The 222,787-nt window shown below is 63.5% G+C and carries 209 protein-coding genes and 1 riboswitch (2 of these 210 cut by a window edge); of the genes, 140 read left to right on the forward strand and 69 right to left on the reverse strand.

Features of this window, described 5'->3' with window-relative positions; genetic code table 11:
* Both ACMCNM_RS07520 and tadA read left to right on the forward strand, forming a co-directional pair.
* Nucleotides 1-1,096: the 3' portion of a multicopper oxidase family protein gene (locus ACMCNM_RS07520; RefSeq protein WP_027595684.1), read on the forward strand. Its footprint begins 287 nt before the window's first position; 1,096 of the gene's 1,383 nt are visible here — the last part of the coding sequence; the start codon falls outside the window, past its left edge; its stop codon occupies nucleotides 1,094-1,096.
* Entirely contained in the window at nucleotides 1,096-1,581 is a 486-nt protein-coding gene (tadA, locus tag ACMCNM_RS07525; RefSeq protein WP_027595685.1) for a tRNA adenosine(34) deaminase TadA, read from the forward strand. Before ACMCNM_RS07520 ends, tadA begins: the two co-directional genes overlap by 1 nt.
* Before the next feature lie 25 nt (nucleotides 1,582-1,606).
* Here tadA and ACMCNM_RS07530 read toward each other — a convergent pair whose 3' ends face one another.
* Together ACMCNM_RS07530 and mltF are read right to left on the reverse strand one after the other, a co-directional pair.
* On the reverse strand, nucleotides 1,607-2,140 hold the full coding sequence (locus ACMCNM_RS07530) for a hypothetical protein (protein WP_412764157.1): 534 nt from the start codon (nucleotides 2,138-2,140) through the stop codon (nucleotides 1,607-1,609).
* 234 nt (nucleotides 2,141-2,374) lie between these two features.
* Entirely contained in the window at nucleotides 2,375-3,832 is a 1,458-nt protein-coding gene (gene mltF, locus ACMCNM_RS07535) for a membrane-bound lytic murein transglycosylase MltF (protein WP_027595687.1), read from the reverse strand.
* A 496-nt stretch (nucleotides 3,833-4,328) separates the two neighbouring features.
* Here mltF and purL point away from each other — a divergent pair, with 496 nt between their 5' ends.
* Nucleotides 4,329-8,228 (forward strand): phosphoribosylformylglycinamidine synthase, encoded by a 3,900-nt coding sequence (purL, locus tag ACMCNM_RS07540; protein ID WP_412764158.1) that lies wholly within the window; start codon nucleotides 4,329-4,331, stop codon nucleotides 8,226-8,228.
* 3 nt (nucleotides 8,229-8,231) lie between these two features.
* Nucleotides 8,232-8,543, forward strand: coding sequence for an NGG1p interacting factor NIF3 (locus tag ACMCNM_RS07545; RefSeq protein ID WP_412764159.1), 312 nt, complete (start codon nucleotides 8,232-8,234; stop codon nucleotides 8,541-8,543).
* A 103-nt stretch (nucleotides 8,544-8,646) separates the two neighbouring features.
* Here the strand turns inward: ACMCNM_RS07545 and tatC are convergent, their stop codons facing one another.
* Genes tatC through tatA form a run of 3 tightly spaced genes read right to left on the reverse strand, consistent with a single transcriptional unit; the run spans nucleotide 8,647 to nucleotide 9,928 of the window.
* A complete protein-coding gene (gene tatC / locus ACMCNM_RS07550) occupies nucleotides 8,647-9,408 on the reverse strand; it encodes a twin-arginine translocase subunit TatC (RefSeq protein WP_027595690.1) in 762 nt (253 codons plus the stop codon).
* Nucleotides 9,405-9,695, reverse strand: coding sequence for a Sec-independent protein translocase protein TatB (gene tatB / locus ACMCNM_RS07555; protein ID WP_186703537.1), 291 nt, complete (start codon nucleotides 9,693-9,695; stop codon nucleotides 9,405-9,407). The genes tatC and tatB overlap by 4 nt, the downstream gene beginning before the upstream one ends.
* Complete coding sequence (gene tatA / locus ACMCNM_RS07560) at nucleotides 9,695-9,928, reverse strand: twin-arginine translocase TatA/TatE family subunit (RefSeq protein WP_099428441.1); 234 nt, start codon at nucleotides 9,926-9,928, stop codon at nucleotides 9,695-9,697. The genes tatB and tatA overlap by 1 nt, the downstream gene beginning before the upstream one ends.
* A gap of 147 nt (nucleotides 9,929-10,075) precedes the next feature.
* Here tatA and gspK point away from each other — a divergent pair, with 147 nt between their 5' ends.
* Entirely contained in the window at nucleotides 10,076-11,041 is a 966-nt protein-coding gene (gene gspK, locus ACMCNM_RS07565) for a type II secretion system minor pseudopilin GspK (protein ID WP_412764160.1), read from the forward strand.
* 131 nt (nucleotides 11,042-11,172) lie between these two features.
* Here the strand turns inward: gspK and ACMCNM_RS07570 are convergent, their stop codons facing one another.
* Complete coding sequence (locus ACMCNM_RS07570; RefSeq protein ID WP_186675782.1) at nucleotides 11,173-13,251, reverse strand: PhoX family protein; 2,079 nt, start codon at nucleotides 13,249-13,251, stop codon at nucleotides 11,173-11,175.
* A gap of 224 nt (nucleotides 13,252-13,475) precedes the next feature.
* Between ACMCNM_RS07570 and ACMCNM_RS07575 the strand changes: the two genes are divergently transcribed.
* The 12 genes from ACMCNM_RS07575 to gspN all read left to right on the forward strand — a co-directional run bounded on the left by ACMCNM_RS07575 (nucleotide 13,476) and on the right by gspN (nucleotide 24,066).
* Nucleotides 13,476-15,116: a lipoprotein UxpA gene (locus ACMCNM_RS07575; protein ID WP_412764161.1), complete on the forward strand. Its 1,641-nt coding sequence runs from the start codon at nucleotides 13,476-13,478 to the stop codon at nucleotides 15,114-15,116.
* A complete protein-coding gene (locus ACMCNM_RS07580; RefSeq protein WP_186675786.1) occupies nucleotides 15,113-15,538 on the forward strand; it encodes a pilus assembly protein PilZ in 426 nt (141 codons plus the stop codon). The genes ACMCNM_RS07575 and ACMCNM_RS07580 overlap by 4 nt, the downstream gene beginning before the upstream one ends.
* 3 nt (nucleotides 15,539-15,541) lie before the next feature.
* Nucleotides 15,542-17,317 (forward strand): type II secretion system secretin GspD, encoded by a 1,776-nt coding sequence (gene gspD, locus ACMCNM_RS07585; RefSeq protein WP_412764162.1) that lies wholly within the window; start codon nucleotides 15,542-15,544, stop codon nucleotides 17,315-17,317.
* On the forward strand, nucleotides 17,317-18,765 hold the full coding sequence (locus ACMCNM_RS07590) for a GspE/PulE family protein (RefSeq protein WP_412765906.1): 1,449 nt from the start codon (nucleotides 17,317-17,319) through the stop codon (nucleotides 18,763-18,765). The genes gspD and ACMCNM_RS07590 overlap by 1 nt, the downstream gene beginning before the upstream one ends.
* Nucleotides 18,766-18,768: 3 nt before the next feature.
* Nucleotides 18,769-19,971, forward strand: coding sequence for a type II secretion system inner membrane protein GspF (gene gspF, locus ACMCNM_RS07595; RefSeq protein ID WP_186675790.1), 1,203 nt, complete (start codon nucleotides 18,769-18,771; stop codon nucleotides 19,969-19,971).
* Nucleotides 19,972-19,988: 17 nt separating this feature from the next.
* Nucleotides 19,989-20,423, forward strand: a complete 435-nt coding sequence (gene gspG / locus ACMCNM_RS07600; protein ID WP_027595700.1) for a type II secretion system major pseudopilin GspG — start codon at nucleotides 19,989-19,991, stop codon at nucleotides 20,421-20,423.
* A gap of 102 nt (nucleotides 20,424-20,525) precedes the next feature.
* Entirely contained in the window at nucleotides 20,526-20,993 is a 468-nt protein-coding gene (gspH, locus tag ACMCNM_RS07605; protein WP_338109059.1) for a type II secretion system minor pseudopilin GspH, read from the forward strand.
* Complete coding sequence (locus tag ACMCNM_RS07610; RefSeq protein ID WP_186675805.1) at nucleotides 20,990-21,358, forward strand: type II secretion system protein GspI; 369 nt, start codon at nucleotides 20,990-20,992, stop codon at nucleotides 21,356-21,358. The genes gspH and ACMCNM_RS07610 overlap by 4 nt, the downstream gene beginning before the upstream one ends.
* On the forward strand, nucleotides 21,355-21,945 hold the full coding sequence (locus ACMCNM_RS07615; RefSeq protein WP_265969748.1) for a type II secretion system protein J: 591 nt from the start codon (nucleotides 21,355-21,357) through the stop codon (nucleotides 21,943-21,945). The genes ACMCNM_RS07610 and ACMCNM_RS07615 overlap by 4 nt, the downstream gene beginning before the upstream one ends.
* Complete coding sequence (gene gspL, locus ACMCNM_RS07620) at nucleotides 21,942-23,027, forward strand: type II secretion system protein GspL (protein ID WP_412764163.1); 1,086 nt, start codon at nucleotides 21,942-21,944, stop codon at nucleotides 23,025-23,027. The genes ACMCNM_RS07615 and gspL overlap by 4 nt, the downstream gene beginning before the upstream one ends.
* The gene (gene gspM, locus ACMCNM_RS07625) at nucleotides 23,024-23,410 is read left to right on the forward strand and encodes a type II secretion system protein GspM (protein ID WP_265969746.1); all 387 of its coding nucleotides are present in this window, start codon (nucleotides 23,024-23,026) and stop codon (nucleotides 23,408-23,410) included. Before gspL ends, gspM begins: the two co-directional genes overlap by 4 nt.
* Nucleotides 23,407-24,066: a type II secretion system protein N gene (gene gspN, locus ACMCNM_RS07630; protein ID WP_412764164.1), complete on the forward strand. Its 660-nt coding sequence runs from the start codon at nucleotides 23,407-23,409 to the stop codon at nucleotides 24,064-24,066. Before gspM ends, gspN begins: the two co-directional genes overlap by 4 nt.
* Before the next feature lie 146 nt (nucleotides 24,067-24,212).
* Here gspN and ACMCNM_RS07635 read toward each other — a convergent pair whose 3' ends face one another.
* From ACMCNM_RS07635 to ACMCNM_RS07660, 6 genes are all read right to left on the reverse strand, one after another.
* On the reverse strand, nucleotides 24,213-28,739 hold the full coding sequence (locus ACMCNM_RS07635) for a hemagglutinin repeat-containing protein (protein WP_412764165.1): 4,527 nt from the start codon (nucleotides 28,737-28,739) through the stop codon (nucleotides 24,213-24,215).
* 29 nt (nucleotides 28,740-28,768) lie between these two features.
* The gene (locus ACMCNM_RS07640; RefSeq protein WP_412764166.1) at nucleotides 28,769-30,436 is read right to left on the reverse strand and encodes a ShlB/FhaC/HecB family hemolysin secretion/activation protein; all 1,668 of its coding nucleotides are present in this window, start codon (nucleotides 30,434-30,436) and stop codon (nucleotides 28,769-28,771) included.
* 200 nt (nucleotides 30,437-30,636) lie between these two features.
* Nucleotides 30,637-31,155: a GNAT family N-acetyltransferase gene (locus tag ACMCNM_RS07645; RefSeq protein WP_186675824.1), complete on the reverse strand. Its 519-nt coding sequence runs from the start codon at nucleotides 31,153-31,155 to the stop codon at nucleotides 30,637-30,639.
* A gap of 9 nt (nucleotides 31,156-31,164) precedes the next feature.
* Nucleotides 31,165-31,560, reverse strand: coding sequence for a hypothetical protein (locus ACMCNM_RS07650; protein ID WP_186675827.1), 396 nt, complete (start codon nucleotides 31,558-31,560; stop codon nucleotides 31,165-31,167).
* Nucleotides 31,561-31,648: 88 nt separating this feature from the next.
* Nucleotides 31,649-32,203, reverse strand: a complete 555-nt coding sequence (locus ACMCNM_RS07655; RefSeq protein ID WP_027595710.1) for a L,D-transpeptidase family protein — start codon at nucleotides 32,201-32,203, stop codon at nucleotides 31,649-31,651.
* A gap of 18 nt (nucleotides 32,204-32,221) precedes the next feature.
* Nucleotides 32,222-32,773 carry an NUDIX hydrolase gene (locus ACMCNM_RS07660; protein WP_027595711.1) on the reverse strand — a complete coding sequence of 184 codons (552 nt, stop codon included), beginning with the start codon at nucleotides 32,771-32,773 and terminating at the stop codon, nucleotides 32,222-32,224.
* Between the two features lie 125 nt (nucleotides 32,774-32,898).
* Between ACMCNM_RS07660 and ACMCNM_RS07665 the strand changes: the two genes are divergently transcribed.
* The 5 genes from ACMCNM_RS07665 (at nucleotide 32,899) to purT (ending at nucleotide 36,061) form a co-directional block, all read left to right on the forward strand.
* A complete protein-coding gene (locus ACMCNM_RS07665) occupies nucleotides 32,899-33,498 on the forward strand; it encodes a CoA pyrophosphatase (RefSeq protein WP_027595712.1) in 600 nt (199 codons plus the stop codon).
* A gap of 57 nt (nucleotides 33,499-33,555) precedes the next feature.
* Nucleotides 33,556-34,080, forward strand: coding sequence for a gamma carbonic anhydrase family protein (locus ACMCNM_RS07670; RefSeq protein ID WP_085272711.1), 525 nt, complete (start codon nucleotides 33,556-33,558; stop codon nucleotides 34,078-34,080).
* Entirely contained in the window at nucleotides 34,070-34,273 is a 204-nt protein-coding gene (locus ACMCNM_RS07675; protein ID WP_186676208.1) for a DUF1289 domain-containing protein, read from the forward strand. The genes ACMCNM_RS07670 and ACMCNM_RS07675 overlap by 11 nt, the downstream gene beginning before the upstream one ends.
* Nucleotides 34,274-34,335: 62 nt before the next feature.
* Entirely contained in the window at nucleotides 34,336-34,803 is a 468-nt protein-coding gene (locus ACMCNM_RS07680) for a VUT family protein (protein WP_027595715.1), read from the forward strand.
* A 76-nt stretch (nucleotides 34,804-34,879) separates the two neighbouring features.
* A complete protein-coding gene (gene purT / locus ACMCNM_RS07685) occupies nucleotides 34,880-36,061 on the forward strand; it encodes a formate-dependent phosphoribosylglycinamide formyltransferase (RefSeq protein ID WP_027595716.1) in 1,182 nt (393 codons plus the stop codon).
* Nucleotides 36,062-36,197: 136 nt separating this feature from the next.
* Here the strand turns inward: purT and ACMCNM_RS07690 are convergent, their stop codons facing one another.
* From ACMCNM_RS07690 to ACMCNM_RS07700, 3 genes are all read right to left on the reverse strand, one after another.
* Entirely contained in the window at nucleotides 36,198-37,499 is a 1,302-nt protein-coding gene (locus ACMCNM_RS07690; RefSeq protein ID WP_099453088.1) for an MFS transporter, read from the reverse strand.
* 276 nt (nucleotides 37,500-37,775) lie between these two features.
* Entirely contained in the window at nucleotides 37,776-38,981 is a 1,206-nt protein-coding gene (locus ACMCNM_RS07695; protein WP_412764167.1) for a transporter associated domain-containing protein, read from the reverse strand.
* A 9-nt stretch (nucleotides 38,982-38,990) separates the two neighbouring features.
* On the reverse strand, nucleotides 38,991-39,800 hold the full coding sequence (locus tag ACMCNM_RS07700) for an inner membrane protein YpjD (protein WP_027595719.1): 810 nt from the start codon (nucleotides 39,798-39,800) through the stop codon (nucleotides 38,991-38,993).
* 263 nt (nucleotides 39,801-40,063) lie between these two features.
* Between ACMCNM_RS07700 and ffh the strand changes: the two genes are divergently transcribed.
* From ffh to ACMCNM_RS07730, 6 genes are all read left to right on the forward strand, one after another.
* Nucleotides 40,064-41,440, forward strand: a complete 1,377-nt coding sequence (gene ffh / locus ACMCNM_RS07705) for a signal recognition particle protein (protein WP_027595720.1) — start codon at nucleotides 40,064-40,066, stop codon at nucleotides 41,438-41,440.
* Between the two features lie 259 nt (nucleotides 41,441-41,699).
* Nucleotides 41,700-41,951: a 30S ribosomal protein S16 gene (gene rpsP / locus ACMCNM_RS07710; protein ID WP_011535318.1), complete on the forward strand. Its 252-nt coding sequence runs from the start codon at nucleotides 41,700-41,702 to the stop codon at nucleotides 41,949-41,951.
* A 5-nt stretch (nucleotides 41,952-41,956) separates the two neighbouring features.
* Nucleotides 41,957-42,493, forward strand: a complete 537-nt coding sequence (rimM, locus tag ACMCNM_RS07715) for a ribosome maturation factor RimM (RefSeq protein WP_027595721.1) — start codon at nucleotides 41,957-41,959, stop codon at nucleotides 42,491-42,493.
* Nucleotides 42,494-42,496: 3 nt separating this feature from the next.
* Entirely contained in the window at nucleotides 42,497-43,249 is a 753-nt protein-coding gene (trmD, locus tag ACMCNM_RS07720) for a tRNA (guanosine(37)-N1)-methyltransferase TrmD (RefSeq protein ID WP_008094486.1), read from the forward strand.
* Between the two features lie 42 nt (nucleotides 43,250-43,291).
* The gene (gene rplS, locus ACMCNM_RS07725) at nucleotides 43,292-43,642 is read left to right on the forward strand and encodes a 50S ribosomal protein L19 (protein WP_027595722.1); all 351 of its coding nucleotides are present in this window, start codon (nucleotides 43,292-43,294) and stop codon (nucleotides 43,640-43,642) included.
* A 96-nt stretch (nucleotides 43,643-43,738) separates the two neighbouring features.
* On the forward strand, nucleotides 43,739-44,146 hold the full coding sequence (locus ACMCNM_RS07730) for an acyl-CoA thioesterase (protein WP_027595723.1): 408 nt from the start codon (nucleotides 43,739-43,741) through the stop codon (nucleotides 44,144-44,146).
* Between the two features lie 3 nt (nucleotides 44,147-44,149).
* Here the strand turns inward: ACMCNM_RS07730 and ACMCNM_RS07735 are convergent, their stop codons facing one another.
* On the reverse strand, nucleotides 44,150-45,976 hold the full coding sequence (locus tag ACMCNM_RS07735; protein WP_412764168.1) for a cation:proton antiporter: 1,827 nt from the start codon (nucleotides 45,974-45,976) through the stop codon (nucleotides 44,150-44,152).
* Between the two features lie 68 nt (nucleotides 45,977-46,044).
* Between ACMCNM_RS07735 and xerD the strand changes: the two genes are divergently transcribed.
* The 6 genes from xerD (at nucleotide 46,045) to ACMCNM_RS07765 (ending at nucleotide 51,619) form a co-directional block, all read left to right on the forward strand.
* Nucleotides 46,045-46,941, forward strand: coding sequence for a site-specific tyrosine recombinase XerD (gene xerD, locus ACMCNM_RS07740; RefSeq protein WP_085272717.1), 897 nt, complete (start codon nucleotides 46,045-46,047; stop codon nucleotides 46,939-46,941).
* A 153-nt stretch (nucleotides 46,942-47,094) separates the two neighbouring features.
* Nucleotides 47,095-47,856: a thioredoxin fold domain-containing protein gene (locus ACMCNM_RS07745; RefSeq protein ID WP_027595726.1), complete on the forward strand. Its 762-nt coding sequence runs from the start codon at nucleotides 47,095-47,097 to the stop codon at nucleotides 47,854-47,856.
* An 82-nt stretch (nucleotides 47,857-47,938) separates the two neighbouring features.
* Nucleotides 47,939-49,243 (forward strand): homoserine dehydrogenase, encoded by a 1,305-nt coding sequence (locus tag ACMCNM_RS07750; protein ID WP_085272718.1) that lies wholly within the window; start codon nucleotides 47,939-47,941, stop codon nucleotides 49,241-49,243.
* A gap of 58 nt (nucleotides 49,244-49,301) precedes the next feature.
* Nucleotides 49,302-50,711: a threonine synthase gene (gene thrC / locus ACMCNM_RS07755; protein ID WP_085272719.1), complete on the forward strand. Its 1,410-nt coding sequence runs from the start codon at nucleotides 49,302-49,304 to the stop codon at nucleotides 50,709-50,711.
* 130 nt (nucleotides 50,712-50,841) lie between these two features.
* Nucleotides 50,842-51,258 (forward strand): response regulator, encoded by a 417-nt coding sequence (locus tag ACMCNM_RS07760; RefSeq protein WP_412764169.1) that lies wholly within the window; start codon nucleotides 50,842-50,844, stop codon nucleotides 51,256-51,258.
* 79 nt (nucleotides 51,259-51,337) lie between these two features.
* Complete coding sequence (locus tag ACMCNM_RS07765) at nucleotides 51,338-51,619, forward strand: DUF3509 domain-containing protein (RefSeq protein ID WP_027595730.1); 282 nt, start codon at nucleotides 51,338-51,340, stop codon at nucleotides 51,617-51,619.
* 139 nt (nucleotides 51,620-51,758) lie between these two features.
* Here the strand turns inward: ACMCNM_RS07765 and ACMCNM_RS07770 are convergent, their stop codons facing one another.
* Together ACMCNM_RS07770 and ACMCNM_RS07775 are read right to left on the reverse strand one after the other, a co-directional pair.
* Nucleotides 51,759-52,634 (reverse strand): TIGR02285 family protein, encoded by an 876-nt coding sequence (locus tag ACMCNM_RS07770; protein ID WP_412764170.1) that lies wholly within the window; start codon nucleotides 52,632-52,634, stop codon nucleotides 51,759-51,761.
* A 15-nt stretch (nucleotides 52,635-52,649) separates the two neighbouring features.
* Nucleotides 52,650-53,849, reverse strand: coding sequence for a CaiB/BaiF CoA transferase family protein (locus ACMCNM_RS07775; protein WP_085272722.1), 1,200 nt, complete (start codon nucleotides 53,847-53,849; stop codon nucleotides 52,650-52,652).
* A gap of 132 nt (nucleotides 53,850-53,981) precedes the next feature.
* On the opposite strand from ACMCNM_RS07775, the gene ACMCNM_RS07780 reads away from it, so the two are divergent.
* From ACMCNM_RS07780 to ACMCNM_RS07790, 3 genes are all read left to right on the forward strand, one after another.
* A complete protein-coding gene (locus tag ACMCNM_RS07780; RefSeq protein ID WP_186675856.1) occupies nucleotides 53,982-54,524 on the forward strand; it encodes a YaeQ family protein in 543 nt (180 codons plus the stop codon).
* 30 nt (nucleotides 54,525-54,554) lie between these two features.
* Nucleotides 54,555-56,264 (forward strand): single-stranded-DNA-specific exonuclease RecJ, encoded by a 1,710-nt coding sequence (recJ, locus tag ACMCNM_RS07785; protein ID WP_186702944.1) that lies wholly within the window; start codon nucleotides 54,555-54,557, stop codon nucleotides 56,262-56,264.
* A 272-nt stretch (nucleotides 56,265-56,536) separates the two neighbouring features.
* Nucleotides 56,537-57,643: an NADH:flavin oxidoreductase/NADH oxidase gene (locus ACMCNM_RS07790; RefSeq protein WP_412764171.1), complete on the forward strand. Its 1,107-nt coding sequence runs from the start codon at nucleotides 56,537-56,539 to the stop codon at nucleotides 57,641-57,643.
* A 303-nt stretch (nucleotides 57,644-57,946) separates the two neighbouring features.
* Here the strand turns inward: ACMCNM_RS07790 and ACMCNM_RS07795 are convergent, their stop codons facing one another.
* The 5 genes from ACMCNM_RS07795 to ydcS form a co-directional block, all read right to left on the reverse strand.
* Nucleotides 57,947-59,371, reverse strand: a complete 1,425-nt coding sequence (locus tag ACMCNM_RS07795; protein ID WP_085272723.1) for a gamma-aminobutyraldehyde dehydrogenase — start codon at nucleotides 59,369-59,371, stop codon at nucleotides 57,947-57,949.
* 17 nt (nucleotides 59,372-59,388) lie between these two features.
* The gene (locus ACMCNM_RS07800; RefSeq protein ID WP_027595737.1) at nucleotides 59,389-60,195 is read right to left on the reverse strand and encodes an ABC transporter permease; all 807 of its coding nucleotides are present in this window, start codon (nucleotides 60,193-60,195) and stop codon (nucleotides 59,389-59,391) included.
* Complete coding sequence (locus ACMCNM_RS07805; protein ID WP_099428464.1) at nucleotides 60,185-61,117, reverse strand: ABC transporter permease; 933 nt, start codon at nucleotides 61,115-61,117, stop codon at nucleotides 60,185-60,187. Before ACMCNM_RS07805 ends, ACMCNM_RS07800 begins: the two co-directional genes overlap by 11 nt.
* A 1-nt stretch (nucleotide 61,118) precedes the next feature.
* Nucleotides 61,119-62,159: an ABC transporter ATP-binding protein gene (locus ACMCNM_RS07810; RefSeq protein WP_412764172.1), complete on the reverse strand. Its 1,041-nt coding sequence runs from the start codon at nucleotides 62,157-62,159 to the stop codon at nucleotides 61,119-61,121.
* A 132-nt stretch (nucleotides 62,160-62,291) separates the two neighbouring features.
* Complete coding sequence (gene ydcS, locus ACMCNM_RS07815; RefSeq protein ID WP_339548942.1) at nucleotides 62,292-63,443, reverse strand: putative ABC transporter substrate-binding protein YdcS; 1,152 nt, start codon at nucleotides 63,441-63,443, stop codon at nucleotides 62,292-62,294.
* Between the two features lie 217 nt (nucleotides 63,444-63,660).
* On the opposite strand from ydcS, the gene ACMCNM_RS07820 reads away from it, so the two are divergent.
* The 15 genes from ACMCNM_RS07820 to ACMCNM_RS07890 all read left to right on the forward strand — a co-directional run bounded on the left by ACMCNM_RS07820 (nucleotide 63,661) and on the right by ACMCNM_RS07890 (nucleotide 79,853).
* Entirely contained in the window at nucleotides 63,661-64,359 is a 699-nt protein-coding gene (locus tag ACMCNM_RS07820) for a tellurite resistance TerB family protein (protein ID WP_412764173.1), read from the forward strand.
* A gap of 127 nt (nucleotides 64,360-64,486) precedes the next feature.
* Nucleotides 64,487-66,109: a methyl-accepting chemotaxis protein gene (locus ACMCNM_RS07825; RefSeq protein ID WP_412764174.1), complete on the forward strand. Its 1,623-nt coding sequence runs from the start codon at nucleotides 64,487-64,489 to the stop codon at nucleotides 66,107-66,109.
* 5 nt (nucleotides 66,110-66,114) lie between these two features.
* A complete protein-coding gene (locus ACMCNM_RS07830) occupies nucleotides 66,115-66,633 on the forward strand; it encodes a chemotaxis protein CheW (RefSeq protein ID WP_186675887.1) in 519 nt (172 codons plus the stop codon).
* Nucleotides 66,630-67,904, forward strand: a complete 1,275-nt coding sequence (locus ACMCNM_RS07835; protein WP_412764175.1) for a CheR family methyltransferase — start codon at nucleotides 66,630-66,632, stop codon at nucleotides 67,902-67,904. Before ACMCNM_RS07830 ends, ACMCNM_RS07835 begins: the two co-directional genes overlap by 4 nt.
* Complete coding sequence (locus ACMCNM_RS07840; RefSeq protein ID WP_412764176.1) at nucleotides 67,901-68,566, forward strand: chemotaxis protein CheW; 666 nt, start codon at nucleotides 67,901-67,903, stop codon at nucleotides 68,564-68,566. The genes ACMCNM_RS07835 and ACMCNM_RS07840 overlap by 4 nt, the downstream gene beginning before the upstream one ends.
* On the forward strand, nucleotides 68,563-70,866 hold the full coding sequence (locus tag ACMCNM_RS07845; protein WP_412764177.1) for a hybrid sensor histidine kinase/response regulator: 2,304 nt from the start codon (nucleotides 68,563-68,565) through the stop codon (nucleotides 70,864-70,866). The genes ACMCNM_RS07840 and ACMCNM_RS07845 overlap by 4 nt, the downstream gene beginning before the upstream one ends.
* The gene (wspF, locus tag ACMCNM_RS07850; protein WP_027595747.1) at nucleotides 70,863-71,876 is read left to right on the forward strand and encodes a Wsp signal transduction system protein-glutamate methylesterase WspF; all 1,014 of its coding nucleotides are present in this window, start codon (nucleotides 70,863-70,865) and stop codon (nucleotides 71,874-71,876) included. The genes ACMCNM_RS07845 and wspF overlap by 4 nt, the downstream gene beginning before the upstream one ends.
* A gap of 51 nt (nucleotides 71,877-71,927) precedes the next feature.
* A complete protein-coding gene (gene wspR / locus ACMCNM_RS07855; RefSeq protein ID WP_085272729.1) occupies nucleotides 71,928-72,932 on the forward strand; it encodes a Wsp signal transduction system regulator diguanylate cyclase WspR in 1,005 nt (334 codons plus the stop codon).
* 127 nt (nucleotides 72,933-73,059) lie between these two features.
* Nucleotides 73,060-74,155 (forward strand): peptide chain release factor 2 gene (gene prfB / locus ACMCNM_RS07860; RefSeq protein WP_252826922.1). Its coding sequence is split into 2 segments (ribosomal slippage): nucleotides 73,060-73,131 and nucleotides 73,133-74,155, totalling 1,095 coding nucleotides; the frame shifts between segments, so codons are not numbered across the junction.
* 93 nt (nucleotides 74,156-74,248) lie between these two features.
* On the forward strand, nucleotides 74,249-75,751 hold the full coding sequence (lysS, locus tag ACMCNM_RS07865; protein WP_027595750.1) for a lysine--tRNA ligase: 1,503 nt from the start codon (nucleotides 74,249-74,251) through the stop codon (nucleotides 75,749-75,751).
* Between the two features lie 200 nt (nucleotides 75,752-75,951).
* The gene (locus ACMCNM_RS07870) at nucleotides 75,952-76,656 is read left to right on the forward strand and encodes a TetR/AcrR family transcriptional regulator (RefSeq protein ID WP_412765907.1); all 705 of its coding nucleotides are present in this window, start codon (nucleotides 75,952-75,954) and stop codon (nucleotides 76,654-76,656) included.
* Between the two features lie 29 nt (nucleotides 76,657-76,685).
* Nucleotides 76,686-77,234, forward strand: coding sequence for a hypothetical protein (locus tag ACMCNM_RS07875; protein ID WP_027595752.1), 549 nt, complete (start codon nucleotides 76,686-76,688; stop codon nucleotides 77,232-77,234).
* A 123-nt stretch (nucleotides 77,235-77,357) separates the two neighbouring features.
* Nucleotides 77,358-78,635, forward strand: a complete 1,278-nt coding sequence (locus ACMCNM_RS07880; protein ID WP_027595753.1) for a flavohemoglobin expression-modulating QEGLA motif protein — start codon at nucleotides 77,358-77,360, stop codon at nucleotides 78,633-78,635.
* The gene (locus tag ACMCNM_RS07885; protein ID WP_412764178.1) at nucleotides 78,607-79,530 is read left to right on the forward strand and encodes an alpha/beta hydrolase; all 924 of its coding nucleotides are present in this window, start codon (nucleotides 78,607-78,609) and stop codon (nucleotides 79,528-79,530) included. The genes ACMCNM_RS07880 and ACMCNM_RS07885 overlap by 29 nt, the downstream gene beginning before the upstream one ends.
* Nucleotides 79,527-79,853, forward strand: a complete 327-nt coding sequence (locus ACMCNM_RS07890) for a hypothetical protein (protein ID WP_027595755.1) — start codon at nucleotides 79,527-79,529, stop codon at nucleotides 79,851-79,853. Before ACMCNM_RS07885 ends, ACMCNM_RS07890 begins: the two co-directional genes overlap by 4 nt.
* 264 nt (nucleotides 79,854-80,117) lie before the next feature.
* On the opposite strand, the gene ACMCNM_RS07895 is transcribed toward ACMCNM_RS07890, so the two are convergent.
* The 3 genes from ACMCNM_RS07895 to ACMCNM_RS07905 form a co-directional block, all read right to left on the reverse strand.
* Nucleotides 80,118-80,906, reverse strand: coding sequence for an OmpA family protein (locus tag ACMCNM_RS07895; protein ID WP_085272731.1), 789 nt, complete (start codon nucleotides 80,904-80,906; stop codon nucleotides 80,118-80,120).
* Nucleotides 80,907-80,956: 50 nt separating this feature from the next.
* Nucleotides 80,957-81,370 carry a DUF4398 domain-containing protein gene (locus ACMCNM_RS07900; protein WP_027595759.1) on the reverse strand — a complete coding sequence of 138 codons (414 nt, stop codon included), beginning with the start codon at nucleotides 81,368-81,370 and terminating at the stop codon, nucleotides 80,957-80,959.
* 275 nt (nucleotides 81,371-81,645) lie between these two features.
* A complete protein-coding gene (locus ACMCNM_RS07905) occupies nucleotides 81,646-81,990 on the reverse strand; it encodes a pilin assembly protein (RefSeq protein WP_099430867.1) in 345 nt (114 codons plus the stop codon).
* 180 nt (nucleotides 81,991-82,170) lie between these two features.
* On the opposite strand from ACMCNM_RS07905, the gene ppc reads away from it, so the two are divergent.
* From ppc to ACMCNM_RS07940, 7 genes are all read left to right on the forward strand, one after another.
* The gene (gene ppc, locus ACMCNM_RS07910; RefSeq protein WP_412764179.1) at nucleotides 82,171-84,798 is read left to right on the forward strand and encodes a phosphoenolpyruvate carboxylase; all 2,628 of its coding nucleotides are present in this window, start codon (nucleotides 82,171-82,173) and stop codon (nucleotides 84,796-84,798) included.
* Nucleotides 84,799-85,055: 257 nt separating this feature from the next.
* A complete protein-coding gene (gene adk / locus ACMCNM_RS07915; protein ID WP_027595762.1) occupies nucleotides 85,056-85,706 on the forward strand; it encodes an adenylate kinase in 651 nt (216 codons plus the stop codon).
* An 86-nt stretch (nucleotides 85,707-85,792) separates the two neighbouring features.
* Nucleotides 85,793-86,467, forward strand: a complete 675-nt coding sequence (tsaB, locus tag ACMCNM_RS07920) for a tRNA (adenosine(37)-N6)-threonylcarbamoyltransferase complex dimerization subunit type 1 TsaB (protein WP_412764180.1) — start codon at nucleotides 85,793-85,795, stop codon at nucleotides 86,465-86,467.
* 131 nt (nucleotides 86,468-86,598) lie between these two features.
* A complete protein-coding gene (locus ACMCNM_RS07925; RefSeq protein ID WP_412764181.1) occupies nucleotides 86,599-86,895 on the forward strand; it encodes a hypothetical protein in 297 nt (98 codons plus the stop codon).
* Between the two features lie 3 nt (nucleotides 86,896-86,898).
* Nucleotides 86,899-87,768 (forward strand): DUF72 domain-containing protein, encoded by an 870-nt coding sequence (locus tag ACMCNM_RS07930; protein WP_186702950.1) that lies wholly within the window; start codon nucleotides 86,899-86,901, stop codon nucleotides 87,766-87,768.
* A gap of 28 nt (nucleotides 87,769-87,796) precedes the next feature.
* On the forward strand, nucleotides 87,797-88,627 hold the full coding sequence (locus ACMCNM_RS07935; RefSeq protein ID WP_099453113.1) for an isocitrate lyase/PEP mutase family protein: 831 nt from the start codon (nucleotides 87,797-87,799) through the stop codon (nucleotides 88,625-88,627).
* Between the two features lie 6 nt (nucleotides 88,628-88,633).
* Nucleotides 88,634-89,323, forward strand: coding sequence for an extensin family protein (locus tag ACMCNM_RS07940; RefSeq protein WP_412764182.1), 690 nt, complete (start codon nucleotides 88,634-88,636; stop codon nucleotides 89,321-89,323).
* Between the two features lie 12 nt (nucleotides 89,324-89,335).
* Here the strand turns inward: ACMCNM_RS07940 and ACMCNM_RS07945 are convergent, their stop codons facing one another.
* Nucleotides 89,336-89,956, reverse strand: coding sequence for an energy transducer TonB (locus ACMCNM_RS07945; protein WP_339548936.1), 621 nt, complete (start codon nucleotides 89,954-89,956; stop codon nucleotides 89,336-89,338).
* A gap of 104 nt (nucleotides 89,957-90,060) precedes the next feature.
* On the opposite strand from ACMCNM_RS07945, the gene ACMCNM_RS07950 reads away from it, so the two are divergent.
* On the forward strand, nucleotides 90,061-90,837 hold the full coding sequence (locus ACMCNM_RS07950; RefSeq protein WP_085272738.1) for a class I SAM-dependent methyltransferase: 777 nt from the start codon (nucleotides 90,061-90,063) through the stop codon (nucleotides 90,835-90,837).
* A gap of 145 nt (nucleotides 90,838-90,982) precedes the next feature.
* Here ACMCNM_RS07950 and ACMCNM_RS07955 read toward each other — a convergent pair whose 3' ends face one another.
* Nucleotides 90,983-91,624, reverse strand: coding sequence for a TetR/AcrR family transcriptional regulator (locus ACMCNM_RS07955; protein WP_186675919.1), 642 nt, complete (start codon nucleotides 91,622-91,624; stop codon nucleotides 90,983-90,985).
* Nucleotides 91,625-91,793: 169 nt separating this feature from the next.
* Here ACMCNM_RS07955 and ACMCNM_RS07960 point away from each other — a divergent pair, with 169 nt between their 5' ends.
* Together ACMCNM_RS07960 and ACMCNM_RS07965 are read left to right on the forward strand one after the other, a co-directional pair.
* On the forward strand, nucleotides 91,794-92,894 hold the full coding sequence (locus ACMCNM_RS07960) for an efflux RND transporter periplasmic adaptor subunit (protein ID WP_412764183.1): 1,101 nt from the start codon (nucleotides 91,794-91,796) through the stop codon (nucleotides 92,892-92,894).
* Between the two features lie 6 nt (nucleotides 92,895-92,900).
* Nucleotides 92,901-95,966, forward strand: a complete 3,066-nt coding sequence (locus ACMCNM_RS07965) for an efflux RND transporter permease subunit (RefSeq protein WP_412764184.1) — start codon at nucleotides 92,901-92,903, stop codon at nucleotides 95,964-95,966.
* A gap of 287 nt (nucleotides 95,967-96,253) precedes the next feature.
* On the opposite strand, the gene ACMCNM_RS07970 is transcribed toward ACMCNM_RS07965, so the two are convergent.
* The 3 genes from ACMCNM_RS07970 to plsB all read right to left on the reverse strand — a co-directional run bounded on the left by ACMCNM_RS07970 (nucleotide 96,254) and on the right by plsB (nucleotide 99,938).
* A complete protein-coding gene (locus ACMCNM_RS07970) occupies nucleotides 96,254-96,943 on the reverse strand; it encodes a DUF4197 domain-containing protein (RefSeq protein WP_186702954.1) in 690 nt (229 codons plus the stop codon).
* 33 nt (nucleotides 96,944-96,976) lie between these two features.
* Nucleotides 96,977-97,375, reverse strand: coding sequence for a YbaY family lipoprotein (locus tag ACMCNM_RS07975; protein WP_412764185.1), 399 nt, complete (start codon nucleotides 97,373-97,375; stop codon nucleotides 96,977-96,979).
* A 76-nt stretch (nucleotides 97,376-97,451) separates the two neighbouring features.
* Complete coding sequence (gene plsB, locus ACMCNM_RS07980) at nucleotides 97,452-99,938, reverse strand: glycerol-3-phosphate 1-O-acyltransferase PlsB (protein ID WP_412764186.1); 2,487 nt, start codon at nucleotides 99,936-99,938, stop codon at nucleotides 97,452-97,454.
* 232 nt (nucleotides 99,939-100,170) lie between these two features.
* Here plsB and ACMCNM_RS07985 point away from each other — a divergent pair, with 232 nt between their 5' ends.
* Nucleotides 100,171-100,380, forward strand: a complete 210-nt coding sequence (locus ACMCNM_RS07985; protein WP_027595776.1) for a cold-shock protein — start codon at nucleotides 100,171-100,173, stop codon at nucleotides 100,378-100,380.
* 71 nt (nucleotides 100,381-100,451) lie between these two features.
* On the opposite strand, the gene ACMCNM_RS07990 is transcribed toward ACMCNM_RS07985, so the two are convergent.
* From ACMCNM_RS07990 to ACMCNM_RS08005, 4 genes are all read right to left on the reverse strand, one after another.
* Nucleotides 100,452-100,829, reverse strand: coding sequence for a hypothetical protein (locus ACMCNM_RS07990; protein ID WP_027595777.1), 378 nt, complete (start codon nucleotides 100,827-100,829; stop codon nucleotides 100,452-100,454).
* Nucleotides 100,830-100,846: 17 nt separating this feature from the next.
* Nucleotides 100,847-101,659, reverse strand: a complete 813-nt coding sequence (locus ACMCNM_RS07995; RefSeq protein WP_412764187.1) for a putative RNA methyltransferase — start codon at nucleotides 101,657-101,659, stop codon at nucleotides 100,847-100,849.
* Complete coding sequence (dapE, locus tag ACMCNM_RS08000) at nucleotides 101,659-102,810, reverse strand: succinyl-diaminopimelate desuccinylase (RefSeq protein WP_099428480.1); 1,152 nt, start codon at nucleotides 102,808-102,810, stop codon at nucleotides 101,659-101,661. The genes ACMCNM_RS07995 and dapE overlap by 1 nt, the downstream gene beginning before the upstream one ends.
* Before the next feature lie 107 nt (nucleotides 102,811-102,917).
* Complete coding sequence (locus ACMCNM_RS08005; protein ID WP_027595780.1) at nucleotides 102,918-105,509, reverse strand: glycosyltransferase; 2,592 nt, start codon at nucleotides 105,507-105,509, stop codon at nucleotides 102,918-102,920.
* 133 nt (nucleotides 105,510-105,642) lie between these two features.
* Here ACMCNM_RS08005 and tcdA point away from each other — a divergent pair, with 133 nt between their 5' ends.
* On the forward strand, nucleotides 105,643-106,452 hold the full coding sequence (gene tcdA / locus ACMCNM_RS08010; protein ID WP_412764188.1) for a tRNA cyclic N6-threonylcarbamoyladenosine(37) synthase TcdA: 810 nt from the start codon (nucleotides 105,643-105,645) through the stop codon (nucleotides 106,450-106,452).
* A gap of 106 nt (nucleotides 106,453-106,558) precedes the next feature.
* Here the strand turns inward: tcdA and ACMCNM_RS08015 are convergent, their stop codons facing one another.
* The 4 genes from ACMCNM_RS08015 to ACMCNM_RS08030 all read right to left on the reverse strand — a co-directional run bounded on the left by ACMCNM_RS08015 (nucleotide 106,559) and on the right by ACMCNM_RS08030 (nucleotide 109,673).
* Complete coding sequence (locus ACMCNM_RS08015) at nucleotides 106,559-106,969, reverse strand: SufE family protein (protein ID WP_186675955.1); 411 nt, start codon at nucleotides 106,967-106,969, stop codon at nucleotides 106,559-106,561.
* Complete coding sequence (locus ACMCNM_RS08020; RefSeq protein ID WP_412764189.1) at nucleotides 106,966-108,171, reverse strand: cysteine desulfurase; 1,206 nt, start codon at nucleotides 108,169-108,171, stop codon at nucleotides 106,966-106,968. Before ACMCNM_RS08020 ends, ACMCNM_RS08015 begins: the two co-directional genes overlap by 4 nt.
* Nucleotides 108,172-108,249: 78 nt before the next feature.
* Complete coding sequence (gene dapD / locus ACMCNM_RS08025) at nucleotides 108,250-109,284, reverse strand: 2,3,4,5-tetrahydropyridine-2,6-dicarboxylate N-succinyltransferase (protein ID WP_027595784.1); 1,035 nt, start codon at nucleotides 109,282-109,284, stop codon at nucleotides 108,250-108,252.
* Between the two features lie 41 nt (nucleotides 109,285-109,325).
* Nucleotides 109,326-109,673 carry an ArsC family reductase gene (locus ACMCNM_RS08030; protein ID WP_027595785.1) on the reverse strand — a complete coding sequence of 116 codons (348 nt, stop codon included), beginning with the start codon at nucleotides 109,671-109,673 and terminating at the stop codon, nucleotides 109,326-109,328.
* Between the two features lie 545 nt (nucleotides 109,674-110,218).
* Here ACMCNM_RS08030 and ACMCNM_RS08035 point away from each other — a divergent pair.
* The gene (locus ACMCNM_RS08035) at nucleotides 110,219-111,865 is read left to right on the forward strand and encodes a Na+/H+ antiporter (protein WP_412764190.1); all 1,647 of its coding nucleotides are present in this window, start codon (nucleotides 110,219-110,221) and stop codon (nucleotides 111,863-111,865) included.
* 258 nt (nucleotides 111,866-112,123) lie between these two features.
* Here the strand turns inward: ACMCNM_RS08035 and dapC are convergent, their stop codons facing one another.
* From dapC to map, 3 genes are read right to left on the reverse strand one after another with little or no spacing between them, the layout of a single operon-like run.
* Nucleotides 112,124-113,320: a succinyldiaminopimelate transaminase gene (dapC, locus tag ACMCNM_RS08040; protein ID WP_186675975.1), complete on the reverse strand. Its 1,197-nt coding sequence runs from the start codon at nucleotides 113,318-113,320 to the stop codon at nucleotides 112,124-112,126.
* Nucleotides 113,321-113,350: 30 nt separating this feature from the next.
* Entirely contained in the window at nucleotides 113,351-116,053 is a 2,703-nt protein-coding gene (locus ACMCNM_RS08045) for a [protein-PII] uridylyltransferase (protein ID WP_027595790.1), read from the reverse strand.
* A gap of 37 nt (nucleotides 116,054-116,090) precedes the next feature.
* Nucleotides 116,091-116,873, reverse strand: coding sequence for a type I methionyl aminopeptidase (map, locus tag ACMCNM_RS08050; RefSeq protein ID WP_027595791.1), 783 nt, complete (start codon nucleotides 116,871-116,873; stop codon nucleotides 116,091-116,093).
* Nucleotides 116,874-117,219: 346 nt separating this feature from the next.
* Here map and rpsB point away from each other — a divergent pair, with 346 nt between their 5' ends.
* The 23 genes from rpsB to ispD all read left to right on the forward strand — a co-directional run bounded on the left by rpsB (nucleotide 117,220) and on the right by ispD (nucleotide 143,256).
* Complete coding sequence (gene rpsB, locus ACMCNM_RS08055; RefSeq protein ID WP_027595792.1) at nucleotides 117,220-117,957, forward strand: 30S ribosomal protein S2; 738 nt, start codon at nucleotides 117,220-117,222, stop codon at nucleotides 117,955-117,957.
* 186 nt (nucleotides 117,958-118,143) lie between these two features.
* Nucleotides 118,144-119,007 (forward strand): translation elongation factor Ts, encoded by an 864-nt coding sequence (tsf, locus tag ACMCNM_RS08060; RefSeq protein WP_027595793.1) that lies wholly within the window; start codon nucleotides 118,144-118,146, stop codon nucleotides 119,005-119,007.
* A 180-nt stretch (nucleotides 119,008-119,187) separates the two neighbouring features.
* Complete coding sequence (gene pyrH, locus ACMCNM_RS08065) at nucleotides 119,188-119,931, forward strand: UMP kinase (RefSeq protein ID WP_009686950.1); 744 nt, start codon at nucleotides 119,188-119,190, stop codon at nucleotides 119,929-119,931.
* The gene (gene frr / locus ACMCNM_RS08070; RefSeq protein WP_027595794.1) at nucleotides 119,928-120,485 is read left to right on the forward strand and encodes a ribosome recycling factor; all 558 of its coding nucleotides are present in this window, start codon (nucleotides 119,928-119,930) and stop codon (nucleotides 120,483-120,485) included. The genes pyrH and frr overlap by 4 nt, the downstream gene beginning before the upstream one ends.
* Nucleotides 120,486-120,500: 15 nt before the next feature.
* Nucleotides 120,501-121,256 carry a polyprenyl diphosphate synthase gene (uppS, locus tag ACMCNM_RS08075; RefSeq protein WP_027595795.1) on the forward strand — a complete coding sequence of 252 codons (756 nt, stop codon included), beginning with the start codon at nucleotides 120,501-120,503 and terminating at the stop codon, nucleotides 121,254-121,256.
* Entirely contained in the window at nucleotides 121,256-122,071 is an 816-nt protein-coding gene (locus ACMCNM_RS08080; RefSeq protein ID WP_099453135.1) for a phosphatidate cytidylyltransferase, read from the forward strand. Before uppS ends, ACMCNM_RS08080 begins: the two co-directional genes overlap by 1 nt.
* Nucleotides 122,068-123,258 carry a 1-deoxy-D-xylulose-5-phosphate reductoisomerase gene (ispC, locus tag ACMCNM_RS08085; protein ID WP_412764191.1) on the forward strand — a complete coding sequence of 397 codons (1,191 nt, stop codon included), beginning with the start codon at nucleotides 122,068-122,070 and terminating at the stop codon, nucleotides 123,256-123,258. The genes ACMCNM_RS08080 and ispC overlap by 4 nt, the downstream gene beginning before the upstream one ends.
* A gap of 60 nt (nucleotides 123,259-123,318) precedes the next feature.
* Nucleotides 123,319-124,671 (forward strand): RIP metalloprotease RseP, encoded by a 1,353-nt coding sequence (gene rseP, locus ACMCNM_RS08090; protein WP_252826947.1) that lies wholly within the window; start codon nucleotides 123,319-123,321, stop codon nucleotides 124,669-124,671.
* Between the two features lie 70 nt (nucleotides 124,672-124,741).
* Nucleotides 124,742-127,105, forward strand: a complete 2,364-nt coding sequence (gene bamA, locus ACMCNM_RS08095; RefSeq protein ID WP_412764192.1) for an outer membrane protein assembly factor BamA — start codon at nucleotides 124,742-124,744, stop codon at nucleotides 127,103-127,105.
* A gap of 44 nt (nucleotides 127,106-127,149) precedes the next feature.
* Nucleotides 127,150-127,653, forward strand: coding sequence for an OmpH family outer membrane protein (locus ACMCNM_RS08100; protein WP_027595800.1), 504 nt, complete (start codon nucleotides 127,150-127,152; stop codon nucleotides 127,651-127,653).
* A gap of 1 nt (nucleotide 127,654) precedes the next feature.
* The gene (gene lpxD, locus ACMCNM_RS08105) at nucleotides 127,655-128,710 is read left to right on the forward strand and encodes a UDP-3-O-(3-hydroxymyristoyl)glucosamine N-acyltransferase (RefSeq protein WP_027595801.1); all 1,056 of its coding nucleotides are present in this window, start codon (nucleotides 127,655-127,657) and stop codon (nucleotides 128,708-128,710) included.
* Between the two features lie 113 nt (nucleotides 128,711-128,823).
* On the forward strand, nucleotides 128,824-129,264 hold the full coding sequence (gene fabZ, locus ACMCNM_RS08110) for a 3-hydroxyacyl-ACP dehydratase FabZ (protein ID WP_003252314.1): 441 nt from the start codon (nucleotides 128,824-128,826) through the stop codon (nucleotides 129,262-129,264).
* Nucleotides 129,261-130,037: an acyl-ACP--UDP-N-acetylglucosamine O-acyltransferase gene (gene lpxA, locus ACMCNM_RS08115; RefSeq protein ID WP_186675982.1), complete on the forward strand. Its 777-nt coding sequence runs from the start codon at nucleotides 129,261-129,263 to the stop codon at nucleotides 130,035-130,037. The genes fabZ and lpxA overlap by 4 nt, the downstream gene beginning before the upstream one ends.
* 1 nt (nucleotide 130,038) lies before the next feature.
* Complete coding sequence (gene lpxB / locus ACMCNM_RS08120) at nucleotides 130,039-131,166, forward strand: lipid-A-disaccharide synthase (protein ID WP_186702957.1); 1,128 nt, start codon at nucleotides 130,039-130,041, stop codon at nucleotides 131,164-131,166.
* A 1-nt stretch (nucleotide 131,167) separates the two neighbouring features.
* On the forward strand, nucleotides 131,168-131,791 hold the full coding sequence (gene rnhB / locus ACMCNM_RS08125; RefSeq protein WP_027595804.1) for a ribonuclease HII: 624 nt from the start codon (nucleotides 131,168-131,170) through the stop codon (nucleotides 131,789-131,791).
* Nucleotides 131,792-131,959: 168 nt separating this feature from the next.
* Nucleotides 131,960-135,484, forward strand: a complete 3,525-nt coding sequence (gene dnaE, locus ACMCNM_RS08130) for a DNA polymerase III subunit alpha (protein WP_099453141.1) — start codon at nucleotides 131,960-131,962, stop codon at nucleotides 135,482-135,484.
* Between the two features lie 105 nt (nucleotides 135,485-135,589).
* A complete protein-coding gene (locus ACMCNM_RS08135; protein WP_027595806.1) occupies nucleotides 135,590-136,537 on the forward strand; it encodes an acetyl-CoA carboxylase carboxyltransferase subunit alpha in 948 nt (315 codons plus the stop codon).
* 90 nt (nucleotides 136,538-136,627) lie between these two features.
* Nucleotides 136,628-137,911, forward strand: coding sequence for a tRNA lysidine(34) synthetase TilS (gene tilS, locus ACMCNM_RS08140; protein WP_412764193.1), 1,284 nt, complete (start codon nucleotides 136,628-136,630; stop codon nucleotides 137,909-137,911).
* A 268-nt stretch (nucleotides 137,912-138,179) separates the two neighbouring features.
* Nucleotides 138,180-139,808: a CTP synthase gene (locus ACMCNM_RS08145; protein ID WP_099453143.1), complete on the forward strand. Its 1,629-nt coding sequence runs from the start codon at nucleotides 138,180-138,182 to the stop codon at nucleotides 139,806-139,808.
* 3 nt (nucleotides 139,809-139,811) lie between these two features.
* Nucleotides 139,812-140,657: a 3-deoxy-8-phosphooctulonate synthase gene (gene kdsA / locus ACMCNM_RS08150; protein WP_027595809.1), complete on the forward strand. Its 846-nt coding sequence runs from the start codon at nucleotides 139,812-139,814 to the stop codon at nucleotides 140,655-140,657.
* Nucleotides 140,658-140,811: 154 nt separating this feature from the next.
* Entirely contained in the window at nucleotides 140,812-142,101 is a 1,290-nt protein-coding gene (eno, locus tag ACMCNM_RS08155) for a phosphopyruvate hydratase (RefSeq protein ID WP_027595810.1), read from the forward strand.
* Between the two features lie 169 nt (nucleotides 142,102-142,270).
* Nucleotides 142,271-142,552, forward strand: coding sequence for a cell division protein FtsB (ftsB, locus tag ACMCNM_RS08160; protein WP_004375443.1), 282 nt, complete (start codon nucleotides 142,271-142,273; stop codon nucleotides 142,550-142,552).
* Complete coding sequence (gene ispD, locus ACMCNM_RS08165; RefSeq protein ID WP_275749524.1) at nucleotides 142,549-143,256, forward strand: 2-C-methyl-D-erythritol 4-phosphate cytidylyltransferase; 708 nt, start codon at nucleotides 142,549-142,551, stop codon at nucleotides 143,254-143,256. Before ftsB ends, ispD begins: the two co-directional genes overlap by 4 nt.
* Nucleotides 143,257-143,372: 116 nt before the next feature.
* Here the strand turns inward: ispD and ACMCNM_RS08170 are convergent, their stop codons facing one another.
* Nucleotides 143,373-144,269, reverse strand: coding sequence for a LysR substrate-binding domain-containing protein (locus ACMCNM_RS08170; protein ID WP_275749525.1), 897 nt, complete (start codon nucleotides 144,267-144,269; stop codon nucleotides 143,373-143,375).
* Nucleotides 144,270-144,376: 107 nt separating this feature from the next.
* On the opposite strand from ACMCNM_RS08170, the gene ACMCNM_RS08175 reads away from it, so the two are divergent.
* From ACMCNM_RS08175 to rpoS, 8 genes are all read left to right on the forward strand, one after another.
* Entirely contained in the window at nucleotides 144,377-145,489 is a 1,113-nt protein-coding gene (locus ACMCNM_RS08175; protein ID WP_186676041.1) for an S-(hydroxymethyl)glutathione dehydrogenase/class III alcohol dehydrogenase, read from the forward strand.
* 8 nt (nucleotides 145,490-145,497) lie between these two features.
* Nucleotides 145,498-146,352 carry an S-formylglutathione hydrolase gene (gene fghA, locus ACMCNM_RS08180; RefSeq protein ID WP_099453146.1) on the forward strand — a complete coding sequence of 285 codons (855 nt, stop codon included), beginning with the start codon at nucleotides 145,498-145,500 and terminating at the stop codon, nucleotides 146,350-146,352.
* Between the two features lie 65 nt (nucleotides 146,353-146,417).
* The gene (gene ispF / locus ACMCNM_RS08185; RefSeq protein ID WP_027595815.1) at nucleotides 146,418-146,891 is read left to right on the forward strand and encodes a 2-C-methyl-D-erythritol 2,4-cyclodiphosphate synthase; all 474 of its coding nucleotides are present in this window, start codon (nucleotides 146,418-146,420) and stop codon (nucleotides 146,889-146,891) included.
* Nucleotides 146,888-147,946 carry a tRNA pseudouridine(13) synthase TruD gene (truD, locus tag ACMCNM_RS08190; RefSeq protein ID WP_412764194.1) on the forward strand — a complete coding sequence of 353 codons (1,059 nt, stop codon included), beginning with the start codon at nucleotides 146,888-146,890 and terminating at the stop codon, nucleotides 147,944-147,946. Before ispF ends, truD begins: the two co-directional genes overlap by 4 nt.
* The gene (gene surE, locus ACMCNM_RS08195) at nucleotides 147,934-148,683 is read left to right on the forward strand and encodes a 5'/3'-nucleotidase SurE (RefSeq protein ID WP_027595817.1); all 750 of its coding nucleotides are present in this window, start codon (nucleotides 147,934-147,936) and stop codon (nucleotides 148,681-148,683) included. The genes truD and surE overlap by 13 nt, the downstream gene beginning before the upstream one ends.
* A 35-nt stretch (nucleotides 148,684-148,718) precedes the next feature.
* Nucleotides 148,719-149,357, forward strand: coding sequence for a protein-L-isoaspartate(D-aspartate) O-methyltransferase (locus ACMCNM_RS08200; protein ID WP_172960402.1), 639 nt, complete (start codon nucleotides 148,719-148,721; stop codon nucleotides 149,355-149,357).
* A gap of 186 nt (nucleotides 149,358-149,543) precedes the next feature.
* On the forward strand, nucleotides 149,544-150,401 hold the full coding sequence (locus ACMCNM_RS08205) for a peptidoglycan DD-metalloendopeptidase family protein (RefSeq protein ID WP_186676047.1): 858 nt from the start codon (nucleotides 149,544-149,546) through the stop codon (nucleotides 150,399-150,401).
* Between the two features lie 108 nt (nucleotides 150,402-150,509).
* On the forward strand, nucleotides 150,510-151,517 hold the full coding sequence (gene rpoS / locus ACMCNM_RS08210; protein ID WP_027595820.1) for an RNA polymerase sigma factor RpoS: 1,008 nt from the start codon (nucleotides 150,510-150,512) through the stop codon (nucleotides 151,515-151,517).
* A 630-nt stretch (nucleotides 151,518-152,147) separates the two neighbouring features.
* Here rpoS and fdxA read toward each other — a convergent pair.
* Nucleotides 152,148-152,471 carry a ferredoxin FdxA gene (fdxA, locus tag ACMCNM_RS08215; RefSeq protein ID WP_412764195.1) on the reverse strand — a complete coding sequence of 108 codons (324 nt, stop codon included), beginning with the start codon at nucleotides 152,469-152,471 and terminating at the stop codon, nucleotides 152,148-152,150.
* Nucleotides 152,472-152,611: 140 nt separating this feature from the next.
* The gene (gene mutS, locus ACMCNM_RS08220; protein ID WP_027595822.1) at nucleotides 152,612-155,185 is read right to left on the reverse strand and encodes a DNA mismatch repair protein MutS; all 2,574 of its coding nucleotides are present in this window, start codon (nucleotides 155,183-155,185) and stop codon (nucleotides 152,612-152,614) included.
* Between the two features lie 185 nt (nucleotides 155,186-155,370).
* Between mutS and ACMCNM_RS08225 the strand changes: the two genes are divergently transcribed.
* The 4 genes from ACMCNM_RS08225 (at nucleotide 155,371) to recX (ending at nucleotide 158,638) form a co-directional block, all read left to right on the forward strand.
* Nucleotides 155,371-156,438: a hypothetical protein gene (locus ACMCNM_RS08225; protein WP_412764196.1), complete on the forward strand. Its 1,068-nt coding sequence runs from the start codon at nucleotides 155,371-155,373 to the stop codon at nucleotides 156,436-156,438.
* Nucleotides 156,439-156,492: 54 nt separating this feature from the next.
* Nucleotides 156,493-156,975 carry a CinA family protein gene (locus tag ACMCNM_RS08230; RefSeq protein ID WP_085272752.1) on the forward strand — a complete coding sequence of 161 codons (483 nt, stop codon included), beginning with the start codon at nucleotides 156,493-156,495 and terminating at the stop codon, nucleotides 156,973-156,975.
* 103 nt (nucleotides 156,976-157,078) lie between these two features.
* Entirely contained in the window at nucleotides 157,079-158,146 is a 1,068-nt protein-coding gene (gene recA / locus ACMCNM_RS08235) for a recombinase RecA (protein ID WP_027595825.1), read from the forward strand.
* Between the two features lie 21 nt (nucleotides 158,147-158,167).
* On the forward strand, nucleotides 158,168-158,638 hold the full coding sequence (gene recX / locus ACMCNM_RS08240; protein ID WP_027595826.1) for a recombination regulator RecX: 471 nt from the start codon (nucleotides 158,168-158,170) through the stop codon (nucleotides 158,636-158,638).
* 67 nt (nucleotides 158,639-158,705) lie between these two features.
* On the opposite strand, the gene ACMCNM_RS08245 is transcribed toward recX, so the two are convergent.
* Complete coding sequence (locus ACMCNM_RS08245; protein ID WP_085272753.1) at nucleotides 158,706-159,824, reverse strand: LOG family protein; 1,119 nt, start codon at nucleotides 159,822-159,824, stop codon at nucleotides 158,706-158,708.
* Nucleotides 159,825-160,127: 303 nt separating this feature from the next.
* Here ACMCNM_RS08245 and ACMCNM_RS08250 point away from each other — a divergent pair, with 303 nt between their 5' ends.
* On the forward strand, nucleotides 160,128-160,340 hold the full coding sequence (locus tag ACMCNM_RS08250; protein WP_085272754.1) for a hypothetical protein: 213 nt from the start codon (nucleotides 160,128-160,130) through the stop codon (nucleotides 160,338-160,340).
* Between the two features lie 2 nt (nucleotides 160,341-160,342).
* On the opposite strand, the gene ACMCNM_RS08255 is transcribed toward ACMCNM_RS08250, so the two are convergent.
* Entirely contained in the window at nucleotides 160,343-160,762 is a 420-nt protein-coding gene (locus ACMCNM_RS08255) for a quorum-sensing-regulated virulence factor family protein (RefSeq protein WP_027595829.1), read from the reverse strand.
* A 217-nt stretch (nucleotides 160,763-160,979) separates the two neighbouring features.
* Here ACMCNM_RS08255 and ACMCNM_RS08260 point away from each other — a divergent pair, with 217 nt between their 5' ends.
* From ACMCNM_RS08260 to ACMCNM_RS08270, 3 genes are all read left to right on the forward strand, one after another.
* Complete coding sequence (locus ACMCNM_RS08260) at nucleotides 160,980-161,690, forward strand: tRNA-uridine aminocarboxypropyltransferase (RefSeq protein WP_186676075.1); 711 nt, start codon at nucleotides 160,980-160,982, stop codon at nucleotides 161,688-161,690.
* Between the two features lie 222 nt (nucleotides 161,691-161,912).
* Nucleotides 161,913-162,563, forward strand: coding sequence for a response regulator transcription factor ErdR (erdR, locus tag ACMCNM_RS08265; protein ID WP_027595831.1), 651 nt, complete (start codon nucleotides 161,913-161,915; stop codon nucleotides 162,561-162,563).
* A gap of 73 nt (nucleotides 162,564-162,636) precedes the next feature.
* A complete protein-coding gene (locus ACMCNM_RS08270) occupies nucleotides 162,637-162,999 on the forward strand; it encodes a diacylglycerol kinase (protein WP_027595832.1) in 363 nt (120 codons plus the stop codon).
* Here ACMCNM_RS08270 and finR read toward each other — a convergent pair.
* Nucleotides 162,996-163,922 (reverse strand): LysR family transcriptional regulator FinR, encoded by a 927-nt coding sequence (gene finR, locus ACMCNM_RS08275; RefSeq protein WP_027595833.1) that lies wholly within the window; start codon nucleotides 163,920-163,922, stop codon nucleotides 162,996-162,998. The two genes, ACMCNM_RS08270 and finR, sit on opposite strands and share 4 nt — an antisense overlap.
* Before the next feature lie 120 nt (nucleotides 163,923-164,042).
* Here finR and fpr point away from each other — a divergent pair, with 120 nt between their 5' ends.
* Entirely contained in the window at nucleotides 164,043-164,822 is a 780-nt protein-coding gene (fpr, locus tag ACMCNM_RS08280) for a ferredoxin-NADP reductase (RefSeq protein ID WP_016501130.1), read from the forward strand.
* 142 nt (nucleotides 164,823-164,964) lie between these two features.
* Here fpr and ACMCNM_RS08285 read toward each other — a convergent pair whose 3' ends face one another.
* Together ACMCNM_RS08285 and ACMCNM_RS08290 are read right to left on the reverse strand one after the other, a co-directional pair.
* Nucleotides 164,965-165,459: a SprT family zinc-dependent metalloprotease gene (locus ACMCNM_RS08285; protein WP_027595834.1), complete on the reverse strand. Its 495-nt coding sequence runs from the start codon at nucleotides 165,457-165,459 to the stop codon at nucleotides 164,965-164,967.
* A 139-nt stretch (nucleotides 165,460-165,598) separates the two neighbouring features.
* Nucleotides 165,599-166,198 (reverse strand): Yip1 family protein, encoded by a 600-nt coding sequence (locus tag ACMCNM_RS08290; protein ID WP_027595835.1) that lies wholly within the window; start codon nucleotides 166,196-166,198, stop codon nucleotides 165,599-165,601.
* 262 nt (nucleotides 166,199-166,460) lie between these two features.
* Between ACMCNM_RS08290 and ttcA the strand changes: the two genes are divergently transcribed.
* Both ttcA and ACMCNM_RS08300 read left to right on the forward strand, forming a co-directional pair.
* Complete coding sequence (gene ttcA / locus ACMCNM_RS08295) at nucleotides 166,461-167,285, forward strand: tRNA 2-thiocytidine(32) synthetase TtcA (protein WP_027595836.1); 825 nt, start codon at nucleotides 166,461-166,463, stop codon at nucleotides 167,283-167,285.
* 4 nt (nucleotides 167,286-167,289) lie between these two features.
* On the forward strand, nucleotides 167,290-167,961 hold the full coding sequence (locus ACMCNM_RS08300) for a DNA-3-methyladenine glycosylase I (RefSeq protein ID WP_099428499.1): 672 nt from the start codon (nucleotides 167,290-167,292) through the stop codon (nucleotides 167,959-167,961).
* A 72-nt stretch (nucleotides 167,962-168,033) separates the two neighbouring features.
* On the opposite strand, the gene ACMCNM_RS08305 is transcribed toward ACMCNM_RS08300, so the two are convergent.
* Genes ACMCNM_RS08305 through arsC form a run of 3 tightly spaced genes read right to left on the reverse strand, consistent with a single transcriptional unit; the run spans nucleotide 168,034 to nucleotide 169,395 of the window.
* Entirely contained in the window at nucleotides 168,034-168,447 is a 414-nt protein-coding gene (locus ACMCNM_RS08305) for a DUF2069 domain-containing protein (protein WP_412764197.1), read from the reverse strand.
* Nucleotides 168,440-169,045, reverse strand: coding sequence for an NAD(P)H:quinone oxidoreductase (wrbA, locus tag ACMCNM_RS08310; RefSeq protein ID WP_027595839.1), 606 nt, complete (start codon nucleotides 169,043-169,045; stop codon nucleotides 168,440-168,442). The genes ACMCNM_RS08305 and wrbA overlap by 8 nt, the downstream gene beginning before the upstream one ends.
* Nucleotides 169,042-169,395: an arsenate reductase (glutaredoxin) gene (gene arsC, locus ACMCNM_RS08315; protein WP_027595840.1), complete on the reverse strand. Its 354-nt coding sequence runs from the start codon at nucleotides 169,393-169,395 to the stop codon at nucleotides 169,042-169,044. The genes wrbA and arsC overlap by 4 nt, the downstream gene beginning before the upstream one ends.
* An 85-nt stretch (nucleotides 169,396-169,480) precedes the next feature.
* Here arsC and ACMCNM_RS08320 point away from each other — a divergent pair, with 85 nt between their 5' ends.
* A complete protein-coding gene (locus ACMCNM_RS08320) occupies nucleotides 169,481-169,945 on the forward strand; it encodes a TlpA disulfide reductase family protein (protein ID WP_027595841.1) in 465 nt (154 codons plus the stop codon).
* Nucleotides 169,946-170,080: 135 nt separating this feature from the next.
* On the opposite strand, the gene ACMCNM_RS08325 is transcribed toward ACMCNM_RS08320, so the two are convergent.
* From ACMCNM_RS08325 to ACMCNM_RS08340, 4 genes are all read right to left on the reverse strand, one after another.
* The gene (locus ACMCNM_RS08325; protein WP_412764198.1) at nucleotides 170,081-170,485 is read right to left on the reverse strand and encodes an META domain-containing protein; all 405 of its coding nucleotides are present in this window, start codon (nucleotides 170,483-170,485) and stop codon (nucleotides 170,081-170,083) included.
* Nucleotides 170,482-170,919 carry a hypothetical protein gene (locus ACMCNM_RS08330; RefSeq protein WP_027595843.1) on the reverse strand — a complete coding sequence of 146 codons (438 nt, stop codon included), beginning with the start codon at nucleotides 170,917-170,919 and terminating at the stop codon, nucleotides 170,482-170,484. Before ACMCNM_RS08330 ends, ACMCNM_RS08325 begins: the two co-directional genes overlap by 4 nt.
* 31 nt (nucleotides 170,920-170,950) lie before the next feature.
* Complete coding sequence (locus ACMCNM_RS08335; protein ID WP_186702966.1) at nucleotides 170,951-171,940, reverse strand: 2-hydroxyacid dehydrogenase; 990 nt, start codon at nucleotides 171,938-171,940, stop codon at nucleotides 170,951-170,953.
* Between the two features lie 195 nt (nucleotides 171,941-172,135).
* A complete protein-coding gene (locus ACMCNM_RS08340; RefSeq protein ID WP_186676092.1) occupies nucleotides 172,136-174,892 on the reverse strand; it encodes a response regulator in 2,757 nt (918 codons plus the stop codon).
* A 195-nt stretch (nucleotides 174,893-175,087) separates the two neighbouring features.
* Here ACMCNM_RS08340 and ACMCNM_RS08345 point away from each other — a divergent pair, with 195 nt between their 5' ends.
* From ACMCNM_RS08345 to ACMCNM_RS08375, 7 genes are all read left to right on the forward strand, one after another.
* Nucleotides 175,088-175,804 carry a response regulator transcription factor gene (locus ACMCNM_RS08345; RefSeq protein WP_027595846.1) on the forward strand — a complete coding sequence of 239 codons (717 nt, stop codon included), beginning with the start codon at nucleotides 175,088-175,090 and terminating at the stop codon, nucleotides 175,802-175,804.
* A 3-nt stretch (nucleotides 175,805-175,807) separates the two neighbouring features.
* Nucleotides 175,808-177,196, forward strand: coding sequence for a sensor histidine kinase (locus tag ACMCNM_RS08350; RefSeq protein WP_412764199.1), 1,389 nt, complete (start codon nucleotides 175,808-175,810; stop codon nucleotides 177,194-177,196).
* A 94-nt stretch (nucleotides 177,197-177,290) separates the two neighbouring features.
* Nucleotides 177,291-178,190: a cysteine synthase CysM gene (gene cysM, locus ACMCNM_RS08355; protein ID WP_186703046.1), complete on the forward strand. Its 900-nt coding sequence runs from the start codon at nucleotides 177,291-177,293 to the stop codon at nucleotides 178,188-178,190.
* The gene (rlmD, locus tag ACMCNM_RS08360) at nucleotides 178,191-179,549 is read left to right on the forward strand and encodes a 23S rRNA (uracil(1939)-C(5))-methyltransferase RlmD (protein WP_412764200.1); all 1,359 of its coding nucleotides are present in this window, start codon (nucleotides 178,191-178,193) and stop codon (nucleotides 179,547-179,549) included. It begins immediately after the preceding gene.
* A 96-nt stretch (nucleotides 179,550-179,645) separates the two neighbouring features.
* Entirely contained in the window at nucleotides 179,646-181,886 is a 2,241-nt protein-coding gene (gene relA, locus ACMCNM_RS08365; RefSeq protein ID WP_027595850.1) for a GTP diphosphokinase, read from the forward strand.
* 144 nt (nucleotides 181,887-182,030) lie between these two features.
* Complete coding sequence (mazG, locus tag ACMCNM_RS08370; protein ID WP_027595851.1) at nucleotides 182,031-182,864, forward strand: nucleoside triphosphate pyrophosphohydrolase; 834 nt, start codon at nucleotides 182,031-182,033, stop codon at nucleotides 182,862-182,864.
* Between the two features lie 22 nt (nucleotides 182,865-182,886).
* A complete protein-coding gene (locus ACMCNM_RS08375) occupies nucleotides 182,887-183,426 on the forward strand; it encodes a DUF2058 domain-containing protein (RefSeq protein ID WP_099453166.1) in 540 nt (179 codons plus the stop codon).
* Nucleotides 183,427-183,483: 57 nt separating this feature from the next.
* Here ACMCNM_RS08375 and ACMCNM_RS08380 read toward each other — a convergent pair whose 3' ends face one another.
* The 4 genes from ACMCNM_RS08380 to purM all read right to left on the reverse strand — a co-directional run bounded on the left by ACMCNM_RS08380 (nucleotide 183,484) and on the right by purM (nucleotide 186,268).
* Entirely contained in the window at nucleotides 183,484-183,666 is a 183-nt protein-coding gene (locus ACMCNM_RS08380; protein ID WP_027595853.1) for a hypothetical protein, read from the reverse strand.
* 171 nt (nucleotides 183,667-183,837) lie between these two features.
* A complete protein-coding gene (locus ACMCNM_RS08385) occupies nucleotides 183,838-184,548 on the reverse strand; it encodes a DUF3108 domain-containing protein (protein ID WP_027595854.1) in 711 nt (236 codons plus the stop codon).
* An 8-nt stretch (nucleotides 184,549-184,556) separates the two neighbouring features.
* Nucleotides 184,557-185,210, reverse strand: coding sequence for a phosphoribosylglycinamide formyltransferase (gene purN, locus ACMCNM_RS08390; protein ID WP_027595855.1), 654 nt, complete (start codon nucleotides 185,208-185,210; stop codon nucleotides 184,557-184,559).
* A complete protein-coding gene (gene purM, locus ACMCNM_RS08395) occupies nucleotides 185,210-186,268 on the reverse strand; it encodes a phosphoribosylformylglycinamidine cyclo-ligase (RefSeq protein WP_027595856.1) in 1,059 nt (352 codons plus the stop codon). The genes purN and purM overlap by 1 nt, the downstream gene beginning before the upstream one ends.
* Nucleotides 186,269-186,706: 438 nt before the next feature.
* Here purM and ACMCNM_RS08400 point away from each other — a divergent pair, with 438 nt between their 5' ends.
* The 5 genes from ACMCNM_RS08400 (at nucleotide 186,707) to ACMCNM_RS08420 (ending at nucleotide 191,148) form a co-directional block, all read left to right on the forward strand.
* Nucleotides 186,707-187,762: a DUF2066 domain-containing protein gene (locus tag ACMCNM_RS08400; protein ID WP_186676095.1), complete on the forward strand. Its 1,056-nt coding sequence runs from the start codon at nucleotides 186,707-186,709 to the stop codon at nucleotides 187,760-187,762.
* Between the two features lie 9 nt (nucleotides 187,763-187,771).
* Nucleotides 187,772-188,848 (forward strand): AI-2E family transporter, encoded by a 1,077-nt coding sequence (locus tag ACMCNM_RS08405; protein ID WP_186676096.1) that lies wholly within the window; start codon nucleotides 187,772-187,774, stop codon nucleotides 188,846-188,848.
* Between the two features lie 150 nt (nucleotides 188,849-188,998).
* Nucleotides 188,999-189,706 carry a DnaA regulatory inactivator Hda gene (gene hda / locus ACMCNM_RS08410; RefSeq protein ID WP_027595859.1) on the forward strand — a complete coding sequence of 236 codons (708 nt, stop codon included), beginning with the start codon at nucleotides 188,999-189,001 and terminating at the stop codon, nucleotides 189,704-189,706.
* 127 nt (nucleotides 189,707-189,833) lie between these two features.
* Nucleotides 189,834-190,475 (forward strand): C40 family peptidase, encoded by a 642-nt coding sequence (locus ACMCNM_RS08415; protein ID WP_186676100.1) that lies wholly within the window; start codon nucleotides 189,834-189,836, stop codon nucleotides 190,473-190,475.
* Nucleotides 190,476-190,614: 139 nt separating this feature from the next.
* On the forward strand, nucleotides 190,615-191,148 hold the full coding sequence (locus tag ACMCNM_RS08420) for a C40 family peptidase (protein ID WP_099453169.1): 534 nt from the start codon (nucleotides 190,615-190,617) through the stop codon (nucleotides 191,146-191,148).
* 124 nt (nucleotides 191,149-191,272) lie between these two features.
* Here ACMCNM_RS08420 and ACMCNM_RS08425 read toward each other — a convergent pair whose 3' ends face one another.
* Nucleotides 191,273-192,589: a PQQ-dependent sugar dehydrogenase gene (locus ACMCNM_RS08425; protein WP_412764201.1), complete on the reverse strand. Its 1,317-nt coding sequence runs from the start codon at nucleotides 192,587-192,589 to the stop codon at nucleotides 191,273-191,275.
* Between the two features lie 145 nt (nucleotides 192,590-192,734).
* On the opposite strand from ACMCNM_RS08425, the gene ACMCNM_RS08430 reads away from it, so the two are divergent.
* The 16 genes from ACMCNM_RS08430 (at nucleotide 192,735) to ACMCNM_RS08505 (ending at nucleotide 208,196) form a co-directional block, all read left to right on the forward strand.
* Nucleotides 192,735-195,281 (forward strand): dermonecrotic toxin domain-containing protein, encoded by a 2,547-nt coding sequence (locus tag ACMCNM_RS08430; RefSeq protein ID WP_412764202.1) that lies wholly within the window; start codon nucleotides 192,735-192,737, stop codon nucleotides 195,279-195,281.
* A gap of 72 nt (nucleotides 195,282-195,353) precedes the next feature.
* Nucleotides 195,354-195,576, forward strand: a riboswitch (cobalamin riboswitch).
* 119 nt (nucleotides 195,577-195,695) lie between these two features.
* Nucleotides 195,696-196,307 (forward strand): cob(I)yrinic acid a,c-diamide adenosyltransferase, encoded by a 612-nt coding sequence (cobO, locus tag ACMCNM_RS08435; protein ID WP_027595864.1) that lies wholly within the window; start codon nucleotides 195,696-195,698, stop codon nucleotides 196,305-196,307.
* Entirely contained in the window at nucleotides 196,304-197,599 is a 1,296-nt protein-coding gene (locus tag ACMCNM_RS08440) for a cobyrinate a,c-diamide synthase (protein WP_412764203.1), read from the forward strand. The genes cobO and ACMCNM_RS08440 overlap by 4 nt, the downstream gene beginning before the upstream one ends.
* Complete coding sequence (gene bluB / locus ACMCNM_RS08445; RefSeq protein ID WP_085272762.1) at nucleotides 197,596-198,246, forward strand: 5,6-dimethylbenzimidazole synthase; 651 nt, start codon at nucleotides 197,596-197,598, stop codon at nucleotides 198,244-198,246. Before ACMCNM_RS08440 ends, bluB begins: the two co-directional genes overlap by 4 nt.
* On the forward strand, nucleotides 198,243-199,151 hold the full coding sequence (gene cbiB / locus ACMCNM_RS08450) for an adenosylcobinamide-phosphate synthase CbiB (RefSeq protein WP_186702975.1): 909 nt from the start codon (nucleotides 198,243-198,245) through the stop codon (nucleotides 199,149-199,151). Before bluB ends, cbiB begins: the two co-directional genes overlap by 4 nt.
* Nucleotides 199,144-200,136, forward strand: a complete 993-nt coding sequence (gene cobD, locus ACMCNM_RS08455; RefSeq protein WP_186702976.1) for a threonine-phosphate decarboxylase CobD — start codon at nucleotides 199,144-199,146, stop codon at nucleotides 200,134-200,136. Before cbiB ends, cobD begins: the two co-directional genes overlap by 8 nt.
* Nucleotides 200,133-201,587: a cobyric acid synthase gene (locus ACMCNM_RS08460; RefSeq protein WP_412764204.1), complete on the forward strand. Its 1,455-nt coding sequence runs from the start codon at nucleotides 200,133-200,135 to the stop codon at nucleotides 201,585-201,587. Before cobD ends, ACMCNM_RS08460 begins: the two co-directional genes overlap by 4 nt.
* Before the next feature lies 1 nt (nucleotide 201,588).
* Nucleotides 201,589-202,110, forward strand: a complete 522-nt coding sequence (gene cobU / locus ACMCNM_RS08465; protein WP_099428517.1) for a bifunctional adenosylcobinamide kinase/adenosylcobinamide-phosphate guanylyltransferase — start codon at nucleotides 201,589-201,591, stop codon at nucleotides 202,108-202,110.
* Nucleotides 202,107-203,162 (forward strand): nicotinate-nucleotide--dimethylbenzimidazole phosphoribosyltransferase, encoded by a 1,056-nt coding sequence (gene cobT, locus ACMCNM_RS08470; RefSeq protein WP_412764205.1) that lies wholly within the window; start codon nucleotides 202,107-202,109, stop codon nucleotides 203,160-203,162. Before cobU ends, cobT begins: the two co-directional genes overlap by 4 nt.
* Nucleotides 203,159-203,725 (forward strand): alpha-ribazole phosphatase family protein, encoded by a 567-nt coding sequence (gene cobC / locus ACMCNM_RS08475; RefSeq protein WP_027595872.1) that lies wholly within the window; start codon nucleotides 203,159-203,161, stop codon nucleotides 203,723-203,725. The genes cobT and cobC overlap by 4 nt, the downstream gene beginning before the upstream one ends.
* 1 nt (nucleotide 203,726) lies before the next feature.
* A complete protein-coding gene (locus ACMCNM_RS08480) occupies nucleotides 203,727-204,461 on the forward strand; it encodes an adenosylcobinamide-GDP ribazoletransferase (RefSeq protein ID WP_186676122.1) in 735 nt (244 codons plus the stop codon).
* A 120-nt stretch (nucleotides 204,462-204,581) separates the two neighbouring features.
* Nucleotides 204,582-205,751, forward strand: a complete 1,170-nt coding sequence (locus ACMCNM_RS08485; protein WP_412764206.1) for a glycoside hydrolase family 5 protein — start codon at nucleotides 204,582-204,584, stop codon at nucleotides 205,749-205,751.
* Nucleotides 205,752-205,809: 58 nt separating this feature from the next.
* Entirely contained in the window at nucleotides 205,810-206,214 is a 405-nt protein-coding gene (locus ACMCNM_RS08490; protein ID WP_186676135.1) for a MarR family winged helix-turn-helix transcriptional regulator, read from the forward strand.
* Between the two features lie 62 nt (nucleotides 206,215-206,276).
* Nucleotides 206,277-207,479, forward strand: coding sequence for an MFS transporter (locus tag ACMCNM_RS08495; RefSeq protein ID WP_027595875.1), 1,203 nt, complete (start codon nucleotides 206,277-206,279; stop codon nucleotides 207,477-207,479).
* Nucleotides 207,476-207,598, forward strand: coding sequence for a hypothetical protein (locus ACMCNM_RS08500; protein WP_258703717.1), 123 nt, complete (start codon nucleotides 207,476-207,478; stop codon nucleotides 207,596-207,598). Before ACMCNM_RS08495 ends, ACMCNM_RS08500 begins: the two co-directional genes overlap by 4 nt.
* 46 nt (nucleotides 207,599-207,644) lie before the next feature.
* A complete protein-coding gene (locus tag ACMCNM_RS08505; RefSeq protein ID WP_412764207.1) occupies nucleotides 207,645-208,196 on the forward strand; it encodes a glutathione peroxidase in 552 nt (183 codons plus the stop codon).
* Between the two features lie 119 nt (nucleotides 208,197-208,315).
* On the opposite strand, the gene ACMCNM_RS08510 is transcribed toward ACMCNM_RS08505, so the two are convergent.
* Entirely contained in the window at nucleotides 208,316-208,576 is a 261-nt protein-coding gene (locus tag ACMCNM_RS08510) for a DUF2798 domain-containing protein (protein ID WP_027595877.1), read from the reverse strand.
* A 115-nt stretch (nucleotides 208,577-208,691) separates the two neighbouring features.
* On the opposite strand from ACMCNM_RS08510, the gene ACMCNM_RS08515 reads away from it, so the two are divergent.
* Nucleotides 208,692-209,621, forward strand: a complete 930-nt coding sequence (locus tag ACMCNM_RS08515) for a LysR family transcriptional regulator (protein WP_412764208.1) — start codon at nucleotides 208,692-208,694, stop codon at nucleotides 209,619-209,621.
* 42 nt (nucleotides 209,622-209,663) lie between these two features.
* Here ACMCNM_RS08515 and ACMCNM_RS08520 read toward each other — a convergent pair whose 3' ends face one another.
* The 3 genes from ACMCNM_RS08520 to ACMCNM_RS08530 all read right to left on the reverse strand — a co-directional run bounded on the left by ACMCNM_RS08520 (nucleotide 209,664) and on the right by ACMCNM_RS08530 (nucleotide 212,032).
* Entirely contained in the window at nucleotides 209,664-210,929 is a 1,266-nt protein-coding gene (locus tag ACMCNM_RS08520; RefSeq protein WP_027595879.1) for an OmpP1/FadL family transporter, read from the reverse strand.
* 146 nt (nucleotides 210,930-211,075) lie between these two features.
* Nucleotides 211,076-211,558 carry a hypothetical protein gene (locus ACMCNM_RS08525; protein ID WP_027595880.1) on the reverse strand — a complete coding sequence of 161 codons (483 nt, stop codon included), beginning with the start codon at nucleotides 211,556-211,558 and terminating at the stop codon, nucleotides 211,076-211,078.
* Nucleotides 211,559-211,807: 249 nt separating this feature from the next.
* Nucleotides 211,808-212,032 (reverse strand): hypothetical protein, encoded by a 225-nt coding sequence (locus tag ACMCNM_RS08530; RefSeq protein WP_027595881.1) that lies wholly within the window; start codon nucleotides 212,030-212,032, stop codon nucleotides 211,808-211,810.
* 955 nt (nucleotides 212,033-212,987) lie between these two features.
* Between ACMCNM_RS08530 and ACMCNM_RS08535 the strand changes: the two genes are divergently transcribed.
* Together ACMCNM_RS08535 and rmuC are read left to right on the forward strand one after the other, a co-directional pair.
* The gene (locus ACMCNM_RS08535) at nucleotides 212,988-213,407 is read left to right on the forward strand and encodes a tetratricopeptide repeat protein (protein ID WP_186702981.1); all 420 of its coding nucleotides are present in this window, start codon (nucleotides 212,988-212,990) and stop codon (nucleotides 213,405-213,407) included.
* A gap of 194 nt (nucleotides 213,408-213,601) precedes the next feature.
* Nucleotides 213,602-214,975, forward strand: coding sequence for a DNA recombination protein RmuC (gene rmuC, locus ACMCNM_RS08540; protein WP_412765908.1), 1,374 nt, complete (start codon nucleotides 213,602-213,604; stop codon nucleotides 214,973-214,975).
* On the opposite strand, the gene ACMCNM_RS08545 is transcribed toward rmuC, so the two are convergent.
* The 3 genes from ACMCNM_RS08545 to bglX all read right to left on the reverse strand — a co-directional run bounded on the left by ACMCNM_RS08545 (nucleotide 214,947) and on the right by bglX (nucleotide 222,280).
* Nucleotides 214,947-218,423: a hybrid sensor histidine kinase/response regulator gene (locus ACMCNM_RS08545; RefSeq protein ID WP_027595885.1), complete on the reverse strand. Its 3,477-nt coding sequence runs from the start codon at nucleotides 218,421-218,423 to the stop codon at nucleotides 214,947-214,949. The genes rmuC and ACMCNM_RS08545 overlap by 29 nt on opposite strands.
* Before the next feature lie 232 nt (nucleotides 218,424-218,655).
* Nucleotides 218,656-219,834, reverse strand: coding sequence for an MFS transporter (locus ACMCNM_RS08550; RefSeq protein ID WP_412764209.1), 1,179 nt, complete (start codon nucleotides 219,832-219,834; stop codon nucleotides 218,656-218,658).
* Nucleotides 219,835-219,949: 115 nt separating this feature from the next.
* On the reverse strand, nucleotides 219,950-222,280 hold the full coding sequence (gene bglX, locus ACMCNM_RS08555; protein ID WP_412764210.1) for a beta-glucosidase BglX: 2,331 nt from the start codon (nucleotides 222,278-222,280) through the stop codon (nucleotides 219,950-219,952).
* 253 nt (nucleotides 222,281-222,533) lie between these two features.
* Between bglX and ACMCNM_RS08560 the strand changes: the two genes are divergently transcribed.
* On the forward strand, nucleotides 222,534-222,787 hold the 5' portion of the coding sequence (locus tag ACMCNM_RS08560; RefSeq protein WP_027595887.1) for an MFS transporter. 1,624 nt of this gene lie beyond the right edge of the window; 254 of the gene's 1,878 nt are visible here — the first part of the coding sequence; it begins with the start codon at nucleotides 222,534-222,536; the stop codon falls past the right edge of the window.

Here is a 222,787-nt window from a genome sequence, read left to right on the forward strand (position 1 = left end):
CTGGCATGGCATCCGCTTGCCGCTGGAAATGGACGGCGTGCCGTACGTGTCGCAGCTGCCGGTCAAGCCGGGCGAATACTTCGACTACAAGTTCCGCGTGCCGGATGCGGGCAGCTACTGGTATCACCCACATGTCAGCAGCTCGGAAGAGCTCGGCCGCGGGCTGGTCGGCCCTCTGATCGTCGAGGAGCGCGAGCCTACCGGGTTCCTGCACGAGCGCACGCTGAGCCTGAAAAACTGGCACGTAGACGAGCAGGGCGCCTGGCTGCCGTTCAGCATCCCGCGTGAGGCCGCGCGTAACGGCACTGCCGGGCGGCTGATCACCATCAACGGCCAGCCCGACGCGGTCACCGAGCTGCCGGCCGGCCAGGTGGTGCGTGTGCGCCTGCTGAACCTGGACAACACCTGGACCTACCGCCTTAACCTCAAGGGCAACTGCGAGGCGAAGATCTACGCCCTCGACGGCAACCCGGTGACCCCGCGCCCGTTGGAAGACGAGTACTGGCTTGGCCCTGGCATGCGCATCTGCCTGGCCATCCGGATTCCCGAAGCGGGTGAGGAAATTTCCCTGCGCGACGGTTTCGTGCGCCTGGGTACCCTGCGTTCGGTGCCGAGCAACGACGCGCCGAGTGACTGGCCGCCAGCGCTGCCGGCCAACCCGATCGCCGAGCCGGACCTGGAGAATGCTGAAAAGCTCAACTTCAATTTCGAGTGGGCGGCCAAAGTCTCTGTCACCCCTGACCCGAACAAACCATCGAGCCTGTGGCAGATCAACGGCCAGGCCTGGGACATCACCGACAAGACATGCGCCGACCGGCCCATCGCTACGCTGCAGAAGGGCAAGAGCTACATCTTCGAGCTGAAGAACATGACCCAGTACCAGCACCCGATCCACCTGCATGGCATGAGTTTCAAGGTGATTGCCTCCAACCGCCACGACATCAAGGAGCCGTGGTTCACCGATACCTACCTGCTGGGCAAGAACGAGCGGGCCCAAGTGGCACTTGTGGCCGATAACCCGGGCACCTGGATGTTCCACTGCCACGTCATCGACCACATGGAAACCGGCCTGATGGCCGCGATAGCGGTGGTCTGATGCGCCCACACATCATCGATCGCAGCCGCGATCAGGAATTCATGCGCATTGCTCTGGCCCTGGCGGCTGAGGGCGCGGCCATGGGCGAGGTGCCGGTGGGGGCGGTGCTGGTGCAGCATGGCCAGGTAATCGGCCAGGGCTTCAACCGGCCCATTATCGACAGCGACCCAAGCGCGCATGCCGAAATGGTCGCCATTCGGGCTGCGGCCAAGTCGGCGAGCAACTATCGGCTGCCGGGCAGCACGCTGTACGTGACCCTGGAGCCTTGCAGCATGTGCGCGGGGTTGATCGTGCATTCGCGGGTGGCGCGGGTTGTGTACGGGGCGCTGGAGCCCAAGGCGGGTATCGTGCAGAGCCAGGGTCAGTTCTTCGGCCAGGGCTTCCTCAACCATCGGGTGATGGTCGAGGGCGGGGTGCTGGCGGAGGAATGTGGGCAGATCCTCAGTGACTTTTTCAAGGCGCGAAGGGTAAAGAGGGGGGGATAGCAGGTGGCTAACGATACATAGGTTGTTATAGGTTGTTGGTATCTACACAAGTGAGCTTTCCAGCGATGTTTCCGCGCCTGTAGGCGTTCTTCTGCATTTTTAATCCACTGACGATCAGTTCCCCGTTTTCAATATTTCTAAGTTCTGAGAGAGGGATCTTGCTTGTATTAACTGCATCGTCGGTTACCTCGAGTATGAAGCGCCAGTCATTTTCTGGGCAATAGCTGTAGTCAGATTCTTTTGCAGGTCTGTCGCTCCCCAGTTTGATGGTGTTCCCCTTTGATGCATTGCTTACCTTGAAAAAATAAACCTGATCATTGCCGCAGTTGTCACTGCCCCTGTAGGCAGCTTTTCTTCGATATTCTATGTTCAAAGATGTGCAGGCGCTGTCGGTTGCGTTCTTGTAAAGATGAAGTTTGCCTGCGGCCACGTTTGGGTTACTGGCGTGTGATTCCGCCCTTTTTACTTCCGCTGCCTTGTAATCATCTTTGAGGGGTGATTGTGCCTGTGCGAACGCAGTCAGGCTGAGCAGCCCAAGAAGAATAAGGGGCTTGGTCATGCTTGTCTCCAGCGCCGTGGTTGTGGAGATGCATCTATAGAAGGGTGGCTGCTAGGCGGCAACTGGCATATTTACCAGTTGCGTAATCGTTAGGTTTTTGCTGTCACATCAGGCGATGTATAACGTTCCCAGAGACTTGAAACGTAAATCGCTTAGGGTGAGGTGCTGTAACTTACGGATGAAGCCGGGAAGGGAGTGAATGCCGGTCATTCCTGCGAACAGGCCCGTACAGGTTTACATCGGCGGCGACTGCTCTGCCGGCTTGTCTTTGTTTACCCCAGGCACATGCAAATTGCCCTCGGCCATCTGGCCTTCGAGCTGCGGCTGGGTCACCCAGGTCAGGATGTCGTAGTAACGGCGGATGTTGGCCACGAAGTGCACCGGCTCGCCGCCGCGGGCATAGCCGTACTTGGTCTTGCTGTACCACTGCTTCTGCGCCAGGCGTGGCAGCATTTTCTTCACGTCCAGCCACTTGTTCGGGTTGAGCTTCTCGCGCTTGGCCAGGGTGCGGGCGTCTTCCAGGTGGCCGCTGCCAACGTTATAGGCAGCCAGTGCGAACCAGGTGCGGTCGGGTTCCTGGATGCTGTCGTCGAGTTGCTCTTTGATCAGCATGAAGTACTTGGCACCACCCTGGATGCTCTGTTTCGGGTCCAGGCGATTGGACACGCCCATGGCCTGCGCCGTGCGCTGGGTGAGCATCATCAGGCCGCGCACGCCCGTCTTGGAGGTGACTTCCGGCTGCCACATCGATTCCTGGTAGCCGATGGCCGCCAGCAGGCGCCAGTCCACCTGTTCGACCTTGGCGTAGCTCTTGAAGTGTTTCTCGTACTTGGGCAGGCGCTGCTGCAGGTGCTGGGCGAACGTATAGGCGCCGACGTAGCCGAGTACGTCGACATGGCCGTAATAGCGGTCTTTCAGGCGCTGCAGGGTGCCGTTCTTCTGGGCCTTGTCGAGAAACTCGTTGACCTCGTTGAGCAGGCTGTTGTCCTCGCCGGCCGCCACCGCCCAGCGCTGGTCGCGGGTGTCGCCCAGGTCGAAGGCGACCCGAACGTTGGGGAAGTACACCTGGTTCATCGCCAGTTCGTTGGAGTCGACCAGGGTCAGGTCGATCTGGCCTTCATCGACCATGCGCAGCAAGTCGACCACCTCGACGGCGTCGGATTCTTCGTATTCCAGGCCCGGATACTGCTTTTTCAGCTCAGCCAGCTGGTCGGCATGGCTGCTGCCCTTGAGCACCATGATCTTCTTGCCGACCAGGCCCTTGGCTTCGGTCGGGCGCGAGCGGCCGTTGCGGTAGATGACTTGAGGGGTGACTTCCAGGTACGGGTGGGAGAATTTCGCCTGGGTCTTGCGCCGCTCGCTGCTTACCAGACCGGCGGCTGCCAGCACTGGGCCGGAGGGCTTGCCCAGCTCGTCGAACAGTTGGTCGAGGTTGTCGGCGGTCTCGATCTCCAGCTTTACGCCGAGATCATCGGCGAAATGCTTGACCAATTCGTATTCGAAGCCGGTTTCGCCGTTACGGTCCTGGAAATACGTCGCCGGGCTGTTGCGGGTGATTACGCGCAGCACGCCATCCTCCTTCACGCGCTCGAGGGTGCTGGGTTTTTCAACACAGGCACCGAGCATCAGAAAGAGTCCGGTTGCGATGAGCCATCTGGCGCAGCGCTGGCGCAAAGCAGTGTGGGCGAACATAGCTTGCAGTATACGCAAAGGACAGGCAGCGCCATATCTCGACAACAGATAGCTTGTCTGGTAGCGGGTTCTGTGTTCAGGGTGTTTGCCGTTAGAGGTGTGCCGCCTGGCAGATCGAGCGCCGCCCGCGCGGCGCTTCGCGAGCAACGCTCGCTCCTACGTTTGTTTTCGGCCAATAACGCCTGTGACAGGCGCGCGCGACCGCCTTGTTTGTTCGGCGCGATATCGAGTCATGCGCCAAGGGGCGCGCGCGCGTTTGCCTCAGGAATAATTGGTCCGAAACAAACGTAGGAGCGAGCGTTGCTCGCGATGCGCCGCGCGGGCGGCGCTCGATCTGCCAGGCGACACATCTCCAAAGCCGATCACCTCGAATTTCTGACCCGCAAGTCCGGTTCCACCGCCCGACAGGCGCGGCGTAGAGCAGGTGCCGAAAGCCGTGGAATTAGGCTAGAATGCACGGCCTCTAAGCACACCCCTTCCTGAGGCTGTCCCGACGATGTTGATCCTGCGCGGCGCTCCTGCCCTTTCTGCCTTTCGCCACGGTAAATTACTCGAGCAACTGAGCCAGAAAGTCCCCGCTGTTACTGGTTTGTATGCCGAATTCGCCCACTTCGCCGATGTCGACGGCGAGCTGACCGCCGACCAGCAGCAGGTGCTGGGCCGTCTGCTCAAGTACGGCCCGAGCGTGCCGGTACAGGAGCCGACCGGCCGCCTGTTCCTGGTCGTGCCGCGCCTGGGCACCATCTCGCCCTGGGCCAGCAAGGCCAGCGACATTGCCCACAACTGCGGCCTGCAGTCGATCCAGCGCCTGGAGCGCGGCATCGCCTACTACGTCGCCGGCAACCTGAGCGAAGCCGATGCACAGGCCGTCGCCGCCGAACTGCACGACCGCATGACCCAGCGCGTGCTGGCCCAGCTGGAGCAGGCATCCGACCTGTTTAGCCACGCCCAGCCCAAGCCGATGACCTCGGTCGACATCCTCGCCGGTGGCCGCGACGCCCTGGCCAAGGCCAACGTCGACCTGGGCCTGGCCCTGGCTGAAGACGAGATCGACTACCTGGTCGCCGCTTTCCAGAACCTTGCGCGCAACCCGAACGACATCGAACTGATGATGTTCGCCCAGGCCAACTCCGAGCACTGCCGTCACAAGATCTTCAACGCCAGTTGGGACATCGACGGCCAGGCTCAGGAAAAGAGCCTGTTCGGCATGATCAAGAACACCTACCAGATGCACAGCGAAGGCGTGCTGTCTGCGTACAAGGACAACGCCTCGGTGATCGTCGGTAACGTTGCCGGCCGTTTCTTCCCGAACCCTGAAACCCGCCAGTACGGCGCGGTGCAGGAGCCGGTGCACATCCTTATGAAGGTCGAGACGCACAACCACCCGACCGCCATCGCGCCGTTCTCCGGTGCTTCCACCGGCTCCGGCGGCGAAATCCGCGACGAAGGCGCCACCGGCCGTGGCGCCAAGCCCAAGGCTGGCCTGACCGGCTTTACCGTGTCCAACCTGCGCATCCCAGGCTTCGAACAGCCATGGGAGCAGGCGTACGGCAAGCCTGAGCGCATCGTCGACGCCCTCGACATCATGGTCGAAGGCCCACTGGGTGGCGCCGCGTTCAACAACGAATTCGGTCGCCCGGCGCTGACCGGCTACTTCCGTACCTTCGAGCAGGCGATCAACACCCCGCACGGCGAAGAAGTGCGCGGCTACCACAAGCCGATCATGCTTGCCGGCGGCATGGGCAACATCCGTGAAGACCACGTGCAGAAGGGCGAGATCAGCGTCGGCGCCAAGCTGATCGTGCTCGGCGGCCCGGCCATGCTGATCGGCCTGGGTGGCGGTGCGGCGTCGTCGGTCGCCACCGGTGCCAGCTCTGCCGACCTGGACTTCGCTTCGGTACAGCGCGAAAACCCGGAAATGGAGCGCCGTTGCCAAGAGGTCATCGATCGCTGCTGGCAGCTGGGCGACAAGAACCCGATCGCCTTCATCCACGACGTTGGCGCCGGCGGTATCTCCAACGCCTTCCCTGAGCTGGTCAACGACGGTGGCCGCGGTGGCCGCTTTGAACTGCGCAACGTGCCCAACGATGAGCCGGGCATGGCCCCGCACGAAATCTGGAGCAACGAATCGCAGGAACGTTACGTGCTGGCCGTCAGCGCTGTCGACTTCGACCGCTTCCAGGCCATCTGTGAACGTGAGCGCTGCCCGTTCGCCGTGGTCGGCGAGGCGACTGAAGAGCCGCACCTGACCGTGACCGACAGCCACTTCGCCAACACCCCGGTGGACATGCCGCTGGACGTGCTGCTGGGCAAGCCGCCGCGCATGCACCGTTCGGTCACCCGTGAAGCCGAACTTGGCGATGAATTCGACCCAAGCACCCTGTCGCTGGCCGATTCGGTCGAGCGCGTGCTGCACCACCCTGCGGTGGCCAGCAAGAGCTTCCTGATCACCATCGGCGACCGCACCATCACTGGCCTGGTAGCCCGTGACCAAATGGTCGGCCCATGGCAGGTGCCGGTGGCCGACTGCGCCGTTACCGCCACCAGCTTCGACGTCTACACCGGTGAAGCCATGGCCATGGGTGAGCGCACCCCGCTGGCCCTGCTCGACGCCCCGGCGTCTGGCCGCATGGCCATCGGCGAAACCCTGACCAACCTCGCCGCCTCGCGGATCGAGAAGCTGTCCGACATCAAACTGTCGGCCAACTGGATGTCCGCCGCCGGCCACCCGGGTGAAGACGCCCGCCTGTACGACACCGTCAAGGCTGTCGGCATGGAGCTGTGCCCTGAGCTGGGTATCACCATTCCGGTCGGCAAAGACTCGATGTCGATGAAGACCAAGTGGAGCGAAGAGGGCGTCGAGAAGAGCGTGACCTCGCCGATGTCGCTGATCATCACCGGCTTCGCCCCGGTCACCGACATCCGCAAGACCCTGACCCCGCAACTGCGCATGGACAAGGGCGAAACCGACCTGATCCTGATCGACCTGGGCCGCGGCAAGAACCGCATGGGCGCCTCGATCCTGGCGCAGACCCACGGCAAGTTGGCCAGTGCCGCACCGGACGTCGACGATGCCGAAGACCTCAAGGCCTTCTTCGCCGTGATCCAGGGCCTCAACGCCGACGGCCACCTGCTGGCCTACCACGACCGTTCCGATGGTGGCCTGATGACCACCGTGCTGGAAATGGCCTTCGCCGGCCATTGCGGCTTCGACCTGGAGCTGGACACCCTGACCAGCAAAGCGGAAAAAGTCGCCGCCATCCTCTTCAACGAAGAGCTGGGTGCGGTCATCCAGGTTCGCCAGGATGCCACCCCAGACGTACTGGCCCAGTTCAGCGCCGCTGGCCTGGGTGAAGACTGCGTCGCGGTGATCGGACAGCCGATCAACAACAGCGAAGTGGTCGTGCGCCTGAACGGTGAAGAACTGTTCAAGGGCGACCGTCGCCTGCTGCAACGCCAGTGGGCCGAGACCAGCTACCAGGTTCAGCGCCTGCGTGACAACGCCGAATGCGCCGACCAGGAATTCGACGCGCTGCTCGAAGAAGACAACCCGGGCCTGTCGGTCAAGCTGGGCTACGACGTCAACGACGACATCGCTGCCCCGTACATCAAGAAAGGCGTGCGCCCGCAAGTGGCGATCCTGCGTGAGCAGGGCGTCAACGGCCAGGTCGAGATGGCTGCCGCCTTCGACCGCGCCGGCTTCGCCGCCATTGACGTGCACATGAGCGACATCCTCGCTGGCCGTGTCGACTTCGAAGCCTTCAAAGGCCTGGTTGCCTGCGGCGGCTTCTCGTACGGCGACGTGCTGGGTGCCGGTGAGGGCTGGGCCAAGTCGGCGCTGTTCAACGCCCGTGCCCGCGATGCCTTCCAGGCCTTCTTCGAGCGCACCGACAGCTTCGCCCTGGGCGTGTGCAACGGTTGCCAGATGATGTCCAACCTGCACGAGCTGATCCCGGGCACCGAGTTCTGGCCGCACTTCGTGCGTAACCGTTCCGAGCAGTTCGAAGCCCGTGTGGCCATGGTCGAGGTGCAGAAGTCCAACTCGATCTTCCTTCAGGGCATGGCCGGTTCGCGCATGCCGATCGCCATCGCCCACGGCGAAGGCCATGCCGAGTTCGCCAACGAAGCGGCACTGCTGGAAGCCGACGTGTCCGGTTGCGTGGCCCTGCGCTACGTCGACAACCACGGCAAGGTCACCGAAACCTACCCGGCCAACCCGAACGGCTCGCCGCGTGGTATCACCGGCCTCACCAGCCGTGACGGCCGCGTGACCATCATGATGCCGCACCCGGAGCGTATGTTCCGCGCTGTGCAGAACTCCTGGCGCCCGGATGAGTGGCAGGAAGATGCTGCGCTGATGCGTATGTTCCGCAACGCGCGCGTCTGGGTGAACTAAGGCGTGTACAAGCTCGCCTTCTTCGTCCCGGCCAGCCATGTCGAGGTGGTCAAGGCTGCCATATTCGCCGCCGGTGGCGGGCGAATCGGTGACTATGACCACTGCGCCTGGCAAACCCTGGGCCAAGGCCAGTTTCGCCCGTTGGACGGCAGCCAGCCGTTCCTCGGGCAAACCGGCCAGGTCGAGGTGGTCGAGGAATGGAAGGTAGAGCTGGTGGTGGCTGACGACCTGATCGCTCAGGTCGTTGCCGCGCTCAAGCAGAGCCACCCGTACGAGACGCCAGCCTATGAAGTCTGGCCACTGGCCGACTTCTAGACCGCATTAAAGCTCTTCGCGGGCAAGCCCGCTCCCACAGGGATATCACCGGTACTGAAGCTTGTGATATCCCTGTGGGAGCGGGCTTGCCCGCGAAGAGGCCCTATAATCCCGCCACAACTTCATTGCCAGGCTCAGGCCGTTTCAACCCACTACACGCCAACAACCCCACCTCGAACAGCACCCACATCGGCACCGCCAGCATCGTCTGCGAAAATACGTCCGGTGGCGTCAGAATCATCCCCACCACAAAGCACCCGACGATCACGTAGGGCCGGCTACGGCGCAGTGTCGCCACATCCGCCAACCCCACCCAGACCACGATGAACGTCGCCACCGGGATCTCGAACGCCAGCCCGAATGCCAGGAACAGCGCCATGATGAAGTCCAGGTACTGGCTGATGTCGGTCATCATCGCCACCCCATCGGGCGTGACGCTGGCGAAAAAGCCGAACATCATCGGGAACACCAGAAAGAACGCGAACGCCATGCCGGCATAGAACAGCAGAATGCTCGACACCAGCAGCGGCAGGGCAATGCGCCGTTCCCGGCGGTACAGCCCCGGCGCCAGAAACCCCCAGGCCTGGTGCAACAACAGCGGCATGGCGACGAACAGCGCGCACATCGCGGTCAGCTTGAAGGGTGTCAGGAACGGTGAGGTGACACTGGTCGCGATCATGCTGGCGCCCTCTGGCAGGAAGCGGCGCAGTGGCTCCGAGATCAGTGTGTAGAGGGTCTGGGCGAAGGGGAACAGGCCGGCGAACACCAGGGCGACCAGCCCCAGGCAACGCACCAGGCGCTTACGCAGTTCGCGCAGGTGCTCGGTCAGCGGCATGCCTGCCGCAGGGTCCATGGCAAGGCTCATGAGGCATTCTCCCTGGGTGCAGCGACGGTTGCCGGGTCATTGGCTGGTGGTGCGGCAAGGCTGATGCCCTGGCGCATTTCCTGTTCCAGGCGCTGCAGGGGCGCGCTGTCGAAGTTGGGCAACTCGATCTCGCGCTCCAACTGCGTGCGCAGGCCCTGCATGGCCCTGCGCGCCTGTCCCAGGCCACGCCCAAGCGTGCGTGCCGCAACCGGCAGCCGCTCGGGGCCCAGCACCAGCAGTGCGACGATGCCGACCAGCAGCAATTCGCTGAAGCCTACCTCGAACATCAGGCCTGACGGTCTGCTTGCGGCTGGGGCGTTGCCTGGCCGGTCAACGGCGCCTGTTGCTGCACCTGTGCGGTGCCGGGCGGGGTGACGTCGTTGTCACCGCCCATGGACTTGCGAAACCCCTGGATCGCCTCGCCAACATCGCTGCCCAGGCCCTTGAGGCGCTTGGTGCCAAACAGCAGGAATACGATCATCAGTACGATCACCAGTTGCCAGATTCCAATGCCACCCATTGCGACTACTCCTGTAAGGCCATGAAAAGGAAGGGCAATCCTGCCTCGTGCAGATGACGTGAACATGACGGAACGCACCTTTGCCATCTACCTGCAACAACCGGCGTGTTGACTGGCGTTTTTATTGGGCATGAGAGGCGGGTGCAGATGGGCGGTAAACGACAGCACGGCGCGGCCCTGCTGATGGTGATGGTGGTGTTGGCGATGCTCGCTGCCGGTATGGCCTGGCTGGTGGAAGATGGCCGGCGCCAGGTCGATGAAGTGCGCCTGTTGCACCAGCGGGTGCAGGTCAGGGCCATGGAACAGGCCGGCTTGGCCTATGCCGAGCAGGCGCTGCGCGATCCGGCCTGGCGGCTGAGCCCGTTGTTCTGGCAGGCTTTGCGCGGGCAACCGCTGAACTACGATTTTGGCGCAGGCCAGGCGCAACTGCGGGTGCGCGACCAGCACACGTGTTTCAACGTCAACGCATTGCTCGGTGCTGACGGTGAGCGGGCCGAGCGCCAGTTGCGCCGCTTGCTGGGCGACGACATGGCGGCAGAACGCCTGGTCGATGCCCTGGCCGATTGGCTGGACAATGACAGCGATACGCGCCTGCAAGGGGCCGAAAGTGCCCAGTACTTGCGCCAGCAACCCGCGCGCCTGGCGGCCAACCAACCGATGCTCGACACCAGCGAGCTGAACCTGCTGCTGGAGCCAGATGCCACGCGCCAGGGCCGCTACCCGATGCTGTGCGCTTTGCCACAAACCACTGGCTGGCGTTTGAACGCCAATGCCTTGGGCCTGGAGCATCTGCCCATGCTCGAAGCGTTGTACGAGGGGCGCTACCCACGCGCGCTGCTCAGCCGCATCATCAGTGGCCGGCCGGCGTCGGGGTATGTGGATGCCGCTGCGCTGCGCAAGGCGTTGGGGGCGGTGGATGACGAGACGTTCGAACGGTTGAGCGAAGGGTTGCTGCTCAACAGTGGGCATTTTCTGTTGCAGCTGTCGTTCGAGGAAGAGGGGCGGGTGATGCGCAGCGCGTTTCAGGTCGAGGCGCTGGGGGTGGTGCAGTGGCATGCACGGGTGCCGGCGCAGCAGGTGCGGGTGCGAAGCCGTGAGCCGATGATGTGGTAGGGCTTGAGAGGGCCGGGGCTGCTTTGCAGCCCTATCGCGACACAAGGCCGCTCTTACAGGTGTACGCGATCCCTTGTAGGAGCGGCCTTATGTCGCGATAGGGCCGCAAAGCGGCCCCGTGCACAGGTCGATCAGACCGTCCCGATCTCCCCGCCATCATCACGCTGAATCACCACCGTCGAAGCCCGCGGCCGTACTGTGGCCCCTGCCGGGGTAGCATCGGTCGCCTTGTCGGTATACGGCCAGTTCTCCGGGTGCTGGATGTTGACGAACATCGACTTGTTGTCCGGGCTGAAGGCAATCCCCGTCACCTCGCAACCGTTCGGCCCGACAAAGAAGCGCCGCAAGTCCACCTGGTTCTGCGCGTTGACCGGCACTTGCTTGCCCGTGGCATCTACCAGGTCAGTGGGGATTACCGCCAGCAACTGGTCATTGGTGTAGTCGGTCAGCGTGGTTTCACCGTTGTCGGTCTCGAACCACAACACGCCACGGCTATCGAAGCTCATGCCGTCAGGGCTGGCGAACTGGTTCAGTTCGGTCAGGCCAGAGCGGTTGATGTCGGCGGTACCGGCGGCATTGGCGCCAAACACGAAGATGTCCCAGGTGAAGCTCAACTGGTCGTCGCTGTCGTGCCAGCGAATGATGTGGCCGTGGCGGTTAGGGCCACGCGGGTTGGCCGCGTCGACTTTCTCTGGCGTACGCGCGCTGTTGTTGGTCAGGGTCAGGTAGACATCGCCATTGAGCGGGTTGACCGTGGTCCATTCTGGGCGGTCCATCGGGGTCGCGCCCACGGCATCGCCAGCACCCCGGGTGTTGAGGATGATGCCCGGCAGGTCACCGTACAGCGCGCCAAGGGTGCTGCCGGCGGTGGTGGGGGTGGCGACGTCGAGCAACAGCCACACGCCGGTGCCGTCGGCATTGAAGCGGGCCACATAGAGCTTGCCTTGGTCCATGTACTTGGCACCGGTGGCCAGGCGGTCGGCCGGGCTGGCGTCAGCGGCGTCCCACACGGCCGTGGAGACGAACTTGTACAGGTATTCGTTGTTCGAGTCGTCGCCCATGTACCAGACCAGCGGCTTGCCGGCCACCGGCAGGCCTGGGCAGCACCCTTCGTGGCGGAAGCGGCCCAGCGCGGTGCGCTTGGTGGCCAGGGTAGCGCTGTTGTACGGGTCGATCTCGACGATGTAGCCATAGGTGCTGGCTTCGTTGCGGTAGTCGTCGGTGGCGCTGGCGCCTTTGACCGTTACGTCGAAACGGGCGAATTCGTCATTCACCTCGGTGCTGTCACCGGCGGCGCTTTCCCATTTGTACTGGCCGCTGGAGGTGCCTACGCCGATACGGCGCTGGTCTTCAGGGCGGGTGCCTTTGTTGACGAAGATGCCCGGCCAGTTCTCTTCGCAGGTCAGGTAGGTGCCCCACGGGGTGTAGCCGTTGCCGCAGTTGTTGTTGGTGCCGCGGCAGTGGGTGCCGCCCGTGGAGTACTTGGTCTTGACGTGGTCGGTGCCGCGCAGCGGGCCGGTGATCTCCATGCGCGAGGCGGTGGTGAAGCGGCGGTTCAGCGGGTCGTTGTCGACCACCTGCCAGCGCCCGCTGACTTTCTGCAGGCGTACCACGCCGGCGCCGTGGGCGTTGATCTCTTTGCGGATTTCTTCGGCCGGGCGCTTGCCGTTGACGTCAGTGGTCGGGCCGGCCGGGTGCAGGGCTGCCGCGTCGATGTATTCGAAGTTGATGGCCAGCAAGCCGTCTTCGGAGCTGCCATTGATCGGGAAGAAGTGCATGCCGTCATGGTGCATGCCCATGGCATTGGCCTGGTCGGTCGAGGTGTTGCTGCCATCGGACTTCCACGGGTTGCCATTGCTGTTCAGCGGTGTACCCCACGGCGCCAGCACATAGGCGCTGTAGCCTGCCGCGACGACACAGGCATCGGTGCGCGAGCCTGGGATGGACTGGAAGCCCAGTGCCAGTTTCGGGACTTCCGGTTCGGTTACCGGTGGCTCGGTCACCGGTGGTTCGGTGACAGGATCATCGTGATCGGAACCGCCATCACCGTCGAAGCAGCCTGTCAGGCCGGTCCCGGCGATCATGGCGATGGCGGCGCCCAGGCTGCCGCGCATGATGCTGCGGCGGCTCAGGTAGGCGTCCATGACGCTGGCCATCGGCAGATTGCCGCTGTGGTTCCGGTCCAGGTTGTCGCCGGTATCTCGACTCATCAGGGTGTCCTTATGTTGGCTAAGTTAGAGGAAACCGCGACTTTAGAGCGCAAGTATGATGATTCCTTGGCAGAAATATGAACGCGCGCTTAAAACTACTCGTTCTTACGTTTGGAACTGACAGATCAATTCGGAATTGCTGTCTGATTTCTGCCATCAAACTGTCATGCGAACGCCGCAACATCCGGAGCCCAACGTGAACTTGGTTAAGGATGGCGGGCTCGATGGTAAGCAGTGTGAACAGGCGCGAAGTGATCAGCTGGATGGGCGTCGGTGCCTTGGCACCCTTGCTCGGCGCCTGTTCCGCCTTGCCAGGCCAACGGGGTGGCAATGCCAACCTGGATTTGCTGTATGTCGCCGACACCCTCGATGCCCGCCAGCCCGGGCTGGCCGTCGTCCCGGCAACGCGCCTGGGGCCGGTCAGCCACCTGGGGCGTGCGCCGTGGATGACCGGTGCCAGTGCCAGCATCGCCTTCCCGCACTTGGCCCCCTTGCTCGATGCCAGCCAGGCCGCGCACGCCAACCTCGGTGGTTACGCCGTGCTGGCCGCATTGCTGGAGCAGTTGCGTGGCGAGGCCGGGGCGGGCAACAGCCTGACCCTGGAAAACGGCCAAGGCTGGAACGGCAGCGGCCTGGCCTACCTGACCCAAGGTGAAAGCGGCGTGCAGGGCAGCCAACTGCTGGGCAGCGACGCACGCGTCAGCAGTGACGAGCGTGTGCTCTGGCCGCAGCGCAGCACGGCGCTGTACCGGCAGGCTGCTGCCATTACGCTGGGCGCGGGGCTGGCCGACGAACAACGCGAAACCCTGGGGCTTGAAGCACTGCACCTGTTCGAACGGGGCGGTGCGCGGATTGCCGTGGTCGGCGTGACCGACCCTTACGCTCAAGACCAGAAAGCCTCCCTCAAACAGTGGTACCAGTCTTTGCTGCCGGTATTCGAGCAGGCCCGGCGCGAAGCCGACCTGGTCGTGGCCATGGCCGATGTCGGCACCGGGCCTGGGCTGTGGCTGGCTGAACGGCTGCCGGCAATCGACGTGTTGCTCTGTGCGCGTGGCCAGGACCTGTGGCCGACGCCCGTGCAGGCCACCCAGGCCAACGGCCGCCGCGTACCGGTGCTGTTTGCCGGGTGCCGGGGCAGCGGGGCGTTTCGCCTGCGTTGCCAACAGGTGGCCGGGCAATGGCAGTTCGAGGGGCGTTTCTTCCCAGCGTTCGAACAGCAGCTTTCCCCGGCTGCACGGGTGCGCGCCGGGCAATTTCAGGCACAACTGAACCAACAGCGCGCCGGCCACGCGGCGTGGCTCGATCAACCACTGGCCAAGGCACCCCAGGCCTTGTGGCGGCGTGACACCCGCGGCGGCAGCTGGGACCGCCTGCTGCACCAGGCCCTGGCCGATGACAACAATTTGCCTGTGCTGCTGCCGGGCCTGCGTTATGACTGCCCATTGGCCGCAGGTGCAGCGATCACCCGCGAGCACCTGATCAGCCTGACCGGCGGGTACCCGGCCCCGGTGGTCGAGGCCCCGGCCCGGCAGGTGGAGCAAGTGCTGGAAAATGCCGCAGAACAGTTGTTCGGCGACCCGCTGCTGCTGGACAACAGCCAAGACCTGCCGCGCTGGCAAGGCCAGGCCTGGGGTGTCAGCTACAGCCCGCAAGGCAAGCGCATCACCGGCCTGGAACCGGTCCAGGGGCTGTGCCGCACCTTTGGCCTGCAGTTCGCGTCGCAGGCCGGCGAGCCACTTTGGCAGCGGGTAGAAGCCTGGCTGACGCGGCAAGGCGCCGACTGGCAACTGGCACCGCTGCAGGTGCCCGAGGTGCGCTATGTGCAGGGGCACCCGGGCTGGCATCCACGGCAGTTGGCTTCGTGAGCCTTGGCGCGCGGTTGCTCACCGGTGGTTGCCTGACGTTGGCAGGTTGGCTGGCGGCGCAGTGCGTGCTGCAACTGGGCCGCCAGCCACAACCGGCCAGCCCCGCCCAGGCGGCCGCAGCCCAGTTGCCTGGGTTGATGGTCGGCCATTGGCAGGCGCCGGTCGATGACGGCGCGATCGTCATCACCCGTTTGCCACTGCACTACCTGGGCGGCCTCAAGGCCCAGCCGTTGTCGGCCAGCGTAGTGGTGCTGCGCTACGGCCAGCAGGTGCGCACGCTGGCCCGCGGCCAGCGCCTGGCACCAGGGATCGTGCTGCAGGACATCGACACCGATGGCCTGATTTTCAACAACCAGGGGCGGCGCGAACGCCTGCCCTGGCCGCCACGCCCCGCCGTGACCGGCTTCAAGCGGCAAGGATGAACGATGCCTGTTAAATACTGCGTGGCGGCTGCGCTGAGCCTGGCCTTGGCCGTGGCCTTACCCCAGGCCAGCGCCGAGGAGCCGGTGTTCGATGACAACGGCACGCCGATGTACGAAGTGAACTTCGTCGACACCGAACTGGGCGAGTTCATCGACAGCGTGTCGCGCATCACCGGCACCACGTTCATCGTCGACCCCCGGGTGAAGGGCAAGGTCACCGTGCGCACCGTCGACCTGCACGACGCCGATGCCATCTATGACATCTTCCTGGCGCAGCTGCGCGCCCAGGGTTACGCCACCGTCGACCTGCCCAATGGCAGCGTGAAGATCGTCCCCGACCAGGCGGCGCGCCTGGAACCGGTGCCGGTGGAGCCTGCCGGGCAGCAGGGCGCGGGCAGCGACAGCGTGGCCACGCGGGTATTCGATTTACGCAACGCGGCCACCGAGCAAGTGGTTGGCATCCTCAAACCCCTGGTCGACCCACGGGTAGGGGTGATCACCCCGTACCCGGCCGCGCACCAGTTGGTGGTTACCGACTGGCGCAGCAACCTCGAACGCATCGCCAGCCTGCTGCGCCAGCTTGACCGCCCCAGCGAAGCAGTGGGCAGCGCCAGCACCCAAGTCATGTACCTGCGCCACGCCAATGCCAGTGAAGTGGTGAAGGTATTGCGCGGGCTCAGCCAGGAAGGCATGGCACCGGCGCAAAGCACAGGCGAAGGGGAGAGCAAAGAGCCGCCGGTGACGGCCGCTGCCAGTAGTTCGGGCATCCGCCTGGAGTACGAAGAGGGCACCAATGCCGTGGTCATGGTCGGCCCCGACAGCGAACTGGCCGCCTACCGCGCCATCGTCGAGCAACTGGATATCCGCCGCGCCCAAGTGGTGGTCGAGGCGATCATCGCCGAGGTCTCCGACAGCAGTGCGCAAGAGCTGGGCGTGCAGTGGTTGTTCGCTGACGAGAAGTTCGGTGCCGGTATCGTCAACTTTGGCAGCAATGGGGTGAACATCGCCAACATTGCGGGGGCTGCGGCCAGCGAAGACAATGAGGCACTGGGCAAACTGCTGTCGGCCACCACGGGTGCCACGGCGGGCATCGGCCATTTTGGGGGCGGTTTCAACTTCGCCATGCTGGTCAATGCGCTCAAGGGCAAGAGCGGTTTCAACCTGCTCTCCACCCCGACCCTGCTGACCCTGGACAATGCCGAGGCGTCGATCCTGGTCGGCCAGGAAGTGCCCTTCGTCACCGGCTCTGTGACACAGAACAACGCCAACCCTTACCAAACCATCGAGCGCAAGGAAGTCGGGGTCAAGCTGCGGATCAAGCCGCAGATCAACGTCGACAACAGCGTGCGCCTGGACATCGTCCAGGAGGTCTCGTCGATTGCCGATTCCAGCGCCGCCAGCGATGTGATCACCAACAAGCGTGAGATCAAGACCAAGGTCATGGTCGAAGACAGCGGCCTGGTGATTCTGGGTGGGCTGATCAGCGACGAGTTGAGCACCAGCAACCAGCGGGTGCCGCTGCTCGGGGACATCCCTTACCTGGGCCGGCTGTTCCGCTCCGACGCCAGCAAGAACACCAAGCAGAACCTGATGGTTTTCATCCGCCCGCGCATCCTGCGCGACGGGCCGAGCCTGGCCGGGCTCAGCGAGAGCAAGTACCGCACCTTGCAACAGACCACCCCGCTCCAGTTGCCAAACCTTGCGGGCGCAGAAGGTGGTACGCCACTGCTGCAGGTGTTCCCCGCCAGCCGAGCGCGCCTGGAAGGGGGCGACTGGTGATGCTGCCCTATCGCCTGGCACGCCAGACTGGCTTGGCCATGACCCCTACCGACAGCGGCTGGCAATTGTGGCTGCGCCGCGACGCCGACAGCGGCCAGCTGCAGGAGCTGCTGCGCGTGCATGGCCAGCCCAGCGCGCTGGCCTACCTGGAGCCTGCGGCATTCGACGAGCAGTTGGGCCAGCTTTATCAGGGCGGCGATGCGGCCACCGAAGCGCTGATCGAAGGCATTGGCGACCAGGTAGACCTCGACAGCCTGATGAGCGAGATGCCGCGCATCGAAGACTTGCTCGAAAGCGATGACGAGGCGCCGGTCATCCGCCTGATCAACGGCCTGTTCGGCCAGGCCTTGCGCCTGCGTGCCTCGGACATTCATATCGAGACCTTCGAGCAGAGCCTGGTGGTGCGCCTGCGGGTCGACGGCCACCTGCGCGAGGTGCTGCGCCCGCCGCGGGCGCTGTCGGCGATGCTGGTGTCGCGGATCAAAGTCATGGCGCGGCTGGACATCGCCGAGAAACGCCAGCCCCAGGACGGTCGCATCACCTTGCGTGCGGCGGGGCGTGAGGTCGATGTGCGGGTGTCGACCTTGCCCGGCATCCACGGCGAGCGCGTGGTGATGCGTGTGCTCGACAAGCAGGCCAGCCTGCTGGCGCTGGACAACCTGGGCATGCCGGCAGCGGTGCTCGATGGCCTGCGCAGCTGCCTGGCGCGGCCCAATGGCATCGTGCTGTCCACCGGCCCGACCGGCTCGGGCAAGACCACCACGCTGTACGCCAGCCTCAACAGCCTCAACGATGGCAGCCGCAACATCCTCACCGTCGAAGACCCGGTGGAGTACGCCATCGCCGGCATCGGCCAGACCGCGATCAACCCCCGCGCCGGGCTGACATTCGCCACGGGCCTGCGGGCCATCCTGCGCCAGGACCCGGATGTGATCATGCTGGGTGAGATCCGCGACCAGGAAACCGCGCAGATAGCCGTGCAGGCCAGCCTCACCGGCCACTTGGTGCTGTCGACCCTGCACACCAACAGTGCGGTGGGCGCGGTGACCCGTTTGCGCGACATGGGCATCGAACCGTTCCTGATCGCCTCGTGCCTGCGCGGTGTGTTGGCGCAGCGCCTGGTGCGGCGGCTGTGCCAGTGCGCGGTGGCGCAGCCGCTACAAGCGGCCGAGCGTGACCTGTGGCCTGAGCTGTGTGCATTGGGCAGCAGTTACCACGCAGTGGGGTGTGAGCTGTGCCAGGGCAGCGGTTATGTCGGGCGCCTGGGCCTCTATGAATTCATCGAACTGGACGCCGGCCTGATCGCGCTGCTGTACGACGGCGCCAGTGAGCAAGCCATGCAGGACTACTTGGCCGATCGTCGGCGCAGCCTGGTGGCCATGGCCAGTGATTGCCTGGCGCGGGGCGAAACCAGCCTGGCCGAAGTGCTGCGCGCGGTGCAGGGCTGAGCCATGCCGACTTATCGCTATCAAGCCGTCGACCTGGCCGGCAAGGCCCACAAGGCCAGCCTGCAGGCCGACAGCGAGCGCCATGCACGGCAACTGTTGCGTGAGCAGGGCCTGTTCGCTCGCCAATTGCAACGCCAGGAGGCAGGTACCCGGCAACCCCGCCGCCAGCGCTTGAGCCGTGCACAGTTGTGCGAGTTGACCCGCCAGTTGGCGACGTTGACTGGCGCGGGCATACCCTTGGTCGATGCTTTGGCCACACTCGAACGGCAATTGCGCCAGCCGGCCTTGCACAGCGTGCTGGTGGCCTTGCGCGGCTCGCTCGCCGAGGGCCTGGGGCTGGCGCGTAGCCTGGCCCGCCAGGGGGCGCCGTTCAGTGGCCTGTACTGTGCGCTGGTCGAGGCCGGTGAGCGCTCTGGGCGGCTGGCCCAGGTGCTCACGCGCCTGGCCGATCACCTGGAGCAGGTGCAACGGCAACAGCACAAAGCGCGTACTGCCTTGATCTACCCCTGTGTGCTGATGGGCGTGTCGCTGGCGGTGGTGGTCGGCCTGATGACGTTCGTGGTGCCCAAGCTCACCGAACAATTCGCCCACGCCGGGCAGAGCCTGCCGTTGATTACCGCCGTGCTGATCGGCCTGAGCCAAGGGCTGGTGCACGCCGGGCCGTGGCTACTGGGGTTGGCGCTGGCAGGGGCGCTGCTCGCCAACTGGCTGCTGCGCAAGCCGCATTGGTGCCTGCGCCGAGACGCGTGGCTGTTGCGCCTGCCGCGTATCGGCAGCCTGCTGCAGGTACTGGAAAGCGCACGCCTGGCGCGCAGCCTGGCGATTCTCAGCGGCAGTGGCGTAGCCCTGCTCGAAGCGTTGCAGGTGGCCACCGAGACGGTCGCCAACCGGCGCATTCGCCAGGCCATGGAACAGGTGCGCCAGCAGGTGCAGGGCGGCACCAGCCTGCACCGTGCGCTGGATGCCTGCCAACAGTTTCCGCCGTTGCTGGTGAACATGGTCGGCAGCGGCGAAGCCAGCGGCACGTTGGCTGACATGCTCGAACGCGTCGCCGACGACCAGGAACGCGGCTTCGCCCGCCAAGTGGACACCGCCATGGCGCTTTTCGAACCCCTGATGATCCTGGTGATGGGCGCCGTGGTGCTGTTCATCGTGCTGGCGGTGCTGCTGCCGATCATGCAACTCAACCAGGGCCTGCAGCTGTGAACACAAGGAGTATTTCCATGCAGCATCGTCGTAACCGTCAGCGTGGTTTCACCCTCATGGAGATCATGGTGGTGATCTTCATCATCGGCCTGCTGATCGCCGTGGTCGCCCCCAGCGTGCTGGGCAACCAAGACAAAGCCATGCGGCAGAAGGTGATGGCCGACCTTGCCACCCTCGAACAGGCACTGGACATGTATCGGCTGGATAACCTGCGGTTCCCAAGCAATGAACAAGGCCTGGCTGCGCTGGTGAAAAAACCGGCCCAGGAGCCGCTGCCGCGTTCGTGGCGCAGCGATGGTTATGTGCGCCGCTTGCCGGAAGATCCGTGGGGTACTCCTTACCAGTACCGCATGCCCGGTGAGCATGGCCGGGTGGATGTTTATTCGCTGGGCGCCGATGGTGTGCCGGGCGGCGAAGGTCAGGATGCCGACCTGGGTAACTGGGCGCTGTAACCGATGTGCGATGAATCCAATGCCGCATGGGGCTGCTTTGCAGCCCTTTCGCGACACAAGGCCGCTCCTACAGGCCGGCGCTGTGCGTGTAGGAGCGGCCTTGTGTCGCGAAAGGGGCGCAAAGCGCCCCCAAAAGCCCATCAACAAGGCTTCAGCCTGATCGAACTGCTGGTGGTACTGGCCATCGCCGGCCTGATGACCGGGCTCGCCGTGGCGTCGCTCGACAGCGGCAAGGCCAGCGTCGATCAGGCCTTGCAGCGGCTGGCTGCACAGGTGCACGTGCAGGCCGCCGAAGCTCGGCATGCCGGCCAGTTACGTGGGCTGCGCTGGACCGGCCAGCGCCCGGAGTTCGTGCGGCGTGAACGCGACGGCTGGGTCGTCGAACCGGCCAGCCTGGGCGAGTGGCCCAAGGGCTTGCAGCCCGACTGGCCAGCCAGCCCGCAGCCGCGCCTGCTGTTCACCCCGCAAGGTTGGGCGCAGCCGGGTTCGGTGCGCTGGCGCTGGGCCGAGGGCAGCCAGCAATGGGCCTGGAGCCGAGACGGCCGCCTGCAGACGGCGGCGCTGCCATGAAGCGCCAACAGCGTGGTTTTACCCTGCTGGAAGTGACCGTGGCACTGGCGATTGCCGCCGTGTTGGCGGTCATCACCAGCCAGGTCCTGCGTCAGCGCTTGGCGGTGCAGGACAACTTGCAACAGCACCGCCTTGGCCTGCTCTGCGCCCGCGAACTGCAAGCCCGTTTCACCGTCGAGCAGTACTGGCCGGCCCGCAATCAGGTGGATGGGCAGCTGAGCCAAGGTGGCCAGGTGTGCCATTGGCAGCTGAAACTGCGCCGCACCGGCGTGCGTGACCTGCGCAGGGGTGAACTGCTGTTGTTCGGCGACCGCGACCAGCGGCTGCCGCTTGGCCAATACAGTGTGTTTCTGGAGCGCCCATGAAGCGGCAGCAGGCAGGCCTGACCCTGATCGAACTGATGGTGGCCCTGGCCCTCACCGCGCTGCTCGGCGTCATGCTGGCAGCGTTGGTCAATGGCTGGCTGAAGGTGCGTGAGCGGTTGCAGGTGAGCAGCCAGGAGGCGTCGGTGCTGGATTTCTGCCTGGCCCTGGAGCGGCGCTTCGACAGCCCGGCCCTGCGCCGGGTGTATGACCAGCGATTGCCCTTGCCCAGCCGTTGGTTCGACTGGCAAGCGGCGAGCGGCCAACTGCTGTGGGTGGCGGCGACAGGCCTGCCCGAAGCCGAAGGCGGGTCGCGTCTGCAGCGCCAGCGTCTGCGCTTCGAGGCGCGTGAGCAACGCCTGCTGCTGGAAACCTCGGCGGACCTGTATGCCGCCTCGGCGCCGCGCTGGGTGTTGCGTGAACAGCTAGGGCGGGTGAGCGCGATGAACATCCTTTACCACCAGGGTGGCCGCTGGCTGCCCTGGCCTTCCGACCAACCCGCGCACCCCGGCCGTGGCGTGCGCCTGGAATTGCAACGTGATGGAGCACCGTATGCCTGCACCTTCGTCCTTCCCTGGGGGCGCTCATGAACCTTGACTGGCGTCGACGCTCACCGGCTCGACCTTGGCTGTTGGTGCGTCCTGGCAACCCTTGGGACTGGTTACTGGTCGAGGGCGGTGTCGCGCTCCGCCAGGGGCAGGGCGAACCGCCGGCGAACCTGCAGGCACGGGTGGCGTTGATCGTGCCGGCCGAGCACTGTAGCCATTTCCAGTTGCCCGCACCGCCAGGGCTCAAGCGTGAAGAATGGCCATTGCTGCTTGAAGACCGCTTGCTGCAAAGCGCGGATGAGGTGGTGTGCGGGTATTTGGGGCGCGAGGCCGGGCAAGTTCGGTTACTGGCGGTGACGCGCGAGCGCCTGGACGATTGGCGCGGGCAATGCGCCGAGTGGGGGCTGATGGCCGAGCGTTGCTGGGCCGAATTCCAGTTGCTGCCGGCACCCGAGGCGGGGGCCGCCTGGTGGTGGCGCAAGCAAGACGGGGTCAGCCTGCTCAAGGGGCTGAGCGAAGACGCTGGCGAGCATTGGCTGGCCTGGCCTGAAGCCATGGGCGAGGTGCTGGTCGAACCCTGGCCGCAGTTACGCAGGCTACCTCTAGAAGGCCAGTGGCCTACAGCATTGGCAGCGCTGGACAGCTTGCCTGGCCTGTTCGAGCAGCGGCGGCGTCGCACGTTGGCGGGGCCGACGCGGCAGCAGTGCCAGCTCATGGCTGCCTGTCTGCTGTTGGCGTGCACCTGGGGCGGCGTGTGGGCGGCCCAGCAATGGCGCCAGGCCCAGCTCTGGCAAGCCCAGGTGATTGCCGTGACGGGTGAGCAGGCGGGCCCCAGGCAGGCGGTGCAGGCGCTCAAGCGCCTGCGTGAGGCCGGCTTGCAGCAGCAAGTGCGCCTGCGTCAGCTCGACGATTTACAAGGGCGCTTGCACGCCTGGCTGAGTGAGCATCCCGGCTGGCGCCTGCAAGCGGTGCGCTTTGATGGGCAGCGCTGGCATGTGCGGCTGGAGGGCGAGGGCGCCACACCTCCTTGGCGCGAGATGGCCAGTGCGGTGGGCGCTCAGGTGCAGGTCAGTGGCGGCGAGTCATCGCCAACCGTGGTGTTCGACTTGGAGGTGGCGGCATGAGCACGGCGTGGATGCAGCGTCACCGTTTGCCGCTGGCCGTGTGCCTCATCGCGCTGCTGTCGAGCGTGCTGCTGCTACGTGAAGGCGTGGCGCAATGGCGCGCGCTGAGCCAATGGCAGGCGCTGGCGCAAATGGCAGTAGGTTTGCAGGGCGGTGCGACGCTGAACCTGGAGCGTCTGCGCCAGTCGGCTCAGGCGCGGCAGATCGAATTACTGGAGGTGGTCACGCAGGGCGAGGCCTGGCACCTGCGCGGTCAGGTGGGCGATGAGCAGGCCTTGCTGGGTTGGGTACGTGCGCTGCAGGCCGAAGGCGCACAGCCCTTGCAGTGGGGGCTGGAGCAAGACACCCAGGGCATGCGCTTCGACCTGGTACTTCGGCCATGAGCCGGGGCGCAGTGGCGTGGTTGCTGCTGGTGTTCAGCCTGACCTTACTGGTGCAGTTGCCCGCCAGCTGGCTGGTGCGTGGCTTCGGGGTAACGGCCGCGGGTGTGAGCGGCAGCCTGTGGCAGGGGCAGGCGCGGCAGATCGGCCCGTTCGGGCCGTTGCAATGGACCTTACAGCCTTGGCGTTTGCAAGGGCAGGGCGCGCTGGGGTTTCAGGGACAGGCGTGGCACGTGCAGGTCCACGGTTGGCCCTGGCGCTGGGAGGGGGAAGTGCGCCCGGCTGCGGCACAGGTGACGGTACCGGCGGCGTATCGCCTGGCCGGGCAGTGGCAGGGTTGGGTGCGTGTACAGGGTGCGTGGCGGCAATGCCTGGCCAGCGATGGGCGCCTCACGGTTACAGACTTGGCGCTGAGTGAGCCCTGGTCGCTGGGGTTGGGGCAGGGCCGGGTCGAGGTGCAGTGCCGCGGGGGTTGGCACCTGTTGGGGCAGTTGCTGCAGCCAGGGCAGCATCAGCTCGACGTGGATGCCGATGTCCGGGGGCGACAGGCCCAGATCGCCATCGCGCTGCAACCCGATGCTGCCCTGACCCCACTGCTGCGCGGCGCGCAGTGGCTGGGGCCGGAGGCAACGACAGGGCAGCGGCGAGTCCGTTGGTAACCACCCGAATCTGCGGCCAAGCGCCCCCCCTGTAGGAGCAGCCTTGTGCTGCGAAGAGGCCGGTGACAACACACTAAATCTTGGCTGCTGCCACTGGCCTCTTCGCAGCACAAGGCTGCTCCTACCGGGGTACGGTGGGCGAGGGGTCAGTCCGCCTTGCCCTGGGTACTCGACACCCATTGCTCGCTGCGGTTATGCCCGCTGGTACGCAATACCCCAAGATCAAGCGCATTCTCGCCGTCAGCCGCGCCCTTGCCCTTGGTGAACTCAGCCACTGCTGTGCCCAGGTCCACCGGCGAGTTGGACACGTCAATCGACACATCGCGGCGGTAGTCGCTGCCACTCAGGGTCTCTTGGGTAATCGCATTGGCGCTCAGCTCGACATCACCCTTGGCCGACTGCAACCGCGCGCCGACCAAGTGAGCGTCGCCCGCGACCTTCAGCGCGATGCCTTCGCTGCCCTTGAGCGTGGTCTGCTTGGCCACGGTGTCGCGCTGTTGATGGGACAGGTCCAGGCGCAAGGTCGGTGAGAAACCAGGTTCGGCCTTGCTCAAGGCTGGGCCGGCCTTTTCGCCGACCTTGCTACCCAGCGGCCCTGCCAGCGCGGTGGCGGCGTTGGTGTAGCCTTGCGGGTTCTTTTCCTGGCTCAGGCGTGCGTCAGCTTTCACAGTCAGGCTATCGACGCTGTCCTTGCGGCTGGCAATGCGCAGATCGCCGCCGACCTCACCGGTAATACGCCCTGCTTCCAGGCTGGCACCTTCGATGCGTGTGTCGCCACGGCTGTGCAACTGGATACCCTCAGCGCGCAGCTGGCTGGCGTTCCAGGTCTGGTTGTCACGTTTGTCCAGGGCGACCTGTGCGCGGCCATGCAGACCACGGGTATCGGTATCCCCCTTGGCCATGTTGAAACCGGCCCCCGCGGTGATGTCGAGGTTGTCGCGTTGCTCCCGGTTGCTGGATGCTTCCACCCGCATGCCGCCCCCGGCGGCGTTGAGCACGATCTGTTCGGCTGAGGCGTGCAGCCCTTGCAGGTGCAAGGCGATGTCCTCGCGGGCACGGCTGCTCAGCGTCAGTGTGCCGGCGCTGTCGAAGCGGGCATCGACAGCCTGGCTGGCATCCTCGTTCTGCTTGCCGTGGTTGAAGTGCCCGCCGATGCCGCCCCCTTTCGTTGCGCCGGTCTTGACCGCAAGCTCCAGGCCGCCGCCCAGGTTGCCGCCCTTGGCCTGCTGGGTATCGCTGCCTGCGGTCACCTGCAAGCGGCCACCACCTTCCAGCAGGGTATCCCCGACCTTGGCGTCACGGCTGCCGATACGCGTCCCCTCCAGCTTCAGGTCGCCATCACTGCTCAGGTGAACATCGCCCTTGGCATCGATCTGCGCAACCTGGGCCTTGGTCTGCGCGCTGTCTTGCTGGCGGTGATCAAGGTAGCCGCGGGCGTCGACGCCAGTGCTGCCGGGGCGATTGCCGACCTTGGCCCAGGCGTTGCCGTCAAGCTGGCCTGCTGCTTGGGTATTACGGTCATTGGCTTGGGACAACGTCAAAGAGCCCCCACTGCGCATGGCCACGTTGCCTTCGCCACCGTCGATGCGCGTGCCTTCGTACAGGCCATCGCTGCCCAGCTGTACCTGGATGCCCTGTTGCCCATAGAGGCTTCCGGCCACGGCGGTACTGGCGGTGTCCTGTTTGCCCAGCGAGCCGCCCTTGCCGGCGGCGCGAACATTGAGGTCGTTGCCGCTGCTGGTGTCCACGCGGGCATCGCCGCCATAGGCCATGCGCTGCACGGTATCTACCTGCGTGTTCTCGGCTGCCCGCAGGGTGTGCTGCGAGGCGTCGATCAACAGTTTCCCGGCGTTGGCCTTCCACGCGGTGCCCTGGTCATCAATGACACCGGCCTTGACCTCGACCGTTGCACCGGTCAGCTCACTCACCTGGGCCAAGCTGCGGCGCTGGTTCTCCAGGCGTTTGAGATGGTCCACGGTCATGTCGGCGCCGACGCTCGGGGCCGCCATCGCGTCTTCGGGCGAGGCTTGCTGAAAGCGCGCGGCCTCCTCACCGAGTACCAGGCGTTCGATGGGGCGGGTGAGGTCACGGTATTCCACGCTGGCACCGAGGCTGCCGGCCCAATTGTCTGTGACGCTTTCACGCTCATGGGTGTCCTGCACGGCACGGTTCTCGATGTGCTTGGCGGTGACCTTCAGTTGCTGGCCGGCATCGACGCGTGCGGCTTCGGTGAGCAAATGCTCGGCCTCCAGCTTCACCCCGGCGCTGGCCTTCAATTCGCTGCCTTGTACCGTGCTGTCGCGTTCGAGCTGAGTCTGGGTGTTGTGATGGCCTGCGAAGGCGCTGCCCAAACGGTCGATACCCCCCGTCACTTTAACGCTGCCTCCGCTCTGGCTGTTTTTGCTGATGGACTCGCGCTCATTGCGGGTTGCACCCAGGGCGATGTGCTTGGCGGTCACGTTCAGGTCACCGGCGCTGGCCTGAACTTTGGAACCATTGACCTGCAAATGGGCATCGCTTTGCAGGCCTACCGAGGCGCCCTTGAGTTCGCTGGAGGCTTGTGATGTTTCCTGTGTCGTACCGGTCGTGGTAGCGACCTCATAGCCCAGGCTGGCCTCGTACTGGCGCGAGTCCGGTTTGCCATCCTGCGCCTCTTCTGTCTGCTTGGCGCCGACGCTGAGGCCACGTTGCTGGTGCCGGGTGTCGGTTTCGTTGCGCGACTGCGCGCTGTCGATCACCAGGTCGCCCTTGGCTTCTACCTGCAAATGTTTACCTGCTTCGACCTTTGCCCCGTGGATACGCAGTTCGTCGGCGCTTGCCAGGCGCAGGTTGCTGCTGGATGAGACGTCGCTGACCAGTACCTGGTCCTTGCGTGTGGTGTGCTTGCGGTCGCTGCCGATCAGGCCGAACAGTTTGCTGTCGCTCTGGTGATCGGTCGAGGTGCTGCTGCCGCGGTCGGCTTCGATCGCCAGCAGGCCGTTTTCGCTGTAGAGCACCGAGTCTTCCTTGCCATGCACCTTGCTGCCTTTGATGGTGACCTGGTCGGCCGTCATGTTCAGCTTGCCGTCCGTCGTCACACTGCTGCCAGCCACGACCTGCGCTTGGCTGTCATTGCCTTTGCGGTCGCCAAAGAAGGTGCCAGAGACCAGGTCGCCGCGGTAATTGCGTTGGGTGCCGCTTTCCTGCAAGGCCGTGGTCCCGACCTCGATGTGCCGGGCTTTGAATTGCATGTCGTTGTTCGCATGCAGCGTGCTGCCTTCAACCTTGAGGGCGTCGGCTGCTGTAAGTGTCAGGCGCCCGGCATTCAACGTGCTGCCCCGGGCTGTTTCACGGGTTTGCTCGGTATCGCTGTCGCCGCGCCACAGGTCCTTGCTGTGGCGCACCTGTTCGGTGATGTGTTTGCTGTCGATGCCCGCCACGATGTCCAGGTTGCCGGCACTGTTGACGTTCAACTCACCCCCTGTACTTACGTCGGCGGCCAACAGGCGCATATCGGCACCCGATTGCAGCCGAACGTTGTCATGGCCGCGCAACTGCGTGCCCTGCTGTTGACGGTCGCGGGTGGTGCGCTCGCGGTCGTAGGTTTCGCGGGTGATGAAGAGGAACTTCTTGTTCCAGTTTTCGCGATCGTGCTGGGTGTTTTCCAGGCTGTCGGCGTCCAGGGTGAGCTTCTGGCCGGCCGTGACCACCACCTGTTGTGCCTGGCCATCGACGGCGCGCAGGGTCAGGTCGTCGGCGGCGCTGAGGGCAAGGGCGCCCCGTTCGCTGTGAAGTTCGGCGCGGGTGTCGGCCTTGCCGCTGATGTGCAGGCCACCGGCTGACTGGATGTCGATACCGTCGGTGGCATGCGCCTGAACGGGCCCCATGCGCACGCCCACGCCCTCGGCGGTGCTCACCACGCGGATGCGCCCGGCGCGCATGGCCCCGAACAGGCTGGCATCGATACTGGCCGCTGTGCCGGGCAAGTGCTCGACCACCTGGCCGCTGGCCGGGTCGATGCGGTTGCGGCCTACCGTGACGTTCAGTTCACCGCCGGCCATGAGCAGCCCTTTGCTGTCTACCTGCGGCGCGATTAGGTCAAGCGCGCCGGTGCTGTTGCTTTGGCCACCGGGCAGTACCTGCAGGGCGCCGCTGGCATTGAGGGTGTCGAGGTACTTGAGTTGCTGGTCTTCGAATTCTGGGGTGCCGACCACGAAGCCCGCGCGCGTGGTGTTGATGAAGCTGCCCCCGTTGAGGGTGATGCCATTGGGGTTGGCCAGGATGTAATCGGCGGGGCGGCCGAAGATTTCCTGCGGCCCCTCGATCAGCGAGGCGTTGCGGCTGATCACTTCATTGAGAATGGTCGAAGCCGCCTGGCCCTGGAACTGCGGGTTGGCGGCCAGGGCACCGGCCAGTTGCGATTGGCCGGCCTGGGTGGCGTTGTTCAGCACCACGCCGGGGTTGCCGACGTTGTAGTCGAGGTACTGGTTGTGTGACAGGCCGCCGGCGTTGGGGGCGACAATGTCGATCACTGGCACACCATGGCCATTGTTGATGACCGGGGTGCCACCTGGGCCGGTAGCGGCTTCAAGGCCGCCCTGGGCCAGCACGCTGCTGGAGCCGAGCAGGGCGAGGAAGATGGCCCAACGCAAGGTATCCGGGCGGGTAGACGTCAACTGCGAGCGCGTTTGCATGGTCTCGTTCTCTTTTTTTGTGGGGTGAATCAGATGCTCAGGTTCCACTCCAGCACCCAGAAGCCCGGCTCCAGAAGCGCGCGGGGCAGGTCACTGGTGTACAAGGCGCGCTGGTAGTCGAGGCGCACGCGGCTGTCGGGCAAGCTCAATTCGATGCCGGCTGCCGCGCCTGCCAGGCGTTGAACGGGGCTGTCGCGAGCCAGCCGGGTCCAGCCCTGATCGAGGCCGGCATAGGGCCGCAGCTGCAGCGATCCGGCCCAGGCCGGCGTCAGCGGATAACTGAAGGTGTTACGCCAGACGGCACTGCTGGCGCCGGAGTAAGTGCGTAGGCGAAACCCGCGCACAGCCGAATCATCGCTGGCCAGCAGTTGTTCGACGGCCGGCAGCCGGTCGCGGCTGTACTGCAGGCCCAGTTCGCTCTGCCAGCGCCAGGGCCGCTGCGCCGGGCCTTGGCGCAGGTGCAGCAGCGTGCCGCGGTACTTGTGAAAGTCTGGGCGCGGGCCCAGCGCACTGGGGGCTGAAGCGTCCGCGCCAAACCAGCCCACCCCTTGGGCGAGCCCGAGGTAGCCGTGCCACAGGCCGCCTTCGAGCCACAGCAGGTTGATGCCCGCTTCCACCGTGGTCAGGGTGGGGCTCTGCAGGCTCACGGCCTTGCCGCCGGTGCGGTTGGTGAGCTGCTTGCGGTCCAGCCGGGCGCTGGCGCTGAGCATGCCCTGCTGGTTGCGCCATAGCACCCGCTCGGCGCTGAGCCCCAGAAAGCGGCTGTTGCCACTGCTGGTCTGGCGCCCCTGGGGGATGGGCGCGCGGTAGCTCAATTGGCTGGCGCTGGCGGCGAAGGTCCACGGGCCGTAAGGAATGCTGTAGTACGCCGTGACACCGTTGCTTCGCCCCGGCGCATTGATGACGGTCCTGGCCAACGACAGGCGCAGGTCGTCGTTCAGGCCAAGCGGGCTGTCCAGGCCAATGCCGAGGTTCAGGCGATGGCGGCCGGTCAGTTCGCTGCCCCGGTTGTCCAGGCGGCTGTCCAGGTGCCAGCGCGAGGCGGTCTTGTGGGGCTGAACCACTACTCGGGTGCCGCCCTGTAGGGCGCCGGGCAGCAAGTCGACACTCAGTTCATAGGCACGCAGGCGGTTGAGTTGGTCGAGCCCTTGCTCCAGCGCTGGCAGGTACAGCGGCTGCCCCAGCACGTCAGGAAAAGCGCCACGCAAGGAAAGCGGCAGGTCGGTCCCAAGTTCGATCGACTCGACGAAGCCTTCGCTGATGAGGATGTCCAGTGGCGCCCCATCCTCGGGCGGCTGGCTCAGGTAAGGACGGCTGGTGGGGTAGCCCGCCTGCACGTAGCGCTGGGTGATGGCCTTGAGCAGCAGGTTGATGTCGACGATGCCCATGCAAGGCTGCATGAAGGGCAGCACGGTCGCTTCCAGTGCCGTGCCCGGCACCTGCCGATGGCCTGCCAGACGAACACCGGTCACCGCCCAGCAGTGGCTGTCGCCCGCCTGTAGGGCCTGGTTTTCGTCATCGCCTGGCGAGGCGGGGGCACGCTGCCAGCGCTCGAGCCGTTGTTGCTGTTCCAGCTGGCGCAACGTTTGCTGCTGGTCGCGCAACTGCTGGCTGGCCAGGTCGTCGGCCCAGGCCAGGGGGCTGGCCAGCCAGCAGGCAAGCAGGCTGCTGGCAATGATGCGTATTCGGTACGGCATTGAAGCACCCCGCAGATGACGTACGGATTTCGTATTCGTCTGCGTGGATGCTAAGAATTAAGTGATTCGCTTGGATGCAGTACGCCGCCTAAGCGGATGTCAGGTGGGTTCGCGGTCGAAGGTGCGAAAGCTCCTACACGATGAGGGGTATGTAGGAAGCATGGAAGTGCAGCCATTGAGCCAGTCCCGTGCAGCGAGCGTTAGTTTTTAAGCTGCTCTTGGGGTCGCAGGCCTTGAATGATTGTCGCAGTCGACAGCAGCAGGCGGAGTGGGTTGTGTTTCGAGGGGATGAACATCAGCTCCTGATAGTACTTGGCTGCCTGCTCATCTTTTGCGTCCACAACGATGAAGGCCACCCCCGAGTGCATTGAAACCGTGTAGATACGACGGAAAAAGTCGGCCATCAGCCGCTGTCCAAGCCCCTTTCGCTGCATGCGCTGATCAACAGCCAGGCGACTCAGCATGGCTGCCGGCATGGGGTACCGAGGCATCTTTCTCGCCTGTTCTTCGCTCAGCTCATCGAGCGCTACTGAAGTATTCGCAAGGGTGTAGTAGCCAAGCAGCATTCCGTCCTCCAGGTACATGAAGGTGCGCGAGACATTGCGCTTTTCGTCCTGGCCGGCTTGCTGGGCTATGTAGGTATTCAGAGCGGGGTGGGTAGAGCAGTCGAACGAAGTTCGATCAATCGTCTTATCAAACGCTACGGTGATGAATTCCATCGCAAGGCCTTAGCGCAAGGCAAGTAAGTTGCGAAGCGCTTCATTGGGCTCTGGAGGGTTATCGAGCAACTGATCAGCGATGTCGGCGTCCAGAACAGTCATGCCTTCCTGATCGAAGTTCAAAACCTCATCTTCGATTACAGAGCGAACAGCCAGGGCAGCAACCACCTTTTTGAGTTCGGCCAGTTCTTTTTCCATGTCGGACAAGTGTGGTGCACGGCTGGTACGCCCGCGCGAAGTGCCTGAGCTCAATACGCGGACGCTCAGGCTTTTTGTCGCATGCTCCTCAACTACTGCACCCGCATTGCGATAAGCCGTGACCATGCCACTCTTGCTGTGCAAGGCGATGACGCCTTTCCTGCCGGCAATTGGGAGGCGTGCTTTTGATTGCAATTGCTTGTTCACAGTGAGTCCCTCTGGGTATGCCGATCGTAGCACATACAGCTTGACACCGAGTTCCAAGCATTGATTACAAGTCGCTACAAGCGCCCTGTCAGGGGCGGATCTCGATCAATGTCCCGTCCTTGACCAGTTCCCAGACTTCCTGCATGTCGCGGTTACGCATGGCAATGCAACCGTCCGTCCAGTCCAGGGTATGGAAGTACCACTCCGGGTATTCGTCGTTGATCGGCGTGCCATGGATCATGATCATGCTGCCGGCGCTTACGCCTTCGCGGGTGGCGCGGGCGGCGTCGCTGATGTTCGGGTAGTTGATATGCATGGCCAGGTTGAAACGGTCGCTCTGTTTGCGCCAGTCCAACCAATAGAGGCCCTCGGGGGTCTTCTTGTCGCCTTCGCGTTCCTTGGCGCCCTTGGGCTGCTTGCCCAGGGAAATGCGGTAGGTCTTCAGCGGCTCACCACGGCTGATCAGTTGCAGGCGGCGCTCGGACTTGATCACCAGCACCTTGTCGATGAGCGGCTGCATGGCGGCCTGCGATTGCGACTGCGCAGGCACCGGTGGCTGCGGCTTGCGAATGATGGTCTCGGTGAAGGCAGCCTGGGACACCGAGGTAACGCAAAGGCAGAAAAGGGCAAACAACCAGCGCATGAAGCAGCACCTGCAGGCTTAAGTAGTGGGCGAGACGTTCATCGGCGGCAGGTACTCATGGCCTATGGGGTAGTGCTGCCCGATGCGGTCGCGATAGTAGCATTCTAGTGTGCGTGTGACGGTGCGGAAAGCCAGCTCGTCCCACGGTATCTCATGTTGTTCGAACAATCGCACCTCCAGGCTCTCGATGCCCACATCAAAGCTTAGGTCGGCCAGTTCCGCGCGGAAGAACACGTGTACCTGGTTGATGTGCGGCAGGTCGAACAACTGGTACAGGGCCATGGGCCCTACCTGGGCGCAGGCCTCCTCGACGGTTTCGCGACGGGCGGCCTGGTCGAGGGTTTCGCCGTTTTCCATGAACCCGGCGGGCAGGGTCCAGTAGCCGCGGCGTGGCTCGATGGCGCGCCGGCACAGCAGCACCTGGCTACCCCAGGTGGGCAGCACACCCGCGACGATGTTGGGGTTCTGGTAGTGAACGGTCTGGCAATACTCGCAGACGTACCGCAGGCGGCTGTCGCCCTCGGGGATCCGCTGAACGACCGGTTGGCCGCATGCGCTGCAGAATTTCATGCTGTTCTTCCCTTTTGACTGGGCTATCTTGGCGCGCCGACGGGGCCGCCGCAAGCGCACGGGGCTTGGGTGCTTCGCGGCTTTGGTGCATCATGCAAGACAGGCCTTGGATACGAGAGTGCGCAATGCTGGACGAGCTTCTTCGCCGAATGAGCAACCATGAACCTGCATCACTGGAAACTGACCGAAGGTTTCCCGAAGCGGCGGTACTCTTGCCCATTACCCGCAGCGAAGCGCCCGAACTGGTTTTGACCCTGCGCGCCAAGGGGCTGTCGACCCATGGTGGCGAAGTCGCCTTCCCCGGTGGCCGCCGCGACCCCGAAGACCCGGACCTGGTGTTTACGGCTCTGCGCGAGGCCGAAGAAGAAATCGGCCTGCCCCCTGGGCTGGTGGAAGTGATCGGTCCGCTGAGCCCGCTGATCTCGCTGCATGGCCTGAAAGTGACGCCATTCGTCGGGCTTATCCCCGATTACGTCGAATACCGCGCCAATGATGCGGAGATCGCGGCAGTATTCACCGTGCCGCTGGAGTTCTTCCGCCAGGACCCGCGGGACCACACCCACCGTATCGATTACCAGGGCCGCAGTTGGTATGTGCCCAGCTACCGTTACGGCGAATACAAGATTTGGGGGTTGTCGGCGATCATGATCGTCGAGCTGGTCAACCTGCTGTATGACGCGGGTATCAGCTTGCATCAACCCCCGGAACGTTACATCGAGATCTGAGCGGGGCTCACCCTGCCGTTTGCCGCAAACCGCCGCCGTTTATCCTGAGGAGCGAGCATGAAATATCGCCTGGGCGACCTGCGGGTCGACAGCCATCCAACCAGTTGGATCGCGCCCAACGCCACCGTGATCGGCAACGTGCGCCTGCAGGCCCGTGCCAGTGTCTGGTTTGGCGCTGTATTGCGGGGTGACAATGAGCTGATCGACATCGGCGAAGACAGCAATGTCCAAGACGGCACGGTGATGCACACCGACATGGGTTCGCCCCTGACCCTGGGCAAGGGGGTGACGGTCGGCCATAACGCCATGCTGCATGGGTGCACGGTTGGCGATTACAGCCTGATCGGCATCAACGCGGTGATCCTCAATGGGGCGCGGATTGGCAAACACTGCATCATCGGCGCCAATGCGCTTATCCCCGAGGGCAAGGAAATCCCCGACGGGTCGCTGGTGATGGGGTCGCCGGGCAAGGTGGTGCGCGAGCTCAGCGAGCAGCAGATGCGCTTGATCGAGGCCGGCGCCGCGCACTATGTGCACAACGCCCAGCGCTATGCCCGTGACTTGGTGGTGGATGATGAGTGAAGCGGTCAAGGCAGAGCGCCCGGTGGCGTCGCCGTGTGTGAGCATCTGCGCGCTGGACGAGCAGGACATCTGCACGGGGTGCCAACGTACGGTGGCCGAGATCGGGCGCTGGGGGCGCATGGATAACACTGAGCGCCGCGCCGTGCTGAAGCTTTGCCATGAGCGGGCAGTGGCTGCCGGGATGATTTTGTAGGCGCGGCTGCCGCTGACCCCAAAATCAAGTAACCTGTGCGGCTTGTCTGACGGTTACTGCTCATGTTCTATCTCATCGCCTATATCAGCAGCGTAGTGCTGATCAACTACGCCTTTTCCAGTGCCCCGCACCTGGACATCATCTGGTCTGCCTGGGGCGGCCTGGTGTTCATCCTGCGCGACATGGTCCAGACCCGTTTCGGGCATGGTGCCTTGGTCGCCATGCTGGTGGCCCTTGTTCTGTCGTATGTCACCTCGGAACCGGCCATCGCGCTGGCCAGCGCCACCGCCTTCTTCATCTCAGAGCTGATCGACTGGCTGGTGTTCAGCATCACCCGTCGGCCGCTGCGCGACCGCCTGTGGCTGAGCTCGGCGCTGAGCATCCCGGTCGATACCTTCATTTTCTTCGGCATGATCGGCGCCCTGACGCCGGCCGTGATCGGCACGGCAATGGCCTCGAAGTTCGCCGGTGTCACTGCCGTGTGGCTGGCCATGGCATTTCGCGCCCGGCGGGCTGCCGCGGTCGGTTGATGGTGTAGAATACGGGTCCTTTTTCAGCGGGCGGCGCTCAGCCTGGCGCAGCCCCGGACGCCTTCGAGGACCTGAAATGACCCGTATCGGAACCCCATTGTCGCCCACCGCGACCCGAGTACTGCTCTGCGGCTGCGGTGAGCTGGGCAAGGAAGTGGTGATCGAGCTGCAGCGCCTGGGCGTCGAAGTGATTGCCGTAGACCGCTACGCCAATGCACCGGCCATGCAGGTGGCGCACCGCAGCCATGTGGTCAACATGCTCGATGGCGTCGCCCTGCGCGCAGTGATCGAAGCCGAGAAGCCGCATTACATCGTCCCCGAAATCGAAGCCATTGCCACCGCGACCCTGGTCGAGCTGGAAAACGAAGGCTTCACCGTGGTGCCCACCGCCCGCGCCACCCAGCTGACCATGAACCGCGAAGGCATCCGTCGCCTGGCCGCCGAAGAGCTGGACCTGCCGACCTCGCCGTACCACTTCGCCGACACCTACGAAGACTATGCCAAGGCCGTGGCCGATGTCGGCTACCCGTGCGTGGTCAAGCCAGTGATGAGCTCGTCGGGCAAAGGCCAGAGCCTGCTGCGCAGCGATGCCGACCTGCAGAAGTCCTGGGACTACGCCCAGGAAGGCGGCCGCGCCGGCAAGGGCCGGGTGATCATCGAAGGCTTCATCGATTTCGATTACGAAATCACCCTGCTGACCGTGCGTCACGTCGGCGGCACCACCTTCCTGGAGCCTGTCGGCCATCGCCAGGAGAAAGGCGATTATCAAGAATCGTGGCAGCCCCAGGCCATGAGCCCGAAAGCCCTGGCAGAATCGCAACGCGTGGCTCAGGCAGTCACCGATGCCTTGGGCGGCCGTGGCCTGTTCGGCGTGGAGCTGTTCGTCAAAGGCGACCAGGTGTGGTTCAGCGAAGTGTCGCCGCGCCCGCACGACACGGGCTTGGTGACGTTGATCTCCCAGGACCTGTCGCAGTTCGCCCTGCATGCACGCGCCATTCTGGGCCTGCCGATTCCGGTGGTGCGTCAGTTTGGGCCATCGGCGTCGGCGGTGATCTTGCCAGAAGGCCAATCGCAACAGACCAGCTTCGCCAACCTTGGCGCTGCGCTGAGCGAGCCGGACACGGCCATTCGCCTGTTCGGCAAGCCGGAAATCAACGGTACCCGTCGCATGGGCGTATGCCTGGCACGTGATGAGTCGATCGAAGCGGCGCGAGCCAAGGCGACTCGCGCTTCGCAGGCTGTCAAGGTCGAGTTCTGATTCAGGACCGTTAGGGCCGCTTTGCGGCCCATCGCCGGCAAGCCAGCTCCCACAGGTTCTGCTCAAAGCTCAAGGGCTGTGTGGGCCTTGTAGGAGCTGGCTTGCCTGCGATGGGCTGCAAAGCAGCCCCCATTAGTTAGAGCTCCGTGTTACGGGTCTCTTTCAGGCACAGCACTGCAATCAAGCTGATCACCGCCGCCACCGACACATACCCGCCCACCCAGCTCAACCCGCCCATGCTCACCAGTTTCTGAGCAAAGAACGGCGCCGCCGAAGCCCCCACGATGCCACCCAGGTTGTACGCGGCCGACGCGCCGGTGTAGCGCACATGGGTAGGGAACAGCTCGGGCAGCAACGCCCCCATCGGCGCAAAGGTCACGCCCATCAGGAACAGCTCGATGGCCAGGAACAGCGCCACGCCCGTGGTCGACCCCGAGGTCAGCAGCGGCTCCATGGTAAAGCCCGATGCCACGGCCAGCAGGCCGCCGACGATCAGCACCGGTTTGCGCCCGTAGCGGTCGCTGAGCCAAGCCGACAGGGGCGTGGCCAGCGCCATGAACACCACCGCGAAGCACAGCAGGCCGAGGAACGTCTCACGGCTGTAGCCCAGGGTACTCACGCCGTAGCTGAGCGAGAACACGGTCGAGATATAGAACAGCGCATAGCACACCACCATCGCCGCAGCGCCCAGTAGGGTCGGTACCCAGTATTTGGAGAACAGGTCGACCACCGGCATCTTCACGCGCTCATGGCGGGCAATGGCCTTGGCAAACACCGGGCTCTCTTCGAGCTTGAGGCGCACATAAAGGCCCACCAGTACCAGTGCGGCGCTGAGCAGGAACGGAATGCGCCAGCCCCATTCACGGAACTGCTCGTCACTGAGCACCAGGGCCAGGGTCAGGAACAGGCCGTTGGCAGCCAGGAAGCCGATCGAAGGCCCCAATTGCGGGAACATACCGAACCAGGCGCGCTTGCCCGGTGGCGCGTTTTCGGTGGCCAGCAGCGCCGCGCCGCCCCATTCGCCACCCAGGCCCAGGCCTTGGCCGAAGCGCAGCAGGCAAAGAATGATCGGCGCCCAGACGCCAATGCTGTCGTAGCCTGGCAGCACGCCGATGGCGGTGGTGGAAACACCCATCAGCAGCAGCGACGCCACCAGGGTCGATTTTCGGCCGATACGGTCGCCAAAATGCCCGAACAGCGCCGAGCCCAGCGGGCGAGCGAGGAAGGCGATGCCGAAGGTGAGGAAGGCCGCGAGCATCTGCGCGGTGCCCGACCCGGACGGGAAGAACACCGGGCCGATCACTAGCGCGGCGGCCGTGGCGTAAACATAGAAGTCGTAGAACTCGATGGCCGTGCCGATGAAGCTGGCAGTGGCCACCCGTGCGGGGGAGTTGACCGGCGCGGCAGGCGCTTCGGCATAGGTGCTGCTCGTGGTCATTAAGTAGGTCCCTAACAGTCTGGTCGTGCTCCAAGGGCTTGATCCGCCAGGGCGCGTACCTTCGAAGGGCAGGCACGCCTATACGGACGCCGGAGCGTATTGTTCTTTTGCTCGCCCGACTGACGATAGCCCAAGGGGGATAGGGGCGGGAGCGGGCACTGTTCGGGGTGTTGAAGCAGGACCGCGGGGCGTGTCAGTGGAGCGGACTGGCCGTGTGGCGCCGGGTGCGGGTAGCAGGCGGGACGGCGGGGCTGGGTAAGCGTGACCCGAGTATAGCTATCGGGTCACGGTCCACACCAGTACCTTGCTGGCGCAATTGTCCTCTGTTTCGAGGATTTCCAGGCGATATCGGCCGATCTTCAGGCAAACGGCGCTTTCCGGGATGCTTTCCAGTGCTTCGGTGACCAGGCCGTTGAGGGTCTTTGGCCCGCCATCGCAGGGCAGGTGCCAGCCCAAGGTGCGGTTGATCTCGCGCAGCGAGGCGGTGCCTTCGATGACGAAGGTGCCATCGGGCTGGGGGTGTACGTGCGGGTTGTCCAGCCCCTGTTCGTCTTCGAACTCGCCGACGATCTCTTCGAGGATGTCTTCCAAGGTGACGATGCCCAGCACCTCGCCGTATTCGTCCACCACCACACCCAGGCGGCGTTGCTGTTTATGGAAGTTCAGCAACTGCAGCTGCAGGGGCGTGCTTTCGGGTACGAAATAGGGCTCGTAACAGGCGCCGTGGAGCTTCTCCAGGGTCAGCTCCGCCTTGGGCAGCAGGTGGCTGATCAGCTTGGTGTTGAGGATCGCCTCAACCTGGTTGATGTCGTTGTGATAGACCGGCAAGCGGGTGTGACGGCTGACGATCAGCTGCTCGATGATGCGTTCGATCGGGTCGTCCAGGTTGATGCCATCGACTTCGTTGCGCGGCACCAGGATGTCGTTGACGGTGACTTTGTCCAGCGATTGCAAACCGTCGAGCAGGCCATGGCGTGCAGGCTCGTGCTCCTCGTCTTCGTCGAAGTCGTCGTCTTGCTCCGGGTGCAAGGCGACCGCCGTAGGCTGCACACGGAATGGGCGCAGCAGCAGCTTGGCGCAGCCATCGAGCAGGCAGGCCAAGGGTTGCAGAAGCGCCAGGGGTACTTTCAGCAGGCTTGCACCCAGGCTTGCAAACGCCTGCGGGTTACGCCGCGCCAGGCGCCGGGGCAGGAATTCGGCAAACACCAGCAAGGCCAGCGTCGCGCCCAGGCCGGCCAGCCAGAAGCCGTGTTCGCCGCTGTAGCGCTGGCCAATCAGGCACGCCAGCACCAGCACCAGCAACTTGCCGAGGCTGGCGCACAGCACCAGCGCCTGGGCGGGCAGGGGGGCTTGACCGTCGTCGCCATTGCGCAGCGAACCATTGAGCTGCAGGCGGGCGGCATCCACGGCGCTGAAAAGCGCCGACCAGAGCAGCGCCAGTGCCAGAGTGCCGAGGAGCGGTGCGTACGGCAGGGTGTCCATGGGCGGCCGTCAGATATGCAGGATGAATTCGCGAACCAGCTTGCTGCCGAAATAGGCCAGCATCAGCAGGCAGAAACCGGCCAGCGTCCAGCGGATCGCTTTGTGGCCACGCCAGCCCAGGCGGGTGCGGCCCCACAGCAGCACGCTGAACACCACCCAGGCGACGCAGGCCAGCAAGGTCTTGTGCACCAGGTGCTGGGCGAACAGGTTGTCGAGGAACAGCCAGCCAGAAATCAGCGACAGCGACAGCAGGCACCAGCCGGCCCAGAGAAAGCCGAACAGCAGGCTTTCCATGGTTTGCAGCGGCGGGAAGTTGCGGATCAGGCCTGACGGGTGCTTGTTTTTCAGCTGGTGGTCCTGCAGCAACAGCAGCAACGACTGGAACACCGCGATGGTGAACAGGCCGTAGGCGAGGATCGACAGCAGGATGTGTGCGAGGATGCCGGGCTCTTCGTTGATCAGCGGCACGGTACCGGGGGGCGCGAACTGGGCCAGCAGCGCAGTGACCGCGCCCAGCGGGAACAGCAGCACCAGCAGGTTTTCTACCGGGATGCGCAGGCACGCCAGCAAGGTCAGGGTAATGACCGCAACGGCGATCAGGCTGGCGGCGCTGAAAAAATCCAGGCTCAGGCCCAGCGGGGTGATCAGCTGGAAGAACAGGGCGCCGCCCTGGGCGATGACAGCCAGGGCGCCGAGCAGGCCCAGCAGCCGTTTGTCAGCTTTGCGGCCCTGGGCCAGGTGCGTGCCCTGGTAGAGGGTCGCAGCTATATAAAGGCCGGCGGCGATCAGGTTGGGGATGAGGCTGGGTGAGGAGAACATAAGTCCTGGTTGGCGAGCCTTAAAGAGACGGAGTTTGGCATAGAGAGCTGCAAGCTGGAAGCCGCAAGGTACAAGCAAAGGCGGATCCGCGAGGTGGCTGCATTTTCTTGCCGCCTGGCGCCCGTAGCTTGCCGCTGGGAAGGCAAGGTGTGCGCCGCCGCCGCACTTCGCTATAATCGCCGCCTTGCTGTGCCCCGGGTGTGTGCATTTCCCCCCTGGGCGCCTGACAAACCTCGGCTTTTACTGGGCCTGAAAGGATCACCATGTTCGAAAACCTGACCGACCGCCTGTCACAGACGCTGCGCCATGTCACCGGCAAGGCCAAGCTGACTGAAGACAATATCAAGGACACGCTGCGCGAAGTGCGCATGGCGTTGCTCGAGGCCGACGTTGCCTTGCCGGTGGTCAAGGATTTCGTCAACAGCGTCAAGGAACGTGCGGTCGGTACCGAGGTGTCGCGCAGCCTGACCCCAGGCCAGGCCTTCGTGAAGATCGTCCAGGCCGAGCTCGAAAGCCTGATGGGCGCGGCCAACGAAGACCTCGCGCTGAACGCCGCGCCACCTGCCGTGGTGCTGATGGCCGGCTTGCAGGGTGCAGGTAAGACCACCACCGCCGGCAAGCTCGCGCGCTTCCTCAAGGAGCGCAAGAAGAAGAGCGTGATGGTGGTCTCGGCCGACGTCTACCGCCCGGCCGCGATCAAGCAGCTGGAAACCCTGGCCAACGACATCGGCGTAACCTTCTTCCCGTCCGACATCAGCCAGAAGCCGGTCGCCATCGCTGAAGCGGCGATTCGCGAAGCCAAGCTCAAATTCATCGACGTGGTCATCGTCGACACCGCCGGCCGTCTGCACATCGACGCCGACATGATGGACGAGATCAAGGCGCTGCATGCTGCGGTCAAGCCGGTCGAGACCCTGTTCGTGGTCGACGCCATGACCGGCCAGGACGCCGCCAACACCGCCAAGGCCTTTGGTGAAGCCCTGCCGCTGACCGGCGTGGTGCTGACCAAGGTCGACGGTGATGCCCGTGGCGGTGCCGCGTTGTCGGTACGTGCCATCACCGGCAAGCCGATCAAGTTCATCGGTATGGGTGAGAAGACCGAGGCCCTCGAGCCGTTCCACCCGGACCGCGTCGCCTCGCGCATCCTCGGCATGGGCGACGTGCTCAGCCTGATCGAGCAGGCCGAGCAGACCATCGACAAGGCCAAGGCTGACAAGCTGGCCAAGAAGCTGAAGAAGGGCAAGGGCTTCGACCTCGAAGACTTCCGCGACCAGCTGCAGCAAATGAAGAACATGGGCGGCCTGGGCGGCTTGATGGACAAGCTGCCGAGCATCGGCGGGGTCAACCTGTCGCAGATGGGCAATGCCCAGGGCGCGGCCGAGAAGCAGTTCAAGCAGATGGAGGCGATCATCAACTCCATGACCCCGGCCGAGCGCCGGGATCCTGACCTGCTCAGCGGCTCGCGCAAGCGCCGCATCGCCATTGGCTCCGGCACCCAGGTGCAGGACGTCGGCCGGCTGATCAAGCAGCACAAGCAGATGCAGAAGATGATGAAAAAATTCTCTGCCAAGGGCGGCATGGCCAAGATGATGCGCGGCCTTGGCGGCATGATGCCAGGCGGCGGCATGCCGAAGCTGTAACCCCTATTCCGGGCGCTTGTCTTTTACCGGACGAGCGCTCAGAACCCCCGCCGTGGCGGGGCAATGGCCGCGATAAGCGTGGCTTAACCGGCGAATCTGGACGGCATGGCGAGGCCTTGCCGAAAAAGTCATTTGCAAATGTCCGTGTATTCCCCGAGAATATGCGGCCTTTTGGGCACGCATGTGCCTATTTGGCTTTCAGATTTGCAGCACCGACTGCAGTACCAACTGCAGCACCGACTATAGGAACGATGTTCACATGGTAACCATTCGTCTGGCCCGTGGCGGCTCGAAAAAGCGCCCTTTCTACCACCTGACCGTGACCAACTCGCGTAACGCCCGTGACGGCCGTTTCGTTGAGCGCGTTGGCTTCTTCAACCCGATCGCATCGGGCGCCGAAGTCAAGCTGTCGGTCAACCAGGAACGCGTCACCTACTGGCTGAGCCAGGGCGCGCAGCCGTCTGAGCGTGTTGCTCAGCTGCTGAAGGAAGCTGCCAAGGCCGCTGCCTAAGATATATGAACGCGACGCCAGAAAAGGCTGACGACCTCATCGTCGTTGGCAAGATTTTTTCGGTTCACGGCGTTCGCGGCGAGGTGAAGGTGTATTCCTTTACCGATCCGATTGAAAACCTGTTGGATTATCCACGCTGGACGCTCAAGCACGAAGGCAAGGTAAAACAGGTAGAGCTGGTCAGCGGTCGTGGCTCCCAAAAGGGCCTGGTCGTGAAACTGAAAGGCCTCGATGATCGCGATGAAGCCCGTCTTCTGAGTGGTTACGAGATCTGCATACCGCGGAGCCTTTTGCCCAACCTGCCCGTCGACGAGTACTACTGGTACCAGTTGCAGGGCTTGAAGGTCATCAACCAGGACGAACATCTGTTCGGCAAGGTCGATCACCTGTTGGAGACCGGTGCGAACGATGTAATGGTGGTCAAGCCGTGCGCAGGCAGCCTGGATGATCGCGAGCGTTTGTTGCCCTATACGGAGCAATGCGTGCTGGCAATCGACCTCGAAGCAGGCGTGATGCGGGTTGAATGGGACGCGGACTTCTAAACGATGGGTAACCTTCGCGTAGACGTCATCACGTTGTTCCCCGAGATGTTCTCGGCCATCACGGAGTACGGTATTACCAGCCGCGCGGTAAAACAGGGGTTGCTTCAGGTAACGTGCTGGAACCCGCGGGACTACACCACAGATCGCCACCACACCGTGGATGATCGGCCGTTTGGCGGTGGTCCGGGCATGGTGATGAAAATCAAGCCTCTGGAAGACGCCCTGGTTAGCGCCAGGCAAGCGACCGGAGCATCGGCAAAGGTGATCTACCTTTCGCCGCAAGGCCGCAAGCTGACTCAGCAAGCGGTCAAAGGCCTGGCCGAACAGGAATCGTTGATCCTGATCGCCGGTCGTTATGAAGGCATCGACGAGCGCTTTATTGAGGCTCATGTCGATGAGGAGTGGTCGATTGGCGACTATGTGCTTTCCGGTGGCGAGCTGCCGGCCATGGTACTGATCGATGCGGTTACGCGGCTGCTGCCCGGAGCTTTAGGGCATGTGGACTCGGCGGAGGAAGACTCTTTCACCGACGGTCTGCTCGATTGCCCGCACTACACCCGACCTGAGGTGTATGCGGATCAGCGTGTTCCCGACGTGTTGCTAAGTGGCAACCATGCACATATCCGGCGTTGGAGGATGAAGCAGTCCCTTGGTAGGACCTTCGAACGACGCGCCGATCTTCTGGAAAGTCGCTCGCTTTCTGGAGAAGAGAAGAAGCTGCTCGAGGAATACCTCCGCGAGCGGGACGATAGTTAAACGTATCGATGGTGGATCACGTATCCATCTTAGGAGCACAGCATGACCAACAAGATCATCCAGCAGCTCGAAGCCGAGCAGATGAGCAAGGAAATCCCAACCTTCGCACCGGGCGACACCATTATCGTCCAGGTTAAAGTGAAGGAAGGTGAGCGTTCCCGTCTGCAGGCGTTCGAAGGCGTCGTTATCGCCAAGCGTAACCGCGGTCTGAACAGCGCCTTCACCGTGCGCAAAATCTCCAGCGGCGTTGGCGTAGAGCGTACCTTCCAGACCTACAGCCCGCAGATCGACAGCCTGGCCGTGAAACGTCGTGGTGACGTGCGTAAAGCCAAGCTGTACTACCTGCGCGACCTGTCCGGCAAAGCCGCTCGCATCAAGGAAAAACTGTCCTGAGTGCAGTTTGACCGGTGGCCCAGGCCGCCTTGCGAGAAAAAAAGCAGCCTTCGGGCTGCTTTTTTGCGTTTTGAACCCCAAGCGATGTGACCCGACATGACAACCCGAGACCAGGAAATCCAGCGCCGCACCGAATTGTCGGTGACCCGCGTGACCAAGGCGGTGTTCCCCAATACCACCAACCACCACAACACCCTGTTCGGCGGCACTGCGCTGGCCTGGATGGATGAAGTGTCGTTCATCGCGGCCACGCGCTTTTGCCGTTTGCCGCTGGTAACGGTGTCGACCGACCGTATCGACTTCAAGCACCCGATCCCGGCGGGCTCGATCGTCGAGCTGGTCGGCACGGTGATCAAAGTGGGCAACACCAGCCTGCAGGTGCAGGTGGATGTGTTCGTCGAGAACATGTACCTGGATGGCCGTGAACGGGCAATCCATGGCGTGTTCAGCTTTGTCGCCATCGACGAAGACAAGCGCCCGGTGCCGGTGCTGCCAGCAGCCTGAGGTTCACCCTGGTGTGGTGGCCGTGCCCGCGACTGGCGCCGGTTCTACCAGCGCCACCAGGGTCCAGCCAGGTTGCGGGGTGAGCGGGTTGTCAGGGCTCGACACATGCACCCAGCCGTGGCTGTCACGGGCGAACAACAGGTGCGCACGCTCGCCATGCAGTGCCTGATAGTTGTCCCAGTCGAAACCCTCGGTCAGGGTGGTGCTGTACAGCTCGGCGCCGTGGTGCAAGCGATTGGCCAGTTGTTGGTAGGTCATCGGGCTTGAGCCGAGCAAATGGCCGCGGTGTTCCTCACTGGCGCGGTGCTTGTCGCTGCGCTGTTTTTCCAGGCCGCTGGCCAGCACGAACAGGCGGCCATGGCCGAAATCGTGGCGAAAACGTGCGCAGGCCAAGGCGTTGATCTCACCTGCAGGGGACAGCCCCAGCAGATGGCCGAGGCCGACCAGGTCCAGGTGTGCATCGGCATGCTGCGAGGCCGGGTTGCCAAAGTAGGTTGGCAGCCCGTCCATGCGCGCGGCGCGGATGTTTTCCCAGCTTGAGTCAGTCAGCAATACCCGGCAGCCCAGTTGCTGCAGGGCTTTGCCGAGGGTGCGCGCGGGCCCGTTGGCGCCGACGATGAGGAAGCCGCTGGGGGCAGGCTCGGCCACCTTGAGCAGGCGCGCCAAGGGCCTGGCCGTGGCGCTTTGCAGCACTACGGTGCCGATGATCACGGCAAAGGTCAGCGGCACCAGCAGCAGTGCATCCTCATGGCCGGCTTCGTGCAGGCGGATGGCGAAGATCGCCGAGACTGCCGCGGCCACGATACCGCGCGGTGCGATCCAGGCCAGCAAGGCCCGTTCGCGCCAGTTCAGCCCCGAGCCGAGGGTGGACAAAAAGACGTTCAGCGGCCGCGCCAGCAGCTGGATCACCAGCAACAGCGCCAGCACCGCTGGGCCCAGGCCGAGCAGGGCATGCAGGTCGAGGCGTGCGGCCAGCAGGATGAACAAGCCGGAGATCAGCAGCACGCTGAGGTTCTCCTTGAAGTGCAGGATCTGCCGCACATCCACCCCGCGCATGTTGGCCAGCCACATGCCCATCAACGTCACGGCCAGCAGCCCAGATTCGTGAACGATCTGGTTGGAGGCGATGAAGATGCCCAGCACTGCCGCCAGTGCAGCCAGGTTGTGCAGGTACTCTGGCAGCCACTGCTCACGCATGACCTGCCCCAGTAACCAGCCGCCGGCCGCGCCCAGTGCGCTGCCACAGAAGATCACCCCGGCAAAGGTGGCCAGGCTCTGGCTCAGGCCATTGCCATCGGCACTGGCGATGATGAAGCTGTACACCACCACGGCGAGCAGGGCGCCAATCGGGTCGATGACGATGCCTTCCCAGCGCAGGATGTTGGCGATCGCCGCCTTCGGCCGCACCACGCGCAGCATGGGCACGATCACCGTCGGCCCGGTGACCAGGGTCAAGGTGCCGAACAGGATCGCCAGCGGCCAGTCGAACCCCAGCAGCCAGTGAGTCGCCAGGGCGATCACCAGCCAGGTCGACAGGGCGCCGATTGTGACCAGGCGGTGGACCACGCTGCCGATGTCGCGCCACTGCGACAAGTGCAACGTCAGGCTGCCCTCGAACAGGATCAGTGCCACGGCCAGCGACACCAAGGGCATCAGCAGTGGGCCGAACAGCGCCTGGGGGTCGAGCCAGCCGAGCAGCGGGCCGGCGGTGATGCCGGCCAGCAGCAGGAAGAGGATTGCCGGCAATTTCAGGCGCCACGCCAGCCACTGGCAGGCCAGGGCGGCGGCGCCGATGCCCGCGACGCTGAGCAGGATCTGCTGTTCGTTCATGCGGGCTCCCTATGCCGGCGTTGTTATGAAAGACTAAGCGTCATTTCGTCGTTTGCCACCGAGTTTTCATGCCCGCCCTCGACCATCCCCTGATTGACCAGTTTCTCGATGCCCTGTGGCTGGAAAAGGGCCTGTCCGACAACACCCGGGTTTCGTACCGCAGCGACCTGGCGCTGTTCAATGGCTGGCTGCAGGAGCAGGGCGTGGCCTTGCCTGACGCGGGGCGTGAGCTGATCCTCGATCACCTGGCCTGGCGCCTCGACCAAGCCTACAAGCCACGTTCTACAGCACGCTTTCTGTCTGGCTTGCGTGGCTTCTTTCGTTACTTGCTGCGGGAAAAGCTGATCGCTGTCGACCCCACCTTGCAGGTCGAGATGCCGCAGCTGGGCCGGCCGTTGCCCAAATCCTTGTCAGAAGCCGACGTCGAGGCGTTGCTGCAGGCGCCGGACCTCGGCGAAGCCATCGGCCAGCGCGACCGCGCCATGCTCGAAGTCCTTTATGCCTGTGGCCTGCGCGTGACCGAACTGGTCAGCCTGACGCTCGATCAGGTCAACCTGCGCCAGGGCGTGTTGCGGGTGATGGGCAAGGGCAGCAAGGAGCGCCTGGTGCCGATGGGGGAAGAGGCGGTGGTATGGCTGGAACGCTACCTGCGCAATGGCCGCCCCGAGCTGCTGAACGGGCGCCCGAGCGATGTGCTGTTCCCCAGCCTGCGCGGCGAGCAGATGACCCGACAGACCTTCTGGCACCGTATCAAGCACCAGGCACAGGTCGCCGGGATCGACAAATCACTGTCGCCGCATACCCTGCGCCATGCCTTCGCGACCCACCTGCTCAACCACGGCGCCGACCTGCGCGTGGTACAAATGCTGCTGGGCCACAGCGACCTGTCGACCACGCAGATCTACACCCACGTGGCCAAAGCCCGTCTGCAGCAACTGCACGCCCAGCATCACCCGCGTGGATGAATGATTTTCATGTTCCGCCGACCGGTACTCGCAGACCCCTTCACGGCTAGCGTGTTGTGGTAGGCTTGGGCGGTTTGCACCAAGGGCCGCACGGTCGCCGCGTTTTTTCCGCAGGCGACGCCCTCCGGCCCCTGTCCGCCTTCAGGAGTTCCCATGCGCGTGACCCAGATTTTCGCCGCCGCCGCGTTGGCGCTGGCCAGTACCTTTGCCGTTGCCGCGGCAACCGACAGCAATGCCGGTGCCGAGCAGGCCATTCGCAAGTCGTTGCAGAACCTCGAACTGGAAGTGCCGGTTGAAAGCGTCGCCAGCAGCCCGCTCAATGGCCTGTATGAAGTCAAGCTGCAGGGCGGCCGCGTGCTGTACGCCAGTGCTGACGGCCAGTTCGTCATGCAGGGCTACCTGTACCAGATCCAGGACGGCAAGCCGGTCAACCTGACCGAGAAGACCGAGCGCCAAGGCGTTGCCAAGCTCATCAACGGCATTCCAGCCGCCGAGATGGTGGTTTATCCTGCCAAGGGCGAGACCAAGTCACACATCACCGTGTTCACCGACACCACCTGCCCGTACTGCCACAAGCTGCACGCCGAAGTGCCGGAGCTCAACCGCCGCGGTATCGAAGTGCGCTATGTCGCCTTCCCGCGCCAGGGCCTCGGTTCGCCAGGTGATCAGCAGTTGCAGGCAGTCTGGTGCTCCAGCGACCGCCGTGCGGCGCTGGACAAGATGGTCGAGGGTAAGGAAATCAAGGCCGCCAAGTGCGCCAACCCGGTCAGCAAGCAGTTCCAGCTGGGCCAGTCGATCGGCGTCAACGGCACGCCGGCGATCGTCCTCGAAAGCGGCCAGGTAATCCCGGGCTACCAGCCGGCGCCGCAAGTGGCCAAGTTGGCCCTGGCCGGCCAGCAGCAAGCAGCCAAGTAATCAATACAGTACGCCGTCGTCATGGGGTGACGGCATGTTTCACGGTCGGCGCAGGTGCCGGCCGTTCAATGGGGAGTTCACAGTGAAACCGGTCAAAGTAGGCATCTGTGGGTTGGGGACCGTCGGTGGCGGAACCTTCAATGTACTTCAGCGCAACGCCGAGGAGATTGCCCGCCGTGCCGGGCGCGGTATTGAAGTGGCACAGATTGCCATGCGCTCGCAGAACCCGAACTGCCAGATTACCGGTACCCCCATTACCGCTGATGTGTTCGACGTTGCGACCAACCCGGAAATCGACATCGTCATCGAGCTGATCGGTGGTTACACCATCGCCCGCGACCTGGTGCTCAAGGCCATCGAAAACGGCAAGCACGTGGTCACCGCGAACAAGGCGCTGATCGCCGTGCATGGCAATGAAATCTTTGCCAAGGCCCGCGAGAAGGGCGTCATCGTCGCCTTCGAAGCGGCGGTTGCCGGTGGCATCCCGGTGATCAAGGCGATCCGTGAAGGCCTGTCGGCCAACCGTATCAACTGGCTGGCCGGCATCATCAACGGCACCGGTAACTTCATCCTCACCGAAATGCGCGAAAAAGGCCGTGCCTTCCCGGACGTGCTGGCCGAAGCCCAAGCCCTGGGTTATGCCGAAGCCGACCCGACCTTCGACGTCGAGGGCATCGATGCGGCCCACAAGCTGACCATCCTGGCGTCCATCGCCTTTGGCATCCCGCTGCAGTTCGACAAGGCCTACACCGAAGGCATCACCCAGCTGACCACCGCTGACGTGAACTACGCCGAGGCCCTGGGCTACCGTATCAAGCACCTGGGCGTGGCACGTCGCACGGCTGAAGGCATCGAGCTGCGCGTGCACCCGACATTGATCCCGAGCGATCGCCTGATCGCCAACGTCAACGGCGTGATGAACGCGGTCATGGTCAACGGCGACGCCGCCGGTTCGACCCTGTACTACGGCGCAGGTGCCGGTATGGAGCCGACCGCTTCGTCGGTCGTCGCCGACCTGGTCGACGTGGTACGCGCAATGACCTCAGACCCGGAAAACCGCGTGCCGCACCTGGCCTTCCAGCCAGACTCGCTGTCGGCGCACCCGATTCTGCCGATCGAAGCCTGTGAAAGCGCCTACTACCTGCGCATCCAGGCCAAGGATCACCCCGGTGTGCTGGCCCAGGTGGCCAGCATCCTCTCGGAGCGTGGCATCAACATCGAGTCGATCATGCAAAAGGAAGCCGAGGAACAGGACGGCCTGGTGCCGATGATTCTGCTGACCCATCGCGTGGTCGAGCAGGGCATCAACGACGCCATTGTCGCCCTGGAAGCCCTGCAGGATGTGGTCGGCAAGGTCGTGCGCATCCGCGTCGAACAGCTCAATTAACGAATCATGCCGTTGGGCCGCGCACGCGGCCCCGGCCTCAGTATCGAAGGTTTGCACCATGCGCTATATCAGCACCCGTGGCCAGGCACCGGCCCTGAATTTCGAAGATGTCCTGCTGGCTGGCCTGGCCAGCGACGGCGGCCTGTACGTCCCTGAAAACCTGCCGCGCTTCACCCAGGAAGAGATCGCTTCCTGGGCTGGCCTGCCGTATCACGAACTGGCCTTCCGCGTGATGCGCCCGTTCGTCGCCGGTAGCATCGCCGACGCCGACTTCAAAAAGATCCTCGAGGAAACCTACGGCGCGTTCGCCCACGCCGCCGTGGCGCCGCTGCGCCAGTTGAACAGCAACGAGTGGGTGATGGAGCTGTTCCACGGCCCGACCCTGGCCTTCAAGGACTTTGCCCTGCAGCTGCTCGGCCGCCTGCTCGACCACGTGCTGGTCAAGCGCGGCGAGCGTGTGGTGATCGTCGGTGCCACCAGCGGTGACACCGGCTCCGCTGCCATCGAAGGTTGCCGCCGCTGCGACAACGTCGACATCTTCATCCTGCACCCGCACCAGCGCGTGTCGGAAGTACAGCGTCGGCAGATGACCACCATCTTCGGCGACAACATCCACAACATCGCCATCGAAGGCAACTTCGACGACTGCCAGGAGATGGTCAAGGCCAGCTTCGCCGACCAGTCGTTCCTCAAGGGCACCCGCCTGGTGGCCGTCAACTCGATCAACTGGGCGCGGATCATGGCCCAGATCGTCTACTACTTCCACGCAGCCCTGCAGTTGGGCGGCCCAGCCCGCTCGGTGGCGTTCTCGGTGCCCACCGGCAACTTCGGCGACATCTTCGCCGGTTACCTGGCACGCAACATGGGCCTGCCGATCAGCCAGCTGGTGGTCGCCACCAACCGTAACGACATCCTGCACCGCTTCATGAGCGGCAACCAGTACGTCAAGGAAACCCTGCACGCGACCCTGTCGCCATCGATGGACATCATGGTGTCGTCCAACTTCGAGCGCCTGCTGTTCGACCTGCACGGCCGTAACGGTGCAGCCATTGCCGCGTTGATGGACAACTTCAAGCAGGGTGGCGGTTTCAGCGTTGACGAAGACCGCTGGACCGAAGCGCGCAAACTGTTCGACTCGCTGGCCGTCAGTGACGAGCAGACCTGCGAGACCATCGCCGAAGTGTTCGCCAGCACCGGCGAAGTGCTCGACCCGCACACCGCGATCGGCGTCAAGGCCGCCCGCGAGTGCCGTCGTAGCCTGGACACGCCGATGGTGGTGCTGGGTACCGCGCATCCGGTCAAGTTCCCGGAAGCCGTGGAGAAGGCAGGTGTTGGCAAGGCGCTGGAATTGCCTGCACACCTGGCCGATCTGTTCAGCCGCGAAGAGCGTTGCACGGTGCTGGCCAATGACCTGAAGGCCGTTCAGGGCTTTGTCAGCCAGCATGGTAACCGCGGTAAGCCGCTTTAATTGCGGTGATATCAAGGGCTGCTTAGCGGCCCTTGATTGTCTGGTTTTCCATCTGATATTTCGGATATTTCCTATTTAACCCTCTTGGGATGTTGCCTAGATTTGCCAGTCCTTTCTCCAGGAGTGGCTCATGTCCAGGCCTTATGTGCTGATTCACCAGGCACGCCCTTCCCATCAAATCCTCCTGCATCAGGCATTCAATGCCCAAGGCATCTTCAATGTGCGCATCACTGAAGAAGCCGCCGAGCTGCACGCGTGCCTGAGCGCTAAGCGTTGCCCTGACTTGCTGATCCTCGATCACGCCATGCCCAAAAGGGCAGGGCTTGCGCTGTTGAAAAAACTTGCAGGTAGCCACGCCTTGCGCGCCTTGTTGTTCGTCGGCCAAGCCACACCCGAACAGCAGAACCTGGCCTTGGAGGCGAAGCGACGGGGGCTGTGGGTCGTCGCCGAGCTGCCGTGGCCACTGTCCATGGCCCATCTGCAACGCGCACTTCAGCGCCTGGGCGGGCGTATTCAAACTGTCACCTGCGCCCCGCATGCTCACTGAAACAGCCGCAGCGTTTCGAACTTTGTGCTGCGCTTGTTGGTCAGTTTCTCCATAGCCCACCACGCAGCGAGTGATCCGGATGGAAAGAATCTGCAGACTGCTGAACGAAGCCCTGACCCCCTACCAGACGCACCTGGGCGTTGCCGATGCCAGTGGCAACCGCCAATTGACCGTCTTTGACAGCCTTGAAGGCATCACCCTGCAACGCACGGTGAGCCTGCGCCAGTTGCAGGAACAGCGCCTGCTCATTGACCTGGTAGATGGTTTGCACCGTGACCTGCAGATTGCCGAAGGCCGCTTGCAGCCCTGTGTGATTGCTGCCTTGCAACAGCGACAGCAAATGCCGGGAACCTTTGCCTGAATTGCTTATCAGACACAGTAAGGGCAGCTAGCCAGCGCATTGCTCCGGTGCTGGCAGGCTGTCACGGGAAGTCCCAAGGGACTTTCAATTAGCCCCGGGCGTCCTCCCCAGCGTTCCGGGGTTTCTTTTGTCTGCAGTACTAGGGTTGTTTGAAAAACTGCTTGCTCTGTTCCAGGTACGTTGCCTGCAACTCAGGGTCCAGCCACCGGGCATAGAGCCCTGGCAAGGTCTCTTGGCGTAGCGTGGGCAATAGCTGGTCGATATGCGCAACGGCCTCGCGACCCAGTGCCGAGTCTGAGCAGCCCACATGCAGAAACTGATAGCGGTTCACGCCCCGAACCGGATGAAACTGGTAGTCACCCAGTGACCCGCCTTGCTGCTGGATCAGGTAACGCACTTCTGGCCAATACCCCATCACCATGTGCAGGCGCCCCAGTTTTTGCATCTGCAACTGGTTGGCGGTGGCATCGTTGCCGTAGTGGCGGCTGAGTGCTGAGCCTGGCAGTTGGCGCAGGATCTCGTCGATCTGCGTGCCATAGCTGCGTTCGGCGACGATGCCGAGCTTCAACGGGGTGTGGCTCATCAGCCCGGGCAGGTCGACCTCGTTGTCGGTGAGAAACGGCGCCAGCAGTGCCTCACCTGCCTTGCGCACCACCAGCCCCCCGCTCAACACCCCCAGCGACGGTATGGAAAAGTGCACGTACTCGGCACGCTCCGGCGTCCATAGCAAGGTCGGGTCGCAGGTAAAAGTGTTCGGGTCCTGAAGCATCTGGATACCGCGGGCACGGTTTACCCGGACGATACTGTGATCGTATTCGGGCATCTGCTCGATCAGCAGTGGCAGCAGGCGGTCAATGACCCCTTGGCCTTTCTCTGTTCCTTCAAAAATGGTGAAGGGCGGCAGGTCACGAACCAGCCACAACAAGCGCTCCTTGGCCGCCGCGTGCGGCACGGCCAGTGCAGGCAGCAGCGCGCACAGTAAAAGCAGGGTGCGTAACCCGTGGGCAGCTCGCATCGGCGGCGGCAGGCGTCAGACCGCGCCTGCTTCGCGCAGGCCGGCGATGGCGGCCGCGTCGTAGCCCAGGGCGGTGAGCAGTGCGTCAGTGTGTTCGCCCAGCGCAGGGCCGACCCACTCGGTGGAGCCGGGTGTTTCCGAAAGCTTGGGTACGATGCCTGGCATCTTGAAGGGTTTGCCGTCTGGCAGGCGCGCCTGCAGGAACATTTCCCGCGCCAGGTATTGCGGGTCGTTGAACATGTCCTCGGCAGAATAGATGCGGCTTGCAGGTACTTCGGCGGTGGTGAGCACCTGCATGAGCTGCTCAAGCGGCTGGCTGTTGGCCCAGCGGTCGATCACCCCATAGAGCTCGTCACGGCGCAGGTCGCGGCCATCGTTGGTGGCCAATGAAGGGTCTTCGGCCAAGTCGGCGCGGCCTATGGCCTGCATGAAACGCTTGAAGATCGCATCGCCATTGGCGCCGATCTGCACATGCTTGCCATCGGCACTGGTGTGGATGGAGGAGGGCGTGATGCCGGGCATGATATTGCCGGTGCGTTCGCGGATGAAACCGAAGACGTCGAATTCCGGGACCATGCTTTCCATCATGGCAAAGATCGCCTCGTACAGTGCCACGTCCACCACTTGGCCCTGGCCGCCGTTGACCTCGCGGTGCCGCAACGCCATCAAGGCCCCGATCACCCCCCACAGCGCGGCAATCGAATCACCGATGGAGATACCGGTGCGCACGGGCGGGCGGTCGTCAAAGCCGGTGATGTAGCGCAGGCCGCCCATGGACTCGCCCACTGCGCCAAAACCTGGCTGGTCTTTCATCGGCCCGGTCTGGCCGAAACCCGACAGGCGTACCATGACCAAGCGCGGGTTGAGCGCGTGCAGCACATCCCAGCCCAGGCCGAGCTTTTCCAGCACGCCGGGGCGGAAGTTCTCGATCAGGATATCGGCCTCGGCCAGCAGGCGCTTGAGGATCTCGCGGCCGTCCGGGTGCTTGAGGTTGAGGGTCAGTGACTGTTTATTGCGTGCCTGCACGAACCACCACAGCGACGTGCCTTCGTACATCTTGCGCCATTTGCGCAGCGGGTCGCCGCCATCGGGGGACTCGACCTTGATCACCTCGGCACCGAACTCGGCACAGATGCGCGACGCGAACGGGCCAGCGATCAGGGTCCCGAGTTCGATGACTTTCAGGCCGGCGAGGGGTTTGCTGGGCGTAGACATGGGGCATCCGTGGCAACTGGGCAGAGCCGTGGTTTTATCATAGCTCTGAAGCGGCAGATACTGCCGCGGCGCAACGAGGGGCAGGATCGGTTAGACTGTGTGACTTTTCTTTGCGCAAGAAGCCCGTCGACCATGGCCCAGCCGTCCACTACCTACAAATTCGAACTGAATCTGACTGACCTCGATCGCAACGTCTACCAAAGCGTCAAGCAGACCATTGCCCGTCACCCTTCGGAAACCGAAGAGCGTATGGCCGTTCGTCTGTTGGCCTACGCACTCTGGTACAACGAGCAATTGTCGTTTGGTCGTGGTCTGTCGGATGTCGACGAACCGGCGTTGTGGGAAAAGAGCCTGGACGATCGCGTCCTGCACTGGATCGAAGTCGGCCAACCGGATGCCGACCGCCTGACCTGGTGCTCCCGTCGCACCGAGCGCACCAGCCTGCTGGCCTACGGTAGCCTGCGGGTGTGGGAGAGCAAGGTGGTGCCTGCGGTCAAGGGCCTGAAGAACCTGAACATCGCTGCAGTGCCGCAGGAGGTGCTGGAAACCCTGGCCACCGACATGCCGCGCAGCATCAAGTGGGACGTGATGATCAGCGAAGGCACGGTGTTCGTCACCGATGACCGTGGCCAGCACGAAGTGCAGCTGGAGTGGCTGCTCGGTGAGCGTGGCTGACCTGACCCTTTCCTGATTGCCGAAGACCCCATGCGTATCGAACCTCGCCCCCTGCCGTCGACCTTGCCCTTGCTGGGTAACCTGCCACCCTTGTTGACCCGTCTGTATGCCGCCCGCGGCGTGCAGACCGAGGCCGAACTGGACAAAAGCCTGGCGCGGCTGTTGCCGTACCAGCAACTCAAGGGCATCGAGGCGGGGGTAGACCTGCTGGTCGAAGCCCTCGACCAGCGCCAGCGCATTCTCATCGTTGGCGACTTCGACGCCGACGGTGCCACTGCCAGCACCGTTGGCGTGCTGGGCCTGCGTTTGCTGGGCGCGGCGCACGTCGATTACCTGGTGCCCAACCGCTTCGAATTCGGCTATGGCCTGACGCCGGAGATCGTCGACGTCGCACTGCAGCGCCAGCCGCAGTTGCTGATCACCGTCGACAACGGCATCTCCAGTGTCGATGGCGTGGCGGCAGCCAAGGCGGCGGGGCTCAAAGTGCTGGTCACCGACCACCACTTGCCGGGTGAACAATTGCCCGACGCCGATGCGATCATCAACCCGAACCAGCCGGGCTGTGACTTCCCGAGCAAGTCGCTGGCCGGGGTCGGGGTGATCTTCTATGTGCTCATGGCCTTGCGCGCACGCCTGCGCAGTCTGGGGCGCTACGACACGCAAGCACAGCCGAACATCGGCGAGCTGCTCGACCTGGTGGCGCTGGGCAGCGTCGCCGACGTGGTGCCGCTGGACGCCAACAACCGCATCCTGGTGCATCAGGGCCTTGAACGCATTCGCGCCGGCCGCGCTCGGCCGGGGCTCAAGGCGATTCTTGAGGTGGCCCGCCGTGATCACCGGCGCATCACCTCCACCGACCTGGGCTTCATTCTGGGCCCGCGCTTGAACGCGGCTGGGCGCTTGGACGACATGAGCCTGGGCATCGAATGCCTGCTGTGCGAAGACGCCGCCCTGGCCCAGGAAATGGCCCAGCAGTTGGACGACCTCAACCAGGACCGCAAGTCTATCGAGCAGGGCATGCAGCGCGAGGCGCTGGCCCAGCTCAAGGACCTGCCCGTCGAATCGATGCCGTACGGCTTGTGCCTGTTCGATGCCGACTGGCACCAAGGCGTGATCGGGATCCTTGCCTCACGCTTGAAGGAACGTTATCACCGGCCGACCATTGCCTTTGCCGATGCCGGCGACGGCATGCTCAAGGGCTCGGCACGTTCGGTGCCGGGTTTTCACATCCGCGATGCGCTGGATGCGGTGGCGGCGCGCCATCCGCAGCTGATCAGCAAATTCGGCGGGCACGCCATGGCCGCCGGGTTGTCGTTGCCTGAAGGCAACTTCCCGGCATTCGCCGAGGCGTTTGACCAGGAAGTGCGGCGCCAGCTGCGCGAAGAAGACCTTACCGGCCGGCTTCTGTCGGATGGCAGCCTGGCCGTGGAAGAGTTTCACCTCGACCTGGCCAAGGCCCTGCGCCACGCCGGGCCATGGGGGCAGCACTTCCCAGAGCCGTTGTTCCATGGTGTGTTTCAGCTGGTCGAGCAGCGAGTGGTCGGCGAGCGGCACCTGAAAGTGGTGCTCAAGAGCGAATGTGGCTCGGTGAAGCTTGATGGCATTGCCTTCGGCGTCGACCGCGAGGTGTGGCCGAACCCTACCGTGCGTTGGGTGGAGCTGGCGTACAAGCTGGATGTGAACGAGTTTCGCGGTAATGAGAGCGTGCAGTTGATGATTGCCCACATGGAGCCGCGCTGAGGGCTTCAAGGTGATTGGCTTGGGTGTTGTGGTGCGGCGGATATCGAGCGCCACCCGCGCGGCGCTCGATCTCATAGGCGCTGCAAACCTGCCGGCATACACCTGGAGGCCTTGCCTCATCAAACCAAACACCCAGCATTCCACCCCAAATCCCATTGAACCTCCCCCCCACCCATTCTGGTCTAGTCTGAAGTTATGACCGGACCTGGGCCAGGGACGTGCAATTGAGTGTCCGGGCCGGATCACCATTGGAGTCCTTGGGAGGTGCCCTCATGAGCCTGCTGCTCGAGCCTTACACCCTGCGTAAGCTGACGTTGCCCAACCGCATCGCGGTTTCGCCGATGTGCCAGTATTCCGCTGTCGATGGCTTGGCCAACGACTGGCATCTTGTCCATTTAGGTAGCCGCGCCGTCGGTGGTGCGGGCCTGGTCATTACCGAAGCGACCGCCGTCACCCCTGACGGCCGTATCACCGCCGAAGACCTCGGCCTGTGGCATGACGAACAGATTGCCCCGCTGCAGCGCATCACCCGTTTTATTACCGCCCAAGGCGCCGTGCCTGGGGTGCAACTTGCCCACGCTGGGCGTAAGGCCAGCACGCACCGCCCCTGGTTAGGCAAGCATGGCAGCCTGAAGGCCGAGGATGGTGGCTGGCAGCCGGTCGGGCCGTCGAAGATCGCTTTCGACCCTCAACATGCAGTGCCTCACGAGCTGTCGGAAGGGGAGATCACCGGTATCGTCCAGGCTTTCGCCGATGCCGCTCGACGCGCGCTGTCGGCGGGGTTCAAAGTGGTCGAAGTGCATGCCGCCCATGGCTATTTGCTGCATCAGTTTCTCTCGCCACTGAGTAACCAGCGGCGTGACAAGTACGGCAGCTGCTTTGAAAACCGCATCCGCCTGACCCTCGAAGTCACCCAGGCGGTGCGTGATGTCTGGCCGGACGATTTGCCAGTGTTCGTGCGGGTCTCGGCGACCGATTGGGTCGAAGACGGCTGGAACCCTGACGAAACCGTCGAGCTGGCACGGCGCCTGCGCTCGCTAGGCGTCGACCTTATCGATGTTTCATCCGGCGGCACGTCGGTCAACGCCGAGATCCCGACCGGCCCAGGCTACCAGACCCGCTTCGCCGAGCGCGTGCGCAAAGAGTCGGAAATCGCCACCGGCACTGTGGGCATGATCACCGAACCGGCCCAGGCCGAGCACATCCTGCGTACCGGCCAGGCGGACGTCATCTTCCTGGCCCGCGAACTGCTGCGCGACCCTTACTGGCCGCTGCATGCCGACGATGACCTGGGCGGCAACAAGGCCACCTGGCCGGCGCAGTATCAACGGGCTACCAGCCGGGCTAACCCGATTCATGAGTCGGATTTGCGGGATTAGACTGAGTGGTTTGCGGGTGTCTGGCTTTGGGTGTAAGGGGGTGCTGACATCGAGCGCCGCCCGCGCGGCGCTTCGCAGCACAAGGCTGCTTCTACATCTGTTTCGGGCCAATTATTCCTGAGCCATGGGCGCGCGGCTCCTTGGCACCCGCCTTGATATCGAGACGTACAAACAAGGTGGTCGCGCGCGCAGGCACAGGCGTGACTGGCCCGAAACAAATGTAGGAGCAGCCTTGTGCTGCGAAGCGCCGCGCGGGCGGCGCTCGATCTCGAAGGCGCTACAAATCCACTGACAAGCCCCAACTCAATGCTTGATCATCACATGCCGCACACAGGTGTAGTCCTCCAGCCCATACACCGACATATCCTTCCCATACCCCGAATGTTTCTGCCCGCCATGGGGCATTTCGCTGACCAGCATGAAGTGTGTATTCACCCAGGTGCAGCCGTACTGCAAGCGCGCCGCCAGGCGATGGGCGCGGCCGGTGTCGCGGGTCCACACCGATGACGCCAGGCCGTAGTTGGAGTCGTTGGCCCACGCCAGTGCCTGCGCCTCGTCGGTGAAGCGGGTTACCGAGACCACCGGGCCAAATACTTCGTTGCGCACGATCTCGTCATCCTGCAGAGCATCGGCCAGTACGGTTGGCTCGAAGAAGAAGCCGTCGCCCTCAATCGCCTTGCCACCTGTCACCAGACGAATGTGCGGTTGGGCGATAGCCCGCTCCACGAGGCCTGCGACCTTGTCGCGGTGCTGGGCACTGATCAGCGGCCCCAGTTCGGTGTCCTCGGCGTCCTGCAGGCCGGGCTTGAGGCTGGCCACCGCTTCGCCCAGGCGTTGCACGAATGGCTCGTAGATGCCGTCCTGCACATACAGGCGGCAAGCCGCGGTGCAGTCCTGGCCGGCGTTGTAGAAGCCGAACGTGCGGATACCCTCGATGGCGGCGTCGATGTCGGCATCGTCGAACACCAGCACCGGCGCCTTGCCGCCCAGTTCCATGTGCATGCGCTTCACACTGTCGGCGGTGGCGCTGATGATGTGCGCGCCAGTGGGGATCGAACCGGTCAGCGACACCATGCGCACGTTCGGGTGGGTGACCAGCGGCGTGCCGACGGTTTGGCCACGGCCGAAGAGGATGTTGAGCACGCCAGGCGGCAGCAGGCCCTGCGCCAGTTCGCCCAAGCGCAGTGCGGTGAGCGGCGTCAGTTCGGACGGTTTGATCACTACGGTGTTGCCGGCTGCCAGGGCCGGCGCGACCTTCCAGGCCAACATCATCAGCGGGTAGTTCCACGGTGCGATCGAGGCGACCACGCCCAGTGGGTCGCGGCGGATCATCGAGGTGTGCCCTGGCAAGTACTCGCCGGCCGCCGAGCCGCCCAGGCAGCGCGCCGCCCCGGCGAAAAAGCGGAACACGTCGGCAATCGCCGGGATTTCGTCATTCAGCGCAGCACTGAAGGGCTTGCCGCAGTTCTGCGATTCGAGCCGGGCCAGTTCCTCGCCATGCTGCTCGATGGTGTCGGCCAGCGCCAGCAATGCCAGGGAGCGGTCCTTGGGGCTGGCTTGTGACCAGCCCTCGAAGGCCTGGTCGGCGGCACGCACGGCGCTGTCGACCTGCGCTTCGCTGGCTTCGTTGATTTGCGCCAGGGCGCTGCCCGAGGCGGGGTTGAGCACGGTCCAGGCCGGCCCCTCGCCGGCGACCAGGTGACCGTTGATCAGCATCTGCGTTTGCATGGAAGACTCCTCCAGGGTCATTTGCCACTGCCCGCGACGCTTTCGCCGCCGCGGGTCAGGTAATAGGCGCCGAGGATCGGCAGCATGGTCACCAGCATCACCAGCATGGCGACCACATTGGTCACGGGCACGTCGCGCGGGCGGCTGAGCTGGTTGAGCAACCAGATCGGCAGCGTGCGTTCGTGCCCTGCGGTAAAGGTGGTCACGATGATTTCGTCGAACGACAAAGCGAAGGCCAGCATGCCGCCCGCCAGCAGCGCCGAGCCGAGGTTGGGCAGGATGATGTAGCGGAAGGTCTGCCAGCCATCCGCGCCCAGGTCCATCGAGGCTTCGATCAGGCTTTGCGAGGTCCGCCGCAGGCGGGCGATGACGTTGTTGTAGACGATCACCACGCAGAAGGTCGCGTGGCCGACCACGATGGTGAACAGGCCCGGCTCGATGCCCAGGCTCTTGAACGCGGAGAGCAGGGCGATACCGGTGATGATGCCGGGCAGGGCAATCGGCAAAATCAGCATCAGCGAGATGCCCTCCTTGCCAAAAAAGCTGCGCCGGTACAGCGCCGCCGAGGCCAGGGTGCCGAGCACCAGGGCAATCAGTGTGGCCAGGCAGGCAACCTGCAGCGACAGCTTGATGGCTTCGAGCACATCCGGGCGAGCGAAGGCCACGCTGAACCACTTCAGGGTGAAGCCCTGGGGCGGGAAGCTGAACGCCGCATCTTCGGTGTTGAAGGCGTAGAGGACGATGATCAGGATCGGGAAGTGCAGGAACAGCAACCCGCCCCAGGCCGCCAGGCGCAAGCCGGTTGATGCGTTTTCAGAGTGCATCGAATGCCCCCAGGCGCTTGACGATGGACAAGTAGACCGCGATCAGCACGATAGGCACCAAGGTAAACGCGGCGGCCATTGGCATGTTGCCGATCGCCCCTTGTTGGGCATAGACCATGCTGCCGATGAAGTAACCGGGCGGGCCGATCAGCTGCGGCACGATGAAGTCGCCCAGGGTCAGGGAGAAGGTGAAGATCGACCCTGCGGCAATGCCCGGGATCGACAGCGGCAAAATCACCTGCCAGAAGGTTTGCCTGGGCCTGGCCCCCAGGTCCGCCGACGCTTGCAGCAAGGACGGCGGCAAGCGCTCCAGCGAGGCCTGAATCGGCAGGATCATGAACGGCAGCCAGATGTACACGAACACCATGAAGCGCCCCAGGTGCGAGGTCGAAAGGGTACTGCCGCCAACGCCAGGCACTGTCAGCACCGCCTGCAGCAGGCCGTCCAGGTGCAGCACCTGGACGAACCATTGGGCCACGCCGCCTTTGGCCAGCAGCAAGGTCCAGGCGTAAGTCTTGACGATGTAGCTGGCCCACATCGGCATCATCACCGCGATGTAGAAAAATGCCTTGGTCTTGCCGCTGGTGTAGCGCGCCATGTAGTAGGCGATCGGGAAGGCCAGCACCGCGCTGGCCAGCGAGACTGCCACTGCCATGCCCAAGGTGCGCAGGATGATGTCGAAGTTCGACGGGTTGAACAGCGCCGCGAAATTGCCCAGGGTCAGGTCCGGGGTCACCGCCATGGTGAAGTCGTCGAAGGTATAGAACCCCTGCCACAGCAGGTTCAGCAACGAGCCCAGGTAGATCGCCCCGAACCAGGTCAGTGGCGGGATCAACAGCAGCATCAGGTAGAGGTTGGGGCGCCGGTACAACAGGTTGGAGAACCTGCGCAGCGGGCTTGGGTTGGCGCGCGGGGCGTTCATCTCAGCGGCCCTCGTCGAGCACGGTTTCCTGCAGCGCCGTCATCGCTTCACGGGGCCAGCGCGCCAGCACCCGCTGGCCGGCCTGCCAGGTGGGCGGCTGTGCCTGCCAGCGGTCGTTGGCCTGGCTTACTGTCAGCAGCTGGCCGCTGTCCAACTGCAGCTCGAAGCGGGTCGCGCTGCCTTGATACTGCACGTCGTGCAACAGGCCGCTGACTTGCACTTCATGGCTGGCAGCGGCCTGTTCGCCCAGGCGGATATGCTCGGGGCGGATGGAAAACGGCGCGGGGCTGCCATTGAGCTGCTCGGCCAACGCGCCGCGCACCACGTTCGAGGTGCCGACGAACTCGGCGACGAAGGTAGTGGCCGGCTTCATGTACAGGTTGCGCGGGGTGTCGACCTGTTCGATGCGGCCGCGGTTGAACACCGCGACCCGGTCGGACATCGACAGCGCTTCGGTCTGGTCGTGGGTGACGAAGATGAAGGTGATCCCCAGCTGGCGCTGGAGTTTTTTCAGTTCGCCCTGCATCTGCTCACGCAGCTTCAGGTCCAGTGCCCCCAGCGGTTCGTCGAGCAACAGCACCCGTGGGCGGTTGACCAGGGCACGGGCGAGGGCGACGCGCTGGCGCTGGCCGCCGGACAGCTGCACCGGTTTGCGCGCACCGTAACCGGCCAGCGCCACCATCGCCAAGGCCTCTTCAGCGCGGGCGTGGCGCTCGGCCTTGGCCACGCCTTTGACCTTGAGGCCGTAGGCGATGTTGTCGCGCACGTTCATGTGCGGGAACAGTGCGTAGTCCTGGAACACGGTGTTGACGTCGCGTTGGTAGGGCGGCACGCCTGCAGCTTCGACGCCATGGATGCGGATCGAGCCAGTGTTGGGTTGTTCGAAGCCTGCGATCAGGCGCAGGCAGGTGGTCTTGCCCGAGCCGGAAGGGCCGAGCATGGAAAAGAACTCGCCATCTTCGATGTCGATGCTGACCTGGTCGACGGCCTTGACCTCGCCGAAGGTGCGTGAAACGTGGGTGAACTGGACGGCTAGGGGCATGGGCGGTACTCAGCTGTGCTTGTAGTGCCTGCACCGGCCCTTTCGCGGGGCAAGCCCGCAGGGGCCATAGCGACGCTGCCCTTGTGGGAGCGGGCTCGTCCCGCGAAGGGGCCGGTGCAGGCTCATTCGACCTTAGCGTCCACCCATGATCGCAATATAATCCTGCGTCCACCGGCTGTACGGCACGAACTTGCCACCCTGTGCCTGCGGGGTCTTCCAGAAGGCAATTTTGTCGAAGTTGTCGAAGCCATTGGTTTTGCACCCTTCGGCGCCCAGCAGTTCGCTGCCGGTGCAGGCTGCAGGCACTGCCGGCAACGAGCCGAACCAGGCAGCCACATCACCTTGCACCTTCGGTTGCAGCGACCAGTCCATCCATTTGTAGGCACAGTTGGGGTGCTTGGCCTCGCTGTGCAGCATGGTGGTGTCGGCCCAGCCCGTGGCGCCTTCTTTCGGAATGGTCGAGGCCACCGGCTGCTTCTCCGCTTTCAGGCCGTTGACCATGTAGCCCCAGGAGCTGGACGCGGCCACGCCTTCGTTCTTCACATCGCTCATCTGCACCGTGGCGTCATGCCAGTAGCGGTGAATCAGCGGCTGTTGCTGGCGCAACAGTTCGAGCACCGCTTTGTACTGGGTCTCGTTCAGTTCGTAGGGGTCCTGGATGCCCAGTTCCGGCTTGGCCGACTTCAGGTACAGCGCCGCATCGGCGATGTAGATCGGCCCGTCGTAGGCTTGCACGCGGCCTTTGTTCGGCTTGCCGTCGGGCAGGTTTTGCGGTTCGAAGACCACGCCCCAGCTGGTCGGCGGCTGCTTGAATACCGTGGTGCTGTACAGCAGCACGTTCGGCCCCCATTGGTACGGGGTGCCGTAGGCTTGCTTGTCGACCACGTACCAGCCGCCGTTTTGCAGGCGCGGGTCGATGTTCTTCCAGTTGGGGATCAGCGCGGTGTTGATCGGCTGTACCCGCTTGCCGGCGATCAGCCGCAGCGACGCGTCGCCCGAGGCGGTGACCAGGTCGTAGCCGCCCTTGGTCATCAGGCTGACCATTTCGTCCGAGGTGGCGGCGGTCTTGACGCTGACCTTGCAGCCGGTTTCCTTTTCAAAGCCGGTGACCCAATCGTAGGCCTTGTCGCTTTCACCGCGCTCGATGTAGCCGGGCCAGGCGACGATATCCAGGCGCCCTTCGCCGGCTCCCAGGGCGTTGAGCGGTTCGGCGGCCTGCAGGCTGGCGCTGGCGAGCAACGCGCCCGTCATGGCGCCGAGCAATGCGGTCTTGTGCGCTGACATGGTGTTCCCTCTTCTTGGAGATCTAGGTCGGGGCAGTCATCAAGCAAGCAGTGGAGCGATTGTTATAAGCGTAGTGCGATTGCGCGAGGTATTGGCGATATCGAGTCTAGTTGGCTTTTTGCTGGCCAATGCAACATCCGGAAGCAAATCCTCCCGTGGCGATCACGTGGGCAAGGCTTAATCTGGCCATTCTTTTGCGACGTCTGGAGGTACCTGAATGAACACCCGCGGACTGCTCGACCAACTGCTCAAGTCCGGCCAGCAACTGCTCGAAAAACAGGCCGGCAAAGGCGGCTCAGGCAAGCCCGGCACCAGCGCCGGCGGCCTTGGCGGCCTGCTTTCCGGCGTGGGTGGCGGCGCGTTGGGGGCAGGGGCGCTGGGCCTGTTGCTGGGTAGCAAGAAGGCCCGCAAATATGGCGGCAAAGCCCTGACCTACGGTGGCCTGGCTGCGCTCGGGGTGCTGGCCTACAAGGCCTACGGCAACTGGCAGGCGCGCCAGCCGGGGGCAGGGCAGGCGCCCGAGCCGCAAACCCTCGACCGCCTGCCACCGGCCCAGGCCGAGCAGCACAGCCAGGCGGTGCTGCGCGCACTGGTGGCAGCGGCCAAGTCCGATGGCCATATCGATGAGCGCGAGCGCGCCTTGATCGAAGGTGAGTTCACCCGCCTGGACTCGGACCGCGAACTGCAACACTGGCTGCACGATGAGCTGAATAAACCGCTGGACCCGGCCGAAGTGGCGCGTGCTGCGCAAACACCGGAAATGGCCGCCGAGATGTACCTGGCCAGTGTCATGATGGTCGATCAGGAAAACTTCATGGAGCGCGCCTACCTGGACGAACTCGCCCGGCAGCTGCGCCTGGACCCGGCATTGCGCCAGGAACTGGAGAGCCAGGTGCGGCTCGCCGCAGGCCAATAGCAGGCGACTTGGCTTGTCCATCAGGCAAGGATGCCTGAATACCCGCATTTCAGCCGCAAAAGCGTAGGATGCCTGGGCTATACTTCGGCGATTTTTCCCGCTCGTTGTGAATTCCTGAGGGCTGAATGTGAAGAACTGGACCTTGCGCCAACGGATCCTGGCAAGTTTCGCCGTGATCATCGCCATCATGCTGCTGATGATCGTAGCCGCCTACTCGCGGCTGGTGGCGATCGAAAGTGCCGAGGAGGCAGTGGGGACCGACAGCATCCCCGGGGTCTACTACAGCTCGATGATCCGCAGTGCCTGGGTCGACAGCTACGTCACCAGCCAGCAACTGGTAGGGCTGTCCAACCACCGCGAAATCACCTCGGCGGATCTGGAACTGTTCAAGAGCTTCGAGGACCGCCTCAAGCAACACATGGCCAGCTACCAGACCACCATCAAGGACAGCGACGACCAGGCCCGCTTCGACAGCTTCGTGCAGCTGGAACAGAGCTACCTCAAGATCGTCGGCCAGGTGCTGGACACCTATCGCCAGCACAACTATGCCGAAGCCGAACGGCTTATCATCGAGGTGCTCACCCCCACATGGGTTGATGGTCGCAAGCACCTGAACGAAGTCATCGAGAACAACCGAGCCTCGGCCGACGCGGCCACTCAAGATATCGTCAGCGCCGTGAGCACGGCCAAGGGCAGCATGATGGTTTCGCTGCTGCTGGCAATCGTTGCCGCCGGGATCTGCGGGTTGCTGCTGATGCGCGCCATCAGCGCCCCCATGCAGCGCATCGTCCACGCCCTCGACAGGCTGCGTTCAGGCGACCTGAGCATGCGCCTGAGCCTGGACCGCAAGGACGAGTTCGGCGCCATCGAAAGCGGCTTCAACGAAATGGCCGAGGCGCTGGCCAACCTGGTGTCCCAGGCCCAGCGGTCATCGGTGCAGGTGACCACCTCGGTGACCGAGATCGCCGCCACGTCCAAGCAGCAGCAGGCTACCGCCACCGAGACTGCCGCGACCACCACTGAAATCGGCGCCACCTCGCGGGAAATCGCCGCCACCTCGCGTGACTTGGTACGCACCATGACCGAGGTCACCTCTGCCGCCGATCAGGCCTCCAGCCTGGCCGGCTCCGGCCAACAAGGCTTGGCCCGCATGGAAGAAACCATGCACCAGGTGATGGGCGCCGCCGACCTGGTCAATGCCAAGCTCGGCATCCTCAACGAAAAGGCCAGCAACATCACCCAGATGGTGGTGACCATCGTCAAGGTGGCCGACCAGACCAACCTGTTGTCGCTCAATGCCGCCATCGAAGCGGAAAAAGCCGGCGAGTATGGCCGTGGCTTTGCTGTGGTGGCGACCGAGGTACGCCGCCTGGCTGACCAGACGGCGGTGGCCACCTACGACATCGAGCAGATGGTGCGCGAAATCCAGTCGGCGGTGTCGGCCGGGGTCATGGGCATGGACAAGTTCTCTGAAGAAGTGCGCCGCGGCATGTTCGAGGTGCAGCAAGTGGGCGAGCAGCTCAGCCAGATCATCCATCAGGTGCAGGCCCTGGCGCCGCGTGTGCTGATGGTCAACGAGGGCATGCAGGCCCAGGCCACCGGCGCCGAGCAGATCAACCAGGCGTTGGCCCAGCTGAGCGATGCCAGTACCCAGACGGTCGAGTCGCTGCGCCAGGCCAGTTTTGCCATTGACGAGCTCAGCCAGGTGGCAGCAGGCCTGCGTGGCGGCGTGTCGCGCTTCAAAGTCTGACGACCATGAACGACTTGCAACCCCGCGCAGCGCAGGCAAGCGACGCCAAGGGCACGCTGTACCTGCAGTTTCGCATCGCTGACCAGCGGTTTGCCCTGGACGTGCACGAGGTGATAGAGGTGCTGCCGCGTCGGCCGCTCAAGCCGATTGCCCAGGCGCCGTCGTGGGTCGCGGGCATCCTTGCGCACCGCGGCGCACTGGTGCCGGTGGTCGACCTGTCGGCACTGAGCTTTGGCCAGGCGGCGGCGCAACGCACCAGCACGCGGCTGGTGCTGGTGCGTTACCGGGGCGACTTGCAGCTTGGGCTGATCCTTGAACAGGCCACCGAGACCTTGCGTTGCCGCCCCGAAGAATTCCAGCCGTATGGCCTGGACAATGGCGACGCAGCGTACCTCGGGCCTGTGCGCCAGGATGCCCAGGGCCTGGTGCAGCGCATCGCCGTCGATGACCTGCTGACTGATGCCGTGCGCGAGCTGTTGTTCGCCGATGAACGCGGGGCCCCTGCGCCAGGAATGCCGACATGATTGAACAGCGTTTCTTCCGCTATTTGCACGAGCGCATCGGCCTGGACGTGGAGTCGGTAGGCGCGCCGATGGTCGAGCGTGCCTTGCGCCAGCGCTGCAGTGCCGTGAACGCCGTGGACCTGGACGACTACTGGCTGCGCCTGCAGCAGTCGGCGGACGAGCAACAGGCCCTGATCGAGGCGGTCATCGTCCCTGAGACCTGGTTTTTCCGTTACCCGGAATCCTTCACGGCCCTGGTGGGGCTGGCCCACAAGCGCCTGGCAGAACTGGCCGGCGCCCGCCCGGTGCGGCTGCTCAGCCTGCCGTGCTCGACCGGCGAAGAACCTTATTCACTGGCCATGGCGCTGCTCGATGGTGGCATGGGCCCTGGCACGTTCGTGATCGATGGCATCGACATCAGCCCCATTTCGGTGGCCAAGGGTGAGCAGGCCGTTTATGGCCGCAATGCGTTTCGCGGCAGCGACCTGGGGTTTCGCGAGCGCTTTTTCGATGCGCTCGGTGACGGCCATCGCCTGCATGATCGCGTGCGCCAGCAAGTCAGCCTGCAAGTGGGTAATGTGCTGGACCCGGCCCTGGCCAGCCGCGATGGCCTGTACGACTTCGTGTTCTGTCGCAATCTGTTGATTTATTTCGACGTGGCCACCCAGCAGCGCGTGTTCGAGGTGCTCAAGCGCCTGACTCATCCGCAGGGTGTGCTGTTTATCGGGCCTGCCGAAGGCAGCTTGCTGGCGCGGCTGGGCATGCGCCCGCTGGGTATCGCTCAATCGTTCGCCTACGTGCGTCAGGAGGGCGCCGTGGCACCGGCCCGCGCACTACCCGCGCCCCCAGCCAAGCGCGCGCTGCCGCCTTTGCCCCTGCCCGTGTACCCGCCGCCGACGCCGTCATTGGCGCGGCCGTTGCGAGCGCTTCCGTTCACTGCCAAGGCGCCACTGCCGGCAGAACGCAAAGGCGAGAACGAAGCCGAACTGCTGGCCAGCATTGCCCGGCATGCCAACGCGGGCGCCAGTGCGCAGGCGCGTGCCGCCTGCCAGCGCTACTTGAGCCAGTTCGCGCCGACGGCGCAGGTTTACTACTGGCTGGGCTTGCTCAGTGATACCGAAGGCGACGCCGGCCAGGCGCTTACCCACTATCGCAAGGCCCTGTACCTGGAGCCGCAGCACCCCGAAGCCTTGGTGCACCTGGCGGCCTTGCTCGCGGCCCAGGGCGACCTGGCAGGCGCTCAGCGTTTGCAGGCGCGTGCTGCACGGGCGGGACGGGAGCCTGAACGATGAGGGGTGACTCCGCGATGCAACTGCTTGCGCAGGCCGACGAGCGCATCGACGACTGCTGGAACCGCATCGGCGTGCACGGTGACAAACAGTGCCCGCTGCTGGAGCGGCATATTCATTGCCGCAACTGTGACGTGTATGCCGCGGCCGCCACGCGCCTGCTCGACCGTTATGCCCTGCTGCAGGATGACCACGCCGCAGTTGCGCCAGCGGCCGAGGAATCGGTTGGCCGCTCCATGCTGCTGTTCAGGCTCGGCGAAGAATGGCTGGCCTTGGCCACCGCCTGCCTGGCTGAAATCGCCCCCTTGCAGGCGGTGCATTCGCTGCCGCACCAGCGTTCCCGAATGCTGCAGGGCGTCGCCAACGTGCGCGGTGCATTGGTGCCGTGCCTGTCGCTGGCTGACTTGCTGGGTGTGCAGCCGGCTGCTGGGCAGCAACGCAGCGGCCGTGAGATGCCGCGCATGCTGATCCTGGCTGCCGAAGGGGGGCCGGTGGTGATGGCGGTCGAGGAAATCGACGGCATTCACCGGCTTGACCCGACGCTGCTGGGCAGTGGCCAGGACGTTACCCACTTTACCGCGGCGGTGCTGCAGTGGCGCGGCCGCAGTGTGCGGGTGCTGGACGATCAACACTTACTGTCTGCGGTGCAGCGGAGCCTGTCATGACCCCAGAGCAAATGCGCGACGCATCGTTGCTCGAGCTGTTCAGCCTGGAAGCCGAGGCGCAGACCCAGGTACTCAGCGCCGGCCTGATGGCGCTGGAGCGCAACCCCACCCAGGCCGACCAACTGGAAGCCTGCATGCGCGCGGCCCACTCCCTGAAAGGGGCCGCACGTATTGTCGGGGTCGATGCTGGCGTGAGCGTGGCCCACGTGATGGAAGACTGCCTGGTGGCGGCGCAGGAAGGCCGCTTGCGGTTGAGCGCCGAGCATATCGATGCGCTGCTGCAGGGGACCGACCTGTTGATGCGCATCGCCACGCCGGGCGACGCGGGCGCCCAAGCGACACTGCCGGTGTTCCTTGCGCAGATGGCCAGCTTGCTGGACCCGGGCGCGGCACCAGCGTCGCTGCCAATGGCGATGGCCATGCCGTCGCCGACAGCGCCCGTGCCAACCCTGCCTGTCGAGCCCTTGCCGATGGCCCCCGAGCCCATGGAAGTGGACGTCGAGCTTGAGCCCGTGCCACGGCGCAAGGCCGGTAAACGCGCCGGCGAAGGCGCTGAGCGGGTGCTGCGGGTCACGGCCGACCGCCTCAACAGCTTACTCGACCTGTCCAGCAAGTCGCTGGTTGAGACCCAGCGGCTCAAGCCTTACCTGGCCACCCTGCAGCGCCTCAAGCGCATGCATGGCCAAGGCATGCAGGCACTCGATGGTTTGCGCATGCAACTGGAGGACAGTGGCCAGAGCAGCGAGGTACTCGAAGCCCTGGCCCAGACCCAGCGCTTGTTGGTCGAGACCCAGCAGATTCTGCAGCAGCAGGCCGCCGACCTCGACGAGTTCGGCTGGCAGGCCAGCCAGCGTGCGCAATTGCTCTATGACACGGCGCTGGCCTGCCGGATGCGGCCCTTTGCCGACGTTCTGGCCGGGCAGAGCCGCATGGTCCGTGACCTTGGGCGGTCTCTGGGCAAGCCGGTGCGCTTGGTCATCGAAGGCGAAAAAACCCAAGTCGACCGCGATGTGCTGGAAAAGCTCGAAGCGCCGCTGACCCACCTGCTGCGCAATGCGGTCGACCATGGTATCGAACTGCCAGAGCGGCGCCTGCTGGCAGGCAAGGCGCAGGAGGGCGTGATTCGCCTGCGTGCCTCGCACCAGGCCGGCATGCTCAGCCTCGAGCTGATTGACGATGGCGCCGGCATCGACCTGGAGCGCCTGCGCAGCGCCATCGTCGAACGGGCCATGTCGCCGGCCGACACCGTGGCGCGGATGAGCGAGGCGGAGCTGATCACGTTCCTGTTCTTGCCCGGCTTCAGCTTGCGCGACAAGGTGACCGAGGTGTCGGGGCGCGGGGTTGGCCTGGACGCCGTGCAACACATGATCCGCGAGCTGCGCGGGTCGATCGAATTGACCCAGCTGGCCGGTCAGGGCTGCCGCTTCCACCTGCAGGTGCCGCTGACGCTGTCGGTGGTGCGCAGCCTGGTGGTGGAAGTGGGCGGCGAAGCGTATGCCTTCCCGCTCGCGCACATCGAACGCACGCTGGAGGTGACTGCCGAGCAGATCGTGCAGATCGAAGGGCGTCAGCATTTTTGGCATGAAGGGCGGCACATCGGCTTGGTGGCGGCCAGCCAGTTGCTCAATCGCCCGGCAGGGCAGGCCGATGAAAGCAGCCTGCGGGTGGTGGTGATTCGAGAGCGCGAGCAACTCTACGGGGTAGCCGTAGAACGCTTGATCGGGGAGCGGGTGCTGGTGGTGATGCCCCTCGATCCGCGCCTGGGCAAGGTCCAGGACATCTCCTCCGGGGCGTTGCTCGACGATGGCTCGGTGGTGCTGATCGTCGACGTCGAGGACCTGCTGCGCTCGGTGGAAAAACTGCTCAGTACCGGCAGCCTCGAACGCATCGAGCGGGGCAACAGTGGCACCCGCGGCCTGGCGCGCAAGCGCATCCTGGTGGTCGACGACTCGCTCACCGTGCGCGAACTGCAGCGCAAACTGTTGGGTAACCGCGGTTACGAAGTGGCCGTGGCGGTGGATGGCATGGACGGCTGGAATGCCCTGCGCGGCGAAGACTTCGACTTGCTGATCACCGACATCGATATGCCGCGCATGGATGGCATCGAGCTGGTCACCCTGGTGCGCCGGGACCAGCGCCTGCAATCGCTGCCGGTAATGGTGGTGTCGTACAAGGACCGTGAGGAAGACCGGCGGCGTGGTCTGGACGCTGGCGCCGACTACTATTTGGCAAAGGCCAGTTTCCACGACGATGCGTTGCTGGATGCTGTGGTGGAGCTGATTGGAGGTGCTCAGGGATGAAGATCGCCATCGTCAACGATATGCCCATGGCGGTGGAGGCGTTGCGCCGGGCGCTGGCCTTCGAGCCCGCGCACCAGGTGATCTGGGTGGCGGGCAACGGCGCCGAGGCGGTGCAGCGGTGCGCCGAGCAGCAGCCAGACCTGATCCTCATGGACTTGATCATGCCGGTGATGGATGGGGTAGAGGCGACGCGGCGGATCATGGCCGAGACCCCCTGCGCCATCGTCATCGTCACGGTCGACCGCAAGCAGAACGTGCACCGGGTGTTCGAGGCCATGGGCCATGGCGCCCTGGATGTGGTCGATACCCCGGCCCTGGGCGCGGGCGATGCCCGTGAGGCGGCGGCGCCACTGCTGCGCAAGATCCTCAACATCGGCTGGCTGATAGGCCAGCAGCGCACGCCGGCCGCGCGCCCGGTTGCCACGCCATTGCGCGAGGCATCCCAGCGTCGTGGCTTGGTGGCAATCGGTTCGTCGGCCGGCGGCCCGGCCGCCCTCGAGGTGCTGCTCAAGGGCTTGCCGCCGGCATTCCCGGCGGCCATCGTGCTGGTCCAGCACGTCGACCAGGTTTTCGCCGCAGGCATGGCCGAATGGCTCAGCAGCGCTGCCGGCCTGCCGGTGCGCCTGGCCCGCGAGGGCGAGCCGCCGCAGCCGGGGCAAGTCCTGCTGGCGGGCACCAACCACCATATCCGCCTGCTGCAAAATGGTCAGCTGGCCTACACTGCCGAACCCGTCAACGAAATCTACCGGCCTTCGATCGATGTGTTCTTCGAGAGCGTGGCACGCTACTGGAGCGGCGATGCGGTGGGTGTGCTGCTCACCGGCATGGGCCGCGACGGTGCCCAGGGCCTCAAACAGATGCGCCAGCAGGGCTTCCTGACCATCGCTCAGGATCAGGCCAGCAGTGCCGTATACGGCATGCCCAAGGCCGCCGCGGCGATTGACGCTGCGGTGGAAATCCGCCCGCTGGAGCGAATCGCCGGGCGATTGATGGAATTCTTTGCAAAATGACGATATGTATTGAATCACGCCGCCTGGTCGGCGGTGATCAGGTGAATAGGCATGAATGATCTACCGATCGAAGGTTTCGCGACCACCAACGAGAACTCGGCGATGGTGCTGTTGGTCGACGATCAGGCAATGATCGGCGAGGCGGTGCGTCGTGGCCTGGCCCATGAAGACAACATCGACTTCCATTTCTGCGCCGACCCGCATCAGGCGGTGTCCCAGGCCATGCGCATCAAACCGACGGTGATCCTGCAGGACCTGATCATGCCGGGCCTGGATGGGCTGACGCTGGTGCGTGAGTACCGCAACAACCCGGCTACCCAGGATATCCCGATCATCGTCCTGTCGACCAAGGAAGACCCGCTGGTGAAGAGCGCGGCGTTCGCTGCCGGGGCCAACGACTACCTGGTCAAGTTGCCGGACAACATCGAACTGGTGGCGCGCATCCGCTACCACTCGCGTTCCTACCTGACGCTGCTCCAGCGTGACGAGGCGTACCGCGCCCTGCGGGTCAGCCAGCAGCAGTTGCTCGATTCCAACCTGATGCTGCAACGGTTGATGAACTCCGATGGCCTGACCGGGCTGTCCAACCGGCGTCACTTCGACGAATACCTGGAGCTGGAATGGCGCCGGGCCATGCGTGAGCAGCAGCAGTTGTCGTTGTTGATGATCGATGTCGACTACTTCAAGGCCTACAACGACAGTTTCGGGCATTTGGCGGGTGATGAGGCGTTGCGCCAAGTGGCCGAGGCGATCCGCGGCTCGTGCTCGCGGCCGACGGATCTGCCGGCGCGTTATGGGGGCGAGGAGTTTGCCCTGGTGTTGCCCAATACGTCCCCAGGCGGGGCGCGGCTGATTGCCGAGAAACTGCGCCAGACGGTGTTGGCGCTGGGCATTCCGCACACGGCGCCAGCGGCGGATTCGCGGTTGACGGTGAGCATTGGCCTGGCGACCCAGACACCGGCGGTGGGCGGGCATTGTCGGCAGTTGATTTCGGCGGCCGACAAGGGGCTGTACCTGGCCAAGAATGGGGGGCGTAACCAGGTGGGTATCGCTTGAGGTTGCGGCTGCGGCGTAGTGCTTCGTAGTGCCGGGTGCAGGGTACCGCCCGGCGGGTCTGCCGCCATGCGTTGGACTCGGTTATACTCGCAGGCTTTTCACCGAATTCGCACGAGAGCCGTCGCCCATGGAAATCCAACCGATCCTGAACACCATCAAGGACCTCACCGAGCGTTCCCAGTCAATTCGGGGGTATCTTTGACTACGATCAAAAGCATGACCGCCTGATCGAAGTCAACCGCGAGCTGGAAGACCCGGCCGTCTGGAACAAGCCTGAGTATGCCCAGGCCCTGGGCCGCGAACGTGCCATGCTGGTACAGGTCGTCGAGACGTTGGACAAGATGGCCAACGGCCTGTCCGACTGCAAGGACCTGCTCGACATGGCCGTCGAGGAAGAGGACGAAAGCGCCGTCGGCGACGTCGTGACCGAGCTGGAAGGCCTGGAAGAAAAACTGGCCCAGCTTGAGTTCCGTCGCATGTTCAGCGGCGAGATGGACATGAACAACGCCTACCTGGACATCCAGGCCGGCTCCGGCGGTACCGAAGCGCAGGACTGGGCCAACATCCTGCTGCGCATGTACCTGCGCTGGGCCGACAAGCGTGGTTTCGACGCCACCATCATCGAGCTCTCCGAAGGTGAAGTCGCCGGCATCAAGGGCGCCACCGTGCACATCAAGGGCGAATATGCCTTCGGCTGGCTGCGCACCGAAATCGGCGTGCATCGCCTGGTTCGTAAAAGCCCGTTCGACTCCGGCGCCCGTCGCCACACCTCGTTCTCGGCGGTGTTCGTGTCGCCCGAGATCGACGACAAGGTCGAAATCGACATCAACCCGTCCGACCTGCGCGTCGACACCTACCGCTCTTCGGGCGCTGGTGGTCAGCACGTAAACACCACCGACTCCGCGGTGCGTATTACCCACGTGCCGACCAACACCGTGGTGGCCTGCCAGAACGAACGCTCCCAGCACGCTAACAAAGACACCGCCATGAAAATGCTGCGGGCCAAGTTGTACGAGCTGGAGATGCAGAAGCGCAACGCCGCTTCCCAGGCGCTGGAAGACAGCAAGTCGGACATCGGTTGGGGCCACCAGATCCGCTCCTACGTACTGGATGACTCGCGCATCAAGGACTTGCGGACCGGCGTTGAGCGCAGCGACTGCCAGAAGGTGCTGGACGGCGACCTCGACCAGTACCTGGAAGCGAGCCTCAAGCAAGGGCTGTAAGCCGCACACCACTGCCGCGATGCCTGGCTACCCGCCGGCATCGCGTGCCCTGCCCGAAAAGGGCAACGAATACCTGATGGAAAGAATGACGACATGAGCGACCTCAATAGCGCACCGCAAGACCTGCAACAGGAAGAAAACGCCCTGATCGCCCTGCGCAAGGAAAAACTTGCCGCAGAGCGCGCCAAGGGCAATGCCTTCCCCAATGACTTCCGTCGCGACAGCTACTGCAACGACCTGCAGAAACAGTACGCCGACAAGACCAAGGAAGAACTGGAAGCTGCAGCGATTCCGGTCAAGGTTGCCGGGCGCATCATGCTCAACCGTGGCTCGTTCATGGTCATCCAGGACATGACTGGCCGCATCCAGGTTTACGTCAACCGCAAGACCCTGCCGGAAGAAACCCTGGCCGCCGTCAAGACCTGGGACCTGGGCGACATCATCAGCGCCGAGGGCACCCTGGCCCGCTCCGGCAAAGGTGACCTGTACGTCGAGATGACCAACGTGCGCCTGCTGACCAAGTCGCTGCGCCCGCTGCCCGACAAGCACCATGGCCTGACCGACACCGAGCAGCGCTACCGTCAGCGTTACGTCGACCTGATGGTCAACGAAGAAACCCGCCACACCTTCCGTGTTCGCTCGCAGGTGATTTCGCACATCCGCAAGTTCCTGATCGAGCGCGACTTCCTCGAAGTCGAGACGCCGATGCTGCAGACCATCCCAGGCGGCGCCGCGGCCAAGCCGTTCGAAACCCACCACAACGCCCTGGACATGGCCATGTTCCTGCGCATTGCGCCGGAGCTGTACCTCAAGCGTCTGGTAGTCGGTGGTTTCGAGAAAGTCTTCGAGATCAACCGTAACTTCCGTAACGAAGGCGTTTCGACCCGGCACAACCCCGAGTTCACCATGCTCGAGTTCTACCAGGCCTACGCTGACTACACCGACAACATGGACCTCACCGAAGAGCTGTTCCGCGAGCTGGCGCAGCTGGTGCTGGGCAGCACCGACGTGCCGTACGGCGACAAGGTGTTCCACTTCGGCGAGCCGTTCGTGCGCCTGTCGGTGTTCGACTCGATCCTCAAGTACAACCCTGAACTGACCGCTGCCGACCTGCAAGACGTCGACCGTGCCCGTGACATCGCCAAAAAGGCCGGTGCCAAGGTGCTGGGCCACGAAGGCCTGGGCAAGCTGCAAGTGATGATTTTCGAAGAGTTGGTCGAGCACAAGCTGGAGCAGCCGCACTTCATCACCGAGTACCCGTTCGAAGTGTCGCCGCTGGCCCGTCGCAACGACGACAACCCGGCCGTGACCGACCGCTTCGAGCTGTTCATCGGTGGCCGCGAAATCGCCAACGCCTACTCCGAGCTGAACGATGCCGAAGACCAGGCTGAGCGCTTCCTGGCCCAGGTGGCCGAGAAGGATGCTGGTGACGACGAAGCCATGCACTACGATGCCGACTTCGTCCGCGCCCTGGAATACGGCATGCCGCCAACCGCCGGTGAAGGCATCGGCATCGACCGCCTGGTGATGCTGCTGACCAACTCGCCGTCGATTCGCGATGTGATCCTGTTCCCACATATGCGTCCGCAGGCCTGAGTGATCTGAGAAAGCCGCCTCTAGGGGCGGCTTTTTCTTGCCTGAAGCCTTATGTTGTCTGCACCGGCCCCTTCGCGGGCAAGCCCGCTCCCACAGGTATTGCACTGCCCTCAGGCGCGATACCTGTGGGAGCGGGCTTGCCCGCGAAGGGGCCGGTACAGCCAACACACCGTCCGTGAGGTAACCCCGTGACCCCCGCAATCGCCGAGCAAGGCGCCGCCGGCATCGCCACCGCCGTCGCCGAAAGTGTGCAGTACCAGGGCCGCAAGACCGCCCGCCAAGGCAGCGAGCAGCGCCGCCAGCTGATCCTCGACGCCGCCATGCGCATCGTCGTGCGCGATGGCGTGCGCGGTGTGCGCCACCGTGCCGTGGCCGCCGAGGCGGGTGTGCCGTTGTCGGCCACCACCTATTACTTCAAGGACATTGAGGACCTGCTCACCGATACCTTCGCCCAGTACGTCGAGCGCAGCGCCGCCTACATGGCCAAGCTCTGGGCCAACACCGAGGTGGTGCTGCGCCAGATGCTCGCCCAGGGCGATGGCAGCCCGCAGGCGCGAGCGCGGCTGGCCGACGAAGTGGCAAGCATGACCGCTGACTATGTGTCACGTCAGTTGCTCAACCGGCGCGACTTTCTGATGGCCGAGCAGGCCTTCCGCCAGGAGGCACTGCTGTGCCCGCGTTTGGCCGAGCTGGTGTGCGCCCACGACCAGATTCTGCTGCACGGCACCCGGCAATTGCTGCAGGTGGTCGGCTCACGGCAACCGGAACAAGACGCCCAAATGTTGACGGCGATTATCGAGCAGATGGAATATCAGGGCCTGCTCAAGGATGCGAACGCGCAAGCCGATGGGCAGATGCTCGCTATGCTTACCCGTTACCTGCACCTGGTGTTGGCATCGGTCTGAGCTGAGACCTTATTTTCAAGGAGAACCTGATGAAAGCCTGGCGTGTGGTGCTGTTGACGCTGTCATTCCTGCTGCTGGGCGGTTGTCTGGTGACCTTCCATGAGCCCTTGCCGAGCAACCAGGCCGCGCCCAAGGCTCTGCTCGGCAAGTGGAGCAGCAAGGACGCCTGGGGCGAACCGCTGAAGCTGTCGATCAGCCGCAGTGGCGGCGATGCGTACAAGGCGGTGGCCACGGCCAAGGGCAAAGCCCCCGAAGAGTACGTCTTCACCGTCTCGCGCCACGGCAACCGCTGGTACCTCTCGGCCGGCGTGCCCAAGCGCCTGGGTGGCAATTTCCTGATTGGCGGTTTTGAAGTCGTCGATGGCAAGGAACTGGTGGTGTACAACCTGGATGTCGAGCAGGTGCAGCAGGCCGTGAAAAACAAAGAGCTGACCGGGCGCAACACCGAAGTGCCGGAAGACAACGGCGAGGGCGTGCTCATCGACAGCCCCTCGGCGCGGGTGCTGGCCTACCTGGACGACCCGGCCAACTCCGACCTGTTCGTCGAGGTGGCACGCTTCCAGCGTAGCGGTAAGTAGTTACCTTTACTGGCCTCTTCGCGGGCAAGCCCGCTCCCACAGGGGTAGCACCGTAGCTGAGGGCAATGCAGCACCTGTGGGAGCGGGCTTGCCCGCGAAGAGGCCCTTGAGTAAGGATTCGAAGTGGACGAGTACCAGCAGACCATACGCGCGCTGTCAGACCGCATCGTTGCGGCGCAGACCCCCATCCGCGTACTCGATGCGGTGAAATGGGACGACAACATCCGCCACGGCTTCCTCAAGGCCAAGGGCAAAGAGCCACCTGCGGTAGACCGCGCCTATTACCAGTCGCGGCCGCTGTCGTTCGACTCCAGCGCGGTCAAGGCCGAATTCCAGAACATCGAACGTGACATCACTCGCCGGCTCGGGCAGTTCAACCCGGTCGGGCAGATCATGCGGCGCATGTGCAAGGAATACCGCATGGTGGTGCGCATGCTCGAGGCGCGCGGCACCGAGGACTTCGGGCTGATCTCGCAGGAGCTGTACGGGGCGGCGTCCGACGCCTTCCACGCCGGTGACCCAACCCTGGCCGACCTGGGCCTGATGCTGTCGGACTACCTGAACAACATCGATGGCCGCGGCGACCTCAAGGACGAGCCAAAGAACCTCACCGCCAAAGAGGCCGTGGACATCCTCCAGCGCCGCCTGAACAAGGTGTTCGGCGAGGCCGAGGAAACCATCCGCGTGTTCGAATCCGACGGTATCGTCGCCGATGCGGCGGCCGGTGCCGACTACATCAAGGTACGTGCCGATGCCATGTTCAACAGCCGCGACGTGCGTGCGCTGGAGGTGCATGAAGGCCTGGTGCATGTGGGGACCACGCTGAACGGCCTGAACCAGCCGATCTGCACCTTCCTGGCCAAGGGCCCACCCTCATCGACGGTGACCCAGGAGGGGCTGGCGATCCTCATGGAGGTGATTGCCTTCGCCTCTTACCCCAGCCGGCTGCGCAAGCTCACCAACCGTACACGCGCCATCCACATGGTCGAGGAGGGCGCCGACTTCCTCCAGGTGTTCGAATTTTTCCGAGCCCAGGGCTTTGAAATGGCGCAGAGCTACAGCAATGCCAGCCGAGTGTTCCGCGGCTCGGTGCCCAATGGCTTGCCATTCACCAAGGACTTGTCCTACCTCAAGGGCTTCATCATGGTTTACAACTACATTCAGTTGGCCGTGAAGAAGGGCAAGCTTGAGCAGATCCCGCTGCTGTTCTGCGGCAAGACCACGCTGGAAGACATGCGCACCTTGCGCCAACTGGTCGAGGAGGGGCTGGTCGAACCGCCCAAGTACTTGCCCGAACAGTTCCGTGACCTCAACGCACTGTCGGCCTGGATGTGCTTCTCCAACTTCCTCAACCACCTGAGCCTGGATCGCATTGAAGCCGACTACGCGAACATTCTCTGAACGCTGCCGCCTGCTGGCCCTTGGCGTGCTCCTGCTGGGCCTGAGCGGTTGCAGCAGCCTGCTGTTCTACCCCGAGCGCGGCCAACCGTTCACCCCGGAGCGGGCCAAGCTCGACTACCGTGACGTCACCTTGACCACTTCGGATGGCGTACGCCTGCATGGTTGGTGGCTACCGGCCAAGGCCGGGGTCGAGGTCAAGGGCACCGTGCTGCACCTGCACGGCAACGGCGGCAACCTGGCCGGCCATCTGGGCGGCAGCTACTGGCTGCCGGAGCAGGGCTACCAGGTGCTGATGGTCGATTACCGGGGCTATGGGTTGTCCCAGGGCAAACCGAGTTTGCCCGAGGTCTATGAAGACCTCGCGGCGGCCATGGCCTGGCTGAACAAGGCGCCCGAGGTCAAGGGCAAGCCGGTGGTGCTGCTGGGGCAGAGCCTGGGCGGCGCCATGGCCATTCATTACCTGGCGGCCCACCCTGAGCAGCGCCAGCGCTTCAGCGCGCTGGTGTTCGATGGCGTGCCAGCCAGCTACCGTGCGGTCGGGCGGTTTGCCTTGAGCACTTCATGGATGACCTGGCCGCTGCAGGTGCCGCTGTCGTGGCTGGTGCCGGACGGCGACAGCGCGATCCGTTCGATCGAGCGCCTGGACAGCCCGCCGAAGCTGTTCTTCCACAGCATCGACGACCACCTGGTGCCGCTGGACAACGGCATCCGCCTGTACCAGCACGCGCCGCCGCCGCGGGTATTGCAGCTGACCCGAGGGGGCCATGTACAAACGTTCGCCGACCCAGTGTGGCGCCAGGTGATGCTGCGCTTCCTCGACGACCCGAGTCATTTCAACGGCCTGCGGCGGCTTGCCGAAGTGCCCAATTACCCTGACGAGAAGAACAAGCAATGAGTGAAGAACGCAACGCCATCCCGCTGATCCTGACCGGCGTCGGCAGCATCATCGTGACGGTGGGGGCTTTGTGGTACTACGGTTACCTGCATTTCGCCAAGCCTGAAGATGCCCTGTTGCTGCAGGATTTCACCATGCTCAAGACCCTGCCGGGCGAAGACTACAAAGCCTCCCTCGACCCTGCACCCCAGGTGGCCCAGTGCGTGGACGGTGTGCTGGTGTTGTTCGATACCCAACAGAAAGGCCTGACCGGCGTGTTGGTCGATAACCGCAAACGTGCGGTGCGCTGCATGGGGGAAGAGACGCCGCAGCAGGTGCAGTGAGGGTATATGGCTGGAGGGCTATGCCATGCACCTCTCGCCCAATAAAAAGCCTTAAGAATGCCGGGGCCGCTCTGCGGCCCATCGCGGCACAAGGCCGCTCCCACACCGACCGCGTTATGCCCCTATTTACAGAGCATGCGCGAACATTGTGGGAGCGGCCTTGTGCCGCGATGGGCCGCAAAGCGGCCCCAATACAGGCGATGGATAACGTAAGTGAACAGCATTCCGCTTAGACAGCGGGGCTTTTCGTCCTAGCTGCCAGCCTTACTGCGCCTGGCTTACCGAGCGCGGTGCCACCGGCTGGTTGTCATTGGAGATGGTCACCTCCACGCGACGGTTCTGCGCACGGCCCGAGTTGCTGCCGTTGTCAGCCACCGGGTACTCCTTGCCGTAACCCTGGGCGACGATTCGCGCTGGGTCTACGCCAGCACGGATCAGCGCCATGCGCACGGCGCCGGCGCGACGCTCGGAGAGGCTCTGGTTGTAGTTGGCCGAGCCGACGCTGTCGGTGTAGCCCTCTACGATGACCTTGCGTTCCGGGTTCTCTTGGAGGAACTGGGCCAGCTTGGTCACGTTGGGGTAGGCATTGCTCTTGAGTACGGCCTTGTTGAAGTCGAACAGCACGTCGCCGAAGGTGACCAGCGTACCGCGGTCGGTCTGCTTGGCATTGAGGCTGTCCTGCAGCTTGGCGATTTGCGCGTCGCGGGCATCCAGCTTGGCCTGGGCGCGCTGGGCGGAGGCGTTTTTCAGTTCGCCCTCAGCCGTACGCAGGGCAATGGTCTGCTTGGCGACTTCGACACGCTGGTTGGTCAGGTAGGCGAGCTGGTCGACCTTTTTCTGGTCCTCGCGGTCCATGTAGGCCTTGTCAGCTTTGTTCAGCCAATCCTGAGCATCTTTGGTTTCCAGCGCCGCGACTTTGCTCGCCTGCGGGTCGCTTTGCAGCGCAGAGAAGTTGGTGCGGGCCGATTCAAGGTTGGCGTTCGGGTCGTGCGAGCAGGCTGCAAGACCGACGCTCAGGGCCAGCAGGGCGGGAATCATGACGTGTTTGCGCATAGTGTTCATCCTTTGATCGAGTGCGAAGGCTAAGGGTGGCGGGGCAGGGCTCACTGAGCGCTGCGCAGGCCTTCCTCACGTACGTCCTGAACGCCCTGGCGGGCATCCTGCACGGCCTTCTGGGCCTTGGCCGCCTGAGCCTTGCGTTCGGCGAGGCGGGCGTCCCATTCGGCTTGTTCGGCCAGACGCTTGGCGTCGTCGTACTTTTTGTCGTGCATGGCGATTTCGGCTTGCTTGAACTTGTCCTGCGCCGCTTTCATTTCCACCGCGGCGAACTCGGTGCCGCCGGCACTGACCGCAGAGTTCACGGCAGACTGGGTAACGGCATACTGCTCGGTGGGCGGGTTGCCCGCACAGCCGGCCAGGACCAGGCTACTGCCCAGGGCCAGCGCGGCCAGCTTGAACCCGCGCACATGAGTGGATGACGGTTTGAAAGTGCGGGTCTTCATGGTGGTCAGCTCCATTGGATCACTCCTGATAACGACGATGTCCGTAGCAGTCCATCGCTGAATCCCTGACAGTTACCGTGCGCTTCAGCTGAACGGTGCACGAGGGCAGTGTGCAGGGTTTTAGCGTGATGGCTAATTGCTCGGACTCAGGCGTTTTTCGAATGGTTCAGAAAAAAATCCCTTAAACGGGTAAGTTTTTCTGACTGATCAGTCAGTGAGTTTTGTGCGGAACTTTCACGTTCAGGCGGGGTATTCCGGGCCTTGCAGGCCCGGAACAGTGTGCATCGTGGCTATTTTTCGCTGTCGTCAGCGGTGCTGCTCAGCTCATGCAAGTGGTGCCGGGACAGCGACAGAAAACGCGGGGTGGGGCCGACATCTTCGAACAAAGGGTCGCCTTCTTCATCGGTGGCGATCACCTGGCTCCCCTTTACATAGGGGAAGCTGGCCTCGATTTCCTCGAGGGCCGCCGCCACCAATTCGCCGAGCAGTTCTTCGGCTGTGCGCTTGGGGTACATGTCGATCAGCGCGGCCAGGCGCGCCTCGGACTCCAGGTCAAGATGCAGCACATGGCCGGTACGGCTGAGGGTGCCTGCGGCATTCTGTTCCCAGTGCTGGGCGAGTTCACGGATTTTCATGATGACCTCTGTCAACGCCTCGAAAGGCTGCATTGCATCGGAGTGCTCTGCTTGCACTTTAGTTTGCTTTGCCGATCACGGCTTGCCCTTAGGCTTGCTATCGGCGCGCGGCTGGGGGCACTCTTGGCCCAGTGCTGTTTCCTGAACGAGTGCGCCAAGGCTGCGCTACAGAGAGGGCCAATGACCGATATCGATGTGCGTTTGCGTGAAGATGTCCATGTGTTGGGGGAGTTGCTCGGCGACACCATTCGTCAGCAGCACGGCGAGGCGTTCCTGCAGAAGATCGAGGGCATCCGCCACAGCGCCAAGGCCGACCGCCGGGTGGCTGGCGAGCAACTGAGCTCGACCCTTGGGGACCTGGCTGACGACGATTTGCTGCCGGTAGCAAGGGCGTTCAACCAGTTTCTCAACCTGGCCAACATGGCCGAGCAGTACCAGTTGATCCGCCGCCGCGACGCCGACCAGCCAGAGCCTTTCGAGGCACGCGTGCTGCCTGAGCTGCTGGCCCGCCTGAAGCAGGCCGGGCATGGCAACGACGCCCTGGCCCGGCAGCTGGCCAAGCTAGACATTCAGCTGGTACTGACCGCGCACCCCACCGAAGTGGCGCGGCGCACCTTGATCCAGAAGTACGACGCCATCGCCGGCCAGTTGGCCGCCCAGGACCATCGCGACCTGACCCCCGCCGAACGTCAGCAGGTACGTGAGCGCCTGCGCCGGCTGATCGCCGAAGCCTGGCACACCGAAGAAATCCGCCGCACCCGGCCGACCCCCGTGGACGAGGCCAAATGGGGCTTCGCGGTGATCGAGCATTCGCTGTGGCAGGCCATCCCCAACCACCTGCGCAAGGTCGACAAGGCGCTGCATGACGCCACTGGGCTGCGCCTGCCGCTGGAGGCCGCCCCCATCCGCTTCGCCTCGTGGATGGGCGGCGACCGCGACGGCAACCCCAATGTCACGGCGGCGGTAACCCGTGAAGTGCTGTTGCTGGCTCGTTGGATGGCCGCTGATCTGTTCCTGCGTGATATCGATGCCTTGGCCGCCGAGCTGTCCATGCAACACGCCAGCAGCGCGCTGCGGGAGCATGTCGGCGACAGTGCCGAGCCTTACCGCGCAATCCTCAAGCAACTGCGCGACCGCCTGCGTGCGACCCGCGCCTGGGCGCATGCCGCCTTGAGCAGCAGCACGCCCGCCGGTGCCGACGTGCTGATCGACAACCGCGACCTGATCGCGCCGTTGGAGCTGTGCTACCAGTCGCTGCACGAATGCGGCATGGGCGTGATCGCCGAAGGGCCACTGCTCGACTGCCTGCGCCGTGCCGTGACCTTTGGCCTGTACCTGGGGCGCCTGGACGTGCGCCAGGATGCCGCCCGCCACCGTGACGCGCTGACCGAGATCACCGATTACTTGGGCTTGGGGCGCTATGCCGACTGGGATGAAGAGCAGCGTATCGCCTTCCTCCTGGCCGAACTGAAAAACCGCCGGCCATTATTGCCTGCGCATTTCCAGCCCCAGGCGGATACCGCCGAGGTGCTGGCCACCTGCCGGGAAATTGCCGCTGCCCCGGCCGCCTCGCTGGGCTCCTATGTCATTTCCATGGCCGGCGCCGCTTCAGATGTGCTGGCCGTGCAGTTGCTGCTCAAGGAAGCCGGGTTGACCCGCCCGATGCGTGTGGTGCCACTGTTCGAAACCCTGGCCGACCTGGACAACGCCGGCCCGGTGATGCAGCGCCTGCTGGGCCTGCCTGGCTATCGCGCCGGCCTGCGCGGGCCGCAGGAAGTGATGATCGGCTATTCCGATTCAGCCAAGGACGCCGGCACCACAGCGGCCGCCTGGGCGCAGTACCGGGCGCAGGAAAACCTGGTGCGCATCTGCCGCGAGCATCAAGTGGAACTGCTGTTGTTCCATGGCCGTGGCGGCACCGTTGGCCGTGGCGGCGGCCCGGCCCACGCAGCGATTCTGTCGCAGCCGCCGGGCTCTGTAGCCGGGCGATTCCGCACCACCGAGCAGGGCGAGATGATCCGCTTCAAGTTCGGTTTGCCCGGTATCGCCGAACAGAACCTCAACCTGTACCTGGCGGCTGTGCTCGAGGCCACCTTGTTGCCGCCACCCCCACCGCAGCCGGCCTGGCGTGAGGTCATGGACCAATTGGCCGCCGATGGCGTGCAGGCCTACCGCAGCGTGGTGCGCGACAACCCCGATTTCGTCGAGTACTTCCGCCAGTCGACGCCCGAGCAGGAGTTGGGCCGCCTGCCGTTGGGCAGCCGGCCGGCCAAGCGACGCGCGGGCGGCATCGAGAGCCTGCGGGCTATCCCGTGGATCTTCGGCTGGACCCAGACGCGCCTGATGTTGCCTGCCTGGCTGGGCTGGGAAACGGCCTTGAGCAATGCTTTGAAACGCGGCCAGGGCGAGCTGCTGGCGCAAATGCGTGAGCAATGGCCGTTCTTCCGTACCCGTATCGACATGCTGGAAATGGTGCTGGCCAAGGCCGATGCGCAAATCGCCGAGGCCTACGACGAACGTCTAGTGCAACCGGAGTTGCTTCCTTTAGGTGTGCACCTGCGCGACCTATTGTCGCAGTCCTGCCAGGTGGTGCTGGGCCTGACCGGGCAGCCGGTGCTACTGGCGCACAGCCCAGAGACCCTGGAATTCATCAGCTTGCGCAACACCTACCTGGACCCGCTGCACCGCCTTCAGGCCGAACTACTGGCGCGCTCGCGCGGCCGCGAAGCCGCTCTGGACAGCCCGTTGGAGCAGGCCTTGCTGGTCACGGTGGCGGGCATTGCAGCAGGCCTGCGCAATACCGGCTGAGGTTATGCGCGGGCCGCCAGGCAAGGGTGCACCTTTAGCCGCGATAAAGGGCGAGGAGGGCGGTTGCGCTTAGAGCAACCGCCTGCCGGGCAGTGCGCAAGTGGCGCATTCCTGCAACTTTGGGACGCTTGTCTGGCTGCCGGGCGCTGTGTATCTTGAGCAGCCTTCTGACCGATTTATGGTCATACCCGATTTTCCGGACTTGGCCCTGGTTGCCGAATCCATTGAATTTCATAAAAAAATTTGAGGAGCACGAGATGCGCGTAATTCTGCTGGGAGCTCCCGGGGCCGGTAAAGGTACTCAGGCAAAATTCATCACCGAGAAGTTCGGTATCCCCCAGATCTCCACCGGTGACATGCTGCGTGCCGCCGTCAAGGCCGGCACCCCGCTGGGCCTGGAACTGAAAAAAGTCATGGATGCCGGCCAACTGGTTTCCGACGAGCTGATCATCGGCCTGGTCAAGGAGCGCATCGCCCAGCCGGATTGCGCCAACGGCTGCCTGTTCGACGGTTTCCCACGCACTATTCCACAGGCTGAAGCCATGGTCGCTGCCGGTGTCGACATCGATGCCGTGGTCGAAATCGCCGTTGACGATGAAGAAATCGTTGGCCGCATGGCGGGCCGTCGCGTGCACCTGGCTTCGGGCCGCACCTACCACATTCAGTACAACCCGCCGAAAGTGGAAGGCAAGGACGACGTGACGGGCGAAGACCTGATCCAGCGCGACGACGACAAGGAAGAAACCGTGCGTCATCGCCTGTCGGTCTACCACACCCAGACCAAGCCGCTGGTCGAGTTCTACCAGAAGCTGTCGGCCGCCAATGCCGGCAAGCCGAAGTACAGCCACATCGAAGGTGTCGGTTCGGTCGACGCCATCACTGCCAAGGTGCTGGCAGCCCTGAGCTGATCCAACGCCTTGCATGACAACGGCCCGCTTGCGGGCCGTTGTCGTTTATACTGACGCTCTTTTCCCTGCCCTTGGAAACCCGTTCGATGACCACCCTGCTGGCCCTGGATACCGCCACCGAAGCCTGTTCCGTTGCCCTGTTGCATGACGGCAAGGTAACCAGCCATTACGAGGTGATCCCACGTCAGCACGCGCAGAAGCTGCTGCCGATGATCAAACAACTGCTGGGTGACTCCGGTGTAACGTTGAACGCGCTGGATGCCATCGCCTTCGGCCGTGGCCCGGGCGCCTTCACCGGCGTACGGATTGCCATCGGTGTGGTTCAGGGCCTGGCATTCGCGCTCGAACGCCCGGTGCTGCCGGTGTCCAACCTGGCCGCGTTGGCGCAAGGCGCGATGCGTGAGCAGGGTGTGCAGCAGGTGGCTGCCGCCATCGATGCACGCATGGACGAGGTGTACTGGGGCTGCTACCAGGCAAGCGAAGGCGAAATGCGCCTGATCGGCCAGGAAGCGGTGCTGCCGCCCGAGCGCGTGGCGCTGCCCGACGCCAGCACGGGCGAGTGGTTCGGTGCTGGCACCGGCTGGGGGTATGCCGAGCGCCTGGCAGTGCAGGTCGCTGCCAGCAATGCCGCAGCGTTGCCCAATGCCCTCGACATCCTCAGCCTGGCGCGCTTCGCCTGGGCGCGTGGTGAGGCCATCGCTGCCGAGCAGGCGCAACCGGTGTACTTGCGCGATAATGTAGCCACACCCAAGAAACGCTGACGGCTACTCGTCGGTTATCGCCGATGACGATAAAACCTTTCGCGCGAACTGTGGTCTAGTTATCACTCGAGCATTAGCGACGGAACACTGATGCTGCTAAATTGCCATCATTGGTCCTGAGTGCTCACACCATGCGTATCGACGGTTTCTCCTCGCAGTCCTACCCGATCAAGCGCGCTCCGCGCAAAGCGTCGGTGCGCGATGAGGCAATCGACGATGCCGAAGTGATCGAGAGTGACGCGCAAAGCGACGTCCCCCAAGAGGCCACCACTCGCCGTCGCAGCGGTGGCCTGCCAGCCCGCCAGCAAGACATGGTCTTCCCCCGCGCCCGTGATCGGCGCACAGCAACGGCGCTGGCCAGTTACCTAAGCACAGCCGGTTTTACCGATTGGGACATGGAAGTACTGGGGCTCGACCTGTACATTTGAGGGATGACTCCCTCTCTTCTGCCTTATTTTCTGGGTTGTCCGTCATGGAGCGAAAGCGCCTGGCGCGATTACCTGTACCCCGCCGACGCCCGAGCCAACGAATACCTGGGCCTGTACAGCCAGGTGTTCAATGCGGTCGAGGGCAACACCACCTTCTATGCCAGCCCCGCGCCCGCGACCGTGGCCCGCTGGGCACAGGTCATGCCGGCGCACTTTCGTTTCACGGCCAAGTTCCCCCGCGAGGTCAGCCATGCCGCGGACCTTCGCGAGCAACTGGACGCGGCGATCACCTTCACCCGGTTGATGGCGCCGCTGGGTGGGCGAGTATCGCCTTATTGGTTGCAGCTGCCTGCCATGTTCGGGCCTGCGCGCTTGGCAGAGTTGAGCCACTTTCTGGATGAAGTGGCGGTGCCGGTGGCCGTCGAGGTGCGTAACGACGCCTTTTTTGCGCGGGGTGAGGAGGAGCGGCAGCTAAACCGGCTGCTGCTCGAACGTGGCGTCGAGCGCATCTGCCTCGACCCACGGGCCTTGTTCAGCTGCACATCGCGCGACCCCGCCGTATTGCATGCCCAAGCCAAGAAACCCAAAGTGCCACCGCGCCCCGCTGCCTTCAGCCAGCACCCGCAGGTGCGTTTTATTGGCCACCCGCAACTGGACGCCAACGAAACCTTCCTGACGCCTTGGGTGGACAAGATAGCCAGCTGGATCGAGGAAGGCCGCAGCCCCTACATCTTCTTGCACACCTCGGATAACCGCCTGGCTGCGGCATTGGCCCAGCGCTTTCACCAGCGCCTGATGCAGCGCCTGCCCGGCCTCGCATCATTGCCGGAATTGCCACGCGCCCCTGAGGTCGAACAACTGGGACTACTCTGACCACTCCTTAATGCCTGAGGTTGAGACCATGGATGTGCAAACCCTGCGAGCCGAAGCCTTCAAGGCCCTGCACGAGCGCGACAGCGCGTTCGTCATCCCCAACCCGTGGGATGCCGGCTCTGCCAAGCTGCTGGCCAGCCTTGGCTTCGAGGCACTGGCCACGACCAGCGCGGGCCTGGCCTTCAGCCTGGGCCGGCCAGACGCCGAAGGCGCGTTGAGCCTGGACGAAACCCTGGCTAATGCCGGCGTGATCGTCGATGCCACGGCGTTGCCGGTTGCCGCCGACCTTGAAAACGGCTTTGGCGACCTGCCTGAGGATTGTGCACAGACCATTCTGCGTGCCGCCGAGGCGGGCCTTGTGGGGGGCTCTATCGAGGACGCCAGCGGGCGCAAGGACGCCCCCATCTATGACCACGGCCTGGCGGTGGAGCGCGTGCGCGCGGCGGTTCAGGCGGCGCGCAGCCTGCCGTTTCCCTTCACCCTCTGCGCCCGCGCAGAAAACCTGCTGCACGGGCGAATGGACCTGGATGACACCATCCTGCGCCTGCAAGCCTTTGCCGAAGCGGGTGCTGATGTGCTCTATGCGCCTGGGTTGCGCACGGTCGAAGAAATTCGCGCAGTGGTACAGGCGGTGGCGCCCAAGCCGGTCAACGTGCTGATGGGGTTGGCAGGCGTGACGCTGAGCGTCAATCAACTTCAAGACCTGGGCGTGCGCCGAATCAGCGTGGGGTCGTCGCTGGCCCGCGCAGCGTTAGGGGCTTTCCACCGGGCCGCCCTGGAAATTCGCGATGAAGGCACGTTCGGCTACGGCGAACAGGCGTTGCCGTTCGCGCAGCTCAACGATCTGTTCCGTCGCTGATTGGCCATGCGTGCGTTGCTGGCGCTGCTGGTGGGCCTGTCCTTGATGGCAGGCCTGGCCTGGCACCTCGGCTGGCGCCTGCCCGATGCATGGAACCCCTGGGCGGCGCTGGACGTGCGCCAGCCCCCCAACCTGCTCACTGCCTACAAACTGTCGCGCCTGCGCAATGACCCGGCGCTGTGCCGCGAAGCGCTGGCAACCAGTGGCCTGCGTTACCGGGCCCAGGCCGACAGCCCAGCCTCGGCCAACTGCCCGCTGAACAACGTGTGGCGCATCGAAGGCGGTCAGGCACGGCTCAGCAGCAGTTTTCTCGCCAGTTGCCCGCTGGCAGTGGCCTACGCGCTGTTCGAGCAGCATGGCCTGCAGCCCGCGGCGCAGCGGGTATTGGGGCAGCCGGTGACCCAGGTCGATCACCTGGGCAGTTTCGCCTGCCGCAATGTCTACCACCGCAAACAAGGCCGACTCAGCCAGCATGCCACCGCCAACGCCTTGGACATCAGTGGTTTCCGCTTGCAGGACGGCCAGCGCATCGTGCTGGCGCAGGATTGGCAGGCGGGCGGGCAGAAGGCTGAGTTTTTACGCGAGGTGCAGCAGGTGGCCTGCGAGCGCTTCAGTACCGTGCTGGGGCCCGACTACAATGCCGCGCACCACAACCACTTCCACGTTGACATGGGCCTTTGGCAGATCTGTCGCTGAGCTGCTGTAAATTTAGGCGTACGCGCGAACGTTGTTCAGCACCACCGGGCGCGCCCAATGGATGTCGAATTCCAGGTCGTTCTGCTGTTTGGCCAGGGTGGTTTCGTCGTAGGGCTCGGGTGCCGGGTCCAGCAGGTGGGTCTCGAACTCGGCGATAGGCAGGAACAGTGGGCGTGGGGAGGGGCCTGGGCCCGGCTCGGCAAGCGGCTGGCCCTGGCTCATGACCACCGGGCGCAACCAGCTGTTGCTCAGGTCCAGCTCGCGCTGTTGTTCGATCAGCTCGATGGCACTGAACGGCTCAGGCGCAGGTTCCAGCAGGTTTGCCTCAAGCTCTGCCTTGGGCAGGAACAGTGGCTCAGGTGGCGCGATTTCGGTGTCGTGCACGGCGCAGGCGCGCTGGGCATCGATCAGCGCCAGTGCCCTGGCCCCACCAATCGGCTCGCCGCTGTGCTGATCGTACTGCACGAACGACTCGCTGATACTGTCCGCGGGTACTTCCTGTTGCTCGGCCATGGCGCGGGCAAAGAAATCCTGCCACAGGTGGCTGACGCCCCCGAGTGTCTGGGTATTCTGCTGACCGTAGTGGCCGACAGGCGACAGGTAGGTCAAACCGATGGGAAGAGTATCTGTCATGGCAGTCGCGCGCGTTGTGCTCTGGCAGAATAGCGGGATATTGCCTGTATCGGCCGTGGTTGCCGATTCATTAAGGGCGGGGTTTGATTTTTTAGGTGTGGACGATGGAAGAGCAAGGCACGGGGATCAGGGTCGAAGCGATGTCGGCTGAGTATGCGCAACAGGCTGCGGCGTGGGCCGAGCGCCTGGGCCTGCCGCTGCAGGACGATGCCGCCGGCTTCGCTGTGCAGGTGGGCGCTGAAGGCTTGCAGATCCAGCAGTTGGGCCCACAGGCGCCTGGGCCGGTACGGGTGGACTTCGTCGAAGGCCAGGCTGCGCACCGGCGCCAGTTTGGCGGTGGCAATGGGCAGATGATCGCCAAGGCGGTCGGCATTGCTCAAGGTGTTCGGCCGCAAGTGCTCGACGCGACCGCAGGGCTGGGCAAGGATGCCTTCGTGCTGGCCAGCCTGGGTTGCCAGATGACCCTGATCGAGCGCCAGCCGCTGATTGCCGCGTTGTTGGAAGACGGCCTGGCACGGGCCCGTGCCGATGAAGAGGTGGGCCCGATCGTCGGGCGTATGCGCCTGCTGACCGGCAATGCCATCGAGCGCATGCGCGCCTGGGAGGGCGAGCCGCCGCAGGTGATCTACCTCGACCCGATGTTCCCGCACCGGGACAAAAGCGCATTGGTGAAGAAGGAAATGCGCGTGTTCCGGCCGTTGGTGGGGGATGACATGGATGCCCCGGCCTTGCTCGAAGCCGCCCTGGCGTTGGCCAGCCATCGGGTGGTGGTGAAGCGCCCGCGCAAGGCACCGATCATCGACGGGCCGAAGCCGAGCCATTGCCTGGAGGGCAAGTCGAGCCGGTATGACATCTACCCGAAGAAAGCGCTGAAGGCCTGATTACGAAGACGCCTGTAGGAGCAGCCTCGCGCTGCGAAGAGGCCGGTGAAAGCAGTGAAGATTCAAGGTGAATTCACCGGCCTCTTCGCAGCACAAGGCTGCTCCTACCGTACCGGGTTCGTGCCGGTAGGTTGAATGGGTCACGCTAAGGCCGGAACGCCCGCATGAACACCCCCACCACCTCACGCACATGCGCCTCGGCCTCGTCGCCTTCCAGCGGCCCGGCGCACCCCAGCAGCAACCGGTAGTCCGGCGCGCCCTTGACCATGCAGAAGAAGTGCTCTGCCGCGCGCAACGGGTTATCGATGCGCAGCAACCCGCGCTCATGCGCTCCGCGCAGCAGCGCTTCCATACCCGCCAACACGCGTTTGGGCCCGGCTTCGTAGAAGTACTCGCCAAAACCCGGGTCCGAGCTGCCCTGGGCCATGATCAGGCGGCTGAGCTTGACCGCTTCGTCGCTGCTGATCAGCGCCTGGAAGTTACGCGCAATGGTCAGCAGCACCTCTTCTACCGGTGCCCCCTCGGGGTATTCGAACAGCAGGTCCGGCAGCTGGATCTGGCAGGTTGCCATGACCGCCGAGCAGAACAGCGTCTGCTTGTCGGTGAAGTGGCTGTACACGGTGAGTTTTGAAACACCTGCCGCTGCAGCGACCGCATCCATGCTGGTGTTGGCATAGCCAAGGCTGAGGAACAGTGTCTTGGCCGCTTCGAGGATCGCCTCGCGCTTGGCCAGGTCCTTAGGGCGACCGGGCCCGATGGGTGCGTCGTTGGGCATTGGAGTCTGCATCTGGTTGAAGAGTCGCCCATCTTAACGGGTCGCACGCCATCCGGCCTCAAGGAATGGCCAAACGTTGATGTTGATTTTCTTTCCGGCGCTGGCTTCCCGGCTTCGGTTCGCTGATTTAATATACCCGTCAGTATAAATATTCGATGTGCTCTTCGCGAAAGGATTCATCATGTTGCGCCATGCCTTGTCCATCGCTTTGCCCGCTGCCGTCGCCCTGTTGCTGGCGGCGTGTGGCCAGGAAACCGCACCGCCCGCTGCGCCGCGCCCGGCACTGGTGATCCAGCCGCAGCCGGCTGAAGCGGCAGCCGACAGCTACCCCGGCGAAGTGCGTGCGCGCTTCGAGCCGGAACTGGCCTTCCGCATCGCTGGCAAGGTCAGCAAGCGCCTGGTCGAAGAAGGGCAGCGGGTCAAGGCCGAGCAGCCGCTGGCCGAGCTGGACCCCCAGGATGTGCGCCTGCAACTGGAGGCCAATCGTGCCCAACTGGCGGCCGCCGAAGCCAACCTGGCGCTGGTGCGCGCCGAGCGTGATCGCTACCAGAAGCTGCTAGACCGGCAGATGGTCAGCCATTCGCAATACGACAATGCCGAAAACCTCTACCGCGCCGGCATGGCCCGCCTTAAACAAGCCAAGGCCGAGTTCGACGTTGCCGGCAACCAGGCCGATTACGCGGTGCTGCGTGCACCGCAGGCTGGGGTGATCGCCAAGCGCCAGGTCGAGGTCGGCCAGGTGGTCGCCGCCGGGCAGACCGTGTTCACCCTGGCTGCAGATGGCGAGCGTGAGGTGGCCATCGGCCTGCCGGAGCAGCAATTCGCCCGCTTCGCGGTGGGGCAGGCGGTCAGTGTGGAACTGTGGTCGCACCCTGGTGAGCGTTTCGAAGGGCGCATCCGTGAGCTTTCGCCGGCAGCCGACCCACGTTCGCGCACCTTTGCCGCGCGCATCGCCTTCACTTCCGCCAAGGCACCGGCCGAGCTGGGCCAGAGCGCGCGCGTGTTCATTGCCCATGAGGGCCTCATCCCACTGGCGGTGCCGCTGTCTGCGGTGACCGCAGAAAACGGCCAGGCCTATGTCTGGCGGGTCAACCCGGACCACCGCCTGGCGCGTACGGTGGTGCGCCTCGGGCCATACGGCACCGACAGCGTCCCGGTACTCGAAGGCTTGAAGCCGGGCGACTGGGTGGTCGCCGCGGGTGGCCATGTGCTGCGCGAGGGGCAGGAGGTGCGCCCCGTGGACCGCACCAACCGTGTAGTGAACCTGACGGCCAAGGAGTAAGTCCCGATGGGTTTCAACCTTTCCGCCTGGGCGCTGCGCAATCGCCAGATCGTACTGTTCCTGATGATCCTGCTGGCTGCCATTGGCGCCATGTCCTACACCAAGCTGGGCCAGAGCGAGGACCCGCCGTTCACCTTCAAGGCCATGGTCGTGCGCACCCTGTGGCCCGGCGCCACCGCCGAAGAAGTGTCGCGCCAGGTTACCGAGCGCATCGAAAAGAAACTGATGGAGACCGGCGAGTACGAGAGGATCGTCTCGTTCTCCCGCCCGGGCGAGTCGCAGGTGACCTTCATGGCCCGCGATTCGCTGCACTCCAAGGACATCCCCGAGCTGTGGTACCAGATCCGCAAGAAGGTCGCGGACATCCGCCACACCCTGCCACCGGAGGTGCAGGGCCCGTTTTTCAATGACGAGTTCGGCACCACATTCGGCAACATCTATGCGCTGACCGGCGCGGGCTTTGACTACGCGGTGCTCAAGGATTACGCCGACCGTATCCAGGTCCAGCTGCAGCGGGTCAAAGACGTCGGCAAGGTCGAGCTGGTCGGGCTACAGGACGAGAAAATCTGGATCGAGCTGTCCAACCTCAAGCTGGCAACCCTTGGGGTGCCGCTGGAGGCTGTCCAACAGGCCCTGCAGGCGCAGAACGCGGTGAGCACCGCCGGCTTCTTCGAAACCCCCAGCGAGCGCCTGCAATTGCGGGTGAGCGGGCGCTTCGACAGCGTCGAGCAGATCCGCCAGTTCCCGATTCGCGTGGGCGATCGCACCTTCCGCATCGGCGACGTTGCCGAGGTGCACCGCGGCTTTAACGACCCGCCCGCACCGCGCATGCGCTTCATGGGTGAGGACGCCATCGGCCTGGCCGTCTCGATGAAGGACGGTGGCGACATCCTGGTACTGGGCAAGGCCCTGGAGGCCGAGTTCGAACGCCTGGCGAGCAACCTGCCGGCGGGCATGGAGCTGCGCAAGGTCTCGGACCAGCCGGCGGCGGTCAAGGCGGGCGTCGGTGAGTTCGTCCAAGTACTGGCCGAGGCGTTAGTCATCGTGCTGTTGGTGAGCTTCTTCTCCCTGGGCCTGCGCACCGGGCTGGTGGTGGCGTTGGCCATCCCGTTGGTACTGGCCATGACCTTTGCCGCCATGCATTACTTTGGCATCGGCTTGCACAAGATCTCGCTCGGCGCCCTGGTGCTGGCGCTGGGCCTGCTGGTGGATGATGCGATCATTGCCGTGGAAATGATGGCGATCAAGATGGAGCAGGGCTACGACCGGCTCAAGGCGGCGAGCTATGCCTGGAGCAGCACGGCCTTCCCGATGCTCACCGGCACCCTGATCACCGCGGCGGGCTTCCTGCCTATCGCCACGGCGGCCTCCAGTACCGGCGAATACACCCGCTCGATCTTCCAGGTGGTGACCATTGCGCTGTTGACCTCCTGGGTCGCTGCGGTGGTGTTCGTGCCGTACCTGGGCGAGCGGCTGCTGCCAGACCTGGCCAAGCTGCATGCGGCGCGGCACGGCAGTGATGGGCACGCACCCGACCCGTATGCCACGCCGTTCTACCAACGCGTGCGGCGGGTGGTGGAGTGGTGCGTGCGGCGGCGTAAGACGGTCATCCTGCTGACCTTCGCGGCGTTTGTCGGCAGCATTCTGTTGTTCCGTTTCGTGCCGCAGCAGTTCTTCCCGGCCTCCGGGCGCCCGGAGCTGATGGTCGACCTGAAACTGGCCGAAGGCGCGTCGCTGGCCAACACCGCCGAGCGGGTCAAGCAACTGGAAGCACTGCTCAAGCAGCAGGACGGCATCGACAATTACGTGGCCTATGTGGGCACCGGTTCGCCGCGCTTCTATCTGCCACTGGACCAGCAACTGCCGGCCGCCAGCTTTGCCCAGTTCGTGGTGCTGGCCAAGTCGATGGATGACCGTGAGCGCCTGCGCAGCTGGCTGATCACTACCATGGACCAGCAGTTCCCCGAGCTGCGCGGCCGCGTCACACGCCTGGAGAACGGCCCACCCGTGGGCTATCCGGTGCAGTTCCGGGTGACCGGCGAGCACATCGAGAAGGCCCGTGCGCTGGCCCGCGAGGTGGCCGACAAGGTGCGTGAGAACCCGCATGTGGTGAACGTGCACCTGGACTGGGAAGAGCCGAGCAAAGCGGTGTTCCTGGAGATCGACCAGGACCGCGCACGCGCCCTCGGCGTCAGCACCGCGCAGTTGTCCAGCTTCTTGCAGAGCTCGCTGACCGGGACCACGGTCAGCCAGTACCGCGAAGACAACGAATTGATCGAAATCCTGCTGCGCGGCACGCACAAGGAACGCAGCGAACTGACCAACCTCGGCAGCCTGGCGTTGCCCACCGACAATGGCCAGAGCGTGGCGCTGTCGCAGGTGGCGACCCTGGAGTACGGCTTCGAGGAGGGCATCATCTGGCACCGTAACCGATTGCCGACGGTGACCGTGCGCGCCGACATCTATGACAAGGAACAGCCGGCAACGCTGGTGCGGCAGATCGAGCCGACGCTGCAGGCGATCAAGGCCAAGCTGCCGGATGGCTACCTGCTCGAGGTAGGCGGCACGGTGGAGGACTCGGAGCGGGGGCAGAAATCAGTGAATGCCGGCATGCCGCTGTTCATCGTGGTGGTGTTGAGTTTGCTGATGATCCAGCTGCGCAGCTTCTCGCGCACGGTGATGGTGTTCCTGACCGCGCCCTTGGGGCTGATTGGGGTGACCTTGTTCCTGCTGGTGTTCCGCCAGCCGTTCGGCTTCGTCGCCATGCTCGGCACCATTGCCCTGGCCGGGATGATCATGCGCAACTCGGTGATTCTGGTGGACCAGATCGAACAGGACATCGCGGCGGGCATGGCGCGTTGGCAGGCGATCATCGAGGCCACGGTACGGCGCTTCCGCCCGATCGTGCTGACCGCGCTGGCGGCGGTATTGGCGATGATCCCGTTGTCGCGCAGTGTGTTCTATGGGCCGATGGCGGTGGCGATCATGGGCGGGTTGATTGTTGCGACCGCGTTGACCCTGCTGTTCTTGCCGGCGCTGTATGCTGCGTGGTTCAGGGTCCGGAAAGACTGAAGGCCGCAGGGGAGGGCGGTGCCCTCCATTCGCGGGGCAAGCCCGCTCCCACAAGTGCTGCGTATCTCAAAGTGAGGCCTGGACTACCCCCCAAGAAGTTGGACACCAATCCAATCCTTGGGGGCAGTCCAAGTGCTTGCGTATCTCAAAGTGAGGCCTGGACTACCCCCAAGAAGTTGGACACTAATCCAATCCTTGGGGGCAGTCCAAGTGCTTGCGTATCTCAAAGTGAGGCCTGTGGGAGCGGGCTTGTCCCGCGAATGGGCTGCAAAGCAGCCCCTTAGCTATCACAGAACGCCGAAGACCTTCTTGGCCAGGCTGGTAGCAGCCTCGGCCGGGTTCTGGCGAATGCTGTGTTCTTGCTTGCCGATCATCTCGAACAGGCCATCCAGCGCCTTTTCGGTCACGTAGTTCTCGATGCTGGCGCTCTTGGCGTCGACCACGCCCAAGGCCACCGCTTGCCCGGCAAAGTTGTTGTACTGCTGGGCCAGGCCCACCTTGTCGGTGGCTTGCTTGACGATCGGCAGGAACTTGGCGCGGATCTGTTCGCGGCTGCTCTTGTTCAGGTACTGGGTGGCCGAATCGTCGCCACCGCTGAGGATGCCCTTGGCATCGGTCACGCTCATGTTCTTGACAGCATCGACCAGGATCGCCTGGGCTTGTGGCACGGCAGCCTCGGCGGCCTTGTTCATGCTGGTTTCCAAGGCGTCGACCTGGTCACCCTTGCCGAACATTTTCATGGCTTTGGCGGCCTTGCCAAGGTTGCCCGGCAGTTCGATGCGCACGTCCGGGTTGTTGTTGAAACCGCCTGGGGTGCTCAGTTGCTTGACGGCAATCTGCGCGCCTTGGGTCAGCGCGTCTTTCAGGCCACCGGTGGCGTCCTTCTGGGACAGGTCGCCCAGCGACAGGGCCAGGGCACTGGCAGACAGCAGCAAGCCGGCGCACAGGGTGGTGAAGCGCAGGGAAGAGCGAATCATGAAGCTTTCCTTCTGAACAGAAATGTACGGGTGTCAGCGAACCTGATCGACCTTGATCCGCACGGGCTGGGTGTCGCTGCCGTCGAGTTTCACGCCGTGGTGTTCGGTGTTGATGAACAGCAGCTTGCCGTCGAGCTCAATGCGCGCGCTGATCGCATAGCGGTGGCCGGGCTTGACCTGGGCCGGGTCATAGGTGAGCTGGAACGGCAGCGGCACGTTGCCTTTAACCGGGCCGGCTTGGCTGGCCAGGGTCACTGCGGGTGCGTCCATCAGCGACACGTCCTGCAAGCTCACGCTGAGGGTGGCGGTTGGGGGCAGGGCGATGCGCTGCAGGTAGAAGACTTCGCCGTCCAGGCTGGCCTGGGTCGATGGAGTGTGGTTGGAGCAGGCTGCAAGCAGGGATGCGCAACACAGCATAAAGAGCTTTTTCATGGAATCTCCGTAGTCCTTGGCGCTGGCTTTTGGCCAACCCCAGGGACTTTAGCGGATTTGCGCGTCAGATGAAGCCTCAGAGGGCCGAAGTTTCCAGGGAGTCGTCGCGGTGCAAGGCGACTTGGCGGATCGACAAGCGTAACTCCGCCGACAACACGCGCTTGGCTACTGCTTCGGCCACCTCGGCGAGCTTGTCGTGGTAGCCCAGCTTGCCTTGCGCGTCTGCTTGCAGCACGCCTTGCTCGATCAACGTCTGGATGAAGTGGCGGAACAGGGTCTTGTCGAAGAATTCCGGGGCGTTGAGGCCATGCAGAATCGACAGGCGCTGGGCCATCATCACGCAGAGGTCTTCCAGCGCTTCGGCACTCAAGGTGTGCTGGCCGCTGTTGAGCAACAGCGAAGTGGCCATGTAGAAGCGCTGCAAGGTCTGGGTGATATTGCGGGCCAGCAATGTCAGCAGTACGAACGGCCGAGAGCTCGGTGCCGGGCGCAGGTAGACATCGTTTTCCTGGCGCAACAGCCCTTGCTCGACCAGTGCTGCCAGCCACTGGTCTATCACCTCCTCCAGTTGTTCCGGCGCCCAGCGCAGGAACAACTCGGTTTGCAGGTACGGGTACAGCGCCCGGACATACTGGCCAAGCAGTTCGCGGCTCATGCGTGAGCTGCTGAGGAAGAAGCTGGCCAACAAGGCCGGCAGGGCGAAGATGTGCAGGACGTTGTTGCGGTAATAGGTCATCAATACCGCATCGGCTTCATCCAGGTACAAGATGCGGCCCAAGGCGTCCTTCTGCTCGGACAGCAGCTTCATGCCCTTCACATGCTCGATCAAGGCCAGGCCATCCCCCTCCGGCAAGGTGGTGTGGGGCGAATACGGCACTTTGCGCAACAGCGACAGATACAGGTCCAGTACGCGGCTCAGGGCACGTTCGTCGAGGGCGTGGCGGCTGGTGGACAGCAGCGCCAAGGCCACCAGGTTGACCGGGTTGATCGCCGCGGCCTCGTTGAGGTGGCGCGCCACGGTGTCGCCCAGGCGTGAAGTGGCCTGGTTGAGCCAGGCCGGGCGGAACTGCGGGCCGTGGTCCTGTTCACGCCAGCCGGGTTGCTGCTCGTCGAGGAAGCCCGCCAGGCGGATCGGCTCGCCGAAGTTGACGTAGACCTGGCCAAAGCGCTGCTTCAGCGCACTGAAGACCTTGAAGATGTCGAAGATCGACTCCTTCTTCTTGCTCGCGCCGCGCAGTTCGCCCAGGTAGGTGCGGCCTTCGAGCACGCGCTCATAGCCGATGTACACCGGCACGAAGACGATGGGCGTGCGCGACGAGCGCAGGAAGCTGCGCAGGGTGATCGCCAGCATGCCGGTACGCGGTTGCAGCATCCGCCCGGTGCGCGAACGGCCGCCTTCGACGAAGTATTCCACCGGGAACCCTTTGCTGAACAACGTGTGCAGGTACTCGTTGAACACGGCGGTATAAAGCGGGTTGCCCTTGAAAGTGCGGCGCATGAAGAACGCCCCGCCACGGCGCAGCAGGCTACCGACGACCGGCATGTTGAGGTTGATGCCGGCCGCCACGTGCGGCGGGGTGAGGCCGTTGCGGAACAACAGGTACGACAGCAGCAGGTAGTCGATGTGGCTGCGGTGGCAGGGCACGTAGATCACTTCGTGGCCCGGGGCGATGCCTTGCACCTGCTCGATGTGGTTGACCTTGATGCCGTCGTAGATCTTGTTCCAGAACCAGCTGAGCACCACTTCGAGGAAGCGGATCGCGGTGTAGGTGTAGTCCGAGGCGATCTCGTTGCCATAGCGCAGCGCCTGGGCTTCGGCTTTGGCCAGGGGGATGCCCTCGCGCTCGGCTTCGTCGCTGATGGCCTGGCGTACCTGGGGCGCATGCACCAGGCCCTTGACCAGGTTGCGTCGGTGCGAGATGTCCGGGCCGATCACGGCTGTCTTGAGGTTACGGAAGTGCACGCGCATCAGGCGCTGGGCCATGCGCACGGTGCGCTCGTGGCCCTTGTTGTGCTGTACCAGTTCACGCAGGTGGATCGGTGCAGAGAACTGCACACGCGTCTTGCGCCCCAGGATCAGCACGGTCAGCAGCCGGCGCAGGCGCCCGGTGACCGCCCAGCTGTCGGCGAACAGCAACTTCCAGGGGCTGGACTCACTGGCGGGGCTTTGGCCCCAGAACACACTCACCGGAATGATCTGCGCGTCTTCCTCGGCGTGCTGGGTCACGGCCGCGACCAGGCGTTCGAGGGTGGGCGGGGCGCCGCTTTTGTCCTGGCGGCCCAGCCAGTCGGGGTCGGGCGTCAGGTAAAAGAACGCGGCCGGCTCGTGCAGGGTGCCCACGGCCACCGGCAGCACCGGGCGTGGCAGCCCTGCCTTGGTGCACTCGCGGTCGAGTACTGCCAGGTCGGTCAGCGAGGGCGACGGCAGGGCATAGAACACCGGGCGGCTGCGGTCGAGCTTGAGCATCAGCGACGACTGGTTGATGGTCTCGGAGCGCACCCACAGGTACAACAGGCGACGCAGGGCGCCGAAGATCAGGCGGCGCAGGGGGGAACGGGTCATGAGGAGTGGGCCCTGGGAGTGATTTTCAGGTGAGTATCCAGCCAATTAGTCTGCCGTATGTGCGTAAGTTCAGCAAAAACCGGCAAAAATCCGGACCGTCATCAATTTTTTTTAATCTGTGTCATATACTCGGCCTGCCACTTGCAGGATATTTCGGCAAGCGGCGTCGGCACGCGGTGATGACTGCGGGCCTACAAGGCGATCTTCACAATAAAAATCCGGAGTAGTTCAGATGTCGTCTCGTGAGACTGGGAATGTAAAGTGGTTCAACGATGCCAAGGGCTATGGCTTCATTCAGCGCGAAGGTGGTGCGGATGTGTTCGTCCATTATCGGGCGATCCGCGGTGAGGGGCATCGTACCCTGGTCGAAGGGCAACAGGTCGAGTACGCCTGCGTGCAGGGCCAGAAAGGCCTGCAAGCCGAGGACGTAGTAGGGCTCTGAGCCTCATGTGGTAAGCCTCAAGCTGCAAGTCCGTGTCACTTGCAGCCTGATGCGATCAGTTTCCAGCGTGTTCAGCTGGTGCGCCAGGTGATTTCCTCTTCACCGTCGGCGCTGATGCGGATCCAGCGATCGGCATCTTCTTCACCGTCTTCCTCGACCCAGCCACCCGGTGCGCAGCGTACTTCGACGCCGAGCGCGGCATGCGCGGCGCGTGCACAGGCGACGTCATCAGCCCACGGCGTTTGGTCGCTTTCCAGGTAAAGGCTGTTCCATTTCCCTACAGCCTTGGGTAACCAAGTGACTGGAATGTTACCGGCCTTGCATTTGAAGGTCTGGCCTTTTTGCTGCCATTCGCTGCACGGGCCGACGGCCTCGGCGAGCCAGGCGGCAATCTGCTTGTGGTCGACGTCGGCGTCCTTCAGGTAAATCTCGATATCAGGTTGGCGCATAAGGGCTCCGGGTGTGCTCAGTCTTGGCGCACGAAATAGTCATAACGCATGGAAACCGTGACCTCGAACGGCTCGGCCTGGTCGATCACCAGTGCCCGTTTTTCGGCGCTGGCGCGCCAGCCGTGCGGGGTCATGGCCAGCAGGTCGGCACGTGCCTTGGGCGCAGCCAGGCTCAGGCGGAACTCAAGGGTTTCGCTGTGCGCATGGGCCATGCCGTCCGGCACCAGGGCCAGGTGCTTATCGTCGGCGTACGGGCGCACTTCATCGTAGAGCACTTCACGCAGCTCCATCAGGTGGCCGCTGGTCGGGCCGACCCGCATCAGGCCACCGCCAGGGCTGAGCAGGCGCTTGGCTTCGGCCCAGTCCAGCGGGCTGAACACGCTGGCAATGAACTGGCAGCTGGCGTCGGCCAGGGGCACGCGGACCATGCTGGCGACCATCCAGGTGACCGACGGATCACGCCGGCAGGCCCGCTTGACCGCTTCGCGAGAAATGTCCAGGGCGTAGCCGTCGGCGTCGGGCAGGGCTTGGGCCAGCTGGGCGGTGTAATAGCCTTCACCGCAGCCGATGTCCAGCCACGCACCCGGCTGGCGCTCGGCAGCGAGTTCGGCCAGGCGACCGGCCACCGGGGCGTAGTGCCCGGCGTCGAGGAAGTCGCGACGGGCTTCGACCATGGCCTGGTTGTCACCCGGGTCGCGGCTGTTCTTGTGCTGCACCGGCAGCAGGTTCAGGTAACCCTGGCGGGCACGGTCGAAGCGGTGGCCGGCAGGGCACACCACGCCATTGTCGAGCCGCGACAGGGCTGCCTGGCAGAGGGGGCAGGCCAGCATCAGGCGAGCAACCGGACCAGGGTCTGGTAGTAGATCTCGGTCAGCAGGTCGAGGTCGCTGGCCAGGATGCGCTCATCGACTTGGTGAATGGTGGCGTTGACCGGGCCGAGCTCGACCACCTGGGTGCCCATGGTGGCGATGAACCGGCCATCGGAGGTACCGCCGCTGGTGGACGGGTGGGTATCCCGGTCGGTGACGGCCTTGATGCTGGCCGACACCGCATCGAGCAATTCGCCCGGCTCGGTAAGGAAAGGCAGGCCGGACAGCGCCCAGTCGACGCTCCAGTCAAGCTGATGCTTGTCGAGGATTGCCGCCACCCGCTGCTGCAGGCCTTCGACCGTCGACTCGGTAGAGAAGCGGAAGTTGAACAGCGCAGTCAGCTCACCGGGTACCACGTTGGTGGCGCCAGTGCCGGAATTGAGGTTGGAGATCTGGAAGCTGGTTGGCGGGAAGAACGCGTTGCCTTCGTCCCAATGCTCGGCCGCCAGTTCTGCCAGGGCGGGGGCGGCGAGGTGGATCGGGTTGCGCGCCAGGTGCGGGTAGGCCACATGGCCTTGCTTGCCACGCACAGTCAGTTTGGCGCCCAGCGAGCCGCGGCGGCCGTTCTTGACCACGTCGCCGAGCAGGGTGGTGCTTGAAGGCTCCCCGACGATGCACCAGTCCAGGCGCTCGTTGCGTGCTTTCAGGCGCTCGACCACGGCCTTGGTGCCGTGGTGGGCCGGGCCCTCTTCGTCGCTGGTGATCAGGAAAGCGACCTTGCCACGGTGGTCGGGGTAGTCGCGCACGAAGCGCTCGCTGGCCACCACCATCGACGCCAGGCTGCCTTTCATGTCGGCGGCGCCACGGCCGCAGAGCATGCCATCGGCATCGATCAGCGCTTCGAACGGCTCGTGCTGCCACTGCTGCACCGGGCCGGTCGGCACCACGTCGGTATGGCCGGCGAAGCACAGCACCGGGCCGTCCTGGTTGCCATGGCTGGCCCAGAAGTTGTCGACGTCTTCGATGCGCATGGGTTCGAGCTGGAAGCCCACGGCGCCCAGGCGATTCATCATTTGCGCCTGGCAGTCGGCATCGACGGGGGTGACCGAGGGGCGACGGATCAGGTCGCAGGCCAGTTGAAGGGTAGGCGAGAGCTCGGCAGGGGCCGTCATGGGGAACTCCGGGGCAAGGCAAGGCGGAAAAACGAGGGGCGTTATCGTATATCAAACGAGGGTTGTCGGCACGGGGCAATGGGGCCGCTGGGCGGCCCCGGCCTGTTTCAGGTGGCTTGTGCTTCGACGTTCTTCTCGGCAGGTTTTGGCAACGACGACAGCAACGCCATCACCAATGCCGCCAGGTACGGCAACGACTGCACCAGCAGCATCGCCACCCAGAAGCGCATGTCCGAGCTTGGCAGCCCTTGCACCAGATAGATGCCCAGCGCCGCGCCCCACAACAGCAGCATGATGAACAGTTCTTCGCGCGCTTCGGAGAGGGCCACCAGCACACCATGGCTGTCGGCATTCTTGGGCGTGCGGAAGAACGGCATGCTGCTGGTGAAGAACCCATACAGCACCGCCTTGGCGATGGTGTGCGACAACGCCAGCCCCGCCAGCGCGGCGGCGAAGGCATCCTTGAGGTTGACCCCGACCGCCCGGCGGTACAGGAAGATGATCTTGCCAACCTTGAAGAAGAACAGCGCCAGCGGGGGGATGGCGAAGATCATCAGCGGCGGGTCGACCCGGTGAGGCACGATGATCATCGCCGCCGACCACAGCAGTGCGCCGACGGTGAAGAAGATGTTCATGCCGTCGGCGATCCACGGCAGCCAGCCGGCCAGGAAGTGATAGCGCTGGCCGCGGGTCAGCTCGCTGCCCTTGCCGCGCAGCAGGGCGCCGGCATGGTGCTTGATGATCTGGATGGCGCCGTAGGCCCAGCGGAAGCGCTGCTTCTTGAAGTCGATGAAGGTGTCGGGCATCAGGCCCTTGCCGTAGCTGTTGTGGGCATAGGCGGCCGACAGGCCTTTTTCGAACACCCGCAGGCCCAGCTCGGCGTCCTCGCAGATGCACCATTCGGCCCAGCCCAGCTCTTCCAGGACTGAACGGCGGGTCATGGTCATGGTGCCGTGCTGGATGATCGCGTCACGGTCGTTGCGGGTGACCATGCCGATGTGGAAGAAGCCCTTGTACTCGCTGTAGCACAGCTTCTTGAAGGCGCTTTCGTGCTGGTCGCGGTAGTCCTGGGGCGACTGCACCACGGCAATTTTCGGGTCGGCGAAATGCGGCACCATGTGCTTTAGCCAGTTGCGGTCGACGCAGTAGTCAGAGTCGATCACCGCGATCACTTCGGCATCTTTAGCGGTGTGCGGGAGCAGGTAATTGAGCGCGCCGCCCTTGAAGCCGGCCAGGGGCGCGACATGGAAGAACTTGAAGCGCTCGCCAAGCTTTTCGCAGTGGGCCTTCAGGGGCTCCCACACGGCCGGGTCCTTGGTGTTGTTGTCGATCACCAGCACTTCGTAGTCGGGGTAGTCCAGCGCGGCCAGGGCATCGAGGGTCTGTTTGACCATCTCGGGAGGCTCGTTGTAGCAGGGGACGTGCACCGACACCTTGGGCCGGTAGGCGCTGTCGGCCTGCACCGGCAGGAATTCGCGACGGCGCTTGTGTATCCATACCGCCTCGGCCAGTTCGTGGGCTTCTGTCAGCAACACGATGAACACGCCCAGTGCACCCAGCGCTAACAGCACGCCCACGGTGAGGCTGAACCAGGTGCTGTATTGCTGGCTGTAGTCGTAGGCAATCCATACCAGCACCGACCCACACAGGAAGGTGATGAAGGTCAGGAAGGTGCGGCCGCGCTGGCGCAGGGCAGAGCCGTCGATGAACAGCACCATCAGGGCAATCATCGCCAGCACCACCGAGGCGACCGCCAGGGCACGCCACTGCGGGATGGCGACTACCGGGCCATCGAAGTTGAACTTCTGCTGGCGCTCGGCGTTGAACACGCCCCAGTAAGCCCCCACGGAACCTTCGTCACTGGCTTTCCAAGGCTGGTCGTAGGCCTCGATCACAAAGTAGTTGTAACCGCGGCGGTTGAGCGTGTTCACCAGGGTGCGCAGGTAGATGGCCTGGTCAGCCTGGGTAGCATCGGCACCGCCGCGCATGCGGCCATTGCTCGGCCAGCCGACTTCCGACAGCAGCAGCGGCTTGCGCGGGAACTGCTGCTTGAGGTCGCGGGCGCGGTCGAGCACGAACTCCACCGAGTCCTGCATCGGCACGAATTCCCAGTAAGGCAGGATGTGCGCGGCGATCAGGTCGACGTGCTTGGCCAGCTCCGGGTGTTCTTTCCAGATGTGCCACTGCTCACTGGTGGTGACCGGCACCTTGACGGCGGCGCGTACCCGGTCCAGGTACTGGATCAGTGCCTCGGGCGTGACTTCTTCGCGGAACAGCGCCTCGTTGCCGACCACCACCCGCACCACGCTGCGCGAGGTGTTGGCCAGTTCGATGGCGGTGGCGATTTCGCGCTCGTTGCGCTCAAGGTCCGGGCTGATCCAGATACCCAAGGTCACCCGCAGGCCGAATTCCTCGGCCAGGCGCGGGATATCTGCCTGGGTGCCCTCTACGGTATAGATGCGGATGCTGTCGGTCAGCTTGCTCATCTGCTCCAGGTCTTGGCGCATCTCGTCGTCGCTGGGGTACTGGCCCTTTTGCGGGCTCTCGCCAAGGCGGAAGGGCGAGTACGAGAAACCAGAGATCTGCTCCGGCCAGGCAGGCGCGGAGACGGGGCGGTTGATCAGCGCCCAGAACCCGGTGAACAGCGCCGCGATGGCCAGGACCACGACCAGGTTGAGGCCGAATTTGCGTGATGACATTGTCGTCCAAGTCTGTCGAATTGAGTGAATATTAAAGCAGGATTGGCCGGCACTTTCCTAACCATGGAGGCCAACGGCGCCATTGGCATATAATGCGCGCCGTTTTTAGCGGTATGCGCTTCGGGGTAGCAAGATGAGCACAGAAGATCCACGCTTTGCCGGCGTCGCCCGGTTGTATGGCGATGATGGCCTGCAACGGTTGAAACAGGCCCATGTGGCGATCGTCGGTATCGGCGGGGTCGGCTCGTGGACGGCCGAGGCGTTGGCGCGCAGTGGCGTGGGCGAGATTACCCTGTTCGACCTCGACGATGTCTGTGTCAGCAATACCAACCGTCAGGCCCATGCCCTCGAAGGGCAGGTGGGGCGGCCCAAGGTCGAGGTCATGGCCGAGCGCCTGCGGGCGATCAACCCAGCGTGCACGGTGCACGCGGTAGCTGACTTCGTCACCCGCGAGACCATGGCCGAGTACATCACCGAAGGCCTCGACTTCGTCATCGACTGCATCGATAGCGTTATGGCCAAAGCCGCGCTGATTGCCTGGTGCAAGCGGCGCAAGATCGGCGTTGTGACCACCGGTGGCGCGGGGGGGCAGATCGACCCCACGCAAATCCAGGTCGGTGACCTCAACAAGACCTTCAACGACCCGCTGGCTTCACGGGTACGGTCCACCTTGCGTCGCGACTACAACTTCTCGCGCAATGTCAGCCGTAACTACGCCGTGCCGTGTGTGTTTTCCAGCGAACAGCTGCGCTACCCCAAGGGTGATGGCAGTGTTTGCCTGCAGAAGAGTTTCGTCGGTGAAGGCGTGCGCCTGGACTGCTCGGGTGGTTTTGGCGCGGTGATGATGGTGACCGCGACCTTTGGCATGGTCGCGGCCAGCAAGGCCGTGGAAAAACTGGTGGCGGGTGCCAGGCGGCCGTCAGAGCGGGTCAAACCCGAGTAACCCTGTTCCTATTCGCGGGCAAGCCCGCTCCCACAGGGGCTGTGCGCTACTCAGGGGCTGTGCAGTTCCTGTAGGAGCGGGCTTGCCCGCGAAGAAGTCCCACTGTTCAGTGGCTGGAGGTGATTTCTGCCATCCGCAGCAACACTGCATGCAGGCCATTGCTGCGCGAGGGGGACAGTTGCCGCTCCAGGCCTAACTGGCTGAACCAGCCCGGCAAATCCAGCTCAGCCAGCTCGCTGCTGGCCAGGCCTTGCACCCGCACCAGCAGCAAGGCCAGCAACCCGCGCAACAACCGTGCATCGCTGCTGGCCTTGAATCGCCACTGGCCATCTTGCTGTTCAGCCACCAGCCACACCAGGCTTTCACAGCCATGCACACGGTTGTGCTCGCATTTGTCGGCATCACTCAGCGGCTCAAGACGATCACCCCACTGCATCAGCAGCCGCGCACGTTGCTCCCAGCCGCGGGCCTGCTCGAACTGTTCCAGCGCCTCGCGGGCAGCTGTCGGCAAACTCATCGCAACATCTCCAGCCCTTGATCCAGCGCGTCGAAAAAGCGCTGCAGGTCATCGCTGTCGTTATACAGCCCCAGCGATACCCGAATCGCCCCCTCAAGCCCCAGCCCTGTGAGCAGCGGCATGGCGCAATGATGGCCGGCACGCACGGCGACGCCTTGCTCGGTCAGCAGATGGGCGATGTCGGCGTTGTGCACCCCTTCGATCACGAAGCTGGCCAAGGCCGTCTGTGGCGAGCCGAGCACGCGTATGCCATCGCGGTCGGCCAGGCCGCGCAGCAAGTGTTGGTGCAAGCTGGCTTCATGCCGCTCGACCGCCTGAGCATCGAGGCTGGCCAGGTAATCGAGCGTGGCGCCCAGGCCGATGACACCCGCGATGGGTGGGGTACCGGCTTCGAAGCCCAGCGGGGCGGGGCGGAAGCTGGCGCTCTGGTACTCGGCCAGTTGCACCATCTCACCGCCAAATTGCCAGTGGCGCAGCAGCGCCAGCGCCTGGCTGCGACCATACAGCACGCCAACCCCTTCCGGCCCATACAGCTTGTGGCTGGAAAAGACATAGAAGTCGCACGCCAACTGCTGCACATCATGGCGGCCATGCACCACGCCCTGGGCGCCGTCGACCACGGTCAATGCGCCTTGGGCCCGGGCATGGGCCAGCAAGGCCGACAGCGGTTGCCAGGTGCCCAGCACGTTGGACAGCTGGCTGACCGCCAGTACCCGAGTGCGTGGCCCGATCAGTTGCAGGGCCTGATCGAGGTCGATGCCGCCGTGAATGTCGAGCGGCAAGATAACCAGGCGAAGGTTGCGCCGCCGGGCCAGCTGTTGCCAGGGCAGCAGGTTGGCATGGTGTTCCAGGGCACTGACGGCGAGTTCGTCACCGGCTTCGAAGCGGTGCTCCAGGCCATAGGCCAGCAGGTTGAGGGCCGAGGTGGCGCCATGGGTGAAAACGATCTGCCGCGAATCGGTGGCATTGAGCCAGGCGGCAACCTTGTCGCGGCTGGTTTCGAACGCCTGGGTCGCCAGCGCGCCGGGCAGGTGTTGGGCACGGTGCACGTTCGCCGCGCCATGGCCGTAGTAATGGCTCAGGGCATCGATCAGGGCTTGCGGTTTCTGGCTGGTGGCGGCGCTGTCCAGGTAAGTCTGGTGCTGCCGTTGCAGGGCGGCGATGGCGGGGAAATCGGCACGCCAGGGGGAGGGCTGGAACATGGTCGCGGGGCCTGGAATGAAAAACGGGTCTGGCATTACGCCAGACCCGATCTTATCACTTCAAACCGAGGAAGGTTCTCAGTTGTGGGCGTGCAGCGCCTCGTTCAGCTCGATGGCCGACTTGTGGGTCTTGCATTCCACCGCGCCGTTCAGCGAGTTGCGACGGAACAGCAGGTCGGTCTGGCCGGCCAGGTCGCGGGCCTTGACCACTTTGACCAGCTCGTTGTTCTCGTCGAGCAGGTTCACCTTGGTGCCAGCGGTAATGTACAGGCCAGCTTCGACGGTGTTGCGGTCGCCCAGCGGGATGCCGATACCGGCGTTGGCGCCGATCAGGCAGCCTTCGCCGACCTTGATGACGATGTTGCCGCCACCGGACAGGGTGCCCATGGTCGAGCAGCCGCCGCCCAGGTCCGAACCCTTGCCGACGAAGACGCCCGCCGAAACGCGGCCTTCGATCATGCCTGGGCCTTCGGTGCCCGCGTTAAAGTTGACGAAGCCTTCGTGCATGATGGTGGTGCCTTCGCCGATGTAGGCGCCCAGGCGCACACGGGCGGTGTCGGCGATACGCACGCCGGCCGGGACCACGTAATCGGTCATTTTCGGGAACTTGTCCACCGAGAACACTTCCAGCAGCTCGCCCTTCAGGCGTGCTTCCAGTTGCAGTTCGGCCAGCTCGCCCAGGTCGACGGCGCCTTGGTTGGTCCAGGCGACGTTTGGCAGCAGCGGGAAGATGCCGGCCAGGCTCACGCCGTGCGGCTTGACCAGGCGGTGCGACAGCAGGTGCAGCTTGAGGTAGGCCTCTGGGGTCGAGGTCAGCGCAGCGTCTTCTGCCAGCAGGGTGGCGACCAGCGGCTTGTGGCTTTCGGCCAGGCGGGTCAGCAGGGCAGCTTGGGCGGCATCGACGCCTTTCACGGCTTCAGCCAGCTGCGCCGCTTGCGCGTTGCTGAACGCAATGGCCTGGTTGCCGCCTTCGTAGCCGAGGATCGGGGTAACGGCAGCGATCAGCTCGGCGCTTGGGTTGACCAGCGGTTGTGCGTAGAAGACTTCAAGCCAGGTGCCCTGGCGGTTCTGGGAGCCGACACCGAAGGCCAGGCTGAACAGGGTATTGGACATGGGATTACCTCGTGCGAAATAGGGTGGAAGCGCAGGCGGGCTCAGGCCAGCGCTGCGGCATACGAATCAGGTTTGAAACCAACCAGGGTGCGCTCGCCCAGATCGAGCACCGGGCGCTTGATCATCGAAGGTTGGGCAAGCATCAGCTCGACGGCCTTGGCCTGGTCGATATCAGCCTTGCTGGCGTCGTCGAGCTTGCGGAAGGTGGTGCCGGCACGGTTGAGGATGACTTCCCAGCCGTGCTCGTCGCACCAGCGGTTCAGGCTGTCACGGTCGATGCCTTGGGTTTTGTAGTCATGGAATTCGTAGGCGATGGCTTTGTCTTCGAGCCAGGTACGCGCCTTTTTCATGGTGTCACAGGCTTTGATGCCGTAGAGCGTGTAAGTCATTGTGTACATTGGGGCAAAGGTTCCCCAATTTCTCCATTTTTCGAAAGTCAGTCGCGGGATTATGCGGGAACGATTCGGTGAGCGCCACGGGGTGTGGGCGAATGGGGAGGGGTTGAGCGTTGTAGCGCCTATGAGACCGAGCGCCGCCCGCGCGGCGCTTCGCAGCACAAGGCTGCTCCTACATCTGTTTCGGGCCAGTCACGCCTGTGGAATCTGCGCGCGACCGCCTTGTTTGTCCGACTCGATATCAAGGTGGGCACCAAGGGGCCGCGCGCCCATGCCACAGGAATAATTAGCCCGAAACAGATGTAGGAGCAGCCTTGTGCTGCGAAGCGCCGCGCGGGCGGCGCTCGTTCTCATAGGCGCCAACGCCCTTCAGCCTTGCCCCCCGTCACGCAAACACATGCATCATTGTGTTACATATTCCCGCCGCACCTGCGACTATCGTGCAGCGGCCCCGCATTGCCATACGCCGCTAACATATTGTTTCAATGGCGAAGTTTCGCCTCGCTACGGTTATTGATTCATAAAGGAAGCTTTCACGGATGCAGTCAGCCTATACCGTCCTCATTTTGCTCACGCTGGTCAGCGTGTCGAAGCTGGTCGGCCGGATGATTCCGCTGCCCCTGCCATTGGTGCAGATTGCCGCTGGCGCGCTGCTGGCCTGGCCCACCCTGGGGCTGCACGTGGCCCTGGACCCCGAGCTGTTCCTCTTCCTGTTCCTGCCGCCGCTGCTGTTTGCCGATGGCTGGCGCATTCCCAAGCGCGAGTTGTGGCGCATTCGCGGGCCGGTGGTGGCGCTGGCCGTGGGGTTGGTGCTGTTTACCGTGGTCGGCGCCGGTTACTTCATTCACTGGCTGTTGCCGAGCATCCCGCTGCCGGTCGCTTTTGCCCTGGCAGCGGTGTTGTCGCCTACCGATGCCGTGGCCGTTTCGGCCATTGCACAGGACCGTCTGCCAACCCCGCTGATGCATATGCTGCAGGGTGAGGCGCTGATGAACGATGCCTCGGGCCTGGTGACGTTCAAGTTCGCCTTGGCCGCAGCGATCACGGGGGTGTTCTCGTTGGCCGATGCAAGCTTCAGCTTCGTCCTGGTCGCCCTTGGCGGCCTGGCGGTCGGCGTTGCCCTGAGCTGGCTGATCGGCCGTCTGCGCGCCTGGATGATCGCCCGCGGCTGGGACGACCCCGCCACGCACGTGGTGTTCATGCTGTTGCTGCCCTTTGCGGCATATGTATTGGCAGAGCGCCTGGGGGTATCCGGCATTCTGTCGGCAGTGGCGGCCGGCATGATGCAGAGCTGGCTCGACCTGCTGCCCCGCCAGACCAGTACCCGCTTGCTCAATCGCAGTGTGTGGTCGTTGCTGGAGTTTGCCTTCAATGGCCTGATCTTCCTGCTGCTCGGCCTGCAATTGCCGGACATCATCAAGGCCGTCGTGAGCCACGAGGCCACTGTCTGGCCGACCTTGGCCTGGCGCTGCCTGGATGTACTGGCGATCTTCGCGGCGTTGATCCTGCTGCGGTTTATCTGGGTGCAGAGCATCTGGCGGGCCATTGGTGTGGTACGCCCCTGGCGGGGCAAGCCGGCGCTGGTGCTGATGCCCACGGCGCGTTCCTGCTGGCTGCTGACCCTAGGGGGCGTACGTGGCGCCGTGACTCTGGCGGGTGTGATGTCGGTGCCGCTGTTGATCAGTGCGGGGCAGGCGTTCCCCGAGCGTGATTTGCTCATCTTCATCGCCGCAGGGGTCATTCTGCTGTCGTTGATCAGTGCCTGCATTGCCTTGCCGATTCTGCTGCGTGGCGTCACCCAAAGCCCGGATGAGCGGCTGCATCAAGAAGTGCTGGAGGCTTGGCGACGCACGGCCGAGGCCGCGATTCATGCCCTGGAGGCGGAAGAGGTGATCGATGCCAACGCGCCGCAGGATGCCGCGCAGGCGACACTGGCGACCGAGCTCAAGGCGCGGTTGATGGCCGAGTACCGGGACGAGCTGGACAGTTACAACGACACGGCGGAGGCACGGGCCCTGGCTGAGCAGATGGACCTGCTTGAGCGGCGTTTGCGCTTGCGTGCGCTGCGGGCGCAGCGGCTGGAGTTGTACAACCTTCATCGCCAGCACCTGGTGGGCGATGAGGTGGTGCGGCAGGTGCTGGGTGAGCTGGATATGAGCGAGGCGAACCTGGGCGCTGTCCGGTAGCTCGCAGGGGCTGCTCTGCAGCCCGTGAGAATCCCTGTGGGGGCAACTGTCTTGCGCAATTTCTAAAAATTGACGCATTACGTGGGAGCGGGCTTGCCCCGCGAACACCGGCGAAGCCGGTGCCATGCACCGCGTAGCCCCATTCGCGGGGCAAGCCCGCTCCCACAGGGTCCTCACATGGTCTGAACCTGCGCAGTTACCTGTGGCTTGTCGGGGCGCCGAACCGCTGCGATGGGGCGCAAAGCGCCCCCTGCCTAATCAGCGGTTCTGCAGGAACGCGCGAATCCGCTCGGCGGCCTCGATGCACTCGGCCAGCGGCGCAACCAACGCCATGCGCACTCGGCCAGCGCCAGGGTTCACGCCATCCACGTCACGCGACAGGTACGACCCCGGCACCACGGTCACATGCTGGGCTTCGAACAGGTCGCGGGTGAACGCGGCGTCGCAGCCCGGCACCTTGGCCCACAGGTAGAAGCTGCCATCCGGGCGTTGCACATCCATCACCGGCTGCAGGATATCCAGCACGGCATCGTACTTGGCGCGGTACTGGTCACGGTTTTCGCGCACGTGCGCCTCGTCCTGCCAGGCAGCGATGCTGGCCAGCTGGGTCTGCACGGGCATGGCGCAGCCGTGGTAGGTGCGGTACAGCAAAAATGGCTTGATGATCTCGGCATCGCCCGCGACGAAGCCCGAACGCAGGCCTGGCAGGTTGGAACGCTTGGACAGGCTGTGGAACACCACGCAGCGTTTGAAATCGCTGCGGCCCAGTTCGGCGCAGGCGCTGAGCAGGCCCGGTGGCGGGGCGTCTTCGTCGAAGTACAGCTCGCTGTAGCATTCGTCGGCGGCGATCACGAAATCATGCTCGTCGGCCAGGGCAATCAGCTTCTTCAGGGTGTCCATCGGCACCAGCGCGCCGGTAGGGTTGCCTGGCGAGCACAGGAAGAGGATTTGGCAACGCTGCCAGACATCAGCCGGCACGGCGTCGAAGTCAGGGTTGAAGCCGTTGTTTTCAAGGCACGGCAGGTAGTGCGGCGTGGCGCCTGCCAGCAGCGCCGCGCCTTCGTAGATCTGGTAGAACGGGTTAGGGCTGACCACCAGGCCATCATCGGCCCGGTTGACCACGGCCTGGGTGAAGGCGAACAGTGCTTCACGGGTGCCGTTGACCGGCAGGATGTGACGGTCGGCATCCAGCCAGCCGGTTGGCACGCCGAAGCGGCGCTCGCACCACTGGCCGATGGCCTGGCGGAGCCCTGGCAGGCCGAGGGTGCTGGGGTACACCGCCAGCTTGTCGAGGTTGTCGGCCATGGCCTGGGCGACGAACGCCGGCGATGTGTGCTTCGGCTCACCGATCGACAGCGCGATGGCGCGCTTGTCGGCCGCAGGTTTCACACTGCCCAGCAGGGCTCGCAGTTTCTCGAACGGGTAGGGCTGAAGCTGGGTCAGGGCATGGTTCATCGGCGCAAGGTCTCGTCAATCGTCTAATCGTTAAAAGGTCACGCGGGTCGGGCTGGCGTCGCTCGCCTGGCCAGCCTGCAGCTGCTGGACGATAGCCTCCTGCAGGCGGCTGCACAGCTGCGGGTCGGACAGCGGCTGGTTGTCGGCATCGGTGATGAAGAACACGTCTTCCACGCGCTCGCCGAGGGTGGCGATCTTGGCGTTCTGCAACGACAGGTCGAACTCCAGGAAGATGCGGCCGATCCGAGCCAGCAGGCCCGGCCGGTCGGGCGCGGTGATCTCAAGGATGGTCACCGGCCGTTGGGCATCGTTGAGGATGGTCACCTGCGGCGGGAAATTGAAGTGCTTGAGCTGGCGTGGCACCCGGCGCTGAATGATCGTCGGGTAGTCCTCGGGGTTGCGCAGCGCTTCGGTGAGGCCGTCGCGAATCTGCTTGACCCGCTGCGGGTTGTCGCCGATCGAGCCGCCGTCATTGTCGAGCACGATATAGGTGTCGAGGGTGAACTGGCTGCTCGAGGTGATGATGCGCGCGTCATGGATGTTCAGGTTCAACTGCGACATGGCCGCCACGGTCACGGCGAAGAAGTCGTGCTGGTCGGGGGCATAGATGAAGATCTGCGTACCGCCCTCGAACTCGCGCTGGGTGGTTTCCTTGATCAGCACCAGCGGCCCGCCGTCGGCCGGCTGCTGGAGGATGGCGTCGGTGTGCCAGGCCACATCGGCCGCGTTGTGCTTGAGGAAGTAGTCGTCGCCCAACTGCGACCAGAGTTGCTCGACGTCGTCCGGGTCGACGCCTTCGCGCACGAGGATGTCCAACGCGGCGCTTTGGGTCTGGCGGATCTGCTCTTCGCGGTCCAGTGGGTTTTCCAGGCCACGGCGCAGGGCGCGCTTGGTCTCGGTGTACAGCTGGCGCAGCAGGCTGGCGCGCCAGGAGTTCCACAGGCTGGGGTTGGTGGCGTTGATGTCGGCCACGGTCAGCACATAGAGGTAATCCAGGCGGGTCTCGTCCCCCACATGCAAGGCAAAGTCGTTGATCACCTGTGGGTCGGACAGGTCTTTGCGCTGTGCGGTGGTGGACATCACCAGATGGTTCAGCACCAGCCAGACGATCAGGCGGCTGTCCCAGGCCGGCAGTTGGTGGCGCTCGCAGAACGTCTGTGCGTCCACCGCGCCCAGCTCCGAGTGGTCACCCTGGCGGCCCTTGCCGATGTCGTGGTAAAGCCCGGCCAGGTAGATCAGCTCGGGTTTGGGCAGGCGGCCCATGAGCTTGCTGGCCAGCGGGAATTTCTCGGAAACCGGCGTGTACTGCAGTTTGCGCAGGTGCTTGATCAGGTTGAGCGTGTGCGCATCGACCGTATAGATGTGGAACAGGTCATGCTGCATCTGCCCGACGATCAGGCCGAATTCCGGCAGGTAGCGGCCGAGGATGCCGTAGCGGTTCATCCGGCGCAGATTGCGGTGGATGCCGATCTCGCACTTGAACAGCTCGATGAACAGGCTGGTGTTGCGGATATCGTGACGGAAGGTTTCGTCGATCAGGTGCCGGTGCTCGCGCAGCAGGCGCACGGTATCAGCGCGTACCCCTTTGATCTCCGGGTGCTGGGCCATCAGCACGAAGATTTCCAGCATGGCGAACGGCGTGCGTTTGAATACGTTCGGCTTGGCGGCTTCTATATAGCCGTCATGCAGGCGGAAGCGCGCATTCAAGGGTTGAGTGGTGCCGCTGTCATCGTCGGCGAGGATGACTTCCTCGAAGTGCTGGATGATCAGGTCGCACAACTGGCTGATGCTCATCACCACCCGGTAGTACTGCTGCATGAACTGCTCGATCGCGCGCTTGGGGTTCTCGTCGCTGTAGCCCAGCAAGGCGGCGATGCTGCGCTGGTGGTCGAACAGCAAGCGGTCTTCCGAGCGCCCGGCCAGCATGTGCAGGGCATAGCGCACCTTCCACAGGAAGTCCTGGGAGGAGGCCAGCAGTTCGTTCTCGCTTTCCAGCAAAAAACCTTCACCGGCCAGGGCGTGCAGGTTCAGCGTGCCGTATTGGCGGCGCGCCACCCACAACACGGTCTGGATGTCGCGCAGGCCACCGGGTGAGCCCTTGACGTTGGGCTCAAGGTTGTACTCGGTGTCGTTGTACTTGTGGTGGCGGGCCTTGAGCTCGGCGCGCTTGGCCAGGAAGAACTCCTTGCTCGGCCACATGTGCTCGGTGCTGGTGACGTCCAGCATGCGCTGGCGCAAGGCTTCGGGGCCGGCGACGGTGCGGCTTTCCATCATGTTGGTGATGACCGTCAGGTCGGCACGTGCCTGCTCGGCACATTCGTCGACGGTGCGCACACTCTGGCCCACTTCCAGGCCGATGTCCCAGAGCAGGGTGAGGAAGCGCTCGATGGCCTCGCGGTACTGCTCGTGTTCGGCAGCACCTAGCAAAATCAGCAGGTCGATGTCGGAATGCGGGTGCAGTTCACCGCGCCCGTAACCGCCTACCGCGACCAGCGCGATGCCGCGCTGGTCGCCCCAGTCGAACTGGTTCCAGGCCTGCTGCAGGATGTTGTCGACGAGCCAGGCGCGGTCCTCGATCAAACGGCGGATTTCGCGGCCTTCGCGAAAACGCCGGTCGAGCACCTCACCCGCCTGGCGGATGGCTTTCTTGAAGGCGGCGATAGGGCTCGCCTTGAGGGCCAGTTCCGCCTGGAACTGGCCGCGGTCGAACAGCTCGGGATCCACCTGGGGCATTGCGTCGCGTTCCTGTCGTGGGGTGCCTGGCGCGGACTCAGGCCGAGGTGCGCGCGATAGTGTCGTCCTTGCGCAGGGTGAAGATCTCGTAACCGGTCGCCGTCACCACCAGGGTGTGCTCCCACTGGGCCGAGAGCTTGCGGTCCTTGGTAATGGCGGTCCAGCCATCGCCCAGGACCTTGGTGTCTGCCTTGCCCTGGTTGATCATCGGCTCGATGGTGAAGGTCATGCCTTCTTTGAGTTCCATGCCAGTGCCGGCGCGGCCGTAGTGGAGGATCTGCGGTTCTTCGTGGAACACTTTGCCGATGCCGTGGCCGCAGAATTCGCGCACCACCGAGAAGCCGTTCTTTTCAGCGTGCTTCTGGATCACTTCGCCGATGTCGCCCAGGCGGCAGCCCGGCTTGACCAGCTCGATGGCCTTGTACATGCATTCCTGGGTGACCTTGGACAGGCGCTCGGCCCAGACCGGCACGTTGCCGACGTGGAACATGCGGCTGGTGTCGCCGTGGTAGCCGTCCTTGATCACGGTGACATCGATGTTGAGCGTGTCACCGTCCTTGAGCGGCTTGTCGTTGGGGATGCCGTGGCAGACCACATGGTTGATCGAGGTGCAGATCGACTTGGGGTAACCCTTGTAGTTGAGCGGCGCCGGGATGGCCTGCTGCACGTTGACGATGTAGTCGTGGCACAGGCGGTCCAGTTCTTCGGTGGTGACACCGGGCTTGACGTGCTCTTCGATCATTTCCAGCACCTCGGCGGCCAGGCGGCCGGCGATGCGCATCTTCTCGATGTCTTCTGCGGTCTTGATGGTGACGGTCATTACAGGCTCTCTACGGCGCCGTGCACGGCGCGAACAAACGGGAAAGGCCGGATTCTAGCAGAGCAGGGCGGCAATCGGTCGGGATAAAGCCGGCCATCCTGCTGTCTATAGAGGGCATTTTGGCCTGAAAGCCTGGGTGCTGCAAAAACCGCTGACGGACGCGACAGTATTCGGGTTCCGTTCGCTCGCGGTCTGTGGTATAAAATGCGCCGCTTTCGGGGTCGACCCCGTAAGCCCTAAACCCACACACGTGTCGACACGATGACCTGGGTGCCCCGGATTCTAGAATCTGTGGGTTGGTCATTGGGATGCGTGGAGGCCCAACCCGACTTATCAAGGAACTATCATGTCCCAAGTCAACATGCGCGATATGCTGAAGGCCGGTGTGCACTTCGGCCACCAGACCCGTTACTGGAACCCGAAAATGGGCAAGTACATTTTCGGCGCGCGTAACAAGATCCACATCATCAACCTGGAAAAAACCCTGCCAATGTTCAACGAAGCTCTGGCTTTCGTAGAGCGTCTGGCCCAGGGCAAGAACAAGATCATGTTCGTCGGCACCAAGCGTTCCGCCGGCAAGATCGTCGCCGAGCAAGCTGCTCGTGCCGGTTCGCCATACGTTGACCACCGCTGGTTGGGCGGCATGCTGACCAACTACAAAACCATCCGTGCTTCGATCAAGCGTCTGCGCGACCTGGAAACTCAGGCCGAAGATGGCACCTTTGCCAAGCTGACCAAGAAAGAAGCCCTGATGCGTTCGCGCGATCTGGAAAAGCTGGACCGCAGCCTGGGTGGTATCAAGGACATGGGCGGCCTGCCTGATGCCCTGTTCGTGATCGACGTTGACCACGAGCGCATTGCTATCACCGAAGCCAACAAGCTGGGCATCCCGGTTATCGGCGTTGTCGATACCAACAGCAGCCCGGAAGGTGTTGACTACATCATCCCAGGTAACGATGACGCCATTCGCGCTATCGAGCTGTACATGACTTCGATGGCTGACGCCATCATCCGCGGCCGCAACAACGTTGCTGGCGGCACCGAAGTCTACGCTGAAGAAGCGGCTGCACCTGCTGCTGAGTAATTGACGCCTGGCGTCTACTTGGCACGCAAAAAGGGGGCTTTGCCCCCTTTTTGCCACCTTGAAATCCTGCTGTCAGCAACCGCCCCGCACTATGGGCCTGCTGAGATAAAAACAGCGGATTTGCAGAATTGAACGCCCGTGATGAGCGGGTGGAATGGTTGAAAAACTTTCCAAGAGGATTTTGAAATGGCAGCAATTACTGCAGCGCTGGTCAAAGAACTGCGCGAGCGTACCGGCGAAGGCATGATGGATTGCAAAAAGGCCCTGGAAAAGGCCGGCGGCGACATCGAAAAAGCCATTGACGACATGCGTGCCTCGGGCGCCATCAAGGCCGCCAAAAAGGCTGGCAACGTCGCTGCTGAAGGCGCTATCGCCGTCAAGACCGACGGCAAAGCCGCCGTTCTGCTGGAAGTCAACTCGCAGACCGACTTCCTGGCCCTGCAAGACGACTTCAAAAACTTCGTAGCCGAAAGCCTCGAAGAAGCCTTCGCCCAGAAGCTGACCGACGCTGCACCGCTGATCGCCTCGCGCGAAGCAGCCCGTGAAGCCCTGGTCGCCAAGTGCGGCGAAAACGTCAACATCCGCCGCCTGGCGCGCGTTGAGGGTGACGTTGTTGGTGCTTACCTGCACGGCAACAAGATCGGTGCCGTTGTTGTCCTGAAAGGCGGCGACGTCGAGCTGGCCAAGAACATCGCCATGCACGTTGCTGCTTCGAACCCGGAGTTCCTGGATGCATCGGAAATCTCCGCCGAGGCCATCGAGCGCGAGAAGAATGTCTTCCTGCAGCTGAACGCCGACAAGATCGCCGGCAAGCCGGAAAACATCGTTGAGAACATGATCAACGGCCGTATCACCAAGTTCAAGGCTGAAGCTTCGCTGAAAGAGCAAGCCTTCGTCATGAACCCGGAAGTCAAGGTTGGCGAGCTGGCCAAGAAAGCCGGTGCTGAAATCGTTTCCTTCACCTACTTCAAGGTCGGCGAAGGCATCGAGAAGCCAGTCGACAACTTCGCTGAAGAAGTTGCCGCTCAGGTAGCTGCTGCCAAGCAGTAAGACAGACACGTCTGTCGCCCCAAAGAGGCTGCCCGCTCACGCGCGCAGCCTCTTTGTCAAAGCGGGAGCGGTTTTCCAAACCGCTGTTCGCTGACGCAGTCGCTGCGTCACGTTAGAGTTACACGCAGGCTCAAACAGCCCGCCAGAATTTTTTTACAAACGCCGCAGGAGAGATTCGCAATGGCTCAGCAGGGCAGTGGTCATCAGGCTCGCTATAAACGCATTCTACTCAAACTTAGCGGCGAGGCCCTGATGGGCTCGGAAGAGTTCGGGATCGACCCCAAGGTCCTGGATCGCATGGCGCTGGAAGTCGGCCAACTGGTCGGCATCGGTGTGCAAGTCGGTCTGGTGATCGGCGGTGGCAACCTGTTCCGTGGTGCGGCGCTCAGTGCAGCCGGCATGGACCGCGTCACCGGTGACCACATGGGCATGCTGGCGACCGTCATGAATGCCCTGGCCATGCGCGACGCGCTGGAGCGGGCAAACATTACCGCCATCGTCATGTCGGCGATTTCCATGGTAGGCGTGACCGATCACTATGATCGCCGCAAAGCCATGCGCCACCTGAACGCCAAAGAAGTCGTAATCTTCGCTGCCGGTACCGGCAACCCGTTCTTCACCACCGACTCTGCCGCTTGCCTGCGCGCCATCGAAATCGATGCCGACGTGGTATTGAAGGCAACCAAGGTCGATGGTGTATACACTGCAGATCCATTCAAGGACCCGCATGCCGAGAAGTTCGATCATCTGACCTACGATGAAGTGCTGGATCGCAAGCTGGGTGTGATGGATCTGACGGCAATCTGCCTTTGCCGCGACCACAAGATGCCGCTGCGCGTCTTCAATATGAACAAGCCGGGCGCCCTGCTGAACATCGTGCATGGCGGCGCGGAAGGAACCCTGATCGAGGAAGTTCAAAAATGATCAACGCTATCAAGAAAGACGCCCAGGACCGCATGGGCAAGTCCATCGAGGCGCTGGGTCGCCACCTGGCTGCCATCCGCACCGGCCGTGCCCACCCAAGCATCCTGGACAGCGTCAGGGTCACTGCCTGGGGTAGCGAAATGCCGCTGAACCAGGTGGCCGCGATTACCGTCGAGGACGCGCGCACCCTGAAGATCGTTGCGCACGACAAGAACCTCAGCGCTGCCATCGAAAAAGCCATCCTGACCTCCGACCTGGGCTTGAACCCGTCCAGCGCCGGTACCACCATCCGCGTCCCGATGCCGGCCCTGACTGAGGAAACCCGCAAGGGTTACACCAAGCAGGCCAGCGGCGTTGCCGAAGATGCCAAGGTAGCCGTGCGTAACGTGCGCCGTGACGCACTCGCCGACCTGAAGAAGCTGACCAAGGACAAGGAAATCAGCGAAGACGAAGAACGTCGCGCCGCTGACGAGATCCAGAAGCTGACCGACAAGTTCGTCGCCGAAATCGACGCTGCGTTCAAGGCCAAGGAAAAGGACCTGTTGGCCGTCTAAGGCCGAGGTTTTTTAATGGAAAAGACCAAGCCAGCGGCGCCGTCCTCGGTGCCGCGACACGTCGCGATCATCATGGATGGCAACAACCGCTGGGCGAAGAAGCGCTTGCTGCCCGGCGTTGCCGGGCACAAGGCTGGCGTAGATGCCGTGCGTGCGGTCATCGAAGTCTGCGCCGAATCGGGGGTCGAGGTACTGACCCTGTTCGCCTTCTCCAGCGAAAACTGGCAGCGCCCCGCCGAAGAGGTCGGTGCGCTGATGGAGTTGTTCTTCTCGGCCCTGCGCCGTGAGGCGCGTCGCCTCAACGAGAACAACATCAGCTTGCGCATCATTGGTGATCGCTCGCGCTTTCATCCTGAGCTGCAGGCGGCCATGCGTGAGGCTGAGGCACTGACCGCCGGCAACAACCGCTTCATCCTGCAGATCGCGGCCAACTACGGTGGCCAGTGGGACATCGCCCAGGCTGCCCAGCGCCTGGCGCGGGAAGTACAGGCGGGCCATCTGCGTCCGGACGATATCACGCCGGGTTTGCTGCAGACGTGCCTGTCCACCGGTGAGTTGCCGTTGCCGGACCTGTGCATCCGCACCGGGGGCGAACGCCGCATCAGCAATTTCCTGCTGTGGCAGCTGGCCTATGCCGAGCTGTATTTCTCCGACCTGTACTGGCCGGACTTCAAACACGAGGCCATGCGCAATGCCCTGGCCGATTTCGCTTCGCGCCAGCGCCGCTTCGGTAAGACCAGCGAGCAGGTCGAGGCTGGAGCTCGTGCTTAATGCTTAAACAACGCATCATTACCGCGCTGATCCTGCTGCCGGTCGCGCTGGGTGGCTTCTTCCTGCTCAATGGTGGGGATTTCGCCCTGTTCATCGGCTTCGTGGTCACCCTCGGCGCCTGGGAGTGGGCGCGCCTGGCGGGGTTGATGACCCAGCCACTGCGCATTGCCTACGCCGCGGTCGTCGCCGGAGCGCTGATGCTGCTGCACCTGATGCCCGACCTGGCACCGTGGGTGCTGGGTGCGTCGGTGATCTGGTGGGGGCTGGCCACCTGGCTGGTGCTGACCTATCCGCGCAGCAGCGAGCTATGGGCCAGTGCGGCCTGCCGCTTGCTGATCGGCCTGCTGGTGTTACTGCCGGCGTGGCAAGGCTTGGTGCTGCTCAAGCACTGGCCGCTCGGCAACTGGCTGATTCTGTCGGTCATGGTGCTGGTGTGGGCCGCCGACATCGGTGCTTACTTCTCTGGTCGAGCCTTCGGCAAGCGTAAGCTGGCGCCGCAGGTCAGCCCGGGCAAAAGCTGGGAAGGCGTCTATGGTGGCCTGGCTGTCAGCCTGGTGATTACGCTGGTGGTCGGTATCAGCCGCGACTGGGGTGTTGGCCAGATCCTGCTGGGTCTGTTGGGCGCGGCACTGGTGGTCATGGCCTCGGTGATCGGTGACCTGACCGAAAGCATGTTCAAGCGCCGCTCGGGCATCAAGGACAGCAGCAACCTGCTGCCCGGCCATGGTGGCGTGCTCGACCGCATCGACAGCCTGACGGCGGCCATCCCGCTCTTTGCCGTGCTGCTGTGGGCTGCCGAATGGGGTGTGATGTGAGTACGTTGCAGCGCATTACCGTGCTGGGCGCCACCGGCTCCATTGGCTTGAGCACGCTGGATGTGATTGCACGTCACCCTGAGCGTTATTCGGTATTCGCCCTGAGCGGTTACTCGCGCATCGACGAGCTGCTGGCGCTGTGCGTCCGGCATCGCCCGGAGTACGCGGTGGTGCCGAGTGCCGAAAGTGCTGCGCGCTTGCGCGACGGCCTGGCGGCCGTCGGTTGCGCCACCCAGGTGCTGGAAGGCGAGGCGGGGCTTTGCCAGGTTGCCGCAGCGCCTGAGGTGGATGCGGTGATGGCCGCTATCGTGGGTGCAGCAGGGCTGCGACCGACCTTGGCTGCCGTCGAGGCGGGCAAGAAAGTGTTGCTGGCCAATAAAGAGGCGCTGGTGATGTCTGGCGCGCTGTTCATGGAGGCGGTGCGGCGCAGTGGTGCCGTGCTGCTGCCGATCGACAGCGAGCACAATGCAATCTTCCAGTGCCTGCCCAGCGACTATGCCCGCGGCCTGAGCCAGGTGGGGGTGCGCCGCATCCTGCTGACGGCATCGGGTGGCCCGTTCCGCGAAACACCGTCCGCCGCATTGGCCGATGTCACCCCGGAGCAGGCGTGCGCGCACCCTAACTGGTCCATGGGGCGCAAGATTTCCGTGGATTCGGCCAGCATGATGAACAAAGGGCTCGAGTTGATCGAGGCCTGCTGGCTGTTCGATGCCTCGCCCGCCAAGGTCGAGGTGGTGGTGCACCCGCAGAGCGTGATCCACTCGCTGGTGGATTACGTGGACGGTTCGGTGCTCGCCCAGTTGGGCAACCCGGACATGCGCACGCCGATCGCCAATGCGCTGGCCTGGCCAGAGCGCATTGATTCTGGCGTCGCACCGCTGGACCTGTTTGCTATCGCACGCCTGGATTTCCAGGCGCCCGACGAACAGCGCTTCCCGTGCCTGCGCCTGGCGCGGCAGGTTGCCGAGGCCGGCAACAGTGCACCTGCCGTGCTCAATGCGGCCAACGAAGTGGCTGTCGAGGCATTTCTCCAGCGGCGTATCCGCTTCCCGGAGATCGCGGGTATGATCGAACAAGTGCTCGATCAGGAGCCTGTAGTGCCACTGGCCTCGTTGGACGCGGTATTTGCCGCCGACCAGCGTGCCCGGGAGCTGTCCCGTGAGTGGTTGCGGCGTCACGGTCGATGATGCAGGCCTGCCAGGGCTTGTGCGAAAAGTCGTTCTGCTGAACGTCATCTGGAGAAAGATATGACTGCGCTCTACATGATTGTCGGCACCCTGGTGGCCTTGGGTGTTCTGGTCACGTTCCACGAATTCGGCCACTTCTGGGTGGCCCGACGCTGCGGCGTCAAGGTGCTGCGTTTTTCGGTGGGCTTCGGTACGCCGTTGTTGCGCTGGCATGACCGCCAGGGCACCGAATTCGTGGTGGCGGCGATTCCGCTGGGCGGCTACGTCAAGATGCTCGATGAGCGCGAAGGCGATGTGCCGCCTGCGTTGGCCGACCAGTCGTTCAACCGTAAAAGCGTGCGTCAGCGTATCGCCATCGTCGCCGCCGGCCCGATTGCCAACTTCTTGCTGGCCATCGTGTTCTTCTGGCTCTTGGCCATGCTCGGCACCCAGCAGATTCGCCCGGTCATCGGTGCGGTCGAAGCGGGTAGCCTGGCAGCGTCGGCAGGCCTGACCGCAGGTCAGGAAATTGTATCCATCGATGGCAAGGCGACCAGCGGTTGGTCTGCGGTCAACCTGCAACTGGTTCGCCGTCTGGGCGAGAGCGGCACGCTGCAGGTAGGCGTGCGCGACGAAGGCGCCAGCGCCGAGCAGCACTTGCAGATCAAGCTGGACCACTGGCTGAAAGGCGCCGACGAGCCAGACCCTATCCAGTCCCTGGGCTTGCGCCCATGGCGCCCGGTGATCGTGCCGGTGCTGGCCGAGATTGATTCGAAAGGGCCGGCCGCTGCCGCCGGCTTGAAGACAGGTGACAAGCTGCTGGCCCTCGATGGCGTGGCAGTGAACGACTGGCAGCAGGTGGTCGACACCGTACGCGCCCACCCGCAAGCCAAGGTCGTGGTGCGTGTCGAACGCGATGGTGCTGCGCTGGATGTGCCAGTAACCCTGGCCCGCAAGGGTGAGGGCAAGGCCGCGGGCGGTTACCTGGGCGCGGGGGTGAAAGGTGGCGAATGGCCTGCCAACATGCTCCGCGAAGTCAGCTATGGCCCGTTGGACGCGGTAGGCGAGGGCTTGTCGCGCACCTGGAACATGAGCGTCCTGACGCTCGAGTCGCTGAAGAAAATGCTGTTCGGAGAGCTCTCGGTAAAAAACTTGAGCGGACCGATAACCATTGCTAAAGTGGCGGGCGCTTCAGCCCAGTCCGGCGTGGGGGATTTCCTGAATTTCCTGGCCTACCTGAGCATAAGCCTGGGGGTTCTTAACCTGCTGCCCATTCCAGTACTGGATGGGGGGCATTTGCTGTTTTACCTGGTCGAGTGGGCGCGCGGTCGTCCGCTGTCAGATCGGGTGCAAGGTTGGGGGGTCCAGATCGGTATCAGTTTGGTCGTAGGGGTGATGTTGCTCGCCCTGATCAACGATCTGGGTCGACTATAAAGCTTCGCATTGCGAACCTGCCGCCACTTCGCGGCGGGTTGTTTATTGCCAGTTGGAATAAAAGGACTTCATGAAACGTCTGCTGCTAACTGCGGTCCTCTCCGCACTGATGATCGCTGAAGTTCACGCCGAGTCCTTCACCATCTCCGATATTCGTGTCAACGGCCTGCAGCGGGTTTCCGCCGGCAGCGTCTTCGGTGCCTTGCCGCTCAACGTCGGCGATCAGGCCGATGATCGGCGCCTGGTGGATTCGACCCGTTCCCTGTTCAAGACTGGCTTCTTCCAAGACATCCAGCTGAGCCGCGATGGCAATGTCCTGATCATCAACGTGGTCGAGCGCCCGTCGGTTTCCAGCATCGAGATCGAAGGCAACAAGGCGATCAGCACCGAAGACCTGATGAAGGGTCTGAAGCAGTCTGGCCTGGCCGAAGGTGAGATCTTCCAGCGCGCCACCCTTGAAGGTGTGCGTAACGAGTTGCAGCGCCAGTACGTGGCCCAGGGCCGCTACTCGGCCGAGGTCGACGCCGAAGTCGTGCCGCAGCCGCGCAACCGCGTCGCGCTGAAAATCAAGATCAACGAAGGCACCGTCGCGGCCATTCAGCACATCAACGTGGTGGGCAACAACGTCTTCGACGACGAAGAGCTGTCGCAGCTGTTCGAGCTGAAAACCACCAACTGGCTGTCGTTCTTCAAGAACGACGACAAGTACGCCCGTGAAAAACTCTCCGGTGACCTGGAGCGTCTGCGTTCCTACTACCTGGACCGCGGCTACATCAACATGGATATCGCCTCTACCCAGGTATCCATCACGCCAGACAAGAAACACGTCTACATCACCGTCAACATCAACGAAGGCGAGAAGTACACCGTCCGTGACGTGAAGCTCTCCGGTGACCTCAAGGTGCCGGAAGACCAGGTCAAGTCGCTGCTGCTGGTGCAGCCGGGCCAGGTATTCTCGCGCAAGGTGATGACCACCACGTCCGAGCTGATCACCCGTCGTCTGGGTAACGAAGGCTACACCTTCGCCAACGTCAACGGCGTGCCACAGCCGAACGACCAGGACCACACCGTCGATATCATGTTCGTGGTCGACCCGGGCAAGCGTGCCTACGTCAACCGCATCAACTACCGCGGCAACACCAAGACCGAAGACGAAGTGCTGCGTCGCGAAATGCGCCAGATGGAAGGCGGCTGGGCGTCGACCTACCTGATCGACCAGTCCAAGACCCGTCTGGAACGCCTGGGCTTCTTCAAGGAAGTCAACGTCGAGACCCCGCCGGTGCCTGGCACCGATGACCAGGTCGACGTCAACTACAGCGTCGAGGAACAAGCGTCCGGCTCCATTACGGCGTCGGTCGGTTTCGCCCAGAGCGCCGGTCTGATCCTGGGTGGTTCGATCAGCCAGAGCAACTTCCTGGGTACCGGTAACAAGGTCTCCATCGGCCTGACCCGTTCCGAATATCAGACCCGCTACAACTTCGGCTTCGTGGACCCCTACTTCACGGCTGACGGTGTCAGCCTGGGTTACAACGCCTTCTACCGCAGCACCGACTACGACGACCTCGATGTCGACGTTGCCAGCTATGCGGTCGACAGCCTGGGCGCCGGTGTCAGCCTGGGTTACCCGATCAGCGAAACCTCGCGCCTGACCTATGGCCTGAGCGTTCAGCAGGACAAGATCAAGACCGGTAAATACACCGTCGACGAGATCTTCGACTTCCTCGATCAAGAGGGTGACAACTTCCTGAACTTCAAGGCGTCGATCGGCTGGTCCGAATCGACCCTGAACAAAGGCGTGCTGGCGACTCGTGGTCACTCGCAAAGCTTGACCCTGGAATCGACCATTCCGGGCAGCGACCTGTCGTTCTACAAGCTCGACTACCGCGGCCAGCTGTTCAAGCCAATCAACAACGACTACACCCTGCGCCTGCACACTGAACTGGGCTATGGTGATGGCTACGGCAGCACCTCGGGCCTGCCGTTCTACGAGAACTACTACGCGGGCGGCTTCAACTCTGTCCGTGGCTTCAAGGACAGCAGCCTGGGCCCACGCAGTACGCCTAGCCGTGGTGAAGGCAACCCGGGTGGCAAGCCGGGTACCATCCGCGACCCGGATCAGGATCCGCTGCCGTTCGGTGGCAACGTGTTGGTCCAGGGTGGTGTCGAACTGCTGTTCCCACTGCCGTTCGTCAAGGACCAGCGTTCGCTGCGCACGTCGGTATTCTGGGACGTGGGTAACGTGTTCGATACCAACTGCGGCAGCAAGCCAGATTGCGAGAAGGTCGGTTTCTCGGGTATGGCCAGTTCGGTGGGTCTCGGTGTGACCTGGATCACTGCACTGGGCCCGTTGAGCTTCAGCCTGGCGATGCCGGTCAAGAAGCCGGACGATGCCGATACCCAGGTGTTCCAATTCTCTCTGGGCCAGACCTTCTAAGGTCGGCCCTTGCATAACGACAACGGTTTATCCAGGAGTGCATCGTGCGTAAGTTGACTCAACTGGCCATTTTGGCCGCGGCGCTGGTCGCCACCCCGGCTTTCGCCGAAATGAAGGTTGCCGTCCTGAACTATCAGATGGCCCTGCTGGAATCGGATGCCGCCAAGAAGTATGCGGTTGATGCAGAGAAAAAATTCGGCCCGCAACTGACCAAGCTGAAAAGCCTGGAAAGCAGCGCCAAGGGCATCCAGGACCGCCTGATCAAAGGTGGCGACAAGATGCAGCAGCAGGAGCGTGAGCGCCTGGAGCTCGAGTTCAAGCAAAAGGCCCGCGACTTCCAGTTCCAGTCCAAGGAACTGAACGAAGCCAAGGCCGTTGCGGACCGTGACATGCTCAAGCAACTCAAGCCGAAGCTGGACGGCGCTGTCGAGGAAGTGATCAAGAAGGGCGGTTTCGACCTGGTTCTCGAGCGTGGCGCGGTCATCGATGTCAAACCTCAGTACGACATCACCCGCCAAGTCATCGAGCGCATGAACCAAGCCCGTTGATATGACCTTGAACATGACGCTTGGCCAGTTGGCCGAAGCCCTCGGCGCCACCCTCAAGGGGCCCGAGGCGCTGCAGATTACCGGGCTGGCCACCTTGCAGGAGGCCGGCCCCGGTCAATTGAGCTTCCTCGCCAACCCGCAGTACCGCAAATTCCTGGATAACAGCCAGGCGGCAGCGGTGCTGCTCAAGGCTGCGGATGCTGAAGGCTTTGCTGGCAATGCACTGATCGTCGCTGATCCGTACTTGGCCTATGCGCGCATTTCCCACCTGTTCGATCCCAAGCCCAAGGCTGTGGCGGGAATTCATCCCAGCGCCGTAGTGGCTGAAGATGCCCAGGTGGATGCCAGTGCGAGCATCGGCCCGTTCGTGGTCATCGAAAGTGGTGCGCAGGTTGCTGCCAATGTCAGCATCGGTGCCCACTGCGTGGTCGGTGCCCGTTGCGTCATCGGTGAGGGCGGCTGGCTGGCGCCACGGGTCACCCTGTACCATGACGTGACCATCGGCAAGCGTGTGGTGATCCAGTCTGGCGCAGTGATCGGTGGTGAGGGCTTCGGCTTCGCCAACGAGAAGGGCGTATGGCGCAAGATTGCCCAGATCGGCGGCGTGACCATCGGCGATGATGTAGAAATCGGCGTCAACACGGCAATCGACCGTGGTGCGCTGTCGGACACGCGCATTGCCGACGGGGTCAAGCTCGACAACCAGATCCAGATCGCTCATAACGTTCAGATCGGTGAGCACACGGCCATGGCCGCCTGTGTCGGGATTTCCGGCAGCACGCGCATTGGCAAGCACTGCACCATTGCTGGCGGTGTCGGCATGGTGGGTCATATTGATGTCTGTGATAACGTTTTCGTGTCCGGGATGACCATGGTGACCCGATCGATCACCGAACCGGGGGCCTATTCTTCCGGCACAGCCATGCAGCCATTGGCTGACTGGCGCAAGAGCGCCGCGCGTATCCGCCACCTGGACGACATGGCCAAGCGTCTCCAGCAGGTGGAAAAGCGCATCGATACCGTGACCTCAGGTGGCCAGCCGGCATCAGAAGGCTGATACCATTCCCTGAGCAAGAGTGAACAGACGCTAGCTGGCTCCTCTTTGGACTGCAAAAGGAGCGCGTGGTCAGCACCTGCGCTCCCTATTCTTATTACAGGCTTCCCCCCGAAATGATGGACATCAACGAGATTCGCGAATACCTGCCTCACCGTTACCCGTTCCTGCTGGTGGATCGCGTGACGGATCTGGACTTCGAGGCCCAGAGCATTCGTGCCTACAAGAATGTCAGCATCAACGAGCCGTTCTTCAATGGCCACTTCCCGGCCCACCCGATCATGCCGGGCGTTCTGATCATCGAGGCCATGGCCCAGGCGGCCGGCATCCTCGGTTTCAAGATGCTCGATGCCAAGCCGGCAGATGGCACCCTGTACTACTTTGTCGGGTCCGACAAACTGCGTTTCCGTCAGCCGGTATTGCCGGGTGACCAGCTTGTGCTGGAAGCCAAGTTCCTCAGCCGCAAGAGCATGATCTGGAAATTCGAGTGCCGCGCCCTGGTCGACGGCAAGCCTGTCTGCTCGGCAGAAATCACCTGCGCGGAACGCTCCCTATGAATTTGATTGATCCTCGGGCCATCATCGACCCGTCGGCCAAACTGGCCGACGGTGTCGAGGTGGGCCCCTGGTCGATCGTTGGCCCTGATGTCGAAATCGGGGAGGGCACCGTCATTGGCCCGCATGTGGTGCTCAAAGGGCCGACCCGTATCGGCAAGCACAACCGCATCTACCAGTTTTCCTCGATCGGCGAAGACACCCCTGACCTCAAGTACAAGGGTGAGCCGACGCGCTTGGTGATCGGTGATCACAATGTGATCCGCGAAGGTGTGACCATTCACCGCGGTACCGTTCAGGACCGTGCAGAAACCACCGTCGGCGATCACAACCTGATCATGGCCTACGCCCACATCGGTCACGACAGTGTCATCGGCAATCATTGCATTCTGGTGAACAACACTGCGTTGGCGGGGCATGTTCATGTGGGGGACTGGGCGATTCTGTCCGGGTACACCCTGGTGCACCAGTACTGCCATATCGGTGCACATGCGTTTTCCGGCATGGGCACGGCGATCGGCAAAGACGTACCGGCCTTCGTCACGGTGTTCGGCAGCCCGGCCGAAGCGCGCAGCATGAACTTCGAAGGCATGCGTCGTCGGGGGTTCAGCGACGAGGTCATTCATATCCTGCGTCGTTGCTACAAGATCGTCTACCGTCAGGGCCTGACCGTCGAAGACGCGATCAAGGCGCTGGACGAATTGGCAGCCCAGCACCCTGAGGTCGATCTGTTCCGTCAGTCGATCCTGAATTCTGCCCGCGGCATCACCCGCTGACATGGCCCAGCTTTGCGTAGCCCTGGTCGCGGGTGAGGCCAGCGGCGATATTCTCGGGTCTGGCTTGATGCGCGCCCTCAAGGCGCGCCATCCCGACGTACGCTTTATCGGTGTTGGCGGCCCCTTGATGGAAGCCGAAGGCCTGCAATCCTACTTCCCCATGGAACGTCTGGCGGTCATGGGCCTGGTCGAGGTGCTGGGACGGCTGCGTGAGCTGCTCAAGCGCCGCAAGTTGTTGATCCAGACCCTCATCGCCGAAAAGCCCGATGTGTTCATCGGCATCGACGCCCCGGATTTCACCCTCAACATCGAATTGAAACTGCGTCAGGCCGGTATCAAGACCGTGCACTACGTCAGCCCATCCGTATGGGCGTGGCGGCAGAAGCGCGTGCTGAAGATCCGCGAAGGCTGCGACCTGATGCTGACGCTGTTGCCGTTCGAAGCCCGGTTCTACGAGGAGCAGGGGGTGCCGGTGCGTTTCGTCGGCCACCCACTGGCCGATACCATTCCGCTCGAGGCCGACCGACAGGCGGCGCGCGCTGAGCTTGGCCTGGGCCCAGGCCCGGTGGTGGCGTTGATGCCTGGCAGCCGCGGCGGCGAGGTCGGGCGCCTGGGGGCGCTGTTCCTCGATGCCGCCGAGCGCTTGCGCGAACGAGTACCGGGTGTGCGCTTCGTGCTGCCCTGCGCCAACGCCGCACGGCGTGCCCAGGTTGAGCAGATGCTCGAAGGGCGCGCGCTACCGCTGACCCTGCTCGACGGCCAGTCGCACCAGGCCTTGGCGGCCTGCGATGCGGTGCTTATCGCGTCGGGTACCGCCACCCTGGAGGCACTGCTGTACAAGCGTCCCATGGTGGTGGCTTATCGCCTGGCGCCGTTGACCTACTGGATTCTCAAGCGCCTGGTCAAAAGCCCTTACGTGTCGTTGCCCAACCTGCTGGCCCAGCGCGAACTGGTGCCTGAACTGTTGCAGGATGACGCCACCAGCGAAGCCCTGGCGCAAACCTTGGCCCCCTTGGTGGCCGATGGCAGCCAGCAGACCGAACGTTTCGACGAGATTCACCGCACCCTGCGCCGGGATGCTTCCAACCAGGCCGCCGAGGCGGTACTGGCCTTGCTCAAGGACCGCTGAGATGCAAATAGGACTGGATTTCAACCTGGTCGAAGACCTGGTCGCCGGGGTCGATGAAGTCGGCCGTGGCCCCTTGTGTGGCGCGGTGGTGACGGCTGCAGTGATCCTCGACCCGGCACGGCCGATCCTCGGCCTCAACGATTCGAAGAAACTCACCGAAGCCAAGCGCGAGGCGTTGTTCGACGAAATCTGCGAGAAGGCGCTGAGCTTTTGCATTGCCCGCGCCGAGGTCGAAGAAATCGACCGCCTGAACATTCTTCAGGCCACCATGCTGGCCATGCAGCGTGCGGTCGAGGGGCTGCATGTCACGCCCAAGCTGGCACTGATCGACGGCAACCGGTGCCCCAAGCTGGCGGTACCCGCGGCACCGGTCGTCAAAGGCGACAGCCAGGTGCCGGCCATTGCGGCTGCGTCGATCCTGGCCAAGGTGACGCGTGATCGGGAGATGAGTGCGTTCGAGCTGATTTACCCCGGTTACGGCATCGGTGGGCACAAGGGTTATCCGACGCCGGTGCACCTTGAAGCCCTGGCCCGGCTTGGGCCTACGCCCATTCACCGACGCTCCTTTGCGCCGGTACGGGCGGCGTGGGAGGCCCGTGAGGGCATTACCGATTCTTTGATCTAGTGCATGGGGCCGCTTTGCGGCCCTTTCGCGACGCAAGGCCGCTCCTACAGAGGTTACGCGTTTCCTTGTAGGCGCGGCCTTGTGTCGCGATGGGCTGCGAAGCAGCCCCAAATCCTGCCCTCATTTACGCTACAATCCCGCCCTTGTCGTTCTGCTACAGGATCACCCATGTCGGTTCCCTTCGTTCACCTTCGCGTGCACTCCGAATTCTCGCTGGTCGACGGCCTGGTGCGGATCAAACCGCTGGCCAAGGCATTGGCGGGGATGAACATGCCGGCGGTGGCGATCACCGACCAGAGCAACATGTGCTCGCTGGTGAAGTTCTACAAGACCGCCATGGGCGCCGGGATCAAGCCGATCTGTGGTGCCGACCTGTGGCTGGCCGGGCCCGACCCGGAAGCCCCGTTGTCGCGCATCTGCTTCCTGGCGATGAACCCCCAGGGCTATCGCAACCTCACCGAGCTGATTTCGCGCGGTTGGGTCGAAGGCCAGCGCAATGGCCTGGTGATTTTGCAGCGCGAGTGGATCGCCCCCGCCAGCGAAGGCCTGATCGCCTTGTCTGCTGGCAAGGAAGGCGACATTGGCGCCGCGCTGCTCTCGGGTCGGGTTGAAGAGGCCGAAGCGCTGTTGCGCGACTGGCTGGGCATGTTCCCCGAGCGCTTCTACGTTGAAGTGCAACGCACCAACCGCGCCCGCGACGAAGAATACGTGCACGCTGCTGTGGCCCTGGCCGACAAGGTCGGCGCGCCGCTGGTGGCGACCAACGATGTGCGCTTCATCAAGCAGGCCGACTTCGATGCCCACGAAACCCGTGTCTGCATCGGCGAGGGCTGGACCCTGGACGACCCGCGTCGCCCGCGCAACTACAGCGATCAGCAGTACCTCAAGAGCGCGGACGAAATGGCCGAGCTGTTCAGCGACTTGCCCGACGCCATCGCCAACACTGTCGAGATCGCCAAGCGTTGCAACATCCAGGTGCAATTGGGCAAGCACTTCCTGCCCGATTTCCCGACGCCCAATGGCATGGGCATCGACGATTACCTGCGCCATGTCTCCCATGAAGGCCTGGAGGAGCGCCTGGCGGTGCTCTGGCCCAAAGAGACCACGCCAAACTATGAGGAAAAGCGCCAGGTCTACCTGGACCGCCTGAAGTTCGAGCTGGATATCATCATCCAGATGGGCTTCCCCGGCTACTTCCTGATCGTTATGGACTTCATCAAGTGGGCCAAGAACAACGGCGTGCCGGTCGGCCCAGGCCGAGGCTCGGGTGCTGGTTCGCTGGTCGCCTACGTGTTGAAGATCACCGACCTCGACCCGCTGGCCTATGACCTGCTGTTCGAGCGCTTCCTCAACCCTGAACGGGTATCCATGCCCGACTTCGACGTCGACTTCTGCATGGATGGCCGTGACCGGGTCATCGAATACGTGGCCGATGCCTACGGGCGCAACGCGGTCAGCCAGATCATCACCTTCGGTACCATGGCCGCCAAGGCGGTGGTGCGCGACGTAGCGCGGGTGCAGGGCAAGTCCTACGGCCTGGCCGATCGCCTGTCGAAGATGATCCCCTTCGAAGTCGGCATGACCCTGGAAAAAGCCTACGAGCAGGAAGAGATCCTGCGCGACTTCCTCAAGGGCGACGAAGATGCCCGCGAGATCTGGGAGATGGCCCTCAAGCTCGAGGGTGTCACCCGGGGTACCGGCAAGCACGCCGGTGGTGTGGTCATCGCCCCGACCAAGCTCACCGATTTTTCGCCGATCGCCTGTGACGAAGAGGGCGGCGGCCTGGTAACCCAGTTCGACAAGGACGATGTCGAGGCCGCCGGGCTGGTCAAGTTCGACTTCCTCGGCCTGCGTACGCTCACCATCATCAAGTGGGCGATGGAGACGATCAACCGCGAGCAGGCCAAGCAGAACCTGCCGGACCTGAACATCGACTTCATTCCCCTGGATGACCGCAAGACCTACGAGTTGCTGCAAAAAGCCGAGACCACGGCGGTGTTCCAGCTCGAATCGCGCGGCATGAAGGAGCTGATCAAGAAGCTCAAACCAGACTGCCTGGAAGACCTCATCGCACTGGTGGCGCTGTTCCGCCCAGGCCCGCTGCAGTCGGGCATGGTGGACGACTTCATCAACCGCAAGCACGGCCGCGCCGAGCTGGCCTACCCGCACCCGGACTACCAGTATGACGGCTTGCAGCCGGTACTGGCGCCGACCTACGGCATCATCCTGTACCAAGAGCAGGTGATGCAGATTGCCCAGGTCATGGCCGGCTATACCCTGGGCGGAGCCGACATGCTGCGGCGGGCCATGGGTAAGAAAAAACCCGAAGAGATGGCCAAGCAGCGCGGCGGCTTTATTGAAGGTTGCGCGAACAACGGCATCGATGGCGATCTGGCAGGTAACATCTTTGACCTGGTAGAGAAATTCGCCGGTTACGGCTTCAACAAATCTCACTCTGCCGCCTATGGCCTGGTGTCTTACCAGACCGCCTGGCTGAAAACCCACTACCCGGCGCCGTTCATGGCCGCGGTACTTTCGGCGGACATGCACAACACCGACAAGGTGGTGGTGCTGATCGAGGAAGTGCGCAGCATGAAGCTGCGCCTTGATGCGCCCGATGTGAACACTTCCGATTTCAAGTTCACCGTCAATGACGATGGCCGTATCGTCTATGGCCTGGGTGCGATCAAGGGTGTGGGCGAGGGGCCGGTGGAAGCCATCGTCGAAGTGCGTGCGCAGGGCGGCCCGTTCAAGGACCTGTTCGATTTCTGCGAGCGCGTCGACCTCAAGCGCGTCAACAAGCGCACCCTCGATGCGTTGATCCGCAGTGGTGCACTGGACCGTCTGGGCCCGTACTTCCATGACGAGATCAAGGCCTACCAGGCCAACATCGACCGTAACCGTGCAACCTTGCTGGCGGCGCTGGAAGAGGCGATCAAGTCGGCCGAGCAGACCGCACGTACTGCCGACAGCGGCCACGTCGACCTGTTTGGCGGCTTGTTCGTCGAGGCAGACTCGGACGTCTATGCCAACCACCGCAAGGTCCGCGAGCTGACCCTCAAAGAGCGCCTCAAAGGCGAGAAGGACACGCTGGGCTTGTACCTGACCGGTCACCCGATCGACGAGTACGAAAGCGAGATTCGCCGTTTTGCCCGGCAGCGCATCATCGACCTGAAGCCGTCCCGTGAGTCCCAGACGATCGCCGGCATGATCATTGCGTTGCGGGTCATGAAGAACAAGAAGGGTGACAAGATGGGCTTCGTCACCCTCGATGACCGCTCGGGGCGCATCGAGGCGTCGCTGTTTGCCGACTCCTTCATGGCGGCCCAGTCATTGCTGCAGAACGACGCCATGGTCGTGGTCGAAGGGGAGGTCAGTAACGATGACTTCTCGGGCGGCCTGCGCCTGCGGGTGAAGCAGGTAATGACCATGGAAGACGCGCGTACGCGCCTGGCCGAAAGCCTGCGCCTGAAAGTCGCCCATGATGCGCTCAAGGGCGACCGCCTGAACTGGCTGGGTGAGCTGATCACCCGTCACCGCGGCGGCTGCCCGATTACCCTGGAATACACCGGCAGTGACGCCAAGGCCATGCTGCAGTTTGCCGATGAGTGGTCAATCGACCCGGCTGACGGCCTGATTCAGGCACTGCGTGACCAGTTCGGACGTGAGAACGTCTTCCTGCAATATCGTTGAATCGACGAATTTTAATCTCGACCTGAATGCGCCCGATCCCTTAAGGTAGGGCGCCAAACGGATCAACCGGCCGGCCGCCTGGCCGTAGACCCAAGACGGATGCCTATGAACCCGAATTTCCTCGATTTCGAACAGCCGATTGCCGACCTGCAAGCCAAGATCGAAGGCCTGCGCCTGGTCGGTAACGACAACTCGCTGAACATCAGCGATGAAATTGCCCGTCTGCAAGACAAGAGCAATACCCTGACCGAAAGCATCTTCGGCAACCTGACCAGCTGGCAGATCGCCCGCCTGGCGCGTCACCCGCGTCGTCCTTACACCTTGGACTACCTGCAGCACATCTTCACTGAATTCGAAGAGCTGCACGGTGACCGCCATTTCTCCGATGATGCCGCGATCGTGGGCGGTACCGCCCGCCTGGATGGCAAGGCAGTGATGGTCATCGGCCACCAGAAGGGCCGCGAAGTACGTGAGAAGGTGCGCCGCAACTTCGGCATGCCGCGCCCTGAGGGCTACCGTAAGGCGTGCCGCCTGATGGAAATGGCCGAGCGTTTCAAGATGCCGATCCTGACGTTCATCGACACCCCAGGTGCCTACCCAGGTATCGACGCCGAAGAGCGCAACCAGAGCGAGGCGATTGCCTGGAACCTGCGTGTCATGGCGCGCCTGAAGACGCCAATCATCGCCACCGTGATCGGTGAGGGTGGTTCTGGCGGTGCACTGGCCATTGGTGTGTGCGACCAGCTGAACATGCTGCAGTACTCCACCTACTCGGTGATTTCGCCGGAAGGCTGCGCCTCGATCCTGTGGAAAACCGCCGACAAGGCTGCCGATGCCGCCGAGGCCATGGGTATCACGGCCGAACGCCTGAAGAGCCTGAACATCGTCGACAAGGTCATCTCGGAGCCGCTGGGCGGCGCCCACCGTGACCCGGCCGCCATGTCTGAAAGCATCCGTGCCGACCTGGTGCAGCAGCTGGATATGCTGGGCAAGCTCGACAATGACGCGCTGCTGGCACGTCGTTACGAGCGCCTGATGAGCTACGGCCTCTGATACACCCCGGGGCCGCTCTGCGGCCCCTGTGGGAGCGGGGCAAGCCCGCTCCCACAGTGCCCCGGCGATTGCGAATCATGTGAGGCGCCCTTGATCAACCTCACCCCCTGGCTCCAAGCCCCCGCCTGGCACATCGCCTTCTCTGGCGGCCTGGACTCCACCGTCCTGCTGCACCTGCTGGCCGATTACGCCCGCACCCACCCCGCGCCCCCGTTGCGCGCCATCCATATCCATCACGGCCTGCAGCCCGCCGCTGACGCGTGGCCCGCCCACTGCGCGCACGTCTGCGCCAACCTCGGCGTCGAACTTCGTGTGGTCCACGTCCAGGTCGCCCCCGGCGCCAGTCTCGAACAGGCGGCCCGCGATGCCCGTTATGCGGCATTCACGAACGTGGTCGGCCCCGGTGAAGTGCTGTTCACCGGCCAGCACCGCGATGATCAAGCCGAAACCCTGCTGTTTCGTTTGCTGCGCGGTGCCGGGCTGCGTGGCCTGACCGCAATGCCGGCACAGCGTCCGCTGGGGCAGGGCAGCCTGGCCAGGCCGTTGTTGGCGATTGCCCGCCAGCAGCTGCACGCGTATGCCCAGGCCCAAGGCCTGACCTGGATCGAAGACCCCACAAACAGCGACACCGCCTTTGCCCGCAACTATTTGCGCGGCGAAGTGTTCCCGGTGCTGCAGCAGCGTTGGCCGCAAGCCAGCCAGAACCTTGCCCGTTGCGCAGAGCACCTGGGCGAAGCGCAGGGTTTGCTGGACGAGGTGGCTCAGGCTGATCTGGCCAAGGCCGAGGAGGGGGCTGCCGCTGCATGGGTGGGGCTGGACTCCCTGGCACTTGCGGTGCTCGCGGCGTTGTCACCCGCTCGTCAGCGCAATGCCCTGCAATACTGGCTCAGCCATCGCACCCGGCTGCCGGATGCGCGCCACTGGGCTGGCTGGGCCGACCTGCGCGATGCCGCGGCCGACGCCCAGCCGACCTGGCGCTTGGCCGACGGCCGGTTGCTGCGCAGCAACGGCCGTATCTGGTGGCTGAGCGGTGACTGGCTGCAGGCGCCGCAAGGCGAATTCGCCTGGGCAGACTCGGCTTGCGCGCTGGCCTTGCCGGGCAACGGCAGCGTTCGGCTGACTGTGTCCAAGCCCCTGGCGGGCCTGACTGTCCGCTATCGCCAGGGCGGTGAAGTGCTTGAGCTTGCGGGGCGCGGTCGACGCGACCTCAAACGCCTGCTCAACGAGCTGCAGGTGCCGCCTTTCGTGCGTTCGCGCCTGCCATTGCTGTATCAGGGCGAGCGCTTGCTGGCCGTGGCCAACCTGCCGGCACTGGGGCAGGCAGATTGCCAACTGCACTGGCAGTTACCGACGAACGCGCAAGGTTTGAGCTGAAGGGTACATTCCGGTAGACTACCCTCCCTTCTTGATACAACTTCTGTGGGTTCCACGAAAACACAGCAGTTGCCGATTACCACGCAGTTTTTTGCTGGGCTGATTCTGGAAATGACGAGCGAGCTCCATGCCGGGGATACCCTGGTTTGTACAGACGCGGCAGTTTTTCGAGATGCACTGTGATTGACGCAGGTGATCGGGGGCTTCGGCCTTCCTTCGCTTTCTCCGGCGGCGCTGGCCGCCTTAACGCAGACTTCTAGGGTTTTTCATGACGCGCTACATATTCGTCACGGGCGGTGTTGTTTCTTCATTGGGGAAAGGCATTGCCTCGGCTTCCCTGGCGGCCATCCTGGAAGCGCGGGGACTCAAGGTCACCATGCTCAAGCTGGATCCGTACATCAACGTCGATCCTGGCACCATGAGTCCGTTCCAGCACGGTGAAGTCTTCGTCACCCAGGACGGCGCCGAGACTGACCTTGACCTGGGCCACTACGAGCGGTTCATCCGCACGACCATGACCCAGAACAACAACTTCACCACCGGCCGTATCTACGAGCACGTGCTGCGCAAGGAGCGCCGTGGTGACTACCTGGGTGCGACCATCCAGGTCATCCCGCACATCACCGACGAGATCAAGCGTCGCATCATCAAGGGCGCCGGCGATGCCGACGTGGCCCTGGTTGAAATCGGCGGTACCGTCGGCGACATCGAGTCGCAGCCGTTCCTCGAGGCCATCCGCCAGCTGCGCGTCGAAGTGGGCTCCAAGCGCGCCATGCTGATGCACCTGACCCTGGTCCCGTACATCGCTACCGCAGGCGAAACCAAGACCAAGCCGACCCAGCACTCGGTCAAGGAGCTGCGCTCCATCGGCCTGCAGCCTGACGTGCTGATCTGCCGCTCCGACCACCCAGTCGATGCCTCGTCGCGCCGCAAGATCGCCCTGTTCACCAACGTTGAAGAGCGTGCGGTCATTTCGCTCGAAGACGTCGACACCATCTACAAGATCCCGGGCGTGTTGCATGCCCAGGGCCTGGATGACTTCGTCACCGAGCGCTTCGGCCTGCAGTGCGACAGCGCCGACCTGTCCGAGTGGGACAAGGTCGTCGATGCCAAGCTCAACCCAGAGCACGAAGTGACCATCGCCATGGTCGGCAAGTACATGGAGCTGCTGGATGCGTACAAGTCGCTGATCGAAGCGATGAGCCACGCCGGCATCACCAACCGTACCAAGGTCAACCTGCGCTACATCGACTCTGAAGACATCGAGAACCAAGGCACCAGCCTGCTCGAAGGCGCCGACGCCATTCTGGTACCGGGCGGTTTCGGCCTGCGCGGTGTCGAAGGCAAGATCACTGCGGTGCAATACGCCCGTGAGAACAAAGTGCCTTACCTGGGTATCTGCCTGGGCATGCAAGTTGCCGTGATCGAGTTCGCCCGTAACGTGATGGGCTGGAAAGACGCCAACTCCACCGAGTTCGACCGCAACAGCGGCCACCCGGTTGTCGGCCTGATCACCGAGTGGGCTGATGCCACCGGCGCCGTCGAGACCCGTACCGAAGCCTCCGACCTGGGCGGCACCATGCGCCTGGGCGCGCAGGACTGCCAGATCGTCTCGGGCTCCAAGGTTCACGATTGCTACGGCAAGGACGTGATCACCGAGCGTCACCGCCACCGCTACGAAGTGAACAACAACCTGCTGCCACAACTGGTCGACGCTGGCCTGGTGGTTTCCGGTCGTTCCGAAGACGGCGCGCTGGTTGAAGTGGTCGAGTCCAAGGACCACCCATGGTTCGTCGCTTGCCAGTTCCACCCAGAGTTCACCTCGACCCCGCGTGACGGCCACCCGCTGTTCAGTGGTTTCGTCAAGGCAGCCCTGGCTCAGAAGAACAAGGCCTGATCAATGACCCAGAAGATCATTCGCGTCGGTAACATCGAGATCGCCAACGACAAGCCGTTCGTCCTGTTCGGCGGCATGAACGTCCTGGAATCCCGTGACCTGGCAATGAAGGTCTGCGAAGAGTACGTGCGGGTCACCGAGAAGCTCGGTATCCCGTATGTGTTCAAGGCCAGCTTCGACAAGGCTAACCGTTCGTCGGTGACGTCCTACCGTGGCCCGGGCATGGAAGAGGGGCTGAAGATCTTCGAGGAGATCAAGCGCACCTTCAACGTGCCGGTAATCACCGACGTGCACGAGCCTTACCAGGCCGAGCCGGTGGCCAAGGTCTGCGACATCATCCAGTTGCCGGCCTTCCTGTCGCGTCAGACCGACCTGGTGGTGGCCATGGCCAAGACCGGCGTGGTGATCAACATCAAGAAGGCCCAGTTCCTCGCGCCCCAGGAGATGCAACACATCCTGGCCAAGTGCGAAGAGGCGGGTAACGACCAGTTGATCCTCTGCGAGCGTGGTTCGAGCTTCGGCTACAACAACCTGGTGGTGGACATGCTCGGCTTCGGCATCATGAAGCAGTTCGAGTACCCGGTCTTCTTCGACGTGACCCATGCCCTGCAGATGCCGGGCGGTCGCTCGGACTCTGCCGGTGGCCGTCGCGCCCAGGTCACCGACCTGGCCAAGGCTGGCATGAGCCAAGGCCTGGCCGGCTTGTTCCTCGAGGCTCACCCTGATCCGGACAATGCCAAGTGCGATGGCCCTTGCGCCTTGCGCCTGGACAAGCTGGAGCCGTTCCTGACCCAGCTCAAGCAACTGGACGAGCTGGTGAAAAGTTTTCCGACGGTAGAAACCGCGTAAAGCTCATTTCTCGGGTAAAGTACCGCCCGTTCTCTCCCTGACCAAACGGTCAGGGAGCGCTTTCATCAGGCCTGCCTGCTGCATACCCCGCCTGATGAAGTGCAAGGATTTCCTAAGCTGCGTTGTTTTCGTCAATTCTGGAGTGCTTACAACAATGGCAAAAATCGTCGACATCAAAGGTCGTGAAGTTCTCGATTCGCGTGGCAACCCCACCGTGGAAGCCGATGTACTGCTCGACAACGGCATCATCGGCAGTGCTTGCGCGCCGTCCGGTGCTTCCACCGGCTCGCGCGAAGCGCTGGAGCTGCGTGATGGCGACAAGAGCCGTTACCTGGGCAAGGGCGTGCTGAAAGCCGTCGCCAACATCAACGGCCCGATTCGCGACCTGCTGCTGGGCAAGGACCCTTCCGACCAGAAGGCTCTGGACCGTGCCATGATCGACCTGGACGGTACCGAGAACAAAGCCAAGCTGGGCGCCAACGCCATCCTGGCTGTTTCCCTGGCTGCCGCCAAGGCCGCTGCCCAGGACCAGGACCTGCCGCTGTACGCGCACATCGCCAACCTGAACGGCACCCCGGGCCAGTACTCGATGCCGGTTCCGATGATGAACATCATCAACGGTGGCGAGCACGCCGACAATAACGTCGACATCCAGGAGTTCATGGTGCAGCCGGTTGGCGCCAAGACCTTCTCCGATGGCCTGCGCATGGGCACCGAAATCTTCCATCACCTGAAGGCTGTACTGAAGGCTCGCGGCCTGAACACTGCCGTCGGTGACGAAGGTGGCTTCGCGCCGAACCTGGCGTCTAACGAAGACGCGCTGGCCGCCATCGCCGAAGCCGTTGAAAAGGCCGGCTACAAGCTGGGCACCGACGTGACCCTGGCCCTGGACTGCGCAGCTTCCGAGTTCTATGAAGACGGCAAGTACAACCTGTCTGGCGAAGGCAAGTCGTTCGACGCCGAAGGCTTTGCCGAGTACCTGAAAGGCCTGACCGAGCGCTTCCCGATCATCTCGATCGAAGACGGCCTGGACGAGTCCGACTGGGCTGGCTGGAAGATCCTCACCGACAAGATCGGCGAGAAGGTGCAACTGGTCGGTGACGACCTGTTCGTGACCAACACCAAGATCCTCAAGGAAGGCATCGAGAAGGGCATCGGTAACTCGATCCTGATCAAGTTCAACCAGATCGGCTCGCTGACCGAGACCCTGGAAGCCATCCAGATGGCCAAGGCTGCAGGCTACACCGCGGTGATTTCGCACCGTTCCGGTGAAACCGAAGACTCGACCATTGCCGACCTGGCTGTAGGTACCGCTGCTGGCCAGATCAAGACTGGCTCGCTGTGCCGTTCCGACCGCGTCTCCAAGTACAACCAACTGCTGCGCATCGAAGAGCAACTGGGTGCCAAGGCGGTTTACCGTGGTCGTGCCGAGTTTCGCGGTTAAGCAAGAGATGGTAAAAAGACAGCAGCCGTAGCTGTAGGAGCTTTCGTACTGAATTTTCCTACACTTGCAAAGGGTTTCTGTCGACGAAGCCTGGCCTCGGCCAGGCTTCGTGCTATTCGAGGCCCCGAAGTGAACAGTAAGCGGCGGTCTTTTTAACCTGGATACCTTGATGCGCAGTCCCTATTGGTTGTTCCTCGTTCTGCTTCTGCTGTTGGGTGGCCTGCAGTACCGCCTGTGGGTGGGCAATGGCAGCCTGGCGCAAGTGACCGAGCTCAAGCAGCAGATCGCCGAGCAGCACGCCGAAAACGAACGTCTGCTTGAGCGTAACCGCGTGCTTGACGCAGAAGTCCTGGAGTTGAAGAAAGGTATGGAGACCGTGGAAGAACGGGCTCGTCATGAATTGGGGATGGTCAAAGAGGGTGAAACCCTCTTCCAGTTGCCGCAAAAATGACTGACACATTACCGGCCTTCTGGGCCGTGATTCCTGCTGCGGGCGTGGGTGCCCGCATGGCTGCCGACCGCCCCAAGCAGTACTTGCAACTGGGTGGGCAGACCCTTCTCGAGCATAGCCTCGACTGTTTTCTTGGCCATCCAACGCTCAAGGGCGTGGTGGTCAGCATTGCCGCAGACGACCCTTACTGGCCCGGCCTGCGCTGTGCCAGCGACCCGCGCATCCAGCGCGCGGCGGGCGGTCGCGAGCGTGCCGACTCGGTACTCAACGCGTTGCTGTTGCTGCATGCTCAAGGGGCTTCAGACAGCGACTGGGTGCTGGTGCATGATGCGGCGCGGCCGAACCTGGCGCGCAGTGACCTGGACAAGCTGTTGTCGGAGCTGGCAGATGACCCGGTGGGTGGCCTGTTGGCGGTGCCGGCGCGCGATACGTTGAAGCGTGCCGACAGCCATGGCCGGGTGAGCGCTACCGTAGACCGCAGCACCATCTGGCAGGCGTATACGCCGCAAATGTTCCGCCTGGGGGCCTTGCACCGCGCATTGGCCGAGTGCCTGGTGTCGGATGTGGTGGTCACCGACGAGGCCTCGGCCATCGAGTGGTCCGGCCTGGCGCCGCGGCTGATCGAAGGGCGCAGCGATAACATCAAGGTGACCCGGCCGGAGGACCTTGAGTGGTTGCGCCAGCGCTGGGCGGGGCGCCGCTGACACTGTAATCCTGGGCTGGCCTCTTCGCGGGCAAGCCCCCTCCTACAGGGAATTGCGATCTCTTGTAGGAGCGGCCTTGTGCCGCGAAAGGGCCGCAAAGCGGCCCCAGTGCACTATCAAGCCACACGATACTCCGGCAACCCCGCCAACCCTTCCTTCAGATAATCCACCAGCCGCCTTACCTTCGGCGACAGATGCCGCTGCTGCGGGTACAACGCCCACACCGCCGTATTCGGCGGCTGATGCGCCTCCAGCAGCGACACCAGTGCCCCCGTGTTCAGGTGCTCCAGCACGTAATAGTCCGGCAACTGGCACAAGCCCATCCCCTGCAACGCGGCGTCGAGCACCGCCTGCCCGCTGTTGCAGCGCCAGTTTCCCTGCACCCGCTGGCTGATCTCGCGGCCATCCTGCTGCAGCGCCCACAAGTCCGAACTGCCAATCAGGCAGTTGTGCCGCGCCAGTTCCGACAGGCTGTGCGGCCGGCCGTAACGCTCCAGATACGCCGGTGAGGCGCACAGGTACATGCGCCGCGGCGCCAGGCGGGCGGCAACCAGCCTGGAGTCGGCAAGCCGGCCGAGGCGAATGGCCAGGTCCATGCCTTCATGCAGCAGGTCCAGCGTGCGGTTGCTCAGTTCCACTTCCACCCTCAACTGCGGGTACAGCGCCATGAAGCGCGTCACCAACGGCACGATGAAGCGCTCGCCATAGGCCACCGCACAGGTCATGCGCAGCAGCCCCTTGGGCTCGCTGGCCAGGTCGCCCATTGCCCGCAGGGCTTCTTCACGGCCATCTTGCAGGCGCTGGCAATGCTGCAGGAAGGTCTGCCCGGCCTCACTCAGGGTGACACGCCGGGTGCTGCGGTACAGCAGGCGCGTCTGCAGGCGTTCTTCCAGGCGGGCGATCTGCCGGCTGATGTGCGAGGACGATACGCCCAGGCGCTCCGCCGCCGCGGTGAACTGGCCAGACTCGGCCACCGCCACGAATTCGTCGATGCCTTCCCAGCGGCTACTCATTGATTGTCCCTGTGCAGCAATAATGTTTTGTCTTAGCCTGGATTATTCATCAAAACACCCTGAATTACACTGCAAGGCTGAATTGACCCCTTGTCTGGAGACCGTTGATGATCAAGTCCCGTGCTGCCGTAGCCTTCGAAGCCAAGAAACCCCTGGAAATCGTCGAAGTGGACGTGGCCATGCCCAAGGCCGGCGAAGTGCTGCTGCGCGTGGTTGCCAGCGGTGTTTGCCATACCGACGCCTACACCTTGTCCGGCGCTGACCCGGAGGGTATCTTCCCGTCGATCCTTGGCCACGAAGGCGGCGCGATCGTCGAGGCAGTGGGCGAGGGCGTGACCTCGGTGGCCGTGGGTGACCATGTGATCCCGCTGTACACCCCTGAGTGCGGCCAGTGCAAATTCTGCCGTTCGGGCAAGACCAACCTGTGCCAGGCCATCCGTGCGACCCAGGGCAAGGGCCTGATGCCAGACGGCACCACGCGCTTCTCGTATAAAGGCCAGCAGCTGTTCCACTACATGGGCACCTCGACCTTCTCCGAGTACACCGTGTTGCCAGAAATCTCCGTGGCCAAGATCCAGAAGGAAGCCCCGCTGGAGAAGGTCTGCCTGCTCGGCTGTGGCGTCACCACCGGTATCGGCGCGGTCATCAACACCGCCAAGGTCCAGCCGGGTGACACCGTGGCCATCTTCGGCCTCGGCGGCATCGGCCTGTCGGCGATCATTGGCGCCGTCAAGGCCAAGGCCTCGCGCATCATCGCCATCGACATCAACCCGGCCAAGTTCGAGATCGCTCGTCAGCTGGGTGCCACCGATTGCATCAACCCGAAAGACTACGACCGCCCGATCCAGGAAGTGATTGTCGACCTCACCGACGGCGGCGTGGACTTCTCCTTCGAGTGCATCGGCAACGTCCAGCTGATGCGTGCGGCCCTGGAATGCTGCCACAAGGGATGGGGCGAGTCGGTCATCATCGGCGTTGCCGGTGCCGGCCAGGAAATCGCCACTCGTCCGTTCCAGCTGGTCACCGGTCGCGTCTGGCGCGGCTCGGCGTTCGGTGGCGTACGCGGCCGCAGCGAGCTGCCAAGCTATGTCGAAATGGCCGAGAAGGGCGAGATCCCGCTGGACACCTTCATCACCCACACCATGGGCCTGGAAGACATCAACAAGGCCTTCGACCTGATGCATGAAGGCAAGAGCATCCGTAGCGTGATCCACTTCTGAGGTCTGCCATGAGCCTGGACAACATCTCTTGCCAGAAAAGCTTCGGCGGCTGGCACAAGCGGTACCGGCACCCGTCCAAGGTGCTCGGCTGCGACATGGTGTTCGCGGTGTATCTGCCTCCTCAGGCCGAACAGGGGGCCAAGCTGCCGGTGCTGTACTGGCTGAGCGGCCTGACCTGCACCGACGAGAACTTCATGCAGAAGGCCGGCGCCCAGCGCCTGGCCGCCGAGCTTGGGTTGATCATCGTTGCGCCCGACACCAGCCCGCGTGGCGAGCAGGTGCCGGGCGACCCGGATGGCGCCTGGGACTTTGGCCTGGGGGCCGGCTTCTACCTCAATGCCACCCAGCAACCGTGGGCGCAGCACTACCGCATGCATGACTACGTGGTAGAGGAGTTGCCCGCGCTGATCGAGGCGCACTTCCCGGCCTCGGACCAACGCAGCATCAGTGGCCACTCGATGGGCGGGCATGGCGCATTGGTGTGCGCCTTGCGTAACCCGGGGCGCTACCGTTCGATCTCGGCGTTCTCGCCGATCAGCAACCCGATGGACTGCCCGTGGGGTGAAAAGGCCTTCAGCCGCTACCTGGGCGAGGACCGTGCGCGTTGGCGCGAGTGGGATGCCAGCGTCCTGCTGGCCGAGACACCCGCGGGCAGTTGCCCGCCGTTGCTGGTGGACCAGGGCGACCGTGATGACTTCCTCGAGAAGCAGCTCAAGCCTGAGGCACTGGAGCAGGCCGCGCGCAAAGGGGGGCATGCACTGACCCTGCGTCTGCAGCCTGGTTATGACCATAGCTACTACTTTATCGCCAGCTTCATCGAAGACCACCTGCGCCATCACGCGGTGGCGTTGGGCCGGGTGTAAGGCGCAGCCCCAATACCGCACAAAGCAGGTAGAATCACGCCCTGACTCAATCAGGGCGTTTTTCTATGCGTATTGGCCACGGCTACGATGTGCACCGTTTCTGCGACGGTGATTTCATTACCCTGGGCGGGGTCCGTATCCCCCACAAACACGGCCTCCTGGCTCACTCCGACGGTGACGTGCTGCTGCACGCCCTGAGCGATGCCTTGCTGGGCGCTGCGGCGCTGGGTGATATCGGCAAACACTTCCCCGACACCGACCCGCAGTTCAAGGGTGCCGACAGCCGTGCCTTGCTGCGTCATGTGGTCGCTATCGTCCAGGCCAAGGGCTGGAAGGTGGGCAATGTCGACGCCACCATCGTGGCCCAGGCGCCGAAAATGGCGCCGCACATCGAGACCATGCGCCAACTGATCGCCGAAGACCTGCAAGCCGAGCTCGACCAGGTCAACGTCAAAGCGACCACCACTGAAAAGCTGGGCTTCACCGGCCGTGAGGAGGGGATTGCCGTGCATGCGGTCGCCCTGTTGCTGCCAGCATGACCGAACTGGAACTGCTGGGCCCGCGTGCATCGGGTGAAGCGCTGGGCACTGCGGTGCTCAAGGCTGTGGCTGAAGACTTCCAGGTCGACGAGGTGCTGGATATCCCGCTGTCGGGCCAGGGTGAGCACCTATGGCTGTGGGTCGAAAAGCGCGACCTCAACACCGAAGAAGCGGCCCGCCGACTGGCCCGCGCCGCAGGCGTCCCGGCCCGTTCGATCAGCTATGCCGGCCTCAAGGACCGCCAGGCCCTGACCCGTCAGTGGTTCAGCCTGCACCTGCCCGGCAAGGCCGACCCGGACCTGTCGCGTGCCGAGGATGCCAGCCTGCGCGTGCTCAAGCAGGTGCGTCACCAGCGCAAGCTGCAGCGTGGCGCGCATTCGGCCAACGGCTTCACCCTGCGCCTGACGGCCCTGGCGGCCGATCACGCTGCGCTGGACGCGCGCCTGGAGGCGCTCAAGCAGCACGGCGTGCCGAACTACTTCGGCAGCCAGCGGTTTGGCCATGGCGGCGGCAACGTCCATGACGCCCTCGACTGGGCGGCCCGCAAGGCGCTGCCAGAGCAACGCAATGTGCGTTCGCGTTTGCTTTCGGCAGGGCGCAGCTACCTGTTCAACCAGATTCTCGCCGCTCGGGTTGCCGACGGCAGCTGGGCCCGTGCGCAAGTCGGGGACCTGTTGGCCTTCACCGATAGCCGTAGTTTCTTTCCCGCGACCGAGCAGGAATGTTCCGATCCGCGCTTGGCGATTCTCGACCTGCATCCCACCGGTGCGCTGTGGGGCGAGGGCGAAACCCCCGCCACAGGTGCCACTGCCGCGTTGGAAAGCGCAGTCGCCGCGCGGCAGCCGGCACTGTGCCATTGGCTGGCCCAGGCGGGCATGGATCACGAACGGCGCATTCTGCGGCTCCCTATTGGCGGCCTGACGTGGCATTATCCCGAGCCTGATATCCTGCAACTGGAATTCGTCCTTCCGGCCGGATGCTTCGCCACCGTGGTGGTGCGCGAAGTCGTGGATCTGGTGTCGGCAGGGCAGACGGACAGCCCATGCGTATTCTGATTTCGAACGACGACGGTGTTACCGCACCTGGCCTCGCCGCGCTGCACGCTGCGCTGGTGGATTATGCCGAGTGCGTGGTAATCGCCCCGGAGCAAGACAAGAGCGGCGCCAGCAGTTCGCTGACGCTGGACCGGCCGCTGCATCCGCAGACCCTGGCCAACGGTTTCATCAGCCTCAATGGCACGCCGACCGATTGCGTGCACCTGGGGCTCAATGGCCTGTTGCCGCAGACCCCAGACATGGTGGTGTCGGGGATCAACCTGGGCGCGAACCTGGGCGACGACGTGCTGTATTCGGGCACCGTCGCCGCTGCGTTGGAAGGCCGCTTCCTGGGCAACACGTCGCTGGCGTTTTCGTTGCTCTCGCGCCAGCCGGACAACCTGCCCACGGCGGCCTACATCGCCCGCCGGCTGGTGGAGGCGCAGTCGCGTCTCACACTGCCGCCGCGCACCGTGCTCAACGTCAATATCCCCAACCTGCCGCTGGAGCACATCCGCGGCATCCAGCTGACCCGCCTCGGTCACCGGGCGCGGGCGGCGGCGCCGACCAAGGTGGTCAACCCGCGCGGCAAGGAGGGGTACTGGATTGCCGTGGCCGGCGATGCCGAAGACGGTGGCCCGGGCACGGACTTCCACGCGGTGATGCAAGGCTATGTATCGATCACACCGCTGCAGCTTGACCGCACCTTCAACGATGCTTTCGAACAGCTCGACGGTTGGCTGGAGGGCCTGCTCTGATGCGTGAGGACGATATGTTGCGCCGGGGTATCGGCATGACCTCCCAACGGACCCGGGAGCGGCTGATCCAGCGCCTGTGCGAAGAAGGCGTGGCGAACCCCAAGGTGCTCGACGCGATCCGCCGCACCCCGCGCCACCTGTTCGTCGACGAGGCCCTGGCGCATCGCGCCTATGAAGACACGGCGCTGCCGATCGGCCACAACCAGACCATCTCGCAGCCGTTCATGGTTGCGCACATGAGCGAGCTGCTGCTTGAGGCCGGGCCGCTCGACAAGGTGCTGGAGATCGGCACGGGCTCCGGCTACCAGACGGCGATACTTGCCCAGCTCGTGGAGCGGGTGTTCTCGGTGGAGCGCATCAAGGTGCTGCAGGATCGCGCCAAGGAGCGCCTGGTAGAGCTGAACCTGCGTAACGTGGTGTTCCGCTGGGGCGATGGTTGCGAGGGCTGGCAGGCGCTGGCACCCTACAACGGCATCATCGTCACCGCCGTGGCGCCCGAGGTGCCACAGGCACTGCTCGATCAACTGGCGCCGGGGGGGCGCATGGTGATTCCGGTGGGCCCGGCAGGCGAAACACAGCAGTTGATGCTGATCGTGCGTGAGGAGCATGGGTTCTCCCGGCGTGTGCTAGGCGCCGTGCGCTTCGTGCCATTGCTCAATGGCCCGCTGGCCTGAACCACGGAATATTTACGCCAGCGACGAATTCTTGCGCCATTGCCCTGTCTATCTGGCGGGGTGATCTGCTATAGCACGAGTGGCCTTTGCAGCCGTCCACCCAATACAGGTGGGCTCGGTTATAATTGCAACAATATTGCATTTCTTATCGTTATTTCGGTATTCGGCACCATGAGGGGAGCGCGGGTGGGTCACACAGTCATTCGGCAGCGCAAGGAATGGGCGGGTTTCAAGCTTCTGGTGATTGCACTGGCCATGGGCACCTTGCTGGCGGGTTGTTCCAGCACCAGCTCGACAAGCGCGCGGGTGGTCGACCGTAACAATGCAGCGCCCAAGCGGCCGACGGTGACCTCCGGTCAGTACATCGTCAAGCCGGGCGATACGTTGTTCTCCATCGCCTTCCGTTACGGCTGGGACTACAAGGAGCTGGCCGCCCGCAACGGCATCCCGGCGCCTTACACCATTCGCCCTGGCCAGCCGATTCGCTTCAGCAGCGGCGCCACGGGTAGCACCACGGTGGTATCCAACCCTTCGTCCTCGAGCAAAACCACGGTCATTCGTCGCCCCGTTGGTAGCACCAGCACCGCCCCGAGCGGTAGCACCAAGCCGGCTACGACGGCCCCGACAACCAGTGCACCAGTGGTCGCCACCGTGCCGGCCGCAGAGCGCGCGGTAGGCGGTTGGACCTGGCCGGCCAACGGCGTGCTAATTGGAAAATTTGCTTCAAACGGTAGTTTGAATAAAGGCATTGATATCGCCGGTGATTTGGGACAGCCTGTTTTTGCTGCGTCTGATGGTGCAGTGGTCTACGCCGGGAGTGGCTTGCGGGGCTACGGCGAGCTGATCATCATCAAGCACAGCGATACCTACGTCAGTGCCTACGGTCACAACCGCAGGCTGTTGGTTCGGGAGGGGCAGCAGGTCAAGGCTGGGCAGTCGATTGCTGAAATGGGGTCCACGGGCACTGATCGGGTGAAGCTGCATTTCGAGATTCGCCGCCAGGGCAAACCCGTCGATCCGCTCCAGTTCCTGCCACGTCGTTGATTGTTGTACCTGGCCTGTTCCTCTGATGTAGAGGGGACAGGCTCCAGCGCTGCCAGGGATACAGGTGCCGCTCGAGTCTGAGTTCGAACTCAGCAAAGGACTATAACAATGGCTCTCAATAAAGAAGCGCCGGAGTTTGACATCGACGATGACGTCCTCCTGATGGAGACGGGCATCGTTTTGGAAACGGATGTGGTGTCAGACGAACCTGCTGTATCTTCGGTTCGGACAAGGGCCAAGACCGGCTCTTCGCTCAAGCAGCACAAGTACATCGATTACACTCGGGCACTTGATGCTACTCAGTTGTACCTCAATGAGATTGGATTCTCGCCTCTGCTGTCGCCAGAAGAGGAAGTGCATTTTGCGCGCCTGTCGCAAAAAGGCGACCCCGCCGGCCGCAAGCGCATGATCGAAAGCAACCTGCGCCTGGTTGTGAAAATTGCCCGTCGTTACGTGAATCGTGGCCTGTCGTTGCTCGACCTGATCGAGGAGGGCAACCTGGGGTTGATCCGTGCGGTCGAGAAATTCGACCCGGAACGTGGTTTCCGGTTCTCGACCTATGCGACCTGGTGGATTCGCCAGACCATCGAACGGGCGATCATGAACCAGACCCGTACCATTCGCCTGCCGATCCACGTGGTCAAGGAGCTCAACGTCTACCTGCGCGCTGCGCGGGAGCTGACCCAGAAGCTTGATCACGAGCCCTCGCCAGAAGAAATCGCCACCCTGCTGGAGAAGCCTGTCGCTGAGGTCAAGCGGATGCTGGGGCTGAACGAGCGGGTGTCTTCGGTGGATGTTTCGCTCGGGCCGGACTCGGACAAGACCCTGCTCGATACCCTTACCGATGACCGCCCAACCGACCCGTGTGAGCTGCTGCAGGACGACGACCTGTCGCAGAGCATCGATCAGTGGCTGGGTGAGCTGACCGACAAGCAGCGTGAGGTGGTGGTGCGCCGCTTTGGCCTGCGTGGGCATGAGAGCAGCACCCTGGAAGATGTTGGCCTGGAGATCGGCCTGACGCGTGAGCGTGTACGGCAGATCCAGGTAGAGGGGCTCAAGCGCTTGCGCGAGATCCTCGAGAAGAATGGCCTGTCTAGCGAGTCGTTGTTCCAGTAACAAGCTGTTCGCCAGCATAAGACGCCCCGATAGCCTCGGGGCGTTTTTGTGTGCGCGGTGCAGCGCAGAATAACGCGCCTCCCTGTAGGAGCAGCCTTGTGCTGCGAAGAGGCCGGTGGCAACAGTGCAAATTCGCGGTGGGGTCACCGGCCTCTTCGCAGCACAAGGCTGCTCCTACAGGGGGATGCGCAGGTCAGAAGCCAGATTTGCCATCCAGCATTTGTGTACCGCGCCACCCCAGTAACATCGGGTGTAAGAGATCGCTTACTTGTTTTGTAAGCTATCTATGCAACCAACAGTAAATCATTGTCGTTTTCAGCTCTGCCGTAATCCTAAGTTACTGAAAATCATGGATTATTTGGATGTGAGGAAAAGTGTCCGCGGTAATATCTTGAGAGGTGCCTCGGTTGTCTCGCCCGCTGAAGTCGCTAGTATTCGAACTGTGCACACGGACATGCACAGGCTTTCAGGGAGAAGGCCAAGGACATCGCAAGAAGCGATTTCATCAGGATGATGTTTGGGACAATCAGGGACTACGGAAAAAAATGTGGGCGGGTCATACCGCCCCTTTTTTTTGCCTGCTGAAAATGAAAAAAGGCCCGGATGGGCCTTTTTCGTATCCGCGCGCTATCAGCGCTCCAGATCTGCAATCTTGCCAGTCTTGCCATCCCACGCTTCAGCGTCCGGCAGGGCTTCCTTACGCTCGGTGATGTTTGGCCAGATTTCCGCCAGTTCGGCGTTCAGCTCGATGAAGTTTTCCATGCCCGATGGCACTTCGTCTTCCGAGAAGATGGCTTGCGCTGGGCATTCCGGCTCGCACAGTGCGCAGTCGATGCACTCGTCCGGGTGGATGACCAGGAAGTTCGGGCCTTCGTAGAAGCAGTCCACCGGACAGACTTCCACGCAGTCGGTGTATTTGCATTTGATGCAGTTGTCGGTGACGACGAAGGTCATTTCTAGTTCTCTCCTCAGGCGACGGCGGCGGCCCTTCCTCTCGGGGCCGCGCGGTTTACGGGTATGTGGCTGCAGGCCAGGCTAATAACCTGCAGCACCAGCAAACCGCGGCGGATTCTACCAGCTTGTAGTGGGCGCCGTTATAACAGGTTCTTTAGTTGATATAGCATTTCGATAGCTTGGCGCGGGGTCATGTCGTCCAGGTCCAGCTTGCCCAGCTTCTCGATGGCCGGGTGTGGCAGGCTGGCGAACAGATCGCTCTGGTGCGGGACGTGTGGCTCATCCTTGGCCTGCTTGCCCAACGGCTGCTCGTGCGGCAGGCTCGCGGTTTCCAGGCGGCCCAGGTGCTCGCGGGCGCGCTGAATGACCGGTGTGGGCACGCCGGCCAGTTGGGCCACGGCCAGGCCGTAGCTTTGGCTGGCAGGGCCTGGCAGCACATGGTGCAGGAAGACGATGCGCTCGTTGTGCTCGGTGGCGTTCAGGTGCACGTTGGCCACCAACGGCTCGTTTTCCGGCAGTACAGTGAGCTCGAAGTAGTGCGTGGCGAACAGCGTGTAAGCACGCAACTGGGCCAGGCGCTCGGCGGCGGCCCAGGCCAGCGACAGGCCATCGAAGGTGCTGGTGCCGCGGCCGACTTCGTCCATCAGCACCAGGCTGCGGTCGGTGGCGTTGTGCAGAATGTTGGCGGTTTCACTCATCTCGACCATGAAGGTCGAGCGCCCGCCGGCCAGGTCGTCACTGGAGCCGATGCGGGTGAAGATGCGGTCGACCAGCGACAGCTCGCACTGGGCTGCCGGCACGAAACTGCCGATGTGCGCCATCAGCACGATCAAGGCGGTCTGGCGCATGTAGGTAGATTTACCGCCCATGTTCGGGCCGGTAATGATCAGCATGCGGGTGCTGTTGTCCAGGTTCAGGTCGTTGGCCACGAACGGCGTGGTCAGCACCTGCTCGACCACCGGGTGACGGCCCTGGTCGATGCGCAAGCACGGCTCGTCGACGAAGCGAGGGCAGTTCAGGTCGAGGTTCAGGGCACGCTCGGCGAGGTTGCTCAGCACGTCCAGTTCGGCCAGGGCGGCGGCGCTGTCTTGCAGCGGTGCCAAGTGGCTGATCAGGGTTTCGAGCAGGGCATCGTAAAGCATCTTCTCGCGGGCCAGGGCGCGGCTCTTGGCCGACAGTGCCTTGTCCTCGAACGCCTTGAGCTCTGGGGTGATGAAGCGCTCCGCACCCTTGAGGGTCTGGCGGCGAATGTAGTCGCCCGGGGCTTGTTCGGCCTGCTTGGTCGGCAGCTCGATGAAGTAGCCATGCACGCGGTTGTAGCCGACCTTGAGATTGGCCAGGCCTGTACGGGCTTTTTCACGGGCTTCCAGGTCGATCAGGAACTGGCCAGCGTTCTCGCTGATCGCGAGCAACTCGTCCAGCTCGTTGTCGTAGCCGGCCTTGAGCACGCCGCCATCACGGATTACCGCGGGCGGGTTGTCGATGATCGCCCGCTCCAGCAGGCTGGCCAGCTCTGGGTAAGTGCCGGTAATGGCGGCCAGGCGCGCCAGGTGCGGGGCTTCCAGCTCGGCCATGGCGTTTTGCAGCTCGGGCAGGGCGCCGAGGGCATCACGCAGGCGTGCGAGGTCGCGTGGGCGGGCATTGCGCAGGCCGATACGGGCGAGGATCCGCTCGATATCGCCAATTTCCTTGAGCTGCGGCTGCAGTTTTTCGAAACGGTAGCCGTCGAGCAGGCAACGGATCGAATCCTGGCGCGCCTGCAGGACCTTGAGGTCACGCAGTGGGCGGTTCAGCCAGCGGGTCAGCAAGCGGCTGGCCATGGCGGTCTGGCAGCGGTCGATCACCGACTGCAGGGTATTGTCGCGCCCGCCCGCCAGGTTGACGTCCAGCTCCAGGTTGCGGCGGCTGGCGCCATCCAGGATGACCGTGTCGTCCAGGCGCTCGTGGCGCAGGCTGCGCAGGTGCGGCAGGGCGGTGCGCTGGGTTTCCTTGGCGTAGGTCAGCAGGCAACCGGCGGCGCCGATGGCCAGGGTCAGCTTGTCGCAGCCAAAGCCTTTGAGGTCCTTGGTCGCGAATTGCTGGCACAGGGCCTTGCGCGCCGAATCGCGGTCGAAGTCCCACGGGGCGCGGCGGCGCGCACCAGGGCGTTTTTCGGCCGGCAGGTCGCGTGGCCAGTCGTCGGGGATCAGCAGTTCGACCGGGTTGAGGCGGTCGAGCTCGGCCAGCAGGTTTTCCCAGCCTTTGATCTCTTGCACGCCGAAGTTGCCACTGGTGATGTCCAGCACCGCCAGGCCAAACAGGCGTTCATCGCCCAGCAGCGCGGCAATCAGGTTGTCGCGGCGCTCGTCGAGCAGTGCTTCGTCGCTGACCGTGCCGGGGGTGATGATGCGCACCACCTGGCGCTCTACCGGGCCCTTGCTGGTTGCCGGGTCGCCAATCTGTTCGCAGATCACCACCGATTCGCCGAGCTTGACCAGTTTGGCCAGGTAGCCTTCCAGCGAATGGAACGGAATGCCGCACATGGGGATGGACTGGCCGGCCGACTGGCCGCGCGCGGTCAGGGTGATATCCAGCAGTTTTGCGGCTTTCTTCGCATCTTCGTAGAAGATCTCGTAGAAATCGCCCATGCGGTAGAACATCAGCTGGTCCGGGTGCTGGTTTTTCAGCTTCCAGTACTGCTGCATCATCGGGGTGTGTGCGGAGAGATCTGACATTCAGGGCCTTACAGCGGGTGATCTGGTTGGCGATGGTAAAACCGGCAATGGTACAGGCTTTTTCATCCAGATGCAGGCGGCCGCAGTGGGGCATGTGCGCGCAGTTCGGCGGGCCATCATGGAGCTTCGTCTTTGACTGCACTAGAATGCGCGGCCTTTTGAATGCCCCTAGCCGTGACGTAGTGATGAACCTGTCCAGCCGTATCCCTTATGTAAAGCAGCAACTGATCTACCTCCTGTACGGTGATCGGCGGATTTACCAGCTGGAAGCCAAGCTCAGCATCCTCACCGCCCTGGCGCGCTGCAAGCCGGCGGAGCTGCCGGTGATTCGTGTGTTGACCGACCAGCCGCAGGCATTCGCCGGTTGGCCGGTAGAGGTGATCGCGCTGGATGACGCGACCCTGCAGGCCTGGACCGGGGAGGGCGGCTACACCCATCGGCGCAAGGCCTGCGCCATTGCGCAAGCTGGGCAGTGGGCGGACAAGACAGTGTTCATCGACACCGACACGGTGTTCCTGCAGTCACCGCTGAAGCTGTTTGGCCAGGTGGATGCCGGGCAGTACCTGGTAGACGAGGTCGAGATGAGCTGGGCCGAGGCGTCGCACCGTGAGGACTACCTCGGCTTCAGCGCAGGGCTTGCGCGTGCGGGCGCAGTGCCGAGCGACGACCTGCGGCTGTGCAACAGCGGTGTCCTGGGCTTCACCCGTGAGAATGCCGGCATTGCCGAACGTGCCATCCAGCGCATCGATGCGTGGACGCCTTACGCCCGTGAGTTGCACACCATCGAGCAGATCGCCTTTTCGTTCGAGTTGCAGGGCGCGCAGATCAACCAGGCGCGTGGTGTGATCAGCCACTACTTTGCGATGAAGCAGTACATCCACGCCATTCTGGAGATTTTCTTCGCCCGCCACGGCGAGCGCTTTACGCCGAAGATGCCTGGCCTGGCCTTGAAGGTGCCTGCGCATCGCCCGGTGCCATCCTGGCTCAACCGCCTTTCGGTCAAGTGGAGCCTTACGCGCGTGCCCCCAGAGCTGCGGGGTGTCGGCCGCAAGCTTTTATATGGCAGTGTCATCGGCAGCGACGATTACCAGCGCGCCTGCAAGGTGGTCTGGTGGCGTTCGGCGATTGAGGACATGCGCCATTTGCGTGGCCTGGACTGGAACCAGGGCTGGCCAGCCGGCCTACCGCGTCTTGGGCGGCGCGACGAGCGTGCGTTCAGCGCCATTGCCCGCGATAGCCTGAAGGTTTCCTGAAGCCGCGCCGCGCATGGGGTGGTAGGGTAGTGCGCAGTCTTCAAGGAGCCTGACATGGACCCGATCACCGCACTTTCCGCCCGCCTGGGCGAGCACCTGCGCCGCTTCAATGCCCAGGTGACCACCGCCGAATCCTGCACGGGCGGTGGCATCGCCGAGGCCATTACCCGCATCCCCGGCAGTTCGGCCTGGTTCGAGGCCGGGTACGTGACCTACTCCAATGCCCAGAAGACCCGCCAGCTGGGGGTGCCCGCGGCACTGTTCGGCCAGGTGGGGGCGGTCAGCCAGGAGGTGGTCGAAGCCATGGCCCGCGGCGCGCAGGCGGCCAGCGGCGCGCGCTTTGCGGTGGCGGTGAGCGGTGTGGCCGGGCCGGACGGTGGCTCGCCGGCAAAACCGGTGGGTACCGTGTGGCTGGCCTGGGCCGATGGCAGCCGTGTCTTCAGCGAGCGCCGCCAGTTCGACGGCGACCGTGATGCGGTGCGCCGACAAACGGTGATCGCCGCGTTAGACGGCTTGTTACAGCTTGGTGCCGAGTAAATCGACGACAGGGGTTTGCGCGCGCGCTTCGCTGTGGAATAATACTGGCTACTTATACAGGTATTCCGGCCATCAGGGCCAAGTCGAACACGTGAGGGTTTCAATGGACGACAACAAGAAACGCGCCTTGGCTGCGGCCCTGGGTCAGATCGAACGCCAATTCGGCAAAGGCGCAGTCATGCGCATGGGCGACCACGAGCGCACCGGCATCCCGGCTATCTCCACCGGTTCCCTGGGCCTGGACATCGCCCTCGGCATTGGCGGCCTGCCAAAAGGCCGTATCGTCGAAATCTACGGCCCGGAGTCCTCGGGTAAAACCACGCTGACCCTGTCGGTCATCGCCGAAGCCCAGAAGAATGGCGCCACCTGCGCCTTCGTCGACGCCGAGCATGCCCTTGACCCGGAATACGCCGGCAAGCTGGGCGTCAATGTCGACGACCTGCTGGTGTCGCAGCCAGACACCGGTGAGCAGGCGCTGGAAATCACCGACATGCTGGTGCGCTCCAACGCGGTCGACGTGATCATCGTCGACTCCGTGGCAGCCCTGGTGCCCAAGGCCGAGATCGAAGGCGAGATGGGTGACATGCACGTGGGCCTGCAGGCTCGTCTGATGTCCCAAGCGCTGCGCAAGATCACCGGTAACATCAAGAACGCCAACTGCCTGGTCATCTTCATCAACCAGATCCGTATGAAGATCGGCGTGATGTTCGGCAGCCCGGAAACCACCACTGGCGGTAACGCCCTGAAGTTCTACGCCTCTGTGCGCCTGGACATCCGCCGTACCGGCGCGGTCAAGGAAGGCGACGAAGTGGTCGGCAGCGAAACCCGCGTCAAGATCGTCAAGAACAAGGTCTCGCCGCCGTTCCGTCAGGCCGAGTTCCAGATCCTCTACGGCAAGGGTATCTACCGCAACGGCGAAATCATCGACCTGGGTGTTTCTCAGGGGCTGGTGGAGAAGTCCGGTGCCTGGTACGCCTACCAGGGCAACAAGATTGGCCAAGGCAAAGCCAACGCCGCCAAGTACCTGGCTGAGAACCCGGCCATTGGTGCCGAGATCGAGAAGCAGATCCGCGAGAAGCTGCTCAAAGCCGGTGCTGCCGCCGAAGCGGGCAAGGCTGCCGCTGCCGAAGCCAGTGCCGACGACGTGGCTGATGCCGACGCCGGTTATTGATCACTGTTGTAGATAGCGACTATGTCCGCCGTACTCGACACCCCCGTCGCCATTCGGCGGACAGCCATGGACCTGCTCGCGCGACGTGAGCATGGTCGCGTCGAGCTGACGCGCAAACTGCGTCAGCGAGGCGCTCTGGATGAGATGATCGAGCCTGAGCTCGATCGGCTCGCCGAAGAAGGGTTGCTCAGCGAAGCCCGCTACCTCGAAAGCTTCATCAGGTACCGCTCCAATTCCGGCTATGGCCCTGCGCGTATACGCGAAGAACTGGGCCAGCGTGGCCTGGACCGTGGCGATATCGATCAGGCGTTACGGGAAAGCGGTGTGGATTGGGCACAGCGTTTGATGGATGTCTGGCAACGCAAGTTTGCCGGGCAACGCCCGCATGACCCCCGCAGCCGGGCCCAGCAAACCCGATTCCTTGCCTACCGTGGGTTCTCCCTGGAAATGATCGGCCGCCTGCTCAGTGGTCGGGATCTCGACGACTACTAAAACGGTGTGAGAGCCGGCTTCGCCGGTGATCGCTGGAAAGCTAGCTCCCACAAGGTTGGTCCGACGCTCAACTAACCTTCAACGCCTCCCTGGCCCGCTGAGTCGTGTGCATAGGCTGAGGCTTGGCCCAGTTCTCTGGCAGGTTGATAAAGTCCACCAGTTCGCGCAGGCGGCCCTGGTCGCGGCCGTTGAAGGCGAACGACAATCGGGTCAGATGGCTGAAATTACCCACCTCGTGTTCCGCGCCGCTGTCGGCGTGCTGGTGGTATTTGCCGCTCAGGCGCAAATCGGCGAAGCCCTCCTGGATGTCGTACAGCGCCGCCTCGCTGAGCGGGTGATGCATGCGGATCACGAATTGGTTTTTCAGCCAGCGGCTGGAGTGGTAGTTGCTGTAGAACTGGTTGATTTCCTCCACCGCCTCATCGGCGCTGTGCACCAGGCGCACCAGCTTGAGGTCGCTGGGCAGGATGTAGCGGTTTTCTTCGAGCTGACGGCTGATGAAATCGAGGCAGTCGCGCCAGAAGGTGCCCCCGGGTGAGTCAAGCAACACCACCGGCACCAGCGGGCTCTTGCCGGTCTGTATCAGCGTGAGCACTTCGAGTGCTTCATCCAGCGTGCCGAAGCCGCCAGGGCAGAGCACTAGCCCATCAGCCTCCTTGACGAAGAACAACTTGCGAATGAAGAAGAAGTGGAACGGCAGCAGTTTGTCGGTGCCGTCCACCGTGGGGTTGGCATGCTGTTCAAACGGCAGGGTGATGTTGAAGCCCAGGCTGTGATCGCTGCCGGCCCCTTCATGCGCCGCCGCCATGATGCCGCCGCCAGCGCCGGTGATGACCATCAGGTCGGAGCGTGCCAGGGTGGCGCCCAGCTCACGGGCCAAGGCGTACATCGGGTGTTCCAGCGGGGTTCGGGCCGAGCCGAACACCGTGACCTTGCGACGGCCCTTGTAGCGCTCCAGGGCGCGGAATGAATGATCAAGCTCGCGCAGCGCCTGCAGGGTGATCTTGGCGCTCCAGCGATCCGTGTCGTCGTGGGCCATGCGCAGGATGGTCAGCATCATGTCCCGGTACAGCGGCAAGTTGGGGCTGTTTGGTGCAACCAGTTGCAGCTGTTCGTCAATCTTGCTCAGGTCGATGTTGTTGTCCCTGAAGTGATTGAACAACAGCTCGTTGGGTTGGTAAGGCATTCAACGTCTCCTTCTGCAGCAAAACCTCTGACCGGGTCGATGGTGTGTCCCGGCCGCGACACTGCGTGCGTCGCTGGCTGCTCAGGCTCGAGTGTGTATCCCGAGCGTTGCAGTAGGCCTTCAAGGCCATGGTGCAGTGGCAAAAATCCATCTGGGCGTTTTTGGCGCTCTCGCTATCAATCTAGACCGTTGCGCCTGATCGTGCCGAAGTGATGGCGAACGCCGCTCGTCGGCGCGCAGCCTATGGGGGTGAGGGTTTGATTAACTGGGAAAGCGAATCGTATCGATGCAGGAGGTGGCGGTATGCATCGCTTGACCATCGAAGTGGACCGGCAGTTGTATCAGCAGCTGGAACATGCAGCTCAGGTGCATCACCTGAGCCTTGAGGCAGAGTGCCGTCGCAGGCTTTCGGGGCTGGAGTGCCAGTCACGCTACCTGCAAGCGCTTCTGGCAGAGTTGCGCGCCGATGCCGAGGAGGAGCAGTGGCGCGCCCCTGATGACCACCCCGTGGTCTAGGTTTACTTCTTCTTGCTGCCAGCGACGCAGCTGGCGGCGTCAAATGCCTGGTCCATGACTGGCTGGTTGGTCTTGTAGACCGTGAAGCGATAGACCATGACGGCGCCCTTGGACATCAAGTTGCGGAAGCCGCTGTTACGGCAGACGCTGTCGCCCAACTGGCTGCGCACTTGCTCGGGGTTTGCCTGCATGCGCTCGGCGTGGCTCTGGCGCACGCTCAGGTGGTTGACCAGCGCCTTGCCTTCGACGGTATAACCCTGGTCGAGGATGTCTTCGTTGATGGCGCGCGGGGTGCCGACGCTGCTTTCCGTAGCGACCTTCTGCAGCATCTTGTTCAGGTCGTAGTCCTGTTTGGACGCCGCCTGGGCCGCCAGGGGCAGGGTGAGCAAAAGGCTCAGGGTCGGGACGATAAGACGCAGCATGTATCTCTCCTGGTTCAATGACTGGCGGTTTGACATGCGCCGGCAGGTGGCGTTCCCTGATGCGCGCTTTTGCGCGCGTCAGGCTCGCCAAAGTGTCGATTATAAGGGGCCAGCCCGTCCCGCTGCACGGCAAATGACGCCTGCTCTGGTAGACTTGCGTTTTGTGTATCCGAGCCGTCGCAGTGTGCATTTTCAACCTGTTCAAAGGCCTGCCAGCATGAGCCACGCGGTAGCGCGCTTGCGCGCCGAACGCCTGGCCCGCAGCAACAAGCCGTTCATTGCCCGTGGTTCACGGGCCGTCCGTTGCCCGCATTGCCGGGTCATTGCCAGCCATTGCCTGTGCGCCTGGAAGCCCCGGGTGCCGGCGGAGTCGGGCGTGTGCCTGCTGATGCACGACACCGAGCCACTGAAACCGACCAACACCGGTTGGCTGATCGCCGACCTGGTCGAGGACACCTCGGCTTTCGGCTGGCAGCGTACTGCGGTGGACGACAACCTGCTGGCGCTGCTCGAACAGCCCCACTGGCAGCCCTATATCGTCTTCCCTGGCGAGTTCGTTGCCCAGGAGCGGGTGGTCAACGAGGTGGTGCGCGAACCCGGCAAGCGGCCGTTGTTCATCCTGCTCGACGCCACCTGGACCGAGGCGCGCAAGATGTTCCGCAAGAGCCCCTACCTGGACCGCTTCCCGGTGTTGAGCCTGGAGGCCGAGCAGATGTCGCGCTACCGCCTGCGCCGTTCCAAACGTGACGATCACTTCTGCACGGCGGAAGTGGCGGCCATGTGCCTGGAGCTGGCCGGCGACCAGCGCGCCTCCCAGGCCCTGGACGCTTACCTGGACGTGTTCAGCCTGCACTACCTGAGCGCCAAGCGGCATTTGCCGCTGGATGAACAGGACGACGCGCATCAGCGTTTGCATACCTTCCTATAGTCCAAGGGGCAGTCGGGCCGGTTTGGTTCATAATGTCGGGGCTGGCAGCCAGGGTGGGCGAGTGCGGCAGGGCAATTGGCTTGACCACCCCGACCGTGCTCGGCATCCTTGGCGCCGATTCGGGCACGCCGAAGGTGCCGTTACCCCGGACTTCGCCGTGCCTTTCCGCCAAGCGCCCTTACTACCCCGCAGCGCCTGGCACAGAACAGGATCCTTAGATCGATGGCCACTTACGAAATCCTGATTGCCGATGACCACCCACTGTTTCGTGGCGCCCTGCGCCAGGCTGTTACCCTCGGCCTTGGCGCCGATGTACGCCTGGTTGAAGTGGCGAGCATTGCCGAACTGGAAACCCGACTGAGCGAAAAAGCCGACTGGGATCTGGTCCTGCTGGACCTGAACATGCCGGGCGCCTACGGGTTCTCCGGGCTGGTCCTGCTGCGTGGGCAATACCCGCAGATCCCCGTGGTCATGGTGTCGGCGCAGGAAGAGGCCGCCGTCGTGGTCAAGTCTCGCGAGTTTGGTGCCAGTGGTTTCATTCCCAAATCCAGCCCGCTGGAAGTGATTCAGGACGCCGTGCGCAAGGTATTGGACGGTGAGGTCTGGTGGCCGCCGCAAGCCTTCGAGAAAGTCGACGTTTCGGCTGAAGCCAAAGCGGCCAGCGAAGGGCTGGCCAGCCTCACGCCGCAGCAGTTCCGCGTGCTGACCATGGTCTGCGAAGGCTTGCTGAACAAGCAGATCGCCTATGAGCTGAGTGTCTCGGAGGCCACCATCAAGGCCCACGTGACGGCGATTTTCCGCAAGCTGGGCGTGCGCACCCGCACCCAGGCGGCCTTGCTTCTGCAACAACTTGAATCGGTTGCAAGCCACTAACTGGCTGCTTCTTCACGCTTTTTTGACCCCAGCTGGACTAGTCTGCCGGCCTTTCATCGGTGAAGTGACGCACATGTCGCCATTCAAAGGCCAGACCGGCCTCAAACGTATCTTCAACGCCGCCGGCTATTCGCTGGACGGCTTGCGCGCCGCCTTCAAGGGCGAGGCCGCGTTCCGTCAACTGGTACTGCTCAATGTGCTGCTGATCCCGACCGCCTTCTGGCTGCCGGTCAGCCGCGCGGAGCGGGCGATCATGATCGCGGTGTGCCTGCTGGGCTTGATCGTCGAGCTGTTCAACTCGGCGGTAGAGGCTGCCATCGACCGTATTTCGCTTGAGCGTCACCCCTTGTCGAAAAACGCCAAGGACATGGGCAGCGCCGCGCAGTTGGTGGCGCTTACCATGGTTGCGCTGGTCTGGGGCGTGATTCTGCTCTAGGCAATAGGCGGCAAGACGATCTCATCACTGCGGGTGAAGCCCGCGGTGAAGTTGCGGCATAGCTCCAGAAACTCGCGCATGGCCGAGGTCTGGTACTTCTGCTTGTGCCAAATGAAATAGAACTGACGCATCAGGTCCAGCTCCGGGGTTTCGACCGGTACCAGGCTGCCGCGGCGGAAGGCATCGCGCAGGGCCAGGCGCGAAATGCAGCCGATGCCCAGGCCAGATTCCACTGCACGCTTGATGGCCTCGGTGTGTTCGAGCTCCAGGCGAATGTTGAGGTTGGCGCGGTGGTGGCGCATGGCTTGGTCAAAGGTCAGGCGCGTGCCGGAGCCTTGCTCGCGAAGGATCCAGGCCTCCTGCGACAACGTCTGAATGTTCGCGCTGCCCAGCGTTGCCAGTGGGTGCTGGGGCGCGCAGAACACGACCAGCTCGTCTTCGACCCAAGGCTGAACCTCCAGGTCCGGGTGGTTGCAATCACCTTCGATCAGACCCAGATCAATTTCGTAATGGGCGACCTGTTGCACAATATGCGCAGTGTTCTGCACATGCAGCTTGACCTGGCTTTCCGGGTGCACCTGCATGAAGCTGCCGATCAGCAGGGTCGCCAGGTAGTTACCGATGGTCAGCGTGGCGCCCACCGCCAGCGAGCCGAAGGCGGACTTGCCGTTGAGCAGGTCTTCGATTTCCTTGGCCTGGTCGAGCAGGGCGACAGCCTGTGGCAGCAGCTGATGGCCCAGGGCGTTCAGGCTCAGGCGTTTACCGGCGCGATCGAACAGCTGGCAGCTGGATTGGCGCTCGAGTTCGGTGATGGACGTGCTGGCGGCCGACTGCGAGAGCGCAAGCAGGCCAGCGGCCCGCGAGACGCTTTGATGCTGGGCTACGGCGACGAACACCTGAAGCTGACGGAGAGTGAATCGCATATCTATATAACCGATAACACATATCTTGATAATTCAGTTAACAGATATTGTCGCTGCCCCTAAACTATCGCGCAACTGCGCGTCTTGCGCGCGCTGCGTCTTTCTTCAGGAGCCCCATCGATGAGCAACATGAACCACGAACGTGTCCTCAGTGTGCACCACTGGAACGACACCCTGTTCAGCTTCAAGTGCACCCGTGATCCGGGCCTGCGCTTCGAGAACGGTCAGTTCGTGATGATCGGCCTGCAGCAGGAAAGCGGCCGCCCGCTCATGCGCGCCTATTCCATCGCCTCGCCGAACTGGGAAGAGCACCTGGAATTCTTCAGCATCAAGGTGCCGGACGGCCCGCTGACTTCCCAGTTGCAGCACCTGAAGGAAGGCGACGAGATCATCATCAGCAAGAAGCCTACCGGCACCCTGGTCCTCGACGACCTGAACCCGGGCAAGCACCTGTACCTGCTGAGCACCGGCACTGGCCTGGCGCCGTTCATGAGCGTCATCCAGGACCCGGAAACCTACGAGCGCTTCGAAAAGGTGATCCTGGTTCACGGCGTGCGTTACGTGAACGAAGTGGCCTATCGCGAGTTCATCACTGAGCACCTGCCGCAGAACGAGTTCTTCGGTGAGTCGGTGCGTGACAAGCTGATCTACTACCCGACCGTGACCCGCGAGCCGTTCGAGAACCAGGGCCGCCTGACCGACCTGATGCGCAGCGGCAAGCTGTTCAGCGACATCGGCCTGCCGCCGATCAACCCGCAGGATGACCGTGCGATGATCTGCGGTAGCCCAAGCATGCTGGACGAAACCAGCGAAGTGCTCGACAGCTTCGGCCTGAAAGTCTCTGCCCGCATGCGCGAGCCGGGTGACTACCTGATCGAGCGCGCCTTCGTCGAGAAGTAACCCGCCGTTAAGCTTCATCAGCTGGAATTGGGGCTGCTGCGCAGCCCATCGCAGGCAAGCCAGCTCCTACAGGATCGCACATACCTGTAGGAGCTGGCTTGCCTGCGATGGGCCGCGCAGCGGCCCCCTTGGCCTGTCTGGCCTATTCGACACGCGTCTCGCCGCTGTATTCCAATATCGCCCGACACCGCCTGCACAGGTAGCGCCGCCCCTGGCGCACCAGCTTGTGCCGCTGCGCAGTAAACGGAAAGTCGCTCTGCGGGCAGGGGCAGCGGTAGATGTAGCGCGTGACCACCCGCCGTTGCACTGCGTAGTTATGGCAGCGGTTGGGCGGCAATTCATACACCCCGCGCATGATCAATTGCCATTCCTCGCCATGGGCCTGGATGCGCTCGCCAAACAGTTGGTGAGCCACCAGGTGCGCCACCTCGTGGGCCACGGTCTGGCGCAGGAAGTCCTCTTGGTTTTCGCGGTACAACTGCAGGTTGAAGCGCAGCAGGTTCTCGTGCAGGTGAGCGACGCCGGCCTTCTGGCCGCGCAGCTTGAAGCTGATTTCCGGGCGCGGGAAGGGGCGTTTGAAGAAGGTTTCGGCTTGCTGGTAACAGGTTTCGACGCGTTGTTTGAGCAGCTCGGGCATGGCGGGGTAATTCTCCTGACCAGGCATTATGCCGCAAGCCCTGGCGGCTTGCCGAGCCACCGGTCAGCACACAGCCAGAAGCCGCCTTGCGGCGGCCTCTGACTTGATGCCCCAGTGTTGGTTCTGTGTAGTTATCGCGCTAGTTGGTATAGACGGGCCCCACGCCCAGTCCCCAGATGATCACGGTAGCGGCCATGATCGCTACCAGCACCACAAGGCCCACCGCCAGCACCGAGCTGGAAAACAGGAAGCCTTCATCGGACGGAATGTTCATGAACGTCGGCAAGCCGACATACAGCAGGTACACGGTATAACAAATGGCCGCAGTGCCGATCAGCATGCCCAGCCACAGATGCGGGTAAAGGGCTGCCAGGCCGCCAAGGAACAACGGGGTGGCGGTGTAGGTGGCAAAGGCAATGCACTGCGCCATGGAGGGGTTGGCATCGTAGGTGCGGGCCATCCAGTGGATGAACGCGCCCATCACCGCCACCCCGGCGAGCATCGCCAGGTAGGACATGATGCTCATCCAGATTGCGCTTTCCATGGTCAGCATCACTGCCGGCCGGTCGCCAATCACCCAGCCCACCTGGGTAGTACCGATGAATGCGGAAACGGCAGGGATCGCCGCCAGGATCAAGGTGTGCGTCAGGTACATGTGGCTGATGGTTTCTTCTTCGCCACGAATCTCCCGCCACTCCTGATCGGGATGGGTAAACAGCCCCACAACGTGATGAATCATGCCGATCACTCCTCTCAATGTTGCCAAACGCCCCCCAGATGGAGCGCAAGCGGCCCGAGGCCCGAACACCGATGCAAGCGGTAATGTGGCCTTATGTCGCAGTATAGGAAGCGGTTACCGGCACAAACCGTGCTTTTTAGAGCAAATTGCGCTGTCAGGCGTGCTGTTGATTACAACGAAGTCTTTATCGGAATGCCTACAGCGCCGCGTAGTTTGTGCGTAAAATAGCCGGCTTTTGTCACACCTCGCGGATCCAAGCGCTATGGGCACCCTCTCGGTCAACCAGAACAAACTGCAAAAACGCCTGCGTCGTCTCGCCGGCGAAGCCATCACCGACTTCAACATGATCGAGGATGGCGACAAGGTCATGGTCTGCCTGTCCGGCGGCAAGGACAGCTACACCATGCTCGACGTTCTGTTGCACCTGCAGAAGGTGGCACCGATCAAGTTCGAGATCGTGGCGGTGAACATGGACCAGAAGCAGCCGGGCTTCCCCGAGCACGTGCTGCCGGCCTACCTCAAGGAGCTGGGGGTCGAGTACCACATCGTCGAGAAAGACACCTACTCGGTGGTCAAGGAACTGGTGCCCGAGGGCAAGACCACCTGCTCGCTGTGCTCGCGCCTGCGCCGTGGCACCCTGTACACCTTCGCCGACGAAATCGGCGCGACCAAGATGGCCCTGGGGCACCACCGCGACGACATCGTCGAGACGTTCTTCCTCAACATGTTCTTCAACGGCTCGCTCAAGGGCATGCCGCCCAAGCTGCGTGCTGACGATGGCCGTAACGTGGTAATTCGCCCGCTGGCCTACTGCAGCGAGAAGGATATCCAGGCCTACTCGGACATGCGTGAATTCCCGATCATCCCGTGCAACCTGTGTGGCTCGCAAGAGAACCTGCAGCGCCAGGTGGTCAAGGACATGCTGGTGGAGTGGGAGCGCAAGCACCCGGGCCGCACCGAAAGCATCTTCCGCGCGCTGCAGAACGTCGCGCCGTCGCAGTTGGCAGACCGCAACCTGTTCGACTTCACCAGCCTGAAGATCGACGAAAACGCCACGCCGCGTTTCCTCGATGTGCTGAACATCTGACCCCATGCGCGATTATCAGTGGCTGCATGAGTACTGCCTGAACCGCTTCGGCTCGGCCCAGGCCCTCGAGGCCTTTCTGCCGCAGCCACGCACGCCTGCGCAACTGCGCGACATCAGCGACGACCGCTACCTGTCGACCCTGGCCCTGCGTGTGTTCCGCGCCGGGCTCAAGCACAGCCTGGTGGATGCCAAATGGCCGGCGTTCGAGCAGGTGTTCTTCGGTTTCGACCCGGAGAAAGTGGTGCTGATGAGCGCCGAGCACTTGGAGCGGTTGATGCAGGACGAGCGCATCATCCGCCACTTGGGCAAGCTCAAGAGCGTGCCGCGCAACGCGCAGATGGTGCTGGATGTGGCGAAGGAAAAGGGCAGTTTCGGTGCGTTCATCGCCGATTGGCCGGTGACCGATATCGTCGGCCTGTGGAAGTACCTGGCCAAGCATGGCAACCAGCTGGGTGGCCTATCGGCACCGCGGTTCTTGCGCATGGTCGGCAAGGACACGTTTATCCCGACCGAGGATATGGCGGCAGCGTTGATTGCGCAAAAAGTGATCGACAAACAGCCGACCAGCCAGCGTGACCTGGCGTTGGTGCAGCAGGCGTTCAACCAGTGGCATGCCGAGAGTGGGCGACCCCTGTGCCAGCTTTCGGTGATGCTGGCGCATACCGTCAACCACTGAGATTGTCGGGGCGACGCGGTCTCTGTGGGAGCGGGCTTGTCCCGCGAAGGGGCTGCAAAGCAGCCCCCTGAATCAACTCCCTTCGCCCGCCATGCGCCGCTCATGCTGGAACTTCCAGCGCACAAACAGCAGCCCGCTGATGAACAACCCCAGGCTTACCACCACCTCGACCCAGCCAAACAGCGCCCGTGCCGGGTCGAACGCCGCCAGCACGCCCTTGATGAAATAGATATTCACCACAAAGCAGGTCCAGGCATGCGCCCGGGCGCTGCCCTTCAGCATGCCCGGCAGCAGCAACAGCAGCGGCACCAGTTCGATCGCCAGAATCACTTCGACGCGCGCCCCGTGCAGGTTGGCGAACCACAGGTTGTTCACCACCAGCAACGCGATCAGGCCAAAGAAAAACGCCAGGCTCAGTGCCCGCGTCAGGCGCAGGCGCGGTGCCAGCCATTGCAGCGGCGGCAACACCTTGGGCTTTTTAGCCACGCGCGGCCTCCAGGGCCTTGGCGGTGCTCGCCAGGCGTTGGCCGAGGGCACGGCACAGGGTGATTTCGTGTGGGTCGAGCTCGCGCTTGCCATCGGCGCCGGCGTGGTGGCTGGCGCCATACGGTGTGCCGCCGCCGCGGGTTTCGAGCAAGGCCGATTCGCTGTAGGGCAGGCCCATCACCAGCATGCCGTGGTGCATCAGCGGCAGCATCATCGACAGCAGGGTGGTTTCCTGGCCACCATGCAGGCTGGCGGTGGAGGTGAACACTCCGGCGGGCTTGCCCACCAGTTCGCCACCCAGCCACAGGCTGCTGGTGCCGTCGAGGAAGTACTTGAGGGGCGCGGCCATGTTGCCGAAGCGGGTCGGGCTGCCCAGCACCAGGCCGGCGCAATGGCGCAGGTCGTCGAGGGTGGCGTACAGCGCGCCGCTGGCCGGGATGTCCGGGGCCACAGCTTCGCACTCAGTGGAAATCGCCGGCACGGTGCGCAGGCGCGCCTCCATACCGGCCATCTCGACACCGCGGGCAATGTGCCGGGCCATTTCGCTGGTGGCGCCATGGCGGCTGTAATACAAAACCAGGATGAAGGGCTGGCTCACGGCAGGATCTCCAGCACCTTCTCGGGTGGGCGGCCAATCACGGCTTTATCGCCGGCCACCAGAATCGGCCGCTCGATCAGCTTGGGGTGTTGGGCCATGGCGTCGATCAATTGCGCGTCGGTCAGGGCCGGGTTGGCCAGGTTCAGGTCTTTGTATTCGTCTTCGCCGGTGCGCAGCAGCTGGCGCGGGGCGATGCCCAGCTTGCCGAGCAGGGCCGTCAGGGTGGCGGTGTCTGGCGGGGTTTCGAGGTAGCGCACGATGGTCGGCGCCAGGCCGCGTGCTTCGAGCAGTTCCAGCGCGCCGCGGGATTTCGAGCAGCGCGGGTTATGATAGAGCGTCAGGTCAGTCATGTCGGGTCGCATCCAGCTGGGTGTGGCGGCTATTCTAACCGCAGCGACTGAACCATTTGCTTGAAACTTCGAGAAGGATTGACCCATGGCAAGGCGTTTGGCAGCAGTACTGGCCATCACCGCGGGCCTGTTGCTCGGTGGTTGCGGTGCCGACTACGGCGTGGACCAACACGGCAATACGGTAAAGGCCGAGCAGATCGAGGGGCACTGGGTAGTGCTCAACTATTGGGCCGAATGGTGCGGACCGTGCCGTACCGAAATCCCTGAGTTGAATGCGGCGGCCAAGCAATGGGCGGCCGAGGGGATCAAGGTGGTCGGGGTGAACTTCGATGGCTTGCAGGGCCAGGACCTGAAGCAGGCGGCGGACACCTTGGGCATCGGCTTTACCGTGCTGGCGCAGGACCCGGCCGAGCGTTACGAGCTGCCCCGCAGCGAGGCGCTGCCGGTGACCTACATCATCGATGACAAGGGCAAGGTGCGTGAACAACTGATGGGTGAGCAGACCCTGGAAGGGCTGCAGGCCAAGATCAAGGCCCTGAAGGGCGCATGATGCCTGTTGGGGCTGCTTTGCAGCCCTTCGCGGCACAAGGCCGCTCCTACAGGTGACCGCGTCATCCCAGCGTACGCGGTTACCTGTAGGAGCGGCCTTGTGCCGCGAAGGGCCGCAGAGCGGCCCCGGCAGCCCTCAATCTTCTTCAGGCCAGAACCGCAACGGCTTGCCCTCGGCCGGCCAGAAGCGCATCTGCTCCACAGGCGAGACATCCCAGCGTTGTACCGTCTCCAGCGCCTGCAGGAAGCGTTTTTCCTGTTCCATCAACGCCGGTGCGCACAGCTTGCGGGTCTTGCCGACCTTGCCGAAGCTCAGGTGCTTGCCTTCCAGCGTATACGGGGCAAACCAATGGTTGCAGCCGCCATTACCGTAGGCGCGGCCATCGCTGGCCAGGGTCAGGGTAAGGTGGCTGTAATCGATCAGCGGGCGTTCGCCAATCCACTCCAGTACATAGCTGCGCTCCTGCTGCAGCTTTGACGGTTGCGCGGCGCAGCCGAGCAGGCCGGTGGCAATCAGCACGCCGGTCAGCAGCTTTTTCACTCAGCGCTCTCCTGGCAACGCGGGCACAGGTGCTTCTCGCCACGGCTGGCCCAGCCCAGCTCCGCGATACGGGCGCTGGCCGCCGGCTGGCGGGCTTTTTTGCCCAGCTTGGCATCGACTGCGAACTCGAAGTCCAGCACGGCGTCGCACTGGTCGCACTCGACCTGCCAGGTGAGGATTTCCAGTTCGCTGAACACCGGGCCGCTGGCCACGGCAACCCACTGGCCGCGCGGATTGATCAGGTGACGCACGCTTTCCACGGTCAGTCGCATGGACAAGTCCTTGCTGCCCTTGAGGGTCACCAACAGCGTGTCGCCCTTGTGCATCGAACCGCCGTTGCCGGTCACCTGATAGCGGCCGGGTACCAGGGCGCGGCACTCGATCAGGGTGTGTTGCGGGTTGAAAAGGGTGTAGCGGAAATCGTGCTCGACCATGGGTCCTCCAGAAATGCCGCGTATCCTAGCATTAACCCGATACCAGATTCTGGGGTTTGCCTGCCATCCAGCGGTTGATGTTGTCCAGCGTGGTGGCGGCGATGGCGTCCAGCGCCTCGCGGGTGAGGAAGGCCTGGTGGGCGGTGATGATCACGTTAGGGAAGGTCAGCAGCCGGGCCAGCACATCGTCTTGCAAAGGCTGGTCGGAGCGGTCCTCGAAAAACAGTTGGGCCTCTTCTTCGTAGACGTCCAGGCCCAGGTAGCCCAGCTGGCCGCACTTGAGTGCGTCGATCAATGCCGGGGTGTCGACCAGGGCGCCGCGGCCGGTGTTGATCAGCATGGCGCCAGGTTGCAGTTGAGCCAGGCTTTGCGCATTGATCAGGTGCCGGGTGTGCTCGGTCAGCGGGCAATGCAGGCTGATGATGCGCGCCTCGCGCAGCAACTCGGGCAGGGGCAGGTAGCGGGCGCCAAGGGCCAGCAGGTCTGGGTTGGGGTAGGGGTCGTAGGCCAGCAACTGGCAGCCGAAGCCGGCCATGATGCGGGCGAACGCAGCGCCGATCTGGCCGGTGCCGACCACGCCGACGGTCTTGCCGTGCAGGTCGAAGCCGGTCAGGCCATGCAGGGTGAAATCACCTTCGCGGGTGCGGTTGTAAGCCCGGTGCAGGCGCCGGTTGAGGGCGAGGATCAGCGCCACGGCGTGCTCGGCCACCGCGTGTGGCGAATAGGCCGGCACTCGCACCACGGCCAGGCCCAGGCGCTGGGCGGCCGCCAGGTCGACATGGTTATAGCCCGCCGAACGCAGGGCGATCAGGCGCGTGCCGCCTGCGGCCAGGCGCGCCAGCACTTGGGCGTCCAGCTCATCGTTGATGAAAGCGCAGACGACTTCGTAACCGCTGGCGAGGGGCGCGGTGTCCAAGGTCAGGCGGGCGGGCTGGAAGTGCAACTCCAGGGCAGTGCCGGCAGCGGCCTGGGTGAAGCTTTCCTGGTCGTAGTGCTGGCTGCTGAACAACAGGGCGCGCATGGTCGGGCTTCCTTTGCGAATGTCTGGGGATTGTAGCTGGCCGTCCTGTGTGGCCGTTGTAGGAGCAGCCTTGTGCTGCGAAGAGGCCGGTGACAGCACAGTAAATCTTCGCTGCTGTCACGGGCCTCTTCGCAGCACAAGGCTGCTCCTACAACGGCACAAGGCCAATCCAACAGTAGGGGCAAGGCAGCGCTGTCAGGCATTGATGTGTGCCTGTGCCGCCAGCCGGCTGATCGCGCTGTCCAGTTCATCCAGTGCCTGCTGCGCGTGGGGGTGCTCTTGTTTGAGCAAGGTCTCGCTGCGCTGGCATGCCGCCCGCAGCTGCGGCACACCGCAATAACGCGAGGCTCCGTTGAGGCGGTGCACCTGCTCGATCAAGGTGGTGTGATCCTGCGCTTCGCGGGCGGCGCGTATCGCCTGGCGGTCGGACTCCAGTGACGCCAGCAGCATGGCCAGCATGTCGGCCGCCAAGTCGGATTTGCCGGCGGCCAGGCGCAAACCTTCGTCGGGGTCGAGCACCTTCAGTTCGTCGCTGTTGAGCCGCTGTTCGGCCAAGCGCTCTTGCTGCGGCACGCCCAGGCTCAGGCCGGTCCACTTCATCACCACCTGGGCCAACTGCCGCTCACTGATCGGTTTGGTCAGGTAGTCGTCCATGCCGGCATGCAGCAGCGCGCGTTTCTCGTTGGCCATGGCATGCGCGGTGAGGGCGACAATCGGCAGCGGGCTGCCGCTTTGGGCGTTTTCCCACAGGCGGATCTGCTCGGTGCAGGCGCGGCCATCCATGCCGGGCATTTGCACGTCCATCAGCACCAGGTCGAAGGGTTCATCCTGCACCGCTTGCACCGCCGCATAGCCGTTGTCGACGGCCAGCACCTGGGCACCCAGGTCTTCGAGCAGGGTCTGTACCAGCAGCAGGTTGGCCGGGTTGTCGTCGACGCACAAAATCTTCGGCTGGCGCTGGCCGCTGAGGATGTTCGGCTCGCCCAGCGGGCGACGCGGTTGGATCAGCTCCAGCAGCAGCCGACGCAACTTGCGCGTGCACGTCGGCTTGGACAGGAGTTGGCCATGGCCATTGGGCAGGTAAGGGTGGTAAAGCGCCTGTTCGGTGGTCGGGCACAGCACCACGCACTGGCACTGGTAGCGGTCCAGTTGCAGGTGGTACTCACCGAGCTGCTCGGGCGTCAGGTTGCCCAGGTTGGCGCCGAGCACTGCGAAGTCGAACGGGTGGCCCGCCTGGCTTGCGGCCTGTACCGCATGCAGAAGCTGGTCGTACGAGGCAAACAGGCTGACGCTCAGGCCGCAGTCTTCGAGCTGGTGCTCCAGCGCCTGGCGCGCCAGCTCATGGCTGTCGACGATGGCGGCGCGGCGGCCCAGCAGGGGCTGCAGCGGCAGCTCTTCGGCATCGTCGTGAGCCTTGGGCAGGTTGAGGCTGATCCAGAACTGCGAGCCTTCGCCCGGCGTGCTGTCGACGCCGATCTCGCCGCCCATCTGCTCGATCAGGCGCTTGGAAATCACCAGGCCCAGGCCGGTACCCCCAGGCTGGCGCGCCAGTGAGTTATCGGCCTGGCTGAAGGCCTGGAACAGCGTGCGCACATCCTGCGGCGACAGGCCGATGCCGGTGTCTTGCACGCTGATGCGAAGCTGCGCGCTGTCTTCGTGTTCGTCTTCAAGCATGGCGCGCACGACGATGGTGCCTTCGCGGGTGAACTTGATCGCGTTGCTCACCAGGTTGGTGAGGATCTGCTTGAGCCGCAACGGGTCGCCGATCAGCGATGATGGGGTATCGCGGTAGATCAGGCTGAGCAGCTCGAGCTGCTTGGCATGCGCGGCCGGGGCGAGGATGGTCAGGGTGTCCTGGACCAGGTCGCGCAGGTTGAACGGAATGCTGTCGAGCACCAGCTTGCCGGCCTCGATCTTGGAGAAGTCGAGGATCTCGTTGATGATCCCCAGCAGGTTGTCGGCGGACTTCTCGATGGTGCTCAGGTAATCCAGCTGGCGCGGCGTCAGCTCACTTTTCTGCAGCAAATGGGTGAAGCCGAGGATGCCGTTGAGCGGGGTGCGGATCTCGTGGCTCATGTTGGCCAGGAACTCCGACTTGATGCGGCTGGCCTCCAGGGCTTCCTTGCGGGCCATGTCCAGCTCGATGTTCTGGATCTCGATGGTCTCCAGGTTCTGGCGCACGTCTTCGGTGGCCTGGTCGATGCTGTGCTGCAGCTCTTCGTGAGCGCTGTGCAGGGTTTCGGCCATGCGGTTGATGCCGCGGCCCAGCTCGTCCAACTCGTGGCTGCCCATGGCCGGCAGGCGCTCGTCCAGGTGGCCGTCCTTGAGCTGATTGACCGCATGCTTGATGCGTTTTATCGGGTCGTTGATGGTGCGGCTCATGCGCAGTGCCAGCAGGCCACTGAGGGCCAGGCAGGCGAGGATCAGCAACAGGCTGGTGAACAGGTTGCGGTAGCCACGCAGCAAGGTGCCGTCGTGCGACAGTTCGATTTCGACCCAACCCAGCAGGCGCTCGGCTTCGGCCGGCACGGCATCGGTGGCCAGGTCGCGGTGGTGGCCGAAGACAGGCATCAGGTAGCGGGTGGCGTCATTGCCGGTGCGTTGCAACAGTTGCGTGCCGGTACCGCCCGTGGGCGGCTGGTTGAGCATGCTCGGGCCTGCATGCGCCAGGCGCGTGCGGTCTGGGGCAAGAAAGGCGACCGCGCGCACGTCGGTTTGCTCCAGGGTCTGCGCGGCAATCCGTTCCAGCTGCCCGGGGGCCCGCTTGGCCATGGCAGGTGCAGCCAGCGGCGCCAGTTGCTCGGCGATCATCTTGCCGCGTTGCAGCAGCTGGGTGCGCAAATCGCTTTGCTGCAGCCAGGTGAAATAACTGCCCAATACCAGCGCCATCAAGCCGGCAGGCAGCAGGGCCAACAGCAGGACCCGGCTTCTGATTCCCAAACGATCGAGCACACTTGCCTCCTGTCATGTGCCTGGACGCCGTCAACTGCGTGACGGACCAAGCCGGGAAGTTACTCCGCCTGCTCGGCTAATGCACCCATTTGTCTGTCTTTTCGTGGCCATGTCGAGGCATTGGTCGCAGGGCGGTTGCCTAGAGCAGAGCGGATGCTCAATAATCGCGCAATTGAGAATGCATGGCAGTTGCCAATGAATCCCGTAGCTATTCATACCTCCACTATCCTCGCCATCGAGGACGACCCGGTGCTGGGTGCCTACCTGCACGAGGAGCTGCAGCGTGGCGGCTTCCAGGTGACCTGGTGCCGTAATGGGCTCGAAGGCCTTGAAACCGCAGGACGGCAGGCATTCGACGTGGTGTTGATGGACATCCTGCTGCCAGGGCTCAACGGCCTGGATGCACTGGCTCAATTGCGCACGCGCAGCACCACGCCGGTGATCCTGATGTCTGCGCTGGGCGCAGAAGCCGACCGTATCAGTGGTTTTCAGCGCGGCGCCGACGACTACCTGCCCAAGCCCTTCAGCATGGCCGAGTTGCAGGTACGCATCGAGGCGATCCTGCGGCGCGTGGCTCTGGAGCGGCGCCATCAGCCGCAGCAAGAGGCCGCGGGAGGTGGGTTGCAGTTCGACGAAGGGCTCAGCGACGTCAGGCTCGAAGGGCGCCTGGCAGGCCTGACCCCCAGCGAATACCGCCTGCTCGAGATCCTCAACCGCAACCTGGACGAGGTGCTGAGCAAACCCTTCCTTTATCAGCAGGTCTTGCAGCGCGGTTACTCGCGGCATGATCGCAGCCTGGACATGCATGTCAGCCAGATCCGCCGTAAGCTCAAGGGTATCGGCTACCACGAACGGCAGATCCGCACTGTCTGGGGCAAAGGTTACGTGCTCAGCGCCAGCGAGATGGAGTGAGCCATGCTCGACCGCCATTCGCTGTTCTGGAAGCTGGCCATCCTGCTGGTGGGCTTCTGCCTGCTGATGATCGGCCTGAGCTATACTTGGGGCCGGCACATGGAAACCCAGAACGCCTTCCTGTCCGAACCGGCACGCCAACTGTTGCGCGGTTATGCGGCTGAGGCGGAGCAGGCCTGGCGCAGTGACGGGCGCGCGGGGCTGGACCGCTGGGTGCAGGCCATGCACCAGCGCGAGCGTGGCTGGGTTGGCGTGCTCGACATCAACCTGCGACCGCTCGACAGCGCCACCCTGAACCCCCAGATCATGCAACGGCTGACGCGTCTGCGCGGCGTCGACTGGCCGATGAGCCGGCGCAGTGTCGACCAGCCGTGGCTGCGCATTCCGTTCCCAGGGGCGCCGGAGCAGGGCATGCTGGTGATCGAACTGCCAGAGCGCCTCAACCCCGGCGAGTACCGCATGCTGTGGCGGGTGCTGACCAACGGCATCATCCCCGCTCTGTTCACCTTGCTGCTGTGCGTTGGGCTGTACCGCATGCTGATCGTGCCGCTCAACCAACTGCGTGAGCAGGCCAATGCCTGGCGTGCCGACCAGCTGTCGGCACGCCTCGATTCGCGCACCATCGCCCGGCATGACGAACTTGGCGAGCTGGCCCGCGCGTTCGACCAGATGGCCGAACGGCTGCAGGGCACGGTGGCCATGCAGCAACAGATGCTGCGCGACCTGTCTCACGAAATGCGCACGCCGCTTAGCCGGCTACGCGTGGCCTGCGATGGCGAAACCGACCTGCTGCGCCTGCGCGAACGCCTGGCGCGTGAAGTGGACTGCATGCAGCAGTTGGTCGAGGGCACCCTGCAATTGGCCTGGCAGGATGCCGAGCGTGCGCCGATGAACCTTGAGCCCATCCAGGTTCAAGCGTTGTGGGACCTGCTCGCCGAGGATGCCAGCTACGAAAGCGGCTGGTCGCCCGAACGCCTGCGCTGCGAACTGCCCGCCAGTTGCTGGGTGCAGGGCAACCTCAACCACCTGGCCCAGGCGCTGGAGAACATGCTGCGCAATGCCATCCGCCACTCGCCGACTAACGGCGTGGTGCGCTTGGGTGGGCAGCGCGACGGTAACCACTGGCGGCTGTGGCTGGAAGACGAGGGCGGTGGGGTTGCAGAAGAGGACCTGGAACGGATCTTCGCGCCGTTCTCGCGGCTGGACGGTTCGCGGCCTGGGGACGGCGGTTTCGGGCTGGGTTTGAGCATTGCGCGCAGTGCCATCCAGCGCCAGGGCGGGACCCTGTGGGCAGAAAATGGCAAGCGCGGGCTGCGCCTGTGCATGCGCTTGCCGCTCCATGTGCCGGCCACTGCCAAGGACAACCCACGGCCGCAGGTCGCCTCGTTATAGCTTGTAGCTATATGCATCACAGATTGCGTGATATGGCGCGCAAAGGATTGCCGGTATGATAGGCGCCCCTGCCGTCCGGATTGTGAAATACGCCATGACCTTGCAGTACCCAACCATCGCCGATTGCGTCGGCAATACGCCCCTGGTTCGCCTGCAGCGCATTGCCGGAGCGACCAGCAACACGCTCCTGCTCAAGCTCGAAGGTAACAATCCCGCCGGTTCGGTCAAGGACCGCCCGGCGCTGTCGATGATCACCCGCGCCGAACTGCGCGGCCAGATCAAACCGGGTGACACGCTGATCGAGGCGACCTCGGGCAACACTGGCATCGCCCTGGCGATGGCGGCCGCGATCAAGGGTTACAAGATGATCCTGATCATGCCAGACAACTCCACCGCCGAGCGCAAGGCCGCCATGACGGCCTACGGCGCCGAGCTGATCCTGGTGACCAAGGAAGAGGGCATGGAAGGTGCCCGCGACCTCGCCGAGAAGCTGCAGGCCGAGGGCCGCGGCCTGGTGCTCGACCAGTTCGCCAATGGCGACAACCCGATCGCCCATTACAACAGCACCGGCCCGGAAATCTGGCAGCAGACCCAGGGCACTATCACCCATTTCGTCAGCTCGATGGGCACCACCGGCACCATCATGGGCTGCTCGCAGTACCTCAAGGAGCAGAACCCAGCCGTGCAGATCATCGGCCTGCAGCCGATGGAAGGCTCTGCCATTCCGGGCATCCGTCGCTGGCCTGAGGAATACCTGCCGAAGATCTTCGACGCCACCCGCGTCGATCGCGTGGTCGACATGTCCCAGCAGGAAGCCGAAGACACCACCCGCCGCCTTGCCCGTGAAGAGGGCATTTTCTGCGGCGTGTCTTCCGGTGGTGCGGTCGCGGCGATGCTGCGCCTGTCTCGCGAGGTGGAAAACGCGGTAATGGTCGCAATCATCTGCGACCGTGGTGACCGATACCTGTCCACTGGCCTGTTTGATCCGAGCTAAATGTCCAAGAAGAAAAGCAACAGCGGCCTGCGCTTCCAGCCAGCCGGTGGCAATCGTAGCCCCCAGGTTCCCGTGGGCAAGAAACAGCGCCTGGATATCGAGCGCCTGGCCGGTGACGGCCGGGGCATCGCTTTCCATGAAGGGCGTACCTGGTTCGTCAGTGGCGCGTTGGCCGGTGAAGCCGTCGAGGCCCGTGTACTCAATGCCCGCGGCAAAGTCGTGGAGGCGCGCCTGGAGCGCGTGCTGCAGGCCAGCCCCGAGCGGCGCGAAGCACCTTGCCGGCACTATGCCCGCTGTGGCGGCTGCAACCTGCAGCATCTGCCCCATGAAGCGCAGCTGGCGCTCAAGCAACGCACCCTGGCCGACCAGCTGCAGCGGGTTGCCGGCGTGCAACCCGAGGCCTGGGCCGCCCCCCTGAGCGGGCCGGAATTCGGCTACCGGCGCCGGGCGCGGGTGGCTGTGCGCTGGGACATCAAGGCGCGTCAGCTGGAGGTCGGGTTCCGTGCCGAAGCCAGCCAGGACATCATTTCCATCGACGACTGTGCAGTGCTGGTACAGCCCTTGCAGTCGATTCTGCGCCACTTGCCGACGGTGCTGCGTTCGCTGAGCAAACCGCAGGTCATCGGCCATGTGGAACTGTTCAGCGGCACCGCTGAGGCGCTGCTGGTGCGCCATGTCGCGCCGCTGCCGGCGGATGACCTGGCCCGCCTGCAGGCATTTTGCGACGAGGCCAAGGCACAGCTCTGGCTGCAGGGCGAGGGTGAACCGGCGCCGGTAGACGCGGCCACGACCCTGGGCTTTACCCTCGAACCCTGGCAGCTGGAATTGGCCTGGCGCCCCGGTGATTTCGTGCAGGTTAACGCCCAGGTCAATACGGCGATGATCGAGCAGGCGTTAGCCTGGCTCGCACCGCAAGCCGACGAACGTGTGCTTGACCTGTTCTGCGGCCTGGGTAATTTTGCCCTGCCGTTGGCGCGGCAGGCGCGTGAAGTGGTGGCGGTGGAAGGTGTACAGGCCATGGTCGATCGGGCCGCGGCCAATGCCCGAAACAACAATGTGCATAACGCACGGTTTTTTCAGGCCGATTTATCGCAGCCTTTGGCAGGTGCCGAGTGGGCCGCCGAAGGCTTTTCTGCGGTACTCTTGGACCCACCGCGCGACGGTGCTTTCGAGGTGGTGCAAGACATCGCACGCCTCAAGGCCAAGCGGCTGGTCTACGTATCGTGCAACCCGGCCACGCTGGCGCGAGACGCCCAGGTGCTGGTCGGACAGGGGTACCGGTTAAAAAGGGCCGGGATTCTCGACATGTTTCCTCAGACGGCGCATGTCGAGGCCATGGCGTTATTCGAAGCGGGCTAGCAGACTGGCCCGTTGGTGCGGTTGCCAGGGAATGGCGGCCACACGGTGGAAGCCTGCGCACCCGCGTGGTGCGCTGTATGGAAAGGTAAAACAAAGATGGTACAGGTGAGAGTGCACCAGCCGGTCAACACTGACGGCAGTATCAATCTCGAAGCATGGCTGGATCATGTGGTAAGCGTCGATTCAGCCCTGGATCGCGCAGCGCTGAAAGAGGCCTGCGAATTCGCTCACGAAGTCGAGAAGAAAGGTAACCCTGCCAAGCATTCCTGGGCCGACGGTACGTCCAGCTTCCAGGCGGGCCTGGAGATCGCCGAGATTCTCGCCGACCTCAAGCTCGACCAGGATTCGCTGGTAGCCGCCGTCATTTACCGTTCGGTGCGTGAAGGCAAGGTGACCCTGGCCGAAGTCAGCCAGCGTTTTGGCCCGGTGGTGTCCAAGCTGATCGACGGCGTGCTGCGCATGGCGGCCATCAGTGCCAGCCTCAGCCCGCGCCAGTCGCTGGTGCTGGGCTCCCAGGCGCAGGTCGAGAACCTGCGCAAGATGCTCGTGGCCATGGTCGACGACGTGCGCGTTGCACTGATCAAGCTGGCCGAGCGCACCTGCGCAATCCGTGCGGTCAAGGCCGCCGACGACGAAAAACGCCTGCGCGTCGCGCGCGAGGTTTTCGATATCTATGCCCCCCTGGCGCATCGCCTGGGCATCGGTCACATCAAGTGGGAGCTGGAAGACCTGTCCTTCCGCTACCTTGAACCCGACCAGTACAAACAGATCGCCAAGCTCCTGCACGAGCGCCGGCTGGACCGCGAGCGCTTCATCAGCGACGTGATGAACCAGCTGCAGAACGAACTGCTGGCCACCGGCGTGAATGCCGACATCAGTGGCCGGGCGAAACACATCTATTCGATCTGGCGCAAGATGCAGCGCAAAGGCCTGGAATTCAGCCAGATCTACGATGTGCGTGCGGTGCGTGTGCTGGTCCCGGAGATCCGCGATTGCTACACCGCGCTGGGTATCGTGCATACCCTGTGGCGGCACATCCCCAAGGAATTCGACGACTACATCGCCAACCCGAAGGAAAACGGCTACCGCTCGCTGCACACGGCGGTGATCGGCCCGGAGGGCAAGGTGCTGGAGGTGCAGATCCGCACCCACGGCATGCACGAGGAAGCCGAGCTTGGGGTTTGCGCCCACTGGCGCTACAAGGGCACCGACGTCAAGCCGAGCTCCAATCACTACGAAGAGAAGATTTCCTGGCTGCGCCAGGTGCTCGAGTGGCATGAAGAGCTGGGTGACATCGGCGGCTTGGCCGAGCAGCTGCGCGTCGACATCGAGCCGGACCGGGTCTACGTGTTCACCCCGGACGGCCATGCCATCGACCTGCCCAAGGGCGCTACGCCGCTGGACTTCGCCTACCGCGTGCACACCGAAATCGGCCACAACTGCCGCGGCGCCAAGATCAACGGGCGTATCGTGCCGCTGAACTACAGCCTGCAGACCGGCGAGCAGGTCGAGATCATCACCAGCAAACACGGCAACCCCAGCCGTGACTGGTTGAACTCCAACCTGGGTTACGTCACCACCTCGCGGGCACGGGCCAAGATCGTTCACTGGTTCAAGCTGCAGGCACGCGACCAGAACGTCGCCGCCGGCAAGACCTTGCTCGAGCGCGAACTCAGCCGCCTGGGCCTGCCGCAGGTGGACTTCGAGCGCCTGGCCGAGAAGACCAACGTCAAGACTGCCGAAGACATGTTCGCCTCGCTCGGCGCGGGTGATCTACGCCTGGCTCACCTGGTCAACGCTGCCCAGCAGTTGCTGGAGCCTGAGCGTATCGAGCAGATCGAGCTGGTGCAGCGCAAGCCCACGGGCCCGCGTACCGGCAAGCGCGGCGATATCCAGATCCAGGGTGTCGGCAACCTGCTGACGCAGATGGCCGGTTGCTGCCAGCCGCTGCCGGGCGATGCCATCGTCGGCTATATCACCCAGGGCCGCGGCGTAAGCATCCACCGTCAGGACTGTGCCTCGGTGCTGCAACTGGCAGGCAAGGAGCCAGAGCGGATGATCCAGGTGAGTTGGGGGCCGATCCCGGTGCAGACCTACCCGGTCGACATCGTCATCCGTGCCTACGACCGCCCAGGCTTGTTGCGTGACGTGTCGCAGGTGCTGCTCAACGAGAAGATCAACGTGCTGGCGGTCAACACCCGCTCGAACAAGGAAGACAACACTGCGTTGATGTCGCTGACCATCGAGATTCCGGGCCTGGATGCGCTCGGGCGCTTGCTGGGGCGGATCTCGCAGTTGCCGAACATCATCGAGACGCGGCGTAACCGTACCCCTTGAACCCTGTGAGTTGGGGCCGCTTTGCGGCCCATCGCTGGCAAGCCAGCTCCCACAGCTATCCCACTGGCTTCAAGGCCTGTGCAGTACCTGTGGGAGCCGGCTTGCCGGCGATCGGGGGCAAAGCCCCCGCCAAGGAATAGCCCTATGACCTACACCCTCGAAGACCTGCTGCACCTCATGGCCCGCCTGCGCGACCCGCAATATGGCTGCCCGTGGGACTTGAAGCAGGACTACGCCAGCATCGTCCCGCACACTATTGAAGAAGCCTACGAGGTTGCCGACACCATCGAACGCGGCGATTTCGAGCACTTGCAGGGTGAGCTGGGCGATCTGTTGTTCCAGGTGGTCTACTACAGCCAGCTGGCCCGGGAAGAGGGGCGTTTCGAGTTTGACGGGGTGGTCGACAGCATCACCCGCAAGCTGATCCGCCGCCATCCGCACGTATTCCCCACCGGCGAGCTGTATGCACCGGTGGACACGCCCAGCTTGAGCGAGACCCAGGTCAAGTCGCGCTGGGAAGAGATCAAAGCCGAGGAGCGCGCCGAAAAAAGCGAACCCGAACAGCTGTCGCTGCTCGATGACGTGCCAACGGCATTGCCTGCATTGTCGCGGGCAGCCAAACTGCAAAAGCGTGCGGCCACGGTCGGTTTCGACTGGCCCGACGCATTGCCGGTGCTGGACAAGGTCCGCGAGGAACTGGACGAAGTCCTGCAGGCCATGGCCGACGGTGATGCCGATGCGCTGGAAGATGAAGTCGGCGACCTGTTGTTCGCCACCGTCAACCTGGCCCGCCACCTCAAGCAAGACCCGGAACATGCCCTGCGCCGTGCCAATCGCAAGTTCGAGCGACGTTTCCGTTTTATCGAACAGGCATTGCGCGACAGCGGTCGGCCCATCGAAGACTGTAACCTTGACGAGCTGGATGCCCTTTGGGGTGAAGCCAAACGTCAGGAAAAGAACCTGCCCAGCTGCGGCTGAGCTGTTAAGTGAGTGAACATTCATGAGCCTTTCCCTTCGCGACCAATTGCTCAAAGCCGGTCTGGTCAACCAGAAACAGGTCTCGCAGACCAATAAAGCCCAGAAGAAACAAAAGCGCCTGGAGCACAAGGGCCAGGTCGAGGTGGACGACACCCAGCAGCGCCTGGCCAAGGAAGCCATGGCTGAAAAGGCCAAGCGTGACCAGGAGTTGAACCGCCAGCAGCAGGAAAAGGCCGAGCAAAAGGCCCGCGCCGCGCAGATCAAGCAATTGATCGAAGCGACCCGCCTGCCCAAGCTCAACACTGAGGACTACTACAACTTCGTCGACGACAAGAAGGTCAAGCGCATTGCCGTCAATGCCCTGATGCGCAGCAAGCTGAGCAATGGCTCGCTGGCGGTCGTGTCGTTTGCCGGCGGCTACGAAGTGATTCCGCGTGAAGCGGCGGTGAAGATTCAGGAACGCGACCCGCATCGCGTACTGCTGCTCAACACCCATGTCGAGGAAGCCGACGACGATGACCCGTACGCGGCTTACAAGATCCCTGACGATTTGATGTGGTAAGCATGAAAAACCCCGCCTAGGCGGGGTTTTTTGTTCAAAGACTGTGGCATTGCAGGGTCATTGTGTAGTGCGCTGACTTTCCAGGTCCTCAAGCTCTACACGATACTGGTGGGCTTCGTGCTCATTGTGGAACATCCCGACCAATTGGCCTTGTTGGTGCACATCCCAGATCCGCACGCCAGCGGCCAGGCCTTCGTGGGACATTTTCGATTCGTCGCGTTCGGTTACTTGGACTGTCATCGGTAAACTCCACTGCTAGGTTGGTTGCGACATTGTGTCGCACACCTCCTTTATAGAGTTTGTTAGCAGGCTAAGTAAATAAAAGAGGGATGAAACAAGTTTCATGTAGCTAAACCCCAGGCAAAAAGAAGCCCCGCACAAGGCGGGGCTCCGGGTGCTTCAGGCTGCGGATCAGTTACCCTTCACCGGCTTGCCATCGACCGTGCCATCCTGCAGCACGATCACGTACTCCTTGCCATCGGTTTCGACCTGGCGCAGTTGCACAAGCAGGTAGTCCCAGCTCTTGGCGAACCACAGCTCGGTGATGCGCTTGCTCTGGCTAGGGTCGCGCACGCGCTCGACCTTGACCGCATCGACCTGGCCGGTCTTGGTGGTCACCTTCTCGGTGCCCAGGACGCGGAAGTCGTAGGTGTCGATCTCGTCACCGTCGACCACCTGGTAGGTCATGCTCTTCTTGCCGGCCGCCACATCATGCTGCAGCGCCAGTTGGTAGGACGACTTGTCCAGCACGCCGCGGTTGAGCGGCAGGTTGATCGCATCGCCACGGTCGCTACCGGTGACTTTCTTGCTGGTCCAGTCGAAGTTCAGGTCGACCTTCTTCGCCTTGCCCAGGCCGCCACGCTCGAAGTGGTACTTCTGCGGCAGCAGGGTGTCGTTTTCCAAGCGCAGGGTGCTTTGCTCGGTCAGGCTGGCGATCATCATGGAAGCCTTGAAATTAAGGTCCCAGGTACCGTTGGCATTCTTCACCAGGCTGCGCTCGGCGGTGCCGCTCATGGGTAGCTGCTTCCAGTCAGCGGTGTAGCTGGCCGAAAAAGGCTTCAGATCAGCTGCCTGGAGGGGCAGGGCGAGCACGGCGAGAGCCAAGAGCAGGGCACGACGCATAAAGTCTCCTAGGATCGAATCAAATGACCGCTGGCCGCCAGGGGCTGGCCATCCAGTAAGGCACCGTGCTCGTCCAGACGCAAGCGCCCCTCGGCGAACCAGTGCACGGCCAACGGGTAGATCAGGTGTTCCTGGTGGTGAACCCGCTGGGCCAGGCTTTCAGCGGTGTCGTCCGACGTCACCGGTACCACAGCCTGTACGACCAGTGGGCCGCCATCGAGTTCCTCGGTGACGAAGTGTACGCTGCAGCCATGCTCGGCGTCGCCTGCCTCCAGGGCCCGTCGGTGGGTGTGCAGGCCCTTGTACTTGGGCAGCAGCGACGGGTGGATATTGAGCAGGCGGCCCTGATAGTGGCGGACGAAGCCGCCACTGAGGATACGCATGAAGCCGGCCAGCACCACCAGGTCTGGCGCAAAGCCGTCGATGCGCGCCATCAGCGCGGCATCGAAGGCTTCACGACCGTCAAAGGCGGTGTGGTCCAGTACGGCGGTGTCGATGCCAGCGGCTGCGGCGCGTTGCAGGCCGTAGGCATCGGCGCGGTTGGACACCACCGCACGGATGCGCACCGGGCTGTCTTCACCGCGGCAGCTGTCGATCAGGGCTTGCAGGTTGCTGCCGGAACCCGACAGCAATACCACTACATTGCAGGTCTTGCTCGGCATCAGTGTGCCTTGAGGTTCTGCAGCTCGACCTGGGCGGCGCCTTCGGCGGCCTCTTCGATGCGGCCGATGACCCAAGGCTGCTCGCCTTCTGCGCGCAGAACGTTCAGGGCGTTTTCGACCTGGTCCTGAGCTACGCAGATGACCATGCCGACGCCGCAGTTCAGCACGCGGTGCATTTCATGCTCGTCAACGTTGCCTTGCGCCTGCAGGAAGTCGAATACCGCTGGACGCTGCCAGCTGGCCACGTCGACCACGGCCTGGGCGTTTTTCGGCAGTACGCGCGGGATGTTGTCCAGCAGGCCGCCACCGGTGATGTGGGCCATGGCCTTGACTGCGCCCGTCTGCTTGATCAGTTGCAGCAGCGGCTTGACGTAGATGCGGGTCGGCGCCATCAGCAGGTCGGTCAGTGGCTTGCCGTCGAGCTGGGTGTTCTCGATGTCGGTGCCGGACACTTCGAGGATCTTGCGGATCAGCGAGTAGCCGTTGGAGTGCGGGCCGGAAGACGGCAGGGCGATCAGCGCGTCGCCGGTGGCAACCTTGGAGCCGTCGATGATCTCGGCTTTTTCTACCACGCCGACGCAGAAGCCGGCCAGGTCGTAGTCTTCGCCTTCGTACATGCCAGGCATTTCGGCGGTTTCACCACCGACCAGTGAGCAGCCCGCCAGTTCGCAGCCTGCACCGATACCGGTGACCACGGTGGCGGCGACGTCAACGTTCAGCTTGCCGGTGGCGTAGTAGTCGAGGAAGAACAGCGGCTCGGCGCCGCACACTACCAGGTCGTTGACGCACATGGCGACCAGGTCCTGGCCGATGCTGTCGTGCTTGTTCAGGTTCAGGGCCAGGCGCAGCTTGGTGCCGACGCCATCGGTGCCGGAGACCAGAACCGGCTGCTTGTAGCCGGCCGGGATCTCGCAGAGGGCGCCGAAGCCACCCAGGCCACCCATGACTTCAGGGCGTGCGGTGCGTTTTGCCACGCCCTTGATGCGTTCGACCAGTGCTTCGCCGGCGTCGATGTCTACACCGGCGTCCTTGTAGCTCAGGGAGGGTTGCTTGCTCATTGATCCAGGCCTTTAGGAGGGAGGGATTCTTAAAAACGACCGTGACGGCCAAGGCCGGCTTTACTGCGGCGGCTGCCTGAAACGTCAGAGGTCTGTGAAGGCGCGCGATTTTATCAGGGTTGCCGTGCAGCGGCCATCCTCAGGCCGACGGGCAGGGCTTGAAAGCGTTAAAAAGGCTTTTTGGGTAGGGAGTTAATGAGGCGGTCGCCCATCATTCAGGAATAATTGGCCAAAAAAATGTAGGAGCAGCCTTGTGCTGCGAAGCGCCGCGCGGGCGGCGCTCGATCGTGAAAACACCCACAATCCCATGGCCTGCGCCTGGCAGTCATGCGCGCCCCTGTATAAGGTGTAAGCCATATAGGAGCATTTTTCGTTCCACCGCGGTCACAGCCTGCATGACAACGACCGTTCCACCTTGTTTCTGGACAGGAATCCTCCATGCGTCTTTTCAACACTCTGGCAGCAGGTTGTCTTGCCCTGATCTCGCTAGCCGCGCAAGCCGAGACCGTCTCCGGGCTTTATCAGGTGCGCGAGCCACTTCAGGGGCAGGGCGCTGAAGCCCGTACCCAGGCCACCGGCAAGGCACTCGAGACGTTGGTCCTGCGCCTGACCGGTGACCCGAAGGCGGCGCAAAGCCCGGCATTGGCCGAGCTGCGCAAAGACCCGCAGCAAATCATCAACCAGGTCGGTACCGAAGCCGGCCCGCCCGAGTCCGTGCTGGTCGAGTTCGACCCCGGCAGCACCGAACGCGCCTTGCGCAAGGCCGGCCTGGCCCTGTGGGGCAGCAACCGGCCATCGATCCTCGGCTGGTGGCTCAACGAAAACGCCGAGGGCAGCAACCTGGTGGGTGACGGCCAATCCGCCGCCCAGCCCTTGCGCCGTGCCGCCCAGCACCGGGGCCTGCCATTGCGGCTGCCGCTGGCTGACCTGCAAGAGCAGTTGGTGGCCAATGCCAAGCAGGTCGAAGGCAATGACCCAAAACCGCTGCGCGAAGCCTCCGAACGCTACGCGGCCGATGCCCTGCTGGCGGTACACGCCCAAGAGGCGGATGGCAAATGGCAAGGCAAATGGCAGCTGTGGGTAGGCGACCAGCACGAGCAGGGCAGTGCCGAGGGCGCCGACCAGGCGGCGTTGGCCGACGCGGTGATGCTGGCGGTTAGCAGCCGCCTGGCGCCGCGCTATGTGACCCGCCCAGGCGCCAGCAGCCAGCAGCAGGTTCAGGTGCAGGGGATGAACCTGCAACGCTACGCCGAACTGAGCCGCGTACTCGAACCCTATGGGCCGCGGCTTCAAATGGTTGAAGGCAGCACGCTGACTTACGGTGTCACGGCCAACCGCGACCAATTACGTGCCCAACTCGGCCTTGCCAAGTTGCAGGAGGTACCGGCTGAGCCGGCGCCCGTTGCCCCTGCCGTGCCTGCTGCTGCAACAGGCGTGAGCCCCGAGCAACCTGATGTGCCCAAGCCGTTCGACGGCCTGCGTTTTCGCTGGTAAGGAGTACCCATGGTTACCGATATGCGCCGCTGGATCTGGCTGGGCGCTGCACTGCTGATCGCCGTGCTGTTATATAGCCTGCACCATATTCTGACGCCCTTTCTGATTGGCATCCTGCTGGCGTATCTGGCAGACCCGCTGGTCGACCGCCTGGAGCGCTTGGGGCTGTCCCGCACTTGGGGCGTGGTGGTGGTGTTTAGCCTGTTCACCCTGATACTCATGGCCTTGCTGCTGGTGCTGGTGCCGATGCTGGCCAAGCAGCTGGTGCGTTTGTACGAACTGGCGCCGCAGATGCTCGACTGGCTGCAGCACGTGGCGTTGCCCTGGGTGCAACACCGTCTTGGCCTGGCCGACGGCTTCTGGAAGTTCGACAAGATCAAGGCCGCCATTGGCGAGCACATGGGCCAGACCACCGACATCGTCGGTGTCGTACTGTCGCAGGCCACGGCGTCAAGCCTGGCCTTGATCGCCTGGCTGGCCAACCTGGTGTTGATCCCGGTGGTGGGCTTCTACCTGCTGCGTGACTGGGACCTGATGATGGCCAAGCTGCGCAGCCTGCTGCCGCGCCACCGCGAACCGCAGATCGTGGAGTTGGCGGGGGAGTGCCATGAGGTACTGGGCGCGTTCGTCCGCGGCCAACTGATGGTCATGCTCGCACTGGGCGTCATCTATTCTGCTGGGCTTATGCTGGTGGGGCTCGAGCTCGGCTTGCTGATCGGCATGCTGGCGGGGTTGGCAGCGATCGTGCCGTACATGGGCTTTATCATTGGTATCGGCGCGGCGCTGGTGGCCGGCTTGTTCCAGTTTGGCGGTGACTTGTATCCGATGCTGGGCATCGTTGCGGTGTTCATGGTCGGCCAGGCGCTTGAAGGCATGGTGCTGACGCCCTTGCTGGTGGGTGACCGCATCGGCCTGCACCCGGTGGCAGTGATCTTCGCCATTCTTGCCGGTGGTGAGCTGTTCGGTTTCACCGGGGTGCTGCTGGCGCTGCCGGTGGCGGCGGTGATCATGGTGCTGCTGCGGCATGCGCACGATTTGTACAAAGAGTCGGACATGTATGGCGCAGATGTCGATCCAGAATTGTGAGGTGGGGCCGAAAGGCCCCCATAAAGAGCCGCAACTTGTTGATTTTGTTTGCGCTCTTCTGCTCACTGATTGTGCCGCCCGCGCTCCGGGTATAGACTTTGCACACTGTTCACCAAAGGCCCCCCGTGGTCCTAGCGACCGCCCGCGAGCATGAAACCACCGATCCAGTTGCCCCTGGGTGTGCGCCTGCGCGATGACGCCACCTTCATCAACTACTATCCGGGCGCCAATGCTGCGGCATTGGGCTACGTCGAGCGCCTATGCGAAGCTGACGCCGGCTGGACCGAGAGCCTCATCTACCTGTGGGGCAAGCAGGGTGTCGGCCGCACTCACCTGTTGCAGGCTGCAACCCACCGTTTCCAGCAATTGGGCGAGCCCGCCGTCTACCTGCCGTTGGCGCAGTTGCTCGAGCGCGGTGTCGAATTGCTCGACCACCTCGAGCAATACGAGCTGGTGTGCATCGACGACTTGCACGTAATTGCCGGCAAGGCTGATTGGGAAGAGGCCATGTTCCACCTCTTCAATCGCCTGCGCGACAGTGGCCGCCGCTTGCTGCTGGCGGCCTCCAGCTCGCCGCGCGAACTGCCTATCAAACTGGCTGACCTCAAGTCGCGGTTGACCCTGGCGCTGATCTTCCAGATGCGCGGCATGTCTGATGAAGACAAGCTGCGTGCCCTGCAGTTGCGCGCGTCGCGCCGTGGCCTGCACCTCACCGATGAGGTTGGTCATTTCATCCTCACCCGCGGTACCCGCAGCATGAGCGCGTTGTTCGACCTGCTCGAGCGCCTCGATCAGGCATCGCTGCAAGCGCAGCGCAAGCTGACCATTCCCTTCCTGAAGGAAACCCTGGGCTGGTAAGCCCCTGAAATCCTTGGGCCAGAGCGGAAAAACGAAAAAGTCACATCTTTTTCGATAAAATTTGCAAATGGCCATGATAGAGGGCATAGTTTCCCCCTTCTAAAGGATTACTGACACGGTCGTGCCCATGCTAAAGCGCTTCGCACCCCTCGTGCCCCTCGCACTCGTGACCCTGCTTTTTGGCTGCGCGGCACAAGCCCCGGTATCTCAGCCCCAGGATCACACCCCGATCGCCGCACAGTCGGCGTTCAAGGCCAAAGCCTCGTCTTCGTCGGTATTCGGCGAACCGGAAGAGCTGGCCACTGAAGATGACCTGGAGGCCTTCTCCAGCAGCAGCAAGCCTTACCAGTTGCCAGTCCTGGCTGACAGCATTCTCGAGCGCGGCATGTCGTTGATCGGCACCCGCTACCGCTTCGGTGGTACCTCGGAGAAGTCCGGCTTCGACTGCAGCGGCTTCATCGGTTACCTGTTCCGCGAAGAAGCCGGCATGACCTTGCCGCGTTCGACGCGTGAAATGATCAACGTCGATGCCCCGAAAGTGGCGCGCAACAAGCTCAAGCCAGGCGACCTGCTGTTCTTCAGCACCAATGGTCGTGGTCGTGTGAGCCATGCGGGCATCTACCTGGGTGACAACCAGTTCATCCACTCCAGCAGCCGCCGCAGCGGCGGTGTGCGCATCGACAGCCTCGGTGATCGCTACTGGAGCAAGACCTTCATCGAAGCCAAGCGTGCCTTGGCGATGGCGCCGACCAACATCGCGCGCAACTGATGTCAAAATGATATATCCTGCCGCGGCGGCGATGCTTTGAAAAAAGCTCGCCGCCGTGCGCATTTACAGAAAGCGTCTAATCTAAATTCTCAACACTTTTCGGCTGCGGTCCAGCGGTCTCAGACAGGATGTTCTGGCCATGGTAATGATGGCGCGCTTCGCATTCCTTTCCCTGGTGGCATTGCTTGCTGCCTGCTCCAGCCGCGCGCCTGCGCCGGCCCCTGTGGTTCAGCCGCAGGTTACCTACAGCCAGCCAGATGGTTCGCCGATTGCCGACGACGTGTTGATCCGTGCGATCGGGCTGGTGGGCACGCCTTATCGCTGGGGCGGCAATACGCCCGACTCCGGGTTCGATTGCAGCGGCCTGATCAAGTATGTCTACCGCGATGCCGCCGGCATCAGCTTGCCGCGTTCGACGCGCGAGATGATCGTCATGCGCGCGCCCACCGTGGATGCCAAGGCGCTGCAGTCGGGTGACCTGGTGTTCTTTGCCACCAGTGGCGGCTCGCAAGTCAGCCATGCCGGTATCTACGTTGGGGAAGGGCGCTTTGTGCATGCGCCGTCCACCGGCGGTACGGTGCGCCTGGACTACCTGTCGAACAGCTACTGGGCCAAGGCTTACCTACAGGCCAAGCGCGTGATTCCGCAGGGGCACCTGGCGCAGAATCCCTGAGGCACTGCGCAGTCAGCAGTTGATCGCTGACTGTGTAGGAGCAGCCTTGCGCTGCGAAGAGGCCGGTGCATAAGTCTTAGAGGTAAGGGGCCTTCACCGGCCTCTTCGCAGCACAAGGCTGCTCCTACAAGGCCTTGCTCACCCGCCAGATCACGTTCCCCACGTCATCCGCCACCAGCAAACCGCCGCGCTTATCATTGATCACCCCCACCGGTCGCCCCATGGCTTTGCCTTCGTCATTCAGAAACCCCGTCAGCAGGTCGACCGGTTTGCCGACCGGTTTGCCGGTCGCGTCGAACGGCACGAAGATCACCTTGTAGCCACTGTGCGGCTTGCGGTTCCACGAGCCGTGCTGGCCCACGAATGCCCCCTGCACGAACGGCGGCGGCAACACGCCAGGCACGGCGAACGTCAGCCCCAGCGATGCCGTGTGCGGGCCCACCGCGTAGTCCGGCATCAGTGCCTGGGCAACCTTCTGCGGGGCCTGGGGCTCGACCCGCTGGTCGACGTGCTGCCCGTAATAGCTGTAGGGCCAACCATAGAAGCCGCCGTCCTTGACTGACGTGATGTAGTCCGGCACCAAGTCGCTACCGATCTCGTCACGTTCGTTGACCGCCGTCCACAGTGCGCCGGTGTGGGGCTCCCAGGCCAAGCCGTTGGGGTTGCGCAGGCCGCTGGCAAACACGCGCTGCTGGCCGCTGGCAGGGTCCACTTCCCAGATCGCCGCACGGCCCTGTTCCTTGTCCAGGCCGTTTTCCCCCACGTTGCTGTTGGAGCCCACCGTCACGTAGAGCTTCTTGCCGTCAGGGCTGGCGATCACGTTCTTGGTCCAATGATGGTTAAGCGGCCCGCCTGGCAGTTCGACCACCTGCTGGCCCTCGCCGCGAATGTGCATAGCCCCGGGCTCGTAGTGAAAGCGCAGCAGTTTGTCGGTGTCGGCCACGTAAAAGTCCTTGCCCACCAGCGCCATGCCGAAGGGCGAATTGAGCCCTTCGATGAAGGTGGTGCGCACTTCCGCGACCCCATCATGGTCGGCATCGCGCAGCAAGGTGATGCGGTTGGCGCTCGGCACGCCGGCGCCAGCGCGCTGCATCGCCTTGCCCATCACCCAGCCACGCAGGCCTTTGCCATCTTCAGGCTTGGGCGGGGCGTTGGTTTCAGCCACCAGCACATCGCCGTTGGGCAACACATAGAGCCAGCGCGGGTGGTCGAGCTTGTCGGCGAAGGCCGTTACCTGCGTGCCGGCTGCAGCCTGGGGCTTGGCGCCCTGGGGCCAGCCAATGGCCGGCGCGATGTTCACCGTGGGGACCAGCGTCTTGTTGGGCGGGGGCAGTTGCGGCGAAGGGCCGCTGCCGTCCATCACGTCCAGGTGGGCTGTGTCGCTGCATCCTGCCAGGCCGGCAGCCAACACCCAGGGTAAGACGATGCCGATGCGCTTCATGGTCGCTGCTCTCCGAAAAGGAACACTCAATATTCAGAGCAGGGTTGTGCGCACGGGGTTCAGCGGCGGGAGGCATACATCTACCACACGGCAATGATGCAGGCCGCCAGGATGAACGCCCGATTTCTAGCGCCTGGAGTGGGCCATGACGGATATAAAAGCAAGGGTGATTCGCACCCTTGAGGCATTCGATGCTGCGCGGCCGCTGGTCCGGCTGGTGGATGACGTGGTGCGGGATTACCCCGACCCTTACGCGCTGGCGAGCCAGCAGGCTGCGCGCATTCTGCAAAAACACACGGGCAGGCGAATTGACCCTCGCTTCGTCTGGTGGCACCAGTTCAATAATGAGAACTCCAGCAGCCTCAGTAAAACCGGTTGGCAACACAGCCATCCGCCGCAGAAGTCGATGTTGATGCATGAGCTGGTAATCGACCGCTTCGACCTGTACTTCCAAGATGCCAGTGACGAGCTCGACATGCGTGGCGGGTTTTACCGGCAGGGGCCGCATGCGCCGTTTTACGACGAGCGCAACGAAGTGCCGATGCTGGGCAGTGACGTGCAAGCAGATTTGTGGGCGCTGGACTTCGCGGTTGACTACCGTGCGCAGGTCGAGCGCTTCTGGTCGCAGTATGGTGCTCATTTTCAAGTGCTGGCCAAGACCAATCTGCTAGGGCAGGGCGCTGAGGCATTGGCGGAGGGTACGATTACGCCAGGGGATTGGGATCACGTGCGGGGGATGGTGACCGATGCCTTGCCTACCGGTGAATTGCCCACCCTGGAGGTTCTTGAGCAGAGCGCCACGCGCAGCGAGATAACGGTCCACCGCTATGTGTTCGGTGAAACGGACCGTTGGTGTTTGTTCAGCCTGAGTGCGCCCGATGGGCGCGTCATGGCCTATATGCCGTGGGCAGAAAAGACCCTCAAGGGCTTCGATTCCGAATTCGCGATGGTGAGTTGGATACGCACGCAGTTGCAGTCCAAGGTCACCCTCGATGCCTTCGTGGCGGGTGCTCATAGCAATCCACGTGATACCACCGCCAGGCGGTTGATCAAGGTGCACCTGCAAGGTATTGCCGACAGCCGTTCGAACGAAGCGGCGTTGATTGCCCTGACGCTGTTCAAGCGGCCGCTTGGCACGACCCTTTTTGCTTACCTGGTCCAACAGGCCAGGCTCGAAATGCAGGGCAATGCGCAACTGATGCAAACCAATGCCGGGCTGCGCAAGGCCATGTGCAGTGGGTATCTGGCGGCGTTCCTGGGGGTGTTTGGCGGTTTTGCGCCGTTGGGCTGGCCGGTCACGCTGATGCTGCTGGGGGCCAGTGTGGGCAAGGTGGCGTTGGATGTGGACGCTGCTTTGCACGCGGGCGACGAACAGAGCCGCAAGGACGCCCTGCGCTCGGCCATGCTCGAAAGCGTCTTCGCCAGCATGAACCTGGTCGATATCAGCTTCCAGGCGAGCTTTGCCTCGCTGGCGTATCAAGCACCGCCCCATGAAACGAACCTTTCATTGGGGCGCTGGCAGCCGACGACTGCTTCGGCCTTGCCGGAGGAGTTGCAGGGCGCCAATACCGTGCTGACCGGGGAGCCGAGCGAGGAGGGCCGCTTGCGCGGCATTCACGTCAATGACGACGGCAGTTGCTGGATCAATGTGCAAGGTTTGCCCTATCGCGTGCGTTACAGCCATGAGCTGGCCGTGTGGTTGGTGGTTTCGGCAGATAACCCGTTTGCCTTCAGCCCGCTGCACCCGGTGCGTCTGAACCAGGCCGGGGAGTGGGAAGTGCTGGCGCCGCCCCGATTGCTGGGGGGGACACCCTTGGCCGTTGAAGGTATGCCGAGCACAAATTCACCGTTCTGGGATACCTATACGTTGGCGAATGGCCCGCAGAGCAAGAAGCTGGGTGAATTCGCGCTTGAGCGGCAGAAGGCGTTATTGGCGTCCTGGCCGGTCGTCGAACTGCCCCGCGGGCGGGCGCCCGACCTCGATGAGCGCAACCTGGACTGTGTGAAGGTCGAGGGCCGCACGCACTACTCGTATCACTACGGTCCGGAGTACTTCAACGCATTGGTCGACTACTACACCAGCGATGAGTCGAAAGTGAACGATGTGTTCCGTTCGGGGAGCTACCGGTATGGCGATGAGGATGACTATATTGCCGACCTTGCCGATAGCCTCGAACAGTTGCCTAAAAACAATCAGGTGAGGTTATACCGAGGGGGGCACCGCTCGCGCCGCACCGGTGGTGAGCGTTACCGAAACGGTGAGCTGCGGGTTGGCGATGTGCTGGTCAATACCGACTTCACCTCGTTTACCGAAAACCCCTACATGGCCGCAGAGTTTGCCTGCTTGCGTTACCCGAACGTGCCGGGCGGCGTGCCAGGCTTGTTCGATGACAGTTCGGTGGTGTTCGAGCTGCCTGCCGGGGACTACCACAGCGCAACGCCGATCAGCGCCTTTTCGTCCTATTCCGAAGAGGCCGAAACGCTGTTCCAGCCTGGCAACTACTTCCGCATCGATGCCTTGCAGCAGGTCTATGGCGAGTACTATCGCTTCATCAAGGTCACCCTGAAGCAGACCATCAAGCCTGCACTGGGGCCGGTTTACGACCTGCGTACCGGGCTTGCCTTCGACCTGGCGGCCTACACGGCGCACATCAGGACGCCGGCGCTGGTGACGCGGTTCTTTCCTGAATAATGTCGCAAATTGAGCCCCACCGCTGCGCCAAAGGCGGGCGCGTTCGATTGACGCTCCCGCCCCAACCCTCTAACCTTCGCGCGTGTTTCAGGTGCCCTGCCAGCCCCGTCTGGGCAGGGTGAAACTGGGAAGCCGGTGGGCGCCTGCAAAGGCGCGAGCCCGGCGCTGCCCCCGCAACGGTAAGTGAGTCAAATGTCGCGCACAGCCACTGGATGCCAGCATCCGGGAAGGCGCGCAGGCGTGGGCCAAGGCCCGCTCACAAGCCCGGAGACCGGCCTGATTCAGCCAACGGCATCACGGAGGGTGATGCGCGGTGCACCGTGGCGTCCAGCCACGGCTCCTGCGCGTTCTCCGTCTGCCTGCCTATCGACCTGTCGCCGCTTCTCGCGTGGCGTCAGCCTGCGGAGAACCCTGATGAGCGAACCCACCGAACGCGACGAACGCCACCTGGCGCGCATGCAGCGCAAAAAGGCGGTCATCGACGAGCGCATCGCCAATTCCCCTAATGAATGCGGCCTGTTGCTGGTGCTGACCGGCAACGGCAAGGGCAAGAGCAGCTCGGCCTTCGGCATGCTCGCCCGCGCCCTGGGCCACGGCATGCAGTGCGGCGTGGTGCAGTTCATCAAAGGCCGCAACAGCACCGGCGAAGAGCTGTTCTTCCGGCGCTTCCCGGAGCAGGTGCGCTACCACGTGATGGGCGAGGGCTTCACCTGGGAGACCCAGGACCGCCAGCGCGACATCGCCGCTGCCGAAGCCGCCTGGGCCGTGTCGCGCCAGCTGCTGCAAGACCCGACCGTGCAGTTCGTGGTGCTCGATGAACTGAACATCGCGCTCAAGCATGGCTACCTCGACCTCGATCAAGTGCTGTCCGACATCCAAGCCCGCCCGCCGATGCAGCACGTGATCGTTACCGGCCGCGCGGCCAAGCCTGAAATGATCGAACTGGCCGATACCGTCACCGAAATGGGCATGCTCAAGCACGCCTTCCAGGCGGGTATCCGTGCGCAGAAGGGCGTTGAACTGTGAGTGAACTGCGACATTGCCCGGCCGTGTTGATCGCGGCGCCGGCTTCCGGCCAGGGCAAGACCACTGTGACCGCAGCCTTGGCCCGGCTGCACCGTAACCTTGGGCGTAAGGTCCGGGTGTTCAAGTGTGGGCCTGATTTTCTCGACCCGATGATCCTGGAGCGTGCCAGCGGCGCACCGGTCTACCAGCTCGACCTGTGGATGATCGGCGCGCAGGAAAGCCGTCGCCTGCTGTGGGAAGCAGCCGCTGAGGCCGACCTGATTTTGATCGAAGGGGTCATGGGCCTGTTCGACGGCACCCCGTCGAGCGCCGACCTGGCGCGCCATTTCGGCGTGCCGGTGCTGGCGGTGATCGACGGCACGGCCATGGCCCAGACCTTTGGCGCCTTGGCCCTGGGGCTGGCGCGTTACCAGGCCGACCTGCCATTCGCCGGCGTGCTGGCTAACCGGGTCGGCAGCTTGCGCCATGCGCAGTTGCTAGAAGGCAGCCTGACCGAAGGGCTGCGCTGGTACGGCGGCCTGTCACGTGAGCGCGGTATCGAGCTGCCCAGCCGCCACCTGGGCTTGGTCCAGGCCAGCGAGCTGAACGACCTGGATGCCCGCCTGGATGCTGCGGCCGAAGCGCTGGGCGCCAGTTGCGATGCCGCTTTACCACCGCCCGTGGCGTTTGCCGAGCCGGAACCGCAGCCGGCCGCCGCTTCATTGGCCGGTGTGCGCATTGGCGTGGCGCGGGACGAGGCGTTCGCCTTCCTTTATGGTGCCAATATCGACCTGCTGCGCAACCTCGGCGCGCAGCTGGTGTTCTTCTCGCCGCTGCACGACCGCGAACTGCCCGATGTGGACAGCCTGTACTTGCCGGGCGGCTACCCGGAACTGCACCACCACGCACTGGCGGCCAACACGCCGATGTGCGCGGCGATCCGTGATCATCATGCCCAGGGCAAGCCATTGCTGGCCGAGTGTGGCGGCATGCTTTACCTGCTCGACGCACTGACCGATGTAGCGGGCGAGCGTGCCGAACTGCTCGGCTTGCTGACGGGCGAGGCGACCATGCAGAAGCGCCTGGCCGCACTGGCCCTGCAGGCAGTGGAACTGCCCGAAGGCACCCTGCGTGGCCACACCTACCATCACTCGCTCACCAACACCGAGCTGACGCCGATCGCCCGGGGGCTGAGCCCTAATGGCGGGCGTGGCAACGAGGCGGTGTATCGCCTGGGCCGCCTGACGGCTTCCTACGTGCACTTCTACTTCCCCTCCAACCCGGACGCGGCGGCGGCGCTGTTGCGACCATGAGCGAACACGCTTTCAGCGACGCCGAACGCGCCGCGCTGTACCGGGCCATCGGCGAACGCCGCGACATGCGCCATTTTGCCGGTGGCGAGGTGGCCCCGGCGCTGCTCGCCCGCCTGTTGGCCGCGGCGCATCAGGCACCGAGCGTCGGGCTGATGCAGCCCTGGCGGTTCATCCGCATCACCCAGCGCGACCTGCGCGCGCGCATCCAGGCGTTGGTCGAAGAAGAGCGGCTGCGCACGGCCGATGCACTGGGCGAACGCGCCGATGCGTTCATGACGCTCAAGGTCGAAGGCATCAACGATTGCGCTGAACTGCTGGTGGCCGCGTTGATGGACCAGCGCGAACCGCACATCTTTGGCCGCCGCACCTTGCCGGAAATGGACCTCGCCTCGCTGGCCTGCGCTATCCAGAACCTGTGGCTGGCGGCGCGTGCCGAGGGCCTGGGGATGGGCTGGGTATCGCTGTTCGACCCCGTGGCATTGGCCGAACTGCTGGGCATGCCGGCGGGGGCCAAGCCGGTGGCGGTGCTGTGCCTGGGGCCTGTGGCCGAATTTTACCCGGCACCGATGCTGGTGCTGGAAAACTGGGCAGAAGAACGCCCCTTGAGTGACCTGCTGTATCACAACCAATGGGGGGAGCAGCCATGAGCGTTGCCTTGCTGACCGTGGCCGGGGTGGCCCTGGATGCCTTGCTGGGCGAGCCGCAGCGGCGTCATCCACTGGTGGCGTTCGGCAACATGGCCGCCAACCTGGAGCGTCGCCTGAATGCTGGAGGGCGCGGTTGGCGCAGCCACGGCGTGAGCGCCTGGTTCCTCGCGGTGGTGCCGCTGACCCTGGTTGCACTGATCCTGTCCTGGCTGCCGTACATCGGCTGGCTGGTCGACGTGCTGGCGCTGTACTGCGCGTTGGGTCTGCGTAGCCTCGGCGAGCACGTGCTGCCGGTGGCGAACGCATTGCGCCAGGGTGACCTGGAAGAGGCGCGGCGGCGGGTCGGTTACTTGGTCAGCCGTGAAACCCGCGAGCTGGACGAGCCCGCCGTGGCCAGGGCGGCCACCGAGTCAGTGCTGGAAAACGGCAGCGATGCGGTGTTCGCCGCGCTGTTCTGGTTCGTGGTGGCGGGCGCGCCTGGCGTGGTGTTGTACCGCTTGAGTAATACCCTGGATGCCATGTGGGGCTATCGCAACGAACGCTTCGAGCGGTTTGGCTGGTGCGCGGCACGCATCGACGATGTGCTCAACTATGTTCCCGCAAGGCTGGTGGCGCTGACCTACGCGCTGCTTGGCAAAACCCGCCTGGCCCTGGCCTGCTGGCGCAACCAGGGGCCCCTGTGGGACAGCCCCAACGCCGGCCCCGTGATGGCGGCAGGTGCCGGCGCGCTGGGGGTCGAGCTGGGCGGCCCGGCGGTGTATCACGGTGAACTGCATGAGCGGCCGCGCCTGGGCGAAGGGCCAATGGCCGATGCCGATGCCATCGAGCGCGGCTGGAGCCTGGTGCAGCGGGGCGTGTGGCTGTGGGTACTGCTGATTTGCCTGGGAGCTTACTGGAATGCTTGAACACGGTGGTCGTCTGCTGCGTGCGGTGCGTCACTACGGGATCGCGCGTGAACATTGGCTCGACCTGTCCAGCGGCATTGCCCCTTGGCCTTACCCGATCCCGCCGATTCCACTCGACGCCTGGGCGCGCCTGCCAGAGACCGAAGACGGCCTGGAAGAAGCCGCTCGGCAGTATTACGGCACCCGCCAGCTGTTGGCGGTGGCTGGCTCGCAGGCCGCGATCCAGGCCTTGCCATTGCTGCGCCCGGCGGGCCGGGTCGGTGTGTTGACCCCATGCTATGCCGAGCACCCGTATGCCTGGCAACGGGCAGGGCACACATTGGTCGAACTGGATGAAGCCCAGGTGGAAGGCGCGCTCGACAGCCTCGATGTGCTGGTGCTGGTCAACCCCAACAACCCGACCGGCCGCCAGGTCAGCCGGGAGCGCCTGCTTGACTGGCATGGGCGACTGGCGGCGCATGGGGGCTGGCTGGTGGTCGACGAGGCGTTCATGGACAACACGCCTGCCCATAGCGTGGTCGACTGCGCCGAACGGCCTGGCCTGATCGTGCTGCGCTCGTTCGGCAAGTTTTTTGGCCTGGCCGGTGTGCGTTTGGGGGTTGTTGCGGCTGAGCCCAGCGTACTGCAGCGGCTGGCTGAGTTGCTCGGCCCTTGGACTGTCAGCGGCCCCACGCGGGTGCTGGCCCAAGCCTGCTTTGCCGACCACGTTGCCCACCAGGTGCAGATCGAGCGCTGCGCCGCCAGCAGCCAGCGCCTCGCTGCGTTGTTGCACAGCACTGGGCTGGCGCCGAGCGGCGGCTGCGACCTGTTCCAGTACGTGCGCAGCGAGCGTGCCGCGCACTTGCATGACTTTCTTGCTCGGCGCGGCATTCTGGTGCGCCTGTTCGAGCAGCCCGCCGCCGTGCGCCTGGGCTTGCCTGCCAGTGCGGCGGACGAGCAGCGCCTGGCCCAGGCCCTGACCGACTATCAAAAGGAAACGGCATGACCACGCTCATGGTGCAAGGCACCACCTCCGATGCCGGCAAAAGCACGCTGGTGACCGCGCTGTGCCGGTGGCTGTTGCGCCAGGGTGTCGGCGTGGTGCCGTTCAAGCCGCAGAACATGGCGCTGAACAGCGCAGTGACCGCCGACGGTGGCGAAATCGGCCGGGCCCAGGCTGTGCAGGCCCAGGCTTGCCGGCTGGCGCCGCACACCGACATGAACCCGGTGCTGCTCAAGCCCAACAGCGACACTGGCGCCCAGGTGATCATCCACGGTCGCGCGGTCACCAGCATGAATGCAGTGGCTTATCACGACTACAAGGCCATCGCCATGCAAGCGGTGCTGGCGTCGCACCAGCGTCTGAGCGCCGCGTACCCGGTGGTGATGGTCGAAGGTGCGGGCTCGCCGGCAGAGATCAACCTGCGTGCCGGCGACATCGCCAACATGGGCTTTGCCGAAGCGGTCGACTGCCCGGTGATCCTGGTGGCCGACATCAACCGCGGTGGGGTGTTCGCTCACCTGGTGGGCACGCTGGAGCTGCTGTCGCCGAGTGAACAGGCGCGGGTCAAAGGCTTCGTCATCAACCGCTTCCGCGGTGACATCGCCTTGCTGCAGCCTGGGCTGGACTGGCTCGAAGCGCGTACCGGCAAGCCGGTGCTGGGCGTGTTGCCGTATGTCACCGACCTGCACCTGGAGGCCGAGGACGGCATCGATGTACGCCAGGTGGCCAAAGGGGAGCGCGTGCTGAAGGTGATCGTGCCGGTGCTGCCGCGCATCAGCAACCACACCGACTTCGACCCGCTGCGCCTGCATCCGCAAGTGGATTTGCAGTTCATCGGGCCCGGCCAGCCGATACCGCCTGCCGACCTGATCATCCTGCCTGGCTCGAAAAGCGTGCGTGGCGACCTGGCGCAACTGCGCGAGCGGGGCTGGGATACCGCCATTGCCCGCCACTTGCGCTATGGCGGCAAGCTCATCGGCATCTGCGGCGGCCTGCAGATGCTCGGGGCTCAGGTGCACGACCCGCTGGGCCTGGAAGGGCCGGCGGGCTCCAGCCCTGGGCTGGGCCTGCTGGACTACGCCACGGTACTGGAGGCCGACAAGCAACTGCGCAACGTTGCCGGTACCGTGACCCTGGAAAACGCGCCGGTTTCTGGCTACGAGATCCATGCCGGCGTCACCCAGGGCCCGGCCCTGGAACGCCCCGCCGTGCAGCTGGACGATGGCCGCTGTGACGGCGCCATCAGCGCCGATGGGCAGATCCTCGCCACCTACCTGCATGGCCTGTTCGAAGGCAGCCAGTCGTGCGCCGCGTTGCTGCGCTGGGCGGGGCTGGCCGATGCCCAGACCCTCGACTACCAGGCCCTGCGCGAGCGTGACATCGAACGCCTGGCGGACCTGGTGGAAAAACACCTGGACACCGCGCACCTGCGCACGCTGTGTGGAGTCGCCTGAAATGCTCAACCTGATCCTCGGCGGCGCCCGTTCCGGCAAGAGCCGCCTGGCCGAACAGCTGGCCAGCGACAGCGGCCTGCCGGTCACCTACATCGCCACCAGCGAGCCGCTGGACGGCGAAATGAACGAACGCGTGCGCTTGCATCGCCAACGCCGGCCCGCTGACTGGGGGTTGATCGAAGAACCCCTGGCACTGGCGGCGGTGCTGCGCCGCGAAGCGGCCGAAGGGCGCTGCCTGTTGGTGGATTGCCTGACCCTGTGGCTGACCAACCTGCTGATGCTCGACAACGACCAGCGCCTGGCCGAGGAGCGCGACGCGCTGCTCGACTGCCTGGCGCAGTTGCCCGGCACGGTTATCTTGGTCAGCAACGAAACCGGCCTGGGCGTGGTGCCCATGGGTGAACTGACTCGGCGTTATGTCGACCAGGCCGGCTGGCTACACCAGGCCGTTGCCGAACGCTGTCAGCGCGTGGTGCTGACCGTGGCTGGCCTGCCCCTTATGCTCAAAGGACCTGCACTATGACTCAAGCCTGGTGGCGTGATGCCTGCCAACCCCTCGACAACGCCGCCATGGACCAGGCCCGCGCCCGTCAGCAACAGCTGACCAAACCTGCCGGTTCGCTCGGCCAACTGGAAGGCCTGGCCGTGCACCTGGCGGCCCTGCAAGGCCGTGAGCGGCCAACGGTGGACCAACTGGCGATCACGATCTTCGCCGGTGACCACGGTGTGGTAGAGGAGGGCATTTCGGCCTACCCGCAAGCCGTGACCGGGCAAATGCTGCGCAACTTCGTTGGCGGCGGCGCGGCGATCAGCGTGTTGGCGCGCCAGCTGCAAGCCAGCCTGGAAGTGGTCGACCTCGGCACCATCGACGCCAGCCTGGCGCTGCCCGGTGTGCGGCATCTGCACCTGGGCGCCGGCACCGCCAACTTCGCCCGCCAGCCGGCGATGACCGAGCCTCAGTTGCAGTCCGCCTTGCAGGCCGGCCGCGACAGCGCGTTGCGGGCCGCCGAACAGGGCGCGCAGTTGTTCATCGGTGGCGAAATGGGCATTGGCAACACGACCGCTGCCGCCGCCCTGGCCAGTAACTTGCTGGGCTGCCCAGCGCGTGAGTTGAGCGGCCCAGGCACTGGCCTGGACAACGCCGGTGTGCGGCACAAAGCCGAAGTCATCGAGCGTGCGCTGATCCTGCATGGCCTGCGTGCTGACGACCCGCTGCAGGCGCTGGCCTGTGTCGGCGGTTTCGAGATCGCCGCCTTGGCGGGCGCTTACATCGCCTGCGCGCAGGAGGGCGTCGCGGTGCTGGTGGACGGTTTTATCTGCAGCGTTGCTGCGCTGGTGGCGGTACGCCTCAACCCGCAATGCCGGGCATGGCTGCTGTTTGCCCACCAGGGCGCGGAGCCAGGGCACAAGGCCTTGCTCGAAGCGTTGCAGGCCGAGCCGTTGCTGGCGCTGGGCCTGCGCCTGGGCGAGGGCAGCGGTGCCGCCCTTGCGGTCCCCTTGTTGCGCCTGGCCTGCGCGCTGCACGGCCAGATGGCGACGTTTGCCGAAGCGGCCGTGGCGGACCGCCCGGCATGATCCTCGACCTGTTGCGCCACGGCGAAACGGAGCAGGGCGGCCTGCGTGGCAGCCTTGATGATGCCCTGACTGAAAAGGGCTGGGCGCAGATGCGCAGCGCGGTCGCCGAAGCGGGCCCGTGGCAGGTGCTGGTCAGTTCGCCGCTGCAGCGCTGTGCGCGTTTTGCCGATGAGCTGGGTGCACGCCTGCACCTGCCGGTACAGCGTGAGGCCGCTTTGCAGGAGCTGCATTTCGGTGACTGGGAAGGCCGCAGCGCGGCCCAGATCATGGAAGATCAGGCCGATGCGCTGGGGCGCTTCTGGGCCGACCCTTATGGCTATACCCCGCCCAATGGCGAACCGGTCAGTGCGTTTGCCGAGCGTGTACTGGCGGGCGTCGAGCGCTTGAGCCAGCAGCATGCCGGCAAGCGCGTGCTGCTGGTCACCCACGGCGGGGTGATGCGCCTGTTGCTGGCCCGTGCACGTGGCCTGCCCCGGGAGCAGTTGCTGCAGGTGGAAGTTGCCCACGGCGCATTGGTGCGCCTGGTGCTGCGTGACGACGGTCAATTGGGCGAGGCGCACTGACATGCTGCCGTTCTGGATTGCCCTGCAGTTTCTCAGCAGCCTGCCGGTGCGTTTGCCGGGCATGCCGGCGCCGCAGCAAGTAGGCCGCTCGCTGTTGTGCTACCCACTGGTCGGGCTACTGTTCGGCCTGCTGCTGTGGCTGGCCAGCATTCTGCTGCAGGGCACGCCAGCGCCGCTTCATGCTGCTTTGCTGCTGACGGTGTGGGTGCTGCTCAGTGGCGCCTTGCATCTGGATGGTCTGGCTGACAGCGCCGACGCCTGGCTGGGCGGTTTCGGAGATCGTGAGCGCACCCTGCAGATCATGAAAGACCCGCGTAGCGGGCCGATTGCCGTGGTCACCCTGATGCTGGTGCTGTTGCTGAAGTTCTGTGCGTTGTGGGTACTGGTCGAGCGTGGGGTAGGGCTTGAGCTGCTGCTGGCGCCGGTGGTGGGGCGCGCGGCGATGCTGGGCCTGTTCCTCTGTACGCCATACGTACGCCCCGGTGGCCTGGGGCAAGCGCTGGCCGAACATCTGCCGCGTGCTGCTGCCGGGTGGGTATTGCTCGCCAGTGCAGCCCTGTGCCTTGCCGTGAGCGGTTGGGGCGCGGTCTGGGGGCTGGTTGCAGCCGTGGCAGTGTTCGCCTGGTTGCGGCGCCTCATGTGTCGGCGCCTGGGCGGTACGACCGGTGACACCGCCGGGGCGATGCTCGAATTGCTGGAACTGACCGTGGTGCTGGGGTTGGCCTTGGGTTTCTGAATGGCCTTTGCAGGGTCAAGACACGTCCAGCAACGTTACCGCACCTACGAACATCAACGACTCGGGTTTATCCTCGGCCTCCCTTCCACGCGGCCGAGGAGGCTCCGCATGCGCCATTGGATGTTTGCCAGCCTGATCATTTGTCTCACCTTGCCAGTTACCGCCGCGGATCTGATCAGCTTTTGGGATACGCCCCGCCATGGCGGCAACAGCTTCAACCGGCTGCCCCCGGACCAAGCCTACTTTGATGCCTTGCGTGCCTATGGTGCTACCTGGGTGCGGCTGTCCTATGACAAATGGCAACCGGAGCAGCGTGACTTCCTGTTAGGTGACGCGGATGACTATCAAGGTCTGCCTGCGGCCGATCTGGCGCAGTTGCGTGCAGCCCTGGACCGTGCTCACCGCGCTGGTCTCAAGGTAGTCATCGCCCCACTCTCTCTACCCGGCATGCGCTGGTCGCAGAATAATCAAGGCCGGTTCGACGATCGCCTCTGGCAAGACAAACGCTACTGGTCACAGGCAGCCCTGTTCTGGCGGGACCTGGCGCGTGAGTTGAAGGACCATCCCGCCATCGCGGCCTACAACCTTATCAATGAGCCCGCTCCCGAAAAACAGGGTGGCTTGGCCGAACATGCCGCGCCTGGGCGCATGAAGCAGTGGTATGTGCAAGCGCAGGGTGGCCCGAGGGACCTGCCTGCGCTGTATGGGCAATTAGTAGCAGCAATCCGTGAGCAGGACCCGCGGACACCGATCATGGTCGATGCGGGCTGGTATGCTGCCGCAGATGCCTTTGTTTACTGGCCTGCGCCGTTGGCCGATAAGCGGGTGCTGTACAGCGTGCACATGTATGAACCCTATTCCGCTACCAGTGCGCCGAACATGTCGCGCAAGCAGCCCATCAGCTATCCAGGCCCTGCGCCATACGCTGGGCAGACGCAGCAGTGGGATAGCCAGCGTGTGCAGCAGTACCTGCAGCAACCGCTGGCCTGGAGCGACGCGATGAAGGTGCCGCGTTCTCGTCTGGTTGTGGGGGAGTTTGGTTGCATGCGTCGGTTACCTGGCTGTCGGCGCTATCTGGAAGATGTGCTCACTGTGCTGGACAGCAACCAGTTGCATTGGGCGTTCTACAGCTTTCGTGAGGATAGTTGGGATGGCATGGACTACGAGCTCGGGGCTGCCAAGGTGCCATGGCGTTACTGGCAAGCCATCGAGCAGGGCGCGCCTGACCCTTTGGTACGTAGACCCACTGCGGAATTCGAGCCCATCCGCAAGCGTCTGAGTCTCGAGTAACGTGCGCATTGGCTGAAAACTCTTGCAACACTCATGATGCGGGTATATACACGTATCCATGCTGACCAGTGAATGCATCTGTACCCATCTGCGTCGTGCCGCCCGCGGGGTGAGCCGGCATTATGACGAGGCCCTTGCCGGCTTCGGCATCAATGTCGCCCAGTTTTCCCTATTGCGGCACTTGCAGCGGCTTGACCGCCCAAGCATCACCACCTTGGCCGAGGCCATGGGCCTCGAACGCAGCACCTTGGGGCGCAACCTGCGGGTGCTCGAAGCCGATGGCCTGGTGGCCTTGGCTGACGGCGACGACCAGCGCAACCGCGTGGTGCTGCTGACCGAAGCCGGCAAAACGCTGTTGCAAGCGGCTTACCCGGCCTGGGAGCAGGCCCAAGGGTTGCTGGTCGAGCGCCTGGGCGTTGGGCAGCGTGACGAATTGGTGCGCTTGCTGGAACAACTGGCTTGAGCTGATGCGACTATAAGCGGGTATATACCCGCAAACCTTGCGATGTGCTGGAGATAACGACAATGACTTCGGTGTGGCGAACCAGCGGGTGGGTGCTTGTGGGCGCAGCGTTGATACTGGCGCTGTCCTTGGGTGTGCGACACGGCTTTGGCCTGTTCCTGGCGCCGATGAGCGCCGACTTTGGCTGGGGGCGTGGTGTGTTTGCCTTCGCCATCGCGTTGCAGAACCTCATCTGGGGGCTGGCACAACCGTTCGCCGGTGCCTTGGCTGACCGTGTGGGCGCGGCGCGGGTAGTGATCATCGGTGGCATTCTCTACGCCGCCGGGTTGATGTTCATGGGGATGGCCGACTCCGCCTGGTCGCTGTCGTTGAGCGCCGGCCTGCTGATTGGCATCGGCCTTTCCGGCACCTCGTTCTCGGTCATCCTGGGTGTGGTTGGGCGCGCAGTGCCGGCCGACAAACGCAGCATGGCGATGGGGATTGCGAGTGCGGCCGGTTCATTCGGCCAGTTCGCCATGCTGCCCGGCACCCTTGGCTTGATCGAATGGCTGGGCTGGTCCGCCGCGTTGCTGGTCCTGGGCCTGATGGTGGCATTGATCGTGCCCCTCGTCGGCCTGTTGCGTGACCGCCCGCTGCCCAGCCATGGCGCCGAACAGACCTTGGGCCAGGCCCTGCGTGAAGCCTGCTCGCATACCGGGTTCTGGCTGCTGGCGCTGGGCTTTTTCGTCTGCGGGTTCCAGGTGGTGTTCATCGGCGTGCACCTGCCGGCCTACCTGGTCGACCAACACCTGGCTGCGACCACGGGCACCACGGTGTTGGCACTGGTGGGCCTGTTCAACATTGTCGGCACCTTCACCGCCGGCTGGCTGGGCGGGCGCATGTCCAAGCCGCGCCTGCTTACAGGGCTTTATCTGCTCCGCGCAGTCGTGATCGTGTTGTTCCTCTGGGCGCCTGTCACCCAATTCAGCGCCTACCTGTTCGGCATCGCCATGGGCCTGCTGTGGCTCTCTACCGTCCCGTTGACCAACGGCACAGTGGCGACACTGTTTGGTGTGCGCAACCTGTCGATGCTGGGCGGCATCGTGTTCCTCTTCCACCAGTTGGGCGCCTTCCTGGGCGGCTGGTTGGGCGGGGTGGTCTACGACCGCACGGGCAACTACGACTTGGTCTGGCAGATTTCGATCCTGCTCAGCCTACTGGCCGCCGCCCTCAACTGGCCGGTGCGTGAACGCCCGGTCGCCCGCCTGCAGGCCCAGGCCGCATGAAGCGCTACCTGGCCCAAGGCTTGCTCGCCGTTGCCGCGATCGTGCTGCTGGCGCTGGTGTGGTGGGGGTGGCACCAGGGTGGGTTGGCGTTGATGCAACTGGGCATGGGGGTTTGTTAAGCGCTACCCTGCAAGTTCAAGGATTGTCTTGCGGGAGAAACGAACGATGCGTGCACATTGGTTGACGGTGCCTGTGCTGGCCCTGCTTGCCGCCACGTCGAGCTGGGCTGCGGATTGCCCGGCCTTGTTGCAGGGCAGCTTGCCCGAACTGCGTGGCAAAGGGCAGGTTGATCTGTGCCAGCGCTTTGCCGGCAAGCCGCTGGTGGTGGTCAACACCGCCAGCTATTGCGGGTTTGCGCCGCAGTTCGAGGGGCTTGAGGCGACGTATAAGGAGTACCACGAGCAGGGTTTGGAGATGCTCGGTGTGCCCTCTAATGATTTCAAGCAGGAAGACGCCGACAGCGAGAAGATTGCCAAGGTCTGCTACGCCAATTACGGGGTGACCTTCACCATGACCAAGGCCCAGTCGGTGCGTGGCAAGAATGCGATCCCGCTGTTCAGCGAGCTGGCGAGCCAGAGCAATGCGCCGAAGTGGAATTTCTACAAATACGTAGTGGACCGCAAGGGCAAGGTGATTGGCAGCTTCTCTAGCCTGACCAAGCCGGACGACCCGGCCTTCAGGACGGCGATCGAGAAGGCCATCGCATCGCAGCCATAGTGCCGCTTTTTTTGTAGGAGCAGCCTTGTGCTGCGAAGAGGCCGGTGCAGGTATTGGCTATGTCAGTTGCCTGTACCGGCCTCTTCGCAGCACAAGGCTGCTCCTACAAAGGGGGGCTTTTAATGGGGGTGAACGGTAATCGCCACCAGCCGTAGCACCACCGGCCTGACCATCAGCACGCAGAGGAACGCTACCGGCATGGCCAGTTGGTAGGCCTTCAATACGTTGCTCAGATACTGCGGGTTCACCCCGGCGTTGGCCGCAGTGATCACGAAGCACATCAATAACGCCATGATCGACGACATGTAGAAGGCGAACACGTACGGTGTGGCACTGGGGCGCAGTTTGCGCCGGCTGCGCGTAGGGGACAGGTTGCTCATGCGAACTCCAGAAAGTTGAGTGGAGGCGCAGGTTAGCAATCGTCGGTGGCAGGGCTGTAGACCATCGTCATTGAGTTCTTTATAAAGAGATTCTTACGAATCCCAAGGGCTCGACATGGACTTGCTCAATGCCATCCGCAGCTTCATCAAGGTGGTCGAGGCCGGCAGCATCGCTGCCGGTGCGCGCAGCCTGGGGCTCAGCCCGGCGGCGGTGAGCCAGAACCTCGCACGCCTCGAAGCGCATCTGCAGGTGCGCTTGCTCACCCGCACCACGCGCAGCATGGCTTTGACCCCCGCCGGCACGCTCTACTACGAGCGGGTCAGGCAGGTGGACCGAGACCTTGCCCAGGCCGAACTGGCCGTCACCACTCCCGACAGCGAGCCCCAGGGCCGCCTCTGCATCGCCTCCACCTCGGCTTTCGGTCGCCATGTGCTGGCGCCCTTGATTCCGGCATTCAGTGCCCGATACCCCCAGCTTTCGATAGAGTTGGTAACGACTGATCGACGGGTCAATCATGCACGCGAGGACGTTGATGTCAGCCTGCGCATCGCCCCGCAGCTGGAGGACCACCTGCTGGCGAGGCACATTGCCCGTATTCCGTTCATCTGCTGCGCCTCTCCCGGTTACCTGGCAAGCGCCGGAGTGCCTGCCACGCCCGAGGTGTTGCGCGAGCACCGCTGCCTGGTGTTCCGCTATCCGGTCGACGGCCGCTTCCTGCGGTGGGGCTTCATGCGCGACGGGCTGCGTTTTGACGCGGATTTCGGCACCGTGCTGATCAGTGACGATATCGACGCCCTGACGCAGATGGCCCTGCACGATGGCGGCATCACGCGGCTGGCTGAGTTCATCGTGCGGCCGTACCTGGCGTCCGGCGCGCTGGTGCCTGTGTTCGAATACAGCGACAACGGCCAGGCCTATGCCCAAACCGAGCCCATGGATATCTACCTGTGCCTGGCAGATCGTTTTGCCATGACCGTGAAGGTGCGTGCATTCATGGACTACCTCCATGAATGCCTGGGTGACAGCTGGAAGATCCAGGCATGAAAAAACCGCCACGAGGGCGGTTTTCCATACTGCGGGTGCGACTCAGAAGCGGTAGGTGAGGGATGCACCGACGCCGTGAGCGCTGTTTTCGTACTTGGCCTGGTAGCTGCCTTTGGTCGCGCTGACCTGGTTGACCTTGGTGTCCTCTTCCCACAGGTAGGAATACGCCACGTCGATGGTCATGTCTTCGCTTGGGCTCCAACCGGCACCCAGGCTGAACACCTTGCGATCGCCAGTCGGGATGCGCGGTGAACGGTCGTGGTTGTTGGTCGGCGACTGGTCGACGGTGAAGCCGGTACGCAGTACCCACTCCTTGTTGACCTTGTAGGACGCGCCAATGGCGTGTGCCCAAGTGTCGTGCCAGTTCTGCTCTTCGGTGATGGTCTGGAATGCCGAACCTGCCAGCGGTGCCGGCACATCGTTCTGCACGGTGATGTCTTCCAGGCGGCTCCAACGGGTCCAGGTGCTGCCTGCGTACAGGGTCCACTGGTCGTCGAGTTCGTGGGTGACCGAAAGATCGACAGACTCAGGCGTCTTGATCTTCAGGGTGGCATCGAACTTGTTGCCGTTGAACGGCCCGATCAGCGGGGTGCTGACGCGGGTCTTGCCTTCGAGCTTGTAGTCGACCATCGAGTGGTAGGTCAGGCCGACGCGGGTGCTGTCGGTGGCCTGGACCAGGATACCGATGTTGTAGCCCACGGCGGTGTCATCGCCCTTGATCTTCACTTCGCCGTCGTTGCGGCCAGGGCTGAACGGGTTGATCAGGCTCGAGCCCAGTTCACCCTTGATGCGGTTGATGGTTGGACCGAAACCGATCGAAACCTTGTCGTTGAAGGCGTAGCTGACGGTTGGCTGGAAGGTCACCACCTCGACGTGGCTCTTTTTGCCCCAGTAGCGAGCAGCATCGTCGCTGCCGTAGTCGGTCACCAGGCCGAAGGGCACGTAGACGCCGAAACCGACGCTCCAGTGATCATCGATCGGCTTGACGTAGTAGCCCATGGGTACGCCAACGACAGGCACCATGTCACCATCGGTTTCCCCCCCGAGGTTGCTGCCACGGCCCGAGATATCGGACTTGGCGATGACGGCGGCGCCGCCCACGGTGATCTGTTCGCGCTTGAGGCGGGACATGCCGGCTGGGTTGCCAAACACGGTGCTGGCATCTTCGGCAGAAGAAGAACGTCCCGCGAAACCTGTCCCCATGCTGCTGATGCTCTGTTCGTTCAGGGCAAAGCCGCTGGCGAGCAGTTGGCTGGAAGCAAGCGCAACGGCTACACCGAGGGAGGTTTTGAGCATTACTTTTTTCATTATTAGAAACTCCTTGGGATCTCCGGGGCGAAAAGCTACCAACAAATTGCCCGCCGCGCTATAGCCTCAATCACAGGAGATAGAGCGGTTTTGTAGGACAATCCGACCAAAATTCCATTTTTTCCGGTAAAGCTGTAGGGCGTTTCTTAAGATGCCTGAGGCAATCTCTGATCTATGCAGGTATGCCAGGCGTGGGTGAAGTCGCGCAGGCGACCCTGAGGGTGGAAAACCTGGCGCCAGATGCGTGCCAGGCCCAGCAAGTCGTCAGCGGCAGGCAGGGGCGTGGCTTGCGCCTCGACCAGCATCCAGGCGATGGCGGTGGAATAGCGAAGGTTTACTGTGAGTTCCAGGTGCGGACCGCCAAGAAAGGCGTGTTGGCTGGCCAGGCCGCGGACCAGGCTGGCGAGGTCAGGGTCGCGGGCGAGATACTCGTCCCAGAGCGCCTGGTGACGGGTTTCGCCGATGCGGTAGAGGCCATGGCCACGCCGGTCGTGCAAGGCTGAGCCGAGGGCCGACTGGCTGGCGGCGATGCCAAGTAGCAAGGCTTCAGCGCTAGGGCAGTGGCGGTCCAGGTAGACCAGGGTGGGTCGGATCACATACAGACACAATTCATTCGCCGCGATACCCATGATGCCCTCGAGCAAGTAAGGGCCGGACGGGCGCTGGAGCTTGGCAGCTGGTGAATGATCAGGCCCGCCGGAAGCGGTTAGCACCGCTCGAGTTGAAGTGTAGTGTGATAATCGTGGTGTAAAGAGCTGTTTTTAAATCGATTGCTGCCTGACGTTCGAGGCTATATGCCATGGGGCAATTACGCCAAGAACGATCAGGCAGGCTACCTGGGCAAAGATTCAGCGCCTGAATGCCGCCGTATTCGCCGCTCACGCGGTGAGCGACTGACGGGTCCGGGCGATCACTGCCTGCAGGGGTTCCTTGCGGCTGTACTGTTCAGGGTACAGGCGTTCGGTGTGGCAGGCGACGCCGTGTTCGTCCACCAGGGTAAAGCTGAAGCTGCCCTTGCGAGGGGCAACGATAAGGCACTTCAACGGCGAGAAGGCCTGGGAAAGGGTGCCAATGGCAGCCTGAATGTGTGGATGAGTTTGCATATTATTGGAGGTTCCTGCTTTAAACACGGAGGGTATGATCCGTGCATGATAGAAACGTTCCAGTGACGCCTTTATTAAGGGACGAAACGAACCTGACTGGAACAAAGCAGCCAGAGAGAGCGCAATCAAATGTGGGCGCTTGGGCTGACTGGTAGGTACTTAAGAGGGCAGGCAGCACGCCGGGGCCAAGGTTCTAGGCCGTCGGGGTGGAATCCTGATCAATCTGCAAGGTGATTCGTGCTTGGGCAGCGTATGGCTGGCGAGGGAATCATCGAGTGTGGCCGGTCCTGGTTTCAGCAATGCGTGCTTTTGGGAGAGCAGCGTTGCAAGGACGCTTCTGGCCAGAATTGACTTTCAGCTTGGTACTAACGAGGCGCACCTTACCGCACATAAAGTGCTTTGGCAAGTGTTTGTGCACCTGCCCAGGCTAGCCGAGCAGTATGGCGCTTCTTTCGCGGGCTGGGAAGGGGGGCAAAGGGCTGTCATTACCGAGGATGTGCTGTTTTTGTGCACCCATATGAAGGCGTGAGGGGCAGTTGTTCACATTTGGCGCGCACGCTGTAACACACCCGCAACAGCCCTCTACAGCGTCGCCAATGCCTTGACTGGTGAGTTAAGTCAATGAAAAAAAACACTAATTTTAGCTGGTGAAAAAATCGTCAGTTTGACTGGAGGCCCCATTTTACGGGGGTTTAAGGGCTGCTGGAGGGGGTTGTCCACCGAGTTATCCACAGGAACTGTGGATTGTCCCAAGCGCTTGCTCTAGGACGGGTGTGCCAGCAACCCAGGGAACTGTCGGACAATCTTCGGGCGCCGCTAGACCGGTTGGTCATCCACTCGAAAACGTCAAGAAAAGATCATCGAAATTTTTTTTCAATCCTCCAGAAATCGACAGGCCATGCCAGAAAAAATGGAGTAGAGTGGCGCGCCTTTCGAGTCACCTTGCCTGTTGCTCATGAAGTTTCGCGGTAAACACCTCGCCAACCCTGCTGACGCCTCCTCAGTGCATCCACCCAAACGCTTCTCCCTGAAAGTGGCCCTGTGGCTGCTCGACAGCCCGCGCCTGGGTGACAAGCCTCAGGTCAAGCATTTGGCAGGCCGCTTGCTGAAACAGCCTGCGCGCCAAGGCGTGGTGGTGGCCCAGAGCCGGCTGGGGCAGATGCTGTGCCGTGATTGCGGCAATGCCCGCGACCGGCGTATCGGCCACGAGCTGCTGCGCCAGGCTGCCCGCGCCGGTGATCGCCGCGCACAGCTGGAATATGCCCGGTTGTGCCAGGCCAACGAGCCGGACCAAGCCCGCTACTGGCTGGAGCTGGCCGCTGCGCAGGGCTCGCAGGAAGCGCGGCGGCTGCTGGGGCAGTGGTTTTCCGGTTGATGGTGACGCGTGAAAAGGCGCAAGGCCAGTTCCCAGGCTGATAAGCTGCGCAGCATTCATCATGTTCGATCGGGGTAACCATGACAGTGGATCTGGCCAGCATTCTGCTGGGCTTGGTGGCAGGTGCGTTGCCCTGCCTGGTGTGGGTCATGCAGGTGCAGCGTCGCCAGGGCGCCCGGCAGGGTGAACAAGCCCTGCTCGAAGAGCGCCTTAACGCTGCCCAGTTGTCCCTGGCCGGGTTGCAGGCGCAACTGGACGCCAGCCGCGACGAAGTCAGCGACCTCAGCGAAGCCAACACCGTCAAGCAAGCCCAGCTGGCAGCCCAGGGCCGTGAGCTGGAGTTGCTGCAGATCGACCGCGACAATGCCCGCGATGCCGCCCACGCCTGGAGCCTCGAACGCGCCAACCGTGAAGCCGAACTGCGCCGCCTGGAAGCCCAAGGCGCACGCCTGGAGGCGGAGCTGCGCGAGCAGCAGGAAAACCACCAACAACGCCTGGAAGACCTGCAAGAGGCCCGCGACACCCTGCGCGCCCAGTTCTCCGACCTGGCCACGAAAATCTTCGACGAGCGCGAGCAACGCTTTGCCCAGACCAGCCAGCAGCACCTGGGCCAACTGCTCGACCCGCTCAAGGACCGCATCCAGGCCTTTGAGAAGCGCGTCGAGGAAAGTTACCAGCAGGAGTCACGCGAGCGTTTCTCCCTGGGCAAGGAACTGGAGCGCTTGCAGCAGCTTAACCAGCGCCTGTCCGACGAAGCCACCAACCTCACCCAGGCCCTCAAGGGCCAGAAAACCCAAGGCAACTGGGGCGAGATAATCCTGGAGCGGGTACTGGAGCACGCGGGCCTGGAAAAGGGTCGCGAATACCAGACCCAGGTCAGCCTGAAGAGCGCCGATGGCGAGCGTTTTCAGCCCGATGTACTGATCATGTTGCCCGGCGACAAGCAGGTCGTGGTCGACGCCAAGGTCAGCCTCACGGCTTACCAGCAGTTTGTCGGCAGCAATGACGAGGCCGCGCTCAAGCAGCATGTGCAGTCGTTGCGCAGCCACGTCAAAGGCCTGTCAAGCAAGGACTACAACCGCCTCGAAGGCCTGCACAGCCTGGATTTCGTCCTGCTGTTCGTGCCCATCGAGGCCGCTTTTTCGGCGGCCTTGCAGGCCGAGCCCAACCTGTTCCAGGAAGCCTTCGACCGGCACATCGTGATTGTCAGCCCGACCACGCTGCTGGCCACACTGAGGGTGATCGACAGCTTGTGGAAGCAGGAACGCCAAGGCCAGAACGCCCGCGAGATCGCCGAGCGCGCCGGCTGGCTGTATGACAAGTTCGTGCTGTTCATCCAAGACCTGGACGAGCTGGGCAACCGCTTGCAGCAGGTGGACAAGGCCTACGCCGCAGCGCGCAACAAACTGTGCGAAGGGCGTGGCAACCTGGTCAGCCGCAGTGAGCAGCTCAAGCTCTTGGGTGCCCGTGCCAGCAAGAGCCTGCCGGCAGACTTGCTGGAGCGGGCGCTGTCCGATGAAGCCCTGCCGGACGAAGCGGTTACTGAACCAGGCTCAGATGCCGATTGAGCAGGGCGCGCAAGGCTGCCGGCTTGACCGGCTTGGCCAGGTAGTCCAGGCCTGAGGCATGCACCAGGGCGATGGTCTCTTTGCTGCCGTCGGCGCTGATCACCACCCCAGGCACCGGCTCGCCCAGCCGGGCGCGTAGCCAGCCCATCAGCTCGGTGCCGGTTTCGCCGTCGTCCAGGTGGTAGTCCACCAGCGCCAAGTGTGGGCGCATACCGTTGGCCAGCAAGGCCTCGCATTCGGCGCGGTTGCGGGCGGTCCAGACCTGGCAGCCCCAACGGCTGAGCAGGCTGTTCATGCCAATCAGGATGCTGTCTTCATTGTCGATGCACAGCACCTGCAGCCCGGCCAGCGGTTGGCCCGTCTGCTCCGCCGGCGCGCTGGGCGCGGGCGCCGCCTGGCGGGCGATCGGGACGCTGACGCGGAACACCGTGCCTTTGCCGGGCCATGAGCGCACTTCCAGGCTATGACCCAGTACCCGGCACAGGCCGTCGGCGATGGCCAGGCCCAGGCCCAGGCCTTTTTCGGCACGGGTCTGGTGGCTGTCCAGGCGTTTGAACTCTTGGAAAATCTCTTGCAGCTTGTTGTCGGCGATCCCCGGGCCGCGGTCCCACACTTCCAGCCACAGGCGTTCGCCCTGGCGGCGGGCACCCAGCAGAATCGGGCTTTTGCCATAGCGCAGGGCGTTGGTCAGGAAGTTCTGCAGCACGCGGCGCAGCAACTTCATGTCGCTGTCGACCCGCAGGCGGCTGCCGCGCAGGCGGAACTCCAGCCCTTTCTCGGCGGCCAGTACCTTGAACTCGGCGCCCAGGGTGTCGAACAGCTCGTTGAGGGCGAACGGCTTGGCGTCCGGGGTGATCTTGTTGTTCTCCAGGCGCGAGATGTCCAGCAGGTCGCTGATCAGCTCTTCGGCCGAGCGCAGCGAGCTGTCCATGTGCTGCACCAGTTGCTGGGCCTCCTCGTTCATGCCCTCGGCCTGTTGCGACAGGGCGGCGGAGAACAGCCGCGCGGCGTTCAGTGGTTGCATCAGGTCGTGGCTGACTGCGGCCAGGAAGCGGGTCTTGGACTTGCTCACTGCCTCGGCCTGGCTCTTGGCTTCGGACAGTGCCTGGTTGAGCTGCGACAGCTCATGGGTACGCTCCGCCACCCGCTGCTCCAGGCTCTCGTTAGCATCGCGCAGCGCCTGTTCGGCTTCGCGGAACGGGGTGATGTCGGTGAAGCTCATGACGAAGCCGCCACCGGGCATCGGGTTGCCGATCAGCTCGATGACCCGGCCGTTGGGGAACAGCCGCTCGGAGGAATGCGCGCGGCCTTGGCGCATCCAGTGCAGGCGCCGCGCCACGTGAACCTGCGCCTCGCCCGGGCCGCACAGCCCGCGCTCGGCGTTGTAGCGGATGATGTCGGCAATCGGCCGGCCAACGCTGATCAGCCCGTCGGGGTAGTTGAACAGCTCCAGGTAGCGGCGGTTCCAGGCCACCAGGTGCAGGTTCTGGTCGACCACGCTGATGCCCTGGTTGATGTTCTCGATAGCCCCTTGCAGCAGCGCACGGTTGAACTGCAGCACTTCGCTGGCTTCGTCGGCGATGCGCACCACGTCTTCAAGCTGCATGTCGCGGCCTTCGATGGCGGCCTTGACCACGGCTCGGGTCGACGACGTGCCGAGCACCCCGGCGAGCAAGCGTTCGGTGTGCTCGATCCAGTCACCGTCGGCGTTCTGGTTGGGGTTGAAGCCTTTGCCCTGGCGGTAGGCGAAGCGGATGAAGCTCTGCCGCGCACGTTCTTCGCCGACGAAGCGCGAGGCCAGGGTCAGCAGGTCATCGATCTGCACCGCCAGCAGCGGTTTGCTGCTAGGGCGGGCGCTGGTCTGCTGGCCGATGAAGCGGCCAGCCTGCCAGTGCTCTGACACCCGCGTGCGCGACAGCACCGACACCCAGGCAAACAAGGTGAAGTTACCCGCCAGCGACAGCACCACGCCTTGGGTCAATGGGCTGATTGGCAGGTTCAGCGGGTTGCCATGCAGCCACGCCAGGCCCGGGAACAGTTCGAGCGACCAACCCACGCTATGGGCGGCAATCGGCAGCACCAGGGTGTAGAACCACAGGAAGATGCCGGCGGCGAGGCCGGCGAACACGCCGCGCCGGTTGGCTTGCTTCCAGTACAGCGCGCCGAGCATGGCCGGGGTGAGCTGAGTCACGGCGGCGAAGGCGATCTGGCCGATGGTCGCCAGGCTCGCGGTCGAACCGAGCAGGCGATAGCTGACATAGGCCAGCAGCAGGATCACCACGATGGTCACCCGGCGTACCGAGAGCATCCAATGGCGGAACGCTTCGAACGGGCGCTCGGCATTGTTGCGGCGCAGCAGCCAGGGCAGCAGCATGTCGTTGGAGACCATGGTCGACAGCGCCACGGCTTCGACGATGACCATGCCAGTGGCCGCCGAGGCGCCACCGATGAAGGCCAGCAGGGCCAGGCTCGGGTGGGCTTCGGCCAGCGGCAGGCTGATGACGAACGAGTCGGACATCACCGTGCCCGGCAGCAGCATCTGCCCGGCCAGGGCGATTGGCACCACGAACAGCGCAGCCAGCACCAGGTACATCGGGAACACCCAGCGGGCCAGGCGCATGTCCTGCGGTTCGATGTTCTCCACCACGGTGACATGGAACTGCCGTGGCAGGCAGATGATCGCCATCATGGCCACCGCGGTTTGCACCACCATCGACGGCCAGTTGATGGTCTCCTGCCAGTAGCTTTCCAGCTGGATCGACTGGCGCGCCTGGCTGAACAGGTCGTCAAAGCCGTCGTACAGGTTGAACACCACGAAGATGCCCACGGCCAGGAACGCCAACAGCTTGATCAATGACTCGAAAGCGATCGCCAGGACCATGCCGCGGTGGTGCTCGGTCACGTCCAGGCTGCGCGTGCCGAAGACAATGGCGAACAGTGCCAGCACCAGCGATACCACCAGCGCAGTGTCCTGCACGCGGGTGCCTGTGGCGTCGGCGTTGGCGCCGATCAGCAGGTTGACGCCCAGCACGATGCCTTTGAGCTGCAAGGCGATGTAGGGCAGCACGCCGACCAGGCAGATCAGCGCCACCACCACGGCCAGGGTCTGCGATTTGCCGTAGCGTGCGGCAATGAAGTCGGCGATCGAGGTGATGTTCTGCTGCTTGCTGATCAGCACCATCTTCTGCAGCACCCAGGGTGCGAAGATCAGCAGCAGCACTGGGCCCAGGTAGATCGGCAGGAATGCCCAGAGCTGTTCGGCAGCCTGGCCGACGGCACCGAAGAAGGTCCAGCTGGTGCAGTAGACGGCCAGCGACAGGCTGTACACCCAGGCACGCAGCTTCGGCGGCAACGGTGTGCTGCGTCGGTCGCCGTAAAAGGCGATGGCGAACATGATGGCCATATAGGCCAGGGCGACCACGGCGATCAGCCCACTGGACAACGACATGAAAACTCCGGAGCAAAAAAGGTAACGCGGTCCCGATCAATCAGTCTGGCACGCAGGCGCAGGTTCGTCAGCGCCGACGATGGTCGCAGTGGCGAGACGTCGCAGGGATCGGGCTACGCCTGTACCGGCCTCTTCGCGGGTAAACCCGATCCCACAGGTACTGTGCAGCGCTCAAGCCGGTGGTGTTCCTGTGGGAGCGGGTTTACCCGCGAAGAAGCCGGTACAGGCAACATCAATACCTGCGGGTACCCCGCCAGTAAAACACCCCCGCCAGTATCACCGACAACACCAGCAGGTAGAAGATTACCCCCGGCCACCAGTGCCCGAGGGCAAACCCGACCATCACCGGCCCCAGCGCCGCGCCCAGGTTGGACAGGTTCTGTGCGCCGTAATACACCCCGCGCAGGTGCTCTGGGGCGATCAGGTCGATGAACATGTACTCGGCGGGTATCACGATGATTTCCCCCAGGGTGAACACCAGCATCGCCAGGCACCACATCGGCACCGTGCTTGCCCATGAAAACCCCAGCAGCCCGGCGATGAACAGGCCCATCCCGGCCAGCAGCCAAGGCATCAGGCGCTGGCGGCTGATGCGCCGGCCGATCAGGTATTGCAGGGCAATCACCGTGATGGCGTTGGTGGTCACCAGGTAGCCGACCAGGCGCGCCGCCTCGCTTGGGGTGGTGGTCACCACCAGGTACTGCGACAAATAGGCAGTGAACTGGCCGAACACCACCGCGCTGAGGACCCCGCCCAAGGTGAAACACACCAGCCGCCGGTCACGCGCCAAGCCCAGCGCCACTTGCGCGAACCCGGCACCCGATTGCGCCGGGGCATCGCCCTGCAGGCCGCGGTCCCCCAGGCGCTGGTAGGCCAGGCCCATCCCCAGGCCGATCAAGGCGGAGGCGATGAAGGGCAGGTGGTCGTCCAGCTCCAGCATCGCGACGCCCAGCAAGGGGCCTGCGGCATAGCCGACGTTGCTCAAGGTGTATTTGATGGCGAACACCTCGGCCCGTTCGTCCACTGGCAGCAGCGCACAAAAGCCGGCCTTGGCCGCGATGTCGACCACCGCCAGGGCGAGGTTGATCAGTACCAGGCACAGGTAGAACAGCGCGGCCGAGCGGCTGGCGATGGCGCCGATGAAGGCCAGGGCAAACACCAAGGTGCTGGCGATCACCAGGGTATGGTTGCGCACGGTGTCCACCAGGTGGCCGCCATACAGGCTGAGCAGCGAGGCGATGATCAACGCGCCGCCGATCAGCAGGCCGATCTGGCTGACCGGCAGTTGGAAGTTATCGGCCAGGTACACCACCAGGTAGGGCAGGGTCAGGGCGCGCGCCAGGGTCAGGGTGAAGGTGGTGGTGAGCAGCAGGCGTACGGCGGGTGGGTAGCGCTTGAGGGCGGCGAGCATTGCCACGTCCTTGTCACTGGGCAAGAGGCCAAGAATAGGTGGGCAGTGAGGGTTTGTCTCGCGCGTTTCCAGTCGGCAGGTCGTTCAGCGGCGCGAAGAGCCGCTGCAGTGAGGATCAGGGTGGGGTGCCATCGAGTTCGAAGGAGGCTTTCTGTAAATCTTGCGAGTCCAGCCCGATCATCACATCGAACGTACCTGGCTCTGTCACCCGCTGCAGGTGCTGGTTGTAGAAGGCGAGCATGGAGGTATCGATGTCGAAGACAATCTGGCGTGACTCCCCGGGCGCCAACAGCACCTTCTGGAAGCCCTTGAGCTCTTTGAGCGGACGGCTCACGGAGGCGACGCGATCGCGAAGGTACAGTTGCACGGTCGTTTCGCCCGTGCGTTGCCCTTCGTTCTTGAGTGTTACGCTTACCTGCATAGCGTGCCCAGGTCGCAGGCGATGAGTAGACAGGGTCAGCGGTGAAAGGCTGAAGTGGGTATAGCTGAGGCCGTATCCAAAAGGATAGAGCGGTGTGTTATCGGTATCGAAGTAATGTGATCGATAGGCAGAAGGCTGCTGCGGGTCGAAGGGGCGCCCGGTATTCAACTGTGCGTAGTACAGCGGGATCTGGCCGACGCTGCGCGGGAAGGTGACAGGCAGCTTCCCGGAAGGGTTGTAGTCACCGAACAGCACATCGGCAATGGCATTGCCGCCTTCCGTACCGCTGAACCACGTCTCCAGCACGGCGTCTGCCCATTGGCTCTCCTCGACGATGGTCAGCGGTCGGCCATTCATCAATACCAGCACCAAAGGTTTGCCCGTGCGTTTCAGCGCTTGCAGCAATTCACGTTGTTGAGTGGGCAGGTTCAGGTCAGTTTTGCTGGCGCCTTCATGGGACATGCCCCGCGCTTCGCCCAACGCCACCACGATGACGTCGGCCTGTTGGGCGATGGCTACCGCTTCGGCAAGCAAGGCCAGGGGCGGACGCGGGTCGAAGTTCACCGTTTTGTCGGCGAGCAGTAGAAAGTCATCGCGCTTATCGCTGATGTTGGCTCCCAACGCGTACAACAGCTTGGCATCGTCACCGACTGCCGTCTTCAGCCCTTGGTAAAGGCTGATGGCCTGGCCAGGTTGGCCGCTGGCGTGCCAACTGCCAAGGATATCGACCGGGTTGTCGGCCAGGGGCCCTATCACCGCGACGGTACCTCGTTTGACGAGCGGCAACATCGCATTCTGATTTTTCAACAGGACCAGAGAGCGTCGGGCCACCTCCCTGGCTTGAGCGCGATGGAGCGGCTTTGGGTCGTGTGAAGGCTGCGCGCCGTGCTGGGCGTGGCCCAACCTGCGATAGGGGTCGTGGAATAGCCCCAGGTCATATTTGGTGGCCAGGACTTGGTGTACGGCCTCGTCGAGCAGGCTGACAGGGACTGCGCCCTGTTCGATAAGCTGAGCCAGCGCTTGCTCGAAATAACGATCATTCATGCTCATCTGAGTGCCCGCGACCAAAGCGGCCTGGGCGGCATCTTCGCCACCGGCGGCAGTCCCGTGCGCGACCAGTTCTTGTACGGCGCTGTGATCACTGATCACCAGCCCCCGATAGCGCCACTGCTGGCGCAGGATGTCTCGCAGCAGCCATCGATTGGCCGTGGCGGGCACACCATTGAGTGTGGTCAACGCCGTCATTACTGCGCCCGCACCCGCCTCCAGGGCTGCCTGATAAGGGGGCAGGTAATCCTGAAACAGCTGATGTGTGCTGACGTTGGTTGTGTTGTAGTCGCGCCCACCTTCGACTGCGCCGTAGGCAGCGAAATGCTTAACGCAGGCCATGATGCTGTCAGCCGCGCCAAGCGTCGGGCCTTGCAACTGCTGTGTCACCCTCTCGGCGATACGCGAGACCAGGTACGGATCTTCACCGAAACCTTCAGACATCCTGCCCCAGCGAGGGTCGCGGCTTAAATCGATCATGGGTGCAAATGTCATGTCCAGGCCATCGGCGCTGGCTTCAATGGCCGCGATCCGCGCGGCGCTGCCGATCGCTTGCAAGTCCCAGCTCGACGCTTGGCCCAGGCCGATCGGAAATACCGTGCGGTGGCCGTGTACCACATCGCCTGCGAAGAACACCGGTATGCCCAGGCGGCCACGCTGCACGGCGGCATCTTGATAAGCACGCAGCTGCTCGCGGGTAACCCCCGGCTCGGTAAACAGTGCGCCTACCGCGCCCTTGGCCACGGTATCGAGCGCATATTGGGAGGGTGGGGTGCCTGGGGAATGCTTCATGCGTAGCTGGCCGACCTTTTCGGGTAGGCTCATCTGCTCCAGCAGGGCCGCAAGGAACTGTTCCTTCCCCATGGAGGGCGAGCCGCCCGTAGCAGAGACATTGGCTGCATGAAGCAGCAAGGTCAGCCCCAAGGTAAGCAGCGACGTGCTGCGCCGGGCAGGTTGCTTGAATGCACCGCACTCCATCCTTGGCGTTCTCTTAGCTCACATGGCCTCAGGGTGGCAGGCGCGGGGTTGAGCGGCTACTGACAGAACTGTCAGTTGACAGTGGTAATGTGGCTTCCAATGCTTTGCACGCATCCCAGGTTCTGTACGATAACTGTCCGCAGTCGCCCACACTGCGCTGCAATGGAGCTCGTCTGGCCTTGACGCCAACGCCTTTCATTCGGGCTCTAGATAGAACAACAGCCGTCGGTGGCCCAATTCAGGAACAAGGACGATGAGTCACACCTCGCAATTCACCTTGCTCGGCAAGCGGCGCTTCCTGCCGTTCTTCATCACCCAGTCGCTGGGTGCGTTCAACGACAACCTGTTCAAGCAATCGCTGATCCTGGCGATCCTGTTCAAGCTCAGCCTGGGGGACGGTGACCGTTCGATCTGGGTCAACCTCTGCGCGTTGCTGTTCATCCTGCCGTTCTTCCTGTTTTCGGCGCTGGGCGGGCAGTTTGGCGAGAAGTTCGCCAAGGATGCGCT

This window comes from Pseudomonas sp. NGC7, from assembly GCF_047159675.1.
Classification (GTDB): Bacteria; Pseudomonadota; Gammaproteobacteria; order Pseudomonadales; family Pseudomonadaceae; genus Aquipseudomonas; species Aquipseudomonas kermanshahensis.

What these genes read in the sequence shown, in the direction of transcription:
- tadA (WP_027595685.1), top strand. Translation starts at nt 1,096, where the DNA reads ATGCGCCCACACATCATCGATCGCAGCCGCGATCAGGAATTCATGCGC.
- ACMCNM_RS07530 (WP_412764157.1), bottom strand. Translation starts at nt 2,140, where the DNA reads ATGACCAAGCCCCTTATTCTTCTTGGGCTGCTCAGCCTGACTGCGTTC.
- mltF (WP_027595687.1), bottom strand. Translation starts at nt 3,832, where the DNA reads ATGTTCGCCCACACTGCTTTGCGCCAGCGCTGCGCCAGATGGCTCATC.
- purL (WP_412764158.1), top strand. Translation starts at nt 4,329, where the DNA reads ATGTTGATCCTGCGCGGCGCTCCTGCCCTTTCTGCCTTTCGCCACGGT.
- tatC (WP_027595690.1), bottom strand. Translation starts at nt 9,408, where the DNA reads ATGAGCCTTGCCATGGACCCTGCGGCAGGCATGCCGCTGACCGAGCAC.
- tatB (WP_186703537.1), bottom strand. Translation starts at nt 9,695, where the DNA reads ATGTTCGAGGTAGGCTTCAGCGAATTGCTGCTGGTCGGCATCGTCGCA.
- tatA (WP_099428441.1), bottom strand. Translation starts at nt 9,928, where the DNA reads ATGGGTGGCATTGGAATCTGGCAACTGGTGATCGTACTGATGATCGTA.
- gspK (WP_412764160.1), top strand. Translation starts at nt 10,076, where the DNA reads ATGGGCGGTAAACGACAGCACGGCGCGGCCCTGCTGATGGTGATGGTG.
- ACMCNM_RS07570 (WP_186675782.1), bottom strand. Translation starts at nt 13,251, where the DNA reads ATGAGTCGAGATACCGGCGACAACCTGGACCGGAACCACAGCGGCAAT.
- ACMCNM_RS07575 (WP_412764161.1), top strand. Translation starts at nt 13,476, where the DNA reads ATGGTAAGCAGTGTGAACAGGCGCGAAGTGATCAGCTGGATGGGCGTC.
- gspD (WP_412764162.1), top strand. Translation starts at nt 15,542, where the DNA reads ATGCCTGTTAAATACTGCGTGGCGGCTGCGCTGAGCCTGGCCTTGGCC.
- ACMCNM_RS07590 (WP_412765906.1), top strand. Translation starts at nt 17,317, where the DNA reads ATGCTGCCCTATCGCCTGGCACGCCAGACTGGCTTGGCCATGACCCCT.
- gspF (WP_186675790.1), top strand. Translation starts at nt 18,769, where the DNA reads ATGCCGACTTATCGCTATCAAGCCGTCGACCTGGCCGGCAAGGCCCAC.
- gspG (WP_027595700.1), top strand. Translation starts at nt 19,989, where the DNA reads ATGCAGCATCGTCGTAACCGTCAGCGTGGTTTCACCCTCATGGAGATC.
- ACMCNM_RS07610 (WP_186675805.1), top strand. Translation starts at nt 20,990, where the DNA reads ATGAAGCGCCAACAGCGTGGTTTTACCCTGCTGGAAGTGACCGTGGCA.
- ACMCNM_RS07615 (WP_265969748.1), top strand. Translation starts at nt 21,355, where the DNA reads ATGAAGCGGCAGCAGGCAGGCCTGACCCTGATCGAACTGATGGTGGCC.
- gspL (WP_412764163.1), top strand. Translation starts at nt 21,942, where the DNA reads ATGAACCTTGACTGGCGTCGACGCTCACCGGCTCGACCTTGGCTGTTG.
- gspM (WP_265969746.1), top strand. Translation starts at nt 23,024, where the DNA reads ATGAGCACGGCGTGGATGCAGCGTCACCGTTTGCCGCTGGCCGTGTGC.
- gspN (WP_412764164.1), top strand. Translation starts at nt 23,407, where the DNA reads ATGAGCCGGGGCGCAGTGGCGTGGTTGCTGCTGGTGTTCAGCCTGACC.
- ACMCNM_RS07635 (WP_412764165.1), bottom strand. Translation starts at nt 28,739, where the DNA reads ATGCAAACGCGCTCGCAGTTGACGTCTACCCGCCCGGATACCTTGCGT.
- ACMCNM_RS07640 (WP_412764166.1), bottom strand. Translation starts at nt 30,436, where the DNA reads ATGCCGTACCGAATACGCATCATTGCCAGCAGCCTGCTTGCCTGCTGG.
- ACMCNM_RS07645 (WP_186675824.1), bottom strand. Translation starts at nt 31,155, where the DNA reads ATGGAATTCATCACCGTAGCGTTTGATAAGACGATTGATCGAACTTCG.
- ACMCNM_RS07655 (WP_027595710.1), bottom strand. Translation starts at nt 32,203, where the DNA reads ATGCGCTGGTTGTTTGCCCTTTTCTGCCTTTGCGTTACCTCGGTGTCC.
- ACMCNM_RS07660 (WP_027595711.1), bottom strand. Translation starts at nt 32,773, where the DNA reads ATGAAATTCTGCAGCGCATGCGGCCAACCGGTCGTTCAGCGGATCCCC.
- ACMCNM_RS07665 (WP_027595712.1), top strand. Translation starts at nt 32,899, where the DNA reads ATGCTGGACGAGCTTCTTCGCCGAATGAGCAACCATGAACCTGCATCA.
- ACMCNM_RS07670 (WP_085272711.1), top strand. Translation starts at nt 33,556, where the DNA reads ATGAAATATCGCCTGGGCGACCTGCGGGTCGACAGCCATCCAACCAGT.
- ACMCNM_RS07675 (WP_186676208.1), top strand. Translation starts at nt 34,070, where the DNA reads ATGATGAGTGAAGCGGTCAAGGCAGAGCGCCCGGTGGCGTCGCCGTGT.
- ACMCNM_RS07680 (WP_027595715.1), top strand. Translation starts at nt 34,336, where the DNA reads ATGTTCTATCTCATCGCCTATATCAGCAGCGTAGTGCTGATCAACTAC.
- purT (WP_027595716.1), top strand. Translation starts at nt 34,880, where the DNA reads ATGACCCGTATCGGAACCCCATTGTCGCCCACCGCGACCCGAGTACTG.
- ACMCNM_RS07690 (WP_099453088.1), bottom strand. Translation starts at nt 37,499, where the DNA reads ATGACCACGAGCAGCACCTATGCCGAAGCGCCTGCCGCGCCGGTCAAC.
- ACMCNM_RS07695 (WP_412764167.1), bottom strand. Translation starts at nt 38,981, where the DNA reads ATGGACACCCTGCCGTACGCACCGCTCCTCGGCACTCTGGCACTGGCG.
- ACMCNM_RS07700 (WP_027595719.1), bottom strand. Translation starts at nt 39,800, where the DNA reads ATGTTCTCCTCACCCAGCCTCATCCCCAACCTGATCGCCGCCGGCCTT.
- ffh (WP_027595720.1), top strand. Translation starts at nt 40,064, where the DNA reads ATGTTCGAAAACCTGACCGACCGCCTGTCACAGACGCTGCGCCATGTC.
- rpsP (WP_011535318.1), top strand. Translation starts at nt 41,700, where the DNA reads ATGGTAACCATTCGTCTGGCCCGTGGCGGCTCGAAAAAGCGCCCTTTC.
- rimM (WP_027595721.1), top strand. Translation starts at nt 41,957, where the DNA reads ATGAACGCGACGCCAGAAAAGGCTGACGACCTCATCGTCGTTGGCAAG.
- trmD (WP_008094486.1), top strand. Translation starts at nt 42,497, where the DNA reads ATGGGTAACCTTCGCGTAGACGTCATCACGTTGTTCCCCGAGATGTTC.
- rplS (WP_027595722.1), top strand. Translation starts at nt 43,292, where the DNA reads ATGACCAACAAGATCATCCAGCAGCTCGAAGCCGAGCAGATGAGCAAG.
- ACMCNM_RS07730 (WP_027595723.1), top strand. Translation starts at nt 43,739, where the DNA reads ATGACAACCCGAGACCAGGAAATCCAGCGCCGCACCGAATTGTCGGTG.
- ACMCNM_RS07735 (WP_412764168.1), bottom strand. Translation starts at nt 45,976, where the DNA reads ATGAACGAACAGCAGATCCTGCTCAGCGTCGCGGGCATCGGCGCCGCC.
- xerD (WP_085272717.1), top strand. Translation starts at nt 46,045, where the DNA reads ATGCCCGCCCTCGACCATCCCCTGATTGACCAGTTTCTCGATGCCCTG.
- ACMCNM_RS07745 (WP_027595726.1), top strand. Translation starts at nt 47,095, where the DNA reads ATGCGCGTGACCCAGATTTTCGCCGCCGCCGCGTTGGCGCTGGCCAGT.
- thrC (WP_085272719.1), top strand. Translation starts at nt 49,302, where the DNA reads ATGCGCTATATCAGCACCCGTGGCCAGGCACCGGCCCTGAATTTCGAA.
- ACMCNM_RS07760 (WP_412764169.1), top strand. Translation starts at nt 50,842, where the DNA reads ATGTCCAGGCCTTATGTGCTGATTCACCAGGCACGCCCTTCCCATCAA.
- ACMCNM_RS07765 (WP_027595730.1), top strand. Translation starts at nt 51,338, where the DNA reads ATGGAAAGAATCTGCAGACTGCTGAACGAAGCCCTGACCCCCTACCAG.
- ACMCNM_RS07770 (WP_412764170.1), bottom strand. Translation starts at nt 52,634, where the DNA reads ATGCGAGCTGCCCACGGGTTACGCACCCTGCTTTTACTGTGCGCGCTG.
- ACMCNM_RS07775 (WP_085272722.1), bottom strand. Translation starts at nt 53,849, where the DNA reads ATGTCTACGCCCAGCAAACCCCTCGCCGGCCTGAAAGTCATCGAACTC.
- ACMCNM_RS07780 (WP_186675856.1), top strand. Translation starts at nt 53,982, where the DNA reads ATGGCCCAGCCGTCCACTACCTACAAATTCGAACTGAATCTGACTGAC.
- recJ (WP_186702944.1), top strand. Translation starts at nt 54,555, where the DNA reads ATGCGTATCGAACCTCGCCCCCTGCCGTCGACCTTGCCCTTGCTGGGT.
- ACMCNM_RS07790 (WP_412764171.1), top strand. Translation starts at nt 56,537, where the DNA reads ATGAGCCTGCTGCTCGAGCCTTACACCCTGCGTAAGCTGACGTTGCCC.
- ACMCNM_RS07795 (WP_085272723.1), bottom strand. Translation starts at nt 59,371, where the DNA reads ATGCAAACGCAGATGCTGATCAACGGTCACCTGGTCGCCGGCGAGGGG.
- ACMCNM_RS07800 (WP_027595737.1), bottom strand. Translation starts at nt 60,195, where the DNA reads ATGCACTCTGAAAACGCATCAACCGGCTTGCGCCTGGCGGCCTGGGGC.
- ACMCNM_RS07805 (WP_099428464.1), bottom strand. Translation starts at nt 61,117, where the DNA reads ATGAACGCCCCGCGCGCCAACCCAAGCCCGCTGCGCAGGTTCTCCAAC.
- ACMCNM_RS07810 (WP_412764172.1), bottom strand. Translation starts at nt 62,159, where the DNA reads ATGCCCCTAGCCGTCCAGTTCACCCACGTTTCACGCACCTTCGGCGAG.
- ydcS (WP_339548942.1), bottom strand. Translation starts at nt 63,443, where the DNA reads ATGTCAGCGCACAAGACCGCATTGCTCGGCGCCATGACGGGCGCGTTG.
- ACMCNM_RS07820 (WP_412764173.1), top strand. Translation starts at nt 63,661, where the DNA reads ATGAACACCCGCGGACTGCTCGACCAACTGCTCAAGTCCGGCCAGCAA.
- ACMCNM_RS07830 (WP_186675887.1), top strand. Translation starts at nt 66,115, where the DNA reads ATGAACGACTTGCAACCCCGCGCAGCGCAGGCAAGCGACGCCAAGGGC.
- ACMCNM_RS07835 (WP_412764175.1), top strand. Translation starts at nt 66,630, where the DNA reads ATGATTGAACAGCGTTTCTTCCGCTATTTGCACGAGCGCATCGGCCTG.
- ACMCNM_RS07840 (WP_412764176.1), top strand. Translation starts at nt 67,901, where the DNA reads ATGAGGGGTGACTCCGCGATGCAACTGCTTGCGCAGGCCGACGAGCGC.
- ACMCNM_RS07845 (WP_412764177.1), top strand. Translation starts at nt 68,563, where the DNA reads ATGACCCCAGAGCAAATGCGCGACGCATCGTTGCTCGAGCTGTTCAGC.
- wspF (WP_027595747.1), top strand. Translation starts at nt 70,863, where the DNA reads ATGAAGATCGCCATCGTCAACGATATGCCCATGGCGGTGGAGGCGTTG.
- wspR (WP_085272729.1), top strand. Translation starts at nt 71,928, where the DNA reads ATGAATGATCTACCGATCGAAGGTTTCGCGACCACCAACGAGAACTCG.
- lysS (WP_027595750.1), top strand. Translation starts at nt 74,249, where the DNA reads ATGAGCGACCTCAATAGCGCACCGCAAGACCTGCAACAGGAAGAAAAC.
- ACMCNM_RS07875 (WP_027595752.1), top strand. Translation starts at nt 76,686, where the DNA reads ATGAAAGCCTGGCGTGTGGTGCTGTTGACGCTGTCATTCCTGCTGCTG.
- ACMCNM_RS07890 (WP_027595755.1), top strand. Translation starts at nt 79,527, where the DNA reads ATGAGTGAAGAACGCAACGCCATCCCGCTGATCCTGACCGGCGTCGGC.
- ACMCNM_RS07895 (WP_085272731.1), bottom strand. Translation starts at nt 80,906, where the DNA reads ATGCGCAAACACGTCATGATTCCCGCCCTGCTGGCCCTGAGCGTCGGT.
- ACMCNM_RS07900 (WP_027595759.1), bottom strand. Translation starts at nt 81,370, where the DNA reads ATGGAGCTGACCACCATGAAGACCCGCACTTTCAAACCGTCATCCACT.
- ACMCNM_RS07905 (WP_099430867.1), bottom strand. Translation starts at nt 81,990, where the DNA reads ATGAAAATCCGTGAACTCGCCCAGCACTGGGAACAGAATGCCGCAGGC.
- ppc (WP_412764179.1), top strand. Translation starts at nt 82,171, where the DNA reads ATGACCGATATCGATGTGCGTTTGCGTGAAGATGTCCATGTGTTGGGG.
- adk (WP_027595762.1), top strand. Translation starts at nt 85,056, where the DNA reads ATGCGCGTAATTCTGCTGGGAGCTCCCGGGGCCGGTAAAGGTACTCAG.
- tsaB (WP_412764180.1), top strand. Translation starts at nt 85,793, where the DNA reads ATGACCACCCTGCTGGCCCTGGATACCGCCACCGAAGCCTGTTCCGTT.
- ACMCNM_RS07925 (WP_412764181.1), top strand. Translation starts at nt 86,599, where the DNA reads ATGCGTATCGACGGTTTCTCCTCGCAGTCCTACCCGATCAAGCGCGCT.
- ACMCNM_RS07930 (WP_186702950.1), top strand. Translation starts at nt 86,899, where the DNA reads ATGACTCCCTCTCTTCTGCCTTATTTTCTGGGTTGTCCGTCATGGAGC.
- ACMCNM_RS07935 (WP_099453113.1), top strand. Translation starts at nt 87,797, where the DNA reads ATGGATGTGCAAACCCTGCGAGCCGAAGCCTTCAAGGCCCTGCACGAG.
- ACMCNM_RS07940 (WP_412764182.1), top strand. Translation starts at nt 88,634, where the DNA reads ATGCGTGCGTTGCTGGCGCTGCTGGTGGGCCTGTCCTTGATGGCAGGC.
- ACMCNM_RS07945 (WP_339548936.1), bottom strand. Translation starts at nt 89,956, where the DNA reads ATGACAGATACTCTTCCCATCGGTTTGACCTACCTGTCGCCTGTCGGC.
- ACMCNM_RS07950 (WP_085272738.1), top strand. Translation starts at nt 90,061, where the DNA reads ATGGAAGAGCAAGGCACGGGGATCAGGGTCGAAGCGATGTCGGCTGAG.
- ACMCNM_RS07955 (WP_186675919.1), bottom strand. Translation starts at nt 91,624, where the DNA reads ATGCAGACTCCAATGCCCAACGACGCACCCATCGGGCCCGGTCGCCCT.
- ACMCNM_RS07960 (WP_412764183.1), top strand. Translation starts at nt 91,794, where the DNA reads ATGTTGCGCCATGCCTTGTCCATCGCTTTGCCCGCTGCCGTCGCCCTG.
- ACMCNM_RS07965 (WP_412764184.1), top strand. Translation starts at nt 92,901, where the DNA reads ATGGGTTTCAACCTTTCCGCCTGGGCGCTGCGCAATCGCCAGATCGTA.
- ACMCNM_RS07970 (WP_186702954.1), bottom strand. Translation starts at nt 96,943, where the DNA reads ATGATTCGCTCTTCCCTGCGCTTCACCACCCTGTGCGCCGGCTTGCTG.
- ACMCNM_RS07975 (WP_412764185.1), bottom strand. Translation starts at nt 97,375, where the DNA reads ATGAAAAAGCTCTTTATGCTGTGTTGCGCATCCCTGCTTGCAGCCTGC.
- plsB (WP_412764186.1), bottom strand. Translation starts at nt 99,938, where the DNA reads ATGACCCGTTCCCCCCTGCGCCGCCTGATCTTCGGCGCCCTGCGTCGC.
- ACMCNM_RS07985 (WP_027595776.1), top strand. Translation starts at nt 100,171, where the DNA reads ATGTCGTCTCGTGAGACTGGGAATGTAAAGTGGTTCAACGATGCCAAG.
- ACMCNM_RS07990 (WP_027595777.1), bottom strand. Translation starts at nt 100,829, where the DNA reads ATGCGCCAACCTGATATCGAGATTTACCTGAAGGACGCCGACGTCGAC.
- ACMCNM_RS07995 (WP_412764187.1), bottom strand. Translation starts at nt 101,659, where the DNA reads ATGCTGGCCTGCCCCCTCTGCCAGGCAGCCCTGTCGCGGCTCGACAAT.
- dapE (WP_099428480.1), bottom strand. Translation starts at nt 102,810, where the DNA reads ATGACGGCCCCTGCCGAGCTCTCGCCTACCCTTCAACTGGCCTGCGAC.
- ACMCNM_RS08005 (WP_027595780.1), bottom strand. Translation starts at nt 105,509, where the DNA reads ATGTCATCACGCAAATTCGGCCTCAACCTGGTCGTGGTCCTGGCCATC.
- tcdA (WP_412764188.1), top strand. Translation starts at nt 105,643, where the DNA reads ATGAGCACAGAAGATCCACGCTTTGCCGGCGTCGCCCGGTTGTATGGC.
- ACMCNM_RS08015 (WP_186675955.1), bottom strand. Translation starts at nt 106,969, where the DNA reads ATGAGTTTGCCGACAGCTGCCCGCGAGGCGCTGGAACAGTTCGAGCAG.
- ACMCNM_RS08020 (WP_412764189.1), bottom strand. Translation starts at nt 108,171, where the DNA reads ATGTTCCAGCCCTCCCCCTGGCGTGCCGATTTCCCCGCCATCGCCGCC.
- dapD (WP_027595784.1), bottom strand. Translation starts at nt 109,284, where the DNA reads ATGTCCAATACCCTGTTCAGCCTGGCCTTCGGTGTCGGCTCCCAGAAC.
- ACMCNM_RS08030 (WP_027595785.1), bottom strand. Translation starts at nt 109,673, where the DNA reads ATGACTTACACGCTCTACGGCATCAAAGCCTGTGACACCATGAAAAAG.
- ACMCNM_RS08035 (WP_412764190.1), top strand. Translation starts at nt 110,219, where the DNA reads ATGCAGTCAGCCTATACCGTCCTCATTTTGCTCACGCTGGTCAGCGTG.
- dapC (WP_186675975.1), bottom strand. Translation starts at nt 113,320, where the DNA reads ATGAACCATGCCCTGACCCAGCTTCAGCCCTACCCGTTCGAGAAACTG.
- ACMCNM_RS08045 (WP_027595790.1), bottom strand. Translation starts at nt 116,053, where the DNA reads ATGCCCCAGGTGGATCCCGAGCTGTTCGACCGCGGCCAGTTCCAGGCG.
- map (WP_027595791.1), bottom strand. Translation starts at nt 116,873, where the DNA reads ATGACCGTCACCATCAAGACCGCAGAAGACATCGAGAAGATGCGCATC.
- rpsB (WP_027595792.1), top strand. Translation starts at nt 117,220, where the DNA reads ATGTCCCAAGTCAACATGCGCGATATGCTGAAGGCCGGTGTGCACTTC.
- tsf (WP_027595793.1), top strand. Translation starts at nt 118,144, where the DNA reads ATGGCAGCAATTACTGCAGCGCTGGTCAAAGAACTGCGCGAGCGTACC.
- pyrH (WP_009686950.1), top strand. Translation starts at nt 119,188, where the DNA reads ATGGCTCAGCAGGGCAGTGGTCATCAGGCTCGCTATAAACGCATTCTA.
- frr (WP_027595794.1), top strand. Translation starts at nt 119,928, where the DNA reads ATGATCAACGCTATCAAGAAAGACGCCCAGGACCGCATGGGCAAGTCC.
- uppS (WP_027595795.1), top strand. Translation starts at nt 120,501, where the DNA reads ATGGAAAAGACCAAGCCAGCGGCGCCGTCCTCGGTGCCGCGACACGTC.
- ACMCNM_RS08080 (WP_099453135.1), top strand. Translation starts at nt 121,256, where the DNA reads ATGCTTAAACAACGCATCATTACCGCGCTGATCCTGCTGCCGGTCGCG.
- rseP (WP_252826947.1), top strand. Translation starts at nt 123,319, where the DNA reads ATGACTGCGCTCTACATGATTGTCGGCACCCTGGTGGCCTTGGGTGTT.
- bamA (WP_412764192.1), top strand. Translation starts at nt 124,742, where the DNA reads ATGAAACGTCTGCTGCTAACTGCGGTCCTCTCCGCACTGATGATCGCT.
- lpxD (WP_027595801.1), top strand. Translation starts at nt 127,655, where the DNA reads ATGACCTTGAACATGACGCTTGGCCAGTTGGCCGAAGCCCTCGGCGCC.
- fabZ (WP_003252314.1), top strand. Translation starts at nt 128,824, where the DNA reads ATGATGGACATCAACGAGATTCGCGAATACCTGCCTCACCGTTACCCG.
- lpxA (WP_186675982.1), top strand. Translation starts at nt 129,261, where the DNA reads ATGAATTTGATTGATCCTCGGGCCATCATCGACCCGTCGGCCAAACTG.
- lpxB (WP_186702957.1), top strand. Translation starts at nt 130,039, where the DNA reads ATGGCCCAGCTTTGCGTAGCCCTGGTCGCGGGTGAGGCCAGCGGCGAT.
- rnhB (WP_027595804.1), top strand. Translation starts at nt 131,168, where the DNA reads ATGCAAATAGGACTGGATTTCAACCTGGTCGAAGACCTGGTCGCCGGG.
- dnaE (WP_099453141.1), top strand. Translation starts at nt 131,960, where the DNA reads ATGTCGGTTCCCTTCGTTCACCTTCGCGTGCACTCCGAATTCTCGCTG.
- ACMCNM_RS08135 (WP_027595806.1), top strand. Translation starts at nt 135,590, where the DNA reads ATGAACCCGAATTTCCTCGATTTCGAACAGCCGATTGCCGACCTGCAA.
- ACMCNM_RS08145 (WP_099453143.1), top strand. Translation starts at nt 138,180, where the DNA reads ATGACGCGCTACATATTCGTCACGGGCGGTGTTGTTTCTTCATTGGGG.
- kdsA (WP_027595809.1), top strand. Translation starts at nt 139,812, where the DNA reads ATGACCCAGAAGATCATTCGCGTCGGTAACATCGAGATCGCCAACGAC.
- eno (WP_027595810.1), top strand. Translation starts at nt 140,812, where the DNA reads ATGGCAAAAATCGTCGACATCAAAGGTCGTGAAGTTCTCGATTCGCGT.
- ftsB (WP_004375443.1), top strand. Translation starts at nt 142,271, where the DNA reads ATGCGCAGTCCCTATTGGTTGTTCCTCGTTCTGCTTCTGCTGTTGGGT.
- ispD (WP_275749524.1), top strand. Translation starts at nt 142,549, where the DNA reads ATGACTGACACATTACCGGCCTTCTGGGCCGTGATTCCTGCTGCGGGC.
- ACMCNM_RS08170 (WP_275749525.1), bottom strand. Translation starts at nt 144,269, where the DNA reads ATGAGTAGCCGCTGGGAAGGCATCGACGAATTCGTGGCGGTGGCCGAG.
- ACMCNM_RS08175 (WP_186676041.1), top strand. Translation starts at nt 144,377, where the DNA reads ATGATCAAGTCCCGTGCTGCCGTAGCCTTCGAAGCCAAGAAACCCCTG.
- fghA (WP_099453146.1), top strand. Translation starts at nt 145,498, where the DNA reads ATGAGCCTGGACAACATCTCTTGCCAGAAAAGCTTCGGCGGCTGGCAC.
- ispF (WP_027595815.1), top strand. Translation starts at nt 146,418, where the DNA reads ATGCGTATTGGCCACGGCTACGATGTGCACCGTTTCTGCGACGGTGAT.
- truD (WP_412764194.1), top strand. Translation starts at nt 146,888, where the DNA reads ATGACCGAACTGGAACTGCTGGGCCCGCGTGCATCGGGTGAAGCGCTG.
- surE (WP_027595817.1), top strand. Translation starts at nt 147,934, where the DNA reads ATGCGTATTCTGATTTCGAACGACGACGGTGTTACCGCACCTGGCCTC.
- ACMCNM_RS08200 (WP_172960402.1), top strand. Translation starts at nt 148,719, where the DNA reads ATGACCTCCCAACGGACCCGGGAGCGGCTGATCCAGCGCCTGTGCGAA.
- rpoS (WP_027595820.1), top strand. Translation starts at nt 150,510, where the DNA reads ATGGCTCTCAATAAAGAAGCGCCGGAGTTTGACATCGACGATGACGTC.
- fdxA (WP_412764195.1), bottom strand. Translation starts at nt 152,471, where the DNA reads ATGACCTTCGTCGTCACCGACAACTGCATCAAATGCAAATACACCGAC.
- mutS (WP_027595822.1), bottom strand. Translation starts at nt 155,185, where the DNA reads ATGTCAGATCTCTCCGCACACACCCCGATGATGCAGCAGTACTGGAAG.
- ACMCNM_RS08225 (WP_412764196.1), top strand. Translation starts at nt 155,371, where the DNA reads ATGAACCTGTCCAGCCGTATCCCTTATGTAAAGCAGCAACTGATCTAC.
- ACMCNM_RS08230 (WP_085272752.1), top strand. Translation starts at nt 156,493, where the DNA reads ATGGACCCGATCACCGCACTTTCCGCCCGCCTGGGCGAGCACCTGCGC.
- recA (WP_027595825.1), top strand. Translation starts at nt 157,079, where the DNA reads ATGGACGACAACAAGAAACGCGCCTTGGCTGCGGCCCTGGGTCAGATC.
- recX (WP_027595826.1), top strand. Translation starts at nt 158,168, where the DNA reads ATGTCCGCCGTACTCGACACCCCCGTCGCCATTCGGCGGACAGCCATG.
- ACMCNM_RS08245 (WP_085272753.1), bottom strand. Translation starts at nt 159,824, where the DNA reads ATGCCTTACCAACCCAACGAGCTGTTGTTCAATCACTTCAGGGACAAC.
- ACMCNM_RS08250 (WP_085272754.1), top strand. Translation starts at nt 160,128, where the DNA reads ATGCATCGCTTGACCATCGAAGTGGACCGGCAGTTGTATCAGCAGCTG.
- ACMCNM_RS08255 (WP_027595829.1), bottom strand. Translation starts at nt 160,762, where the DNA reads ATGCTGCGTCTTATCGTCCCGACCCTGAGCCTTTTGCTCACCCTGCCC.
- ACMCNM_RS08260 (WP_186676075.1), top strand. Translation starts at nt 160,980, where the DNA reads ATGAGCCACGCGGTAGCGCGCTTGCGCGCCGAACGCCTGGCCCGCAGC.
- erdR (WP_027595831.1), top strand. Translation starts at nt 161,913, where the DNA reads ATGGCCACTTACGAAATCCTGATTGCCGATGACCACCCACTGTTTCGT.
- ACMCNM_RS08270 (WP_027595832.1), top strand. Translation starts at nt 162,637, where the DNA reads ATGTCGCCATTCAAAGGCCAGACCGGCCTCAAACGTATCTTCAACGCC.
- finR (WP_027595833.1), bottom strand. Translation starts at nt 163,922, where the DNA reads ATGCGATTCACTCTCCGTCAGCTTCAGGTGTTCGTCGCCGTAGCCCAG.
- fpr (WP_016501130.1), top strand. Translation starts at nt 164,043, where the DNA reads ATGAGCAACATGAACCACGAACGTGTCCTCAGTGTGCACCACTGGAAC.
- ACMCNM_RS08285 (WP_027595834.1), bottom strand. Translation starts at nt 165,459, where the DNA reads ATGCCCGAGCTGCTCAAACAACGCGTCGAAACCTGTTACCAGCAAGCC.
- ACMCNM_RS08290 (WP_027595835.1), bottom strand. Translation starts at nt 166,198, where the DNA reads ATGATTCATCACGTTGTGGGGCTGTTTACCCATCCCGATCAGGAGTGG.
- ttcA (WP_027595836.1), top strand. Translation starts at nt 166,461, where the DNA reads ATGGGCACCCTCTCGGTCAACCAGAACAAACTGCAAAAACGCCTGCGT.
- ACMCNM_RS08300 (WP_099428499.1), top strand. Translation starts at nt 167,290, where the DNA reads ATGCGCGATTATCAGTGGCTGCATGAGTACTGCCTGAACCGCTTCGGC.
- arsC (WP_027595840.1), bottom strand. Translation starts at nt 169,395, where the DNA reads ATGACTGACCTGACGCTCTATCATAACCCGCGCTGCTCGAAATCCCGC.
- ACMCNM_RS08320 (WP_027595841.1), top strand. Translation starts at nt 169,481, where the DNA reads ATGGCAAGGCGTTTGGCAGCAGTACTGGCCATCACCGCGGGCCTGTTG.
- ACMCNM_RS08330 (WP_027595843.1), bottom strand. Translation starts at nt 170,919, where the DNA reads ATGGTCGAGCACGATTTCCGCTACACCCTTTTCAACCCGCAACACACC.
- ACMCNM_RS08335 (WP_186702966.1), bottom strand. Translation starts at nt 171,940, where the DNA reads ATGCGCGCCCTGTTGTTCAGCAGCCAGCACTACGACCAGGAAAGCTTC.
- ACMCNM_RS08345 (WP_027595846.1), top strand. Translation starts at nt 175,088, where the DNA reads ATGAATCCCGTAGCTATTCATACCTCCACTATCCTCGCCATCGAGGAC.
- ACMCNM_RS08350 (WP_412764199.1), top strand. Translation starts at nt 175,808, where the DNA reads ATGCTCGACCGCCATTCGCTGTTCTGGAAGCTGGCCATCCTGCTGGTG.
- cysM (WP_186703046.1), top strand. Translation starts at nt 177,291, where the DNA reads ATGACCTTGCAGTACCCAACCATCGCCGATTGCGTCGGCAATACGCCC.
- rlmD (WP_412764200.1), top strand. Translation starts at nt 178,191, where the DNA reads ATGTCCAAGAAGAAAAGCAACAGCGGCCTGCGCTTCCAGCCAGCCGGT.
- relA (WP_027595850.1), top strand. Translation starts at nt 179,646, where the DNA reads ATGGTACAGGTGAGAGTGCACCAGCCGGTCAACACTGACGGCAGTATC.
- mazG (WP_027595851.1), top strand. Translation starts at nt 182,031, where the DNA reads ATGACCTACACCCTCGAAGACCTGCTGCACCTCATGGCCCGCCTGCGC.
- ACMCNM_RS08375 (WP_099453166.1), top strand. Translation starts at nt 182,887, where the DNA reads ATGAGCCTTTCCCTTCGCGACCAATTGCTCAAAGCCGGTCTGGTCAAC.
- ACMCNM_RS08380 (WP_027595853.1), bottom strand. Translation starts at nt 183,666, where the DNA reads ATGACAGTCCAAGTAACCGAACGCGACGAATCGAAAATGTCCCACGAA.
- ACMCNM_RS08385 (WP_027595854.1), bottom strand. Translation starts at nt 184,548, where the DNA reads ATGCGTCGTGCCCTGCTCTTGGCTCTCGCCGTGCTCGCCCTGCCCCTC.
- purN (WP_027595855.1), bottom strand. Translation starts at nt 185,210, where the DNA reads ATGCCGAGCAAGACCTGCAATGTAGTGGTATTGCTGTCGGGTTCCGGC.
- purM (WP_027595856.1), bottom strand. Translation starts at nt 186,268, where the DNA reads ATGAGCAAGCAACCCTCCCTGAGCTACAAGGACGCCGGTGTAGACATC.
- ACMCNM_RS08400 (WP_186676095.1), top strand. Translation starts at nt 186,707, where the DNA reads ATGCGTCTTTTCAACACTCTGGCAGCAGGTTGTCTTGCCCTGATCTCG.
- ACMCNM_RS08405 (WP_186676096.1), top strand. Translation starts at nt 187,772, where the DNA reads ATGGTTACCGATATGCGCCGCTGGATCTGGCTGGGCGCTGCACTGCTG.
- hda (WP_027595859.1), top strand. Translation starts at nt 188,999, where the DNA reads ATGAAACCACCGATCCAGTTGCCCCTGGGTGTGCGCCTGCGCGATGAC.
- ACMCNM_RS08415 (WP_186676100.1), top strand. Translation starts at nt 189,834, where the DNA reads ATGCTAAAGCGCTTCGCACCCCTCGTGCCCCTCGCACTCGTGACCCTG.
- ACMCNM_RS08420 (WP_099453169.1), top strand. Translation starts at nt 190,615, where the DNA reads ATGGTAATGATGGCGCGCTTCGCATTCCTTTCCCTGGTGGCATTGCTT.
- ACMCNM_RS08425 (WP_412764201.1), bottom strand. Translation starts at nt 192,589, where the DNA reads ATGAAGCGCATCGGCATCGTCTTACCCTGGGTGTTGGCTGCCGGCCTG.
- ACMCNM_RS08430 (WP_412764202.1), top strand. Translation starts at nt 192,735, where the DNA reads ATGACGGATATAAAAGCAAGGGTGATTCGCACCCTTGAGGCATTCGAT.
- cobO (WP_027595864.1), top strand. Translation starts at nt 195,696, where the DNA reads ATGAGCGAACCCACCGAACGCGACGAACGCCACCTGGCGCGCATGCAG.
- bluB (WP_085272762.1), top strand. Translation starts at nt 197,596, where the DNA reads ATGAGCGAACACGCTTTCAGCGACGCCGAACGCGCCGCGCTGTACCGG.
- cbiB (WP_186702975.1), top strand. Translation starts at nt 198,243, where the DNA reads ATGAGCGTTGCCTTGCTGACCGTGGCCGGGGTGGCCCTGGATGCCTTG.
- cobD (WP_186702976.1), top strand. Translation starts at nt 199,144, where the DNA reads ATGCTTGAACACGGTGGTCGTCTGCTGCGTGCGGTGCGTCACTACGGG.
- ACMCNM_RS08460 (WP_412764204.1), top strand. Translation starts at nt 200,133, where the DNA reads ATGACCACGCTCATGGTGCAAGGCACCACCTCCGATGCCGGCAAAAGC.
- cobU (WP_099428517.1), top strand. Translation starts at nt 201,589, where the DNA reads ATGCTCAACCTGATCCTCGGCGGCGCCCGTTCCGGCAAGAGCCGCCTG.
- cobT (WP_412764205.1), top strand. Translation starts at nt 202,107, where the DNA reads ATGACTCAAGCCTGGTGGCGTGATGCCTGCCAACCCCTCGACAACGCC.
- cobC (WP_027595872.1), top strand. Translation starts at nt 203,159, where the DNA reads ATGATCCTCGACCTGTTGCGCCACGGCGAAACGGAGCAGGGCGGCCTG.
- ACMCNM_RS08480 (WP_186676122.1), top strand. Translation starts at nt 203,727, where the DNA reads ATGCTGCCGTTCTGGATTGCCCTGCAGTTTCTCAGCAGCCTGCCGGTG.
- ACMCNM_RS08485 (WP_412764206.1), top strand. Translation starts at nt 204,582, where the DNA reads ATGTTTGCCAGCCTGATCATTTGTCTCACCTTGCCAGTTACCGCCGCG.
- ACMCNM_RS08490 (WP_186676135.1), top strand. Translation starts at nt 205,810, where the DNA reads ATGCTGACCAGTGAATGCATCTGTACCCATCTGCGTCGTGCCGCCCGC.
- ACMCNM_RS08495 (WP_027595875.1), top strand. Translation starts at nt 206,277, where the DNA reads ATGACTTCGGTGTGGCGAACCAGCGGGTGGGTGCTTGTGGGCGCAGCG.
- ACMCNM_RS08500 (WP_258703717.1), top strand. Translation starts at nt 207,476, where the DNA reads ATGAAGCGCTACCTGGCCCAAGGCTTGCTCGCCGTTGCCGCGATCGTG.
- ACMCNM_RS08505 (WP_412764207.1), top strand. Translation starts at nt 207,645, where the DNA reads ATGCGTGCACATTGGTTGACGGTGCCTGTGCTGGCCCTGCTTGCCGCC.
- ACMCNM_RS08510 (WP_027595877.1), bottom strand. Translation starts at nt 208,576, where the DNA reads ATGAGCAACCTGTCCCCTACGCGCAGCCGGCGCAAACTGCGCCCCAGT.
- ACMCNM_RS08515 (WP_412764208.1), top strand. Translation starts at nt 208,692, where the DNA reads ATGGACTTGCTCAATGCCATCCGCAGCTTCATCAAGGTGGTCGAGGCC.
- ACMCNM_RS08520 (WP_027595879.1), bottom strand. Translation starts at nt 210,929, where the DNA reads ATGAAAAAAGTAATGCTCAAAACCTCCCTCGGTGTAGCCGTTGCGCTT.
- ACMCNM_RS08525 (WP_027595880.1), bottom strand. Translation starts at nt 211,558, where the DNA reads ATGGGTATCGCGGCGAATGAATTGTGTCTGTATGTGATCCGACCCACC.
- ACMCNM_RS08530 (WP_027595881.1), bottom strand. Translation starts at nt 212,032, where the DNA reads ATGCAAACTCATCCACACATTCAGGCTGCCATTGGCACCCTTTCCCAG.
- ACMCNM_RS08535 (WP_186702981.1), top strand. Translation starts at nt 212,988, where the DNA reads ATGAAGTTTCGCGGTAAACACCTCGCCAACCCTGCTGACGCCTCCTCA.
- ACMCNM_RS08545 (WP_027595885.1), bottom strand. Translation starts at nt 218,423, where the DNA reads ATGTCGTTGTCCAGTGGGCTGATCGCCGTGGTCGCCCTGGCCTATATG.
- ACMCNM_RS08550 (WP_412764209.1), bottom strand. Translation starts at nt 219,834, where the DNA reads ATGCTCGCCGCCCTCAAGCGCTACCCACCCGCCGTACGCCTGCTGCTC.
- bglX (WP_412764210.1), bottom strand. Translation starts at nt 222,280, where the DNA reads ATGGAGTGCGGTGCATTCAAGCAACCTGCCCGGCGCAGCACGTCGCTG.